Source organism: Desulfovibrio subterraneus (assembly GCF_013340285.1).
In the GTDB taxonomy this organism is placed as follows: domain Bacteria; phylum Desulfobacterota; class Desulfovibrionia; order Desulfovibrionales; family Desulfovibrionaceae; genus Halodesulfovibrio; species Halodesulfovibrio subterraneus.
Window position 1 is genome coordinate 286545 of sequence record NZ_BLVO01000004.1, and the last position, 230686, is coordinate 517230.

Here is a 230686-nt window from a genome sequence, read left to right on the forward strand (position 1 = left end):
CCCTATTGCTACCCTATTGCTACCCCTTTATCCCTTGCCGTTTCTCCCGACAAAACCAAAGCACTGCAACACTTTACACAGCCCCGCAACACTCCTACAGTACTTTTTCCTGTCACTGTCGGAGGATTCGGCATGAACGTGCTTGCGGCCATTGCGCCCATATTCGCCCTGATCATCACGGGGTTCGTTCTCAAACGGATGAGCTTTCCTTCGGAAGGCTTCTGGCCGCAGGCTGAGCGGCTCACATATTATGTTCTCTTTCCGGCGTTGCTGTTGGACAAGCTGGCCAACATTCATCCCGGCAATCAGCCGGTATGGAGCATGTCGCTCGCCATGGGGCTTGGCGTGTGCATTATTGCGGGCGGTCTGCTGGCCCTGCGGAGCAAGGTGCAGCCGGATGGTCCGGCCTTCACATCCGTCTTTCAGGGGGCCATGCGCCCCAACACCTATGTGGGACTTTCCGCGGCCAGCGCATTGTTCGGCGATACGGGCGTTTCCCTTTCCGCCGTGGCGTTGATGACGCTTATTCCGCTGGTGAACGTGCTGTGCGTGACCACACTTATACGCTTCGGCGGCAACGGGCATCCGCGCACGGCCACAAAGGCAGGCGGGATATTGTTCACCCTGCGCCAGCTCGCCACCAACCCGCTCATACTGGGCTGCGTTGCCGGATTTACCCTGAACGGGCTGCAGATACAGCTCCCATCATTCATCGGCGAGGCATTACGCATTCTCGGCAGTGCATCCCTTCCCATGGGGCTTCTCTCCGTGGGCGCGGGGCTTTCTTTTGCCGCGCTGGTGCAGGGCAGCAGAGATGTCATCACCAGTTCAGCCTGCAAATTGCTCATTCTGCCCGCCGTAACAGGCATTCTCTGTGTCCTCTTCGGCGTGTCCGGTCCGGCGCTGGGCATCTGCCTGATCTACACTGCTATTCCCGTTTCCGTGTCATCATACATTCTGGCGCGCGTTCTGGGCGGCGACCACGAGCGCATGGCGGCCATCATCACCGCGCAGACCCTGCTCTCCGCCCTGACCATGCCGCTGGTGCTCATGCTCGTGGTCTAACGCGATAATCCCCGATTAAAACTTCAGACTGCTGACAAAGCCATTCCTGGTATTTTTTTGGCTCCACCGGGCATGAACCTAACGTTCCTGCACCTCGTATAAGCGATGAAAATCCGTTTTTGGACCTCAGTTCCGGCGTAACGGAATACGGCTTTACTGAAAGCGAGGGTTTGTCGTTAACCAGAAAGGCCGCCCGTAAAGGCGGCCTTTTCGTTTATTGGCAAGGGGGAGTTATACCCCTGATACGCCCCAAATATCCTTGGCGTATTCGTCCACAGCGCGGTCGCTGGAGAAGAAGCCCATGCGGGAGGTGTTCAGCATGGACATGCGCGCCCACGCCGCCTGATCCATAAAGGCATTGGCAGCATCCTGCTGCCTGTAGACATATGAGCGGAAGTCCGCCAGCACCATGTATCTGTCGCCATGGTTCAGCAGGCTCTCCACGACATCTCTGAAGAGATGCGGTTCCGAGGGAGAGAAGAAGCCGCCTGCGATCATGTCCAGCACCTCGCGCAGTTCCGAATCGCGTTCATAGAAGAGACGGGGATTGTATCCCTGCGAACGCATCTCGTTCACCTCGTGCGAAAGAAGGCCGAACAGGAACAGGTTTTCGTTCCCCACGTGCTCCATGATCTCGATATTGGCCCCGTCGTGCGTGCCGATGGTAATGGCGCCGTTCAGGGCGAATTTCATGTTGCCGGTGCCGGAAGCCTCCATACCCGCCGTAGATATCTGCTCGGACAGGTCCGTGGCCGGAATGATGCGTTCCGCCAGCGTGACACAATAGTTCTGCAGGAAGACGACCTTGAGCAGATCGCCCACTCTGGGATCGGTATTAATGGTATAGGCCACCGAATTGATGAGCCGGATAATGTGCTTTGCCATGTAATACCCCGGTGCCGCCTTGCCGCCGAATATATACGTGCGCGGCACGGTCACGCTGCCCGGAGAACTGCGGATGCGGTTATACAGGGCAATGACATGCAGCACGTTCAGAAGCTGCCGCTTGTACTCATGGAAACGCTTCACGTGCACATCGAACAAGCTTTCGGGCATGACGGTAATACCGTTCTTATCCCGGATATACTCGGCCAGCTTGTGCTTGTTCCGCAGCCGCACTTCCATCCAGGCACGGTGAAAACCTTCACTATTGACGTACGGCTCCAGCTTTTTGAGCTGGGCAAGATCCGTAAGCCATTCCGGCCCGATATGCTCGGTAATGAGCCATGCGAGCGTGGGATTGCACTGGCGCAGCCAGCGGCGCGGGGTTATCCCGTTGGTCTTGTTGTTGAACCGCTCGGGGAAGATCTTGTAGAAATCGTGGAACACGCTTTCCTTGAGAATTTCAGAGTGATGCGCGGAAACCCCGTTCACACTGAAGCTGCCCACTATGGCGAGGTGGCTCATGCGCACCCAGCGGCTCTCACCCTCATGGACGAGGGAAACGCGGCCCAGTATGTTCGGATCGTTGGGGAACTGGCGGCGCACATCATGCAGGAACCGCCGGTTGATTTCATGAATGATCTGCAGATGGCGGGGCAGCAGCCTGCGGAACAGGTCTTCGGGCCACACCTCCAACGCTTCGGGAAGAACAGTATGGTTGGTGTAGGCAAAGGTGCGCACGCATATGTACCACGCCTCTTCCCACGTGAGCAGTTCTTCATCCACAAGAATACGCATGAGCTCGGGAATGGCCACGGCAGGATGCGTCTCGTTCAGATGGATGACATTCTTGCGGGGCAGCTGGTCCCATGCAATGCCCTTTTTCCTGAACCGGCGCACGATATCCTGAATGGTGGCAGAGACGAGGAAGAACTGCTGCTTCAGCCTGAGCTCTTTGCCCTCCGGCGCTTCGTCGTTGGGATAAAGCACCATGGAGATGTTCTCATCGCGAATCTTCTCTTCCACGGCTCCGATGTAGTCACCCGTGTTGAAGAAGGAAAACTCGAATTCGCGGCTCGTCTTGGCCGCCCACAGGCGCATGTTCAAAACATAGTCGTTCTTATGGCCGGGAATAAACATATCACAGGCCATGGCCATGACTGTTGTGGCGTTTTCCAGTGAATGCCGCAGGCGCCCCTGCTCATCCACCCACTCGCGCACCTGCCCGTAAAAACGCACGGGGTGCACATAATGGGAACGCTCAAACTCCCAGTGCGTTCCACCGCGCAGCCAGTTGTCGGCCCGCTCCACCTGCCTGCCTTCCTTGATGAGCTGGTAGAAAATACCATACGCGTAGTGTATGCCGTAGCCGTAAGCCGGCAGCCTGAGCGTGGCCATGGAATCGAGGTAGCACGAGGCGAGTCTGCCAAGACCACCGTTCCCCAGACCGGGTTCGTATTCCTCGTCAGCCACGTCATCAAGGCCGAAGCCCATGTCGGTAAGCGCTTCGCGCGCCTCATTCTCAAGCCCAAGCGCGATAAGGTTTTCCCGCAGGAAAGGCCCGGGGAGAAATTCGAGGGAAAGATAATACACGCGTTTTGAACTGCGGCTGTATATATCCCGCTGGCTTGCTATCCATTTTTCTACCAGACGATCGCGCAACGACAAGGCCAGAGCGCGGAACACGGTCTGCCTGTCCGGGCGCTCCGTATCGCGGCCCAGACTGTAGAGAACGTGACGGAGTATATCCTGCTTCAGCGACTCTGCAGGTCTGGTGGCTGGCGCTTCTGGTAAACGGCTTTTCCTGTTTCCGGAATTTTGCGATGTCATAAAGTCCTCCGCTAAAGAGCTGGGGATGAACCAAGGTTTCAACTATATACGCCCTTCTCTTCAGCAGAACATGATAACATGAAAAAATCTGGCCTGATGGAGTTGCCCCTGCGCCCATTCCGGAAACATTCATTCGGATAATATTTCGCCCCTGAAATAAATAGCTTTACAACGTCGGGGAATCGTGTAGATATACCTCTCTCGCGTGACCGGACTTGAGCCATTCCCTCACATCGCCTGTCGTATGCCTCTAGGTGCATACGTAAAGAGATAGGGCGATACTGTTTCGCATCCTACCCGAATCATTAGACTCCCGTCCAGAGCCCAACAAGTCACCACCCGAACCGCCTCGTGCCCTGCCCTATTCAATAATTCGGGCACGCCCCCTGCGGTCGGACGCGCAACCGACAGTCACGCACGGTTGCCCCACTCCTTCCAACATATTTTCAGGAATCCACGTGAGTTTTGAATCCTTTTCTTTCGACCGGCGCATAGTCTCCGGCATCGTTGCGTGCGGGTATGAAACCCCCACCCCCATTCAGGCGGAAACCATCCCCGCCATCCTTCGCGGCCAGGACGTACTTGGCCTCGCCCAGACCGGCACCGGCAAAACCGCAGCGTTTGCCCTGCCCATTCTGCAGCACCTGATCAACTCCGACGCGGACCGTCGCGGCCCCGTGCGCGTGCTGGTACTTGCTCCTACCCGCGAACTTGCTCTGCAGATTCAGGAATCCTTTATTGCACTCGGCAAACAGACCGGTTACCGCAGCGCCGCCGTTTTCGGCGGTGTAGGTATTGTTCCGCAGATCAAGGCCATGCGTTCCTCCGCCATTGCGGTGGCTTGCCCCGGCAGACTGCTCGACCTTGCCAAGCGCGGCGAATGCAACCTCTCCGAGGTAGACATTCTTGTGCTCGACGAAGCGGACCGCATGTTCGACATGGGCTTTCTGCCCGACCTGCGCCGCATTCTGGCACTGCTTCCCGCAAAGCGCCAGAACCTGCTCTTCTCTGCAACCATGCCCGGAGAAATCCGTTCGCTGGCCGGAGAACTGCTGCGCGACCCCGTCACCGTGCAGGTGAACCACACTGTGCCCAAGGCATCCATCGAGCATGTGGCCTACAATGTGCCTTCCCGCCAGAAGACGGGCCTGCTGCAGGCTCTGCTGAAGGAAACCGCACACGAAAGCGTACTCGTCTTCACCCGTACCAAGCATCGCGCCAAAAACGTGGCCCGCTTCCTTGGTGAAAAGGGCTGGCTGGCTACCGCACTGCAGGGCAACCTGTCGCAGAATCGCCGCCAGGAAGCGCTGGACGGTTTCCGTGCCGGCAAGTACAAAATCATGGTTGCCACCGACATTGCCGCTCGCGGCATTGACTGCTCGAGCATTTCCCACGTCATTAACTATGACGTGCCGGATACTGCGGAAACGTACACCCACCGCATCGGCCGTACCGGCCGCGCGGACCGCACCGGCATGGCCATGACCCTTATTTCCGGCGAAGACAATTCGCTGATGCGCACCATCGAACGTTCGCTCGGCAACGTCATTCCCCGCACCAAGCTGGACGGCTTTGTGTGCGATCAGGAAGAAGACGGCGATTTCGGACGCCCCAACGACCGCTTCCCCAAGCGTGGCGGCGACCGTTCCGGCGGCGGCATGAGCCGTGGCAGCAAGTTCGGCAAGCGCCCCGGCGATTTCGCAGACTCCGAACGTGGCAGCCGTCAGGGCTTCCGCGCAGCACGTCCCCGCAGTGAATCTGCTGAAGGCGGCCGCAGCGAAAGACGTGACGACTTACGTCCCGATCGCGCCCCCAAGTCTCAGGATCGTGACTTCGGTCGCTCCATGGACCGTCAGCGCGGTGGCGTACGCTCTCCCTACTCCGACCAGCTCAGCGGCGACGCTCCCCGCTTCGAACGCGCGGCCAAGTCACCCTTCGGCGCCAAGTCCGAAAAGACCGACCGCTTCGTAAGGTCCGACGACAAGCCCTTCCGTGACAAGCCGTTTGGTACCCGCAAGGCTGACGGCGACCGGAGCGAAAGCTTCGGCAGACGCAGCTTCGGCAAGGACGGTTTTGAAGGCAAGAGCGCCGGCAAGCCCGAAGGCTCTGCCCGTCGTTTTGACGGCGACAACCGCCGCCCCGGTGACAAGAGCCGCTTTGACCGTGAAGATTCCGGCCGTAACGACCGCTTCCGTGGCAACGACCGTGGCGAACGCGGCAACGACCGTTTCGCCCGCACCGATCGCGATGCCCGCCCCTCCTTCAAGGCTCGTGGCGAGCAGGCTGAAAACGCCGGTCGCTTCGGCAATGGCGAACGCAAGGGCAACGGCGAAGCACGCTCCGGCTGGCAGAACCGTGACGAACAGCGCACCGGCCGGTTTAACCGTACCGAACGCGAATTCGGCCAGTCCGACCGTCGCGACCGCTTCGAAAAGAAGCCTGACGACCGCTTTGGCCGTCCTTCTGAAAACCGTTTCGGCGGCAAGTCCGAGGACCGTTTCGGTGGTAAATCAGACGACCGCTTCGCCAAGAAGACCGGCGCTGCCCCTTACGGCCGCAAGGCTGAAGACGGCGCAGGCAAAAAGCCGCAGGCACGCTTTGAAGGCAAGTCTGATGACCGCTTCGGACGTAAGTCTGACGATCGTTTTGCCCGCAAGTCTGACGACCGCTTCGGCGGAAACGGCGAACGCTCCGAGCGCGGAGACCGTCCTGCACGCCCCTTCGGCGCACGCAAGAACGGCCGTTCCGATTACGGCAAGCGCTAAACGCCCATTTACAAACAGGTTTTCCTGTGACACAACCCACCCCTCCGGACCCCGCGTCCGGAGGGGTTTTTCTTTTCAAAACATCGCATCCGCATCCCCGAAACCTGCAAGACATGGAACACGACATGAAAACCAGCGACTCCCTGCTCAGTGCCGCCTGTGCCGCCACCATATGCCTGTTTGCCTTCGTCCCCGCAGTCATGGATGCCTATACCTATATCAACGCCGAGTACGGTTTCCTTGCCAGCTTCGTCAAATTTGCCATCCTCGCCACGCTTGGCGAGTGTCTTGCCCTGCGCATAACCAAGGGCATGTACCTGCGGGCAGGATTCGGTCTTGCCCCGCGCATGCTCGTCTGGGGCATATTCGGCATCATCATCAAACTGGCCTTTGTCATTTTCGCCACCGGCGCTCCCAATCTCGTGGCCGCGTTCGGCTTCGGCGAAGACGTGAGCCTGCGGTCCCCCCTGTTCACCGACCGCCTGTTTGCCGCCTTCTGTGTGAGCATTACCATGAACTGCATATTCGCTCCCGTCATGATGGTGGCACACCGCGTCACGGATGAACATATTCTGCGCAACGGCGGCACACTTGCCGGGCTGTTCTCGCGCATGGATATTCCGGCCATCCTCACCGAGATGAACTGGTCCGTCATCTGGAACTTCGTGCTGCGCAAGACCATTCCCATGTTCTGGATTCCCGCGCACACCATCACCTTCATGCTGCCCGCAGAGTTTCGCATTCTCTTTGCGGCGCTGCTCAGTGTAGCGCTCGGCATCATCCTTGCCGTGGCCGGTCTGCGTGGCAGACAATAGGCAACGTCTCCGACGGGGAGGGTTCCACCCCCCACCCGGCAGGGGGATAATCCCCCTGCACCCCTGCAAGGGTAATATCTTGAAAATCCATCACTCCTCTTAATGGCTCCTCAGGCACGCAATCTGTCCTTTACAAAGCGGTCTGTTTGTGTGAGTTAACTGTGTGGGCGTGTGCCCGATGATCCAGTATCCAAACAGCACCCGAAAATGCTCACTGCCGTCCGCGCTTCGCGCGTCCTGACCATGGCCGACCAGCGGCCAGCCTCCCGCAACTGCGTGGAGAAACCGCCCGTTTCCGGCGCGGTACCCATCACTGATTCCGATATTTCCTGCATCCATGACGGCGTGATCGTCGCTGAGAACGGCGTCATCATCGACGTGCTGCCCTATGCAGACTTCACCGCCACATACGGTTTCGCGCCGCAGAACCTTGGCGCAGTCACCATCCTGCCCGGGCTCATCAACTGCCACTGCCATCTGGAACTCTCGCACCTCGGCGGCATTGCCGTGCAACAGCAGGGGTTTCCCGCATGGATAGGCTCGCTGCTTGCCCACATGGGTGAAGCCGTCACCGATCAGGCGCTGGATGCCGCCCTTGCCGAAATGGCCGCCACTGGCACCGTCCATGTGGCCGATGTGAACGGACGCGCCCCCCTGCCCGTATACGAAGCAGCAAAACACCATGATGTGGGCATAGACCTGCAGCTCGAAGTATTCGGCTACGCCTTTCCCGAAGGCTTCACCGCCGCCGACCTGTGGGACTTCTTCCTCTCCGGCACCGCCTCCGGCCTGCCCGACGACGTGCGAAAGCGAAACACCGTTCTCGCGGGGCATGCGCTGTATTCCACCCATCCCGCCGCATTGGTATTTGCAAAGCATTGGTGCCGCTCCCGTGAGCGGCATTTTTCTGTGCACCTCGCGGAGCAGGCGGATGAAGAAGAAATGCTGCTGCGAGGCACCGGCCGCCTGCGCGAGATGCTGAACCAGCGGGTGCTGCCCGCTGACTACAAGGCCCCCGGCATGCGCCCCGTGGCCTACGCCGCCGAGCTTGGCCTGCTGGACAACGGCACCCTTGCCGTGCACTGCGTGCATTGCAACGATGCAGACATTGACCTGCTGCGCGATACCGGCACCCATGTATGCCTGTGCCCCCGATCCAACGAATACATCGGCGTGGGCACAGCTCCGGTACACAAATTTCTGGATGCGGGCCTGAACCTGTGCCTCGGCACAGACAGTCTCGCCTCCAACCACGACCTCAACCTCTGGAACGAGGCCCGCAAGCTGCGGGACGACCAAGGCGTTCCTACCCACACCCTGCTGCGCATGCTCACCGTGAACGGTGCGCACGCACTGGGCCTTTCCGATTCGCTGGGAACGCTGGAACCCGGCAGGCATTTCCGGTATGCTGTGCTGCCGGAGGATTTACTTCTGTAAACCGTTTTGACCCACGACACAGAGTGCGCAACATGCAAGAAAATCAACGCTTCACATGGCCCCACAAGGACCTTTTGGATGTGTCCCAACTGACGGTGGAAGAGGCCAACCATCTGCTCGACACCGCCGAACAGTTCCACGAAATCAACCAGCGGCCCGTGAAGAAGGTGCCGACTCTCAAGGGCAAGAGCGTGGTGCTCTTCTTTGCCGAGGCCAGCACGCGCACCAAGACCTCATTCGATGTGGCGGGCAAGCGCCTTTCCGCAGACACCTTTGCCCTGACCAAGAGCGGGTCCAGCCTGACCAAGGGCGAAAGCCTCAAGGATACCGCGCTCACCCTGCAGGCCATGAATCCGGATGTCATCGTCATCCGCCACTGGTCCAGCGGTGCTGCGCAGTACCTTGCCGAGCGGCTGGACTGCGCCATCGTCAACGCGGGCGACGGCTGGCATGCCCACCCCACGCAGGCCCTGCTGGACGCCTTTTCCCTGCGCCAGCACTGGGGTCGCGACTTCAGCGGCAAGACCCTGCTCATTCTGGGCGACATTCTGCACAGCCGCGTGGCCCGCTCCAACGTCATTCTGCTGAACAAGCTGGGCGCCAAGGTGCGTGTGTGCGCGCCCCGCACCCTGCTGCCCGCAGGCGTGAACGACTGGCCTGTGACCGTGTACACCAATCTTAATGAAGCCGTGCAGGGCGTGGATGCCGTGATGTGCCTGCGCCTGCAGCTGGAACGCCAGCAGGCGGGTCTGCTGCCCGACCTTTCCGAATACGCCACCACCTACTGCCTCACGGCCCGCCATCTTGCCATGGCCGCCCCGGGCGCGCTGGTGATGCACCCCGGCCCCATGAACCGCGGGCTGGAAATCGCCTCCGACATCGCCGACTGCGCAGAAAGCCTTGTGCTCACGCAGGTGGCCTCCGGCGTGGCCGTGCGCATGGCCATTCTCTTTCTTCACGCAACCCGCAAAGACGGAGGCTCCAAATGAGCAGCATCCTGATCATACAAAACGCGCAGTATCTCGGTGAAACCGTCGATATCGTCGTGCGTGACGGCAAGATTGAATCCGTCGGTCCCAAAGCAGACATTCCTGATGGCGCGGAAGTGTTCGATGCGGCCGGTCTGAAGGTCTTCCCCAGTTTCATAGACTGCCACGTGCATCTGCGCGAGCCCGGTTTCGAATACAAGGAAGACATCAATTCCGGCCTGCGCTGCGCCGCGCACGGCGGTTTTGGCGCGGTCATGGCCATGGCCAACACCAGGCCCGTGAACGACACCGCATCCATCACCAGAACCATGCTCGCCAAGGCCAAGGCAACCTGGCCGCACGGCCCGCGCCTGTATCCCGTGGGTGCTGCCACCGTCGGGCTGGACGGCAAGGAACTTGCCCCCATGGCGGAACTGGCCGCAGCCGGCTGCGCCGCCATTTCCAACGACGGCAAGCCCGTGGGCGGTGCCGAAATGTTCCGTCGCTGCATGGAATACGCCCACACCTACGGGCTCATTGTCATTGACCACTGCGAAGACCCCTCCCTCGCCAAAGACACGCACATGAACGAAGGGGCCACCAGCGGCCGCATCGGCGTGAAGGGGCAGAGCGTGGTGGCGGAATCCATGCAGGCGGCACGCGACATCCTGCTTTCCGAATATCTCGACATTCCCGTGCACCTTGCGCACATCAGCTGCAAGCAGTCCGTGGAGCTTATCCGCTGGGCCAAAGAACGCGGGGTGCGCGTGACTGCGGAAACCTGCCCGCACTACCTGCTCATCGACGATTCCGAACTGGAAAATTACTCCACCATGGCCAAGGTGAATCCACCACTGCGCACGCCTGCGGATGTGCAGGCCATGCGCGAGGCGCTGAAGGACGGCACCATAGACATTCTGGTAACCGACCACGCCCCGCACGCCGAGCATGAAAAGGAATGCACGCTGGATGAGGCCCCCAACGGCATCTCCGGCATGGATTCCGCCGTGGCGCTCACATGGACGCTGGTAACGGACGGACTTATCTCCGAAGCTGATTTCATCAAACGCTGGTGCCATGAGCCTGCACGCATTTTCAACCTGCCCATCAACGGCTTTGCAAAGGGCGACCCTGCAGACTTCTTCCTCTTCGACCCCGAAGAACACTGGGCGCTCACGCCGGAGGCCATGCAGTCCAAGGGCAAGAACACGCCCTTCCTCGGCCGCATGCTCAAAGGACGCGTTAAAGCCCACTGGATGGGCGGCGTGAAGATCGTGTAGCAACCGCGCACGGCATGGCATTGCACGTTTCGCGACGGGCATTGCATCAGATAATTACGGATATCACAAAGGGCGGCACCATTAGGGTGCCGCTCTGCTATCCTGTACCACTACGCTACCGGAACATCCTCGGTATCAGGGTGTCGCAAACAGAAGCAAAACAGCGTACACTGGGAAATCAAAGCGTAACTGCCTGTTCAAACAGCCATGATTCGCTTGACATTGTCCGCTTCCCCTGTGAAGCAGAAGCGGTATTGAACAGTACTTTCATGCCCGCTGGCAGTAACGGGCATGCCATATCAGGAGGATGAATGAGTCAGCCTTTCAAGGATGCCATCGGTATCTGCAAAACCATTATGCGTAACGGGTACGACGCCTACGTGGTGAACACCCTGCTGCAGAAGGAACTGCACAACGAAGACCGCGAAGCGGAAATCGATATCGCCTGCGAGCCCACCGTTGAAGAACTTACGCGCCTCTTCCCCGGCCTGCAGTCTTCGCCCATTCAGGGCGCGCTTGGCCTGCTCAAGGAGGGCGGCATCACCTTCCACTTCTATCCGGCCGACACCGAAGACGCATCGCACCCCGAGGCGACACTTGCACGCATCACCCCGCGCCTGCTCAAGCGTCTGGAAGAAACCGGCTCGCTGCCCGCACACCTTGCCTGTCCGTACATTCCCCGCACCTACGAAACCTATGACGGCTTCGTCAGCTTTAACGTGGGCGAAATTCGTATGGAAGGCATTCCGGACGAAACCCTGCGCCGCAACTACCTGCTGGGCATCCGTGCCCTGCGTTTTGCCGCCAACTTTGACCTGCCGCTGGAAAAGAATACATGGATGGCCATCGTAAAGGGCGCATCCCGCATTCTGGACTACGTGCCCGTGACCGAGATCATGGACGAATGGCGCAAGGTGGAAGCGGAAAACATGTGGAAGTTCGTGCAGCTTCTGTTCGAATCCATGATTTTGCACGGCCTGCTGCCCGAAATTGCAGCACTTTCCCGCGTTATTCAGATCAAGAACGAAGAAGGCGAACAGGAAACCGTGCTTGAGCACACCATCGGCGTGATGCACAAGTATCCGGAAGAGTTCACCTACGACTGGCTCGGCACCTTTGCAGTGCTGTTCCACGATGTGGGCAAGCTCTACACTGCGGAACACGACGGCGAACGCTGGACCTTCTACCAGCATCACCGCGTGGGCGCGAAGGTAACAAGAAAGCTCCTTTCCCGCCTTTCCATTCCCCAGCAGGATGTGGACCTCATCTGCCACCTTGTGCGGCAGCACCTGCGTTTCCACTCCATGCTGACGGAACGCGGTATCCGCCGCTTCAAGGCGCTGGATGAATACCCCCGCCTTATCGAGCTGGCCCGTGCAGACCTCAAGGCCCGCGGCGTTGCGCTTACCTCCTTCAATCACAATATGAAGTATCTGGAACGCGCAGACACCCCCGAGCAGATGACCGAACCGTATCTGAACGGTAACGACATCATGGAAGCCACCGGCCTCAAGCCCGGACCGCATGTTGGTATTATTCGTGACGCCCTGCTCAAGGCCCAGATCGCCGGTCAGGTGAACTCGGTTGAGGAAGCAGTGGAGTATGTGAAAGCGTATAAGTTGTAGATTGCGGCTAGCGCCATAGAGAAGAAATAAAAATCCCCCCGGAAGCGAAAGCGTCCGGGGGGATTTGTGCTTGATATTCCAATATCCAACCGAGTATATTACTAAACAAAGGAAACCGAGAGGAAAAACATGTCACGCCCTCCAGCTCTGACAGAGCAACAAAAAATACGCTTGAAAATCTTAAAAGCACAACTATTTGATTCTTGCAGAAAAAAAGACAGAGATGGCGCAATATCTATACTAAACGACCTTAGAGGACTCTTATTAAACACAAACCATCACACAAAATACTATGAAATGCTCTTGGTATATTGTGAATTATTAATAAATACAGACAACTCAGACCAAGCGATAAAAATACTAAACAAAGTATCTACAAAGACATCGAGCAAAACCAGAATAAATCAAGAGTCTTTTATTTTAAAATCTATAGCGCATCTTCATCTTCACGAATATGAAGATTTCAATAAATGTATAAAAATCGTATTTGACTCAACTGCAATAAAGGATACCAAACGAAGAGAGGAATTCATTAAATTTATTGGTAAACGACTCGAGGAAGAATGTTTAATTATTTCACTAAAATCAGAACAATATCACAAAATAGATACAGACAAAATACTGTCTGAACTAGAAACAGTATTCCGCAAGAACTTAAGCGACGTCGACATACTGGCGGGAATTGGCAAGTCACTCCCTCCAAAAACAATAGATTTCATATCAAACATCAACAATTTAGCTAGAATGCAGTTAGTTGGCGCTGAAAAATTAATGCTTCCCCCACCCCCGCAAGAAAACGAAGAAAGAAAACTGGGAGAACGATTACTCAACTCAATATCTAGAAGAACTTGGTTAACACTTTGCGAAAAGAACAGTAAGTGTAAATACATTATTGACACACTAGGCAACCCAGGAACAGCAATAAGCACAATAGCATACAACATTTTTTCGACAGCACCAATATTGGGTGCGCAAACCATAGCCTGCTTAACAGCTGTAATTTTAAAGCAAGGAATCGATAAATACTGTAAATCCTACAAACCACAATTACTCATGCAAGTGCGCTATTCGAAATCAACTCAATAGTCTAAAAAAAACACATCACCCATGCCCATCCTCAACATAACCATCCCTGTCTTCAACCGGCCCGAGCTGACGCGGCGGACCATTGAGGCGGTGCGGAAAAACACCAAACTCCCGCACACGCTTACTGCTGTGGACAACGGCAGCGAGCCGGAAACGCAGGACTTGTTGCGGGAGCTGAAGGAACACGGGCAGCTGGATTATCTGTTCCGGCTGGAGAAGAACTACGGGGTGGCAGTGGCGGCCAATGTGGGCTGGCGGCTCATTCAGGCCCCCATCTATATGAAGCTGGACAATGATGTGGTCATCCACAACCCCAAGTGGCTGGATATCGTGCTCCTGCACATGAAAAAGGCTCCGCGCGATGCCGTGTGGGGCGCGGACCTGAACAATCAGATGCGGAACAAGTCGTTTGTTCCGAGGCCAAACGGGCTGATAGGCAGCACCATCGCGCATGTTTCCGGCGGGGCCATACTCATTCCCAAAGGCATTTCAGACATTGCCGGTTACTGGTGCGAAGACTACGGCCTCTATGGATGTGAAGACGGCGACTACGGCGAAAAACTGAAAAGCCTGAAGATCGACCAATACTATTTCGACCACACTCCCTTCATGGAGCACCTCGGCCACGACAGCGATTCCATGAAAAGCGATTTCGGACTGGATAAAAGCGCCACGCAGGACCAGTTCCGCAAGCTCTACACCACCAATTTTCTCCTCTACGGCATGGGCTACAGAGCCCCCAACACGCCGCCGCAGTTCATCCCCGACAGCTTCGACGGCTACACACTCACCATGCAGAGCAACACCCACTACAAACCCATATGGAGAAGCCTGCTCGAGTTCCACAACATCCGCATGAACCACATGTTCGACAAGGAACTCAACGCCCACTACCTGAACCTGCTCGTCACCGCGCAGAACAAACATTGGGTGCAGGCAGCCTTTGATGCGGAGCGGGCATACGAACGCATACGCAGGCAGATCGGACAGCCTGAATAGCCCCCGCGGGACTGCACGCCATGCCCGCCAAGCGTGGTAGGTGCGATTGATGCGTCATGCCCGCCATAGCCGCCATGTGTGGCAGACGCGACAGGCACGACAGGCACGGCAAGTACGCCACGGTACGACAGACACGGCATAGACCATTTGTAAGAACCCTTCCGTCACGCCGCCGCATACAGGCATCCCCTGCGCACTTGCGCAATCTCGCCTTTTCCCGTACCAATCCGGCACAGCGGGACCTACCCCCAACGTGTATATTCCTCGTCCCGCCAACTTTCCGGAGCATTGCATGGTCGATATTCTCAATCTTACCTTTTCCGAATTGGAAGCCTTTCTGGTAGAGCGCGGCGAAAAAGCCTTCCGCGCCAAACAGATATGGCAGTGGCTGTGGAACAAGTACACGCGTGATTTCGACGCCATGACGAACGTTTCCAAGCCTACCCGCGCACTGCTCAAGGAGCAGGCTGCCATCATCTGGCCCGAAGTGGTGACCATGCAGAAAAGCAAGGACGGCACCACAAAGTTTCTGCTGCGCCTCACAGACGGCGCGCTGGTGGAAACCGTGCTCATTCCCGGTGCCAGCGGCAGGCTCACGCAGTGCCTTTCCTGTCAGGTGGGCTGCGCCATGGGCTGCACCTTCTGCTCCACCGGCACCATGGGCTTTGAACGCAACATGACCATGGCGGAAATTCTGGGTCAGGTGCTCGTTGCCCGCGAATATCTGCAGGACGATGCCGCCAACCCCATTCTGCGCAACCTCGTCTTCATGGGCATGGGCGAACCGCTCCTGAACATGAAGGAACTGATGCGCAGCCTCGAAAGCCTGAACAGCGTGCTTGGCCTGCAGTTCTCCCCGCGCCGTATCACTGTTTCCACCTGCGGCATAGAAAAGGGCCTGATGGAACTCGGCGAAACCGGCCTTGCCTATCTGGCTGTGTCGCTGCACGCCCCCACGCAGGAACTGCGCAAGCAGATCATGCCCAAGGCCGCCAACTGGCATCTGGATGATCTGATCACCGCGCTGGAAAACTACCCGCTCAAAACCCGCGAGCGCATCACCTACGAATACCTGCTGCTCGGCGGTGTGAATGATACTGAGGAGCATGCCCGCCAGCTGGTAAAGCTGGTTTCCCGTACCAAGGGCAAGCTGAACCTCATCGTCTACAACCCCTCGGAAGGCGATCCCTACAAGGCCCCCACCGAAAAGGCCATTCTCGCCTTTGAACAGGTGCTGTGGTCCAAGAACATCACCGCCATCATCCGCAAATCCAAGGGCGCAGATATTAAAGCCGCCTGCGGCCAGCTGAAGGCATCGCAGCAGCTGGAATGCGGCAACGCAGAGGCGAAGTGCTAGATCATTGAGGGACTGAAAGATACTCAAAGCCCGGGAGATGGTGTCTCCCGGGTTTTTTTGTTTGGAGTAGTACGGGATTGATTGACGAGACAGAATATGAGTTCCCCATGTTTGCCCCCCTGAAACGCCTGTGCCGATTGGAAGCGCTTCGCTTCCACGGCAAGACAGAGTCACCAGTCGCCCCCAGCGGGGCGAGGCAGGGGGAGTCCAGAGGGGGCCTTGCTGAGGGGCGGCACGCCCCGGCTGAGGCCCCGCTCTGGTCCCGCGGGAGTTTTAGCCGTTGGCGAGTCTTCGAGCCTTACGGATAAAGACAGCAGAGCGGCGGCAACGGGCATAACAAGCCAGAACTCCACGTAGTCGGCAAAAGGGCCCCCTCTTAAGATCAACATTTACATCCCCCCAACTTCCACCTACCATACGCGATTGATCGGGCCCGCGCCCCAACCCCAACCCCGAACATAATCATGTCTGTAAAAGAACGCCTCGGCCTTACAACGGAACCGCTCTACCTCATGGACGGCTCCGCATTCATATTCCGCGCCTTCTACGCCATGCAGTCCATGCAGCGCTCCGACGGCTTTCCCACCAACGCGCTGTTCATCGTCACCCGCATTCTGCTCAAGTTCCTCAAGGACGAGCAGCCCACCTATTTCGGCTTCATCCTCGACGGCAAAGGCAAGAATTTCCGTCACGAGACGTATCCCGAATACAAGGCCAACCGTTCCGCCACGCCGGAACCGCTGGTGCAGCAGCTCGACCCCATCAAGCAGGCAGTGCGCACGCTCGGCCTGCATCTGGAAATTTCCGACAACTGCGAGGCGGACGACTGCATCGCCTCCCTTGCCGCACGCTACAAGAAGGAACGCCCCGTCATCATCATCGGCGCGGACAAGGACCTGAAGCAGTGTCTGGACGAAAACGTGTTCATGTGGGACCCCGGCGTGAAGCAGGAAAAGCTCACCACCCTTGCCGAATTCCGTGAAGAGACCGGACTTGAACCCTCACAGTGGGCCGATTTTCAGGCCATTATCGGCGACTCGTCGGACAACATCCCCGGCGTCCCCGGCATAGGCCCCAAGACTGCGGAAAAGATCTTTGCGGACTACCCCACGCTGGAGGCCATCCGCGACAATTTTGATGCGCTCGCCCCCACGCTGCAGAAGAAGTTCGCCGACCATCTGGAGAACATGTTCACCTTCCGCACGCTTACCACGCTCTCCACGGCGCAGTGCGACAGCCTGACGCTGGACCACTTCCGCATCGACCCCATCGACGGTGACAAGACCGCCGACTTCCTGCGCGAATATGAACTGCGCGCCCTGCTCAAGGATGTGGCTGCCCTTGCCCCTGTCTCCGCCAAGGTGAACACGCCTGCCACAGCCAAGCCCGCCGCGAGCGACAAGCCCGCAGCAAAATCCGGCACCGGCTCCATGCAGCTTGGCCTGTTCGATGCTCCGGCGGCACCCGCTGCCGCACCTGTCGCAGGCCACGGCAGCCATGCTCCCGAACATGGCACGAATGGCAACGCGAACCGCACGAGCTCCCTCAAGCTGGAAGATGTTACCGATGTTTCCGCCCTGCCGGACTGCTCCGGCAAGCGCATAGCTCTGGTACCCATGGGCGAAATGCTCAAGAGGCCGGAATGCACCATGCCCTCGCTGCTGGACATGACCGCTGAAGAAGCCAAGCCGGAAGCATGCATCATCAACGTGCATGTGGAAGGCAGCGACCGCGAATACCGCTATTCCGGCTCACTCACCGCGCTGGCAGGCTATGCCACCACGGCCGATACGGTCATTGCACCGGATGTGAAAGCCCTTTTGAGCATCAAAAGTGGCTGGCGTTCCGTGGAATCGTCTCGCTGGTTCGATCTGGGGCTTGCCGCCTACCTGCTCGATCCTGAAGACCGCGATTACTCGTGGCGCAGGCTTTCCGCACGGGCGGACGAATTTGAGGTGGCCGCTGAAAATCCCGCACAGCTCGCCTTTGCCCTTGCTGACGACTTCATGCGCCGCCTGCAGGGTGCCGACCTTGTCACGCTCATGCGGGAGCTGGAACTGCCGCTCATCCGCGTGCTGGCAGACATGGAAGAGATCGGCATCCACATAGACGGCACCGCCTTCACCGCCTTTCTCACCGAAGTGCAGCGCGAACTGGACCGCCTGACCAAGGCCATTTACGAAGCGGCCGGAGGATCGTTCAACATCCGCTCCGCCCAGCAACTCGGCGACCTGCTTTTCAACAAGCTGGGACTCAAGCCCAAGGGCAAGACCAAGGGCGGGCAGATTTCCACCTCGCAGGCCGTGCTGGAAAAGCTGGCAGGCGAGCACGAGGTCATCGACCTTATTCTGGAATACCGCACGCTGGAAAAACTGCGCTCCACCTACCTTGAGCCCATGCCGCGCCTTGCGGATGCGCAGGGCCGCATACACACCACGTTCAACCAGCTGGCAACGGCCACGGGCCGCCTGTCGTCCAGCAACCCGAACCTGCAGAACATTCCCGTGCGCGGCCAGTTCGGCCCGCGCATGCGCGCCTGTTTTACCGCGCGCAAGGGCTGCAAGCTCGTCTCTGCGGACTACTCGCAGATTGAACTGCGCGTGCTGGCCCACTGCTCACAAGACCCCACCCTGCTCGAAGCCTTCCGCAACGATCAGGACATTCACAGCAGCACGGCTTCCGTCCTTTTTGACGTGCCCACCACCGAGGTGTCGTCCGACCAGCGCCGCAACGCCAAGACCATCAACTTCGGACTCGTGTACGGCATGGGGCCGCAGAAGCTGGCGCAGGAGCTGAAAATATCCCTCACCGAGGCCAAGGAATTCATCGAACGCTACTTCTCCAAACTGCAGCAGCTCAAGGCCTTCTATGAGCAGGTGGAAGCGAATGCCAAGGAACACGGCTACGTCACCACACTCATCGGCCGCCGCCGCAACGTGCCGGAGATTCAGTCAGGCAACAACCAGATGCAGTCTCAGGCGCGGCGTCAGGCCATTAACACCGTCATTCAGGGCAGCGCGGCAGACATCATCAAAATAGCCATGCTGCGCACCGCGCAGGATGCCGAATTGAAAACGCTGAAAGCCCGCCTTGTCCTGCAGGTACACGACGAACTGCTGCTGGAAGTACCCACAGAGAATGCCGAAGCAGCCGCCAGGCGTCTCGCCGACATCATGACCGGCGTGCACCCCGGCGGTACAGCGCTGGACGTGCCGCTCAAGGTGGATTACGGCATCGGCGACGGCTGGCACGAGGCGCACTAAGCGTCATCCCGCACGTTGCCGGAGATGACTCACGGCTTCCCGCAACAGCACCTGTCTGTTGTTATCATTTCTACCAGAAGTCAGACTGATAATCTGTCTTCAACGCGGACTCCGCATAAGTACGTAAAAGGGTTTCCAAAGGGGCAGTTGCCCCTTTAGCCTGCGGAGCAATCCCCTAAAAAATAACGCCCCAAAAACAACGCCAACAATTAATAAAGATACATAATATGAAAGCACTCTATCTCAAGAAAGGCGAAGACAAGCGCCTGCGCGTAGGTCACCTCTGGCTGTTCAGCAACGAAGTGGACACCAACCGCAGCCCGCTCAAGGAATTCCAGCCCGGCGAATGCGTTACCGTCATGTCCAGCAAGGACATGCCCGTGGGCAGTGCCTATGTGAACCCCGCCTCGCTCATCAGCGCGCGCATCTACTCCAACGAAGCGGAAACCCCGCTCAATGCAGACCTGCTGCGTGAACGCCTCGGCCGCGCCATGGAACTGCGCGATGCCATGTTCGGCGTTCCCTACTACCGCCTCGCCTTTGCAGAAGGCGACTTTCTGCCCGGACTGGTGGTGGACCGCTACAACGACATCCTTGTTGTACAGATAAGCACCGCAGGCATGGAAGCCGTGAAGGACGACGTGGTCAGCGTGCTGAAGGATCTGTGCAAGCCCGCGGGCATTCTGTTGCGCAACGACATGAGCAGCCGCGACCTTGAAGGTCTGCCCCGCTACACGGAAACCGCCTACGGCACTGTTCCCGCAGAGATCGAGCTGATTGAAAACGGCGTGCAGTTCACCGCCCCCCTTACGGAAGGCCAGAAAACCGGCTGGTTCTATGACCAGCGTACCAACCGCAGCGACTTTGCCCGCTTCTGCAAGGGCAAGACCGTGCTGGATGCCTTTTGCTACGCTGGCAGCTTCGGCTGCAACGCGGTGAAGGCCGGAGCCAGCGCAGTCACCTTTCTCGATGCTTCCCAGACCGCTCTCGACTACGCCACCCGCAACGCCACCCGCAACATGCCCGAAGACGGCTGCGATATCGATACGGTACTCGGCGATGCGCTGGATACCCTGCAGGCGCTCAAGGATTCGGGCCGCCGTTTCGATGTCATCTGCATAGACCCGCCCGCGTTCATCAAGCGCAAGAAGGCATACCATGACGGCCTTGCCGCCTATCAGCGCGTGAACCGCCTTGCCATGGAACTGGTGGAAGACGGCGGCATCGTCATGAGCTGTTCCTGCTCGCAGCATCTTCCCGCCGAAGATTTGAACCGCGCCCTGCTGCACGCCGCCAACAAGACCGGCGCGCGTATCCAGACGCTCATTCAGGGCCATCAGGGGCCGGACCATCCCGTGCATCCTGCCATGCCGGAAACCCATTACCTCAAGAGCTTCTGCGTGCGGGTGCTGAAGGGCCGCTAGCGGAAACAGCACAACAAACGATATGCGGCGCAGGGAACAACAGTTTTCTGCGCCGCTTCGTTTTGGCAAACGAACACATCTCAACATTCCGGCACTGCCGGCTGCCCGCGCCGGGGCCGACCTTCCTGCCCCCACGCCGTGTTCATATCAATTCGCACCTACGACAGCCTACGCAACCTTACGCCCATGAATGACAGTGCAACGTCACGCCCTGTCTTCCCTATCCAGCTCGCATGCCTGCGATACCTGCCTATCTTCCTGCCTGCGGCAGGTGAACTCTGCGCGCAAAACCCTCGTGCCAGCATGAAACTCCACTAGAGTTTTTCCTTTTTTGTTTATATGGTTTGCGTCCGTAACACGGCAACAGGCCGAATTTCCTGTTGTCCGTCTTCACTCACAAACCTGCTCCCATAAGGGAGTCGACCATACGGAGTCGGAAATGCTGAACAAACCCCGTCTCTTAACCCCCGGTCCCACGCCGCTGCCGGAACAGATTCGTCTGGCCATGGCGCAGGATATGATCCATCACCGCAAGTCTGCGTTCAAGCTTGTCATGGCTGAACTGCAGGAACGCCTGCGCCTGCTCTTCGGCACAGCGCAGCCTGTCATGCCTCTGGCATGTTCCGGTTCCGGCGTCATGACCGCAGCGGTGACCAACCTGTTCGCACCGGGCGAAAAAGTGATTGTCGTGGATGGCGGGAAGTTCGGCGAGCGCTGGATCAAGATCAGCGAAGGCCACGGCCTGCAGGTCGTGACCGTCAAGGTGGAATGGGGCAATGCCGTTTCCGTTGCCGAAGTGGAAGCCGCCCTTGATGCGCACCCGGACGCACGCGGCCTGCTCATCCAGAATTCCGAAACCTCCACCGGCGCACTGCACCCCGTGCACCTGCTGGGCGGTCTTACCCGCGCCCGCAACATGCTGCTGGTGGTGGATGGCATCTCTTCCGTGGGCATATCGCCCTGTCCCATGGATGAATTAGACATCGACTGCCTTGTCACCGGCTCCCAGAAAGGACTCATGCTGCCCCCCGGTCTCGGCCTCATCGCCCTGAGCGAACGCGCATGGGCCAAGGCGGAAACCGTGCCGCCCGCATGCTTCTATTTCAACCTGCTGAGCGAACGCGCCAACTGCCTGAAAAACCAGACCCTGTTCACCACGCCGGTCAGCCTTATCATCGGCCTGAACGAGAGCATGAAAATGTTCATGGAAGCCGGACTGGACACCGTGTACCGCAAACAGTGGGCACTGACCATGTTCGCCCGCACCTCCGTCAAGGAGATGGGGCTGGAACTGCTGGCCAAGGACCGCTTCACCTGGGGCCTTACCAGCGTGATGCTGCCCGAAGGCATTGACGGCAGCAAGCTGCTGGAAATTGCGGCCGAGCGCTTCGGCGTATACATGGCAGGTGGACAGGACCATCTGAAGGGTCGTGCCATCCGCATCGGCCACATGGGCTGGGTGGACTGGGCCGATCTTGCCGCCGGTCTGCACGCACTGGCAGAAAGCTTCCGCGCATGCGGCGGCTACATAGGTTCGCGCGATTATCTGGAAAAGGGCTTGCAAGCCTATCACGAAGCATTACTTACCTACGACGGTAGCATGTAACTCAACTTTTCCAGCGAGCAAGGAGAAATCATATGTCGGATGCACAGAACACTGGCTGCGGCTGCGGTTGCGGTTGCAGCTCCAAGACGCAGCACCAGATGCCCACGGTCACTTTTTCCACGTTCATCCTCTCTCTGGGTTCCTCTGCCCTTGTCCATCTCGGCGAGGTGCCGGACCCCGAAACCGGACAAAGCACCCCCAACCTGCTCATGGCCAAGCACACCATAGACGTGCTCACCATGCTGCAGCAGAAAACCCAGAACTGCCTTGATGCCGACGAACGCAAACTGCTCGACGGCCTGCTCTATGAACTGCGCATGAAATATGTGGTAAAGGGGAAGTAGTCTGTCATGAAGAAGATCAACGTCGGGCTGGTTGGCGTTACCGGCTACACCGGCATGGAACTCACCCGCCTGCTTGAAGGGCATTCGCGCTTCGAGCTGGTGAGCGTAACTTCACGGGCCGAAGCCGGAAAAAAGCTTCATGCCATCTATCCTTTCCTGCAGGGAATGCCGAGCGGCGAGATTGTCATTACCGAGCCCGATCCCGAGCTGCTGGCCGCCAAGTGCGAACTGGTATTTCTGGCCGTCCCGCACAAGACCGCCATGGAAATCGCGGCCGTGCTGCTGGAAAAGGGCCTGAAGGTCGTTGACCTTTCCGCCGACTTCCGACTGCGCGATCAGGAAATTTATGAGCACTGGTACAAGTGCACGCACACCCAGCCCCAGCTGCTGGAAACGGCCGTGTACGGTCTGCCTGAGCTGTATGCCCCCGCCATCCGCGAGGCAAGGCTCATTGCCAACCCCGGCTGCTACCCCACGTCTTCCATTCTCGGGCTCTACCCCGCGCTCAAGCACGGCATGGTAGATACCAAGGGCATTGTCATAGACGCCAAGTCCGGCGCCACCGGTGCAGGCCGCAAGGCCGCCGTGGGTTCCCTGTTCTGCGAAGTTTCCGATAGTTTCCGCGCTTATGGCCTGCCCACGCACCGCCATACTCCCGAAATAGAACAGGAAATCAGCGCCATTGCAGGTGACGAGATCACCGTTTCCTTCAATACGCACCTGCTGCCCATCAACCGCGGCATCCTCTCCACCATCTACACCACGCTGGTGCAGGACATGACGCTCGACGATGTGCACGCCATGTATGAAGAAGCCTACCGCGAGCACCCGTGGGTGCGCGTGCTGCCCGCAGGCGTGCTGCCCGAAACCCGCCACGTGCGCGGAACCATGTTCTGCGACATCGGTCTTGTGGTGGACAGGCGCACCAACCGCCTGATCATTCTGAGCGCCATCGACAACCTGTGTCGCGGCGCCTCCGGTCAGGCACTGGCCAACGCCAACCTCATGTGCGGCGTTGACCTGCAGGAAGGCCTGCGCCTTGCCCCGCTGATGCCGTAACCCTATCAGGGAAGCAAAGTTTAAAAGGGTCGTGGAACGTTGTTCCACGACCCTTTTTGTTGATACGCTTTTTGTTTTGCGCCTCCGGCGGGCAGGAACCTAACGTTCCTGCACCTCGTATAAGCGATGGAAATCCGTTATTGAACGCCATCTCCGGCTTAACGGAAGTGTGTTTTTACTGGCAACAGAGAGCTGTCATTACGCTGGGGGACGCGAAAGGCCGTGGAACATTGTTCCACGGCCTTTTTCATTTTTCTCACGCTGACTCTTGGCTAACACTGGGGGGAGCCAGACGGACGCGGATGTAACGCAGCTCCCCGCTAGCAGAACACCTTGCCCGGATTCAGCACGCCGTTCGGGTCGAATACGCGGCGGATGCCGCACTGCAGGCGGATGGATTCCGGAGAAAGTTCCATGGGCAGCAGATGCTTCTTGGCCTCGCCCACTCCGTGCTCACCGGAAAGGGTGCCACCCATTTCCAGAACCACCTGCACAATGGCACGAATGCCGTCATCCACACGGTGCTTCTCGCTCCGCTCAGGCGCGGTAACAATCAGATGGATATTGCCGTCGCCCGCATGACCGAAGCAGAAGATGTCCAGCCCGAACTCGCGTTCAAAATCCGGCACCAGCTCAATAAAAGGAGCAATACGTCCAATGGGTACGGCAATGTCTTCGGAAATGGTGATGGGCGCATGCTCGCGGATACGGGTGGAAGTCTTGCGGCGTACACTCCAGATGCGCTCGCGTTCTTCCTCTGTACCGCCAGGCATGAGGCGGTTTGCACCTTCACGGGTGCATATGGCCTTCACGGCTTCAATCTCACGGGAAATCTGATCGGCCACGCCGTCCAGTTCCACAATGAGCAACGCGGCAGTCTCGCCTTCCACGGTAAAGGGCAGCTCATTGCCCACCAGCTGCAGGCACTTGTGATCCAGAAATTCCATGGCCGATGGAAGATGGCCGGAAGTCAGAATGGCGGTAACGGCACGCATGGCGTCCGCCATGGAGGGAAACACCGCCGCAAGCCCCACATGGGCCGCAGGCAGCGGAATAAGCTTGAGGGTGAGCTGGGTAATGATACCGAGCGTCCCTTCAGAGCCACACAGCAGGTGCGCCATGTCATAGCCCACAACGCCCTTGCGGGTCTGCACACCGGCCTTGATGTGCGCGCCCGTAGGCGTAACGGCTTCCAGCCCGAGCACATAGTCACGGGTTACCCCGTACTTCACGCAGGCAGGGCCGCCAGCGTTGGTGGCCACGTTGCCGCCGATGGTGGAGGCATCCATGCCCGCCGGGTCTGGAGGATAGAAAAGCCCCTTGGCCGCAGCCGCGTCACGCACGGTCTGGGTAATGACACCGGGTTCCACCACGGCCACAAGGTTTTCCGTATCAATGGAGATAAGACGGTTCATGCGCTCAAGAGAGAGCACCACGCCGCCGCCAAGGGCAATGCAGCCGCCGGAGGTGCCCGTTCCGCCGCCGCGCGGATACACGGGGAAACGATGCTCATTGGCGAGCATCATCACACACTGCACATCCTCGGTGGATTCGGGAAACACCACGCAGTCGGGAACTGCCTGATAACTTGACGAGTCGCGGTCGTAAGGTTCGCCGGGATTGCGCAACACCTTTTCAGGTCCGAGCACGGTTTCCAGCGCTTCAAGCGCGGCTGTGGAAAAACTGGAAGAAGCAGACATGTATCACTCCTGTGAATAAGCGCACTGCAACACCATGCGCGCAGACACCGCCTCCCCGTGGACGGGAAGGCCGCCGGAGCGGTCGCCCCCGTCATTCGAAGGGCGTATTACTGTTATTTCTGACGACCGAAACCGGGAATGTACAGCCTGTCCTCGAACTTCTTGAGCAGCCATGAGGCTATGGAAACAAGGAACAGATAGTACAGCGCCAGCACCATGAATACTTCGGTGAAACGGAAGGTCTTGGCCGCAATGGCGCGGGCCTCGCCGGTCACCTCCATACAGGATATCAGATAGGCCAGAGAAGAATATTTGATAAGATAGATAATCTCGTTGCCACATCCGGGCAGGGCGCGACGAAATGCCTGCGGCACCACAATCCACAGAATGGTCTGCACGCGGCTCATGCCGAGGGCGGCACCGGCCTTGAGCTGGCCTTCACGGATGGAAAGCAGCGCCCCGCGCACGTATTCGGAATGGTAGGCCGCACTGCACAGAATGAAGCAGGTGACGGACGCGCCATACGCTTCGAAATAGATACCGAAGCTGGGCAGGCCGAAATAGAAGACAAAGAGCTGCACCATGAGTGGCACACCGCGGAACAGCACCGTATAGCCATCAAAGAACCGGCGCACGGGTTTGCTGCCGAACACGCGCAGGGTGCCCACCAGCACGCCGAGCAGCGAACCGAAAATGGCGGAAGGAACGATGAGCAGCACGCTCATCCACAGGCCCTTGTTCAGAGCGGGAATGAGCATGTCCAGAAACTGGGCGTCCACGATCACTTCTCCTCGTACAGGTCGGAGAGCCTGCTGCAGAAGTCGGCGGTGCGGGTGCCGGAACCGGGAGCAAGCAATACGGAAGGTGCGCCCTGTTCGATGATCTGCCCCTGCTGCATGAAGACGATTTCATCCGCCAGGGCGCGGGCAAAATCCATCTGGTGCGTAGCCATGACCATGGTCAGGCCGGACTGCGCCAGATCGCGGATTACGGCCAGCACTTCGCCCACCAGTTCGGGGTCCAGCGCAGAGGTGGGCTCGTCCAACAGCAGCACCTTGGGGTCCATGGCAAGGGCGCGGGCAATGGCCACACGCTGCTTCTGACCGCCGGAAAGTTCTGCGGGATACAGATTCATCTTGTTGCCAAGACCCACGCGTTCAAGCTCCTGCACGGCGCGGTCGTTCGCTTCCTTGCGGCTCAGCCCCTTGACCTTGCGCAGTGCGATAGAAACGTTATCCGCCGCGCGCAGGTGATCGAAGAGGTTGAAGTCCTGAAAAATCATGCCCACATGCTGGCGGTATTCAAACAGCTTCTTCTTGTGCGCCAGATCCACCTGCCGCTCTTCAAGCCATATGTTGCCGGAAACGGGATGGATAAGACAGTTGATGCTCTGAAGAAACGTGGACTTGCCTGCCCCCGAAGGTCCGATAAGCACCTTGAGTTCGCCCTTGTTCACGGAAAGGGAAACATCCTTGAGGATGGACTTGCCGCCAAGGCTGACATTTATGTGCTCAACCCGCAGAACAGGCGTCTCGGGTGATTCGACGGAAGACTGAGCGGAATGGGTCATGGAAACGATCCTTACATTGTATAGCCCGGAATCCGGACCTTCTTTTCAAGCGCGAGCAGCAGTTTCACGCCCACGAGAGTGATGATGAAATACAGAACGCCCGCATTGATGAACAGGGCCAGATGCTCGTAAGTACGGGAAGCAACAAAATGGGTGCGGGTGAATATATCCATGGCGCCCACCACGTAAGCCAGTGCGGAGTCCTTGAGAATGATGGAATATTCGTTGGACCAGCCGGGAATGGAAAGGCGCAGGGCCTGCGGCAGAATGATGGAGGTAATGCCCTGCATATCACTCATGCCGAGCGCACGGGCAGCCCTGAGCTGTCCCTGCGGCAACGACTGGATGGCACCGCGAAAAATCTGCGACTGATAGGCCGCACTGGTCAGCCCCAGCACTATGGACACGGCGGAAATGGCGTTCAGGTCAAGCCCGAGCGCATCAAAAATACCGAAATAGAACAGGAACATGAGCACCAGAATGGGAACACCGCGGAAAAACCAGACATACAGTCCGATAAGACGGCGCACGACGGGATGCCCGTAAACAAGCCCCACGGCCATGGGAATGCCCATAAGAAGGCCAAGAACCATGGCAAAACAAACGATGGCCAGAGAGACTCCGGCTCCTTCGAGGATATATGGCAGGGCTTCGATGATGACAGAAAGCTGCTGTTGCATGATAATAACCTGAAAGCCGCAGCGCACGCGGGAAAAACGGCTTTCGTGCTTCGTACTGATAGTTGGCGCGTGCACGCACGCTATACAGAAAAAATGGCCGGAAAGCGACAGGAAATGTTCCTTCGCTTTCCGGCCTTACAGCCTTTCAGGCACAGGAACTAGTGAGCGCCGTCCTTGAGGTGCTTTGCCTTAAGCTCTTCCCAGTAGGGATCGGCCATAAGCATCTTGAGCCCCTTGTTGATGGTATCGAGCAGCTCCTTGTCTTCCTTGCGCACAGCCACGCCGAAGAATTCGGGTTCGCCGAACTCACCCACGATTTCAAGTTCCTTGCCGTGCTTGATGGCATCTTCGGCAGGAGCGATGTCCATGGCGGCTGCGGGTACGCGGCCGTTCAGGATGTCCATGATGGCAAGCGGAGCGGAGTCATAGTACTTCAGTTCGAAGTTATTGCCGTCCTTGCCCACCTGGTTCTGCAGTGCGTCGGCTTCGGAAGTGCCGGACTGCACGCCCAGCTTCATGCCGCCCTTGAAGACTTTTTCAACGGTGAGGCCCGCGCCTTTCTTGGAGATCACAACCTGTGCGACCTTCCAGTAAGGATCGGAGAAAGTAACCTGCTTGGCGCGTTCTTCAGTGATGGACATGCCGGAGTAGACCATGTCGATCTTCTTGGAAACCACGCTCTGCACGATGGTAGACCATTCCATGGCCTTATGCTCAACGGTGAAGCCCATCTTTTCGGCAATCCAGTTCAGGGAATCCACATCAAATCCTGCGGGCTTGCCATTGGCGTCAATGTAGGCAAAGGGCGGGTAGTTGGCGTCGATGCCGTTCACGTAGGCCTTCTTGGCAAATGCCACGGAACCGAAGAGCAGAACAAAGCTGATGGCAGCGACAAGCAGAGAGCTTTTTCTGAACATTTCCTTCTTCCTTTCGTGAAATATGGTGATTTCCAAATCGTGACGGACGGTTAGCCGCTCACACCACAAACCGCCCGAAAATCCTGTACATGTAAAAGCGCTAGCAGAATCCGTAGCGGCGCGCAAGCCGGAAAGAACAAATTTGGCAATATCGGAACCCGGAACAGACCGGAGCAAAAAGAAATTCTCCATTTTCGTCGTCAGCGAATCCCGTTACCGGTCATTTGCCCTCCATTTCCTCTTTGTTCCCTCCCGAGCTTGTGGTAAGAACGGTCGTGTCCGACAATCGGCAGTATGCGCTGCAAGGTCATGACGTACCGCCTCTGCCTGCCGCACCTATTGCCTGACACTCATTCATGAACACACCAGCCACTAACTAGACGTTCCGATGCACGCCAAGCACGCGGGCCCCTGAGAAACGTCACCGAAAGGAGCCGATAATGAAAGTATCCCTGGGCGCAAAAACCATTGCCTATCCCACTCCGCTCTTTCTGGTGGGTACCTACGACAAAGAAAACCGCCCCAACGTCATGGCCGCAGCATGGGGCGGAATATGCTGCTCCAAGCCGCCGAGCGTGGCTGTTTCCCTGCGGGCTGCCACTTACTCGCATGCAAGCATTCTTGAACGTGGTGCATTTACCATAAACATCACCCCCCGCGGTTTTCTGGCGCAGGCCGACTATGCGGGCATTTTTTCCGGCAGGGATGAAGACAAGTTTGCCTCGCTGGGCCTTACCCCCATCAAGGCCGAGTTTGTTGATGCCCCCTATGTAGGCGAATTTCCTGTCGTACTCGAATGTTCTCTCGTCCAGACGGTAGAAGTGGGCCTGCATACCCAGTTCATAGGCGAGATCAAGGACGTGAAGGCTGAAAAGGGCGTGCTGCGCGAAGACGGCCTGCCGGATATTCTCAAGGTGGACCCGGTAATATTTACTCCCGTGAGCCGCGAATACTACGCTGTGGGCGATTTTCTCGGAAAGGCCTTCTCCATTGGAAAAAAACTGAAGAGTTAAATAACGTTTCGCATTTTGTGCGACCCTGAGGCCGTGCGTGTGTGCAACGCACGGCTTTTTTATTGCGAAACAATCTATAAACAGTATAATCTCACAAAAAATTATCCGGAGAAGCACATGGAAGCACTTTTCAACCAGTACAAAGATCAGGTAATCCTCTGGGCCGCCAAAAACGGCACCAACCTCATTGTTGCCCTTATCATACTCATTGTCGGTCACTGGCTTGCGAAACGCATTTCGCATCTGCTGCAAAAAGCCATGCAGCACAAAGGCATGGACCTGCTGCTCATCAACTTCATCAGGGGCGTAGCCTATTATGCCATCATGGCGGCAGTGTTCATCGCGGTTGCAGCGCAGGTAGGCATTGATACAACCTCCTTCCTTGCCATTCTCGGTTCCGTCGGTCTGGCTGTCGGCCTGGCCATGAAGGACAACCTCTCGAACTTCTCATCCGGCGTCATGCTGGTGCTGTTCCGCCCCTTCACCTTCGGCGACTTCGTCGATGTTGCCGGGGTTTCCGGTTCGGTGGTTGCCATCAACCTCTTCCACACGGAACTCAAATCGCCTGACAACCAGCGTATCATCATTCCCAACAGTCTGATCATGGGACAGGTCATCACCAACGTCACCGGCAACGCCACCCGCCGCATCGACATGGTGTTCGGCATCGGCTACGGCGACGACATTGCCAAAGCGCGGGACGTCATCATTGCTGCACTGGAGTCTGAAGCCAAGGTGCTGAAAGACCCCGCCTACACGGTGGCCGTTTCCGAACTGGCAGATTCCAGCGTCAACTTTGTTGTCCGCCCGTGGGTAGCAACCGCCGATTACTGGGATGTGCGCTTCCGCCTGACCGAATCCATCAAGCTTGCGCTTGAGGCCAACGGCATTTCCATCCCCTTCCCGCAGCGGGATGTACATATCATCCAGCCCGCGCAGGCGTAGTCTGTTTCCAACGCACAATACAAAGCCCCCGCATAATCACGGGGGCTTTGTTGTATGGATTATTCAACCCACAAGATCTTTCTGCTGGAAAAGGCGTCCGCCTTGAGGTGCCATCGCTCCATTTCAAAACGGCTGAAGACCAGCGAGGGCTCAATGGTTATAAGTCGGGCAGTTTCCTGCGTGCCATTGAAAAAGCTTCTGGCCAGCAGGGCAGCAGCATATCCCTGATCTTCGCCGCGCAGCATGAAACCGGCAGTCGCCTTTCCTTTGCCGATACTGAAATCCCAAAGAGCAAAAATAGGGACAGGAGAATTGGCATTCAACCACTGCATGGCAACATCTTCGTGCACCACAGAGTTATCTCCCGACAGCAGGGTATGATACACGCCCAGCAAAATGGCATCATATCCGTTCCGCTTGCTTTCCAGCACCAGGCGCTGCCATGCGCTATAAAAAGTAGCCCGCACCAGCTCGCATTCCACACCATAGAGCGTAAATTCAGTTTCGTCGTTCAACATGGTATGGGCAATTTCAAACGAGGTAGTGCTATCGTCGAAAAGAACCAGCACCCGCCGGATATCAGACGACATGGAAGAAAGCAGCATTATGGACCGCTTGACCAGCGGACGTTCCAGCACACCCAGTACATTCGGGGAATTGTGCAGTCCGTAATTGCGCGGGTTGCCGTTGATGCCCAGATAGACAAGGGGCACCTTCTGCTCCACGAAACGTCTACCCAGCAGTGAAGCGGCATTATCATCCGCCAGCATTACCAGATCGGGCTTAACCTCCCGGTAATACGCAAAGGCAGCCTCGGCCCGGGCCTGAAACTGCTCCCGCGGCAAACGCTTGGTATTCATCTGAAAGGTAAATACCTCCACATCCTTGCCAAGCCCCCGGCGTATGCCCCGCAGCAAGCTCACATCCCATGCGTAATCCGCATGGTAGCTCTCTATAACCAGCACCCGTTTACGGTCTTCGGCAGCGGCTGTGGCAACACATACCAGAGAGGCAAAGAGAACAAACAACACTAGAGAGATAGGCTTACGCAGCATGGGTACCTCTTCATGGTTAGTATTCCACATAGCTATTATACATTGCCCACAGTACCACGCAACACAATGATAGACCAATATGCAGGGCATATAATGGCACCATATTCAAAAAGTGATATTCTTCCACACAGCCCGGGCAGCAGAGACTGCACGGGGATTCTCCTTTCAAGGGTTGCCCATGAAGCGTGCCATTTTTGCCAGCCTGCTCGCCCTGCTGCTCTGGACCATGCTCTCATATTACACATATGACAGAGCCGTGGGTGATTACCTGCGCAGTCAGTACAACGCAGCTCTCACAGACGCCCGCCGGGCCTATGACACAGACCTTACCTACAGAAGATGGAATGCCAAGACGGGGGGCGTCTACGCCGAAGTATCCGGATACATGAAGCCGAATCCCCACCTCAATGTACCCAACAGGGAAATAATCACGCAGGACGGAAAAATCTTCACGCTGGTCAATCCCGCCTACATGACTCGCATGGTGCATGAAATCATGAGCGAATCAGACGGATTGCAGGGCCACATTACCAGCCTTGAGCCCCTTAACCCTGCCAATGCGCCCACCCCGTGGGAACGTGAAGTGCTCATGGCCTTCAAGACAGCCCCGAAGGAATACCACAGGCTTGTCGAAGAAGGTAACGAGGTTGCCCTGCACTACATGCGCCCCATGATAACAGAAGACTTCTGCCTCAAGTGCCATGCTCATCAGGGGTACAAGGTGGGCGACATACGCGGGGGCATCAGCATTACCGTTCCCATGTCCGGCTATTACAGAGATCTTGCCCATGAGAAGCAGGGAGAGCTTTTCCGCAGCATGAGCATATTCGTCACGGGCCTGCTGCTCAGCATTGCCCTGCTCTACTTTTTGCGGCGCTATGAACAACTCAGAAACCGGACCGAAGCGGCCATACGCAAAAGCGAAGCAAGATTCCGCACCCTTTTCACCAACGCCCCGCTGGGCATGGTGCTTATTGATGACGCCGACAGAATTCTTGAATGCAATAAGGCAGGACTTTCGCTGCTGGCATCGGACGACATACCAATCCACTCGCAACGGCTTGAGGACGTTCTGCAATGCCGGAATATGGCCATGAATCTTGCGAGGCTGAAGGCTGAAGGCAGCCTGCAGGTGGCAGAGCAATGTACCGTCGCCTCAAGCCTGTCCCCCATTCACATCCGCCTGCTTGGCTTCCGCATTCACGAAAGCCTGTATGTTGCCATAGTAGATGACCAGACGGAACGCATCCGGGCTCAGTCTCTGCTGCTTGCCGCCAAAGAGGAAGCCGAGAAAGCCAACAGGGTCAAAACCGAGTTTCTGGCCATAATGAGCCATGAAATACGCACACCGCTCAACGGCATCATCGGCATGCTGCAGCTCATGCAGACCCAGATCCTCACGGAAAAACAGGCCGAATTTATCAGCATGGCCTTGGAGAGCAGCCATAATCTGCTGCGCATTCTCACAGACATTCTGGACATAAGCCGCATAGAATCCGGCAAGATGGAAATATTTGAAGAGCCCTTCAGCTTCACGGATGTGCTTGCCCCGGTCTGCGCTCTGTTCGCGGACGATATCAAGCGCAAAAAACTGAATATTACGGTAGATCTCGACAAGAAAGTTCCCGGCCTGCTCATCGGCGACAGCGGCCGCCTGCGGCAGGTGCTCTACAACCTCATCGGCAACGCCGTGAAATACACCGAGACGGGCAGCATTACCGTACATGTATATCCTCTGCCGTTCCGCAACGATCCTGACAAAATATCCATCCATGTTGAGGTGACAGATACGGGTATCGGCATTCCGGACGACAAACTGGGCCATGTGCTTGAGCCCTTTACCCAGAACGAGGCAGTTTTTTCCAGACGGTTCGGCGGGGTGGGGCTTGGCCTTGCCATTGTGAAGCGCATTGTGCTGATGCTGCAGGGCAGTCTGTGCCTCAGCTCCGAGCCGGGGGTCGGCACTGAAGCCCACCTCACCCTCTCCTTTGCCATGGCAGCGGAACCGGTTCTGGAAAGCGTTCCCGCAGAGCAGGATACCTCTCCGCAGATACCGCCGGGCAGGATACTCATCGTGGAAGATGATCCCGTAAACCGCAAGACACTGCATTATCTGCTGGAAAAACTTGGCCATGAATCGGAAGAAGCCTCCAACGGACTGGAAGCGCTCGACCTGATTCTCGACAGGGTGTTTGATCTTGTCCTCATGGACATACAGATGCCGGAAATGAACGGGCTGGAAGCAACCAAACGCATCCGTTCGCTGCCAATGCAGGACAGGCGGGCCATTCCCATTATCGCCGTTACCGCGCATGCCATGAAGGGCGACAGAGAGATGTTCCTGCGGGCCGGCATGGACGACTACATCTCCAAGCCCATCGACTTGCAGGCACTGGATGCCTGCCTGCGTAAATACATGCACCGCGCGGCCCTGCGCCGGTAGCCTGTCGGGCACTTTTGCCAGTACCCCCACCCCCTATATTCCCCTGAAAACCCCGCATGACGAGGCTTGACACGGTTTATGCCATGAAGTAGGGCTGCAAACCGTTCCTGTTAGCATTTATTTTACACAAGCCCCACCACCATGCCCGACATTCAATTCAATTCCCAGACAGCAGGCTATTTTGCCATTGCCCTTCTTTTTTTGCTCACAAGCACCTTCATTGTGTGGCAACGCCTTGCCCGTGCGCGCGAGTCTCAGATGCCCGAAGCCGGTCTTGATAACGGCACCCCCACCCCGCCGGACGGCCTCTGCGCCACCACGCTGTGGATTGCCAACTACAGCGCATCCCCCGTCTTCATCCGCAACATCCATATAGACGTCGGCACTTTTGCGGGCAATGAGGTCCGCAATCTCATGGGCCAGATCAGGCACTACGAGAAAAGTGAAGATATCCAGCGCCCCCTGATGCTTACTGTCGAACCGCAGACGAGGCGCGATGAACCCGTGGCTTTTCACGCACGGGTAGGATCCCCCGTGGAAGCAGTGCTTCAGGGGAACAACGGCACCTACGATATCCACATCCGGCAGCTTTTCCCCCGATAAGCCAGGCGTCCGCCTGCGGCATCTTGCCAACGGCCTTTCATCCTGCCTATAGTTCTGCGACCTTCGCAAAGAACCATCATCCGGCAGGGGGATGCCACATTGCCGCTGCAACACCTGATACATCGGATCAAGCCCCGATCCATTCGAGCGCACCTCATCCATATGGTGCTGGTGCTGCTGTTGCTGCAGCTTGCGGCAAGCTGGCTGGTCATCACCGGTCCGGTAACGGACATGCTCAAGAACGAGATCGGCGAAAGCGCCCTGCATGCGGCCAAAACCATAGCCCAGATGCCGACCATTCGCCGGGCGCTTCTTGCCCGCGACCCCCACGGCACCATTCAGGAAATTGCCGAATCCATCCGCGTGAGCATAGGCGCATCCTACGTAGTGGTGGGCGACCGCAACGGCATACGGTACTCCCACCCCGTCAAGGAACGCATAGGCCTTCCCTTTGTGGGCGGCGACACCGGCCCCGCGCTCAAGGAAGGCAAGTCATACATTTCAGAAGCCGTGGGCTCGCTCGGCCCCTCGCTGCGCGGCATGACCCCCATTTACGACTACAACGACGACATCATCGGCTTCGTGTCCGTGGGGTATCTTTCCACAAAAGTACACGACGCCATTCCCCCCCATCTGAACAAACCCTTCACCCTCATCGCGGCCATGGCGGCCGTGGGCATTCTGAGCGCCCTGTTCATTGCCCAGCACCTGAAGAATATCACTCTTGGGCTTGAACCTTCGGAAATAACCAGCCTGTATCTTGAACGCGGTGCCATTCTGGAAGCCATCCGCGAAGGTGTGGTGGCCGTGGACCCCGAAGGCCGGGTGCGGCTGGCAAACAAGGCGGCCGTGCGTTATGCGGGGCTGGACCCTGCCAATGTCCGCAAGGACAGGAATATAGACAACGTGCTGCCCGGTGCGGGTCTGCGCCGCGCCCTCGCCACGGGCGAAGCGGAATATGATCAGGAACGCCACATCAATGACAGGGACATGATCTTCAACATCGTTCCCGTATTCCGGCAGGGAACCCTGCACGGGGCCGTGGCCAGCTTCCGCCCCAAGGATGAGCTGGACCGGCTGGCCACCGAACTCTCGCGCGTGCAGGAATATTCCGAACTGCTGCGCGTGCAGACCCACGAATATTCCAACAAGCTGCATACCATTGCGGGGCTCATCCAGATAGAGGCATACAGTGAGGCGCTTGAACTGGTTACCCGTGAATCGCACGGTTACGAGGACGTTATCCGCTTCCTGAACGAAGCGGTACCCCACCCTGTCATTGCCGCCATTCTGCTCGGCAAGTTCAACCGCGCGCAGGAACTGAAGGTGGATTTTGCCATAGACAGGCAAAGCACGCTTGAGGACGTGCCCGCGCACATTGATCAGGTGAAGATTGTCACCATACTGGGCAACCTGCTCGACAACGCTTTTGAGGCCGTTCTCGACCGCGACCTGAACCGGCGCCGCGTGGAGCTTTCGTTCACCGACCTCGGCAACGACATCGTCTTCGAGATAGAGGATTCCGGTCATGGCATTCCCATGGACCGGACGCACGAGGTCTTTGAAAAAGGCGTTTCGTCAAAGGGTAAGGACCGCCGCGGCGTGGGGCTGTATCTCGTGCGCAAGGCGCTTGACGAACTGGACGGCGACGTGCTGATTTCCGACAGCAACCTCGGTGGTGCCCTGTTTACGGTAACGGTACCCAAAAAACCGGGCAGGCACGCCACCGCAACCGGAGAAAGGAGCGAAGCCAGGCATGAATGATATTCGGGTTTTGATCGTCGAAGACGATGTGCGCATAGCGGACCTGCACCGGCGCTTCACCATGCGTGTGGAAGGATGCGAAGTGGTGGGAGTGGCCTACAACCTTGATGATGCCCGCCTCATGATCGAAACGCTTGAGCCGCATCTGGTGCTGCTCGACCTGTATTTTCCTGAAGGCTCCGGAACGGATCTGCTGCGCGAAATACGTGCGGAAGGAAGGGAGATGGATGTCATCCTCATCACCGCTGCCCGCGAAGTGGGACCGCTCAAGGAAGCTGTGCGGGGCGGGGTGTTCGACTATCTGATCAAGCCCGTTTCCGCCGACCGTTTTCATGAGTGCATCAGCAAGTTCCGCAGCTACCGCAAACGCATCTGCTGCGACGAACGCATTGAACAGCACGATGTGGACAGCCTGCTGCACAACTCCGGCGGTAACACTCCCGCCTCGCAATCGGGCGACCTGCCCAAGGGCATTGATCTGCTCACACTGGGAAAAATTAAGTCCGCCATGGAACATGCCCCTGCCGATACCGGACTGAGTGCCGAAGAAGTGGGCGCCAATGTCGGTGTCAGCCGCTCCACGGCAAGGCGCTATCTCGAATATCTGACTTCTGCAGGGGCCATTTACGCCGATCAGGTGTACGGCTCCATCGGCAGGCCGGAACGACGCTATTTCCAGTCCACGGCCCCCCACGCGTGAACAAAATGAACAAAATACGCACAATGCACAATTTCCTTTTTATTCCCTAAAAAGTACCGCTACTTCTTGCTGTAGTAACTTCTCCCAAACGTAAACGGATCACAGGCATGGTGCGCCGTGGGGTCCATAACCAATTGCGTAATTCGGAGGAGTTATGTTTCGTTTTGCCAAAGCTGTTGCCGTTGCTTTGCTCGTAGTCTGTCTTGCCGTTCCCGCCTTTGCAGGAAAGGTTGTTCTCAAACTCGGCCATATCGCCGAACCCGTTCACCCCTATGGTCAGGGTGCCGATTACTTCGCCAAGCTCGTTTCTGAAAAGTCCGGCGGAGAAATGGAAGTTCGCGTGTTCCCCAGCTCCCAGCTGGGCGGCCAGAAGGACCTGATCGAAGGTCTGATATACGGCACCGTGGATATGGCTCTGGTTGGCACTGCCGTGCTTGGTCAGTTCCAGCCCCAGATTTCCATCTTCGACCTTCCCTTCCTGTTCAAGGACCGCGACCACGCCTACAAGTCTCTCGACACCGTGGGCATGGAACTGGGCAAGGCGCTTGAATCCAAGGGCATCAAGCTGCTCGGTTACATGGAAAACGGCATCCGCCACATGACCAACAACGTTCGCCCCATCAAGACCCCCGAAGACATGAATGGCCTGAAGATCCGCGTCATGACCAACAAAATCTACGTGGAAATGGTGAAGTCTCTCGGCGCTTCCCCCACCCCCATGGCCTTTGGCGAACTCTATTCCGCGCTTCAGCAGGGCACTGTTGACGGTCAGGAAAACCCCAGCGCCCACATTTTCACCAAGCGCTTCTTTGAAGTGCAGAAGTACGCCTCTCTTACCGCACACGCCTACGCGCCTGAACCGATGGTTATCTCCATGGTTGCATGGAACCGCCTCACCCCCGCCCAGCAGGATATCCTGAAGGCTGCAGCAGCGGAATCCATCGTATGGCAGCGCGATCTTTCCACCCGCGAAGATGCTGAATACTGGGACAAGATCAAGGCCACCGGCCAGATCGAAGTCATTGAAGTGGACCGTGACAAGTTCGCCGAAGCCACCCGTCCCGTATACAAGGAATTCGCCGATGTAGTCGGTCAGGACAACATCGACAAGATCGAAGCCCTCAAGAACTAACCGATGACGCGGCCCGCCCTTGCACGGGCGGGCCGTTTTTCCTTCGCGAGGCGTAGTATGGAAAAATTGCTCAAGAGTCTGAACAAGGTCTTGTTCTGGATTTCCGTCTCTTCCATGGCGGTCATGCTGGTACTCATCTTTCTGCAGGTAATCACCCGATACATCTTCAACCACACCTTTGAATGGTCTGAAGAACTGGCCCGTTTTCTCTTCGTGTGGGTCGTGTTTCTCGGTTCCGCACTCATCATGGGCGAAGGCGGACACCTTGCCGTGCAGCTTCTGCCCCGCAAGTTTGCAGGCACGCCCCTCGGCCATGCCATGAATCTCTTCATCAACGCATGCAGCTATGCATTCATTCTGCTGCTTCTGATTCAGGGCTCCAAAATGACTTCCGTCATGACCTTTCAGACAGCCCCCGGCCTCGGCATATCCATGAGCTGGGTGTATGCGGTCATTCCTCTGAGCGCCTGCCTGATGATGCTCTACCTGATACGGGATACCGTGGAGATCTTCAGAAAAATGCGCAGCACTGAAGACCCGCAGGATGCGGCCGCCAATGCGGATGCCCTGTCTGTTTCCGAACCCGCAAGCAAGAACGACGAGTAGGGGGAAACCATGGAAGGCGTATTGCTCGGCTCTTTTCTTCTCATGACTTTTCTGGGCGTGCCCGTGGCCTTTGCGCTGGGTCTGTCCGTTTCGTTAATCCTGTTCCTGTTTCTGGACATGCCGCAAGTCATGATCACCCAGAATATCTATTCCGGTGTTGATTCCTTTTCCTTCATGGCCGTTCCCTTCTTCATGCTGGCCGGTTCGTTCATGTCCGCAGGCGGCGTGACCAAGCGCCTTGTCAATTTCGCGCAGGCCATGGTGGGCTCGTTCACCGGCGGCCTTGCACAGGCGGTTGCCGTTTCCGGCATGTTCTTCGCCGCCATTTCCGGTTCTTCCGCTGCCACCACGGCAGCCATCGGCTCCACCATGGTCAATGAAATGGAGCGGAAGGGCTACCGACGCGAATTGGCCACCGGCATTGTTGCCGCAGGCGGCACCGTGGGCATTGTCATTCCGCCGTCCATCACGCTGGTTGTCTACGGCGTCATTGCCGGTACCTCCATCGGCGACCTGTTCGTAGGTGGAGTGGTTCCCGGTCTGCTCATGGGCATAAGCATGTGTGTGGTGAGCTGGTGGCTGGCAAAGAAGGAAGGCATTCCCGCTGAAGGCGCATTCTCGTTCGCCAACCTTTTCAGATCGTTCCGCGAATCCTTCTGGGCGCTCATGACCCCGGTCATCATCATCGGCGGTATCTACGGCGGCGTGTTCACCCCCACCGAAGCCGCAGCCGTGGCAGCCATGTACGGCATCTTCGTGGGCATGTTCATCTACAAGGAACTCAAGCTGAAGGACTTCCCCAAGATCATCTTCGACGCCGTTATCGGCACCACGCTCATCATGTTCATCGTGGGCGCGGCCAAGGTGTTCGGCTGGATGCTCACCAACCTCGAGATTCCCCACCACATCGGTGCCTATGTGGTCTCGCTCACGTCCTCGCCGTTCCTGTTCCTCCTCATGATGAACGTGCTGCTGCTGGTTATCGGCACCATGATCAACGCCTCTGCCGCAGTGGTCATTCTCACTCCCATCTTCCTGCCGGTTGCCCTGCAGCTGGGCATAGATCCGCTGTTCTTCGGCGTGCTCATGGTGGTGAACCTTGCCATCGGCTGCATCACTCCCCCTGTGGGGCTGGACCTTTTCGTTGCCAGCGCCATATGCAAGGTGCCGCTTGAACGGGTTATGAGGGCATCTCTGCCCTACCTCTATGCGCTGCTGGTTGTGCTGCTGGTGCTCACCTCGCTCCCCATTCTCACGACATTCCTGCCGAGTCTGCTGCACTAGCAGGCAGACAAACTTGTCACGCAAAAAAGGGGACCGGAGTAATCCGGTCCCCTTCTCAGATTGCTGACAACGTCATTTCTGATATTTTTTGGCTCCGCCGGGCAGGCACCTGACGTTCCTGCACCTCGTATACGCGAGGAAAATCCGTTTTTGGACCTCAGTTCCGGCTTAACGGAAATATGGGGGTCAACACACCCTAATCATTCACTGATCATGTCAGATAATTCACTGCACTCGTCCACCTGACGATTCCCCGCCGCTGCCGGAAAGAACACAGACAAGACTCCCCTGCTGCCAGAGGCACTGCCCCTGCAGCCACTGACCGGACACCCGCAGGAAGCAGGTGTCATAGAGCGCGCGCCCGCCGCAGGCAGCACCGTTCTGTTCAGGGTGCAATTGCCCGCCCCCTTGCAAGGCACCATCCGGACCATTGTCGCCCTTCTCTGAGCCGTCCTTCTCTCCGCCCCCTTCAGGCACAAGCGGCGCAGCCGAGCCGGAGCCGAGACTCCCGCCGGAACTGCCGGCTCCTCCGCCTTCCAGCAAAGCGACTGCAGCATACTCAGTTTCCGCTGTCGAAACACCGGTTAAAGGCAGTACCAGAATGATACCCAGCAACAGCATGCGCAGCTTCACAAACATGACTCCGGCCAGCGTCCTATTACCAGTCTTCATATCGCCTCTCTCCATAACAGTCAGCGGACAACGGCACCATAAAACACACAAACAGATATAGCACAACCTTCCGGATGTCCTCAAAAATGTGGGCTACATACCACGCCGCCCACAGCAGAGAGAATGGGTAACACCTCAGTGCGCGGTCCCGACCGGAACCGGCAAAGCAAAGAGAGGGGGGAAAACAGAGTGGGAGGGATAGGCAAAGGTGCCCATGCAAAGCGGACAAATTGGACAGGCTGACAGGACAAACTGGCATGACAGACAGGACAGTCTGGCGGGACATAATGGCATGACAAGCGGGCGGGACAGGCTGACATGACAGGCAGCCGGCAGAACCGGACAAACTGGTAACTCAGGCAACCATCCAAAGCGACGGCCATCACAGGCACGACAACTGAGGCACGACAACTGAGGCACGACAACTGAGGCACGACAACTGAGGCACGCAGGTCAGGGGGCCGTCACCTCCAGAGCCTGACCGCCGAGATGAACGCGCATAATGGCATCATACTGGCTGACGCCGCGCGGGGGATTCTGTTTCATATCATCGAGAGCGTGCTGCAACGCTTCCACAACAGCATCATCCGTGAATCTGTTTACAACAATATACAGCGGCAGCTCCTTCATTACAAAAACCATCTCGTAATCATCAGGGTTGTACCCCAACCGCCGCATGAAATAGGGCGCAACCGTGTCCACATGCGTGATCAGGTCCACACGCTCTGCCTCCAGCATGCGAAATTGCTGCAGATTCTCTGTCAAAAGCGCCAGCCTATCCATGGGAATGCCAACACTTTCATGCAGCAGGCTCGCCGGTGCGCTGTTATTGATAACTCCTATGCTGTATTTGGGGATATCGTCCGCACTATGGATGCGGATATGGCGGGATTTTTTGGCTACCAGCCCCATTCTGACAGTGCACAAGGGGCCGATCCACTTGAAGAGCGGCGCCCGTTCTTCCGTTTTGGCCACACCCAGCAACATGTGATCGGGACGCAGCTCCGTCTCTTTGATCGCCCGCGCCCAGGGCGCCATACGCACCAGCTCCGGGTGGAACTTTATACCGCTGGTCCTCATGATAATCTTGAGAATATCGATGGAGACGCCCTCGACCTGTTTACTGTCTTCCCCCGCATAATGGAAAGGGGGCAGGTCTCCGGCATACACGACAAACTCGCAACGCGCAGGTACAGCATGAAAAAGGCTGCACCATACAACAAGCAACACTGTGAACTGGCTTATAATTTTCATATTCTACAATTTTGTGGATGCGTTATTCGATCATGAGATCCGCAGTGCCTGCCCAAAAGAACTGAATATGCAACGCAACCTATAAACGCACGAGCAAAGCATCAAGGTATGAAATGCATGATATAGAGAAAGCAAAATCATGTCACCTTCAGGGAATCACTATTACATTCATTCTCATCCTTCACGGCGAAGAATCAAGCAACTCCCGTACACGTTACAAAGCAATTTTTCGAACCACCCTATCGCAAACTCCTTTCTCTGCAAAATGTTGCACCGTTCACGGCAACGATTAAATATCCCTGCTCTTGCATAGCTCGATCATATTTCGCGCACTGGTAAAACCGCCCTGCCAATCCCTGCCAATCCCTGCCGGACAGAAGAAATGGCCTCCCCCTTTTGTGACAGCCTGTTGCAAGCCTCTTGCGAGCCGGCACTCGCGGACGCGGCAGGTTCCGGACAGCAAAAAAGCCCCGCGCGCAACAACGGAGCTTTCAACATGTGTATTTGCGAAACCGGAAAAGTTTGCGGCGGTCAGGGTGTTACAATGTCCAATGCCTTATGATCGCCGATATACCGCCGCATAATGGTCTCGAACGGGCTGCGGCCCTTTACGGGTTTCTTCATTTCGTCAAGACTTTGCTGCATGCGGGCCACCACAGCTTCATCCGTGGCTTTATTCAGCGCGACATACAGGTATTGTTCCTTGAATACATAGACCATTTCATAGTCATCAGGTTCGTATCCCATCTGCTGCATATAATGCGGCGCCACGTTGTCATCATGGCACACAAGATCCAGCCTGTCTGCCTGAAGCATGCGGAATAACTGATCACTTCCGGATACCAGCGAGAGCGTTTTCAGAGAAATACCCAGTTCGGACTGCAGCAGACCTGCAGGGGCGCTGTTGATGATCGCGCCTACACTATACCCGGAGATTTCTTCCCGTCCCCTGATCCGGATATGGCGCGCCTTCTTCGCCACAAGCCCGAGCCGGACACTGCAGAAGGGGCCAACCCACTTGAAACGCGTCTCTCTATCTTCCGTCCGGGCAACCCCGAGCACCATGCGCCCGGGGCGCAATTCCGTCTCTGATATGGCTCTGGGCCATGGAATTTTCTTCATGTTATCAGGCGTAAAGGCCAGCTTGCTGCGGCGCATCATCTCTGTCAGGGCATCAACCAGAATACCCTCTGCCTGCTGCTTGTCGTTCACGAAACTGTACGGAGGCATATCCGCCATATACACAACAAACTCAGCACGGGCTGCTGAAACATGCAACAGGCAGTAAAAAAAAAGGAAAATAGAGAGCATACGCCCGGCAAAAGTCATATTCCGGCCACCCTTCCATACTATTCCGTATCCGTGCCAGATTACGGGTAAAAATTCAAAAATCATAAAAATCAAAACGTTACAAACCCTTCCTGAAACACTCGTTCAGCTACCTACTGCCCTGATGCAGATCCCGTCAATGAAAATAGGAGCTCTTTATTGACATACCACATACGAAAGAAGAATGCACATTCTGTGTAAATATCCGCAGCGCGGCTTGTCAGCATGATAATTCATGTTTATTCCTAGTCCTTAGTGCAGCTGAACCGGTTTTTCCCCTCCTCGAACTGCGGCAACGCGCAAAAGCCCGGTTCGGCGCCTCCCCCTGAGAAGCTGATACTCCGAATGGACACCCCCCAACAGGACCAAGGAGCCCCCAATGTCCAAGTTTGATCTGGTCAAACATTATCTCCATGAAATGGAACTGCCCATTCTTTCGGAAGACACCGCTGAAGAGCTGGTGGTTGTCTCCGACCCCGAAAGCGGTATCGTTAATCTGGTTATCGACTGCGAAGAGCCCATTCTGGTTCTCGAACAGCTTATCATGAACATCCCCGCCGAAAGCGGCGATCTGTACAAACGCCTTTTGCAGATGAACCGCAACCTTGTGCATGGCGCATTCGTTCTGAACGAAGACGCATCAATGCTGCTCTTCAGGGACACCCTGCAACTCGATAATCTGGACCGCAACGAGCTTGAAGGCTCTGTGCAGGCTCTCAGCCTTGCCATGGCGGAATACGGCCCCGAATTGCTCGGCTACGTTCAACAGTAGGAAGGAAGCCACATGTCTATTTTCCAGAGATTATTCAAGTTTGCACAGGCTGAAAGCCACGCTGTGCTCGATAAGATAGAAGACCCCATCAAGCTCACCGAACAAGGCATCCGCGACCTCAAGAACGATCTGCAGGCCGCCATGTCCAGCCTTGCAGACGTGAAGAGCATGGCCATAAACACCCGCAAGCAGGCAGAAGCCGCAAAGAGCCGCTCAACGGAATACGAAAAGAAAGCCATGCTGCTGCTCCAGAAGGCCCAGTTTGAGGACATGAACATGGCAGAGGCAGAGCGCCTTGCCACCATGGCACTGGAAGAGAAAGGACGGCAGGATGAAGAATTTGTCCGCCTGAACGCAGAAGCCGAACAGCATGAAAAAATGTCGGCCCAGTTGCAGACCAACGTGAACAAGATCAAATCCACCATCACCAGATACGAAAACGAACTGCGCACCCTGAAAGCCCGCGCCAAGACCGCGCAGGCAACCCGCAAGGTGAACGAGCAGATCGCCAAGGTGGATACGTCCGGCACTGTGGCCATGCTTGAACGCATGAAGGAAAAAGTGGACGCTGAAGAGTCGCTGGCTGCTGCCTATGCCGACCTTGCCACCGAAAGCACAGGGCTGGATAATGACATTGATGCCGCTCTCGGCAACGTCTCCAAAATTGATGCGCAGGACAAGCTTGCCGCGCTCAAGGCCAAGATGGGCATGTAGCAGCGCCACGCGCTGACAGAACGACAGGCAGACGGGTGTACCGTGCTCAGGCAGGTGCGCCCGTTTTTTCCGATCATGCACAGGAACAGGACAGCAAGGTACGTACGCCATGGGACTTTTCGACTTTTTCAAGGACAAGGCAAAACGGGATGAGCAACTCGATTCCATAACCAACCTTACCCTTGATGCCATGCGCCCAGGATTTCTGGTCGATTACGATCTCAAGACATGGGAAGTGAAGGCCGCCAACAAATATATCTGGGGTGAGGCGCTCTCGCTGGAATGGCAGCTGGTTTCCGCCAGCGATACCCTTTATCTGGAATGCGCCACGGACGACGAAACCGAATGGTGCATATCCCGCCCGATCAGCTTCCGCAGTCTCGGCGATGCCGTTCGCAAGACCATTCTCGAAACCGGCGACGCACCGGAAGAAATCGCTTGGCAGGGCAAGACCTATTATCTTGAAGAAACCGCAGGCGGGCACTATTTCGCCAACGGGCAGGTTGCCATGAAGGACGAGGGAGACCCGCTCCTGCTGTGGGACTACGAAACCGAAGACGGCGAGGAGTATCTCACCATTGAGCAATGGGGAGAAAACGACTTCGAAGCCTATGCGGGTGGCCCTGCACACGAATACCAGTTTTCGAACATCCTGCCCCCTGCCCGCTGAACCTTGTCCGGCAGTCAGACTGCTGCCAAAGTCATTTATGGTATTTTTGGGCTCCGCCGGGCAGGAACCTGACGTTCCTGCACCTCGTATAAGCGATGGAAATCCGTTTTTGGACCTCAGTTCCGGCTTAACGGAAATACGGTTTTACTGAAAACGAGGGTTTGTTATTACCCTGAAACGGGGAGGCATGCCTCCCCGTTTTTTCATGGGCTCCCTCACGCTGGCAGAGATTTTCCGCCAACGCACTCATCACATTCCCCCACTTACATGCTGGCATTGTGCTTCATTCAAGCATATATTCCGGCATGTGTTCAGGCACATGTTCAGGCACATGTTCAGGCACATGTTCAGGCGTAAGCTTGAACGGGCCACCACAGGCACGAATACCTGCCCACTCCAATGATCAGGATAAAAGACAGCACCATGGACAATTTCACCTATTGCGCTCCCACCAGAATACTGTTCGGCAAAGGTACCATTCCCGCCATTGCCCCCCACATTTCCGCGCATGGCGTGCAACGCCTGCTGCTGGTCTTCGGTGGTGGTTCAGCCCGCCGCAACGGGGTGTATGATGCCCTCACCGCCGCGCTGCGCGCTGCGGGCATTCTATGGGACGAATTCTGGGGGGTGAAGCCGAACCCTTCGCTTGAGCAGGTGAACGCAGGCATTGCCAAGGCGCGGGCATTCGGCGCACAGGGAGTGCTGGCCGTGGGCGGAGGCAGCGTTATCGACTGTGGCAAGGCCATTGCCGCGGGCGTGCATCTGGACGATTACTGGACCTTTGTGGAAACCCGCAAACCCGCCGAACGCGCCCTGCCGGTTTTTGCCGTGCTCACTCTTTCAGGCACCAGCTCGGAAATGAATGACAAGGCTGTCATCACCAACGAGGCAGAAGCCAAAAAGTGGTCCATAGGCGGCCAGTGTCTGGCTCCCAAGGTTACGGCCATTGATCCGCAGGTGCAGGCCACCCTGCCGTGGTCCCTCACGGCCTCCAGCGGCATAGACGCCATGACCCATGTGATGGAGAACTATTTCAGGGGCAGGCCCGCCACAGCGGGAAACGGCTTCTTCCGCGAAGAAACGCAGCTGCAGATAAACGAGGCCCTGCTGCGGAGCATTGTGCTCAGCCTCAACGCCCTGCAGAAGGATTCCGCCTCGTACGATGCGCGGGCCAACCTTGCTTGGGCAGCCTGCTGGGGATTGAACGGCATGTCCGTGGCCGGACTTTCTTCCGGCGACTGGACCTCCCACGCGCTGGAACACGCCCTGAGCGGGCTCTTTCCGCACATTCCGCACGGAGCGGGACTGGCCGTGCTGTTCCCGTCGTGGATGGAAGAAGTGTATCCCTTTGCGCCGGACATCTTCGCACGATTCGCCCGCAACGTGTGGGCCATTTCCTGCAATCCTGCCGATCCGGCATCCGTGCTGGAGGCAGCACAAAAAGGCGTGGCCGCAACCCGTGCAGCCTTTTCAGGCTGGGGTGCGCCCGACAACCTGTCACACTGGGGAGTGCGCGAGGAGCATATTCCGGTGATGATGCAAAACGCCTACAGCTACCGCGCCCTCGGCAGGCTTGTGCCGCTGAACGAAGAACAGGTTACCCGCATCTACAAGAGAGTTTTGTAATCTGCTGCAGCGCCCGCAGGTTGCATCTCTCTGCTCCGCGTGCGGGATCTCAGAGGCGCGTCAGTTCAACGCAGGGGCCAAGCGGAGGCAAAGCTGCCGCAGCCTCGAAAATGCAGTCCCGCATCCAGCGCTGACCGGCCTCGGCATCGCGCGAGGCATGCCAGAACAGCCGCAGGGTAAATTCCGCATCAGGAAACGGCAGGGGGCGTATGCTCAGCTCATCGCCATGCACCGTCCGCCGCGCAAGGCGTTCCGCCATGGTTCCGGCAAGCCCCGTGCTGCGCACAAGTTCAGGAACGGCCAGTTCCTGCTGGATGGTCACCACGGGAGCAAGGGCATAGCCCGCCTTTTCCAGCACCGAATACAGCACATGCTTGCCTGAAACGCTCAGCGAAAGCGCGATAAAGGGCACTCCGTCAAACCGCGCCGGTTCAAGCACCCCCTTGGCAAGCGGGTGATCGGCCCGCATGACGCAGGCTTCCCTGTCCCTGAGCAGATCCGCGCTCAGGATATGACGCCCCGATACGGGATGGCAGCCCAGCACGGCATCCACTTCCCCTTCTTCCAGCATGCGCAGCCGCTCTTCATGCGTAGTGTGCACAATATGCAGCGACACGCCGGGGGCTTCTGCCCGCACGCGCTCCGTCAGAGGGGGAAGCACAATGGCCCCGCCATAATCGTTCATGCCGATGCGGAAGGTTCGCTGCGCCTCGGAAGGCTCGAAGTTCCCCATATCCCGCACGGCTCCGTCCAGCATCTCCAGACCGGAAAGAATGCCCGGTGCAATGGTTTCTGCCAGCGCCGTGGGCTCCATCACATTGCCCTGCCGGATGAACAGGGGATCATCAAACCGCACGCGCAGCCGACCGAGCGCATGGCTCACCGCCGATTGCGACAGATTGAGATCGCCTCCGGCAAGGGTGAGATTACGCCTGCGGTATACTGCGGCAAAGACCGCAAACAGGTTGAGGTCGAAGGAAGCTGCATGAACATCATTCATGGTCACATTGCTACCATTTCATTTGATTCATGTACAGCGAGAGCATAAGGATATGTCCGGAGGCAATACCCATGACATCGATATACATTCCTTTCGCCATAACGGTTCTGTCCATGGCGAGTTATCATATAGCGCAGAAGCTGCTTTCTTCCAGCCATTCCCCCTTTTCCATGCTGGCCGTGGCATATGCCTTTGCGGCTGTGCTCTGCATAGGGGCGGCCCTTTTGGCAGGCTCCGGCACGGGTGAATCCGGCAACACGGTGCCTCTTTCCACCAAAGACATTGTGCAGCAGGTCTTCACCCTGAAGAACTGGCCAGTACTGCTGCTTGCCATTGCCGTGGTCGGCATGGAAGCCGGCATACTTTTCACCTACAAATACGGCGCATCCATGGGCACGCTCCCCCTGCTGACCAACGGCAGCCTGCTGATCATCACCGTGCCTGTGGGGTTTTTCTTCTTCCGCGAGCATGTGTCGCTGAGCACCTTTGCAGGCGGTCTGTTCGTGCTGGGCGGATTCTGGCTCATGACACGCCACGCCTGACCGCCCCTGTAGAGAAATTCTGTCTTTCAAAATGAAAAGCAAAGGACGCGCAGGCGTCCTTTGCTGTATGGTGCGGGCAAAGTCATTATTGATTTTTTGCCTCCGGCGGGCAGGGGGATAATCCCCCTGCACCCGGTATAAGCGATGAAAATCCGTTTTTTGGCATCAGCCACGGCTTAATGCAGTCTATTTTTTGAAGAACAGAGGGGGGAGGTTCAACGGGGAGCAGCGTCAACGGGCGTCCGCACACGCTGCCACACATCCTTACGCCAGCGGTTCAGCGGACGGCAGCATGCTTCGCCTGCCTGCAATATGGCAGCGGCCTCGGAAGATTCCTCAATAAGCTTGCAGCGATACCGCGCACCATCCCAATAGAGACCGGGGCAGACATCCTGCTCGCCATACCGCTGCTGGCCGGGGATACATTGTGATTTGACGCAGCAGTAGCCGCAGCCCACACACGCACGCTGAAACAGCAGAAGATGCAGCATTGCCGCCTCCATTCCCGTTCGTTGCGGGAACATGGCAGGTTACAGACGACAACTCCGAAAGACGCAGAAAAAACACAACCTGCGCTGCCTGAAAAAGGTTCGCGAAGCACGGCTGCAACCTTGCCCGCTTTCAACCAAACCGCTCGGCACGACAGGAGAAATCCCTATGAAATATCCTAGTCACGGCTATTCCGTTTGACAAGGGCGACAACGGGTAGGTACCTTCGGGCTCGGTTTTCCGCCATGACGGACTTTTCGCGCAATTTCTTATCAGGGAGCACGCTGTGCCTACCACCCGACAGTTCCGCCCGACCACCGGCAATCTGCCTCTGCCATTCTCCCTTCTGGCCGCCATGCTGCTTGCTACCCTGCTTGTCTCGGGCTGCGGCGGATACTCCGGCGAAACGCCCATTGAGCGCGTGCGGCAGGCCCTTGCGGACAAGGGTGACTATTCCATAGTGCTGGCCGACGCCAAGGAAGAAAACGGTCAGTATTTCGAAAAGCTCTACGTGGTGGAAGAGGGAAAAGAACAACCCGAGGCCACCGACTGGCTGGAAACCTCACAGAGCGACTTTGAAGCGATGGTGCCGCTCATCGGCATGACCGTCTTCAACAAGAAAGGCAGCGAAGAGAGCTTCGAGGCCGCCCCTCCCGGCTATGAACACGTGGGCGACCCCAAATACGGTGAATGGCAGCGCGACAGTTCGGGCGGTTCCTTCTGGATGTACTACGGCCAGTATCGCCTCATGTCCGACCTGCTCGGCTGGGGACGCGTGCGCCAGAACGACTATGCCACCTATCAGAACCACCGCCGCAACGGGCAGCCCTACTTCGGCCCCAACAAGGAATACGGGATGAACGGGGAAATGACCCGCAAAAAGCATCCCGACTTCTTCCAGCGGGCGCAATCCAAAGAAGTGATGAAGAAGTCATCGTTTTCCAACAAGGTGCAGAGTCGCATAGGCCGCACGTCCACATCATCCATGCGCGCCCGCAGTGGCGGAGTGGGGAAATAGCCATGTCCTTTACCGAAATCCTTTCAGGCATCGGCCTGCTGCTCGGCTTTTTCGCAGTTTTCTTCATCGGCAAAAAAGTCAACGACCTGTGGCACAGGGAATATGACCTTAACGAGGAACTGGTCAAAAAGGACAACGCTGCGCTGGCACTCACCCTTACCGGCTACTACGGCGGCATGCTCATGACCGTGGGCGGCGCATTGCATGGGCCGAGCGGCGGATTTATCAGCGATATCGGCAACCTTTTTCTCTACGGCCTTTCGGGCATTGTGCTGCTGAACATTTCGTGGCTGGTGTGCGACAAGCTGCTGCTCTACAAGTTCCGCGTGGCCGACGAACTCATCCGCGACCAGAATCAGGGTACCGGAGCCGTCGCAGGCGGCGTATGCCTTGCCACCGGCTTCATTCTTTACGGGGCCATCACGGGCGAAGGCTCGTTCGTGACCATGCTGGCTTTCTGGGCCAGCGGGCAGGCGCTGCTTCTGGTGGCAGGCTGGGTATACAACCGCATGGTTCCCTATGACGTGCATGAAGAAATAGAAAAGGACAACGTTGCGGCCGGCATAAGCTTTGCCGGAGCGCTCATTGCCATGGGCATGCTGGTCGGCCTTACCGCCGCTCAGGATTTTGAGTCGTGGCACGAAACATATGTACCCTTTGTGGTCTACTCCGCGCTGGGCCTTGCCGCCCTGCCCGTGGTGCGCTGGCTGGCAGACAAGGTGCTGCTGGTGGGCGAATCCCTTTCGGACGAAATAGCGCGTCAGGAAGTGCCCAACGTGGGCGCAGCGTACATTGAGGCGTTTTCCTACATCGCAGGCGCGCTGGCCATCTACTGGTGCGTATAACCCTGCCTCCGGTGACCGTGCATGTAACAATCATCCGTAACGGTCAAAGGTTCCCGTCGTGAACAGCATCCGTCGCTTCAGTTTCATCCTGAAGGCCTCCGTCTTTGCCACGGGCCTTTCCGGTATTGTAGCCGAGTATGTCCTGAGCACCCTTGCCACCTATCTGCTCGGCAACGCGGTGTTTCAGTGGACCATCACCATGTCGCTCATGCTCTTTGCCATGGGCCTTGGCAGCCGCATCAGCAAGAATTTCCGCTGGCACCTGCTGGACCTTTTCATCGCCGTGGAGTTCCTGCTCTCGATACTCTGCGCTTCCGCCTCGGTGTTGGCCTACGGTCTGGCCGCACACACCGAAAACATAGGTCTGGTCATCTACGCGCTTGCAATGGCCATTGGCCTGCTCATCGGCTTTGAAATCCCGTTGGTCACCCGCATCAATCAGGATTACGAAGAGCTGCGCACCAACATCGCCAACGTGATGGAAAAGGACTACTACGGGGCGCTCGTCGGCGGCCTGCTGTTCGCCTTTGTCGCGCTGCCGTATCTGGGGCTGACATATACCCCCATAGCCCTCGGCACCATCAACTTTGCCGTGGCCTCCATATTCCTGTGGTCCTTCCGGCACCTGCTCTACCGCAGCCGCATTGCCATAGGCGCATTCTTCGTGGTTACGGCTTTCCTTATCGGTCTCATGCTCGCTGCCAAACCCATCATCCTCTATGGCGAGCAGGCCCGTTACAAGGACAAGATCGTGTATGAGGAGCAGACCGTCTACCAGAAGCTGATCATCACCCAGTGGCGCAACCATTACTGGCTCTACATCAACGGGCAGGAACAGTTTTCCACCTACGACGAAGAGCGGTATCACGAACCGCTTGTGCACCCCGCCATGCAGCTTGCCACCTCGCACCAGAGAATACTCGTGCTGGGCGGCGGCGATGGCCTGGCTGTACGCGAACTGCTGAAATACAAGGACATCGGCACCATAACGCTGGTTGATCTGGACCCCGCCATGCCGCGACTGGCCAGAACGCACCCAGTGCTGCTGGCCGCCAACGGCAACTCCATGGCCGATCCCCGCGTGAATGTGGTGCATGAGGATGCAGGCACGTATCTACGCAATTCCAGCGAGCTCTTCGATGTCATCATCATTGACCTGCCGGACCCGGATTCCGTGGACCTGATGCATCTCTACAGCCTTGATTTCTACCAGATGCTCCGCCATCACCTGTCTGCGGACGGCGTGGTGGTTACGCAGGCCGGCAGCCCCTATTTCGCCACGCTGGCCTTTCTGTGCATAGACAGAACCATGCGTGCTGCGGGGCTTGCCACACTGGCCTACCACAATCAGGTACCCACCATGGGTGAATGGGGCTGGATACTGGCCATGCGCGCAGGAACACACGGTACCACGGGCATGCGTGAACGCCTGCAACACGTGCGCATAGAAGGCATTCCCACCCGCTATCTTACCGGCGAGGCATTGCAGGCCATGTTCACCTTCGGCAAGGGGGTGTTCGACCACCCCAAGGCAGGCGATGTGGAGGTGAACACGCGTCACAAGCCAGTGTTGTACCGGTATTACAAGGAAGCGCGCTGGGACGTGTATTAGAGAATAGTTCAAAGGATAGTTTGGCGGATTGTTTAGCGGACGATTGAACAATGCCCGTTTCGTAATGCTTGGTGCACAGTCCCCCCCCACTCCCCTTATCCAGACCGGCCGACCAAGCTGCATACCAGACAGCACACCAGCCTGCTAAATACGTGCATAAAAAAAGCCGCCTCCCCTGTGCATCAGGAGAGGCGGCTTTATCAGTACATGCCAAATCAGGTTCAGTTCTTCGGCTTCAGTCCACGGGTAATCGCGATGGCATCCACGGGGCAGGTATCCACACAGGAGCCGCAGTTGGTACAATTGGATTCGCCTGGGCGGGTATCCAGCTTGCAATGTCTGTCGCATTTGCCGCAGTCCACACAGGCGGAATTCATGGAATAGCCGAACAGCGAGAAACGTCGCAGCACTTCAAGCACACCACCCGTGGGACACAGGAAGCGGCAGAAGAAGTAGGGAATCAGAAGCCCGAGCAGAATGGCTGCGGAAACCACACCGGTTCGTACCAGCCAGAACAGGTTCGCATGCTCGAAGGTGAGCATAGTGGAATTGACGAACTCGCCGGTACGGATGGGCACAGCCCAGCGCGGGTTATGCATTGCGAAGAAAACATATACCGCACCGGCAGCCGCAAGGTACTTGCCCATATGCAGCACCCGCTTGACCATGGGGGCCATGCGGCGCTTCACCAGAGCAACCTGACTGAAGATATCGGAAAGCGTGCCAACCGGACAGGCATAGCCGCAGAAGGCTCTGCCGAAGAGCAGGCCGGAAACCAGAATGCCCGACAGCACCACCAGCCAGAGCTTTCTGCCGGGGCACTGCACCACGGGACAGTTGGCGCAGCTCACATACGGCACCGCAAAGGGACAGCGGAAGATGCCGTAATAGGAGAACTCCGCCAGAAAATAGAACGAGACAGCCTGAATGACTCTGCGCGGCCACAGCCCCTGCAGAATTCCCTGCCCTTTACCACATGCGCAGGAGCTGCAGGAGCCTCCAGCGTCAGAACTAGTGTTGGCACCCGTGTTGTTAATCGTGCTAGGCATCTACCACCCCGTACTTGTGCGTCAGTCGCTCGCCCTCTTCGGATCGGGCAGGAACAAAACCGGCGGCTTCAAAATGCGCCTGTCCGGCGTCGGAAGTGATGAACTCCACAAAGTTACGCGCGTATTCCTGATCCTTGGCCCACTTCATCACGCCGATGGTGAAGGGAATGGGCGGTGCGGGGAAAAACTCCTCGGGAATATCAATGATCTCGAACGCATCCTTGTAGCGCGGCAGTCGGGTAACGCGCAGTTCCACCACGGCCGCATGCGCCTTGCCGGAAGCCACATCCGCCACGTCATGCTGCACGCATGAACCAAGGTAGATGGACTGCGCTTTGGCCTGCTCCAGCACTCCGCTCTTCTTCAGCACGCCCATGGCGGCCTGTCCGCCGGGCGGGGAAGAATCTGGTGAACACAGGGTTTTCACATCGCTGCGCTTCAGGTCCTGAATGGACGTGATGTTTGCGGGGTTCCCCATGGGCGTTACCAGCACATATCTGGTGTAGCACAAGGGCTGGAACGACAGCATCTTGCCCTGCGCCTTCAGCTTTTTGGCAAGATCGAGCACGCGGGGCGCAAAGACCTCGGTCTGGGCGTTGCCCCCGAGCAGCGACTTGCCAAGCGCACCGGCAAAAGCTCCGGTATAGCTTATGCTGCCGCCGCTCTGCTGCTCATACATGGCATTGGCGGGCATAAAGGCTTCCGCCAAACCGCCGCAGGACCATACCTGCAACGACTGCCCCGCAAAACCGCCGCCCGGTGCCGCCTTGGCCGCCTGCGCCACCAGCGTTGCCGCCAGTGCCGTGCCGCCTGCCTTCAAGAAACCGCGGCGGTTCATACCTGATCGATTGTCTGACATCCGAAAGACTCCTTACCGTGTATTCCTGCCGCATCAGCACGGCATTGCTTGCATTTTCTGAACAAAGCCAGTCCGGGGGGACACTTTGCATATACCTCGTGCAGTTCATCCCGCGTGGGCTTGCGCCTGTGGGCAAGGGCATGGCGGGGAATGAGCGGCATGGGGTTAAACACCTGCACGCCAAGGCCGTCCGCCGTCCGCATAACCGCTTCTGCCTCGTGCATGTTCACTTCCGGTGCCACAACCATGTTCACCTTCAGTGTCATGTATCCGGCCACAGCCTTGAGTCCGGCAATCTGCCGCGCAATAAGCAGGCGGGCGGCCTCTTCTCCATGCAGCCATGTGCCGCTGTCGCAAACTCTGGGCTGCATGGCGGCCACTGTTTCCGGCGTAACGCCGTTCATGGTAACTGTGAGTGTGCGCACGCCAAGATGGATAAGCCTGTCGGCATGCTCAGGCAGGGCCAGACCGTTGGTGCACAGGCACGTTGCCACGTGCGGCACCTCACGGTTCAGCAGTTCGAGAAAGGTGAATGTTTCTTCATTGGCAAGAGGATCGCCGGGACCGGCAATACCTACAATGGCCTGTTCGCCATACTGGTCGAGAAAACGCAGGGTTCTTTCGAGCCCCTGCTCGGGCGACAGGATGCCGGAGGCTGAACCGGGACCGGATAGATCGTGTTGCGGCGAAATGATGCGCTCGCAGTATGCGCAGGCAAGGTTGCAACGGGGAGCAACCGGAACGTGGATTCGGGCGATGCGCCCATGCGCCGCCTCGTTGAAGCAGGGATGCTGAGGAAGGGAAAAGGCGGCGTCACGCCGCGCCGTACAGGGAATTGTGCGCAGCCCGTCCTGCGCTGCAGATATCCCGCAGGCAGACCCGGTGGCATAGGTGGTACTCATGCACGTTCCTTTGAAATAGGGAAAAATCGTGTCTTCGTACCACAGGGGGAACCGGAACGAGAAATCGGTTATAACAATAATAAACAGGCACTATTATCAGCTATTTGAATACTCCGACTCTTCGAACGCAGCAGTCCGGACAAAACGGCAGTCCGGACAAAACGAATGATGAGCAAGGCCGGTCGCAGCATACTCGCCCCCTTTCCGGCGGCGGGCAAAGATATTGAGAACGAAACCGGCAAGGCCGGCCATGCGCTCCACAACGCAATCAGGCATACAGACAGGCAACGGGCTTACACATCCGTTAGTCTGCCGAAGGAGATTCCGAGCTTGCGCATCTTGGCGCGCAGCGTGCTGGGATGCATCTGCAATACCTCAGCCGCACCGTTTTTCCCTTCAATGCGCCCTTCTGTCATCTTCAGCACCTGCGAGATGTGGCTGGCTATCACGTCATTCAGCGGCTCCGGCCGTGAAGGTGCGCCTTCCGCATCAACACAGGCACGCAATCTGCCACAGAACTGCGGGGCTGCCCTCCCTTCCGTGATCAGAGCCCGTTCGATCACATTCTCCAGTTCGCGCACGTTCCCCGGCCAGTGATACTGCTTCATGACTGCAAGCTCTTCAGCGGAAGGCTTGAACTGCCTGCCGATGTTCAACGCCAGCGACTTTTTACGCGAAAAATAGTCGATAAGCTCGGCAAGATCTTCGATGCGCTCCCTGAGCGGCGGGATATCTATGGGAATCACATTCAGCCGATAATACAAATCTTCCCTGAATTTGCGCATTCTTACCATCTCAGGCAGATCCTGATGCGTTGCGGCTATAATGCGCACATCCACGGAGATAAAGCTTGTACCGCCAACGCGCTCAATCTCCTTGTTCTGGATAACGCGCAAAAGCCTTGCCTGCGCCGAGAGTGGCAGTTCTCCCACTTCATCCAGAAAAATCGTTCCTCTGTGGGCTCGTTCAAAGCGCCCAAGCCTGCGCTGCAAGGCCCCTGTGAACGCCCCCCTCTCATGCCCGAAGAGTTCGCTGTCTATGAGCGATTCAGGTATGGCACCGCAGTTCAGCTTGATGAAAGGGGCATCCTTTCTTTGTGAGTACTGGTGGATGGCATTGGCAACCAGCTCTTTGCCCACACCTGTTTCGCCGAGAAGCAGCACGGTACTGTCAGTCGGGCCGACCTGATAGACCTTCTGCATCACGGGATACAGACCAGATTCAGAGCCGATGATATCAAGCTGCAGATCTCCGAACAATTCTGATTTGAGAAAATCGTTTTCCTCTTCCAGCTGCCTTTTGAACTGCTGCACCTGACTGTAATGCAAAAGATTGGCGAATGCGATGCTGAACGGCTCTATCAGCAGCTCCATCTTCTTCACATGTTCTTCTGTGTACCTGTTCTTTCCTTCCGCAAAGATCAGAACCGACCCCAGATGCTGCCCCCGCCAGCCAAGACTCAGCCTGAGATATGAAGTATTCGGCATCATGAACAGCTTCAGTATCCGCCTGTCCCCCGCAGGCAGCAGATCCATGTCATTGACGATGGTCACTGTGGGCATATTGGATTTTTCTCTCCACGCCCGTTCGCGATCATTGGGCGGCATATAGATCCGCTCCGGGAAGAAAATCCATGACTCTGGTCTGGAAGAGACGTGGTTTATCAGACAATTCTCCTCTTCATCCGAAGAGGTGAGCGATATGGCATCCACAGGAATGTGTTCCTTCAGAAACGAAAGCACATTCTGCAAAGCGGCACCCATTTCAAGATCACAAAACAGGCTTTTTGTAGCCTCTTTATAAAATTCGTCTTCGCTAAATAGACTCAACGCATCCTCCCGTCTCAAGCACCTGCATTGTTCCTGAGCGATCACCCAGCTTTCCCTTCTGCCAAAGGTTGCTTTCTCCGTCATATTTAACGGAAGCAAAGCTGCATATCGTCACATATGACAGAAAAACTACCACATATAACAGATAAAGTGAAAGACTCTTTTTATATCACTGAATTTATGAACTTTTTCTCTGGCACGAATAGTGCCTTAGGGGCCTTGCTCTTTAACTATGTTTACTGTGCAGCGTAATCTGCAAGATTGCTCTAAGTAATAGCGTGTCAATTCAGGTGTCATAGATCGCGGGCACTGTTCAGCTTGCTGTTGATGCCCAGATGAGGAGAGATCATAGTGCGGTTCAGAAATCTAAATTCATTCATGCTGACGTGTATAGGAATTCTTATTTGCTGCATGGTTACCCTGAGCATCTGGGTTATAAGCTCAGATACATACAATACCGTGCTCACATCACAACAGGAAACAATGAAAAGACAAGTTTCCAGCGTGGAAGACGCGGTTGAAGATTATATCGATGATGTAAAAACGATCGCACAGCTCATTGCAACTGAGCCTTCCTCCCTTACTGCACTGCGTGGCAACGCGCAGGCTGCAAGCGTGCACATTAATCACTTTCTCCAAAACAATCCGGACTACTGGGCTGCATTTGTGTTTGACGCCAATGGCAAAATAGTGGCCGGAAGCAATGCCAACGGCACAAACCTTGCCGGAGAAGACCGTAACACGCGCGACTACGTGCACTCCGTCCTGTCAGAAAAACAGGTGGTAATATCGCAGGACATTCTCATGTCCCAAAGCGGCAGTGCCTACATCTTTGCCGTTGCGGCACCAGTACGGGACGAATACGGCAACGTCATCGGCGGGGTGGGCATATTCCCTTTCTGGCACAAATTCACGGAGCGCTATCTTGATAACAGCAGGATAGGCGAAGAGGGTTACGGCTACATGCTTGATGCCAAGGGACGCGTCATTGCGCACGCCATCGACAAAAAGCTGATGCTCAAAGATATGCGGGGCTATGATTTCATCAACACCATCCTGACGGAAGGCAGCGGCGCAACACAATACGAATGGGAAGGCCGCGCCAAGCGCATGTCCTTCAAAACCATCCCCGCAACCGGCTGGATTGTGATCATGAGTGCCTATGAAGATGATCTGGCGGCTCTTGCCATAAAGCAACGAAACTATCTCGCCATAGGCGGCGTTGCCGTGGCGATACTGCTCATTGCCCTTGTCGCGCTGATGCTGCGCAGAGCGGTCATCATCCCTGTGAATCGCATGCTCACCTTTGCAGGACGTATTACTGACGGCGATTTCAAGGCTGAACTTGAGGGGGAATACAAATATGAACTGGCCCTTCTGGCGGACAAACTGGGAGTGATGGTCGCGGACCTGAAACACAAGCTCGGCTTCTCGCAGGGGGTACTCAACGGCCTGAATGTACCATGTGGCATTGTCGGGCCGGATTTCCGCATGGTGTGGGTCAACAAACACCTCTGCACTCTGCTTGAAAAGCCTGAAGCCCTCGAGAAATACGCAGGAATCAAGTCGGGCGAAATGTACTGGAACGACCCGGGCAAGGACACCCTTTCCAATCGTGCGATCAGAGAAAACTCGGCCCTGCAGCAGGAAGCCGTATGGGTGGGGCCGTCCGGAACGACCAAGCATATCAAGGTGGATACAACTCCCTTTCACGACATGGACGGCACCATGCTGGGCTCTGTCTCCATCTGGACGGACCTGACGGAAATCCGCATCCAGCAGGAAAAGATCAGGCAGCAGAACGAGCGCATCGCCCATGCGGCCATTCAGGCCAATCAGATATCCCACCAGCTGTCGTCCGCTGCCGAAAGACTTGCCGCACAGATAAACGAGGCAAACACCGGTTCCGGTGTTCAACTGGAACGTGCAGGGTCCACAGCCACGGCAATGGAAGAAATGAATGCCACCATTTTTGAAGTAGCCCGCAATGCAGGCTCTGCAGCAAAAGACGCTTCCACTGCCAAGGATAATGCACAAAACGGGGCCGATATCGTCAGTAAAGTGATTGAAGCCATCAGCGCGATTCACACCAAAGCCGAGGGGCTGCGAATCTCCATGGAAAAACTGGGGACACAGGCAGAGAGCATAGGCGATGTCATGAATGTCATCAGCGACATAGCTGACCAGACCAACCTGCTCGCCCTCAATGCCGCCATAGAAGCTGCCCGTGCAGGCGATGCCGGACGCGGTTTTGCCGTGGTGGCCGACGAGGTCCGCAAACTGGCGGAAAAAACCATGCGGGCCACGCTTGAGGTAGGTGAGGCAATTTCCGTCATGCAGAACGTGGCTGCCAGCAACGTGCACGCCACAGGCGAGGCTGCGCAGGCGGTTTCCAGCAGCACAGAACTTGCCCAGACATCGGGCGAAACGCTCAGGGAAATTGTCACATTGATTGAAACGGTTGCAGATCAGGTGAGCAGCATTGCCACGGCAGCAGACCAGCAATCTGCCGCCAGTGACGAGATCAACCGTTCCATGGATGAGATCAACCGCATAAGCGAAGCAACCGCCGGACTAATGACGCAATCGCTGGAGGCCGTGCAGGGCGTGTCCAAGATGGCATCAGAACTGAACAGAGTCATCGCGGAAATGTCATCCGAATAACCCGACAGCGGTTACAGACACAATATCTGCACTGGATCTTTTTCCGGAGGCCCACTTTCGGAAAAACAACGGGGTGAGACGCACACTTTCCCCCATCACGCTCCTGCCGCTCACAGCGGGAGCAGCAGGGCCAGTCCGGCCACCTACCGGACTGGCCCTGCATTTTCAGCATCAGAACCAGTATAGGTTGCACCGTTACGGTGCAACCCTTCACATTCTCGTTGCGTCCCCAAGGAAATTTGCCCCCTGTCGCCTGCGTGTGAATGACAACAGGCAATTACCACCCAGCATGTATGCGTTGTTTACACGGGAAGATGTCATTGAAAAAGGCGCAAAAGAACTGAAACGGTGTCTTCAGGCGCGTCCTTTGGAAAAGACGTTGTACGAGATACATCACTCTTCAAAGAATAGCGCGCAGACAACCGGAAGATCGCCTGTCACAGGTCGGGCCGTCACCAAACAGCACGGTGCATCCTCACCTCCGGGCAATATGCCATTGCTATGACTGACGGGACACAGGAAAAGGCCCCTCTTTCATAGCCACAAGAAAGAACGGAATTGCCGCAACAAGCAGCGCAGCCATAATGCCAAAAGCCCAGCCGTAACCAAGCATACCGACGAGAATACCACTTACTATCGGACCTGAAGCGTGCCCGATGTCGAATATGGTACCAAAAACTCCCATGGCGGTGCCGTAGTGCTTCGCCTTGCAGAGGTCGGCAACGAGCGCCGCAGAGGAAGAGGTGACAAGGGCTTCGCCCAGTCCGAACACCATACAGGCTGCAAGCAACGTCCAGAAACTCGTCAGCAGCGGAATCGCCGCGAATGGAACTGCACAACACAGCACACCTGCGACAATGACACCGTTTCGCCCATGTCCATCAGAGAATCGCCCCATAACCGGCTTGGCGAGCATGGTGGTCACAACCTGACCTGCCCACAGAATACCTGCTTCAAATGCTGACAGTCCCGCCACTGTGACAGCGTAGATTGGCAAAAATGCTTCCAGCGCCCCCATGGACATATTCTGCACGCCTTCCATGGCAGATGCGGCAATGACCCTGCGGTCGCCCGACACCTCTTTAATGCCCGTTACAAATTGGGTGAAACGCGACCCTGAATGCGCATCGGAGACAACGCGCTCGTCTTTGAGCAATATCCTCATTCCAAGCAGCAGTGCTGCCAACCCGGTTGCCGCGACCACGCCGTATATGACTTGAAAAGTTGTCTGCGTGGCGCCCTGCGCTCCCCCCAGAAGGGAGACAAGCAAGCCCCCCACCGGGGCGCCCGCCAGCGTGCCCATGATGGCAACAGACGAAAACCAGGACAACATCTCACCTTTTCTGGCTCCAGCCACATCGGCGACCACCGCCATGGCAACGGGGCCATAGATGGCTGTGGCGAAGCCGTGCAGAAACCGGACTGCCACCAGCGCCTCGTAGCTTGCGACAAGCAGGTAGGCAAAAGGGATGATGGCAAAAAAGCACAGCCCTGCCAGCATGGTTTTTCTGCGTCCTATTATGTCCGAAAGCGCTCCAGCGGGCAGCTTGAAGAAGATGCCTGTCACAGTTGACATGCCTACGGCAAGCCCAATTGCCTCTGGACCTGCCCCCAGGTACAGCGCAAAAAGCGGAAGAACCGGATTACGGGCCAACGCATAAGAAAAGCGCGCAAGAAAGCCTACCGAGCACAGAGCGGTAATGAGTGATGTATTCATTTTATCCCCTTGGTATGTAACGGCATTGAACAACACACTCACAATTCTTACATGCAACGTGTCAACTGACATATATGAACCACGATCAGAATGTCAATTGACATATTTCACCAAACACCTATATCACAACTGAAACACCGCAACAAAATACTTGTTGCCATACGTAACCAAGCAATAGCCGTGCTCAATACGGCAGCAGGAGAAAGCTATGCCCGAGCTGAATGTACACATTGCCTCAAGCGTGGCCCGCACCGGAAAGGAATACCGCGAGGTCCATGAATGGATCGATGCGCCTGACACCAAATATGAAAGGCATGATTTTTCGAAAGTTCTTGTCAACGCAGCCATGTTCCGCGAGAAATATGGTGAGGAAGCTGCGCAGGAATATGTGAACCATCTGGTCGATGACCTGAAGTGCCGCTTCGGCAAGCAGATTGATAGTCATGTTGCCAGCATGAAAGATTGTCTGAAATATTTCGGAGGCTAGTTTTCAAGGGGTCGGTGAGAGTTCACCGGCCCCGCATTGTAACTCACGGAGAGAATAGCCATGTCTGATCAAATTTCCCCCATTGAGCTTGAAGCCCTTCTTCAATCCGATTCCGTAACCCTGCTGGATGTCCGCCGGGCCAACGACCGCGAGAGCAATCCCAATGCAATACAAGGGGCAACGTGGCAGGCTCCGGAAAATGTTGCTGCATGGGCCAAGGCCATTCCCGCAGATAAGCCTGTGGTGATCTATTGTGCCAGAGGTGGCTCCGTCAGCGTTTCCGTTCATGCCGCATTGCAGGAAGAAGGATTCAACGTGCAGTTTGTTGAAGGTGGCCTCGCGGCTTGGGAGGAACACCTTGCCAAGCGGTAATTCCTTGCCCCCCCAAATTCAGCCATGGCTGTTGTGCATACACAACATTCCGCCGAAGCCTCCCTATCTGAGGGCCAAGGTAGCCCGCAGGCTGGCTGCGCTGGGCGCCGTGGCGGTGAAGAATTCCGTCTACGCCCTTCCGGATCTGGAAACCCAGCGCGACGGACTTGTATGGTTGTCCAAGGAAATTGAGCAGGGGGGCGGCAAGGCATTTGTCTGCAAAGCGTCTTTCGACGGCATTGAAGGCGGGGGCTATTCCGACGCCCATATCCGCCAACTGTTCGTAGACGCCCGTGAAGCCGATTACCGCAATCTGGCGGCAGAATACCAGCCCATGCTGGACAGCCTTGCTTCACCCGGTACGGACGAAGAGATTGAAAAACGTGTACGGGAGTGGAGCGGTCAGCTCAGAGTTCGGTATGAAGAGATTCTGGCCATCGACTTCTTCGGAGCCTCAGGACGAGGTGCCATCGAAACCATGCTTTCAACCGCTGGTGCGTGGCTTGCCAGTCATGAACAGCAGGGAGTTGCAGAGCAGGCACCTTTTGACCCGGAGGTGTACAGAAACCGAGTCTGGGTAACGCGCCCCGGCGTTCATGTTGATCGCATAGCCTCTGCGTGGCTCATAAAAAGGTTCATAGACCCTGCTGCAAGCTTCAGGTTTGCAACCGGAGATGAAGGGGATCATGGCGTCCGCTTTGACATGGTCGACGGCGAATTTTCTCATGAAGGTGCATTATGCACGTTCGAAGTGCTGCTCCAGCGCTTCGGCCTTGGCGCTGATTCCGCCCTCACCATCCTTGGGCAGATAGTGCATGACATAGACTTGGACGAAGATGCTCCCGCACGCCCCGAATCTGCCGGCATTCTGGCACTGCTCAACGGCGTATGTCTGGGGACGGATGTGGATGAAGACAGAATCAGTGCAGGGAGCAGCATGTTGGACACACTGTATGAACACTTCAAACGTTCAACCCAAAGGCAGCTGTGACGTATGCGCGCAGGCAAAAACCCTTCCCTTGCGGAAGCTTTCTTCACCTGGTTGAAAATCGGCCTTCTCAGCTTCGGCGGTCCGGCAGGCCAGATTGCCATGATGCACAAGATTCTTGTCGAAGATAAAAAGTGGATCAGCAACGATCGGTTTTTGCATGCACTGAACTACTGCCACTTCCTGCCCGGACCAGAAGCACAGCAACTGGCTACCTATGTGGGCTGGCTGCTGCACAGAACGGTAGGCGGCATCGTTGCCGGAACGCTGTTCATCCTTCCGGGCTTTCTTGTCATCATGGGACTGAGCATTCTCTATGCGGGCTACAGAGAGCTACCGGCAATTGACGCGTTGTTTTACGGTCTCAAGCCAGCCGTTCTCGCCATCGTGATAGGTGCGGTTCTTCGGGTAGGCAAAAAGTCGCTCAAAACCATGTTCAGCATGTTTCTGGCAGGCGCGGCATTTCTGGCCCTTTTTGCCTTCAATCTTCCTTTTCCCTATGTCATTGCCTGTGCAGCCCTGCTCGGTTGGTTTGCAGCAAGAAACGGCAACAAGGGTACCATCTCCGATAATTCGGACGACGAATTGCCCGAGCACACACGCCCTGACGCAAAGCGCAGCATCATCACGTTGATTACGTGGCTGAGTTTATGGTTTGCTCCTGTCGCGGCTATCATCTGGAGCACCGGCCGGGACAGTGTATACACCAACATCGCCCTGTTCTTCAGCAAAATGGCCGTAGTCACCTTCGGCGGGGCCTATGCCGTATTGACGTATGTGGCACAGCAGGCCGTTGAGAACTACCACTGGCTAAGCCCTGCGGACATGATCAGCGGTCTGGCGCTTGCCGAGACAACACCGGGGCCGCTCATCCTTGTTCTGCAATACGTGGGGTTCATGGCAGCGTATGCCACGCCCGGCGGTCTGCATCCCGTAATTGCCGGTGTTGCCGGTGCAACACTGGCTGTGTGGGTTACATTTACGCCATGCTTTCTGTGGATATTCCTGGGGGCTCCATACATGGAGGCGGTGCGGGCCAACTCCGGCCTTTCTGCGGCACTTTCCGGCGTCACGGCGGCGGTGGTGGGTGTAATATTGAATCTGTCGGTCTGGTTCGGGCTACACACAATTTTCGGAAAAGTTACAGACTGGCACGGCCCGCTGGGACTTCAGCTTCCTGTTCCCGATGTTTCCACCATTGACTTCTGGGCTGCCGGGCTGAGCCTGCTTGCTGTTGCAGCCATGACACGATTCAAACTGGGCATGGCAACCACATTGGGCATATGCGCTCTGGCCGGTTACTTGGTCCGCTTCCTGATTCAATAAGCAGAACGCCCAGATGTGGCAGAACGAATAAAAGCCCTGATCTTTCGATCAGGGCTTTTATTTTCGTGGCGTCCCCAAGGGGATTTGCCCCCCCTGTCACCCACGTGAAAGTCCGACGACCTTAACCAATCATGTTAGGTGGATTTGTTTTTCACGGCTCGATAAAACGCCAGGTGCATAAATATTATGCAATCAACCATGTGATTTTTCACATTTTTTTGGGGATTACCCTATCATCATCCATTCATTTCCGGGCTCTACCATATTTCTCACCTAGCCTGCCCCCCTGTACTGCACACAAAAGCATCGCATGCTGCAACCGCACATGGTATCAACATATTGATACCATTATATCTCTGCAGTGACACTCTCTACATTACGTATTAGCGCACGTACAGAAGCGCGTTGCGGGATAACCCCGGTTACTATGCCCTTACTGTCATGACAGTACACACTCCATATGACGCACTAAATACCTAACATACATGTAACGCCATTTGATACGTAATCGTGATACCTATGGTATATTGGGGACAATATGCATAATAAATAACTTTTTTACTAACACATAAAATACATATTGTGCTACGTTGCCTCCAAAATCAGGAGGATCCCAATGGCAAAGAAGATAATCGTATCACGCCGTAATTTCCTTAAAAATACGGGGATCGCAGCCGGTGCCGCGGCCCTGAGCACGATTGCCCTGCCTTCGGCAGAAGCTGCCCAGCATGCGAGCCATATGAATGATTCGGGTGTTAATCTGCACCGGGCAAGAATGTTTTTCACCAACACGTTTGAATTCGATATCCTTTCCAACGCTGCGGAACGCATATTCCCCAAAGATGAACGTGGCCCCGGTGCCATCGATCTGGCCGTACCATATTTTATTGATAACCAACTGGCTGGTGCCTGGGGCTATAATGCTCGGGAGTACATGGCAGGACCGTTCGCACCGGGCGCCCCCACGCAGGGCCCCCAGACAGCCCTTATCCGCCGCGACCTCTTTCAACAGGGATTGCTTGCCATCAACGCTGCTGCCCGCAAGCAGTACAGCAAAAATTTCTCCAATCTGAAAGGCCCAGAACAGGACGAAATTCTCAAACAATGTGAAGCCGGCAAACTGCCGACGGAAGGTTTCACGTCGTCCTACTTCTTCTCAGAATTACGCAATGCAGTGTTGGCAGGTGCCTATGCCGACCCCGCATACAACGGCAACAATAACATGGATGGATGGCGCCTGAAGGAATATCCGGGTGCTCAGATGAGCTACGCTGATATTATCGAAAGCGACAAATACGAGAAGATGGACCCGATTTCGCTGGCCAGCATGCAGTAAGGAGAGCAATCATGGCAAAAGAGCTCAAGAAAGTTAATGTGGTTACTGTGGGCGTGGGCTTCATGGGCGGTGTTACCCTGGCGGAATGCGCCAAGGCTGGCCTGAGCGTTGTCGGCCTGGAGCGTGGCGCTCCCCGGGGTCTGGAAGACTTTTTGGAAATTCATGATGAGTGGCGCTATGCCATCAATTATGGCCTTATGCAGGACCTTTCCAAAGAAACCATCACCTTCAGAAATTCCGAAAGTATGCCGGCCTTGCCCATGCGGCGTCTCGGTTCCTTCTGCCTGGGCGATGGACTTGGCGGTGCCGGTGTGCACTGGAACGCAATGAACTACCGCTTCAAGCCCTACGATTTTCAGATCAAAACCCTGACTGAAGAACGCTACGGAAAAAACAAGATTGGTCCCGATTATCAGCTTCAGGACTACCCTCTGACGTATGATGAAATGGAGCCTTACTTTACACAGTTCGAATACGCCATCGGCGTTTCCGGTACCCCCGGCCCCTTTGACGGCAAGCGTTCCAAGCCTTGGCCCATGCCTCCGCTGGCAAAAACGCCTGCCATGAAGCTTTTTGAAGAATCGACCAAGAATCTTGGCTATCATCCGTACCCCATTCCGGCTGCTATCGCTTCCGAGCCTTACACCACATCGGACGGGATGCAGTTAAACCCATGCCAATACTGCGGATATTGCGAACGTTTTGCCTGCGAATACGACGCAAAAGCACAGCCGACCAATACGTTCATTCCCGCAGCGATGAAAACCGGAAACTGCGAAATCCGCTGCCACTGCAATGTGGTTGAAATCCTCCACAAGAACGGTAAGGCCAGCGGCGTGCGGTATGTAAACACGCTGACACAGGAAGAATTCATCCAGCCTGCCGATGTTGTGGTGCTTTCCAGCTATGTGCTCAACAATGCCAAGCTGCTGATGACCTCAAAAATCGGCACCATGTATGACCCCAAAACCGGCAAGGGAACCTTGGGCAAGGGATACTGCTATCAAATCACTCCCGGTGCTTCCGTATTCCTCAAAGAGCCCCTTAATCTGTACGCCGGAGCCGGAGCCCTTGGCATGGTCATTGACGACTTTAATGCTGATGCATTTGACCACTCCAATCTGGACTTCATCCATGGTGGCAGCATCGCGCTTGCGCAGACCGGCAAACGCCCCATCGGCACCAACCCCACGCCTTCCGGAACGCCGCGTTGGGGAGCGGACTTCAAAAAGCAGTCCACGCACTACTTCAACCGTACGCTCGGCGTGGGATCACAGGGTGCGTCCATGCCGCATAAACATAACTTCCTTGATCTGGACCCGACGTACAAAGATGCCTACGGGCTGCCGCTCCTGCGCATGACCTACAACTTTACCGATCATGACAAAGCGCTCTTTAGCTTCATCAGCAAGAAGATTGAGGAAATCGTTAAAGGCATGAATCCGGAGTCCATTGCGGTTAAGGGGATGATCAAAGATTACAACATCGTCCCGTATCAAACTACGCATAACACCGGCGGCACCATCACCGGCAAGAGCCCGGAAGACAGTGTGGTAAACTCCTACATGCAACACTGGGATGCGGAAAACCTCTTCGTTGTGGGAGCAGGCAACTTCACCCATAACGGCGGCTGCAATCCCACAGGAACCGTAGGTGCGCTGGCTTTCAGATGCGCCGAAGGTATTATTAAATACGCACGCAAAGGTGGCATGCTGGCGTAACCGGCAGCTCCCCGGATGACAATCAAACGCCCCGCGCCATATCGGCACGGGGCGTTTCGCATGGACGGTATGGTCGCGTTCATACAGCGGATATTGGGCATCAGCCACCCAACGTGACCGAGCGAAACCTGAAGCGCATGGGGCTGGACGATGTGCGTGAGAAATTGTCTGTGGTGATGAACGGTCGGAACGGAAAGAATCGGAATGGAAATGCAACAAGTCAGACAGAAATCCGTGGCTAAGCCAGCGTTTTCGGAGTTGTCTTGTGGCAAAACATGTGGTCGAACAAGAAAAGGGTTACATCGTGTGATGTAACCCTTTGATCTCTTTGGCGTCCCCAAGGGGATTTGAACCCCTGTCGCCTGCGTGAAAGGCAGGTGTCCTGGGCCAGGCTAGACGATGGGGACGCTTGATGCATCAGCCGTTTCAGGCGACGCGAAGAGGGTGTATAAGCAAGCTCACCCCACCCTGTCAACCGACTTTTTCAAAAATCATGAAAATCCCATCTTGACCATCGGCCGCCTGTGATTACCTTTTGGCTGTAAAGGAACGAGATATCCCTTCTTGGTGATATACCGGATTAACTTCTACGGAGGGTGAGAAGGATTAATACCGAAGATCAGTTCCGCCACGAGAGAATCTGCCGCTGAAACAATGCCCCCGTGAGCCGGTACATGACGTACGACAGGCCGGGGAGAGCCCACCCGCTCAAAGATATTTCAGGCAGATTCTCTCTATTTGTTCTCCCAGCAACTCTCCCGATGAACTGACCGCAGTTCACTCAAAATAATGCCCTGATCATATTTCCTGCACCCTGCCCGCAAGCGCCTGACAAGGCGTTTTTCTGTTTCCGCATGCCTTGCCCGCCCCGATCCGTACTGCCGGTTCCGGCAGATACGAGCCAGACCTTCCCTCCCCTGTCCGCCACGTCTTCCCTCCTTACATAACGGAACACAACCTCCGGGGCAGCATTCCGGTTGCCATCTATTGGCACTTGCACTTCCGGCAAAATTGTCTATGCTGCTCTATTCATATTCATTCTCATTTGGAGACATCATGGTCAGACTGGAACCGCTAACCCATCTGTTCGACATGCTGCATCATTTTTGGGAACATCCCAAAACGGAACGCCGTGTCGCCCAGCTGCTTATCTTCATATTTCTTGGCAGCTTGCTCTGCATTGAATTGAAACGGCAAGGCATGCTGCCCCCATCCATTGCGGCCATTACGCCGAACAACCATTTCCACGCCGTCAATCTGGCCTTTTCCATGTTGCTGGTGCTGGAAGTGATGAGCCTTGTTTTTGTGCTCTCGCAATCGGTGACCAAGTCGCTGGGAAAACAGTTCGAAATTCTCACCCTCATATTGTTGCGAAACTCCTTCAAGGAACTCAGCAACATGCATGAACCCATAGATGTAATGGCCGACTGGGAAGCCATGCTGCACATACTCACATCCAGCGTAGGAGCATTGGTGGTGTTCATCGGCCTAGGCCTGTACTACCGCATGCACCGTGTGCAGGGGTATCTGCGCGACCCCATGGAAAAGCTCCACTACATCATGACCAAAAAGATACTCGCGTTGGGTCTGTTTGTGGTCTTTCTTGCCACGGGTTCCTACAACCTGTGGGATTTTCTGGTCAACGGCGTACGGCATGAGTTCTTCCACACCTTCTACACGGTACTGATTTTTGCGGACATTTTGCTCGTGCTCATTGCGCAGCGCTACATGCCCAGCTTCCACGCCGTGTTCAGGAACTCCGGCTACCTCATCGCCACGCTGTTCATACGCATTGCCCTGTCCGCACCGCCCTATTACGATGCCGCCGTGGGTATTGGCGCGGCAGCGTTTGCACTGGGAGTCACCTACGCGACCAACGTATTCCACTATGGTTCCCTTGCCCCGACACAGCAGAAGCCGCGGGAGTGACATGACACACAAAACTCCGGTCGCAGGCCCGACCATCAGCCAGATCATTGCCTGATCATTGCCCCGATCATTGCTCTGACCGGTGCCTGATCAGTACCTGATAAGTGCCTGCAGAAATTGCCAAGAATCTTGGCAACGGGACGGCCGGATACGGAACAATGAAAAAGCGTCGCAGCACTGGTCTGCGACGCTTTTTTATTTCGTTCAATCCGGCTCGTTCAAAAAGTACGGAGCCGGCGCTACTTTCGTCCGGATAAGGCCGATGGAACCGGAGTTATTCTCCGCCTTCCAGACGCTTGATGATTTCCTTGGCAGGAATGAGTCCCGTGGCGGCAGCAGAAACGATGTTTCCTGCCACGCCGGGGCCGTCACCGGCCACAAAAAGCCCTTCCACAGCGGTTTCCAGTTCGTTGCTGGTTTCCACCTGCGTTGCGAAGAACTTGATTTCCGGCGCATACAGCAGCGTGTTGTCGTCGGAAATGCCGGGAATGACCATATTGAGCTGCTCAAGGCCTTCCACAATGTTGGTCACAATGCGTTCGGGCAGGGCCATGGCAATATCGCCGGGCACCACGTTGGTCATGGTCGGCTCGATGTTACCGTTGGTGATACGTGTCCACGTTGAACGACGTCCCCTGCGCAGGTCGCCCAGACGCTGCAGAATGGGCTTGCCCTCGCCGATGATGGTGGCAAGCCTGCCGATGGCCGTTCCGTAGCCGGTATTATCGGATACCGGATCGGTCAGCACCACCTTGGACAGAAAGGCGAAGTTGGTGTTCTCCGACTTCTTGTCGCGGAAAGCATGGCCGTTCACACAGACGAAATCCTGATAATTTTCCAGTGCGATAAAACCACCGGGGTTGGTACAGAAAGTACGGGTCTGGTCGTCATAGCGTTTGGTGCGCACGAAGAAGGTGGGGTCGTAAACCACGTCGGTGATATCGCGCATGACATCGTTATGCGTTTCCACACGCACGCCAACCTCGATACCGCGCTGGGAGACATTCAACCCGAACTCGCGGCACACTTCGCCCACCCAGTCGGCACCCACGCGGCCAGGGGCCACAATCACAGCCTTGGCCTGATATTCGCCACGGGTGGTGACAACACCGGTCACCTTGCCGTCCTTGGCGAGCACCTTCGTCACCTCTTCCTCGCAGCGGATTTCAACACCGCGGGATTCCAGATACCGGGACATGCCGTCTATATGGTCCGGCAGACAGTCGCTGCCGAGATGCTTCTGCTTGATGATGAGCAGTTCAATGCCGTTCTTGCGGGCTTCCTTGCGGATGGACTTGGCGCGGTCCATGTCGGACGGAAACACGGGGCCGTCCATGTTGAACCGGTTGAAGATGACTTCCGTCTCGTCGATGAGCCGCTGAGCCTCGCTCTTGGACATGAACTGAGTTAGATCGGTCTTGCCCAGCTTGTGAATGTAGTTGAGCTTGCCGTCGGAAAAGAGCCCGCCGCCGCCGATACCGGAAAGGATATGGCAGGGTTTGCATTTGATACACTTCTGGGTTTTGCCGATGGGGCAATTGCGTTTTTTCACGCTCTTGCCGCGATCAATCATGCACACCGAAAGTCCGGAATGTTCTGCCAGATAGTAGGAGGCAAAAAGTCCTGCAGGCCCGCCACCCACAACTACTACATCGAACTGCATCTTCTTGGTCATTACCATTACTCCGCACTATATATATTGCCCTGCGCACCATCATCCCGAGCGTGGCACGCACGAAGGCTTATCCTAGCTTGCACACGGTTTTTTATTTCTGTCAACTCGATTCTTTCTGCATATATGGAGCGGGTTTTCCATAAAAAAACCCCGGTATAACCGGGGTTTTGCTTTTCTGATCTCAACGGGTTGGCTACTTCTTGCCACCGCCGTTTCCACCACCGTTTCCGCCACCATTTCCACCACCGTTCCCGTTACTGCCGCCCTTGCCGCCGGAATTCGAACTGCTCTTTCCGCCACCGGCATTGGAGCTGCCCTTGCCTCCGCCGGCACCGGAGTTACCGGCACTGGCGCTGCGGGAATCAGCCTTGCTCTGGCCCAGACCGACGGACTTTCCGTTAGCGGATGCGCCCTTGGCACCGGCAGGCTCGGATGTACCGCTCTTGGTGTTACGCCTGGTTTCGGAAACCGTGGCTCCGTATGTTCCCGCTGCCTTGGTCTTTGTCCGGACAGTGGCCCGGACCTGTGCCTTGGTCTGCGCCTTGGTAGCGCCCATGGTCTTGGCAGAAACCTGTGCCTTGGTCTGCGCACGCTTCATTGCGCCCATGCCAAGTACACCGGGGTGCAGGCCAAGCTCATGTGCTATCTGGCCCCAGCCCATACCTGCAGCGCGCATTCCGGCTATGTCAGACTCGGTCACGGATGTGCTTTCCGCCATGGCGGCGTCCGCCTTTTCCCGTGCGGCATCAAGGGCTGCCTGAGCCTCGGCTATGGCAGCTTCATCCTGCGTTTCCTGTGCGGCTGCAAGCGCTGCTTCGGCATCCGCCACTTCGGCAAGAGCGCCTTCCAGCGCCGCATCCGTCTGGGCTGCTGCGGCCGCTGCTATGTTGGCGGCCCGTGCTGCCTGCGTGGGGTTATTGAAGGCAGGGGCATCGGCTTCCGTATCCGTCTGGTCGTCCGTGGTATCGGTTGCCGTGGTGTCCGTGGTGTCCGTGGTATTTGGCGTTTCGGTTGCCGTGGTATCTGCAGGCGCTGCGGGATCATCGGCGGCATGAGAGACGCCGGCAAAAATCAGCATTGTGAGAAGCAGCACGGCAAAAGATGATCTAATAATTTGTCTGGCCATGGTAGTCCTCCAACTTACTGCTTCTCCACCTGGGTGATGAACGAAACAGACTCGTTAAGGTTCCTGGTTTTACCGCCTGCCTTCACCCGTTCGGGTTCGCCGAACCAGCTGAGGAGCAGCTGCCGGGGGGAAACACCCCCGGCATATCCAAGAATGTATTCCCGTATCCGCAACGCCCTTTTTCTGGCCAACTCGGGAGCGGCATCCACATACGTCACAACATGCACCCTCAGCTGTCTGGAGTTGCCAAGCATGGCAGCCAGCAATTGCAGAGAGGGTTTGGTGTCATCCTTCAAAACATCGGTGCCGGGTTCAAACTGCACTGCTTCAAAACTTACCCGTCGCTTGCCGATATAAAAATTTCTCCACGAGAACTCACCCAGGGCATTCAGACCATCCACCGCACGCAGGGCCAAGGCCCCGTCGGGATAGGACTTGAGATAAGTCAGCCATGCGCTCCGCTCTTCCGCCAGCTTGCCGAGTCCGTGCAAAGCGCGGGGGCGGTTGTAAAGCGCATCAGGGTCATAGCGGTCGCTCGCGAGCACCTGATCATACGCCTGCAGGGCTCCCTTCCAATCTTCCCTGTCCAGCAGGTTGTGCCCCATGTACAGGCGGGCGTAGGAATTCCGGGGATTCAGCTCCAGCGCTTTTTCATACGACCGGAGCTCTTCATCATATTCCATGAGCGCCCAGTGGTTGATGCCTTTCCAAAACAGGTAGGTATCATTGCCCGGCTCCAGAGCCACCGCCCGGGTAATATACGGCATGGCCTGCTCGGGCTTGTCATCGGCCATATACAGGCGGGCCATGTAATAAAGTGCTTCGGCATTCTGAGGGTCTTCTGCCAGAATGGACGAAAAATCGTGAATTCCTTCACTGTATTTTTTCGTATTCAGGTAGTATGGCCCTTTTACAACTGTGCATCCTGCCGCAACAGACATCACAACAATCAGCACAACAACTTTCCATGAAGACATTTTACTCATCAGAACCTCTCAGATACAATCTGTCCTACAGGTTCTTACAATACTATACGTAAGAACACTGCTCATGGTCACATATCTTTTTCAAAACATCTATTGCGAAACGTGCCCTGACCCGCCGGTACCCTGGCGGATATCACGCGAGGTAATGCCCAGCGCGTTATACAGCTCAGGCAGTGTGCCGCCTTCGCGCAGCAGCTGCTGTGCCTGTGACATGACGGATTCCGCATCCACGCCCTGCCTGCGGGCCAGCATGAACAAACGCGGGAAGCCGCCCCAACGGGGCATAACCCCTTCGGTTACCAGCCCTGCATCAAGGAATGCGTTCACATCACCATCGGCCACGCCAGCCTTGCGCAGCTGCCCTGCCAGCTTCACGGCAGCGGCCACATCCGCCCCCGGAGCCGCAGGATACTCCCGCAACAGCCTGACAACGATATCAAACGGCAGCCCCTGCGAAACGGCAGTGGCGATGGTTGCCACATCCTCATCCGAAACGGCTCTTCCCCCTGCATGCAGGGCCAGGGACGTTCTTTGCAGGCTTTCCTGCAATGTCACGAGCACGGGAACAATCCGTATGGCAGGCACCCTCTTGCCCAGCCCCTCTTCCACCTTGGCTTCCAGAGGATACAGGGGAACACCGCTTGCACAGGCACGATCAAGCGCGGCAAGCAGAGACAAGACATCCTCTCCCGTCATTCTGCCTTCAACGGATTCCGCCAGAATGCGGTCAACCAGCGGCGAAGACACACCGCACTGACGCACAGCCGCAGCGGCATCCGCCAGTTCCGCAGTCTGTCCGGACTGCGGGGCGGCATGAAGATCAGGAGTGGTCCAGAACAGGCCGAGGGCCAGCAGCCCCCAGAGCCAGCACATGACAAGACGACGTTCATATTTCACGCGTTTCGTCCCCCACATACAGCACGGAATTGCGGCTGCCGAAGTTGTCTTCCCGCACCAGACTTATTCCCGGATCAGGAATGGTCATGCGGCCGTCGACCAGAAAGACGTATTCATACTCCCCTCTGGGAAGCATGAGGTCCAGCACCCATACCTTGGCGGCAGTGTCGTAGCGCATGGAATAGCCGCCATCCTGCCACTGGTTGAACGAACCGATCACCGCAACAGAGTGGTTGCGGCGCAGTTCATCTGCAAGCACAAAACGCACAGGCGCTGTGCCGTGTGCAGCATCAGGCACCGCAACAGCCCTTTCTGCGAGCAATACGGATGTCCGCTCCGCAACAGGAGCCTCTGCCCCATACCACACAAGCTGAAGCGACATAAGCGCAACAGCCAGCACAGCCACAGTTGCAATCCCTCTTGCGGGCGTAAAACTCACGGTAACAGGCTCACGCATAAGACGCAGCAGCCGCTGCCAGAGCGAGAGGCGCCTGGGCTTGAGGCCGTTAAGTATGCCGGGCAGCAGCTCAGCCGGAGCCTTGGCATCCTCATAGCCGCGAATGGCCTCGTACAATCCAGCGGGATATTCCCGTTCTCTTTTATCCGGTGTATGCATTATTCACCTCCGATCATGTCGCGCAGGAGCTCAAGCCCCCGCTTGACGCGCATCTTTGCCGCGCTCAGACCGATATTCAGCGCGCGGGCAACTTCGGTAAATTCATATTCTTCCCTGTAGCGGAGAATCAGCGCCTCCCTGTACAGAATGGGCAGCTGTTCCAGCGCGGCAACCGCCCTGTCCATGTCGAGCCGTGCTTCCGCAGGCGGTTCATCGGCAATGGTGGTCACGGAATCGATATCCACATGCAGGATATCCTGACGGCCTTCCTTCCGGTAATGGTCACGGACGATATTGAGGGCGATGGCATGCAGCCACGGATAGAAGGGACGGCCCGGCGAGAACTGTTCAAGTTTCTCGTACGCCTGAATGAACGCATCCTGCGTCAAGTCTGCAGCCAGCGAAGCGGAACGGACGGCACGAAAGACCATGGCATACGCCCGTTGCTGGTACCGGAGCACCAACAACGAAAAAGCGTCCACGTTACCGTCCAGAACATCCCGGACGATCTCAGCATCTCTGGATGCGCCTTGAATGGCGTTTGATGTATCTCGCATGTGTTTAATCCGAAACAGGGGTATACCTCCTATACGTCATCCGGACGCCTTACGTCACATTATTCCGGCAGAAAAACGAAAGCCCGCAAATGCGGGCTTTCTGTCATAGGCAAATGGTCTAGCGGCCTCTGCCGTAATCCACATCCATATCCCTGGGCGCGGTCACGGTCACGGTATGCCGGATGACCGACTCGCCCTTGGGCGCCAGCTCGGTCTTCCAGATCAGCATGTGGTCGTCGCCCTTTTCGGGACGCGGGACTGATTCGGTTTCGATGCGGATATCGGAATGGCCGGACTGCGGTTCGGGATCTTCCGCCACAAGGGTCACCGCGTGGCTGCGGTTGTTGCGCAGAACAATCTCCCACGCCCAGATCATGGTCTGCTTGCGACCGATGATGCCCTTGTCGCCCGACTGCTTTTCAAGCAGCTTCATGGTTGCCGTCACCAGCGGGTCGGCTCCGAAGAACAGATCCACATCCGTTCCGGAAAGGTTGTATGAGCGCTTGCCGATAAGTGCCCCGTCCACGAGGAACATGGCCGTGCCGCGCGGCAGTTCACGCGGTTCCGGCAGTATGCTTTTCGCGGTAAGATACGCCTTGCTGTCGGCAGAAGGACGTGCGGTGTAGAGGAAGTCTGCCCGCCAGTATTCCGCCTGCACCGGCAGCGTGACAAGGCGACCGGCGGGAATGGTCTTGCGGCCCAGCTCCCACACGGCATAGTTGCCGCGCTCAACCTTTCTGGGTGCGGGGGCAGCAGCCTTCATCATGACAGGCGCCTCTTCCGCCATGCGCTCAACGGAAACAGCGTCTGCGCTTGCGGCATACGCCATAATCTGGCGCTCTTCCACCCGCCATTCAGGCAGAGACGGCGGCACAAGCGAAACAAAGCGTTCAACCGTGGCAAGGGATACCTCGGCGTTTTTCCAGTCCAGGCCGGAAGACTGCTCTATCTCTGCGGTGAATGTGAAGGCCACCTTGCCCTGATCGGGCAGCGCCTCGAAGCGGTACAGCGGCTGCCAGTTACACCCGCCAAGAACATAGCTGTAGCGAACATCCACGGTGGCGGGCGCATTAACCAGCGCGGCCTGCACCTGCCAGACCTGCCTGTCGGCACCGACAGCCTTATCCAGCGCTTCCTGCAGGGCCGCCACTTCCGCTTCCAGCGCGACCTGCTTTTCCTGCACTTCAAAACGGGTTCGGTACAGGGTGGCAAGGTGCTTGCTCATGGCAGCATCAAGACGTTCCATCTCGGCAGCTGCTGCGCCGTCCGCGGGGGTATCACTCCACAGGGAAATGCGGGATTCAATGGTCTGCAGTTCGCCGGTCATCACCGCAAGGTCACGTCGTTTGGAAACAAGCTCCTTACGCATGGCCTGAACGGTTCCCTGATCAAGGGCGGGCACCCTCTCCCACCGCACATCAACGGGAGAACCGGAGCGCGTGGATAAACGCAGGGTATCGGGATCAGCGTTGGCGGGCAGGGTTACAAGAATACCCCGCTGCCCGTCGGGAAGTACGGTCTGGGGAAGCGACTCGCTGCATTCAAGCAGCGCACGCCCGGGGAACAGCGTCACGGAATCGGGAGAAACAGGCTTTTCCGCTGTCCATGCAGGCGTTGCAAACAGAACCAGCAACACCCACAGGGTGGAGAATGCCTTGAAGGATGTATGATAGCGTAGTGTCATGATTACTCCTTTATTCGCTGAATAATGGGTACCCTAACACATTTTTCCGCCAAGTTGCCACAACGGAGATCACGACAAAAAGCAGTGGCGACGCCCCTTCTTCAACCGGAGTGCGCCGCAGCCGGACACAGTGTTTCCGGCCAGCCATGCAGATAGACGGCGGGAAACGCAAGGGCAGGACGTTTGTCTATCCGGCGCAGACTGCTACCTGTGTTCCGCCTGAAGCGGGTCGGCTACCAGATGCGTATCGTCGTGCGCATAGGCAGGAGAACAGCAGCACAGAATACGCAAAGGGCCGCTGCCCGTGCAGGCAATGCGGTGCGCTATGCCCGGTCTGATAAGTACCGTATCCCCCGCCTGCACGCTGAAAACCTCATCGCCCAGTGTCATCCGGCCGGTACCTGCCGTGACGTGATACAGCTCTTCGGTGTGCCGGTGGATATGCAGAAAGGTTTCCGTGCCTTGCGGCACTTCAGCCTCTGCAAGCGACTGGTTGCTGTTGCCGTGCACGGCAGGATGCATCAGCTCGCGGATGACGGAGCCGTCCTTTGTCACATAGGCAGGAATAGTGGCATAGGCTGTTTTCATGGCACCTCTCAAACAAACGCCCCCGTGTGTTGCACGGGGGCGCTGTGATATTCAATATGGCTGCGGTTAGAACATCTGCTTGAGCAGTTCTTCGCCGCTGGTTGCATCATCCTGCTGTCCGCGCCGGAGCGGAGTGCCGGAAATGACTGAAGGCTGGGTCCCTTCCTTGAAAGGCAGGAAGTAGGTTTCATCCGAAGCGCTGCCTGCAAGCTGACCGGTCTTGCCGTCAATCTGCACCTGCACAATGCCGGGAGGCATGGGGAAGTCCATGACAGGATAACTGTCTTCCACGGCGAGACGGTAGTCCCTGATGATGGGCGATGCGGCTCTGGAGCCGGTTTCCCACTTGCCCATGGGGGTGAGCTGGTCAAAGCCCACATAGGCAGCGGAAACCAGGTAGGGCGTCACGCCCATGAACCATGCATCCTGTTCATCGTTGGTGGTGCCGGTCTTGCCGCCGATGGGACGGTTCAACACCTTGAGGCGGGCACCGGTGCCGTCGCGCACAACTTCCTTGAGCAGACTGGCCATGATGTAAGCCGTCTGCGGGCTCATGGCTTCATGGCTCTCGGACTTGAACTCGGCAATGGTTTCACCCCACGCATCCTGAATGGAACGGATGACGCGGTGATTGATCCACGAGCCGCCACGGGCAAAGGCAGTGTATGCCTCCGTCAGGTTCAGGGGGGTCACTTCCACCGCACCAAGGCTCACGGAAAGGTTGTTGGCAAAGGGCCCTTCAAGCCCCATGGCCTTGGCCCGTTCCACAATGGCGGGAATGCCCACCTTCTGGGCCACGCGGATGGTACAGAGGTTGCGCGATTTCACCAGCGCCGTGCGCAGCAGCATGGGGCCGGAGAAGGTGCCTTCAAAGTTCTCGGGACGCCACACCTTGGAGGTGGCTTCGTCCGTGTAAACTATGGGAGCATCAAGCACGATGGATGCCGGAGTGAAGCCGTGATCCATGGCCGTGGAATATACTATGGGCTTGAAGGCCGAACCGGGCTGACGCTTGGCCTGCGTGGCGCGGTTGAACTGGCTGTCGGCGAAGGAGTAGCCCCCTACCAGCGCCAGTACGTCACCGTTCACGGGGTCCATGGCAACCACGGCCCCCTGCACGGCGGGATATTGCTCAAGGGCCAGTGGAACAACCTCGTCCGCAGAAAGTTCTGCGGGATTCCAGTCATCCTTGCGCTCCTTGGGCAGGCTTACGGAAGCCCATACCACGTCACCGGGTTCGACAACCTGACGGGCATCTTTGATGGAAGGCACCTGATCAGTCGCCAATTTGGGATCAGGCTTGCGACACCAGTGCATGGTGGTAACAGGAATATAGCCCCTGTACGCGCCAAGGCGCACATTGGCACCGTTGGCATCCACGGAGGTGACAAGCACCTTCATCCATGCGCCGTCTTCGAGGGCGCCGGGAGAAACGGCCTCCTGCTGCAAAAAGTCGTCATACTCTCCCTTGGCAAGCTTGCGCAAGGGGCCTGCCCAGCCGCGACGCTTGGAAGAATCTTCAAGCCCCTTGCGCAGGGCGGCTTCCGCCGCGACCTGGTGGTGCATGTCTACTGCGGTATAGATATGCAGGCCGGATTCATACACGGCATCTTCGCCGTAGCGCGAAAGGCTCACGCCAAGACGCTGCATATTTTCTTCGCTGAGAAAATCAATAAGCCGGCGGCGCACTTCTTCAAGATACCATGCGCCCTGCTGCCAGCTGGGATCTTCCATGCTCTTGTAGACAAGCTCCTGCGCCATGGCTTCTTCATACTCAGGCTGCGTGATCCACTGCAGCTCAAGCATGCGGCCGAGCACGTAGTGCTGACGGGCCACAGCCAGTTCGGGGTTGCGCAGGGGGTTGTATTTGGAAGGCGACTGGGTAAGTCCGGCGAGCAGCGCACATTCGGCAAGGGTAAGCTCGTTGGCGTGCTTGCCGAAATAAGTGCGGGCCGCAGCTTCCACACCATAGGATCCACCGCCCAGATATATCTGGTTCAGGTAGATGGTGAGGATTTCATCCTTGCTGAGGTAGCGCTCAAGACGGTAGGCCAGAATGGCTTCCTTGACCTTGCGCTCATACTTCTTTTCGGATGTCAACAGCAGCTGCTTGATGATCTGCTGCGTAATGGTGGAGCCACCCTGCTTGATGGAGCCTGCCTGCATGTTTTTCACAAAGGCACGCATTATCGCGCGGGGATCTATGCCGTCATGCTGATAAAAACTGTCGTCCTCGGCCGCAAGAAAGCTCATGGGCAACTTGGGAGACATGTGATCCAGCGAAACGAGGAAGCGCTTTTCGCGGTAGAAATAGCCGAGCACGGAACCGTCACGACAGTATACGGTGGTAACCAACGGGGGACGGTAGTCAGCGATCTTGGTGAATCCGGGCAGATCCTTGGAAGCCCACCAGTACAGGCCGGACAGCCCCAGCGCACCAAGGGCGGCGCACAGCGCCAGCATAATGGCGCCATACATCAGGTACTTTTTCATATCATATTCTCTGATTCGAGCTCAGTTCAAGTTGAAGCGGCAGCAGAATGCAAAACACCGCATCGTTATTCGTCCGCCCACCTAGTAGACCCTTGGGCCGAACAAGGCAACAGGCGGAAGGGGTAACAGCCGGGAATTTCCTGCGGAAGCAATCTTCCGCTTCGGCCGCATCTTCCAAAATTCATCAAACATACCGAACAGTAAACAGCAAAGCGCAGCGCATTTTTGCTATTCTTCAGTCTCCGGGGCAAGCCCCCACGCTATCTTAAGCCTGCCGAAGATATACCGCACTTCCTTGGCGGTCACTCCTATGAGGGCAAGAGATTCTTCCAGCGTCCTGGTTTCGCGGCAGACAAGACAGTCCGAAGCCGTGAACATGGTCATCATCCGCCCCCGCACCCAGAACGGGAACAGCAGGCAGAACCACGGACGCACCTCACGCGGCAGCCTGCATCCGTCGGATGTGAGAAAAGCACAATATCCCTCGTCGTCGGAGGCAAGGCGCATATGCGAACCATGCGGCGGGAACATGTCCTCGATCTCAAGGTCGTGCATAGGGAAAAGGCGGCGCATGGTGTCCACAAAGGGGCGGGAGTTACCTTCTTCGGCAAAGCCGCCCTCATCGCTGCGATAGTCCACTATGCGTTCCCATTCCGAACGGGAAAGGGGAAAACAGAACTCCTCGTTGCCCGGTGTCACATGACAGCAGGTAGGCCCCATGCCTGCACAGCGGGCACAGACATGCGGGTCTTCAGGCGACGTCAGATAACAGGGGCCGTCATTCTGCATTGCTAAAATGCTCCAAAGCTTTCTCTGGGCCATACGCCCTTGAAATTCCTGAGGGTTACGATGAAGAAGGACCGACCCTTCCGGCCATCGTGATTAGTCTGATACTCGATAAAGGAATAATCTTCAAACATGTCCGCAAACTGAGGTACGATCTCCTGCCGACGCTTGCAGATATACAGGGCATCCCAGCCCTTCTTGTCCTGCGGGCCGGGCCAGATGTCATACTGGCTCATGCGCCTGCCGAAGTCGGCACAATAGGTGATCGGCTTTCCCGGTGCATAAAAGGCAAGGGAGGCGGTCAGGTCGTAGGAACTGGCGAAATAGAACACCTTGTCGGGGTCCGGCAGCCCCTTGCGCAGTACGTCGAGCTTATTGCCAAGGTCATGCCAACCCATCAACCTCACGGCAGGATTGATCTTTTCCGGCAGGGGCAGATACGGCAGACTGTGCACCGCTACAAAAATGACGCACCCCAGAATGATGCATATCCGCCGGAAAGAGATTCTGCCCTTGCGGGCGCTCACCGCGGCACGCCGCAGCATGAGGGACCCGCGCTCGGCCGCCGTTGCCGCAAGGATGATGCCCGCCACATAGCTCATGGCAGACCAGTTGGGGTAAATGCGGGTATGGAAGCTCCAGATGATGAAAAAGCCCCACAGCATCCAGAAGGCGGCAGCAAGCAGCATGGCCTGCCGCACGTGGGTTCTGTCTTCGCGCACCCCTTCCTGCGATGCCCCCTTCCAGCCCAGCATGAGGGCCCGCCATGCCCCCGCAAGCATGAAGGCAAACCACCACGGGGTGATGAGACCTATCTGCGCGCCGAAGTATTCGGGGAACCTGTCAAAGCGGATAAGCGGCTTGGGCTTGGACGGCGTGAGCCCCGCCAGCGTGGTTACGTGCTTGAAGCCCACCCAGTCGTTCTGCATGTTCCATAACAAAATAGGAGCAAACCCGATGGCTGTTCCTGCCGCCATGGCAAGCAGCGCGCGCACGGCAAACCGGCGCGAGAGCATTCTGTGCCGGTAGAGACCGAGCATGTAGAGAACGGCAACGCCGATCATGGCAAGCATCATGTACTTTGCCAGAATACCCAGTGCCATGCTGCCGGCCAGCAGCAGATAGGGCCACAGGGAATCTTCGCGTTCTCCCGCCGCATACAGGGCGAAAAGGGCCGTGGCCCAGCAGACCAGCAGCGGGCTGTCCGTGGTCATGAGTATGCCGGAAACCAGGAACAACGGCGTGGTGTTGGCTATCACGAGGGTCCACAACGCCACCGAAGGCTTGCGGAACACGCGTGCAACGCCGAAATAGAGAATGATCTGGGCAAGGAACGAATGCAGCACCGCACCGAAACGCACCCCCAGCTCCGTATCACCGAAGACGGCAGTCCACAGATGAATCACCCACGCAATGAGGGGACCTTTGGAATAGTATGAAAGCTGCAGCCTGCGCGCCCAGTCCCAATACTGGGCTTCATCCTGCACAAGATCAAGCTGGGAACTGGCAACAAACCACAGGCGCACTGCCGTTGTTATCGCGATAATGGCGGCAGCGGCCAGAACCGGCCGCCGCTGCCAGAAGGGAGCATTTTGCAAGAAGAAACCTCTCTGGTCTTGGGTATCTGAGCCCTGTTTTTTCCGGCCCGTGCCAAGGTTTGCGCCACAGATCTAAGCAGCGGGCCGAACCAGCGGGCCAAACCAGGCACGTAACAACTATGATGCAGCAGGCATGAAGCTTTGCCGAAACATATCGGGCGAGCCACCTTACCCCCTCATCCCGCACGTGTCCAGAATGCCGACTTCTCCCGACTTGTCTTGATTTACCCTAACTTGCCCCGCTTTATCCCAAGTTATCCTAGAGTGAACGTGGCGGGCATGCTAATTTGGAAACCATGGGTTTTTCTAATCCACTCGCAACAGGTGGCAAAGATATGCACAAGATACTCATCATCGAAGATAGCAGATCCACCGCCAAACTCATCCAGCATGCCATTATGGAACGTCTGGGCATTGCCTGCGACATTGCCATGAACATGACCGAGGCTGAAGGCTACATTCAGCCCGACCCCGCCGCCTATACCATTGTGCTGTGCGACCTGAACCTCCCCGACGCACCGGCGGGTGAAGCCGTGGACATGGTCATGAGCTACCGGCTGCCCTGCGTGGTGGTCAGCGCCGGATTGACGAAAGCCTCCCGCCTTCAGATGCTGCACAAACCCATAAGCGACTATGTGCTCAAACGCGGCACCCGCGACATTCAGTATCTCATCGGGGTGGTCGAAAGACTGCTCAGGAACGAGAAAACCAAGGTGCTCGTGGTGGACGATTCAAACACCTACCGCAAGGGATTGGTAGACATGCTCACCCGGCAACGCCTGCAGGTGCTGGAGGCATGCAACGGCGTTCAGGCCCTTGAAGTGCTGGAAGAAAACCCCGATATCCAGCTCATCCTTTCCGACTACAACATGCCCCTCATGGACGGATTTCAGCTTACGGAAGCCGTGCGCGCACGCTATGCGCAGGACAGGGTTGCCATCATCGTCACCACCGGACTGGAAGAAGACCTCGCGGCCCAGTTTCTGCGCTATGGTGCCAACGACTTCATCCCCAAGGCGGCATCCTTTGAGGAACTGCTCTGCCGCATCCACATGAACCTGAACATGCTCGACCTTATCAGGATCAACCGCGACCTTTCTGAAAAAGATCCGCTCACGGGACTCTACAACCGGCGCATGTTGTTCAAAGAAGGCGGCAGACTCATTGAAAAAGCCGGGGAATCCGGCCGCGTAACAGCCGCCATGCTCGATATAGATCACTTCAAGAAGGTCAACGACACTTACGGACACGCAGGGGGTGACCTTGCCCTTCGCTGCATGGGCGATCTCATCACCCGCCAGTTTCCACCGCCATGCATAACCGCCAGATACGGCGGCGAGGAATTCTGCATCCTCTTTCCCGACACAGTGCCTCATTCCATCGCACTGGAACAACTTGAAGTCTTCCGTTCCTCAGTGGAGGCGCTGCAGATTCCATATGAAGAAACAGCATTTTCCTTCACCGTGTCCATAGGGGTTGCGCGCGCAACACCCTACGGGCTTGACGACACGCTCAATGCTGCGGACCAGCGGCTATACGAGGCCAAGCGTTCAGGGAGAAACCGCATACAATTTTGTCCGCCTCAATGAGCGGGATGATTAATCCGCTCACCCTGTTGCAGCGACAATCGATATCTGCAAGAGTATTGCAAACCTGAATACACGCACCGCAACCGGCCTCCATTGCGGACAGAGGTACACACTCCCGACGGTGCAACCATCGCAAAGCAGCCGCAACAGTAGCTTCAAAGGGAAAGAGATGAACTTTTTCGCCAACCTCCGCATGCGCCCAAAATTGATCGGCCTCTTTCTCCTCGTCGGCGCACTGCCGGCAATCATCATCGGGTTATGGACAGCGCGGCTTTCCAGCCAGTCCCTCATGGACAAGAGCCTTGCCCAGCTCACCACGGCCCAGCGTATCAAAACCACACAGGTGGAACGCTTCTTCAGCCAGCAGGCAGGAACCGCACAGGTGTTTGTGCAGAACCCCTACTTCATCGAAGCCTTTGCCAAATTTCGCAGCGCATTCATGGCGGCGGGGGGCAGCGCCGGGGGCAAGGTCAAGGGACTGGGCAACGGCGAAGTGGAAGCGCCCAACTCCTATAAATCCGTCATGCGGCGCTATGACGAAGCCATCACAAATTTTCAGCAAAGCAACGGATTGAGAGATCTGCTCTTTGTCACCGTGGAGAACGGGCAGATATGTTACAGCGCCCGCAAAGGCACGGATCTAGGCTCTTCGGCAGAAGACTCCGGCAGCATTCTCACCTCGCTGCTCGGTGAAGCCCTGAAGGGCAAGAACACAGTCATTGGCGACATGCAGCCCTATGCACCGGACGACGGCACCCCGGCCCAGTTCATTGCCGCGCCCATCTTCAACGGTGAAACCCTCATGGGGGCCGTGCTCTTTCGCATGAACCTGAACGCCCTGAGCAACATCATGCTCGAACGCGAGGGCATGGGCGAGAGCGGCGAAACCTATCTGGTGGGCAGCGACTTCCGCATGCGTTCCGACTCGTGGCGAGATCAGGCAAAGCGCACCGTGAACGAATCGTTCAAGGGCACGCCCGAAGCCAACGGCATAATGACACAGCCGGTCAAATCCGCGCTTGAGGGGGCATCCGGCTCCGGAGAGGCGTCCGACTTTGCAGGCATGGATACCCTTGCCGCATACGGTCCCGTCAAAGTGGGGAACATGACATGGGCGCTGGTGGCCGACATTTACAAGGACGAGGTGCAGGCCCCCATAACGCACCTGTTCACCTCTGTGGCGATCATGCTGCTCGTAACGGCAGTGCTGGTTGCACTGGCTGCCATTCTGGTAGCCAACTCCATCACGGTTCCTCTCAAAATAGTTCAGGACTACGCACGTGACATAGCCCAGGGCAAACTCGGAAGCGAAGTGGCCTGCACTCTTCAGGGGGAACTGGGAGAACTTTCAAGCGACATCTGCACCATGGTCGGCGAACTCAAGGTACGCCTCGGCTTTGCACAGGGCGTGCTCAAGGCCATTCCCATTGCCGTTGTCACCACAGACAGAAAGGACTGCATCACCTTCGTGAATCAGTCCATGGTGAACCACGTGGAGCGGGAAGGACAGCCGGAATCATTCATCGGCATGCATGTGGGGGAATTCATTTACGGCGAAAAACGGGACACCTACTCCACCCGTGCCATCCGCGAGGAACGTACGCTGGATGAAGAAGGCACCATGCAAACCCTGCGTGGCAACACCCGCATTTCCCGTTCGGTGGCGACTCCCCTGTACGATCTGGATAACGCTCTCATAGGCTGCATTGAGCTTATTGTGGACATGACCGAACTGCGCCGGCAGCAGGAAGCCATGCGGCGCAAGAACGACACCATCGGCAAAGCGGCGCAGGACGCGGATGCCATTTCCGAACAGGTCAATTCCGCCGCAGAAGCGCTTGCGGAGCAGATAGAGGAATCCGCACGCGGATCAGAAATGCAGCGCGAGCGGACAGGGCAGGCGACCACCGCCATAGAACAGATGAACATTGCCACGCTGGAAGTGGCGCAGGCCGCATCCACAGCGTCTCAAAATGCAGGTGAGGCCATCAGCACCGCCCGCCACGGCAGCGGCGTGGTGGAAAACCTTGTCTCCTCCATCAGCGATGTCCGTCAGAAATCCGATACCCTCAAGGTGCTGCTGGCCGAACTCGGCGTGCAGGCAGACGGCATAGGCAAGATCATGGGAGTCATTTCCGACATTGCGGACCAGACCAACCTTCTGGCCCTGAACGCAGCCATTGAAGCCGCCCGTGCAGGCGAGGCAGGCAGAGGGTTTGCCGTTGTCGCCGACGAGGTACGCAAACTTGCGGAAAAGACCATGACGGCTACCAGAGAGGTGGACGCCGCGGTAACTGCCATACAGCAAGGCACCCGCAGAAATATCGACGAAATGGACCTTGCCTCCCAATCCATTGACAGTACGACAGGCCTTGCCGGAGAGGCAGGTAAGGCGCTGCGCGACATAGTCTCTGTCATTGAACAGACGGGCGACAACGTGCGCGACATTGCAACGGCGGCCGAAGAACAGTCCGCCACCAGTGAAGAGATCAGTCAGGCTGCGGAAGAAATAAGCGTCATTGCCTCGGAAACAGCGCAGAACATGACCCGTTCCTCCGAAGCAGTGGCAGACCTTGCCAGGCTGGCGCAGGAACTGAGAAGCCTCATTCAGGAAATGCAGAAAGAATAAGTATTCCGAAGGGTAATGACAAACCTCCGTTTTCAGTAAAACCATATTCCCGTTAAGCCGGAACTGCGGTCAATAAACGGATTTTCATCGCTCATACGAGGTGCAGGAACGTCAGGTTCCTGCCCGGGGGAGCCCCAAAATACCAGAAATGGCTGTGTCAGCAGTCTGAGGAATACGTATTCCGGACAGTAGAAACAAAAACGGGGCGCACCGCATATGCACGGTGCGCCCCATTTATTATTGGCTGCATCGTCCCGCAGGCGGGATCAGAAGCTCCTGATGGCGCTCTGGCAGAACACTACCGTATCCTGCGCAAGCGTATCATGGTTGGAGGCAACCGGGCCGAACAGTCTGCGCCGGTTCACGCCCACCAGCAGGGTGGCGATGATGACGGCGGTCTGCGGCACGGCTATATCACTGCGGACAGTGCCGTCCTTTATGCCGCGCATCAGGCAGGCAGTGACCGTTTCGGCAAGATAGTCGTAGAAGGTGTCCATGGCCTTGCGGGCACTTTCTATGGTGGTGTAGGCGTTCAGAATGACCTTGAACTCGATGTTGCGGAGATCAATGAACGCGCACAAGTCGTGTATCAGGTTTTCAATCAGGCAATAGCCCGATTTCTGGCGCTCTCGAATCTGGTCAAGAAGAACGCGGTAATCAGCCAGAAACGTCTCCACAATCACATCGAATATCTGCTGTTTCGACTTGTAATGCCTGTAGATTGCGGCATCCGTGACATTGGAGGTCTTGGCTATCTGGGCAATCGTCGTGCCCTTGAATCCGTTTTCAGCAAAAAGCTGTTTGGCGTTTTCCAGAATCAGATCTTTGGATGATGCCATTCTTGCCTCGTAATGGTTTTGTCCGGCCCGTCGGCATGATCTCGCGAGCTCCGGGCGTTCTATGCTTTGCTTCCCCGCGCACAGGCGGCGGGTAGCAGATATGCAGGATAAAGACGCAACGCAGTGCGCACGTCATTCTGCTGATACTGCACCGTCAGCCCGAAAAAAGCAAACCGGTTGTACCGGATGCGGGAAACGGTCAGAGAATGTCCTGCCCCGTCCCCGTGTAATCGCGCGGAACTTCAAGCCCCTGCAACACGCGCAGGCAGCCTGCGGCGAGCGCCTGCATCTCTTCCACATCCGGCAAGGCAATGAACGGGGCGAGAAAGCCCATTCTGTTGCGCAGGCGTTCCATGAGCCGCGCGCTGCGGGCCATGCCGCCGGTAACCACAATGGCGCTTATGCCATCCTTGCCGCGCGGGTCTTCAACACCGTCGAGCAGGGAGGGAGCAAGGGAGACAAGCTCCTTGGCAATATTGTAGGCAAGGGCTTCGAAAATGCTCTCGGCATGCTCGTCGCCTTCGCGCATACGCCGTTCAACCTCGCGCAGGTCGTTGGTGCCAAGATGCGCCCACAGCCCGCCTTCCTTGAGGATGATCGTACGCAACGTGTCGTAGGAGTATTTTCCCTCATGCACCAGCCGCAACACGCTGAGGGCGGGCAGTCTGCCCGTGCGCTCGGGCGTGAAGGGACCGTCGCCGTCCAGAGCGTTCACCACATCGCAAATGCGACCATGACGGTGCGCCGCAACAGAGATGCCCCCGCCCATGTGGCAGACAAGAAACTTGCCGTTTTCATATGCAATGCCCAGTTCACGTGCGGCGTGACGGGCTGCGGCCCGCTGCGAAAGAGCGTGGAACACGCTGCGCCTCGGCAGTTCCGGCAGACCGGAAATGCGGGCCACGCTGTCCATCTCGTCTGTGACTACCGGGTCCACGATAACGGCCTGCACCCCGTGCTGTGTGGCAAATTCCAGCGCCAGAGGCGCACCCAGATTGCACGGGTGCTCGCCATGCTTTGCAGAAGCAAGATCATCCAGCATGGCCTTGTTCACCCGCCATGCCCCGCCCTGCATGGGCGCCAGCAGGCCGCCGCGGCCGACGACGGCAGCGAGTTTGACATCGGCATAGCCGTGTGCGGCAAGCGCATGCAGAATGGCATCGCGGCGCAGCGCCATCTGCTCCATTGCGCGCTCATATTTGAGCAATTCGGTTTTGTCGTGTTCCACGATGTGGGAGAAAAGTTCTTTTTCTCCATCGAAAAGGGCCACCTTGGTGGAGGTGGAACCGGGGTTGATTGCAAGAATATGCGTCATGCAGCTTCCTTGGAGCTAACGGCCATGAGCGTGGCCAAGGCTATGGAGTAGAACTTGGTCCTGTCCGTATCACCGCGAGAGGGCAGCACAACGGGAACACTGCTCCCGGCCACTATTCCGGCCATCTCGATATTCATCATGGATGTCAGCGCCTTGTAGAGGATGTTGCCGCTTTCGATATCCGGCGCAACCAGAACATCCGCATTCCCCGCCACAGGGTTGTCCACCCCTTTGCACTCCACGGCACGGGCGCTCACGGCAAGGTCAAGCGCAAAGGGACCGGCCACCAGCGCATCGCCGAACTCGCCCTGCTCGCCCATCTTCGCCACCATCTGGGCGTCCAGTGTGGCGGGCATGGCCGGATAAATGACCTTTTCCGTGGCCGCCAGCATGGCAACACGCGGGGCTTCTATTCCCAGCGCTCCGGCCACTTTGAGAGCGTTGCGCAGAATATCGGCCTTACGCTGCAGGTTGGGCGCAATGTTAATGCCGGCGTCGGTCAGGATCATGAGCTTGTCGTGACACGGCGCATTGAACACGCCCACATGCGACAGCACCCCCGTGGGTGGCACGCCCGTTTCCTTGTTCAGCACACCGCGCAGCAGCACGTCGGTATTCACCTTGCCCTTCATTATGGCTCCGGCGTCACCGGCCTTATACAGTTTGATGCACAGATCCACGGCTGCGGCAGGCTCGGTTTCATGGTGCCGTTCAAAGGGCGACATGTCCGCTCCCAGACGTTCCGCGATCTTCGTCACCTTATCCTGATCGCCGACGAAAATGGGGTCCACCAGCCCTTTTTCGTACGCTGCAAGACAGGCCTGAATGACAAAATCCTCGGCGCAGGCAGCAACAGCCAGGCGAGTCCGTATTTTCAGACCGAGCATATGCCCGGCCAACTGTTCCAGAGATCGAATGGTCATGCGTTCTCCGTGCTATTCATCGCCGCGCTTCAGGGCCACCACACCGGTGCGGCACAGGCTGCGGATGCCATGGGGACGCAGCATCTTGATAAGTCCGTCCACCTTGTCCTCGTCACCGGTGATCTCCACGCTTATGGTTTCCTGTCCCATACCGATCACGTTGGCGCGGAATACTTCAAATATCTGCATGACCTGCGTCATGGTCTCGCGGGTGAATCCCACCTTGATGAGTGCCATTTCGCGGTCAACGAATTCCTTGCGGGAAAGATCGTCCAGTTCGGCAATGGAATCGAGCTGCCGTACTTGGTCGAGCACATTCTCCAGCTGCCCGTCATGATTCTCCACCGTGATGACCAGCCGGGAAACGTCAAATTCTTCGGTTTCAGCGCAGGAGATGGATTTGAAATTCACGCCGTTCCTTTTGAATACATCGGTAACATCGGCTACAACACCAACCCTGTTTTTCACCAATGCAGAAATCGTATGTTTCATTGTGCTACTCCTTGATAAGCTGGCGGGACTATACCCTGCTACGCCCCGCATCACAACTGCGGCAACCCGCCTGAATCATGGAACAAGGCCAATTATAACAATAATCGTAAAATTGAACGGACAGACAATACAAAACCCCGTCCGGCCTCCAACAGCGGAGAAGTGCCGGACGGGGTGGTATGCTTTTCCTGTACCCCGTTTTCTGATTCGGACAGGTTATTGATCAGATGTCAAAATGCCCTCTTTCATCCATGACCGGACATACCAGATCAACCCCTGATCGCAGGTGCAGGTCCATGAGCGTTTGCAGCGAATGCGGCGTATGCCTTGAAAGCCTTGCCGTAAAAGCACGCAGCAGTGCAGGCGAAGCCCGTCCCTGCATGTACAGGCGGCGCAGCCACTTCCAGCGGTCACGATATGGATAGCAACGCCCCATACCGGTCATTGCCACGGCCCTGTCCATTGCCTCGACAGCAAGATCGCCCTGCCGGAGCACTACGAAGTCGTGTTGTTGCATATGCTGGCCCATAGTCACCTCCCGCACTCTCTGTTACGGTAACCCCATCCCGCTGCACCGGCTGAGGCACGCTTACGGCAGCTCAGTCGTCATCCGGTATTGTCTGCAGCCGGAAGCGAAGTCAGTCCATCCAAACTAATCCGGTCCATCACGGGCGAGGTCTTTCCGTCTCGAAATAACGCTATCCCGTTATACGCAAAATGCAGCGTACAAGCCTTGCTGGCAATGATTCTTTCTCTCCTTGCCCAATTTATCATGGGAGATTATATTGCAATATTACCAACCGCAGCCCGCTTCCGGAGAACCTGATGCGTCTTTCTTCTGCTGTTTACAACGCCCTGCTTGCCTTACTTCTTGTCGCCTTTCTGCACCCAGCAGCATTTGCAGAACAAAACCATATAGCTACGGACAACTCAACGGAGATTAACCGGAACGCTTTCCAGGCCGCGCCAACTCCAGCTCCCCCTACCCCGTCCAATCCGGATACCGGAGCAAGCTTCCTGACGGATGTAACGCCGGAAGAGGCTCTGCGCCTCATCACCGAAGCCTCGGAGCAAGACAAACTCATCATTCTGGACATACGCACCACGCCCGAGTTTCTCATAGGGCATATTGCAAACGCACGGCATATCAACTTTTACGACAGCGACTTCACGGAACGCCTGAATGCCCTGCCCAAAGACATGCGCTACCTTATATATTGTCATTCCGGCAGCAGAAGCGAACGGGCGCTTACCATCATGCGCAAGCTCGGATTTCAGAAAATATACCACCTGCAGACCGGCATTGCCGGATGGTACAAGGCAAACTTGCCGCTGGAGAGATAACGCATGAAACGGTACCGGCGACTCCCTGCGCGGCACGAACACATACCATTTTTGTCACTTCACGGATATTCCTCTCTTCCCCCGCTTGCACTGCTGTTCCAAAATCAGTAGGAAGGGCAGCATAAATAACATGCAAAGCCGACTCCGGCCTTATGTAAGGAGCATGATATATGTGTGGCATCATCGGATACACCGGGCACAGACCAGCTGTTCCGCTTATCGTTGAAGGCTTGCGCCGTCTTGAATACCGCGGATACGATTCCGCCGGCGTCGCATTCATCCAGAACAAGCAACTCACCACCGTGCGAGCCGAAGGCAAGCTGGTGAATCTGGAAACCAAGCTCGAAAGCGTGAACACCACCCTTGCCACATCCGGCATGGGGCACACCCGCTGGGCTACCCACGGCATTCCCGTTGAACGCAATGCGCACCCCCACATGTGTTCCGACGGTTCGCTCGCCATCATCCACAACGGCATCATTGAAAACTATCAGCCCCTCAAGAACGAGCTGATGGAAAAAGGCTACTCCTTCAAGTCGGAAACCGACACCGAAGTGCTGGCCAACCTGATCGCCGAAGGCCGCAAGCAGACCGGCGCCCTGGACAAGGGCCTGAGCTGGGCGCTGCAGCGGGTGGAAGGCGCCTATGCGGTGGTGGTATACGCCACCGACATGCCCGGCGTGATCTACGGCGCGCGCCTTTCCAGCCCCTTTGTGATGGGCATAGGACAGGGCGAGAACTTTGTGGCATCCGACATTCCCGCATTCCTTCCCTACACCCGTGACGTGGTTTTCCTTGAAAACGGCGAGATGGTGCGCATTGAAGCCAATGACTGGAAGGTGCTGGACGTCAAGACGCTTGAGCCCATTGAAAAGCAGGTGCACCACATTCAGTGGGACATTCAGTCCGCCCAGAAAGGCGGCTACAAGCATTTCATGCTCAAGGAAATTTTCGAGCAGCCCCGCGTCATCACCGACTGCATGACCGGCAGGGTAGACTGGCAGCGCAAAGAAGTGCTGCTGCCCGAGCTGGATGCCCTGCCCGTTCCCAAGCGCCTGCACATTGTCGCATGCGGCACCAGCTACCATGCAGGTATGTGGGGCCAGACGCTCATCGAGAACTGGTCCGGCATTCCCGTGAATGTGGAGATCGCCTCGGAATTCCGCTACCGCGATCCCATTTTGCAGGAAGGCGACATGATCCTCGTGATCAGCCAGTCCGGTGAAACCGCGGACACCCTTGCGGGTCTGCGCATTGCCAAGGACAGGGGCATTAACGTCATCGGTCTGTGCAACGTGGTGGGATCTTCCATCGCCCGCGAATCCGACACTGTCATCTACACGCAGGCAGGGCCGGAAATATCCGTGGCATCCACCAAGGCCATGTGCTCGCAGATGACCGTGCTCACGCTCATGGCGCTGGCATGGGCCCGCCGCACCAACGCCCTTGCCGACGACACACGGGTGAACGCCATCACCGGCCTTTCCAAGCTGGCAGGCCAGCTGGAGATGGAACTGCCGCGCATGCGCAGCGAAGCCCAGTCCCTTGCGCGCCTGTATTCCACGGCCCGCAGCTTCTTCTTCCTCGGTCGCGGTCAGTGCTACCCGCTGGCACTGGAAGGCGCGCTGAAGTTGAAAGAGATTTCCTACATCCATGCAGAAGGCTACGCCTCCGGCGAAATGAAGCACGGCCCCATCGCCCTGATCGATCCGGACTTCCCCACCTTTGCGCTGGCCCTGAACGACCACCTGTACTCCAAGGTGAAATCCAACCTTGAAGAAGTGCAGGCCCGTTCCGGCAAGGTGATTGCCCTTGCCAACCCCGGCCATGACCTGAAGGTGGACCACCCGTGGATTCTGCCCGAAGCATGGGGCCCCCTGAATGCCTTCCTTGCCCTGCCAGCCCTGCAACTCTTCAGCTATGAAGCCGCAGACTACCTCGGCAAGGACGTGGACCAGCCGCGTAACCTCGCCAAGAGCGTGACGGTGGAATAGGCGACAAGCAGACAGAGGGTATCCCCCTACGTCGCCATCAGGTTGGCAGCATTACAAACAAAACCGCTCCCGGCAGCCGTATAAGGCACTACCGGGAGCGGTTTTTTATAATTCGCAACCCTATCCTGTTCGACGAGGAATCCAAGGTCAAAAAGGACGACTGGTACCCAAGCGAGGAAATCAAAATGCGACAGGAGAATAATCGCGCTCGCCACGTTGCTGAGAATACTCTGTCTGATCGCCACACCTCAAGGCATTGCACAGTGCTATGGATAAAACCCGGAAACCATCGTAGCATGCGCAGCACGATTAAATCGCACTTGAATCCGCACATTGTTGCGAACCTACAGGGAGCAGCCTGAGTATGTTTACCGGCTTTGAAAAAGAATGCTTCGTCTTTTTGCAGAATCTCCAGCAACACAACAGCAAGGAATGGTTTGAAGAACACCGGCGCGTATACGAAGGAAAGTTGTTAACGCCCTTCCGCTCCTTGGTGGAGGCACTGGGTGAGCCAATGCAACAGATCGACAAATACATCGAGACGCGCCCTGCCATTGGAAAGACAATCTCGCAAATGCGCAGGGATACCAGATTTTCACATGACAAGTCGCTCTATCGCAACAATATATGGCTGACGTTCAAACGCCCCAAGAAGAACTGGACCGACGCGCCTGCCTACTTTTTCGAATTCGGCCCCGATTGGTGGCATTACGGCTTGGGCTATTACAGTGCCTCGCCCGCAACAATGGGTCTGTTTCGAGACCGCCTGCTGCAGTTTCCACACGAGTTCCAAGAGGCAACAGATGCGATCCCAAAGGGATTTCTTGTTCATGCCGAGAGCTACAAGCGTCAAGCAATTCCGGAAACCCTGCCGCCGGAACTGACCCCGTGGTATGTACGAAAATCCTTTTATATAGCAAGTCGCAGTACGAATATGACCCCTCTATCGTTGCCCGACCTGCCGTTGAGGCTTCTCAAGGGTTTCAAGCAGCTATCTAAAATGTACCGCTTTCTTGTAGCAATTGAAGACGCAAAACAGGAACAGAAGCAACTAAATCCCGCCGTTGCATACGAACGGGATGCATTTGACAGATAATCATGTGATTAACCATTATGGGTTAGCATCCAGCATGCCATCTCACAAATAACGTTGTACCCCACAACCGCTCCCGACAGTCTTGCAAAGGCATAACCATCACAAAAAAAGCGCAGCCACTGCTGGCTGCGCTTCCTGTTACCTGTTACCAACGTCCGGCTAGGCCGAGGCTTCCATCTTGAGCTCCTGAATCAACGCTGACACCTGCTCGGACTGCTCTGCCAATTCGGTCAGAACAACCATCGATTCCTGAACGCTGCGGGCAGTTTGTGATGTAATGCCGTTGATCTCGACTATGGCGCGGTTGATCTCCTCACTGGCAGCGGACTGCTGTTCTGCAGCCGTGGCAATGCCGAGAATACGGCCGGCAGAATCGTCTGCCCCTGCGAGGATTTCGGTCAGCACCAACCCGGAACGGTTGGACATTTCCACAGCTCCGCTCAGTTCCTTCATGGCCAGAGCCATGGTGTTGATATTGTCACCGGCCACCTGCTGGATGTTCTTGATGGTTGCGCCCACTTCCTTGGTTGCCCCCATGGTTTTTTCGGCCAGCTTGCGCACTTCATCCGCAACAACGGCAAAACCCCTGCCTGCCTCGCCAGCCCTTGCCGCCTCAATGGCAGCGTTCAACGCCAGCAGGTTCGTCTGATCCGCTATATCATCAATCACGGTCATGATGGTGCCTATGGCCTGCGTCTGCTCCCCAAGCTGCGACATATTCTTACGCAGCTCTTCAGAACGCTCCCACACGGCTTTCAGAGTTGTTATGGACTGCTCCACAACATCCTGTCCTTCCTGTGCCTTGGCCCGCGTATCAGCGCTTTTCTGGGCAGCGCTGGTGGCATTCTGAGCCACCTCAAGAACGGTTGCATTCATTTCTTCCATGGCCGTGGCAGTGGCCGTTATGCGCTCCTTCTGCACCTCAGTGCCGTTACGCACTTCTTCAGACTGGCCGGAAATACGCTCCGTCACACCGGCAAGACGCTCGACCACATGCTGCAGCTTGTCAGCGGCCTGCAACATGCCTTCAGCCCTCGCCCGGTCCGCTCTGCTGCGAGCCTCTTCCGCTTCGCCCATAGCCTGTTCAGCCTGAGCGGTCTTTTCCCGTGCCACCTGAACCTGCTGCTCAATTTCCGTTATATTACCCTGCAGCGTTTCAGCCATGGCGTTCACCGCCCCCTGCATGACGGCAATTTCATCTTTGCCGCGGACAGTAAGACGCACTGCGAGGTCACCTTCAGCAATCTTGTTTACAGCCTGAGCTGTCTCGCGGATGGGACGGGCAATGATTCCGGCAAGCAACCACAAGACAGAAAGAGCCACGATCAGACTTATGCCCCCCACAATGCTGGCCCGGATGGCCATGGCATTCGCCTGCGCGTAGATAAGCTCTTCGCGCACACTGATTCCCACGCACCACCAGTTGCTGTCGCTGCCCAAGGCCACAGGGACGTAAATGCTGATAAAGCCGCCCTCAATCATATGAAAGGGCTTTCCCATGGGTATGCGTCGTACAATGTCATCGGCAGTCTCATGCACATCAGAGAACGGCTTGCCGATCAGCTCACCCTTGTCTGTCTTGCCTGCGATAGCCCCGCTTTGCGTAATCAGCGTAACATCGGCACGTTCCCCCATGAATTCCACAGAATCCGCCAAGTTCTGCAAAAAATCTCCGGCCAGGTCGATGCCGGTTACACCCAGCACCTTGCCTCTGGACCGGATAGGCACAGTAAGGCTGACCATGACCACATTCCTGCCCTGCATCTCGTACACTGCGGGGTCCATGACTGACTCCCGTCCAGTATCACGGGAATGCGTGTACCATTTACCGGAATCCGGATCTGCAACAATAGCCTGAAGATGCAGCCCCCCGACTCGGTTCCAGTAAGGCAGAAAGCGCCCCTTGTCCGTGCTGCCGTCGCCGTTGATGAAGTCGGCATCGCGACCATCGAAGGCATTGGGCTCCCAGCCTGTCCACACACCGAGAAATTCGGAATTTCTCTCCGTAAGCAGACGCTGGATATTGATAACCTGCTCCCGGGTGGCATTCTCACCCAATTTCAGGCCTTCAACAGCCTGCGACAGACTGCGGGCAGCACCAAGACCGGACGTAATGTCGCTCCGGATGCGAAGCGATTCCGTGATCGCTTTGCTGGTTGCCTGAGCTACGGCATTCTGCAACGCATTATCCCGCGCCGACTTTGCGGAATAGCCGATAACGGCCAGCATTGTTGCAGCAAGACAAATACCCGAACATAAAACTATTTTTGCTTTAATAGACCGGAAGCTGCGCAAACGACTTCTCCTTTTTGTTCTGCACCAGAACTGTTGCTCCTTCCTGTTGTCTGCGCACTGAGCCTCCCCCAAGCGCGGATAACGAAACGCGACACACGTGTCGCCAACGCGACCCGATCGTCGCAGCGACAGGCAAGCAATAAGTCTATAATCCCCATGCAATATGAACTTGTCAGGATTTTTTACTTGCCAGTTCAGGAAGATAGCAATCTTCGCACCAAGGAGGAGACTCGCTCTTGCCAGTACTCATCCCCATAGCCATTGTGGTTCGAACACATCTGTCACAACTCCACCCGCGCGATTCACATTTTTGTGCTTTTCGCGAATTATTTTTGCAGCCACCAGACGGAATTATGTCAATTCCGTCAATTTTGACTATGCGTTTTGCAGAACACACAACGCCATAGCCAATCCCGCACCCCCTGTCCTTGAGTGCCTATAATCAACAACATCAGCGTGATAGCAACTCATTTAGAAAGCAGGGCCGCCCCCCTGCGGACACAGCCCCACGCTCTTCACGAACACATCAACATGCTTAAATAATTCAAACTATACTTCTACATCCACCTGCCCATCTCCATAATTTCCCCCATCACATTTGCACGATTGGCATATTGTCAATTTTAGCAAAAGTATGCAAACAACCAACTTGCCACTGTATTTTAATGGCAAACGCAAGATTTACGCAAAAACTACCGTTTTCCACGACAACTGCGGCAACATGCGCATTCCGCATTCTTCACAGCAGCGACCGGGGCAAACGCATTTACGAACAAAGAGAGGGACACACCATGTTTGAGGCACCATATCTTCTTTTCCTCGGCGATGCCCCCGACGGCCTTGCAGCCAAGATGGCACAGGGCATTCACGACTGGAGACCGGAAGCTTCCGTTGGGCAGTTCCGCATGGAAGGCTGCAAGGCCGACCTTGGAATTGCAAATTTGTCAATCAAGGAAGCTGCGGCAGCCGGTGCCAAGACGCTGGTCATCGGCGTGGTGAACCGTGGCGGTATCATTTCCCAGAGCTGGAAGTCCGTTCTGATCGAAGCTCTGGAAGCGGGCATGGACATCGCATCCGGCCTGCACAATCTTCTGCGCAATGAGCCCGATCTGGTCGAAGCCGCAGCCAAGCATGGCCGAAGCCTGTTTGATGTGCGCATTCCCACCGTGCAGTATCCCATTGCCAACGGAAAGAAGCGCACCGGCAAGCGCTGTCTTGCCGTGGGCACCGACTGCTCCGTCGGCAAGATGTACACAGCCCTTGCCATGCACCGCGAAATGCAGGAACGCGGCATGAAGGCCACCTTCCGCGCAACGGGCCAGACCGGCATCATGATCGAAGGAAACGGCGTGCCGCTGGATGCCGTGGTTGCCGACTTCATGGCCGGTGCTGTTGAATGGCTCACGCCTGACAACGAAGCCGAGCACTGGGATCTGATCGAAGGCCAGGGCAGCCTGTTCCACGCCTCCTATTCCGGCGTGACCATGGCCCTTGTGCATGGCGGCCAGCCCGATGCACTGGTGCTCTGCCACGAACCCACCCGCCCGCACATGCGCGGCCTGCCCGACTACAAGCAGCCTTCGCTGGAAGACCTGCGTGATGTGGCACTGCGTCTTGCGCAGGTAGTCAACCCTGCGTGCAAGGTGGTAGGGGTTTCCGTAAACACGCAGCATCTGCCCGAGGCAGAAGCCTTCAAGTATCTTGAGGAAGTGGAAGCCGCCATGGGCATTCCCGCAATTGACCCCTTCCGTCAGGGCGCAGGTCGCCTTGTTGAGGCATTGGCATGCATCTAGAAACCTACAGGGACGTTTTCCGGCTGGCCAAGGCATTCACCATTTCGCGCGGCTCCCGCACGGAAGCAGTGGTGGTGCGCGTGGAAATCACCGACAACGGCATGACGGGGCGCGGAGAATGCGTTCCCTACGCACGCTACGGTGAAACCGTGGAGAGCGTGACGGAGCAGATTCGTTCACTCCCCATGCCCGTAAGCCGGGAACAATTGCAGACCGCCCTGCCCGCAGGTGCGGCACGGAATGCCGTGGACTGCGCCCTGTGGGATCTTGAAGCCAAACTCTCGGGCAAACGCGCATGGCAGCTGGCCGGACTCGCTGCCCCCCAGCCGGAAACCACTGCGTTTACCCTGTCTCTTGATACGCCCGACAACATGCGGGAAGAAGCCGCAGCAAACGCCCACCGCCCCCTGCTGAAGATCAAGCTGGGCGGCGAAGGTGATATAGCACGCATAGAAGCTGTGCGCGCCGGTGCGCCGGAAGCCCGCATCATCGTGGACGCCAACGAAGGTTGGACACCCGAAATATACAATGAAATGGCTCCGGTGCTGCTCCGGCTTGGTGTAGAGATGGTGGAACAGCCCCTGCCCGCTGCCAGCGACGATGCCCTGCTCGGGCTGGAACGCATTCTGCCCGTCTGCGCTGATGAGTCCTGCCACGACCGTGCATCGCTTTCCAAGCTTGCAGGCAAGTATGACATCATCAACATCAAGCTCGACAAAACCGGCGGCCTGACCGAGGCACTGGAACTGAAGAAAGCGGCGCTCGAAGCCGGTTACGGCGTCATGGTCGGCTGCATGGTCGGCTCGTCGCTGGCCATGGCTCCCGCCGTGCTCGTGGCACAGCATGCCGCAGTGGTTGATCTGGATGGCCCTCTGCTGCTGGCCGAAGACCGCAGCACTCCCATAGATTATGATGCCGGAAAAATATGTCCTCCGGCACCGGAACTCTGGGGCTGATACCCCCGGCATTCCGTTAACGCGGAATGAGCATGAGAAAGGAAACGAACATGAGTCGTATAGTATATGTGAACGGCGCGTATGTGCCGGAAGAAGAAGCCACCGTTTCCGTCTTTGACCGCGGCTTTCTGTTTGCGGATGCAGTATATGAAGTAACGGCCGTGCTGGATGGCAAGATCGTGGATTACCCCGGTCATGTGGCCCGCCTTGAGCGTTCGCTTGGCGAACTGCAGATGGGCATGCCCTTCTCGAGCGACGACCTGCTGGAAGTGCACCGCGAACTGGTCAGACGCAACAGCATGGACGAAGGCGCCATCTACCTGCAGGTCACGCGCGGCGCAGCCGACCGCGATTTCGCCTTCCCCAAGCATGCCGAACAGACCGTTGTGCTCTTCACGCAGGCCAAGCCACTTACCGGTGCCAAGAAAGGCATCCGCGTCATCTCCCTGCCCGACATGCGCTGGGGCCGCCGCGACATCAAGACCGTGCAGCTACTTGCCCCCTCCATGGCCAAAATGGCCGCCAAGGCAGAAGGCAAGGATGACGCATGGCTGGTGCAGAACGGTTTCGTGACTGAAGGCACCTCGAACAATGCCTACATCGTCACCAGGGAAGGCAAGATCGTTACCCGCAACCTCTCTTCCTCCATCCTGCACGGTATTACCCGCGCCGCAGTGCTCAAGCTCGCCGCCGAACGCGGCATGGAAGTGGAAGAACGCCCCTTCACCATCGAAGAAGCCCAGCAGGCAGCCGAAGCCTTTGTGACCGCAGCCACCACCTTTGTCTGCCCCGTCATCGAAATCGACGGCGTGGCAATCTCCGGCGGCAAGCCCGGCCCCGTGGCAGAACGGCTCAACGAACTCTACATTGAAACAGGCCGCAAAAGCGCGCTGTAGATAGCAACACCACAACCCATTCCGCTTGCACCCGCCGGTGATTCGTCACCGGCGGGTGCCTTGCTTTTCAGATTCAGGCCCTGCGCACGTCAACAGTGTTGTCGTTCAGGGTGGTTGCCTCGCCGATGTCGGAAAGACGCTCGTGGTGCAGCGTATTGACCAGATTGCCGTTGGCAGACTGCCTGCGGGCAAACACTCCGGCAGCAGCCACCGCGCCCTGTGCAACCAGCGCGCTCACCAGCACGGTGAAGGTGACCTCGCCAAGCTCGTTGAACGCGACAACGGCATCGCCGTCCGCAATGCCCCGGGCTTCTGCGTCAGCAGGATGCATGACCAGCGTCATCTCGCCCCGCCGCTCCACCAGATCATCCCGTTCGAGGAATATGGAATTGAGCGTTTCCGAACTGGGAACGGCGATGAGCCGGAGGGGGTGCGAACCTCCATGACACTTCTGATAACAGGGTACCGCAAACTTCTGCGCTGCGTTCACGATCATCAGCTTACCGGAAGGTGTCTTCCAATCGTCGTGCGCGGCAAAGGGCGTGGAAACCTGCCCACCGGTGCGCAGCGTATTCCATTCCTCATCCGTAAGACCGGACAATCCCTGCTTCGGGTGGTCCAGCAATTCTATGAGCAGTTCCTCTTCGGTTCTGTCGAAGTGGCTTTCTTCGTAGCCCATGGCCTTGGCGAGCAGGCAGAAGATATCCCAGTTGCTCTTGCTTTCACCGGCAGGCGGCAGCAGCCTGTAAGCCGTACCGAAAGAACAATAGCCATACGAGCTGTAGCAGTCCGCCTGCTCCACGGAGAAGGTGGCGGGCAGAATGATATCCGCATAGCGGGCGGTGTCTGTCATGAACCGCTCATGCACCACGGTAAACAGATCAGGGTTGGTCAACCCCTGCAAAATACCCTGCTGGTTGCACACCGAGCCCACCGGATTGCAGGCATAGACATGCAGGCAGCGGATGGGAACGCCACCATCTGTCCCGCCAAGGGCAGAGGCCAGCATGTTGATATTCACCTTGCGGGCAGTGTTGGTCCGCAGATCGGGTCTGGTTATACGGGTTGCATCCACATAGGGGCCGCCCCCCGGAGAACAACCGCACAGTCCGCCTCCGGGGCGGCTCCATGCTCCGGTAAAGGCAGAGAGAATGGTGATGAGCCGCACGGTCATGCCACCGTTGCCGTAACGGGAATTACCGCTGCCCAAGATGATGGCAGGGGCGGCAGCCGCTCCGTATTCGCGGGCAAGCTCCCTGATCACCTGCGCAGGCACGCCGGTTTCCGCCTCGGCCCATTCGGGGGTGCAGGCGTGCAGGGTTTTGGCAAATTCTTCGTACCCTTCAGCACCGTCACGCAGAAACGCCTCATCGACGAGGCCCTCCGCAGCCAGCACGTGCATCATGGCCAGCGCCAGCGCTCCGTCCGTGCCGGGACGCACCAGCACCACCTGATCGCAATAGGACGCCATCTCAAGCGCGCACGATTCCACAAGCACCACGCGCTTGCCAGCGCGACGCGCCGCCGCTATCTGCGGCAGGCTCTGCAGGCGGGTGGCCTTCATATTGCTGCCCCAGATGATGAAGAGGTCACTCTGCGCCAGCTCCCTCGGGTCCAGACAACCGGTTTTACCCACCACGGCGGAATAGCCTGCGGACTTGGCCGAAGCGCACAGCGTCTTCACAAGGGAGCATGCCCCCATCCTGTTGAACAAGGCATCGCCGCAGTTACGGTGAATATAGCTCATCACGCCGGAATAATAGAACGGCAGTATGGTTTCCGGCCCAGCCTCGGCAATGGCCCGCTTCCAGTTACCGGTAATTTCACGAATGGCCTCGTCCCACGAAACAGGAACGAATTCGCCGCTGCCCTTGGCTCCGGTGCGCCTGAGCGGGGAGAGAATGCGGTCCGGGGAATGGATGGATTTTTCGTAGCGCTGCATCTTCCGGCAGATGACGCCGCGGCAGACCGGATCGTCAGGATCACCCTTGACCCTGACGACCTTGCTTGTATTGCGGGCGTTACCGCCTGAGCCTTCTTCTATATCGACCAGCAGCCCGCACGTGGTGGGGCAATCGTACGGGCAAATGGATTTGTAGGTGTTCATGGCCACTCCTGTGCGCTATGCCTGCGGTTCATACTACTTGGGGTAACTGCGGAAATACCCGTACACACCGCCAATGGCAACCGGTGCGAGGGATTTTGCGATACGCTCTCCGGGCAGACCGCGCACGGCAAACGGATAGTATCCCTTTTGCCGGAAAAGGCCGGAAAGGGTTGGAATGCACACCTCAGCCTGTATGCATTTTCCTGCCATAAAGGTACACACAAGGCCGGATTCGCAAAAAACAGGCCGCCTTGCGGAAAAATCACAGCCTTGCGGCGTGCATACGCATAAAACACTTGAATAGCCGGAAGCATCGTGGCAGAAGCCTTGTTACGTCATAACTGATTGAGGGCCATCCCATTGATGATCAAGCGTCCACGCTGTCTCGTCCACCTCAAGCTGCCCCAGCGCAAGTTTTCAGGCCGCACACAAGCTGTGCGTCGTTTCCTTGCGCCCGGCGAGCAGTCGGGCGAGCCCTATAGTACGTGCATTTCCTCCACGCTGCCCACAGTCTGATCTCCCCTTTCTCGTTTTCTGTCTGGTCCGACTCCGTAGCGTGGCTTACGGTTGCGGTGCGCGCCCCTGCGCGTTGTAAACTGTCTGCCCCGGCTGTGCCGGGTATTGGAACTTCAATGGCGAATACGGACTCCATTTTCGAATTACGTGGTGTTACCAAATATTTTGAAGACACCTGTGCCCTTTCCGATATCAACCTGAACATCCGCAACGGTGAATTTCTTACCCTGCTCGGCCCTTCCGGCTGCGGCAAGACTACCATTCTGCGCCTGCTCTCCGGCTTCGAGACCCCTTCTTCGGGCGACGTGCTGCTGAACGGTCAGGTAATGAACGACGTGCCGCCGGAAAAACGCAAGGTGAACACGGTATTCCAGAACTACGCCCTGTTCCCGCATATGACCGTGCGCGATAACGTGGCCTTCGGCCTCAAGATGGCCGGTGTGGACAAGGGCGATATAGCCCAGCGGGTGCGCGAAGCACTTGCCATGGCCCACATGGACCACCTTGCCGACCGCAGACCCGGCCAGCTTTCCGGCGGGCAGCAGCAGCGCGTGGCCATTGCACGCGCCGTGGTGAACAATCCCCTCGTCCTGCTGCTCGACGAGCCCTTCAGCGCGCTCGATTTCAAGCTGCGCAAGGCCATGCAGCTGGAGATCAAGCAGCTGCAGCGCAAGCTCGGCATCACCTTTGTTTTCGTCACCCACGACCAGGAAGAGGCATTTGCCATGTCTGACCGCGTGGTGGTCATGAACGAAGGGCAGATCGTGCAGATAGGCTCGCCCAAGGAAATCTACGAAGAGCCCGCCAGCCTCTACGTTGCCCGCTTTGTGGGCGACATCAATATTCTTGACGCAACCATCCTCTCCTCTTCCGGCAACGGCATGTATGATGCCGAGGTGGAAGGAGTGCCCATGGCGCTGCACAGCAAGCGCGCCTTTCCCGAAAACCGCGATGTGAAGGTGCTGCTGCGCCCCGAAGACCTGCGCGTGCACCGCGTGGCTGAAGGCATGCTGGACGAACCGCACCTGCTGGGCCGCATAGCCCAGACGGTATACAAGGGCGCCACCGTGGACCTGCACGTGCAGCTTGACGATGCGCACGGCGGTATATCGCTCATGGCCTCGGAATTCTTCAACGAAGACGACGAGGAAATCATCTACGACGCGGGCGAACGCGTTGCCGTGACCTGGGTTGACGGTTGGGAGGTTGTGCTGGATGCAGAAGATCACTAGCCGTTTTGCCAGAACCAGCATTCTCATCGTAGGGGCATGGCTCACGCTTTTCGTGCTCGCCCCGCAGCTCATGCTGTTCATAGCCACGTTCCTTCAGCGCGGGCAGCAGGAATTCATCACTTCCACGTTCACGCTCGAAAACTATGCACGGCTGCTTGATCCGGTCTTTCTGTTCATATTCTGGGAATCGTTCCGGCTGGCCGGGGTCACCACGCTGGCCTGCCTGCTGCTGGGCTATCCCTTTGCGTACATTCTGGCCACCAGCCGCAAGAATCTGCGCCCGTGGCTTCTGCTGCTTGTCATCATCCCCTTCTGGACCAACTCGCTCATCCGCACCTATGCGATGATCATCATCCTGAAGTCCGGCGGGGTGCTCAGCAACCTGCTGCAGGCGCTGGGGCTGATCGACAAGCCCATTTCGCTGATGTACACGGACATCGCCATTTTCATCGGCTTTACCTACACACTGCTGCCTTTCATGATTCTGCCGCTCTATGCGGCCATAGAAAAACTGGATATGCGCCTGCTTGATGCCTCCAAGGACCTTGGTGCAACGGCGTTCCAGACCTTCCGCCATATCACGCTGCCGCTGACCATGCCCGGCATTGTGGCCGGCTGCATGCTGGTGTTTCTGCCCGCGCTCGGCATGTTCTACGTGCCGGAAATTCTGGGCGGTTCGCGCTACATGCTGCTCGGCAACTACATCACCAACCAGTTCCTTGTGGCCCGCGACTGGCCCCTCGGCGCGGCAGCGAGCACCATTCTCACCATCACGCTGATCATCATGATTGCGCTCTACCTGCGCAGTGTGCGTGCATCGTCGCGCACCGGCGGCGACAATCTTGAAGAAGAGCTGCTGAACACGGCGGAGGGAGCATGATTAAACGCGCATCCCAAGCCTATCTCTGGCTGATCTATTCCTTTCTGTACATCCCCATCCTTGTGGTGATGGTCTATTCTTTCAACAATGCCCGTTTCGCAACGGACTGGCGCGGCTTTACATGGAGCTGGTACGGCAAGCTCTTTGCCAACACCCAGCTCATGGACGCCGCCCTGAATACGCTGATGGTTGCCACGCTGGCCGCCACCTTTGCGTCCGCACTGGGAACGCTGGCCGCGCTGGTGCTGCACCGCTACCGTTTTCCCGGTCGCAAGGTGCTGCACGGCTCCATATTCGTGCTCACGGTTTCGCCCGATATAGTCATGGGCATTGCCATGCTCATGTTCTTCATTGCCGCCAAGATTGAGCTTGGGTTTCTCACCCTGCTCATAGCGCACATTACCCTGTGCCTGCCTTTTGTGGCGGTCACCGTTCTGGCCCGTCTGGCCGAATTCGATGAAAACATCATCGAAGCGGCCAAGGATCTGGGAGCCACGGAATCCAGGGCCTTCCGGCACATCATTCTGCCCATGATAATGCCCGCCGTGGCGGCAGGATGGCTTTTGAGCTTCACCTTATCCATGGATGACGTGCTCATCAGCTTCTTCGTCACCGGCCCGACCTTTGAAATCCTCCCCCTGAAGATCTATTCCATGGTAAGACTGGGGGTAAAACCGGATATCAACGCCTTGAGCGCTGTCATGTTCACTCTTACCGTGGTGCTTGTTCTTGCCGCCCACGCACTGACCAGAACGAGGAGAAAATGATGAAAAGAATGTGTATGGCCCCCGTGGTGGTCCTAGTGATGCTGCTCACCTTCGTCATGGCCCCCCTGCATGCGAACGCGGCAGAAGAGAAGGTTCTCAACCTGTTCAGCTGGAGCGAATACTTCCCGCAGGCCGCGCTGGACATGTTTGAAAAGGAAACGGGCATCAAGGTCGTATACACCACATACGAATCCAACGAAGCCATGTTTGCCAAGCTCAAGATGCTTGAAGGCAAGGGATACGACATTGTCGTTCCTTCCACCTATTTTGTGGCGCTGATGCGCGAACAGGGTCTGCTCAGCAAGATCGACCGCAGCAAGATCACCAACTTCGGCAACCTTGATGCCAAGGTGCTCGGCGGCCCCTTTGACCCCACCAATGACTATTCCATCCCCTACATGTGGGGTTCTACCGGCATGATGGTCAACTCCAAGCATGTTGACCCTGCCACCATAACCAGCTGGAAGGACCTGATGCGTCCCGAATTCAAGGGCAAGGTGCTTCTTTCCAGCGACCTGCGCGATACCATCGGCATTGCCCTGAAGGCACTGGGCTACTCAGTGAACAGCCGCAGCGAAGCCGAGATCAAGGCTGCCTATGAATTCCTGAAGGAACTCAAGCCCTCGGTGCTGGTGTTCAACGTGGAGTCCACCAAGCAGGCGTTCATCGGTGAAGAAGTGGTCATCGGCATGAGCTGGAACGGCGACGCCGTCATCGCCATGCAGGAAAATCCCGACCTGAAGTTCATCTACCCCAAGGAAGGCCTGCCCCTGTGGCTCGACTCCCTGTCCATTCCTGTCGGCGCGGAGCACAAAGACAATGCTCACAAGTTCATTGACTTCACGCTGCGTCCCGACATTGCCAAGATGATTGTGGAAGAGTTCCTCTACTCCACCCCCAATACGGCCGGATGGCAGCTGCTGCCCGACGAGCTGAAAAACAACAACGCCGTTTCCCCCACCGACAAGGACCTGACCGGTTCCGAGTTCACCAACTCCGTGGGTGATGCCAAGGCCATCTATGAAAAGTATTGGGAAATGTTGAAAACCAACTAGCAACGCACTACGCCTTATGCTATATTCCGGCGTGCGAACACTGCACCCCCGCAGTTGTGGCTCGCGGTGCGGATAAAAATCAGACTTACAGGGCGGTGCAGAAATGCACCGCCCTTTCTGTTTTCAGAAACAGGCCGATACCCCGGAACAGTTACAGGGCTTTTCCTGCCCGGAAACAATCGTCAGACAGGAAAACGCGTCATGGATGCATCTCGGGATAATCGTTCAGGCAAACCACCCGCCTCCGGCGCAGAAACGGATTCTCAAGAAGTGCTCCGGCACCTGCTGGATGGTGAAGGCCGCCCCCGCATGCTGCTGGACAGCATAGAAGACGCGGTGTTTCTCTATACCATACGGCCGGACGGCAGCCGTGGCCGCTTTCTGGAAACCAATGCCGCAGCCTGCGCACGGCTCGGCTACACGCCGGACGAATTGCGTTCCATGACCATGGACGACATAGACGCTCCGGAAACGCTCGCGGAGCGCCCCACCATACAGACCCGCTTCGGCACCGGCAGCACGGCGATTTTCGAAGCCGTTCACCTTACCAGAAGCAACAAGCGCATCCCCGTTGAGGTCAACGCCCGCCGGTTCGATATCGACGGCACACAATGCATTCTGGCCATCGCACGTGACATTTCAGACAGGCGCAAGGCAGAATCTCTGCGGCGGGAATACATGCAGCATCTCGAATCCGAGGTGGCCCGGCGTACCGCAGAACTTGAGCAATCGAACCTGCGCCTCATGCGGGAAATTGAGCGGGCCAACGCGGCAGAAGCGGCCGCCCTGCAGTCAGAAGCACGGCTTCTCGGCATATTCAACGCCTCCGGCCAGTCCATCATTCTTCTGAATATGCAGGGCGAGGTGCTGCACGCCAACGCCATAGCCGCTGCCGGCTTCGGGCTGACTCCCGGGGCCATGGCCGGAACAAGCATCTACGACTATTTTTCACCGCAGGATGCCGAACATCGCAAACAGCTCCTGCAGCAGGTGGCCGGCCTCAAAACCCCCGTGGCCTTCAAGTCGCAGCGGGGTGAGGCGTCACTTGCGCACAACGTGTACCCCGTCATGGACAGGGATGAAGTTACCGGCTTTGCCATCTATTCCGAAGACATTACACGCATTCTCGAATCAGAGAGAGAACTTGCGGCACATAACCGCCAGCGCGAGGTGCAGCATGACATTCTGACCAGCGCGCACGCCTCAAACACACTGGATGAATTCCTTACTGCGGTGCACAGAATCATGCTGCGTGAACTGAGGATGGAGAATCTGCACGTGGCCCTTCTGGACGAAGGCACCGATACACTTAGTTACCGGTACTGCAAAGATTTCTCCGACATGGCACAGGGTATTCCCGACTTAGGTTCCCTGCAGGTTCCCCGGCTGAGTCGTGTTCCGCTCAACAACAACGGCGCGGTCTGCTATTCACGGACAGACCTTTACGCCATGGCCGACGCAAGTTTGTTCGATCCTGACAGCCCGGTGCCCTGCTCGTGGCTCGGCGTTGCCCTGCGCGCGGGCAACAGGCCCATAGGGGTCATGTTCACGCAGAATTATACTAACGAGTGCCTGTATTCCGACTACGACATGCGGCTGCTCTGTGCCTGCTCCGACCAGATTGCCCTGAGTATAGAACGCAAGCGGGCGGAAGAGGCTGCCCTTTCCGCACGGGATATTTTCATGAATATTCCTTCGGGGCTGTTCATCTACCAATATACCCCCCCGGATTCACTCACACTGGTCAACGCCAACCCGACTGCTGAAAAACTGACGGGAGTTACCCTCAGAGAGTGGGCCGGCAAGGATTTCAGAAAAATCTGGCCGGCCGCAGAAGCGGGCGGTCTGTACGAATCCATCGCCAGTCCGCTGCGGACCAGAACGGACTTCATTACCGAAGAGATGCACTACAAGGACGAACGGCTTTCCGGGGCTTTTCAGGTACATTCCTTCATACTGCCTGAAAATCGTCTGGGGGTTACTTTTCAGGATATCACCGAGCGGAAAAGAGCTCAGCTGGCCGTGCAGGAGAGCAGTGAACAATACCGTGCGTTCTTTGAAGACAATCACTCGGTCATGTTCATTCTCGACCCGGCAAACGGGTCTATCCTCGATGCCAACAAGGCGGCGGAACAATTCTACGGCTATGCACGCGACTACATGAAGGGAAGAAGCGTGGCCATGCTTAACCATTTCTCCGCTTCACGGCTGAAAAACACGCTCAGAGGACTGGCACGGCAGCGCATAACCAGCATCATAGCCCGGCACATACTGGCCAACGGCGAATGGCGCGATGTGGAGGTCTATTCCGGCCCCTTCACGGTGCACGGGCACAAGCGCCTTATCTCCATTGTGCACGACATCACCGAACGCAAGAAGAATGAAGCGGCCCTTGCCGCAGCCAAGGAAAGTGCGGAACAGGCAAACAGGGCCAAGTCGGAATTCGTCGCCAACATCAGCCACGAGGTACGCACCCCTTTGAGCGGCCTCATGGGGATGCTGCAGTTGCTGCTCACCACGCCGCTTAACGGCGAACAGGAAGGGTATATCGATACCGCGCTGAAGTCCTCTAAGAACCTTCTGCAGGTGCTGAACGACGTTCTGGATTTTTCCAAGATCGAGGCAGGCAAGCTGACCATCGAATCGCGTGAATTCAGCGTACCCAACCTGCTCAACCAGTGTGCCGACCTTTTCCGGCATCAGGCGATTGCCAAGGGCCTTACGCTGACGCATGAGGTCATACCGCCCGTCGAAGCCAGCTATTTCGGGGACGAACTGCGCATCCGCCAGATTCTTCTGAACCTGATCGGCAACGCCATAAAATTTACCGAACGGGGTTCCGTCCATATCGAAATGGCGGTAAAGCCCCTTATGAATCAGAGAGTTGCGCGCCTTGACATGACAGTACGCGATACGGGCATAGGCATTCCCAAAAGCAAACTCAACGCCATATTCGATGCGTTTACTCAGGTAGACGGTTCCATCTCAAGGAAATATACGGGGACCGGCCTCGGGCTGGCCATCGTCAAACGGCTGGTGGACCTGATGCAAGGCACTATACGGGTGGAAAGCCGTCCGGGCAGAGGAGCCACAGTCTACGCAAGCGTGCAGCTGGAACTGACGGGCAATACGTGCCCTGAAACCTGTGCGGAGCAGGAATCCGAGCCGGAACTGCCCCCCATGCGGGTGCTCATTGTGGAAGATGAAGCTGTTAACAGATACATGGCCAGCCGCCTGCTGGAAACCATGGGGCACAGTGTGGTCGTGGCAGAAAACGGCAGCGAGGCGCTTGAACAGCTCAAAAGCACCCCCTTCGACCTTGTGCTCATGGACATCCAGATGCCGGTAATGAACGGGCTGGAAGCCGTGGGCCACATCCGCAAATTCCACGGCGTTGCCAACCCGCCGGATATTCCCGTCATCGCCCTTTCGGCGCATGCCTCGAATGTGGACAGAGAAAAAGCGCTTGAGCAAGGCATGGATGAATACATTGTCAAACCGTATGAGATAGCGGAAATGAAAAAGGTCCTTCATCACGTTATGCGGAATAGACTGGCGTGAGACAATCCTGACGGGTGCAGCATGCCGGACTGAATGAAACCGGCAGCTGCCTATATTGAAGGCTGTGCCTGTCTGCCGGTGAACAGGCGGAATGAGCAACCGGCGCTCAACTCAGACCGAGCAATCTATACACCGCAGACATGTCCAGTGCTTCACGGACAACGGCTGCCAGCCTGTCCAGAGCCGGATCAAGCGAATATGGCGCGACCACCCTGCCAAGAGGAGCCTCACCCCTGCGGCTGCGCAGCCTGTCCACAAAGGCCCGCCTGAATTCGTCGGCATCGAACACCCCATGCATGTAGGTGCCCCACACGCGGCCATCCGCCGTGCTGTATCCCGCCGCTGTGCCGTCCGGCAGCACCACGCAGGGCGATACTCCCCCGCCCTCGCCCACCTGCGTCCTGCCATGGTGGATCTCGTAGCCGCAGACGGACAGGTCAAAGGCGGTATGGGTTCCTTCCACACGGGTCAGCACCTTGTCCGGCCCCATGATGGTATGCACGTTCAGCAGGCCAAGCCCTTCGGTTTGATCGTTCCGCCCGTCCGATTCCACCTGCAACGGATCTTCCACACTTCTGCCGAGCATCTGCAATCCGCCGCATATCCCCACAATCTCGGGGGCATTTTCCGCAGACTGGCGGCCCATCTGTTCAATGGCAGAGGCAAGTCCGGTCCGGCGAAGCCATTCCAGATCGCCGAGCGTATTCTTGGACCCCGGAATGAGAATGCAGTCCGGCCGCCCAAGTTCTCCGGGCGAGCGCACACCGCGCACACGCACATCCGGTTCGCCGGAGAGCGCGTCCAGATCGGTAAAGTTGGCAATGTGCGGCAGGTCGATAAGGGCCACATCCACACAGCTTCCTGCCTTGGGCATATTCCTGCACATTGCTTCCTTGAAGGAGACGGAATCTTCCTCGGGAAGCCCCAGTTCCGTGACATGCGGCACCACGCCGAAGAACGGCTTGCCGGTCTTGCGGGTGGTATATTCAAGGGCGGGGTCCAGCAGCGAGGCATCGCCACGGAATCTGTTGAGCACAAATCCTGCCACAAGATCACGCTCCCACGGATCAAGCAGTTCCATGGTGCCCACCAGCGAGGCAAACACGCCTCCCCTGTCGATATCGCCCACAAGCAGCACCCGCGCATCCGCATAGCGTGCCATCTGCATGTTCACGATATCGTGGGCTTTGAGATTGATCTCGGCGGGGCTGCCCGCACCCTCCAGAACCATCACATCATGCTGCGCGGACAGCGAATCATACGCCTGCTGCACTGTCCGGAAAGCTTCCGGCTTGAAGGAAACGTATTCCTTCACCCGCATGTTGCCCACGGCATGCCCCATGACGATGACCTGCGAGCCCGTGTCCGAAGAAGGCTTGAGCAAAACAGGGTTCATGCGCGCATCCGGTTCCAGCCTGCAGGCCGCGGCCTGCACCGCCTGCGCCCGGCCAATCTCCCGCCCGTCCGGCGTGACAAAGGAATTCAGGGCCATATTCTGCGCCTTGAACGGGGCAACGGAATACCCGTCCTGCAGCAGAATGCGACAAAGAGCCGCCGTCAGCACGCTTTTGCCGGCATTGGAACTGGTCCCCTGCAACATCAGGGCAGGAATCTTGCGGTCAGGCTTGTGTTTTGGCATGGTGGAAGCTGTATCCCGTTTCCTTTCGTAAAACCAGTGCATTCCTGCCCATTTCGCCCCACAAGGCAGATTTGATAAAGGTTTAGCAAAGAATAATGGACGGTTGCCGAATTAGCAGGCACAAGAGCAGCATGACGCACATTCTTGCCATCGCGCGCGACAATGATAACGGCGCCATTCTCAAGCGCCAGCTTGAACAGCTGGGCGCCACAGGCACTCTTGCTTCCGAATCTGAAAGCATAGTTCATATCATGCGCACACAGCCCATACAGGGCATACTGATCAACATGCCCACATTCCTGCGCCTGCACGGTGAAGGAAAGAACATCATCAACGATTCCATGGGCAGCTTTCCCATGCTCCGCTGCCGGGTGGACGGAGAAACCGGAGCACTCACCGTGTTTGAACAGGGAGTAACCCCTGAACAGGCGCTCGCCCAGTTCGTGCACCAGTGCGCAGCCCAGCCGCCGCGCACCATCCGACGTGAGGAACGCACGGCCATTACCTGTGCCATTCTTCTTTCACAGGACGCGGGATTCAATCCGGCCACCACGGAACGTACCATAACTTTCGACGTATCCCCGCTCGGGACGTTCTGTTTTTCCACGCACATATGGAAGCCGGGACAAACTGCCTGGCTGCAATTTCTCGACCTTGCCGACAAGACTCCCATATCCGGAACCATTGTTCACGCCACCCGCTGGGGCAAGGGCTGCAAGCGTCCAGGGTGCGGAATAAGCTTCCATTCCATAACGGATACGCAAGGCGAAGAACTGGCCGTGCTGCTCAAAGGAAGCTGCATGGCACCCAAGAGAGTTATCATAAGTTGACCTTACCCGGAATTAGCATATTGAATTACATGCTGAATACGACTACATGTTCCTCAGCCGACGGCGAACATTGCAGGATCATTCCGTCTCAGCCCAAGCGAAGACGCCAACGCCCGCAAGTTACCGGACCAGGCTATTCAGGAGCATAATATGGTAAAATTCTTCAAGGTATTCGGTTCCATCATCGGTGCATGCCTGCTCATTGTCGCAGTGGGTACGGTTGCGCTCGTCACTCTGGTCGACCCGAACGACTACAAGAACCGCATTGCCGAAGAAGTTCGCAAACGGACCGGAAGAACCGTGGAGTTCACCGGAGACATATCTCTTTCCTATTTTCCCTGGCTTGGACTTGAAACCGGTCCCGTGCGCATGGCCAACCCCGACAGCTTCGGCGGCGGCGATTTCATGAGCCTCGACCGTGCAGGCATTCAGATCAAGCTGATGCCCCTGCTCAAGAAAGACGTGCAGGTTTCCTTTGTCACCGTTGAAGGACTGAAGCTCAACTTCATCCGCAACGCCAAGGGAGAAGTGAACTGGGAATTCACGCCCGAGCTGCCGGCTCCTGCGGCCGCTGCTGCCGCATCTGGAACAGCCACGGGTGCAGCACCCAAAACGTCCCAAGCTCCACAGGCCATCAAGGACGCCGACGGATTTGCTGACAACACCGTGGCCACGCCGCTGGAAACCCTGCCCGCCCTGCTGGTGGATTCCTTTGCCATTACCCGTGCAGACATCACTTTCACGGATGAACAGACCGGTACCACCCGTGCGCTGAAGGACCTTTCCCTCGCCACCTCGGCCATAACGCTGGGTAAACCTGTCGATCTTACCATCAAGACCAAGGTTGAATCGAACATTCCCCGCATGGAATCCGATGTCGACTTCCATACCACCTTTATGCTGGCGCATGACCTTACCCGCATCGAACTGGATAACCAGACGTTGAATGTGGACGCAAAGGGCAACACCTTTCCTGGTGGCTCGCTTTCCCTGCGCCAGCAGGGGGCCATGTCCTACGACCTGATGCAGCAGATATTCAACGTGCGGAGTTTCTCTGCCAATGCATATGATGCTGACCTGAGTGCCAGCGGCAAGCTTTCTCTGGCTGAAGCTCCCGTGTTTCACGGCAAGGTGGCTGTGGAATGCACCCTGCGAGATACGCTCAAGGCTCTTGGGCTGGAGTTGAAAACTGCTGATGCTTCGGTTCTGGACAAGGCCGCCCTCAGCTTTACCATTGCCGCCTCCCCCGTTCAGGTTGCCCTTTCCAACATCAACGGTACGCTCGATGACACGAATTTCAGTGGCGCAGTGCGCATCAGACAGTTTGCACGGCCGGAAATAAAGGCCGAGCTGGCTGTTACTGCGCTGGATGCAGATCGCTACATGCCTCTCGCGACAGACGGGAAGACCGAGAACGAAACGCCCCCTGCCAAGGACAACACGTCCGAAGCGGACAAAAACAATGCCCCTGCCCAAAACAGCACTGCCGACAAGCCTGACACGAGCGGAAAAACCGCCACGTCCGGCTCCGGCACCGCCAAGGCAGCCGCCAAGGACAACAAGCCTGCTGCAGCCCAGCCCGCAAAAGCCGCGCCTGCACAATCCGGCAAGCCTGCCGTTGCCGGAGAGGCTGATAAGGCCGCAGGAGAAGAGCCCTTCATCTCCGCGGAAGCCCGCAAGGCTCTGCGCAAGCTGTTGCTCGACGCGTCCCTGAAGGTCGGCGCATTCACCGTACAGAAAGTCTACCTGACGGATATGGATATCAAGGTCATGGCCAAGGACGGCATTTTCAAGGTATCACCCTGTTCCGCCAACCTTTTTGAAGGCCGCTACGATGCGGATATCACTGCGGACATCCGCAACAAGGATACCCGCTCCAGCGTCTCGCTGAACGCAAAGAACCTGCAGGTTGCCCCCATAACCGCGACCTTCATGGGTGACCCGCGCGCCACGGGAACAGCCAACTGGCAGACCAACCTCTACGCCACCGGCGATACGGTGCAGGAAGTTCTCTCCACCCTGAACGGCAAGGGGTCCTTCTCCGTCACTGACGGAGCGGTTCTCGGAGTGCAGATCGTTCCCGACAAGGTCAAGGGCGAGATCAGGAATTCAAAGGTGGACAAAGCAGACGATTCCCTGCGCAAGCAGTCCTTCGAGCGGCTTTCCGGCACGTATGTCGTGCGCTCGGGTCGCGTAACGAACAAGGACCTCGCACTTGTCGCCCCGAACATCAAAGGCTCCGGAGCCGGCTATGCAGACCTGTATCAGGACAAAGTCGACTTCAAGGCCGTTGTGCGCATTACGGGGCTTCCCAAAATTCCTGTTACCGTGACCGGAGCACTGTCTGCCCCGCTGTATGAATTTGATGCGCGGGCCCTGCTCAAAGCCACGTTCAGCAATCTGGGCGACCTGCTCCCCATCCCCGGTCTGACGGGAGACGATGCCGGCACCAAAAAGCAGAACGGCGGCAAAGACGAAAAGAAGCCCAAGAATCCTCTGGAACAACTGGGCAAGGGTCTGCAGCAGCTCTTCCAGCAATAGTTCAGAGAACCTCGCCCCCTGCCTCAGACAAAGAGAAGGAGAAGGATATGACACCGCACACACCCGAAAGCTTCGTACCGGCCTCCGGCGACAGAGCACCTGCCTTCAACCTCGTGAATGCAGCGGGTGAGCCGCGTCCGCTCTCCCATTATGCGGGCAAATGGCTTGTGCTCTACTTCTATCCCAAAGCCTCCACCCCGGGCTGCACGCGGGAAGCGCAAGGATTCACGACCCTCCTGCCGGACTTTGAAGCCTGCAATGCAACGGTGGTCGGCATGTCGCCGGACTCCTGCAAGGCCATCACCGGATTCATCGTCAAGCAACAGCTTGGTGTCGAGCTTCTTTCTGACCCGGACCGGACAGCGGCCAAAGCCTATGGCGTCTTCCAGCTCAAAAAGAACTACGGCAAGGAGTCCATGGGCATTGTACGCTCCACCTTCATCATCGACCCGCAGGGCGTGGTCCGCATGGTATTCAGCCCGGTGAAAAAGGTCGATACCCACATGCAGGAAGTGCTTGAGGCCGTTCGCACCCTCACGGCACAGCCATAACAGGGCATCTGAAGTTTCAATATTTTCAAAAAGATAACGCTGCAAAGATATTCTTTCAGCCCCCCCTTCCCTTGACAGGGGGGGTAGGCGTTGTTACCCGTCAAGTCTTGAGGGAAGCGGCAACCGTGCCCCGCTCCGGCAGTTCACGCTCATTTGGCGGGTCTGCCTGAACGTCTCGCCGCGAAAGCAGACGGAAACACATGCGGCAAGGCTGGCCCCTCGACAGGTAGATGTGACGGACACCGGCCGGTGTTCATACCCTTGGCAACAAAGCAGACGGGACTGGCTGCACACCATGAGCCTTGCACAGCGCGAGACAGACGTTCTCTCCACGATCATCGAGTCCTATATCACCACGGCGCTGCCGGTGGGGTCTCGAACCGTGGCCAACACCTCGCGTCTGAAACTTTCTGCCGCCAGCATGCGCAACACCATGGCCGACCTCACCGACAAGGGGTATCTGGAACAGCCCCACACATCGGCAGGTCGCATCCCTACAGCAAAAGCTTTCCGCCTGTATGTTGATTCACTGCTGCGCATGCGCCCTGTCTCCCGCGATGAGCGCGACAGCATTCTGAATCATATGACGTTACAGGGGCTGGAAATCAGCCAGATGCTGCAGCAGGCCACGGCACTGGTTTCCTCGCTCTCGCATGAAGTGGCTCTGGTGCTCGCGCCGGGTGGCAACGACGTGCGCTGGCGGCGGGTGGACTTCTCCCTTGTTGCAGACCGGCTGGTACTTGCCGTGCTTGTTCTGGACGGCGGCATAATCCGCAACCGCGTGGTAAGGCTGGACGAAAAGGTCTCTGCAGACGACCTTATCCACTTCGGCAATTACCTCAACAGCCACTACACCGGCCTTACCCTGTCAGAAGCCCGCAGCCGCATTTTGAATGAACTGCACAGAACCGGGGCGCATCTGGAAGAACTCTGCGCCCGTGCACTCGGCCTTGCCCGTCTTGCCTTTTCCGGCGAGGCGGAAGCGGAGCGGCAACTGTTTGTAGAAGGCACCCTGACCATGCTGGACAAGGCGGAATTCACCGATTCCGCACGCATGCGCGAACTGCTCGCGCTGCTGGATGAGCGGACCAGACTGCTCAAACTGCTGAACAACACCATGCGCAGCGCGGACGTTTCCGTCTCCATTGCACCGGACATGCCCGAAGCTGAAGACAGCTTCGCCGGACTGAGTGTCATTTCTGCCCCTTACGGCGTTGAAACCCCGCTTGGCGTTGTAAGCGTCATAGGCCCTCTGCGCATGGATTACGGCACCATCGTCCCTGTTGTGGACTGTATTTCAAAATCCCTATCCACCCTGCTGAAAGACCGGTTTTCCGCTTAGGGAACCGTATAGCATATTCTCAAGGAGCAAGTATTTCCATGGTTAAAGACAAGGTTGAACTGAGCGAGGAAGCAGCAGAGCAGCTCGAAAAGGACAAAGCCGGCGCTCCCGTGCAGGAAACCATAGATTTGACGGATGAAGAGCTTGTCGCACTGTGCAAGGCACGCGTATGCCCCGCCTGCAACGAAAAAGTCAGCGCCGACGAAGCACGCCTGCGCTCGCTGGCAGAAATGGACAACTTCAAGAAGCGCATCCAGCGCGAAAAGGAAGAACAGGCCAAGTACGCAGCGGAAAACGTTCTTTCCAGCCTGCTGCCCACGCTGGACAACCTTGGCCTTGCCATTGAATACGGACGTAACCTTGAAGGCTGCAAAGACATGCTCATCGGTGTTGAAATGACCCAGAAGCTGCTTCTCGACGCCATTGCACAGCACGGCCTGATACAGGTAGGTGCCACCGGAGAGGCCTTTAATCCCGAAGTCCATGAAGCCATTGGTCAGGAGCCCTGTCACGATACGCCCGAGGGCTGCATCAAGAAGGTCATGCAGAAGGGCTACCGCCTGAAGGAACGCCTGCTGCGCCCTGCCAAGGTCATGATTTCCACCGGCAAGGCATAGCCTTCCGTCGCATATTACGCACCAAACGGGCGCGGGAAGCATTTCCCGCGCCCGTTTTTCTTACACAGACGTGCAGGATATAATTTGAAAAAACGTTTCATTGCACCAAGTTGCAACATCTTGTGTAAAAAATTTCACCAGTCCCCCTTGCCCCTCGGGAAAACGAACTTAGTTTTTCCCCGAAGCTGACGCGATGCCGCTCCGACTGGCAGCGGCTCATATATCAGACAGAATTTACACACATATTTCGTGACTATCTCGTTAGGAGGAATCGCACATGGGCAAGATCATCGGTATTGACCTTGGAACTACCAACTCCTGTGTCTACATCATGGAAGGCAAGGACCCCAAATGTATCACCAACCCCGAAGGCGGACGTACCACCCCTTCCGTAGTCGGCTTTACCGACAAGGAGCGTCTCGTCGGTGATATCGCCAAGCGTCAGGCCGTTACCAACCCTGAGCGCACCGTTTTCGCCATCAAGCGTCTTATGGGTCGCCAGTTCAATGCTCCCGAAGTCGGCCGCTGGGCCGACCACTCTCCCTACAAGATCGTTTCCGGCAACGGCGGCGATGCACACGTTGAAATCGAAGGCCGCAGCTACTCCCCTGCCGAAGTTTCCGCAATGATCCTCGGCAAACTGAAGGCAGACGCTGAAGCCTATCTGGGCGAAGAAGTGACCGAAGCGGTCATTACCGTTCCCGCATACTTCAACGACTCCCAGCGTCAGGCCACCAAGGACGCAGGCCGTATCGCCGGTCTGGAAGTGAAGCGCATCATCAACGAACCCACCGCAGCTTCGCTTGCGTATGGCTTTGACAAGAAGGCCAACGAGAAGATCGCCGTGTTCGACCTCGGCGGCGGTACCTTCGATATTTCCATTCTCGAAGTGGGCGACAACGTTGTTGAAGTGCGCGCCACTAACGGCGACACCTTCCTCGGCGGCGAAGACTTCGACCTTGCCATCATCAATTATCTGGTGGACGAGTTCAAGCGCGAGAACCACGGCATCGACCTGTCCAAGGACCGCATGGCCCTGCAGCGTCTGAAGGAAGCAGCTGAAAAGGCCAAGAAGGACCTTTCCACTTCCATGGAAGCGGAAGTGAACCTGCCCTTCATCACTGCCGACCAGACCGGCCCCAAGCACCTTATGCTCAAGCTTTCCCGCGCCAAGCTGGAAAAGCTGGTGGAACAGCTTGTCGACCGCACCATCGCCCCCTGCAAGAAGGCACTGGCAGACGCCGGCCTTACCGCTGCAGAAATCGACGAAGTGGTGCTCGTGGGCGGCATGACCCGTATGCCTCTGGTGCAGAAGAAGGTTGCAGAATTCTTCGGCAAGGAACCCAACCGTTCCGTGAACCCCGATGAAGTGGTTGCCATGGGCGCCGCAATTCAGGGCGGCATTCTTGCCGGTGACGTGAAGGACGTGCTGCTGCTCGACGTAACCCCGCTGTCTCTGGGTATCGAAACCCTCGGCGGCGTGTTCACCAAGCTGATTGAACGCAACACCACCATCCCGACCAAGAAGTCGCAGACCTTCACCACCGCTGCGGACAACCAGCCTTCCGTGTCCATCCATGTCATGCAGGGCGAACGCCCCATGGCAGGTGACAACATGACTCTCGGCCGCTTTGAACTGACCGGCATTCCCCCGGCACCCCGTGGCATGCCCCAGGTTGAAGTGAGCTTCGATATCGACGCCAACGGCATCGTGCACGTTTCCGCCAAGGATCTGGGTACCGGCAAGGAACAGTCCATCCGCATCACCGCTTCTTCCGGTCTTTCCGAAGACGAGATCCAGCGCCTTATCAAGGAAGCCGAATCTCATGCTGACGAAGACAAGAAAAAGCAGCAGGTTATCGAAGTTCGCAACCAGGCGGACACCCTGATCTACTCTGCCGAAAAGTCCATCCGCGACCTCGGCGACAAGCTGGATGCCGGCCTGAAGAGCGAAATTGACGGCAAGATCGAAGCGCTCAGAAAGGTCATGGAAGGCGAAGACGTAGACGCCATCAAGAAGGCAACCGACGAACTGTCTCAGGCTTCCCACAAGCTGGCCGAGCAGCTCTACGCCCAGCAGGCGCAGGGTGCACAGGGCGGCGAAGCCGGTGCCGATGCAGGAGCCGCAGGTGGCCCCCGCAAGGAAGATGACGACGTGGTCGACGCAGACTACACCGAAGTGAAGAAGTAAACTTACGAGCCTGCAAGCCGGAGCGGACACCCGCTCTTGCAATTGCAACGGTATATGATTAGCTTGGCCTGATTCGTCGTTTGGCGGATCAGGCCTTTATCATTATGGTACCCATTATGCGAAAATATTCCGAATCGAATACCACGCGGCATTCACGGATGCCGATCCTTGCGGTCTTTGGTCTGCTGTTCGTCTTCGCCCTGCTCGCAGGTTGCCAGAAAGCGATTGTGGCTCCTCCCATGCAGTCTGGCGCAGAGCAGTACATGACGCTGCCCGAACAGGCGTTTACCGCCTATTCAAACGGCGATTTCAAGCGAGCGGAAGCCCTCTATGACAGAACTCTCCAGCTTCCGCAGCTCTCGCAGGAAGAAACTCTTGAAGCATGGAAGTATTTCTCGTTGAGCACCATTGCCAACGAAAAATACAACCTCGGGATTGAGGCGCTTGAAAAATGGCGTTCCCTTAATCCGGATGCGGAAAACACTTCGGAATGGCTCAACGCCTTCAGCAAGTGCATGCTCAACCTGCCCCGCCAGAAAGCCGTGGACATGCTGCAGGCTCTTTCTGCCGACTCCGGCCGTTCCAGAGCCGTGCGCACGGAAGCCACCCTGCTGCTCGCCAGCCGGGAATGGACAGACGGTGAAGACCCGCACGGCGCCATGCAGACCCTTTCCGACCTGTATGAGCAGGCTTCGAAGAGCACGGATGCCAAGGCCTACAAAGGCACACTGGAAAACCGCCTGTTCGCACAGTTGCAGTCTGCCGAACCTGAAGCGCTTGCCATGCTCGCGGGCCTGCTGACGCCTGAAAACGAGCTGGATTTCCCCTATTCCATCATCCTGCTTGAAAAGGCCCGCCGTTCCGCCACGGACAACGAAAGCTGGCCGCTGGCACATCAGGCATTGCAGCGACTGCGCCTTGCAGGACATTTTTCCGACAAGCTGCTTGTGGAGCGGATTCTGCGTCCTCTTGAGCAGGAATACGGGCAGCCTGCGCAGGGCATAGCCCTTGCGCTGCCCCTGACCGGCCCCTTCGGCAACATCGGCTGGAAGATCGTGCGCGGTGCGGGCGTGGCCCAGTGGGATCTCGCCAAATCCGGCAACGATCTTTCCGTTACGATCATCAACACCGCAGCTGCAGGCTGGGAAAAGAAGCTCGCAGCCCTGCCCAAGGGCATAAGCGTTGTCGGCGGCCCCCTGCGTACCGAATCCATGGACCTGCTCAGAAAACAGGGCCAGCTTGATGACCGCAGCTTCTTCACATTCCTTTCCACCCTTGAGCAGGGCGAAGAGGGCAAGGTGGCATGGCGCTTCTTCTCCAGCCCCCGCGACCAGGTGCGCACCGTGCTCGAATTTGCCAAGAACGATCTTGGTATTGAAAATTATGGAGTTCTGTATCCCGACGAAGCGTTCGGCATGCGCATGAACAGCCTTTTCAAGGAAACCGGCTCAGAACTTGGCATCAACACCACTGCCACGGCTGCCTATGCTCCCAAGGACTCCCCCTCATGGGGCAAGACCCTGCGCACATTCCTCAGGGTTCCCGGCCGCCGCGCGGGTGAGGACGACCCCATGCCTCCCAAGCCGCCCTTCCAGGCTGCGTTCCTGCCTGACGGCTGGCAGCAGATGCAGAGCCTCATTCCCCATTTCTTCTTCTATCAGGAAACACGCATGGTCTTCCTCGGCTCCGCGCTGTGGGAGCAAGGACTTTCTTCCAGCAAAGACGTGGAAACGCGCTACTTCAACCTGGCCGTATTCCCCGGTTCATGGAACCCCTTCACCCCCACCACGGCCGCAGCAAACCTTACCAAGACGCTTGATGAATCCGGCCTTGGCAAACCCGACCTCTGGGTCGGCCTCGGATACGACTTCGTGCGCTTTGCCTCGCTGCTCGGCTCACCCGAAGAAGCGGTTTCCGCCGACGACATGAACCAGCGCATCCAGACCGCGCAGGCCATGGACTGGAGCATTGCTCCCATCCACTGGACGCCGGAAGGCCGCGCCTCGCAGAAGATGTTCCTGTTCACGCCTTCCAGCGCCGGATTCGAGCCGCTTGATCCTGCCAGCTTCCGCGAGAAGCTGGAGCAGATCCGCCAGCGTCACGAAGAACGCGTGAAGATGCTGGAAGAGGAATATCAGAAGAAAATCAAGGGCTGATACCGTCCCGCTCACGGCCAGCCCAATGCGGAGTACCGGACGCCCTGCATTCCGACAGCCCCGCAGAGAACTTTGGATACGAGGAGATCATTCCATGAAAATATCGCCTGAGCGCGTAGCAGAAATCGCCAAACTGGCGCGCCTTGAACTGGACGAGGACAAGCTGTCACTGTTTGCCGGTCAGTTCGAATCCATTCTCAACTACATGGAAACGCTCAACGAGCTGGACACCAGCGACGTTGAGCCGCTCTACAGCCCCGTGATGCACAGCACGGTCCTGCGTGACGACGTTGCGGCCAAGACAGCCGAACGGGATGCCGTTCTTTCCAACGCACCCCAGACCGACGGGCAGTTCTTTGTCGTGCCCAAGATCGTCTAATACGCCGGAGACTCAGTAGAATGTCTGACCTGTATACCAAATCACTTTCCGAGATCCGCACCCGTCTTCTTGCCCGCGAGGTATCCGCGGAAGAAGCCGTGTCCTCGTGCCTTGCACGCATTGACGCGACCGAGCCCAAGATTCAGGCCCTGCTCAACCTGCAGCGCGAAGAAGCCCTTGCCACGGCAAAGGCCATGGACGCAGCCGGCCCCGATGCAGACAAGCCTCTCTGGGGCGTTCCCGTTACCGTGAAGGACGTGTTGTGCACCAAAGACGTGACCACGACCTGCGGATCGAAAATTCTGGGCAACTTCAAGCCGTTCTATGATGCCTATGCCGTACGCAAGCTCAAGGAAGCAGGCGCTGTCATCATCGGCAAGACCAACATGGACGAATTCGCCATGGGGTCTTCCACCGAAAATTCCGCCTTCCACCCCACCCGCAATCCGTGGGATCTTTCCCGCGTGCCGGGCGGTTCTTCCGGCGGTTCCGCAGCATCCGTGGCTGCTTCGCAGGCTTTCGGCTCGCTGGGTACGGATACCGGCGGCTCCATCCGCCAGCCCGCTTCCCTGTGCGGCTGCGTGGGCATGAAGCCCACCTACGGCCGCGTTTCCCGCTACGGCATGGTCGCCTACGGTTCCTCGCTGGATCAGATAGGCCCCATGACCCGCACTGTGGAAGACAACGCCCGCATGCTGCAGGTAATCGCCGGCCATGATCCCAAGGATTCCACCTGTTCCGAACGTGCCGTGCCCGATTATCTGGCAGCGCTCGGCCGCGACAGCCTGAAGGGTGTCCGCATCGGCCTGCCCGCAGAATTCTGGGGCAAGGGGCTTGATCCGGAAGTTGAGGCCGCCTGCGCCTCTGCCCTGAACCAGCTCAAGGACCTCGGTGCCGAACCGGTGGAAGTTTCCCTGCCGCATTCTCCCTACGCCATTGCGGTGTACTACATCGTGGCCATGGCTGAAGCCAGCTCCAACCTCGCCCGCTTCGACGGCGTGCGCTACGGCTACCGCGATGCCGATGCCGACGAACTGCTCGACATCTACGTGAAATCCCGCAGCAAGGGCTTTGGCGATGAAGTGCAGCGCCGCATCATGCTCGGCACCTACGTGCTTTCTTCCGGCTATTACGATGCTTACTACCGCAAGGCCGCTCAGGTACGCCGCCGCATCCGCGAAGACTACGAAAAGGCACTCAGCCAGTGCGACGTGCTCTGCGGACCTGCATCCCCGGTTTCCGCTTGGAAGGTGGGTGAACTTACGGATGATCCGCTGAAGATGTACCTCATGGACATCTACACCATCTCGCTGAACCTTGCGGGGCTGCCCGGCCTGTCGCTGCCGGTGGGACTCGGCAAGGACAGCGGAATGCCCTTGGGCCTGCAGCTTCTGGGCAAGGCCTTTGACGAGGCGACCATCTACTCCGTTGCGCACGCACTGGAAAAGGTCACCCCGTCCATCGGCACCCCCGCCGGACTGTAACAGGCAAAACCTTCATATATACTGCAGGCGGGAAAGCACCATTGCTTCCCCGCCTGTTTCCGTTAGAATATCCGGACCGGAACAACCATCAGCAAACCATCATATGGCCCCTTAAGACCATATTCAGGACTCGCACCATGACCATTGCGGTAGCCATAAGCGGCGGCACTGATTCCATGTTCGCCCTGCTTTCCCTGAAAGAACAGGGTCATAACGTCATTGCCCTGCATGCGCACTTCCTGCCCCGCAGCGAGGAACGCGAGCAGGCACTTGCCGCCATGTGTGAACAGCTTGATGTTCCCTTCCACGCCGTGGACCTGCACGACGAGTTTGAACGGTGCGTGGTGCTCCCCTTTCTGGATGAATATGCCAAGGCGCGTACCCCCAACCCCTGCGCGCTCTGCAACGCCCGCATGAAATTCGGCGCACTGTGGCGCGAAGCGGAAAAACTGGGGGCCACGCACATCGCCACCGGTCATTATGCCGTGCTGCATGAGCACCCCGCATACGGGCGCATACTTTCACGAGGACAGGATGCCACAAAGGACCAGAGCTACTTCCTGTCGCTGGTTTCGCCTGCCGCACTGGCTCGGGCAGTCTTCCCTCTCGGCACATGGACCAAGGAAGCGGTAAAGGCGAATCTGGCGCAACGGGGACTCATCCCCCCCTACCCCAGTGAAAGTCAGGAAATCTGCTTTGTGCCGGATGACGACTACCGAGCCTTTCTGCGCAGTAGGCCGGTAGCCCTGCACGGCAAAGGCCCCATGGTCACGACGGATGGCGAACGGGTGGGAACCCACGAAGGGCTGTGGCAATACACGGAAGGACAACGCAAAGGGCTGGGCATTGCATGGAAAGCCCCGCTCTACGTAGTGGGCAAGAACGCCCGGACAAACACGCTGGTTGTCGGAGAAAAAGAAACACTGGCATCAGCCGGATGTGCGGTGACAGACCTCAACCTGCTGGTGCCATATGAGAAGTGGCCGTCCGAACTGCTTGTACGCATCCGATACCGGCAACAGCCGCTCCCGGCGACCGTGACCATGCAAACCGGTCCCGAATCTGTGCGCACCATGACCGTGCATTTCGACACGCCACGCACGCCCCCGGCCGCAGGGCAGATATGCTGCGTCTACGATACGGAACAGAATGTTCTTGCAGGTGGTATCATCGACCGTGCGTTGTAGCTGCCGCTGCAATCACGCCGTTCTTGGTGTACCCAGCAAATCTTCCATCATATCCAGCAACATGGTCTGATTCAGGGGCTTTTCAAGAAAACCGTCCGCACCAAGCAATGTCGCTGTCTCACGAGCATTAGACAGGCTCAGGTAAGCTGCTCCCGAAGTCATGGCCACAATGCGCACCGCCGGAAACTCCTTACGCAGCTGCATAATGGTCTGCAAACCATCCTGCTCGGGCATGAACAGATCGGTGATTACCAGATCAGCGCCATGGTTGCGCATGGCCTGCATCCCCTCGATACCATTTCCGGCGAGCACCACCTGATACCCGCCTTTCTTCAGAACGACCTGCAGCAACTCGCGCACGAGTGCGTCGTCTTCCATGACAACCACACGATTGGGTGCCAAAGCAATGTTGAATGTGCCCCCCATAACCTCACCTTCAGGCTCCTACGGCAGCCTGTTCCTGCGGAGCAGTCTCCATGTTTTCACGCCTGCGGAACCCGGCACTGCCGGGAGCCGGAACCAGATCATAGCCGAACTGCCTTGCCATGTAGATGAGGGGATCGACGTTGCCGGTCTGCCTCATGATTTCCATAAGCGTTTCCACACCGAGCTTGGCGCCCGTATCGTATGGATTTACTTCCCTCAACAGCGTGGAATACGACTTCCCCACTTCTTTTGCCAACGCCTTGGCAGGAACATGGCTATTCAGCACAACGTGATGAACAATGCGAGATAAATCATTAAGCATGTGATCCCTCCTGTATGCCATCCTGCAAGGATACAAAATGCATACCATAAGAGAGGGCTTGCATAACTTACAATATTCGCGGGCTCCCGGACATTGTTGTACCAATTCCGGACCGCGATGCGACACTACAATTTAAAATGTAAACATTAAGTTTACACTTAAACATCATACATTCTCTGAATCCATGCGCCAGGTCCTGCTTATACCGTGCTTGCGGAGCATGGTATACAGCCTCTGGCGGGAGACACCGGCAATCCTGCTGGCTCGGGAGACATCTCCCCCCGTCTGCCCCAGAAGTCTGAGAAGATAGGTGCGCTCTGCCGCATCCAGCACCTGATCCCGAAACGCTTTCCATTCACCAAGTGTCTCCCCCTCATTCGGCACGCCGCAGGGTAAGGAAACGGCATCCGGCGCATCATGCACGTCGCGGAACGGAGACTCCTCGCCGAGTTGATAGTATTTTTCCGACCATCTTTTAACGGATTCGTCCGGCCCCCCGGCCACACGGGACCGTGCCACGGCTACACGCACACTGCTCGGCAGATGTTCCGGCAGCAGTTCAGGGGAAAAACGCCCGCGAATGACGCTCTGGTCGGTAACATGCAGCAATTCGCGCACATTGCCCGGCCACGGATAGGCGAGCAACTCGCCGAGAAAGGCATTGTTGAGCTGCTTCCGCGGAAAACCATACCGTTGACACGCCTTGTCCGCAAAATGCCGCACCAGTTCTGAAAGATCATCCATCCGCTCTCGTAGTGGAGGCAGATGGATATGCATGGCCTGCAGGCGGAACAGCAGGTCTTCCCTGAATGTCCCCTTATGCACCATGGCAGGAAGAACCCTGTTGGTCGCGGCAACCAGACGAAAATCGCTATGCACTTCGCGCCCTCCGCCCACCGGCCTGAAGCGCTGTTCTTCCAGCACACGCAGGAAAGCCCGTTGCTGCGGCATGGCCAGCTCACCAACTTCATCAAGGAAAAGCGTTCCGCCGTGTGCCTGCATGACCAGCCCGTCGCGGGGGCGGTCGGCGCCTGTAAAGGCACCGCGAGCATGCCCGAAAAGCTCGCTCTCAGTGAGCGTTTTTGCAATGGCCCCGCAGTCCACAGCAATAAAGGGACCGGCAACCCGCTGGCTGTTGCGGTGTACGGCGCGGGCAAAGAGTTCCTTACCTGTCCCGGTTTCGCCGGTAATAAGAACAGGCGCTTCACTTGAAGCCGCTTCGGACAGCAGCCTGAAACAACGCTGCATGGAAACACTGTTGCCCACAATGCCGAATCGTTCGGGTTCCGTAAGCTGGCAGGCTCCTTTACGATAAGCCAGAGCGCGTTGCACGGCTTCCCTCACCGAGGCAAGGGAGGTCGGCTTGCTGATGTAGTCGAGTGCGCCGCTGGTAATGGCCAGTTCCGCACCGTCCGCATGCCCGTCGCCGGTAATGATGATAATCTCCGGCGCTCCTTCGGCGGCAGAGATTTCAGGAATAAACCTGAGGCCGTTACCATCCGGCAGGCCCACATCCAGCAGGACCAGATCGAACCGCTGTCTTTCGAGAGCATCTCGTCCATGCGCCATGGAGCCCGCCCCCTGCGCTTCATGGCCGTCCAACTGCATGGCGGAAAGGAGCATCTCCCTGAAGAGGGCGTCATCTTCTATGATAAGAATACGGGCCATTGTTACCTTATCCCTGCATCTACCCTGTAAGTAGCAATTTCAGACCCTGCTGTCCTGTCGGACCGGGGCAACAGCAGGCGGACCATCGTTCCCTTTTCCGGCGATGACTCCACAAAAAAATTCCCATTATGCAGCCAAGCGATTCCCCGCGCCAAAGACAGCCCAAGTCCCTTTGCCCCTTCTGATTCACGTGTGGTAAAATAGGGGTCTGCACAGGCTGCAAGGACGTCAGCGGTCATACCTGAGCCGGTATCAAGAACTTCCAGCGCAACCACGGCTCCGTCATCACGGCTCGAGACATTCACTACAATCTCTCCGCCGTCAGACAACGCATGCAGGGCATTATCCCACAGAGCGTCCAATGCCAGCCCCAGCAATTGGCTGTCACCAGGCACTTGCAGGAGAGCGTGATGCCCAGACTGGCAGGAGCTTTGGGCGGCGACGTCTTCTCCCGACGTATCTCCCACAATCAAGGAAACCCTCACACGTTCCGGCAGGGTGTCCCTTCGTTCATCCAGCCATACCTGCACAGTCTGCACCAAATAGAGCGGCACCAGTCTGCATTCGACCCGTCCTGCCATGATCCGAGCAGTGCGGATGGCAGCCTCGGCATGCTCGCATCCGCGAAGAATATTCTGCAAAGCGCGGGATTGCATGGGGGAATCGTCCGCAGCCAGGGAAGCCGCTATCTCGGCAAATCCCTGAATGGATGCGAGGGTGTTGTTGAATTCGTGTGTCAACCCGCGGGCAAACCGCAGCATATCTGCCCGCAGTTGCCGGGGCGGTTCAGCCTGCTCAAGCATGACTATCCCTCCTTTTCCGTCACCGGACGAAAGAGGCGGAAGGGGAAAAAAGGATGCCCGCACAGCACAGCCACGGACAGTTCCGGCCATGCCATTCCATGGCTTCCCACTCTCCACAGCTGTTTGCAGAGGACTACCTTCCGTGAGGGTCAAACAATGCGTCTGAGCAGTCCCGCCCGCTCCATAAGAGTCTTGCTGCAAGGTGCGAAGCAATTCGCAGAACCGTGCATCAGCGCGCAGTATGGAGCCGGAGCAATCCACCTCGGCTACCCCCTTGCGGCAGGCGGATCCGTCGTCACATGTATTCAACGAATATGTCCTCCATATCTACAGTTAGGCAACAGGACGGTTCATGGCACAGCAGCCTGCATCTTCATAGTTGTATTGACCACCATGCACCACACTGTATGTGCAGGAAATGGCAGTTGCGGGGCCTCATTTTTTCCTGGTCCGCATGGCAGCAAGACCCGACCGGATTCGTTTAGCCTTGGCAGGGCCAATGCCGGGCAGCGCTGCAAGTTCCGCTTCCGAGGCATCGGCCATTTCACGTATCGATGAAAAATGCTCCCACAGAACTTTGGCCAGCGAAGGGCCTATGCCCTCTATGCGTTGCAGTTCTCCGGCCAGAGCTGTTCCTGCGCGGGCCTTTCTGTGCCGCCGGATGGAATAGTCGTGCACGGAATCACGGATCAGCTGCAAAAACAGCAGTTCCGGCGAACCGGCCTTCATGGCAACAGGATTCACCCTGCCCGGAAGAAAAATGGAATCCGCCACGCCGCCCTTGCGCCTGTCTGCACGGGTCCCTTCTTCCACACGCGCCTTGGCGATGGACGCCACGGCAAAAAGATCGGCGCTTCCCTGCTCTTCCAGCACGGACATGACCGCACCAAGCTGACCGCGCCCGCCATCCACAAGGAGCAGGTCCGGCCAGGGCGGACCGGATTCAAGCCGTCGCTTCATCCACGCGGCAAGCACTCCATAGTCATCACCACCGGCGTCCTCGTCCGCAAAGGCATAGGTCCGGTACTGATCTTTGGCAGCCTTGCCACCTTCGAAGACAACCACGCCCACCCGCGTATCCTTGCCCCCGGTATGCGACACATCCACAGCCTCTATGCGATGAGGCGGTTCGGCCATGCCCAGCTTTGCCGCAAGGATGTCTTCCACACTGCGGGAAGCAGAGGACCTGACTTCTTCGGCCGCGTTGGTCTGGGCCATGGTTACAAGACGGTTCTCTGCCTCGTTCCGGGGCGGCCCTATGCGGACAATTCCCCCACGCAATTCTCCCAGCGCTTCTGCCAGCGCGGCAAGGGGGTTATCTTCTTCCGCTATGTCCTCCGCTCCGACGAATTCAGAACTAACACCTGCTGCAAGACCGGCAGGGAGAATTGGGGCGTCGGTTCTGTCATTTTCCGGGTCTGCGGGTACCCCTGCCCCTATTCCGGCAAGGGGGCTTTCTGTTGCAGATGCACCGACATACTGTGATTCCACATTCGTGGCTACCTGTTCGGGAGACACAACACCATGGCCTTCATCATCATGGGCATCAAGAGCCCACGGGATGACAATACGCTGCGGTACCACACTCTGCGGCCCGTAATACTGCCCCAGAAAGCTGAGAACCATCTCCGGCGCCTCTTCCAGCCCGAGACCATTCCAGAAGAAGTTGCGGCCGTCGAGCAGCACGCCACCACGGACAAACAGAATGCCAAGCGCCAGCCCCTTGGAGGTTTCCGCCACACCGAGCACGTCCATATCCCGTTCGGTTCCGAGCACTGCAGCCTGTTTTTCCACGGTGCGCCGTATGGAGGCAACCTGATCCCGCAGCTCTGCGGCCTTCTCGAACTCCAACGCTTCGGAGGCATCCAGCATCTGCTGCTGCAAAAGTTCAAGCAGTTCAGAGGACCGCCCGTTCAAAAGCAGTTCCACCTTTCCCACCATGGCCCTGTATTGCACATTATCCACCGGAAGGCAGCAAGGGCCGAGACATTGCCCCATATGATGGTAGAGGCAGGGGCGCACCCTGTTCTTGAATGCCGTATCGGAACAGCGCCGAAGCAGGAACGCACGCTGAATGGCCTTCCATGTATCACGGGCAGCCTGAGCCGAGGTATACGGCCCGAAATAGGCTGAACCATCGCGCACAACCTTGCGGGTCAGGGTTAATCGCGGCCATTCGTGGCGCTTGCTGAGTTTGAAGAGAATGTACTGCTTATCGTCGCGCAGCACGATGTTGTAACGGGGGCGATGCTTCTTGATCAGGCTCGCTTCCAGCAACAGGGCTTCTTTTTCCGATGTGGTGGAAAGCGTATCAACACTCGCCGCCATGCGGACCATGGCCCGTGTCTTCGGCGTGAGCGCCTTGTCAGGTCGGAAATAGGAGGCAAGCCGCTTTCGCAGAACCTTGGCCTTGCCTACATATATTATACGTCCGTCCCCGTCCTTGAACAGGTAGACGCCAGGGGTAAGCGGTATTGTGTGCAGTGCAGGTGATTCCATATCCCGTTTTCTGCCAAGTTCCCCCGAACTCGTCAAATGGAGGCAGAGATAAACCATCTTGCGCGTGTCATTATTATGACACATCAAACACTATTTCAGGTATAATTTTTTGCACAACATTACTCTCTAGACATTTAATACCAGCTAATCGTCTAATTTTAATTACTAATTTTAAATTTAAATCATCCAAGAATAATTTTTTGTACCGTTTAAAAAATTTGACCTTTTTTCTTGCCATGCCATGCGGGGTGGAGTAAAAGACTCCTAACTAACTATGGTCATTTGCGTCAGGAACGACCAAAGCAAAAGAAAGAAGGAATAGACAAATGAAAAGAGTTATCACTCTGATGCTCGCACTTGCCATGGTATTCGGCGCTGTTGCCACCAGCTCCGCTACCGATTTCAAGGCAAAGGGCACCTTCCAGATGGGTTACGAATGGACCGACAACGCCAACTTCAACGATTCTGAAGCTGACGGCCAGTCCGAAGACGATTTCGTTGCAGCACAGCGTTTCCGCACCCAGATCGACATGGTTGCCAGCGAAAACCTTTCCGGTGTTGTATTCTTCGAAATCAACAACGTTTGGGGCCGCGGCTCCAACACCGCTGGTAGAACCACCGGTGGCCAGATCGGCACTGACGGCGTGAACGTTCAGACCCGTCGTGCTTACATCGACTGGACTGTTCCGAACACCGCTCTTGACATCCGCATGGGTCTCCAGGGTCTGGCCCTGCCCGGCGCTGTTGCCGGTTCCCCCATCCTGGATAACGACGTAGCCGCTGTTGTTGCTTCCTACAAGTTCAACGACATGTTCTCCATGACCGGTTTCTGGGCACGCCCCTACGACACCTCTGCGAACAACGAAGACACCGCAAACGCTCAGGACGAAATGGATATGTTCGGCCTGATCGGTGGCATCAAGCTGGACGGCATGGAGTTCACTCCCTATGCTGTGTACAGCGCCATCGGCAAGGACGTTGCTGACGTTGACTTCCAGTCCCTCTCCGGCGTAGCCGGCGTTGCTGCTGATGACAATGCCCGCGCTTACTGGCTGGGCATGGGCTACAGCCTCGACATGTTCGACCCCATCGTATTCTCCATGGACGCAGTGTACGGCGCAGTTGACGCTGGCGATGCAAAGACCGGCGACGAAGACGCTCTGGACCGTTCCGGCTGGACCATCATCGGCAAGCTGTCCTACAAGATGGACATGGTTACCCCCGGCGTTATCGGCTGGTACGCTTCCGGTGAAGACGACGATCTGGACAACGGTTCCGAACGTATGCCTTTCATCGACGGCGCCTTCGGCCCCACCTCCTTCGGCTTTGACGGCGCAGCTGTTGGCTTCGCCACCTACGACGTGCTCGGCACCTCTAACGTAGGTACCTGGGCCGCTGGTCTGCTGCTCGAAGACATCAAGGTTATCGACAGCCTGACCTCTCAGATCCGCGTTGTATACGTACAGGGTACCAACGACGCTGACATCCTCAAGGTTGCTTCCATTGACCCCGTTGGCGAAGTTTCCGGTGACGGCTACTTCCTGACCGACGAAGACAGCGCTTGGGAAATCAACTTCGACCACAAGTACGACATCTATGAGAACCTGGCTCTCTTCGTAGAAATGGGTTACATCAACCTGGACCTCGACGAAGACACCTGGGGCCTCACCGGCAACCAGAAGTACGACGAAGACGCCTACAAGCTGGGCTTCTACTTCCAGTACACCTTCTAAGGTTTACTGCTAGAACCGTACTTGACAGATCCTGACGCATTGATAGCCGGGGACTTCGGTCCCCGGCTTATATTTTGCCCTTTGTTCAGATATGACGATGCCTGATGACGCTCATTTGCCCTTCCGCCCCGCTACCCTGGAACCGCACGCAGCTCTCCTCCCCCCTCCCTCATACAACCGAACTTCCGCACCAGCCGCATCATCCATACTCGACTTTTCCGCCTCCCTCCTATAAGAGAAGGGCGTTCCGATCAGTTCCCACGACCTGCCTGCAACCCCGCCGCTTTGCCCTTCTTCTGCGGTAAGGCGAGTCCTCTCGCATCTACACCAAGGACGGCACACTGCGCGCAGCGGTCAGGCGAAACATAAGGAGCCGCAATGCCCTGTCGTAGCTTTTCCTATCAGTCCCCCGAGGATGCAGCGCCCATACGCGCCATGCTCTCAGGTCGGGATGATCCCAACAACTCCGTAGAACCTGTGGTGCAGGATATTCTCGCCACTGTTCAGAAAGACGGGGACGCGGCCCTCATTGCCTATACACAGAAGTTCGACTGCCCATCTTTCACATCTGCGATGCTGCGCGTACCTGCCACAGTGCTCCAAAACGCTTCGCAACAGGTTCCTGCCGAAGACCTTGCCATAATCCTGGAAGCGGCATCCAATATCCGCGCCTTCCATGAACGCCAGAAGCAAAATTCGTGGTTCACCACGGCTGAAGACGGCACGGTGCTCGGTCAGATGGTGCGACCGGTTGACCGCGTCGGCCTGTATGTTCCCGGCGGACAGGGCGGCAATACACCGCTCATCTCCAGCATGCTCATGAACGCGATTCCCGCCCAGGTGGCCGGAGTACCCTCCATAGCCGTTGTCTCTCCCCCGCGCGAGGACGGCACGCCCAATCCCTACATCCTTGCCGCAGCCCATGCGCTCGGCATTGACGAGGTATACGCCTGTGGCAGCGCATGGGCCATTGCCGCCCTTGCATACGGCACCGAAAGCATCGCCCCGGTGGATGTCATCGCCGGTCCCGGCAATATCTTTGTTGCCACGGCCAAGCGCATGCTCATCGGCAAGGTGGGCATAGACATGATCGCCGGACCGAGTGAAATCCTCATTCTGGCTGACAGCACTGCCCGCCCGGATCAGGTGGCCGCAGATATGTTATCACAGGCGGAACATGACACGCTGGCATCCTCAGTTCTCATTACCGACTCGGCAGCTCTGGCCGACGCCGTGAAGGCCGAACTTGTCATACAGACGAAGGCCCTGCCGCGATGCGATATCGCGCGCAAAGCCCTTGCCGACTGGGGCGCCATTGTCGTTACATACACCATGGACCAGGCAGTGGAACTGTCCAACAGCATTGCACCGGAACACCTTGAAGTGATTGTTGCAGACCCGTGGACCATGCTGCCCAAACTGCGCAATGCCGGTGCCATATTCCTTGGTGCCAACTCTCCCGAACCGGTGGGGGACTACTTTGCCGGCCCCAACCATGTGCTCCCCACTAACGGAACAGCGCGCTTTTCATCAGCCCTTTCCGTGGAAACGTTTACCAAAAAATCAAGCATCATTGCGGCGTCAGCTGCCTTCACACAGGCCAATGCGGCAAAGATAGCCCGCCTTGCCCGTCTTGAAGGACTTGAAGCACACGCTCGCTCTGCGGAATCCCGCACACGATAAATCTTTTCAGGAGAAGACCATGAACGTTGTCACCAAGACCAACATCACTGAGTATCCGCTTGTTTCCCGCGGCAAGGTTCGCGACATCTACGAAATCGACAAGGACACCCTGCTGCTGGTCACCACGGACCGCATGTCCGCCTTTGACGTGATCATGAACGAACCCATTCCCTACAAGGGCGTGGTGCTCAACCAGATCACCCTGTTCTGGATGGACATGTTCAAGGACATCCTGCCCAACCACCTCATCGCTTCCGAGGTGAAGGATTTCCCCGAACCGCTGCACAAATACGCTGCCGATCTCGAAGGCCGTTCCGTGCTGGTGCGCAAGGCAAAGCCCCTGCCCATCGAATGCATCGTGCGCGGCCACATCACCGGCTCCGGCTGGAAGGATTACCTCAAGACTGGCTCCGTCTGCGGCCATGCTCTGCCTGCCGGACTGCAGGAATCCGAAAAGCTGGGCACCCCGCTCTTCACGCCTTCCACCAAGGCAGAGCTCGGCGAACACGATGAGAATATCACCGTTGAGCAGGCCATAGGCATGATCGGCGAAGAGCTTGCCCGCAAGGTAGAGGCCGTATCCATCGCCATTTTCAGCCAGGGCCGCGAGTTTGCGGAAAGCAAGGGCATCATCATTGCCGACACCAAGTTCGAATTCGGCATGCTCGACGGCGAACTCATCCTCATAGACGAAGTGCTTACCCCCGATTCTTCCCGTTTCTGGCCCATGGCCGGTTACACCCCCGGCAAGGGACAGCCCAGCTTCGACAAGCAGTATCTGCGCGACTGGCTCTCTGCCCAGCCCTGGGACAAGACGCCTCCCCCGCCCGCGTTGCCGGAAAACGTGATTGCGGAAACCAAAAAGAAATATGAGGAAGCATATTCCATTTTGACGGGCAAGGCGCTTCCCTGTTAGTATTACTCTTGGACCTACAATAAACGTCTCATGCGCGCCACAAGGCAGCGCGGATACCATAAACATGAATGGAGAAATACATGCTGCTTGAAGGGAAAAGAGCCCTCATTTTCGGTGTGGCCAACAACAAGAGCATTGCATACGGCATAGCCAAGGAATTCAAGGCCCAGGGTGCGCGCCTTGCCTTCAACTATCTTGGTGACGCGCTGCACAAGCGTGTTGAACCTATTTCCGAAGAACTGGGCGGAGACTTCATCTTCCAGTGTGACGTGACCAGCGACGAAGAAATCGCCGCCGGTGTAGAATACGTCAAAAAGGAATGGGGCGGCGTGGACATCCTTGTCCACTCCATCGGCTTTGCAAACCGCGAAGATCTGCAGGGTCGCTTCATTGAAACCTCCCGCGACGGATTCAAGCTTGCACTCGACATTTCTGCCTATTCTCTCACCGCACTGGCAAAAGCCTACGAAGACCTGCTGACAGAGAACGCATCCGTGCTTACTCTTTCTTACTACGGTGCGGAAAAGGTCATAACCAACTATAACGTCATGGGTGTAGCCAAGGCGGCTCTTGAAGCCAGCGTGCGCTATCTGGCTGTTGATCTGGGTGCCAAGGGCGTCCGTATCAACGGCATCAGCGCCGGTCCCATCAAGACCCTTGCAGCATCCGGCATTTCCGGGTTCCGCAGCATCCTCAACTACATTGAGGAACAGGCTCCCCTGCGGCGGAACGTCACCATCGAAGATGTGGGCCGCAGTGCCGTGTATCTCGCCTCGGATCTTTCTTCCGGCGTTACCGGCGAAATCCACCATGTGGACAGCGGCTACAATGTGATGGGAATCGGACTTTAGGCGAGCCTGAAGGAGAGACCCCCAATGTGGGATTTCATCATCCCCCTCGTGGGATTCGTGATTCTGGCCTTCATCACCATTAAGGTGATGCCCAAGGACTATGTTCCCAAAGGCGGTTGAATTCCGCACATCGACGGACGAAAAACTTCGTCCGGATGTGCCTGCGGTGCAGGCCTGCGGAAACAGAAAGGGTGCAACAAGTAGCACACGGGCGGCACATACGTGCCGCCCGCTTTTTTTGCTTGCCAACCCATCGCCCTTTTGCTAGTTACTCCCTTCCTGATGCGGTGAGGTGTCCGAGTCCGGTCGAAGGAGCACGATTGGAAATCGTGTGTACCTTAACAGGGTACCGAGAGTTCGAATCTCTCCCTCACCGCCATCAAATTTTCCCTTCTGCCATGCAGAACGGGAGTCGGGCGGCGAATGCGCTGCCAACCCGGTCAGGTCTGAAAAGAAGCAGCCGCAACAGTTGCTTTCGGGTGCCCGACTCCCAGAAGGCGCAATCTTCGGATTGTGCCTTCTTTTTTTGCCCAATTTGCGGTTTTCCGCACTTTTCGCTTGCCAAGGCTACAGCCCTTTGCTAGCTATCACTCCGCGTTGGTGAGGTGTCCGAGTCCGGTCGAAGGAGCACGATTGGAAATCGTGTGTACCTTAACAGGGTACCGAGAGTTCGAATCTCTCCCTCACCGCCACCGAAAGTAAAAGCGGCGCAATCATACGATTGCGCCGCTTCTTTTTTTGCATACTCTGGAACAGGCTACCATTCAGGCTCTTTTTCTTCATCCAGCCTGCAGACAACCCAGTTGGTGAATCTCTTCACGGGGCTGAACACGGCTGCAACAAGCAATCCCACCACAAAGCCGCCAAAGGCGGCACCGCCTGCGGGAATCACTCCCAGCTTGTTGAAGGCGGCACCAGTCAGCACGGCGATACCAATGCCAAGGGCCAGATGCCATGCAGCGCGCAGTCCGGTCTCGGCTCCGTCGCGCAGCACGATGAGCAGCCTGACATACAGCCCGACGGCCAGAACGAAGGATGCAAGCCCCACCACTCCGGCATACGGTCCGGTATACAGGAAGCAGAGCAGCAACGCGCCCGCCACCGCGAACAGCCAGATGCCGACCTGAATGTTCATGCCGGTTTCGCGGTCAAGGCAGCGCAGAATGAGTGCGAGCAACAGTCCGGAACTCACCAGACACCCCAGTATTACCGCCCATTTTCCCGGAAGGTGAAACGCCATGTTGGCCATGGCGAATGCCAGCAGCCCCATGAAAGCGCAGCCGGGCATGAAGGTGCCGTTTTCCCTGCGAAACTCGGTAAACCCGTCCAGCATGACGGCACAGATACATCCGAGCAGCCCCCCGAGACCTATCATGACAAAGGGGACACCGCCGAATATCAAAGCCGCAGCCAGCAACAGGGCACACACACCCCATTTAAGCCAGAAAGCGCCACCCAGCGCCACCACAGCGCAAAGCGTATCCTGCTTCCAGGCCTTGATTCTGTTCCGTATCTTCATATCAACTCCTGTCTTCCTCTCTTGCCTGCAACTATGCACGCCGGGCAGAGGTAGCACATAACGCCCAGAGATGAAAGTGTACCGCGCCGCCGAAGGCTGCGGCCGGCCGACAACAAAAGCCCCCGGCGCATACGCCGGGGGCTTTTTGAAAATTCAGAGTGCCTACAGGCAGGCTTCCGAAAGAAGCTTCTCAAGAAGCTGCTGGTCAATCTCCATGCCATTGGCGAAACGGATGCCGAAAACACCATCCCGTATCCAGGCCACCTGCGCTTTCGCCTCGGTGATGACTCCTTCCAGTTGAAGCGGGGGGTCGAGTATGACAATCTCATCCCCCACGGCCACGCCGACAGAAAGCTCGCCGGGAGGCAGAGCCACCTGCGCCCCCTGCAGACTCACGTCGCGCAGCAGGCAATAGAGCTCAAGGCCGTCCTTGAGCAGCAAGGTGGCAAAAATCGGACAATCAAGCGGAACACGCGGCTCTCTACGTCGCTCTGCCATACACTCTCCTAAAAACTACCCTTTGCCCGAAGCATCAAGATACCGCAAAAAGCGCCGTGCCATCTCCAGTTCGGGATTGATCTCCAAAGCCCTGAACAGCTGGTTCCGGGCTTCATCCAGTTGCCCCATCTCGAAATAGACTCTCGCAAGGTTGAACATGATGTGGTCGTTGTATCCGTCAATTTCCAGCGCCTTGGAATAATAGCTCACGGCCTTGTCGAACATGCGCTGCTTGCGCAGATCAATGGCCGCCCCCGTGAGAACGCGCTGATATTCGAGAACAACGTTGCCCGTCTGCCGCATGGCATCAAGCATGGCCCGCACGGAAAAGAGATCGGTATCGGAAAGCGCCACATCAGGGCGGGAGTGAAGAAACCCCATCAGCCCCCTGAGCAGCATGCTCTCCTCGCGTGACAGCGAAGGTACCTCCTTTGCCGCCGTTGCTCCGTTCACCTTGTCCCTCAGCGAATTGACCACACTGCGCATATGCTCGTCATATTTATCCGGCACAAGCACATAGTCGGAGAGAAAAACATCCCTGTCGATCGTCTGCACGAAACCGGAAGGCAGGTTGGCATCATTGAGCGGCTGGCAGGCGATTTCCCCCCCGGGAACCTGTGCCACAAACCATGATATGCGCAACTCTTGCGTCTGACGGGTAGTTCCCGTTCCGACATCATCAGCCTTTCGGGTTTCATATATTCCCAAAACTATCGGGATCATCTACACCCCTTGTCTGCCCATAGGTTTCACAGTGGCAACGCTATGGCCCCCCCACTGCTATCTTTTTTATCTAAACCTGCAAATACGGGGCTTGTCAAATTCTTAGGGTCTTTCCCGCTTCCTTTCCAACATATCCTTGGCGGAAATGGAAGAATGTGAAATAGTAATAGTAAGAAGCGGGGACTGTCGCCCGCATTTCACAGACGAATCGCAGCATGTATACGAGAAGCAGCATGAGCCAGCAGATTTCGCCCTTTCGCAGCAGTCAGGAGTTGGAGGCAACATTCGCTCTGGTACAGCAGCGCATAGCAACCAAGCTTCACGACTACAAAACTTACGACTTCAGCACGAAACAAACCTGCGCCTTCAATGTATTCTTTGATCTCGCGCAGGAATTCGAATCGCTTGAAGACCTGCTCACGCTGGCCGTGCTCATCATCCATTCCATGTTCCGCATCCATGCGGAAATATACGTCCTGAACGATCACTCCGTTCTGCTGCGCTACGGCTGCTCAACAGGTGCCACATGCCTTATTCCCCTCATGGATACGGAAGGGCTTTCCCTCACTGACGGCCCGTTCTGGCAGGAACAACGCTACTGCATTCCCATCCGCGGCAAAAAAGTCGACCGCGATCTGCTGCCAATCACTCCCGTGGGCGAAACACTGGGGCTGCTGGTACTGCATCCGGAACCGGGCATGACAGACAAGCAGAAGTTATTCTTCGAAAAATTCGCAAACCGGGTGGGCTATCAGCTGCACAACCGCATGCTCGCCTTCAAGCATCGCGAGCATCTGGAATTCATCAAGAACCTCGTGCACGACATAGGCCACAACGTCATCGTGCCGAACATGTACTTCAAGTTGCTGTTCCGGCAGCTGGACGGCAAAATGAAGGCGATGCGTCACGCCATATCCGACCTCATGGAAACCTCCATAAGCTCCCCTACGGTTGCCCAGCTTGATTATATCCAGCACCGCATGGACGAACAGTACAACGAAGTTTTCCGCCACTTTCAACAGACCAGCCTGTTTCTTGAAACCCTGCTCAGGCAAAGCCATTTCGAGAAGGGGCGCTACGTGCTGCACAAGACAGTGGTCAATCTCCACAAGCGGATACTCGACCCGCAGCTCGAGCGCTTCAAAAGCCGGTTTGATGAAAAAGACATCAAGGTCGTTCCCTATTGCGAAGGCAGCGGCAGCTTTGACGAAAATATTCTTGTGACGGCCGATGTGGGACTCATCAGCCAGGTACTGGCGAACCTCTTTTCCAATGCTGTCAAATATACCCGTCCGGTTCCGCCAGAGCTTGCGGACAAACAGGGCAAGCCTGGAGAGAAGCTCTTGTGCTACGGCGTAGCGCTGCTTCCGGACCACTTTGGAAAGGGAAAAAGCGGAGCCAGGGTTAATGTGATCACATCCGGTCCGTATATCAACGAGGAAGACGCTCCACAGCTGTTCAAAGCGGATTTCCGCGGTCGTGATGTGGGGGGCGAATACGGCACAGGCCACGGCCTGTTCTTTGCCAAGGAAATTTCGCGTCTGCACGGGGGCGAAGCCGGATACGAGGCGCACCCCATGGGCAATTGCTTTTATTTCACCCTGCCTTGCGAAGATTCTGTGACAAAATAATCAATTTTTCTTCATATCGTGATCGAATCATCACCAAATTACACTCTTGTAAAATAAATCGCGCAAAACACCTTACAAGCCTTCTTTTTCCAGCCATATTGCCTCCCCCATACCTCCTTTTCCCGGTCCGGATATTTTTTCTGCTTTTTTTATGCAATTTTTCTGCACTGCTAGTTCAATACCATCAGCACACTGTGCTAATTCGCCCCCAAAACGCAGCAGACAATATTGTAAATTCGCCAGTTTTTCGTTGCCGCACCACTGGCTTTTTTGTTAGCACCCAGATGCGGGATTGAGGCATCCCGCACCCGTTTTTTCTTTTACTGGGAGAGATACGTGATCCGTTTTGAACAGGTGAACAAGTGGTATGGCAGCGACCACCACGTGCTTAAGGATATCAATCTGGAGATAGCACAGGGGGAGGTTGTGGTCATCTGCGGCCCCTCCGGTTCCGGCAAGAGCACGCTTATCCGCTGCATCAACAGGCTGGAGCCCATCCAGAAGGGCCGCATAATCGTAGACGGCATGGATCTGCATGATCCCCGTCTCAATCTCACCAGCCTTCGCGCCGAAATCGGCTTTGTTTTCCAGCAATTCAATCTCTATCCGCACATGACTGTGCTGGAAAATATCACCCTTGCCCCCACCATGGTGCGCAACACTCCGCGTGCCGAGGCAGAGCGCCTTGCCATGGAACTGCTCGAAAAGGTGAACATTCCCGACAAGGCAAAAGCCTATCCCAGCCAGCTCTCGGGCGGCCAGCAGCAGCGCGTGGCCATTGCACGCGGCCTTGCCATGAAGCCCAAGATCATGCTCTTCGACGAGCCCACATCCGCGCTCGACCCCGAAATGATCAATGAAGTGCTCGATGTCATGAAAACCCTTGCCCGCGAGGGCATGACCATGGCCTGCGTCACCCACGAAATGGGCTTTGCCCGCGAAGTGGCCGACAGGGTTATCTTCATGGATTTCGGCGAACTGATCGAAGAGAACACTCCGGAGGAGTTCTTCAACAATCCCAAGCAGGATCGTACCAAGGACTTCCTCAGCAAGATTCTTTCGCACTAGCATGGTTGCATGACTCCGGTTCTGCACCGGGGTTGACGAATGTTGAGGCGCGATCCGGTTCTGCCGGAACGCAGAGAAACTGAAAACACTGGGAGTAGAACATGCGTATTGGGAAGATTATTGCCATGGCTCTGGCCGTCACCATGATGGCCTCCACCGCCTTTGCCGGTGCTACTTACGACAAGATCATGAAGGACAAGAAGGTCCGCATCGGCATCATGACCGACTCCATCCCCGGCGCCTTCTTCAATGACAAGGGCGAATGGACCGGCTTCGATTACGACATTTCCACCGAACTGGCCAAGCGCATGGGCGTTGAACTGGAGCGCGTAAAGGTCAACAACAAGACCCGTATCGCCTTCATCCAGCAGGGCCGCATCGACGTTTCCGTTGCCAACATGACCCACACCCGTGAGCGCGACAAGTCCATCGACTTCTCCATCACCTACTTCTTCGACGGTCAGAAGGTTCTTGCCAAGAAGGGCACCTTTGCTTCCCTTGCGGACATGAAGGACAAGAAGATCGCCACCATGCAGGGCACCACCTCTGAAATCAACCTCAAGAACGCCCTCAAGGCTCTCGGCGTTGCCAACCCCGATGCCAACATCATTTCCTTCCAGAAGGAATCCGAATGCTTCCAGGCTCTGGAAATGGGCCGCGTAGCAGGCTGGACCACCGACGCCACCATCCTTCTCGGCTATGCTGCCAAGAAGCCCGGCTCATTTGAACTCGTAGGCGACTTCCTCTCCGACGAACCCTACGGCATGGGCATGCCCCAGGACGATTCCGCCCTGCGCGACGCTGTGAACGCAGCTCTGCAGGACATGTGGCGCGACGGCACCTACATGAACATCTACAACAAGTGGTACGGCCCCGAGACCCCCTACGCCATGCCCATGACCAACCAGATCGAACTGTGGCCCTAAGCCGCAACGATTATTGAGATTATGCGTGCGCCCGGTTCAGCCGGGCGTACGCTTGTCTGCCCGCCTTCGCGCGGACGGCAGCCGCCGCACCTCAACAAAATGGTTTATCGTTCATGATACGTTTCTGGCTGGAAAAGGTTTGGGTTCAGAATACCGTGCTGTTCGCCCTTGCGGCGATCATGACCTATTATTGGGGCTGGGTGTTCGACTTCGGCTACACGTTCGAATGGTCCATGCTCTACACGGTTAACGAGACCTATCAGGTCAATCTCGGTATCGAGATCCTCAAGGGCCTGTGGGTGACGGTGAAGCTCACCGCCATCAGTTCCATCATCGGTCTCGGCCTCGGCACGGTTCTCGGCCTTTCGCGCCTTTCGGATTTCAAGCCGCTGCGCTATACCGCGACCTGCGTCATCGAATTTTTCCGCAACACCCCGCTGCTGGTCGTTCTCTTTTTCTTCTACTTCGCCTTTCCCCGCGCCCTGCCCGATGCAGCGCGCGAGTGGATATTCTCCTTCCAGTTCGAATTCTTGACGGCGGCGGTTGCGGTCGGCATGTACACCAGCGCGTTCATGGCAGAAGTTATCCGCGCAGGCTTGCAGTCCATTCCCAAGGGCATTCTCGAAGCGGCATATTCTTCGGGCCTCACCTATGTTCAGGTGCTGCGCAAGATCATTCTGCCCCTCGCCTTCCGCGAGATCATCCCGCCGCTGGGCAGCGAATTTCTGAACAACATGAAAAACACCTCGCTGGCCATGTTCGTCGGCGTGGCCGACATGACATGGCAGGCACAGCAGGCAGAGGCTCTTACCTTCAAAGGGTTTGAGGCCACCACCGCAGCGTCCGTCATGTATCTTGCCTTCTCGCTGATCATCTCTTTTCTTCTCAACGGGGTGAACGGCAAACTGCGCACCGTGGGCAATACCAACCGCTCGCTGCCCGTCCTGTTTGTTTCCGCCTTTTCCTGGCCCTTCTCCACGCTCAGCCGCATCCTGTTCAATCCGGTCGGACGCTTCCTGAGAGCACGCCGCCGCCAGCGTGCGGCAGCCACCTATGTTTCAGCGCGGCAGGCCGCCCTGCGCATGGCGATGCGCCGCTTCAGTCAGGCAGCTATTCTTGCAGGCAAGGCAGCCTTTCTCCTGCTGCTGGGCAGTTGCCTCTATGTCACCATAAAAGGCCTCATCACCTTTGACTGGGCCGCCATTGCACGCGAATTCGGCAACCTGATCGTCTGGCAGTTCCCGCACGAAGAGGCAGACCCATTCCTCGGCATGGGCGGGTTCACCCTGTCCTTCATCATTGCCGTGGTGGCCATTGCCGCCAGCTTTGCCATCGGCCTGCTGGTCGGTCTCGGACGCTGTTCCAACAACCGCGTTTTCCGCATTCCCAGCCTGCTCTATATCGAACTCATCCGCGGCAACCCGCTGATCATTGTCATCTACTGGGTCTATTTCCTCATTCCCGTGCTGTTCAACACCTTCTTCAACACGGTGTGGTCGGCATCCATTGCACTGACGCTGTTCACGGCGGCATACCTTGCCGAAATCGTCCGCGGCGGCATTCAGAACATTCCGCCCGGTCAGGTAGAAGCTGCCACGGCCTCCGGCCTCTCTTACTGGCAGACCATGCGCAAGATCATCCTGCCGCAGGCACTGAAACAGATGATTCCGCCCATTGTGGGCCTGTTCATTGCCATATTCAAGGACACCTCGCTGGTCTCCATCCTCGGCGTCATGGAGCTTACCTCCGTCGCCAAAGCCGTCGATAACCGCCTGATGGTCGCCTCCATGGAAATATGGACCACCACGGCCCTGCTTTACTTCATCCCGTGTTTCCTGATGTCCAAATACGCCGCATCGCTGGAACGCAGACTGAGCCCGGAAAAGGTGAACCTCAAGATGTAGCTCCCGTGCAGATAATAACCCCAAAGCCCCGGCAAGACCTTTGCCGGGGCTTTCTTTTTTTCTTCCGCGAACATATATTACGGAAGATACCTAACTCTGCCCGCGGAGGAACACGGCCTTCATGAAAACCAAAACGATCCTCGCTCTGCTTGCAACGTCCGGCATTTTTCTGCTGATCATGCTGGTATTGGATCTCGCCGCCGCCAAGGAAAAGCTGATAGTGGTATGTGACATCTGGCCCCCCTATCAGATTGAAAAACAAGGCGCCCCTGTAGGCGGCTTTGCGACAGAGGTGGTGGAACACGTAATGGACAGCATGCAGGCAAAGTACGAACCCGTGCAGGCCTATCCCTGGAAGCGGGCCATGGAACTCTTCCAGCACGGCAAGGCAGACGCTCTGTTCTCTGCCAACTACACCAAGGAACGGGAGATGTACGCCTACTACCCTTCGGTCCCGCTGGTTGAATCACCGTGGGTCATATGGACACGGGAAGGCACCATATCCTCGCTGGCAGATCTCAAGGGCAAACGGATAGGCGTGGTAACAGGGTACAGCTATACACAGGAGTTCTGGGAATTCATTCTGGTCTACTGTACGGTGGAGGAAGTGTATTCGGACGAACTCAACTTTCGAAAACTGAAGATCGGCAGGCTGGATGCACTGGTCGCTGAACTCGGCAACGGGCTCTACATCCGCCAGAAAGTGGGAGCCTACAATGTTTTGCCCAACGAAAATGTGGTCATCAAGTCCGACGGGCTCTACATCATGTTCAACCGGACCACGGTTAAAAAAGACTTTGTGGACCGTTTTTCGGAAGAGCTGGCCCGTTTCAGGCAAAGCAAGCAATACCGGGACATGCAGGACGACTATTTCCACATAGCTCCGGCAGCCAAACGGCAACCAAAGTAAACCGGCAGCCGGCCCGCACAGAGTACCCCGCCGGATTCCCTGAACAGATGCGCGAGCCGGGCAACCCGCGGGCGCTTTCGCCGGACAGCATACCCTGACAACATAGCCGATCAGCTCGACTACAACAGGCAGAACAGCTCAGACAGATAACAGAATACGAAAACGGCTTCGCACTTCCGACTGCAGAAAGACATGCCAACAACGCGCTGCGCAAAGGAGGTTCGCCATGTCTGCCGAAGTACGAGAACTGGTAAGAACCTATCTCCCTGAATTCCCCATACAATATTGCAAGAGTCTGGTAACGGACACCACCCAGTTCATGTCCATTGACTACGGACACGTCATAGAACTCGGCGATGTTCATTACATGGTCTACAAAAACGAGGCGGAACGTCGCTTCGGACTTGAAGACCCCAAATACTGGGTCAAGCGCTGCCATGAACTTGAAACGGGCAAACGCAAGATTCTCAAGCTCGAATTCTTCGAGACCTTTCCTGTTCAGGTGGGCAAATTCCGTGTGGAATGTTACCGCAGCCCGGACAAGGAATCGCGCATTCTCGACATCGTGCGGGGTGATTCCCGCTTCATGCAGGGCATAACCATAAAGGATGCGGCAGGACGCAACGTGCGCGTGCTGGAGATAGTCAACGGCAGGCGGCTGGACCTGACCGTGGACCGCATCGATGTCGAGCATGACGTCTACTTCCGCGAGCATCTGCCCGGCCTGCTGCGCAGGTATCTCGAAGCAGTACGAGCCATAGGCATGCTGCACCGCCACGGAGAACGGCATGGAGACATCCGCCGCGACCATCTGTATGTGGAGCACGGAACCGGCAACCTGTGCTGGATAGACTTCGACTACACCTTCCATTCCTACGAGCATCCCTTCGGGCTGGACCTGTTCGGCCTCGGCAACATTCTGGTCTTTCTTGTCGGCAAGGCGAACATCACGGTGCAGTCTCTTGAAGGAATGGGACTTGCGGAACGGCTGGAAGGCAGGCTCTCATCCGACGATCTTTCCATCGTCATTCCCAACCGCATCGTGAACCTGCGAAAGATATACCCCTATGTGCCGGAAGCGCTGAACAGGGTGCTCATGCATTTTTCCAACAGCGCCGAGGTGTTCTATACCACCACGGACGAGTTGCTCGCAGACCTTGAGCCATGTGTGGAAGCGCTGGAAAGTGAATACGGTCGCAAGCCGGAATAAGGGACGTGAAACACGGGAGAACACCATGAACAACAAGCGTATTCTCATAGCGTTCGATTCGTCGGAACACGCCTTCAGAGCGGTTTCATACACCGGTGAGATGGTCGCAGACATGCCGGATGTGCATATTACCCTATTGCTGGTGGAGCGCCTGCCAGACAGGGATTTCTTTCCCGACGAGGAACAGTGGCGGGCCGAATGCGGCGAGCGCGTTCGTACCCGCAAGGAAGCCCTTGCGCAGGCACGCGCCATTCTTGAAACGGCGGGAGTAAAGCCGGATGCCATCACCGTCAATTACATGGTGAGCTGCAAGTCGCCCTTTGAAGAAGCCCTTGTGTGCAGCACCGGCGAAAGCGTGGTGGAGGATATTCTGCGCACCCAGCGCGAAGGCGACTACGGCACCGTGGTTGTTGGCAGACGGGGTGTTTCCAAGACGGAAGCATTCATGTTCGGCAGCGTTTCCAACAGGATCGTGCAGGAGACACACACCTGCACCGTATGGATTGTGAGCTAGCGGGGGGCAAAGCGCCCTTGCGCGGCTTCCGTCACCAGCCGGATATTCCCCGGCAGCAGGCGTTCAAGACTGAACCGCTCAAGGATCGTTTTGCGCGCCTGCCTGCGCATGGGCAGCATTGCGGCGGGCTCCGCAAGGGCCTTGCACACGGCTGCGGCCACGGCGTCGGCTGAAAAGAAATCCACCAGCAGACCGTTGCGCTCATGCTCCACCACTTCTTCAACCGGCGCAGTGGCAGAGGCTATGAGCGGCACCCCGCAGCTCATGGCTTCCAGCATGGACCATGAAAGCACAAAGGGCCGTGTCAGATACACATGCGCCAGCGAGTGCTGCAGGACAAGCCGGTACTGGCCGTATGGCAACAGACCTGTAAAATGCACCCTGTCCATGCCCGCTGTTCCTTTGAGTTTTTCCAGCATCAGGCTTTTCCAGCTTCCACCCTGCGCCGGAGGCTTGCCGTAACAGACCCTGTCTTCACCCACCACAAGCACATGCGCGTTCGGCCGTTCCGCAAGGATGCGCGGCAAGGCCTCCATGAACTGCGGAAAACCGCGATACGGCTCCATGCCCCGTGTGGCGTAAGTGACTATTTCGCGCACGCCGGTCAGGTCCAGCCCCGGAAGCACGAGTCCCTTTTCCAGCTCTGCGGCGGGCAGTGGCGCAAAGAATCCCGTGTCCACCCCGTCGTGACGCACGGCCAGCTTGTCATGGTAGCGGACCGGAAACTGCGATGCCTGCCAGCGTGTGGGCAGCTGCCCTATGCAACAGGCTTCCAGATCGTTGAGAATGACGGCATTGCGGGTTCGCAGATTCATGCGATGCGTCTCCCCCACCTTTTCGGCAGGGTCAAAGCCCACATCAGCTCCCTGCGCGTTGTAGTACCACTCGAAATAGCCCACAAAGGGGGTCGTAGGCAGGGCATCGCGCACATACATGGTTGCCCCCCACCCAGAATGCCCCACCACCACGTCTGGCATGAAACCGGACTGCACCAGCTTGCGGCACAGCACATATCCGGCCTCCCCCTGCGCCACTGCGCGTTCATAAAAGTTTGCCAGCCGGTGGCCGTCCGCCGGGGGCTGAAACCGTGTGCCGAACTGCACCTTGCGCACATTGGCAATATCCCACTCAGGGCGGGCATTGGTGCAGGCAAATACCACCTGGTTCTCAGAGAACTGGGCAAGCCGCGCTGCCATATGCCGGAACTGGGCAGGGAAATTGGGATGGATGAACAGAACTTTCATGTCCTATGTCTACAACAATTCCAGAGTGTTGTCGCCCCTTTCGCAGCATTAATCCCTGCCACCTCATGAAGCGGGCGCACATCCTGCCAACCGTTTTCCGTCGCCCCGATAGACGCCGCTCAGCCCCGCCACCAAACCCTGCCCGACAACACCATGCTGTTCAGGATGTGATCGCCACATGGCACGCACAAAAAAAGCCGGAGGCGCATAACGCCTCCGGCCCGAGCATACAAAAAAATCGGACAGCCTAGAAGGCCACGGTGACTGCGGAAGACACCCGCTGCGCCTTGGCCTTGGCTTCTTCAATGGTATCGGCCAGTGCCAGTGCCACGCCGAGGCGGCGCTTGCCCTTCACTTCAGCCTTGCCGAACAGCAGCAGCTGGGTCTCGGGCTCGGCAAGTGCCTTGTCGAGATTGCCGAAGGTGGGGCCGGTGCCGTTACCTTCCACCAGCACAACGCTGGAAGCGGCAGGGCCACGCTGGGTAATGGCGGGAATGGGCAGTCCCAGAATGGCGCGGGCGTGCAGCGCAAACTCGCTCATGTTCTGGGAAATCACCGTCACGAGCCCGGTGTCGTGGGGACGGGGAGAAACTTCGCTGAAGATGACGGAATCGCCCTTGATGAACAGTTCGACACCGAAAATGCCGTGTCCGCCCAGTGCATCGGTAATCACCTTGGCAACGCGACGGGCCTCTTCCATGGCCTTGGCGCTCATGGGCTGCGGCTGCCACGAAAGGCGGTAGTCGCCGTCCACCTGCAGATGGCCGATGGGGTCGCAATAGCTGGTGCCGCCCACGTGGCGCACAGTCAGCTGGGTAATTTCGTAGTCAAATTCGACAAAGCCTTCCACGATAATACGTCCGCTGCCGGTGCGACCGCCTTCCTGCGAATAGGCCCATGCCTTGTCGATATCGGCCTCGGTCTTCACGGTGCTCTGGCCCTTGCCGGAGGAGCTCATGACAGGCTTGACCACGCAGGGCAGGCCGATGGCGGCAATAGCGGCGCGGTATTCTTCTTCCGTATCCGCAAAGCGGTAGGCAGAGGTGGACAGGCCCAGTTCTTCCGCAGCCAGCCTGCGGATGCCTTCGCGGTTCATGGTCAGGCGGGTGGCGCGTGCGGTGGGCACCACGGTGAAGCCTTCCTTTTCCAGTTCCACAAGGGTGTCGGTGGCAATGGCTTCGATTTCCGGCACGATCAGGTCGGGCTTCTCGGTTTCGATGATCCTGCGCAGAGCGGCTCCGTCGAGCATATTCATCGGGTACGAGCGGTGCGCAACCTGCATGGCGGGGGCGTTATCATAGCGGTCCACGGCAATCACTTCAGCACCGAGACGCATTGCCTCGATGGCGACTTCCTTGCCCAGCTCGCCGGAGCCGAGCAGCATTATTTTGGTCGCGGACGGGGTAAGAGGGGTTCCGATGGAAGCCATGGATGGTGCTCCTGATTCGATAAGAGGGTTTGTCAATGTGGTCAGGCGAATAACGCCTGCCGCGATGTTGCACATACCGCCGTGCTTTGCAAGGAACTTCTGCCCCTTTGCCGCCATCTGCTGAAGCCGTGCATACAGAGATATGAAGCAGCGCTTCACACCTTTTTACTTCCGGAAAGCAAAGCCAGAGCAGAAATACAACCGGCTGCCGACTGCTCATGCCACAACGTGGCACTCATGCCGTCAAAAATGGTCGCCGATGATAACACCCGTAAACGTCTGGTTCACATGCAGGGAATCCACCTGCTCGCCATACGTGTGAAACCCTATGTTTTCCATCCTGTCCAGTACAAGCCGGACCCTATCAGCAAGCCCCTGCGCTTCCACCTCCAGCCGCCGGTGGGCACATTCAAAGCCGATGAGCAGTTTGGGATATGGCACCTTCACAAGGCTGTCTTCAAGGGCGTTTTCAAGATTGGCGACGATGTCGTGGCCCGTGCCGAGATACAGCACCAGCCCCTCTTCCACGGCACTGTTGAAGGTAATGCTGCCGTCGGGCAGCGCCTCACGCACCGAGCGCACATAATGCTGCCCTCCCACCCAGAGAATAAGCGGATGCAAGGATACGTGTGCCGGTGTCAGTTCGTTTTCGGACACACCCACCGCCTCCGCATACACGGTAGCCGCCGGTCTGTTATTGATGGTGAAAACGGTTCGGGTTTCAGGATTGGCAGAGGTGATCTCGAAGCGAACTTCGGAACGTATGAAGTGCTGGGTCTGCAGCACCGCGAATGGCAGATTCGTTTCAAACAGCGTAAGCAGCGCCACTCCGGAATGAAACGTTCCGTCGTGGTAGACAAAGGTTTCGCGCCAGTTGAAATCGTCCCCCGCAGAACCGCCCACCACAGGAATGGAGCCAAAGGCCTTTTGCAGGCTGTAAACGACCTGTTCCTCGGCACCGGCAAGGCCGTCTATCATCAGCAGGGCAAATGTACCTGCCGCATTGTCCTGCTCCACCGGAGCAGCGACGAGTTCGCTGACCAGCCGTGCGGCCTGTTCACCGGAGAAGTCTGTTATACCCTCAACAAGCACCGGCCGCACAGCCAGTTCCCGCGAACTGATGCTGGCAGCCACCATACTCCCCTTCTGGTACCCCATGCCGGAAACAAATTCACCGGCCGAGGTACAACCGATAACGGGACAATCAAATGCCTGCTGCAGGCACCTGCCAAGCTCGGGCAGGTCGAAACGCACCGACGTGAAAAAAATGACCACGGACATATCAGGCTGGGTCACCCCCTGCGCGATATCTCTCACGGCAGTGTGTGCGTCTGCTGCAACAGACATGGCGGTACGAACTGAAATGGCAGTCAACTTTCTAACCTTTCCGGATAAACAACGTTAGTCTATATACTAAACCGATTTGACATTCAGAATACCATAAACGCCATCAAACGACACATACCGGCATATCAAATTATAATAACCTGCAGTGAATAACCACTCACAGCGTTTACAATATCTCATAACACCAGTACATTCTATCTAAACAACGGACAACAACCAATGCCCCAAACGCTTCAGGAACGCATCCTGCTCGTCGAAGACGACCCAGCCTTCGGAACCATGCTCAACGAAGCCCTCGATGCCAAAGGCTATCGGGTGCAACGGGTTTCACGGGCGGAAGACGGACTTGCACGTCTGCGGACAGAGCGCTTCGACCTCATCCTCACAGACGTGAAGCTGCCCGGCATGTCCGGTCTTGAATCCATCCCCCACCTGAAGCAGATGGCGCCTGAGAGCGACATCATCGTCATGACGGCTTTTTCTACCAAGGAAATGGCCGTGGAAGCCGTGCGTCAGGGGGCGTATGACTTTTTCTCCAAGCCGTTCAGCCTGAGCGAACTGGAGATAGTGGTCCGCCGCTGCATGGAAAAACGGCAGTTGCAGAAAAAACTGGCCCAGTTGCGTTCCAACCTGCTGAGCAGCGGTCCCGCAGGGTGCATTGTCGGCGAAAGCACCGCCATACGCATGGTCAAGGAACGCATCGAACGCATTGCCCCGCTGGAAACAACCGTCCTTATTCTCGGGGAATCCGGCACCGGCAAGGAGCTGGTTTCCGACACCGTGCACGCTCTCTCGCCCCGCGCAGGCAACCCCTTCATACGCGTAAACTGCGCCGCCATTCCCGAAAACCTGTTTGAAAACGAACTCTTCGGCCACGAAAAGGGTGCCTTTACCGGTGCTGCCCAGTCGCAGGCGGGCAAATTCGAACTGGCGGACAAGGGTACCATCCTGCTGGATGAAATCGGCGACATGCCGCTCTCCATCCAGCCCAAGCTGCTGCGCGTGGTGGAACAGAAGCAGGTGGAACGCCTTGGCGGACGCAAACCCGTCTCGCTGGATGTACGCATCATCGCTGCCACCAACCAGCACCTTGAAGAACTCATGCGGGAAAAGCGTTTCCGTGAAGACCTCTACTATCGCCTGAACGTGGCCGTCATCCAGCTGCCTGCCCTGCGCAAGCGCAAAGAAGATATCCCCCTTCTCGCCCGTCACTTCCTCAACCGTATCCGCACCCAACTGGCACTGGACGTGGAAGGCTTCACCCCCGGTGCGGAAGCGGCATTGCAGGCCTATGACTGGCCGGGCAACGTGCGCCAGCTTGCCAACGTGCTGGAAGGGCTTGCCATCAGCGCCGCCCCGGGACGCATTGAAGAGCGCCACGTGCACAGAGCGCTGCGAGGTACAGGCGAACCCGCCTCTGCCCAGGATTTGCCGCAGGACGAATGGTCCCCCCACAGGTGCCTCGCATCGCTGCCTCACGGCCCCATCAACCTGAAGGACAGTATAGCCACGGTGGAGAGAAACCTGATCATCAACGCACTCCAGCGTACCCGTGGCAACCAGAAGGAAGCGGCCGCACTGCTCGCGCTGAATCCCAAAAATCTCTGGGCCAAGATGCAGAAGCACGACATCCTGTCCACCGAAATTGAAGCGCCGCTCCTGTAGATCTATTTTTTTTAGACCACTCCGACATCCCCATATCTCCCATACCGTTTTTTACACATCGTTGTCCCGCAACAACTTCCCTTGGCCTGCTAAAAGTCTAGAAAATGGCTAAAAACAGAGGCTGAACGGCTTTCTAATTAATTTAGAACTCTGTTTTTCATCTCCAAGGTCGTGCCTGCCAACACTTTCTCCCCAATCTTACAGAAAATCAGGCAGTTCCGCATTCTAACTTTCATAGAACTGGACGCCGTTACACCCCGCCTTCTCAAGCCTAGCACGTGCCTGCCCCCGAACACCTCGGGGGCCTTCTTCTTTTTATCAATATGAAAACAGCATGTTACGCACAAATTAATTCACACATGCAAACATTGGCATGCCAGTTGCCTTAAGAGGGTCGTGCAGCTTCGATAGGCAGTCGCACAAGACAAACGTCAATCCCCAAAAAAGGAGACTCCCCAATGCGTACCATCATGAATTTCATCCGTGAAGAAGAAGGCGCCACTGCTCTGGAATACGGTCTGCTGGCCGCTCTTATCGCAGGCGTTCTGGCCGGTGCAGTCACCCTGCTGGGCAACCAGATCAAGACTGTGTTCGACGATCTGACCACCAAGATGACCATCTAACAGCAGATCAGATTCGTCCGATTCCACGGAACCACATTACGCCTGATCGCAGCGTAAAGCGCTCGACGGGACCGGGAGCCCCCGACCCCGGTCCCGTCAACCTTTTAAAGCCCGACGAGGAAAATGCCATGCAAGCTTACCTGAACCTTCTTCTCGCAGCCGTATTGCTCATCGCAACGGTCACAGACCTGAAGGGGCAGCGCATTCCCAACTGGCTCACCTTCCCCGCCATGGCATTTGCCCTCGCCTTTCACGGCATAACCCAGGGTCTGGATGGTCTGGCATTCAGTCTTTCCGGCCTGACCCTCGGTTTTGGCGTGATGATCCTTCCCTATCTCTTCGGCGCAATGGGCGCCGGTGACGTCAAGCTCATGATGGCGGCCGGTGCCTTTCTCGGTTTCTCCCTCACCCTGCAGGCATTTCTGCTCACCAGCCTCGCCGGCGGTCTGTACGCCATTATCATGCTGGCAAGGCACATGGATGTTCTCAAGAAGGTCTTTGCCGCCCTGCGGGATACGGCCGTGCTCTTTTTCGTCACACGGCAGTTCGCCTATGTGCGGCAGGCCGACGACAAGCGTTTTCCGCGACTGTGTTACGGGGTGGCCATTGCAGCAGGCACTCTGGGAGCCATGGTCATCACTTGGGGTCCGGCCGGATTCATCCCGGCCCAGTGGATGTAACAGCCATACATTCCGGGGGGAATCATGCGCGCTTCAACTATCATTCCCATAGCTCTCGGGCTCGTCCTTTCGCTCGGTGCCGGTTTTCTGGTCTTCTCATGGATGCAGGGCAACCAGAAGCGTCAGGAAGTGCAGGCCCCGAAAACCATTGCAGTTGTGGTTTCCGCACAGCAGATTGCCAAGGGTACCAAGCTGACCGAAGCCCACCTCAAGCTGGCCTCCTTCCTGCCCGAAAGCGTCCCTTCAGGCACTTTTTCCGAAACGACAGCCCTTATCGGCCGCGTGGTTGCAACCCCCGTTGAACAGGGTGAAGTGCTCACGGCGGGCCGCCTGCTCGACGACACGGTGCAGTACGGCGGCGTTTCCACCCTCATCAGCCCCGGCATGCGTGCCATTGCCGTGAAGGGCAACCAGATTCTCGGCATTGCCGGTTTCATCCGCCCCGGCAACCGTGTGGACATCCTCGTAACCATTGATGACGAACGCCGCACCCACGACAAGGCCGTAACCAAGACCGTTCTTGAGAACATCCGCGTCATCGCCACAGGCACGGAGCTGGAGCAGAAGGGCGACGACAAGGAAACCTCTTCCGTCGACGTATACACCCTTGAAATGGCTCCCAAAGACACTGAAATACTCGCCCTTGCCGCCACCAGAGGCACCCTGCACTTTGCCCTGCGCAACCCCGCTGACGCTGAATCCATAACCACCAAGGGGACCGACGTGCCGGATACGCTGGCTGCTCTTTCGCCCCCCAAGCCGAAACCCAAGCCCGCCGTCAAGAAGCCCGAAACCGTGGTTGAAATCATTACCGGCACCAACCGTCAGACCATGAGGTTCGCACAATGAAACGCCTGCATTTTGCCATAGCCTGCTTCATGGTTGCCCTGACCTGCGCCGTATCCCCCGTGCAGGCCGCAGATCCCAACCCCGTGCCGATTTCTGCCCGGATCACTCCCCAGAGTGTTGAGATCGTCAAGGGCAAGTCCGAGATTATCTCTCTGCCCGTTCCCGCAGCCAGAGTTTCCATTGCTGATCCCGAAACCGCAGATATCGTGCTGCTCTCTCCCTGGCAGGTATATGTCACCGGCAAAATCCCCGGCGTAACCAGCCTTACCCTGTGGGCGCGCACCGGCGATCTGGTCGGTTTATATGATATCCGCGTCACAGCCGACATTGCCCACCTGAAGGAAATGCTCCACCGGCTGCTGCCTTCAGAATCCGATATCCGCGTTATGGGTACCGGCGACAAGATTACCCTGTCCGGCACTGTGACCAGCGCCGCCAGCCTTTCCACAGCTCTGGAAATAGCGGAAACGTATGCCCCCGAAAAAGTGACCAACCTGCTCGGCGTCGGCGGTGTGCATCAGGTCATGCTGGAAGTAAAAATAGCAGAGATGCATCGCACCGTGCTGGACCGTTTCGGCATCGACCTTGCCTATGCCTTCAAGGGCGACTTTGCCTACTCGCTGCTGAACAACCTGTTCTATCTGGACCCCACCAAGGGTGCCATTTCCATGGGGCAAAGCGCAGCCGTGGTAAACCCCGCCCGTAACGGGCTGGTCCGCATGAGTTCCGGCGGAGTGACCCTTACCGGCTTTCTTGACGTGCTCAAGCAGAACGGCCTTGTCCGTGTGCTTGCAGAGCCCACGCTCATCTGCCGCAGCGGTGAAGACGCCCAGTTCCTCGTGGGTGGCGAAATCCCCATCCCCATCCCGCAGGGTTTCGGCACCATCGCCATCGAATATAAGCAATACGGCGTGCAGCTCGTGTTCAGCCCCACCGTGGTTTCCGGCAATCTCATCAGCCTGAAGGTATTCCCCGAGGTATCCGAGCTGGACTACTCCAACACCATTCAGATCGGCGGCATGACCATTCCGGCCATCAGCACCCGCCGCGCCTCCACCGTGGTGGAGCTGGGCAACGGACAGAGCTTTGCCATTGCGGGCCTGCTGCACAACCAGGTTCGCGAGAACATGAAGAAGTATCCCGGCCTCGGCGAGATACCCATCCTCGGCACGCTGTTCCGCTCCAGCGAATTCAGCAAGCAGGAGACCGAACTCATCATCATCGTTACCCCGCACCTGACCAAGCCGCTGGATGTTGCCCAGCAGAAGCTGCCCACCGACAACTATGTGGAACCCACAGAAATGGAATTTTTCTTCCACGGCAAGATGGAGGGCGAACGCCCGACCCCCGCAGCACGGATCAAGCCCGTAAGCAACACAGGTTCAGTTGATGGCTCCGTCCAGCCCGACTCGGGCATGGAAGGCGATTTCGGCCACATCATTCCCCAATAGCGGACAGGAGAAGCACCATGAACAACATATTCGCAAGCACCACACTCCTCGCCGCTCTGGTCATGACCGCAATCCTGCCCCTTACGCTTACCGGCTGCGCCAAGTTCTCGGATACGTGGAACCGGCCCATGGGCACTCAGGGATTCAACGCCCCGCAGGGTGAGGCCTTCCGCCAGCAGCTGCAGGCGCAGAAGTTCGATCCGGTCCCCCCGACCAGCACTCCCGTGGTCGGCATGGACGGTCAACTCACTGAAAAGGCCATACAGAGCTACAAAAATCCCCGCCCCGAAGATAAGGGACCGTCCTTCGCGGAAGTGCTCGATCTGGTCATGAAGGAAAAGAAGTAACCAAGGCTACCAGCCGGAGAGATATCATGAACGCCGTACCCATTCACTTCAGACTGCATCACACGGAAGCCGCCTCTTCCTTCGCCAAGCTGGTGAAGGACGACATGCGTTTTTCCGCCGTGCTGCCCGGTTCGGCCGGGGCTGACAAGCCCTCCGGCCTGATCGTTGTCGAGGTCGGCGGTACGCAGGATGTTGCAGTCATCGCGGTTCTGGCGGCCAATCCGTCCGTACACGAGATTTTCGTCATCGGCCCTGCACAGAACGCCGATCTCATTCTCGGTTGCATGCGCGCGGGCGCAACCGAATATCTGCCCCTGCCGCTCAAGGTCGGTGAATTCCGGGCAGCCCTCGACCGGTTTGCCACACGCAACACCCGTTCCGCATCCGAACGCGGCATTGCCCAGCCGCAGCCCGGCCGCCCCGGCCGCATCATCCATATTCTCGGCGGCAAGCAGGGAACCGGCGTGACCACCCTTGCGGTCAACCTCGGTGTGGAAGCCTCCCTGCTCGACGACACCCGTCCCGCAGCACTGGTGGATATGCGCCAGCCGCAGGGCGAGGTTCCCCTGTTCCTCGACGTGCACTATACCCACACCTGGGCCGCAGCCACGCACAATGCACACCGGCTGGACGACGCCTTCATGCAGAGCCTCATGGTCCGCCACGCTTCCGGTCTGGATATTCTCGCCGCCCCCGACCGTTCCGAAGACACAGGAGCGGCGGCTCCGCAGGCAGTGGGCACCATGCTTGCCATTTTGCGCACGCTTTACTCCACGGTTTTCGTGGATGGCAGCCCCTTTGTGGATGAAATATCCCTCGCCGCCATGCGCGAGGCCGATGCTGTGCTGCTGGTTTCCGAGCTCTCCCTTCCCTGCCTCGCCAACACCCGTCGCCTGCTGGAAACTCTGGACAGCGTAGATCCGGAAGTGGCCGACAAGGTGCAGCTCGTGATCAACCGCTACACCCCCAAGGCGGGCGTAAGCATAGGCGAAGCAGAAGAATTGCTGGGCCGCCCCGTGGCGTGGAAGGTGGACGACGATTATCTCGCCGCCGTGAATTCCATCAATCAGGGTACCCCGCTGCGCGATGCCGCTCCCAAATCTCCCCTGACCCGCAACATTGCCAAACTGGCAGCCACCTTCGGCCGCCCTGTCTCCGCCAAGAACCAGAAATCACAGGCCGGTCTTCTGGGCAAGCTGTTCCGCTCCTCCCGTACCGAATCCGGTGCTGAAGGCGAAGAAACTCCCATGCATGTGCTGCAAGGGGCAGGAGGATAAGCCATGTCGCTGTTAGCCAGACTCAACCGCACCACCCGCAAGACTCCGGCTCCTGCCGGTTCCGGCCTTGCCGACGTGCAGACCGCCGCCCCCGTGCATACCCCGCGTCCCGCGCAGGCGATGCAGCGCCCCGTTGCCCGCCCCGTGCAGGAGCAGGGACATGCCCAGCTGGACATGCACGAGCTGATGCTGGACGATTTTGCACCGGATACCGCAGAAATCCTGCACGTTGTACAGCCTACCCCGCATTCATCAGGCACAGTTCAGGGTCAGGGTCAGGCGCAGATTCAGACGTCCGGCCATTCATATGGTCAGCCAACTGCGCACTCGCTCCAGACGGAAGCAGCCGCCTCCGGCATGCTCCTGACAGCCGACAATTCTCCCGTGCGCCCCGTTGGTGAAACGGTATCAACCTCCCCCATGCAGGCAGGTCAGACAGTACAACAGTCCGAAAACCTGCCGCCTCTCTTCATGGTGGAACCGGAATCTGCCGCCGTGCAGGTGGCGTCCCGTCTGGCAGCAATGAATCAGCACGAGGCCGCACGCCCTGTGGAAAGCGCCCCCGTGCGCCCCGCAACGCAATCTTCAGTGCAATCTCCAGTGCAATCTCCAACGCAACTGGCAGCGCAACCGGCAACACAACCGGCAGCCAAGGCCGAACCCGCCCGCAACACTTTCTCGTCCGACCTTGACGAAGAAACCCACGACGAAGGGTATTACCTGATCAAGGCCCAGATTCACGAACGCCTGATCGAGATGCTCGACCTTACCGCCGTGGAAGCATTGCCCCCGGCCAAGCTGCGCGAAGAAATCAGCCGACTCGTGGAAAGGCTGCTGCGCGATGAATTTCGTCAGGCTCCCCTGAACGGCAAGGAACGCCGCGGCATAGTGAAGGAAATTCAGGACGAGGTGCTCGGTCTCGGCCCGCTGGAACCGCTTCTGCAAGACCCTACTGTCTCCGATATTCTGGTGAACAACTACCGCATGATCTACGTGGAACGCCACGGCAAGCTGCAGCAGGTGCGCACCCGTTTCAAGGACGACATCCACCTGCGCAAGATCATAGACCGCATCGTATCTCTGGTGGGTCGACGCGTGGACGAAGCATCGCCCATGGTAGACGCCCGCCTCATGGACGGTTCGCGCGTGAACGCCATCATTCCCCCGCTGGCACTGGATGGCCCCAGCCTGTCCATACGTCGTTTTTCAAAAGACCCGCTGGAACTGTCAGACCTCATCAACTACAAGGCGCTCACTCCCGAGATAGGCAAGGTGCTGGAAGGCGTGGTCAAAGCGCGTCTTAACGTCATCGTTTCCGGCGGTACCGGCTCCGGCAAGACTACCATGCTGAACTGCCTCTCGCGTTTCGTGCCCCATGACGAGCGCATCGTCACCATTGAAGATGCCGCGGAACTGCAGCTCAAGCAGGACCATGTGGTGCGTCTGGAAACCCGCCCCGCGAACATAGAAGGTTCCGGCGAAGTCAACGCGCGCGATCTGGTCAAGAACTGCCTGCGTATGCGGCCCGACCGCATCATCGTGGGCGAAGTGCGTTCCAGCGAGGTGCTGGACATGCTGCAGGCCATGAACACGGGTCACGACGGCTCCCTCACCACCGTCCACGCCAACAACCCGCGAGACTGCCTGATGCGTCTGGAAACCATGGTCGCCATGTCCGGCCTGAACATCGCCAGTGCATCACTCAAGCGCTACATCGCCTCGGCCGTGGACGTGATCATTCAGGTGAACCGCCTCTCCGACGGTTCGCGCAAGCTCGTGAGCCTGCAGGAAGTGACGGGCATGGAAGGCGACGCCATAACCATGCAGGAAATTTTCTCTTTCAAGCAGACCGGTCTGGACGAGAAGCGCAAGGTTATCGGCCAGTTCATCTGCTCGGGCATACGGCCCAAGTTCTCGGACCGTCTGCTTGCGCAGGGCATAGAGCTTGATCCGGACCTGTTCGACCCCACCCTCCGTTCCGGCCAGTAGACCACTGAGCAATACGGGAGACGCGTATGGAAAGCACAGTCATCATATCCGGCATAGCCATTCTCGGCATATTCGTTCTGTATATCGGAATGATGAACCTGGTCTTCGCCCGCAAGCGCTCGCAGAAGGAACAGGTTCGCCGCCGCATGGACCGCCTGCGCGCCGCCATGGAAAAGGCCGACGATATCAGCATCGAGCGTCATCACAGCATGTCTTCCGTACCGTGGCTGCACCGTTTCCTCTCCGCGCAGGAATGGTCACGCAGGTGGGATTCCGTGCGTGAACAGGCGCAGGTGGACGTGAACTTGGGCACGCTGGTGCTCATCGGCGGCGTGGGCGCTGTGGCCATGTGGTTCATCATGCAGCTGGTTACCGATCAGGCGCTGCTCAAGCCCATTCCCTCGCTGCTTTTCGCATACGCTCCCTTCGGCTGGCTGCAGCGGCGCAAGGCAAAGCGCATGGCCCAGTTTCATCGTCAGCTTTCAGACGCCCTCGACCTCATCGCACGCGCCCTCAAGGCAGGCCACGCCTTCACGCAGGGTCTGCGCATGGTGGCGGAAGAAATGCCCGACCCCATCGGTCCTGAATTTTCCAAGACCCTTGATGAAGTGAACTTCGGCATATCCATGGACGTTGCGCTGGCCAACCTCATCAACCGCGTGGACTGCCCCGATCTCAAGTTCTTCGTCGTCTCCGTGAACATTCAGCGCGAAACGGGCGGCAACCTTTCGGAAATCGTGGGCAACATAGCCCGGCTGGTGCGTGAACGCTTCAAGTTCAACGGCCGTGTGCGCACCCTTGCAGCAGAAGGCAAGCTCACCGCCTATGTGCTCTTTGCCCTGCCCTTTGCCGTGGGCATAGTCATCAACTTCATCAACTCCGACTACATGAGCCTGCTCTACACCACGCCTGAAGGCAAATTCATGCTCACCAACGCGCTTATACAGATGGGCCTCGGCGCAGTGTTCCTGAAGAAGCTCATCACCATCAAGGTGTAGGAGACGCACATGGACATGCAGACATACGCACCGTTCATCGCCGCAGGGCTTGCATCCGCCGCCATCATGCTGTTCGTTTCCGCCATCATGCGGATGACGGCAGACAGGGGCCGCGTGCGCAAAATGCACCAGCGCATTGCCAACAACCCGCCGGAAGCGCAGGCGTCCTCGCGCGGCCTGCTCGGCAACGTGGTAGCCAAGGCCGCAGCCAGCGCAGACCGCATAGGCGAGCACCTTTCTCCCACCAAGAAGGAAGAGCTGGAAGAGGCCAACCTTTCCATGGTCCGCGCCGGTCTCAAAAACCCTGCCCGTGCCAACCGCATTTACTGGGGCGTGAAGGGCGGCCTCATGCTCGTCGGTCTTCTGGGTGCATCGTTCGTGTGCTTTGTGCTGCGGCTTCCTGTTCCGCCGGCGCTCATGGCGCTCATGTTCATCGTTCCCATGGTGCTGGGCATGTACATCCCCAACATCTGGCTGCAGATGCGCACCTCGGCCCGCCGCACCGCCATCACCAATTCGCTTCCCGATGCACTCGACCTGCTGGTGGTGTGCGTGGAATCCGGCATGGGCCTTGATCAGGCGCTGAGCCGCATCGCCCGCGAAATGGCCGCCACAAATCCCGAACTTGCGGGCGAACTGAATACGGTCATTCTCGAACTGCGTGCAGGCAAAACCCGCACTGACGCTCTCAAGAACCTTGCCCGCCGCGTGGGAATAGATGACATGAACAGCCTCGTCACCCTTATCGTGCAGGCAGACACCTTCGGCACCAGCATCGCCACCACCCTGCGCGTCTACTCGGACCACATGCGCACCACGCGCTATCAGCGGGCCGAGGAAATAGCCGCCAAGCTTCCGGTCAAGATGCTCTTTCCGCTCATTTTCTTCATTCTGCCCGCGCTGTTCGTGACCATTATGGGTCCTGCGGGAATCCAGCTCATGCGCGTGTTTGCAAACATGTAGGCACCCGCCAAAGAAAGGAATTCAGGAGGTATACACCATGAAGCGCACCGCTACCGCATCCCTCGCCGCCACCGTCGTGCTTGCAGCACTGCTGGGCGGGTGCATGGGCTCCAATCAGGAACAGGGCGCGTCCATGTCGCTCATGGAACGCTACCACAGCGGACAATCCCTCATCGGAAACGACCGCACCCTGACTGCCGGGCCGGAACAGCAGAACCTGACCAAGGAACAGTCCGATGCGCGTGAAAGCTTCATGCGCGGTCTTGCCTACGCCAATCAGGGCAGACAGGAACTGGCCCTTGAGCAGTATTCCCGTGCTGCCATGCTCGACCCCAACCTCATGCAGGCACGCTACCAGCGCGGTCTTCTGCTGCTGGAAAAGAATCTGCCCGCACCGGCCCTTGAAGAATTCAAGGCCGTCATGCAGATCAGCCCCGACTATGCCCCCGGCTATGCCTCCGCAGGGCGTGTGTACTTTTTGAACGGCCTGTATCCCGAAGCGGAAAAGCTTTTTGACAAGGCGCTGCAAATAGATCCCGAACTGCTGGACGCCTACGACCATCTGGGAGCCATTCACAACTACAACAAGGAATATGAAAAGGCGCTGGGCACCTTCCAGAAGGCGCTCATGATCAACCCCAACGCCTCGTATCTCTACAACAACCTCGGGCTTGCCTATTCCATGCTCGGCCGCGATGCCGACGCGGTGGAAGCCTTCCGCAAGGCCGTGATGCAGGGTGCGCCCTCTTCCAAGGCATACAACAACATGGGTCTTGCCCTGTGCCGCCTCGGCAAATACCGCGAAGGGCTGGAAGCCTTCCGCGCCGCCAGCGGCGAGGCTGCGGGCTGGAACAACCTCGGCTACTTCTTCTTCCTCGACGGACAGTACACCCGCGCCATCAAGAGCTTTGAAAAGGCCATAGAACTGGAACCCACCTATTACGAACGCGCAGCGGAAAACCTGAAGCGCGCCCGCCTTGCCGCCCAGTTCGCGGATAATTCGGACGCATCGCAGGCACGCCCCTACTCGCAGGACGATCTGTTTGCCCCGCGCCCGCCCACGGTTCCGTCTTCCACGTATCCGCTGATGCCTCCTCAGATCGTTCCTACGTCCGCTCCGGTTTCCGGTCCGTCTTCTTCCGTACATGAACAGAACCTCACCGAACCGGGTATGGTGCAGCTCGCCCCGCCGGTTCGCAGACCTGCAGTTTCCGCCACTGCTTCCGGCACGGCGTCAGCCGCACCCGTTGAGGCTCTGGCCCCGGTGCAGGACGTTGTAGAAAAGGCCGCCTCTTCCGCCAATGGCATTGCCTATGCCCTGCACGTCAGCTCTTTCCGTACCCGTGCGGCAGCCGAGGCTGATGCAGCCAAACTCCATAAGCGCGACCTGAACGCCCGCGTGGTCAGCGTGCATATTCCCGGAAAGGGCGAGTGGTACCGTGTGCTGGTAAACTCTTTTGCCTCTGCGCAGGAAGCCCGCAACGCCCTTGCCGCACTGCAGGCCGCTCATACGGATTTTGCCGATACCCGCGTGGTGAACGCCGCTTCCTTCACCGGTACCGTACAGGATGCCGCCCCCGTAGTGCAGACCGCCGACCGGAACGAGGCAGCCACGACACTGCCCATTACTGCTGATGCTGCCCCTGCTGCCCCTGCTACAAAGACACCGGCCGTTACCTCTGAGGCAGCCAACACCGCGACAGCAGGCAATATTTCAGACGCTGCCGCCGCAACGGCTGACACCGGCTCCGGCGACAACCCGATACAGGCCGTGGCCCATGTTCCCGCCCCCCAGGGTAACGTGGATTCCATGCGCGTCCCCACAGCCTTCATGCTTCAGCCTTAAAGGAGATGCCCCATGCAACGATTCCGCAGCTCAGAAAACGGCATGGCCGCGATAGAAATAGCCCTGATTCTGCCCGTGCTGGCCATGATCCTCTACGTGCTGGTGGAAGGGGCCAACACCTTGCACGACTATTCAACCATTTCGGAAGCAAGCCGCTCTGCCGCACGGCAGGTGGTCATTTCCGGTGACACGTCCATTGCCCCGTCCATTGTGAACGCCGTGGTTACGGAATTGCCCGTCAACGCGCTCACCACCACGGCGGTGCTGAGCGACGGCGGCAAAACCGTAACAGTGGAGGTCCGCTATGCCTACCACTCGTTCTTTGCCGCGAACCAGCAGGCGGAGGGTCCTCTGCCTTCCCTCTACACCCTTACGGCACGGACAACCATGCCCATCCCCTAAACGAGGAGTTCAACCATGAAAGGATTGCACACCATTCTGCGGCGATTCTACCGCGACGAACACGGGGGAACGGCGACCATTATTGCGGTACTCATTCCGGTCATTCTCGGTATCTCCGCTCTGGCACTGGATTCTGCCCTGCTGTATACCTCGCACTCGCGCCTTCAGGCAGCCACAGACGCCGCTGCTCTCGCGGGCAGCCTTGAGCTGCCCTACGACCCCGACATGACGCTGGGCAAGGTGGCTTTGGCCGCCACGGATTACCTGAACCGCAACTACGCAGAAGCGCAGGTGGATTCCATCGCCCCCGGCCCGCTTTCCCGCTCGGTGCAGGTAAACACCAAGGTTACCGTGCCGCTGTTGCTCATGCCCATACTCGGCATAAACGACAAGACCATCAAAGCCACGGCAACGGCAGGCTTCAACAAGCTTGAGGTGGTTTTCGTCATCGACAACTCGGGTTCCATGAAGGGTACGCCCATAAACGAAACCAACGCCGCCGCGAGCAAGCTGGTCAACCTCATCATGCCCGACGGCCTGAAGACCTCCGTAAAGGCCGGCCTTGTTCCCTTCCGCGGCAAGGTACACATTCCCTCTGGTGTGGACGGCCTGGCAGACGGCTGCCGTAATGCGGACGGCACGCTCAGCCCCGACCTGAACGATGAATACTACAAGACAACCTACCGTTATCCCCGCGATTCCAGACTGCGTGTGGACATGGACACCTGTGATGTCATTCCCCGCACGCAGGGACTCACGGACGACAAGGCCGTGATCCTTACCGCCATTTCCAAGCAGAACGGGCTTGGCAGCGGTTCCGGCACAATCATATCCGAAGGCCTGAAGTGGGGACGCCACGTGCTGACCAAGGATGCGCCGTATACCGAAGCATCCGATGATCCGGAAATGCGCAAGATCATCATCCTGCTCACAGACGGCGACACTGAAGACGGCAAATGCGGCGGCAACTACGCCATAAGCTACACCCCCAACAACTACTGGACCAACGCCTTTTACGGCATGCTGGACATGAACTCCCACTGCGAGAACAGCGGCAAGCTCAACCAGTATTCGCTTGACGAGGCTGCGGCAGCCAAGGCGGCAGGGATAGAGATCTTCACCATCCGCTTCGGCGTGTCGGACAGCGTGGACGTGGACCTCATGAAGACTATGGCGTCCTCTTCTCCCGGCACCACAGACCATTATTTCGACGCCCCGTCTGCCTATGACATAGACGATGTGTTCATGCGCATCGGACGTCAGCTCGGCTGGCGGCTTCTCAACTGACCGGAGGTAGCGACATGACAACCATACACACAACCGAAACAGCACATGCTCTCAGCCCGCTGCATCAGGCCAGACGCCTGCTGCGTGGTGACAGAGGCATAAGCACCATGGAATTCGCACTGGCCCTTCCCGTTCTGCTGGTGTTCGTCTTCGGACTTGTTGAAATGGGCTACATGTTCTTCACCTCGGCCTCCATGGACAAGGCCGCACAGGTCGGGGCGCGTGTTGCCGTTACCGGTACAGGTGCAGACGACGGAACCCGCATGGCCCTCATCGAGAACAAGGTGATGACCGCGCTGGCAACCTTTGCCGACAAGGGCACCATCTCCATGGAGGTGAACAGCTTCCCCCAGTCGTCCCCCGGCAGCATCACAAGCGGTGCAGGCGGCCCCTGCGACATCGTTGAAGTGAACGTGAACTATGAATACGCCCCCATCACGCCCATTGTCGGCGCCATCATAGGCTCCTCCATCAAGGTTCACGGCACGGACAGAATGGTGAACGAGCCGTGGCGGGTTTGCGAGTAACACTATAGCCGGTTGTCCCCGAAGGCTGGAATTGCTATGATGCACCAGGCACATGATCCCTGCGACATTATCCCACGTCAATCGGGCACGCAGGCCGGTTTTCCCGCACAGTTCCAAATGGAAGCAACGGAGCATGCGAACAGGGAACTGCGCTGCGTCCCCAAGGAACACCCCATGGGAACCCGCTTCAGCCTTCTTGTGGTTTCCGACGCCGAAGAACTCGCGCGTTCGCTTTCCTCCCTGCTCTCCGGTGCCGGGTTCGACCCTGCATATACGCTTGTGGATTCCCCCATAGAACTGAGCCGCGCTCTGGCTGAAGAGCCGTGGGACGTGGTGGTTGCAGCAGCGGATTGCCCCGGTCTGCCATGGGAAGACGTGCTCGCCCTTGCCCGTGCCGTGCGCGAAACCATGTCTGTGGTGCTTATTGTGCCTGATGCGGCTCCCGGCCTTGCGCGCGAGGCCATAGCAGCCGGTGTGGACGATGTGCTGGCTCCGGAAGACTGGCGCACGGCAGCCGCTTTTTCCCGCATTCTGCGCGAAGGCGTCCGCCGCCGCGAGCTCTCACGCCTGTGGGACAAGCTGCGCAGCGAAGAACGCAAATACCGCGGCATGATTGACAACTCCGTGCTCGGCATTTTCCAGTGCCGTCCGTGGGGCGAAATAATCAATGCCAACCCCTCGTTTGCGCGCATCTTCGGCTATGCCAACCCTGCCATCATGCTGCGCGAATATGCGCGCAACAAGACCCGGCTCGATATTCCGGCAGACGACAGAGAGCGCCTGCTCGCCCAGATTCAGACCAGCAGGCTGGTTTCCGGCTTCGAGACCCAGGCCTTCAGGCAGGACGGTTCCTCCTTCTGGATATCCGTGAATGCCCGCCCCGTGCTCGGCGAATCAGACGAGATTGCCGCCATTGAAGGCACGGTGGAAGACATCACCGACCGCAAGACCATGGAACTGCTGATCATCCGCGCCAAGCAGGAGTGGGAGAAGACCTTCGACAACGTGCCGGACGTCATTGCCATTCTCGATCACGACATGCGCCTGCGCAGGGCCAACCGTGCGCTTTCGGAAAGACTGGGCGTGCACCCGCGCGACATCATCGGCCGCCCCTGTCAGGATGTGCTCAACCTGCCGGAAGCCTGCACCCTGAACGGAACGGGCGAAGGCGATGAAAGCGGCCGCCAATCCGAAGAATTGTATATTCCCGCACTGAACGGCACCTTCCTTGTCACCTTCTCTCCCTTCTTCCTGAACGGCGACGAGCAGAGCAATGCTGCGGGCACGGTCATGGTGGCGCACGAAATTTCCCGCCGCAAACAGCTTGAAGGCCAGCTGCGCCAGAGTCACAAGATGGAAGCCATCGGCACCCTTGCGGGGGGCATTGCCCACGACTTCAACAACATCCTCGGCGTGATGATGGGCTACACGGAAATGAACCTTGATGAAGTGGAGCGCGGCACCCGCCTGCACCGCAGGCTCGGTGAGGTGCTTTCCGCCGGACGCAGGGCCCGCGATCTGGTGCACCAGATACTCACCTTCAGCCGTCAGGAAGAACTCGACCTGCAACCGCTGCAGTTCTCCACCGTGGTGAAGGAAACGGTGAAGCTCATGCGGGCCTCGCTGCCTTCCAACATCCGGATTCATACCGACATAGCAGATTCCGACGGAACCATTTATGCCAACCTGAGCCAGATGCAGCAGGTGCTCATGAACCTGTGCACCAATGCCGCCCACGCCATGCGCGATTCCGGCGGTGTCATGCAGGTCATGCTCAGCCGCAGAACGCTGGAATCACCGGCGGCAGAGGACTTTGCGAAGCTGGCCCCCGGTGAATACATGCAGCTTTCCGTCACCGATACGGGCTACGGCATTGCACCTGAAATAATGGAAAATATTTTCGACCCCTTTTTCACCACCAAGAAACCGGATGAAGGAACGGGCATGGGGCTTGCCCTCGTTCACGGCATCGTCAGCGCGCACGACGGTGCCATAACCGTTCGCAGCACTCCGGAAGAAGGCACCCGCTTCGATATACTCATTCCCGTGGCCAACGCCTTTCCCGTCCACGAATCCAAAATGGTTTCCCACTCCCCTACGGGGCGCGGCAGGGCTCTGGTGGTTGATGATGAGGCCGCCCTTGCAGAGGTGGTGGGCGAGATGGTGCAACGGCTCGGCTATGAGACCGATGTTTTTTCCGACAGCGGCAACGCGCTGCAGCATTTTCTCTCTGATCCGCAGGCATTCACCCTGCTGATTACCGACCAGACCATGCCGGGGCTCACCGGCGGCGAACTTGCCCGCATAGTGCTCAAGCACAGGCCGGATATGCCCGTCATTCTCTGCACGGGCTACAGCGAGCAACTTTCACCGGACGATGCCAAGACCCTCGGCATACAGCAGTACCTGCTCAAACCCGTATTACGGGATGATCTGAACAAAGCCCTCAAGACCATCGCGGGCGGGGATGAATAATCCGGATTCTGACTTGACAGAAACCCTTCTTATTAATATTGATTACCATCATCAAATAAGGAGATTATCCCATGCAGGAAAAAATACTCAAGGTTCTCAAGGAAGCAGACAAGCCACTTCGCCCCGGCGACATTGCCACCGCCCTTGGCGTGGACAGCAAAGAACTGACCAAGCCCATGAAAGAGCTCAAGGATTCCGGAAAGATACACTCTCCCAAGCGTTGCTTTTACGCTGCAAGCTAAGACCAAACAGCCTTACAAGACTCCTCCATACTCCTCCAGAAAAGCCCGTTGAGCTGTTGCTCAGACGGGCTTTTTCTCATTGTGCTTTCTCATCTTTTTTGTGATACAATTACCTATAGCTATTCCCAATTCGCATGGAAGTATTACATTCGAAAATAGAACATCCACTTCGTCATAGAAAAGTGGGGGAGGTGCCCTTGAGACGATCAGTCATCATCCAGTTACTTCTGTTCGTGGTTCTCGGCCTGCTGGTTCAGGGGGCTTTTTTCTATTCCTACGTATCCTACGACCTGATGGCATTTTCCAATCATCAGGCTGAGAAGACGCGCACCAACGTCTACAATGAAGAAAAATACTCCCTGCAGGACATGGTGCAGATGGCATACAGCGTTGTGGATGATTTCCATGCCCGCTCGCAGGATGTGGAAACCCTGAAACAACTCAAGGCCAAAGAACTGCGCATTGTCATAGACGGCCTTGAAAGTCAGATCAAAGCCTACCTCAAGGAAAATGACTATCTTCCGCGTGAAGACAAGGAAGCGGGCATAAAGTCGCTTGTACGCAGCATGCGCTTCAGCGACGGCAACTATGTCTGGATCAATGACATGCACCCCACCATGATAATGCACCCCATTGCCACGCAATTGGACGGCAAAGACCTATCCGAAACCAAAGACCCGCACGGCAAGCGCCTGTTCATGGAGATGGTGAAGGTCTGCAAGGCAAACGGCGAGGGCATGGTGGACTACATGTGGGCCAAGCCGGGAGAAACCGAAGCCAAGCCCAAGGTTTCCTATGTGCGCCTCATTCCTGAACTCGGCTGGATAATCGGAACCGGCGCATGGATCGAAGACATTACTGCCTCGCTGCAGAAGCAGGCACTGGAACAGATAAGCAAAATCCGAGTATCCAACGGCAACTATTTCTGGATTCACAACACCGACAACATGATGGTCATGCATCCCATCAGCCTCAAGCTTGTGGGTACGTCCATAGTCGGAATTAAGGACGCCAAGGGCAAGTCGCTCTTCGCAGAAATGACGGAAGTGGCCACCCGGGACGGAGAAGGCACCGTATCCTATTACTGGGCAAAGCCCGGTCAGCAGGGCGATTTCCCCAAGCTGTCCTACATCAAGCTGTTCAAGCCATGGAACTGGATCATCGGTATGGGCGTATACATGGATGAAGTTGACGCCCAGATTCTCGGCGAACAGCAGGCGTTCACAGACTCCATCTTCGGCGTCATGAACCGCACCCTGCTCTTCGGCAGCATCATCGTGCTCATCGTGGTGGCGACGCTGGTATTCTTCATCCGCAACACCCTGCGCACCCCCATGAACAAGCTGGTGCAGTATGCCGATGACGTTGCCTCCGGACGTCTTGACGCCAGCATCGACGGCAAGTTCAAGGGCGAGATACTCAAGCTCAAGGATGCCATTCACGCCATGGTGCAGAGCCTGAAGGCCAAGATGGGCGAGGCCGAGCAGAAGAGCCATGAAGCTGCAGAGGAAGCCGAAAGGGCAAAGCAGGCCATGGCAGAAGCTGATGAGGCCCGCAAGAAGGCGGAAACCGCCAAGCAGGAAGGCATGCTTTCTGCGGCGGGCATACTGGACGAGATTGTTCTCTCCATATCCGCCGCCTCTGAAGAGCTTTCCGTTCAGGCCATTGAAATCAATCAGAGCTCGGACACCCAGCGTGGACGCATAGGTGAAACGGCCACCGCCATGGAAGAGATGAACGCAACCATTCTTGAAGTTGCAGGCAGCTCGGGCAATGCCGCTGAAAATGCCGATTCCACCCGGGAGCATGCAGAACATGGCGAAGAAACCGTTCAAAAATCGGTTAAGGCCATTGAGCATGTCCAGCAGCTCGCCGAAGAACTGAAGACGAACATGGGCCAGCTGTCTCACCGTGCGGATTCCATCGGCCAGATCATGACCGTGATATCCGACATTGCGGACCAGACCAACCTGCTCGCCCTGAACGCGGCCATTGAAGCCGCAAGAGCGGGCGAGGCCGGACGAGGCTTTGCAGTGGTGGCCGACGAAGTGCGCAAGCTTGCAGAAAAGACCATGACAGCCACCAAGGAAGTGGGCGAGGCCATACACGCCATCCAGCAGGCAGCCGCCCAGAACAACAAGAGCGTGGACGCAGCAGCCGAAGCCATTGATCAGGCTACCACACTGGTCGTTGCCTCGGGTGAGGCACTGCTGGAAATAGTGCGCCTGTCCGAAACCTCAGCGGACCAGATACGCAGCATTGCAACGGCAGCAGAAGAACAGTCTGCCGCAAGCGAAGAGATAACCCACGCCCTTGAAGAGGTGAACGCTCTCTCGGGCCTCATTGCGGAAGGCATAGGACAGAGCACCCTTGCCCAGCAGGAGCTGGCCTCGCAGTCAGCACGGCTGAAGCAGCTCATAGACAAGATCAAGCAGGAAAACAGGCTCGATAAGAAGTAATAAACGAACCAGACAGAAAAGGCCGCGCGGCATGCCGCGCGGCCTTTTCTGCGTGCAGTACTCCGCAGGCTCTCTACTCTACGGCAACGGCGTTCAAAGCCAGCCCCGCAGGAAAAACAAGCCCCAGCCTTGCGGCCTCAAAGCGGCTGTACATAAGCACCCCGTCCTCCACTGCCAGAGGAATGGAAACGCTACGCTCACCCGCGAGCAGACGACGGGCCAGATTTCCGGCCGCGCGCCCCTGCTCTTCACCCACATGCACAAGCCCTGCTGCGAGCTTTCCCCGGCCTATACTGAAATCCCACAGCCCAAAGCTGGGAACGGGGGAATGCTGCGCGGTCCACTGCACCATGTCCTCATCATTGCAGCAACCACTTTCCGCACCCTCCAGCCGCTGTGAAAGTCCCACAAAAATAAGATCGTAGCCGTTTTCTCCGGCTGTCTGCACAGCATCCTTCCATTCTTCAACGGTTGCAACCTGCCGCAGATCGGCCCTGATGCCTAAAAGTTCCTTGGAAGCTCCGTCGTGAAAGACATCACCGGCGATAAGATTGGAAGTCTCGCTGACATCGAACAGAAACAGCACCCGCCGTATGGGAAAGGGGCATATCTTGCGGGCCACACTTACGGACTGAAAAAGCAAAGGACGCTCCATCAGTCCGGCAACATGGGGATGACCATAAAGGCTGTATTCGCGGGGATTGTTGTTCAGCCCCAGAAAAACAATGGGAACCGCTGTGGCGAGCAGGTCGGGAGCAAGCAGGCGCGCGGCATTATCATCTCCCAGAACCACGAGGTCCGGTTTGTATTCTCTGAACACCGCCAGAGCCTCGGCTGCGCGTCGGGAAAACTGTTCCGCAGGAATACGCTTGGTATCCATCTCGAAGGTCCTGATTTCGTGATCAGAAGCCAGCACTTCACGCAGACCACGCAGGTAGCTCGCATCCCAGCTAAACCCCTGATGATAGCTTTCAATAACCAGCACTTTGCCCGCGCAAGCCTGCCGGGCAGAAGCAAGCAGGACAAAAATAAGGCAGCACGTACACCAGAATCGAAGCATTGACATCTCCTGACCACGAAGTGGCCTGAATTCTACCCTTCCGAAACAACAAAGCAAGCGTTGTCGCGTTAGATTCTGCGTCTTCCTGCAAAAAGGCATTTACAAATCAATGCATCACCCCAACATTGTTCAGCAACGCACTTGTATATATTTATCGGGGGACAGGCCTTACCCATGGCAAAAGGGCAGAAAAAAGGGCGCTTACGCGCCCCGGGCTACTAACAACGTCTGTTCTCCATGCCCTGAAAATCATGAATCCGGTTCTGTTTCACAACCGGTAAGCCCGCAAGACAGGGCCGGATGCGGAAAGCCTGCCCAAGCGGGAGACACAGCGATCCGGCTACGCCTTCATCTCCACCCGGACAAAAAGACACTGCCCGCCAGCCCCAAAACAGGCAGGCGGCAGGCCCCCTTTTCAGCTACGGAAGCCGAATCGGGCTATCTGCCCGGCATTTTGGGTAAATCAAGATCGTACTGACGAATCATGTCGTTATGCTCTCTCAGTTTGGCGAACGTGGCAGACTTTCTGAACGAGCTATTCCTGTTGGTCCTGTACAGAACATTCAGATCCCAGATGGTGTCTACGTCATTCCAGTCGGGCAGGCGCAGCACTTCAAGCCCTTTGCGGCGCATATGCTCCATGGTGGGGCGGAAAACATCCGCTTCTCCCCAGACAATACCGTCAAAGACTTCGGGGAAGAAGAATTCGCGCCGGAAGCCGATAAGATAGTAGCCGCCATCGTATGCGGGTCCTATCACGGCTTCCTTCATGTCCAGATCAAGCAGAGCCTTCTGCACCAGTTCCGGCGGAAAATCGGGAATATCGCTGCCCATGAGCACCACGCGGGAAAAACCGTCGGCAAAGGCTTTCTGCATGGCGGCTTTCATCCGTTCGCCCAGATCAGCCCCTTCCTGCGGAAAAAACGCATAATCGTTGCCGAGCCAGTCGCGCAGCTGTACTTCCACGTCGTGGCCTTCCACGGGCAGATAACATATGCGCAATGCGGCCTGCACAGTGGCAAGCCCCTTGAGCAAATCTTCCACAAAGCGCTTGTAAAAATCCGCAGCCACATCATTGCCGATCACTTCACCCAGACGGGTCTTCACCCTGCCCGGTTCCGGATATTTGACGAACAGCAGCACACAGGTATCGTTCATGATTTCCCCTTGTATGCGAGATACCATCTCGAAAGCGTTTGCGCGGGAACCCCCAGCGCGTACAAAGTCCGCAGGCAGACATTGCGCAGCGAACAGTAGACAACTCCCTCGGCATGCCAGCGCCGTGCCGAGGTCCGCACCCGCAGAGGCAACAGGGCTATGGAGTCTCCCCGTTGCCTGATGCGTCGCATGATGTCCACATCTTCCATAATGGGTATGGCGGAATAGCCCCCCAGCAGGCGGAAGTAGGAACTGCGGAAAAATTGAGCCTGATCGCCGTATGGGGTACGGGTCAGACGGTTTCGCAGATCAGCAAGCTTCTCCACGAGATACAGGAATCCGAAGGCGCCATCAATCCCGAGACGAAAGGCACCCGCGCCTCCCCTTTTGCCGGAATCGCCAAGCCTATTCAGCCCGTGTTCCATGGCGGCAAAAGCATCTTCCGGCAATGTGGTGTCTGCATGCAGAAAGAGCAGAATATCGCCCGATGCGGCGTGGGCACCGGCATTCATCTGCCTGGCACGCCCCTGCGGAGCACGAACCCGTATCACATCTTTGTCGGCAAGCGCTGCAAGGGTATCCGCCTGCGGAGCACCATCGCTCACGATGATCTCCACATTCCTGCCACCCGCTCTTTCGCGCACATGGGCGACAAGGCCGTTTATATTCGCAGCTTCATGCCACGCGGGAATAATGACGGAAAAACAGGGCGGATTATACTCCATGAAGCTCCTTGAGGTCTTCGACGCATTGCCGGCACAGCAAACACCTGCATAAGGTATCTGCATAATGGAAGGTACTCCCAACCAGCCCGGCGCACAAGCCCTGCGTGACAACCTTCTTCCAAACAGGTACAGTCGCAACGCGTGCCTGGCACGCTGATTATCGATATATTCTGCAGGAGCATCATGAGCAAAGTCCGTCCCCTTCCCGCGATCAAGTTGCGCACCCTATTAGACCCCGCCCGCATCAGCTGCGACGACAGCCACGGCATTCCCCGCAAGCCGACCAAACGCTCGCCGCAGCCCCGCGCGCTGGAAGCGCTGGAGCTTGCACTTTCCATCCATAACAACGGCTACAACGTCTATCTTGCCGGTGGACCGAGCCTCGGACGCAATTACATGCTGCAGGAATTTCTGCGTCCGCGTGCCGAAAAGCGCCCCACGCCGCCTGACCTGATTTACGTGAACAACTTTGAGGATCAGGATTCGCCCACCCTCATAGAACTGCCCGCCGGTCAGGGCCGCAAGCTCAAGAACGAACTGGCGCAGGCCATATCCAAGCTGCGCAAGGAACTGCCCGCCCGCTTCGAAAACGATGCGTACATCAAAAAGCGCAACATCATCATGGACCGTTTTCAGGACGAGCGCGACAAGCTCTTTCAGGAAATGGATCAGGTCGCGGTGAGTGAAGGCTTTAACATGGACCTTGATGAAACAGGCTCCATGACCCTGTATCCGCTCATCGAGGGCAAGCGTCTTTCCGAAGAGGAATTCGAGCGTCTTGACACCGACCTGCGGCAGACGCTCAAGGTAAAGGGAGACAAGCTGCTGCAGGTGATGTCTGCGCTCATGCGCAAAATGTCCACTGCGGAACAGGCATTGCGGACGGATGAACGCTCTCTTGATCAGGATCTTGCGCGCGAAGCGCTGCAGGAAATGCTCATCCCCGTGACGGATAAATTTCTCAAAGCCTGTGAAAGCGAAGATCTGGCAGCCTTCTTCACTGCCATGCAGAACGATATTCTGGAGAGTCTGGACCAGTTCGTACAGCGGGAATCGTCCCCCTCCGGCGGGGCTCCCGGCTCGGCAGAGAGCTTTCTCTCCGCGCTGCCGCAGGAAGACATTACCGCCCGCTACGAAATCAACCTCTTCGTGGACCACTCCGAAACCAAGGGGGCTCCCATCGTGGTGGACGACCACCCCACGGTTGCCAACCTGCTCGGCTGCATCGAGCGCGTTTCGGAAATGGGCGCTCTGGTCACGGATTACACCCTGATCAAGTCCGGCTCCATCCATCAGGCCAACGGCGGCTTTCTGGTCATGCACATCGAGGACCTGCTTTCGCAGACCGGTGCGTGGGAAGGCCTTATGCGCGCCCTGCGTTCAGGCATTGCCCGCATAGAGGACGCCGGAGATTCCGAGACCACCAAGACCAAGGGCATAGAGCCGGAACCGATGATGCTTGACCTGCGGGTCATTCTCATCGGGCCGGAAGATATTTACGAGCACCTGCTGCAGAGCGACGACCGCTTCCCCAAGCTGTTCAAGCTCAAGGCGCACATGAGCGAATCCATGCCCCGCAACGCGGACGGCATACGCATCTATCTGCAGCGCCTTGCAGGCATTATTGACGACTGCGACCTTCTGCCCTTCTCCCGCGACGGACTGGCAAGCATCATCGACTACAGCTCTCGCATCATAGAGGACCAGAAAAAGCTTTCGCTGCGCTTCCCCCACATCCGCGAACTGATGGTGGAATCAGACGCATATGCGCGCATGAAAAAACGCACCGTGGTGGATGCGGAAACAGTGCACGATGCTCTGGTGGCCCGCTATTACCGCAACAACCTGTACGAAGAAATGTTCATGGAAGATTACGACCGTGAACTGATAAAGGTGCAGACTTCCGGCACGGCCGTGGGCCGCGTGAACGGCCTTGCGGTGAGCTTCTACGGCGATTTCGAGTTCGGTCTGCCGCACCAGATTTCCTGCACCGTGGGTGTGGGGCATGGCGGCATCATCGACCTTGAACGCGAAGCAGAGCTTGGCGGCCCCATTCACACCAAGGCCATGATGATTCTGAAGAGCTACCTGCTCGGCATGTTCGCCCAGAACAAGCCCATTGTCATGACCGGCTCGCTCTATTTCGAGCAGAGCTACGCGGGCATTGAAGGCGACTCTGCGTCCGGCGCAGAACTTGCGGCGCTGCTTTCCGCCCTGTCAGGCCTGCCGCTGTCGCAGTCTCTCGCCTTTACGGGTGCTGTGTCGCAGACCGGACAGATCATGGCCGTGGGCGGCGTAACGCGCAAGATTGAAGGCTTCTTCGATGTGTGCCAGCGCAGAGGGCTTACCGGCGAGCAGGGCGTGCTGCTGCCCTATGACAACGTAGACCAGCTCATGCTCAAGAAGGAAGTCGTGGCCGCGGTGGAGGAAGGCAAGTTTGCCATCTACCCCATCCGCCACATAACCGAAGCCATGGAACTGCTGACCGGACAGACTGCGGGCAACCGCCGCAAGGACGGTACCTTCACCAAGGGCTCCATCTTCGACAAGGTGGACAGACGCCTCACGGAGCTGGGCAAGCTGGCCGAGCGGGCATACAAATCCAAGCGATAGCTGCACGGTCCGGCAGAGACAACCAGAGTTCCCGTCCGGCGGGACGCAACGACATACGGAGGCATTGTGATCGATACAGGCACCCTCGCCGGCATAGGTGTGCTGGCTGCGGCGGTTATTGTGGCACGGTATCCTCTTCGCTCGCTTCCTCCCGCCGTAACCTGCCCGCTGTGTACCCGCCCCATGGGGCCGGTACGCCACCTGCAGGGGGGCCTGTTCATTCTCATGCTGGCAACCTATTTGCTCGTGCTTTCCGTGCTGGACCTGCCGCCGCTCGATTACGCCACCGGTGATGCATGGCGGCATGTCTTCTCAAGGGCGGACATACTCACCTGCATAGTGCTCTGCTTCATCGGCACACGCGAGGTGACAACCCCGCATCATGATTATGTCTGCAAGAAGTGCCGCGCCACGTGGCGCATGCAGGAAGGCGAGCTGCTTGGCACGCACAACAGCTTCACCGGCTTTTATCACTTCTTCCCGTTCTAGAAGCCGCACAGACAAATACAAAGGCCCCGCCGTCACACAGACAGCGGGGCCTTTTCTCTTTTCAATCAGCTGCGGCTAGCGCACACCAAGCTCCGCACGGTGCAGCGGCACACCGGTTTTCTTTGTGGGCTTCTTGCCCGCGCCGGTCAGGAACACACGGGGGGCGAGTGCCGGGTCAAGCTGCAGCACGGCGGCCTGTACGGCCTTGGCTCTGGCTGCGGCAAGCTCCGTCAGGGTTTGCGGAGTCACCGTGGTCAGCGACCGGAGGAAGGCCTCCATATCTGCCACAGGTACTTCCTTGAACCCGAAAACACCGGCCGGTCTGGGGTCGTTTTCCATCTCCGGCACGTCCTTATAAGCATCAGTCAGATACTCGGCGTATTCCTCAGGCGTAACCTGCACATCTTCCACCGCAACGGCAGCGCGCTCGCGGCGGGACATATCCGCATACTTGGCGGCCTGAACCCTGCGACGCACGCTCAGTTCCACAAGACCGGCGGCATCGGCCTGCGGGTCTACAAAGCCGCTTATCTCAAGCTTGAGCGAAGACTTCTTGTTCATGAAGTCCACCACGCCCTTCAGATTCTGCAACTGCCCTTCCGTCAGACGATCGGAACCGGCCTCGAACACGGAGAACTGGGCATCGTCACCGCCACCGCCCACAATATTGCCGATAAGGGCAAAGGGCGAGGTAACCACCTTGAAAATAAGGTTCACAAACGCCTTGAACACTATGCCACCCGTAAGGAAGTGCGGGTCATCCAGCCTGCCTTTGATGGGCAGGTCTATCTCCACGTTGCCGCTGGAGTCAGACAGCAGGGCCAGCCCCAGCTTGATGGGAATGCTGGGTGCATCGGGACGCTTGTCTTTATCCCCCATGACAAGCTGCTCAAGAAACAGTTTATTGTTTGCACTCAGAATCCAGTTTTCCGTCTTTACCTTCACGTCCGCGTACAGGCGTCCCTTTTCAATGGGATAGGCCACGCTGCGCAGTGAATAGGGAGAAAGCGGCACGAGATCCACACCATTCAGCGTAAAGGTAACATCTGAATACATGGGAGAGATGATGGGGTTTGCCACTCCCTTGAGTGCCAGCGTCTGGTTGTCCAGCTTGGCGGTGATATCCAGTGCCGGACGGGCATCCGGCGCCAGTGAGATACCGTCAAGACGGGCATTCAGTTCCGTCAGGGCCGTGACAAAGGCGGGGGCCACGCTTCTGTCGGTGAACCGGAGCGCCCCGTTGTTCACCCGCACGCGGTCTATGCGCACATCCCGGAAAGGAAGAACGGAGGCGTATCCTGCCTCTACAGTGTCAGCCGGAGCAACTGCGGTCGGAGCAGCTGCGGCCGGAGTATCCGCAGTATTGGCAGGCGTTGTTTCTGCGGACGTGGATGGCACGACCGCGGAGCTGCCTGCTGCGTCCGTGACATTTGTGGCCGGAGTGTTTGCAAGCGGAGTATCCGTTACAGGGGTGCCTACTCCAGAAGTGTCTGCTCCAGATTTTTCCGGAGCAGATTTCTCCGGGGCCGGTGTGTCTTGGACAGAAGAATCTGCAGCCTTTGTTTCAACAGTCCTGCCGGAATTCTTTCCGGCCTCCGCGCCTGTGTCACCGGCAGTCCCCTTGTTAACGGCACCGGCTGTGCCTTCCTGCCCGTTCCGCCCCCGCCTGTCACTGGGAACAGCCGACGCGGAGGGATGCATCAGACGGGCAAAGTTGAACACGCCATCCTTGTCCACCAAGGCATTTGCCTGCAAGTTATCAAGGGCTATCTCTTCCACATACAATTTGGAATCGCTGGTTGAAATGTCAAAATTCTGCACGGAAAAACGATCGAAACTCGCCACCGGAGACGAGTCCGCGACATCCTTCAGCGACAGGCCGTCGATGCGCAGCGATCCCTTGGATACTACCTGCAAAGGCTCGGCAGCCAGTCCTTCGGCCCCTTCCGGAGCCTGCGCCTGCAGCCGCACATGCTTTTGCATATCTGTATTCAGCACGCCGCCGGCAAGCAGCATGCCCGTATACTCGCCCACATAAGGATCAAGCACGGCAAGGGGTACATTGTCATGCCGCACGCGCACCTGCATGTCGAACGGATCGGGACGCACCGTTCCATCCACCCGCACCCTGCCCGGCTTGATGCGGTTATTGCGTCCGCCGCCACCGATATACGCGGAGTAGCTCACGGGAACCGGCTTACCGAGATCGGTGGAGGCATCGCGAACCGTCAGTTCCATATTCGAGACAACCACCCCGCCCCGATTGGAGAGGGTGCGGTCCACAAACCGCAACTTGCCGTTTTCTATGCTGAACTCGCCGAGTGCGGCTGTCCACGGCTGTGAATCCCTGCCATGCGTGGCAATTTCGTCACCACTTGCAGGGCGGCCGGTTTCACCTCCGGCAAACAGATTCACAAGATCAAGACCATCCTTGTAGCGGATGAGGCGCACTTCAGGACCGGTGAGCTTCACCAGATCAACCGTGACATTTCTGGCTGCCAGATCGAGCTTGCCGCCCTGCACCTGCAAAGATGCCAGCTCGATGGAAGGGGTACGGTTGCCGTCCTTTCGCATGGCAAGACCGCTCAGAGCAGCAGCCATGCCTTCAAGCTGAACAACAGGCTCATTGCCGTCCATGGTGACAAGTGCATGCAGTGCGGCTTCCAGCGTTCCCCTGTCTATCTTCATGGGCTGGACAGATTCCAGATACGCAGCATACACCGGCAGTTCCACACCGCCCACGCCCACATCCAACGCCGCTTTGAGCGGAACCAGCGAGGCGCTGCCCTTCACCGAAAGATATTCCTTGTCACCGATCTTGAGAGAAATTCCCGTTTTGGCATTCTTGCGGCTGGATAAATTGGTCAGTGTCAGGTTGATGGGCTTAATCTGACGGGAAAACCCGACGGTATCGTCCTTCCAGCTGACACGACCATCCCGTATGGCAATCTGTTTTGCCTCTATGACATAGGGGGCAAAGGGAAGCACAAATGCCTTCTTCTTCGGAGCTGCAGCGGAAGCGGCTTGCGTCCCATTGCCTGTCACGGCCTGTACGGACTTGCCCTTCGTTACGTCCTTCTTTGCCCCTTTCGTTGCAGACACTGCGTTACCCGCCGCGTTTTTCTTGGCAGGGGCCTTGCCAACAGACTTGCCAATGGGCTTGTCACCAGCAAAATACGACTGCCAGTTGAGCACGCCGTCCGCATTGCGCACCGCCTTCACATACGGCCCTGCAAGCGTGACATCGCGCAGGGTAACGGTCTGGTCGAACAGGGAGAACTCTTCAACATCCACGGAAAGGGACGAGAATCCTGCCGCGTCCTTCATGTCCGGCGTGGCAACAGCCACATTCGACAGGGCAAGCTGGCCGGACACCTTCATCTGCATCGTCTTTTCTTCGGGCCTGCTGAAGGTCAGCAACACCTTGGTGGCCACGGAACCGGAAGCAAGATGCAGAGGAATATTACCCGGCACATATTCCCAGTAGCGGGCAAGATCTATCCCTGCGGTCTCAAAGGTAAACTCGGTTACCATTGTCTTGTCGAAAGGCTTGGTCTTGCCGAAAAGTTCCACAGGCTCACCGTTTACCAGCGCCTTGAGAGAGGGCTCCACATACTCTTCGGCATCGCCGCCCAGAGATGATGTCAGCGGTACGGCAAAATCCAGCTGGCTCACGACATGCGTGGCTTTATGCGGCAGGTCGTGAAAGGTCACGGTGCCGTTGGTGATCAGCAGATTATCCACACGGAAGGGAAACACGGACGAGTCCTCTTCTTCAGTGCCATTGGTGGAGCCGGAAGCCGGAATGAGATCGGAAATGGAAAACTGCCCGTCACCAAGAAAGGCGATTTCCACCGAAGGCTGCACAAGATTGAGGTGCGCCAGGACGGGAGCAAACTTGAAGACCGACAACGGATGCAGGCGCACGTCCAGCCGTTTGAACGAGGCCATATTGCCGTCGCCGTCCTTTTTGGCAATGGCCAGATCTTCCACCACCACGCCGAAGGTAACCGGATTCACACGCACCTTTCCGACAGTTGCATTGCGTTGCAGCAGAGCGGAGAGATTATTCTCCGTCACCGTCCTCAAGACAGGGCCTGCCACAAAAAAGCCCCCGACCAGATATACGGCGAACAACGCTCCGCAAATCAATACAATTCTACGGGTACGCCTGCCCAGTTTGGTCCAGTATGCTGTCAGCTCTTTCATGCGAATCTCCATTACTTCCGAATTAGCGACGTGCCGATGTCAGATTTCTGCCTCCGTTATCGCACTTGTCATTATGCATACCCTATTGCGTCAGAATTATCCATAAAGTGACTGCACTTGGATGAAGAGTAACAACGCAGACATGGCGTGAATTCTGCATACAACAAGCTGTGATACTCTTTTTTGCCGGGAGGCCGCCATGAAAAACGCCATACGAGCAACCGCAGCGCCGCTGCATATCGTCGTGGTTCACAACACCACGCAGCAGGACATTACCGCCACATTATCCTGTATAACCGAAGGGGCAGGATATCCCAACACCGTATCTGTTGTGGATATTGCCGGAGATGCGCCCTCCCGCGCATTTCTGCACTCGGCATATGAGGCAGGCATCGTCCGGAATCTCGTCACGGTGCTCACACCCCAGCCCCCGGCTGTGCCTGTTCTGCAGATACTGGGTACTGTCGAAGCACCGTACGCATTTGTGATGCATTCCGGCATGCTGTTCCACACATCCGGCTGGCTTGCGGATATGCTCGGCTCCATGCTGAACAGCAGAGCCCCTGCCCTTGCCTGCTTTGCTGCGGCCAAGGAAAATGGAACGGATGCTGCCACCGCGCCCCGATGCGAGGCCGTGGTAAGCCCCAACGCGCTTTCCTCCATGCTCTGTGATGCAGGTGCTGCCGTGCTGGCAACCCGCCACGCGCTGGAACGGCTGGACATTTTTTCCCTGCGCGGTCTTACTGGGTTGTCGCCGGACACCCTGCACAGTGCAGACATTGCGGCGCGGGAAACGCGGCGGCAGGCTGTGCAGAATCTGCAATAATAAAAGCCCGGACCATACGGTCCGGGCTTTCGTTTTCTCTATGCCGAAGGCGGCTATTTGCTGCCATTCCCCATCATCTTTTCGCTGCTCTCGGCAACGGACGAACGGGAAAGCACCAGCTTGGAACCGGGGGGCACATCGTGCGTCACCCACACGTTACCGCCTATGATGGAGCCGGACCCGATGGTCACACGGCCCAGCACGGTGGCCCCTGCGTATACGCGCACGTTGTCTTCCAGAATGGGGTGGCGGGCAATGCCCTTGACCAGCTTGCCTTCCGCATCCTTGGGGAAAGAAAGCGCACCGAGCGTAACCCCCTGATACAGGCGGCACGAGCGGCCGATGATGCAGGTTTCACCCACCACCACGCCGGTGCCGTGGTCGATGAAGAAATCTTCGCCGATGGTTGCGCCGGGGTGGATATCTATACCGGTTTTGGAATGGGCCATTTCACTCATGATACGCGGAATGATGGGGACATCGAGCTTGTACAGCTCATGCGCGATACGGTGATGAATCATGGCCGTGATGGACGGATAGCAGAAGATGGTTTCGCCCGGGCTCTTGGCTGCGGGGTCCCCTTCAAAGGCGGCACCCACATCCGTGCTGAGCATGCGGCGAATCTCCGGCAGGCGCTTCAGAAACCGCATGGCGGTATCATGAGAGTGCAAATCGCAGTTGGTACAATCGTTGGCATATTCGGCGCAGATGAAACACCCGCCGCGACGAATCTGTTCCGCGAGCAAGCGGTAGATGGAATCGAGGTTGGCGGAAAGGTGATAGCGCATGGATTTGAGCACCACGCGGGCCGGGCCATAGTACCCCGGAAAGAGCGCAGCCTTCAGGCGTTCCATGATCTCGGCCAGCGCCTCGGCAGAGGGCATGGGCGCGCCATGGAGCGACTGATGGTACACGGATTCGTAAGATTCCGGCGCGCAGAGCTGATCCACAACCTCTTCGAGTTCAGGCATGCCCTGCAATTCTTCCGGTGCGAAACTGATCTTCTTCATGAATCTGTCCTTGGTATGCATATTCCTGCCGTCATCAGGCGGCAGGATCGGTAAACAGTGCTGTGGAGAGATAGCGCTCTCCGGTGTCGCAGACAATGAACACGATGCGCTTGCCCTTGTTCTCCGGCCTTCTGGCCACTTCTATGGCAGCATGGGCAATGGCACCGGAAGAGATGCCGCAGAGTATGCCCTCTTCCTTAATCAGGCGGCGGGCCATGACAAGCGCCTGTTCGTTGGTCACGCGGAACACTTCGTCAAAGGAATCGAGCTTGAGCACCTCAGGCACAAAACCGGCACCTATGCCCTGAATGGCATGCGGACCGGGCTGGCCGCCGGAAAGCACGGGAGAAGCCGCAGGCTCAACAGCCACACGGTGCACCTTGGGGTTCAGCTCCTTCAGCCTGCCGCCCGCACCGGTAATCGTGCCGCCGGAGCCCACACCGGCCACAAAGACATCCACGGAGCCGTCCGTATCCTGCCATATTTCCTCGGCAGTGGTCAGGCGGTGAATCTCCGGGTTGGCGGGGTTGCAGAACTGCTGCGGCATGAAGGCATTGGGGGTCTCCGCCACAAGACGCTCGGCCTCGCGCACCGCACCGGACATGCCCTGTGCAGCGGGCGTGAGCACCAGCGTTGCCCCGAAACCGCGCAGCAGCGCCTTGCGCTCGTTGCTCATGGATTCCGGCATGGTCAGAATGAGCTTATAGCCCTTCACCGCGCATACAAAGGCAAGGCCAAGCCCCGTGTTCCCGCTGGTGGGTTCCACAATGATGGAATCCTTGTTGATCAGACCGGCCTTTTCGGCAGCGACGATCATGTTCAGACCGATGCGGTCCTTAACGGAACTGCAGGGGTTGAAGTACTCAAGCTTGGCGACCACTTCGGCCTGACAACCTTCCGCTACGCGGTTCAACCGCACCAGCGGGGTACGGCCGATCAGGTCCAGCATAGAATGCGCTATGTTCATGGCAATCTCCTTGTACGACGGGCCTTGTCCTGAAATCCGGCACAGACCGGACTTCCGCTCCGCACCGTATGCTCTTTCACGCATAAAGAAAAGGGCCGGACTCCCATGCCCGGCCCCAACGCTCTTATTGTCGTGGTGGCCGCAATCAGCAGCCACACGCGGGCTTTTCGCCCTTGGGTTCCATCCCTTCGCGGAAGGGAGAAATCTCGCGCAGGCGATTGATGATGGGCGGCACTTCCCTGAGCACAAGATCAACATCCGCATCGGTATTGAACCGGCTGAGGCTGAAACGGATAGAACCGTGCGCATAGGTGAAAGGCACGCCCATGGCACGCAGCACGTGCGACGGCTCAAGGCTGCCGGAGGTGCATGCGGAACCGGAGCTGGCGCAGATGCCGTGGCCGTCCATGAGCAGCAGAATGGCTTCGCCTTCCACATACTTGAAAGCAATGGACGAGGTGTTGGGCAGGCGGCTTGTGATGTCGCCGTTTACCAGCGAATCCGGCACGGCGGCGAGCAGTCCGGCTTCCAGACGGTCGCGCAGTGCCTTCACGCGGGTGCGTTCCTCTTCCATGTTCACAGTTGCCAGTTCACAGGCCTTGCCCAGCGCCACAATGGAGGCGGCGTTTTCCGTACCCGCACGGCGGCCGCGTTCCTGATGCCCGCCGCGCATGAACGGACGGAACGGCGTACCCTTGCGCACGTACAGAGCACCAATACCCTTGGGCGCATGCAGCTTGTGGCCGGAAAGGGCCAGATAATCCACGGGCAGGCTGGAAACATCTATGGGCAGCTTGCCCACAACCTGCACCGCATCCGTATGCATCTGCACGCCGCGTTCCTTCACGATGGCGGCGATCTCATCCATGGGGAAGACCACGCCCGTTTCGTTGTTGGCATACATGATGGAAACCAGCGCGGTATCTTTGCGGATGGCATCGCGCAGCTCGTCGAGATCAAGCTGGCCCTTGGCATTTACGCCAAGGTAGGTGGCTTCATACCCGCGCTTTTCCAGATGCTGCACCAGATTGAGCACAGCGGGGTGCTCAACACGGGTGGTGATGATGTGCTTTTTGTCGGGCTGGGAATTGAGTGCGGACCAGATGGCCGTGTTGTCGCTCTCGGTGCCGCAGGCGGTAAAGAGAATTTCATCGGGGCGCGCACCGAGGGAGGCGGCCACCTGCTCACGGGCCTTCACCAGATGCTGGCCAACCTGTCCGCCGAAGCGGTGCATGCTCGAAGGATTGCCGTACAATTCCGTAAGGAACGGCATCATGGCTTCCAGCACGGCCGGGTCTATCTGCGTGGTGGCGTTGTTATCGAGATATACCGGCTTCATGAGTTCACCTCCACCACGGAAATCTCAGGCTCCACATATTCGCGCAGGGTGCGCTCCACAAATCCCTTCAGGGTCAGCTGGCTGGACGGGCAGCTCGTGCACATGCCACGCAGGGCCACCTTGACCGTGTGACCGTCGATATCCACCAGCTCGATATCTCCACCATCCTTCTGCAGGCTCGGGCGAATCTCTTCTTCAAGGGTCTTCACCACAAGCTGCATGCGCTGCACGTTGGTCAGCGCCTTGGGCTTGGCTTCAGGTACTTCGCAGGCGGCTTCCTTGCCCAGCGCCTGATCAAGCAGGTGCTGAATGGCGGGAATGCAGTCGCCGCAACCGCCGCCGGCCTTGGTGAAGTGGGTCACTTCTTCCACGGTGGTCAGGTTGTTGTCGCGTATGGCACGCAGAATAAGCTCATCAGTCACACCAAAGCACTTGCAGACAAGTTCGCCCTCGTGTTCGTGCTGCTCCACTTCTTCGCCGCGCCAGTTCTTGATGGCAGCCTCAAGTGCCTCCTGTCCCATGACGGAACAGTGCATCTTCTGCTGCGGCAGGCCGCCCAGAAATTCGGCGATTTCCTTGTTGGTGATCTTCTCTGCCTCGGCCACGGTTCTGCCCTTGAGCATCTCCGTCAGCGCAGATGACGATGCGATGGCGCTGGCACACCCGAAGGTCTGAAATTTGGCGTCAACGATACGTTCGTCGGCATCAATCTTGAGGTAGAGCTTCAGAGCATCGCCGCAGGCAAGGCTGCCCACTTCGCCGATGGCGTTCGCGTCTTCCAGTTCGCCCACGTTACGCGGGTTGAGAAAATGCTCGCGAACTTTGTCAGTATATTCCCACATGAGTATGAACCTCCGGTATATGCGATAGGCGCGACCGGCGCACAGGGCACCGCGATGACAGGGGTCGCGTCAGACCCGGTGCTTCGCCCCCCATAACGGGCGAAAGCATCCGTACCGTACGCATATAACACCGTTGGACGGGAGGGGGAAGAGGCTGAATCAAATTTAGGACCATTTTAGTCCGAATTGCGCCTGAACTACGGCAGAAAACCGTTGCTGTGGAATAAAAAAGCCCTTTTCAGGGCTACTTGGTCACATTCTGAGCGCAAACAGTATCAAACAATGCCAGCCCCGCTCAAAATGCGGACAAACCGCGCAAAAACCTCCATATCAAGCCCATGCCCCATTTCATCCTTCATCACACGCAACACCTGAAAGGCGTTTCTGGCTTTTGCATACGGACGGTTTGAACAGATTGCGTCATAAATATCGGCAATCGTCACGGCACGGACGGGAAGCGGAATCTCTTCTCCCCTAAGACCACAGGGATACCCTGACCCGTCCACTTTTTCATGATGGAAAAGAATACAGTTCAGCGCGTCCTGAGACAGCGGCATGAGTGTGCAGGCACCGGCACCCAGTACTGGGTGCTCGTTGATAACCTCCCGTTCTTCCCAGGTCAGCGGACCGGGCTTGTTCAGAATGGCGTCATCAATGAAGGTCTTGCCAATGTCGTGCAGCATGGCGCCCAGCCCGAACTGCACAAGACTTTTGTCGTCAAACCCGTAGGTCTGGAGAATTATCTGCGAATAAAGGAATACATGAATGGAATGAGAAAAGGTGTGGTAGTCATGCGCAATGAGCGAGGCCATGGTCTTGATGGAATTTTCGAGCGTAAGAAAGCTCACTCCCTTGGCCACGAACTCGAACACGCGGTTGAACTGATCCCTGCGCACGGTGGGCGGCAGCTTGTTGGTAAAAATATCTTCCACCACGTCTGAAGAGGCGTCGTAGAACATCTGCGCACGCGTGGGCAGCGGAATGGTTTCGTCGCTGAGCACGGTACCCAGATTCTGCACAACATGGTCGCGGTATTCCGGCCGCTCTGTTTCCTGCACATAAAGGCATTTCACCCCGGTAGCGTCCAGCACCTGCCTGCGGCGCTCACAGAATGTTTCGCCCGCGCTGGTGTACAGAACAAATCCTTCTCCCTGCTTGAGGTACAGGCTGAACGCACCGCGCATGTTCTTCATGATCATGGCGGGAGGAATGGCAAAGAACTCACCTGTTCTGAGCTTTTCCTGCTTGATTGCGGCCTGTGTCATTCACAAATCCGGAAGTAAGAAGATTGTTTCATCTCAGCAGCCAACCAGCTCTGCACCTGAAAGCACCATGATAAACCGGCGGAAAACGTCCATATCCAGATCATGCGACATGGTTGCACGCATCAGTTCGAGCACCTCGAAAGGGCGGCGGGCCTTGGCGTAAGGCCGGTCTGTTGTCAGCGCATCATAGATGTCCGCAATGGTCACCACGCGGACGGGCAGGGGAATTTCCGGAGCCATGAGTCCGGCGGGATATCCGCTGCCGTTCATTTTTTCGTGGTGGAACAGAATAATATTCATGGCCTCCTGCGAAAGAGGCAAGAGCGTACAGGAAGCCAGCCCCAGAGTGGGATGCCTGCTGATGATGCGCCGTTCATCAGGGTCCAGCTTGCCAGTTTTATCCAGAATAAGGCGCGGGATGCGGGTTTTGCCCACATCATGCAGCATGGCACCTATTCCGCAACGCAGCATGGTTTCATCGTCAAAGCCGTAGGTGTGCAGTACCGAAACGGTATACACGAACACGTTCACGCAGTGCGAATAGGTCTTGTAGTCATGGGCGATGAACTCGGCCATGGCTTTCAGGGAATTCTCAAGACACAAAAATTTGAGCGCCTGCTGCACCAGCCCGTGCACCCGCAGAAAATGGTTGCTGTCCAACCCTGCCGGCAGTCTGGTCTCGAACATGTCCGCCATGACATCGGAAGAGACAGAATAGAAAAGCCCTGCGCGCTCCCGTAGCGGCAGGGTGTCATCAAGCAAAATCTTTCCGAGATTGTCTTCGATATATCGGGAGTAGTGGGGACGTTGTGCGGTCTGCACATACACTTCGCGAACACCATTATCATACAGAACGCGTTTGTGCCGCTCGGTGAACACCTCATCGGCGCTGGTGTAGAGCACGTACTCTCCGCCCTGGCGCAGGTATACGCTGAACTTTCCCATGGTGGTAGGAAAGATCATCAGCGGAGATACGCTGAAATATTCTCCCGCGCTCTCGACGGGTGAGATTTCCGCCGTATTGGACATGAAGCTCCCTACAAACTTCTTCGCGACCAGATAGCATCCGTGATTTGAAACGTTCCCCTCCTCAGAGCCCGCTCCCGCACTTCATACGCCTTCTGCGCTGCCCCCCTCCTGCATTGTGATTACTCTGCAAGCTTTTAGCACATTACAGCGACCAAACTTATCGATATTTTACAACAATGTCTAGACACTTTCTAGCACAGATTAGTTCCCTGTATATTCACAGCGTCTTAGTTCCACTCATGCACAGACAAGCATCGGCAAACCCCGCCCTCCGGCTGCCGCCGGCCAGGGCAGGATGTCCGTCAAACCGGACTTTCCGCGCATGTATCCGGAAATCCGGACAACAAACCGCAGGCAGCCGGCCCATCACCTTACAGAATGAATGCAACCACTGTTTCATTTTGTTGCAATTACTCTCTTTTTTCAATAACAAACCGTAAAACGGCACTGGTGCGCTACTTGCAATAAACTTGATTAATGAACTTTTTTCCGGACATCTTGAATTCGGTGTCCGACATTTCCTAATGATCTTTCGGATTTTCCCGTCTATAATTGGTTAGGGGAACGCCAAAAGTCATCTCGCAAAAGGCAGCGGCTTTGCCGCCCGCTGTCCATTCGTCACGACAAGGAGTGTTGCATGTTTAAAGGGCTAACCGTCACAAGCCTGATCTGGACCAAACTGGGGCTTATGCTCCTCACCGCCGGCGGGGTAACCGGCTGGTTGATGAGCTCTGCCGAGAACGGCGTTCTGCCGACAGACACCGTTCTCATTGCCTGCGGGGTATTGCTTGCGGTGTTCGTATTTCTTGCGCTGCCCCTCACTATCATCATCATAAAGCGCATCACCGCTCCGCTTGAAGAAATCAAGTCAGGCGTGGACCGCATACTTGATGGTGACTACACCGCCTGTTTCGCCTGCGGCGGATCGGACGAGCTTGCCGAAATGCGTCTTGCGCTGGAAACGCTCGTTTCCCGCCTCAAGCACAATCTGGGGTTTGCACAGGGCGTTCTCAAGGGCATAGATACGCCTTTTGTTGTCGTCGACACCAACGAAGTGCTCACCTACACCAACGCGGGCCTTATCAAAATTCTGCAGCATGACGGCCGTCCGGAAGACTACTACGGCCAGAACGTTGCCCACTTCTTCTATGGTGACGCATCGCGCCGCACAGTTCTGCGCGACAGCCTTGAGAACCACACCGTGACCAACCGTGAAGTGGACTTCACCGGCCGAAAAGGCGGCAAGCGCAATCTGAACATTCATGCCTCGCCCCTGTTTGACCTGAACGGCGAACTCATGGGTGCGCTGTGCATCTATCAGGACCTTACCGAACTCAGAACCCGTGAAGCCGAGATTCTTGCCAAGAATCAGGCCATATCCGAAGCCGCCCACGAATCGGAAGCGGTATCTTCCGAAGTTGCCCGCCTTGCACTGGATGTTGCCACGCAGGTTGAGCACACCAGCACCGAAGTGGACAGGCAGACCGAACGCACCATCGACACGGCAACCGCCATGGAGCAGATGAATGCCGCCGTGTATGAGGTTGCGCGCAATGCGTCCTCTGCGGCGGAGCAGGCATCCGAGGCCCGCTCGAAGGCACAGGAAGGTTCTTCGGTTGTGGAAGAGGCCATGACCGCCATTGCCGATGTGGCAAAACAGTCGGAAACGCTGCGCGCCAACATGACAGAGCTGGGGCAGAAGGCAGAAGGCATCGGCCAGGTCATGAATGTGATCACCGACATTGCCGACCAGACCAACCTGCTGGCCCTGAACGCAGCCATCGAAGCTGCCCGTGCAGGTGAAGCAGGCCGCGGTTTTGCCGTGGTTGCCGACGAAGTGCGCAAGCTGGCGGAAAAGACCATGCAGGCCACCAAGGAAGTGGGCAGCGCCATTCATGCCATTCAGGAAGGTGCCCGGCTCAACTCGCAGAGCGTGGAATCCGCAGTAAAGGCCATTGACCGTTCGCGCACCCTGTCCGCCGCATCCGGCGATGCGCTCAAGGCCATTGTGGCGCTGGTGAACGACACCAACGACCAGGTGCAGGCCATTGCCACGGCTGCCGAAGAACAGTCGGCCACCAGCGAGCACATCAATCAGGCCATTGACGAGGTGAAGGACATCTCACAGAGAGCGTCTTCCGAACTCAACGAGGCCTCGAGGGGTATTCACGAACTGGCCGACCTTTCCGCAAAACTGAGAAGCATCATCGAGCGCATCGAAGCGCACTAGCGCTCCCGTACCCGGGACATACAGCACAGCCTTACCGCGGGGTGTGTCCGAACGGACGCGCCCCGCTTTTTTACGGGCGACGGGCAACGGCAATGTACCGTTTGAGCGCGCCGGACAATGCAAATTTTCAACAAACTTGCCGCATTTTTTTGCGGGACAGGTACGCTTCTCTTTCCCGCACACGCGCAGTATGCTATATTGCTTCGATAATCTGACCAGACCAAGGAGCCGCCATGCGATCCTATAGAAAAGAACTCTTCTATGAGGTGCCCACCCGCAGGGCCTTCATCAACATAACCCCCGATGTGGAATACTGCCTTGCAGAAAGCGGCATCCGCGAGGGGTTGTGCCTTGTAAACGCCATGCATATCACTGCCTCGGTATTCATCAACGATGACGAATCCGGCCTGCACCACGACTATGAGGTGTGGCTGGAAAAACTGGCCCCGCATGCCCCGACCTCGCAGTACCGGCATAACGGTCACGAAGATAATGCCGATGCCCACATGAAACGGCAGATCATGGGACGCGAAGTGGTGGTGGCCGTAACCGAGGGGCGTCTTGATTTCGGAACGTGGGAACAGATTTTTTACGGAGAATTTGACGGCCGCCGTAAAAAGCGCGTGCTCGTGAAGATCATAGGAGAGTGATCGTGCCCGACTTACTGAAAAGCGACTTCAAGGATATTTCTTCGCTCACGCAGACCGAGGCCACAGTCATTAACCATGTACAGCTCATTCTGGCGGAAAAGCGCACCTCGCTGGCCATGATGCGCACCGGCATAGCCGTGCTTGCCCTGCCGCTCACGGTGCTGGGCCTGCTCATATCCACCTCGCGTTTGTACACAGTGGCGGATACATGGCTCCTGCTCACAGCCGTCATTCTTCTCTGCGGTGGGCTCATTGCGCTCGGGGCCTTTCTCATTACCCGCTCGGTATACCGCATACGGGCCTATGATCACATGGTACGCGAGATTAAACGACAGTCCCCCACTGTGGCCCCTTATCTCGACTGATCCGGCTTATGATCTGGCTGATACAACTGATCGGGCTTATCGGGCAGATTCGACAGATCATCCGGCAGATCATCCGGCAGGTTCTGCAGGGCTGGCAGATCCGGTTCTCTCCGGCCAACTTCGGCCAGCTCTGGTCAGGTCCGGCCAAGTCCGGCCAGTTTCAGTTAGTTCCGGTCAAATCGGGCCAGCTCCGACCTGTCCCCCTTTGCCACCAGCTCTTCAGAGTTGCAGGCTGATTTCATACGGTTCCGCCCGTTCCCCCCAACCTGTGAGAAGTTCTTGAAAAGGCTTGGCGCGCAGCCCTGATCTATGTAGTTTTGTAGCATGAACACGAGACTTCAAAAAACCCTGTACGGACTTCGGGCGGAGCACCGCTCGCCCGCATGGGACATAGGCCAGTACCTGCTGGTCATGGCCGCCCTTGTCTGGTGCACACTGCAGGGTACCGAAGGGCTCGGCTACGACTGGCAGTGGAACCGCGTGCCCCGCTACCTGTTCACCCTGCGGGAAGGCGCATTCACGGTCGGGCCATTGCTCAAGGGCCTGTGGATCACCATACAGATCACGCTGTGCTCCATGGGGCTTTCTCTGCTTATCGGCCTGCTGGCCATGCTCCTGCGCCGCTCAACCTCTCTGGTTGCCCGCAGCGTGGGTACCTTTTACATAGAGAGCATCAGAAACACCCCGCTGCTCATCCAGCTCTACGTGCTCTATTTCGTTTTCGCTCCGGTGCTGGGCATTGGGGCGTTTGCATCTGCCGTGCTTGCTCTCAGTCTGTTTGAAGGTGCCTACATGGCAGAAATATTTCGGGCAGGCATTCAGAGCGTTCCCAAGGGACAGTGGGAAGCCGCCTACAGTCTGGGCATGACCACCCCTGCAACATACAGAAAGGTCATTCTGCCGCAGGCAGTGCGCAAGGTGCTGCCTCCGCTGACCAATCAGGCCATATCACTGGTCAAAGATTCCGCCCTTGTGGCCACCATATCCGTTTTCGACATGACCATGCAGGGGCAGGCAATCATTGCCGAAACCTTCATGACCTTCGAGATATGGTTCACCATTGCAGCCATCTATCTGGTAATAAACCTGAGTCTCTCCTTTGCCGTGCGCGGCATGGAAAAACGGCTCAGGCATTACGCCTGAATATATCGAACGGCACAATAAAAGGAGTAGCCGATGCATTCACGTTTCCATTATCTCATCGCCCTTCTGATCGTGGGCTGCATGCTCATGGCAGGAACGGCGCAGGCCAAGGACGCCACACACGAACTGCGCGATGCCAGCGTGATATCAAAAGTCATTGAGCGCGGCACCCTGCGTGTGGGCTTTTCCACCTTTGTACCGTGGGCCATGAACGACAAGACAGGCAAGTTCATCGGCTTTGAAGTGGATGTGATGACCCAGCTTGCCAAAGATCTTGGTGTCGAGATCGAGTTCGTTCCCACCAACTGGTCGGGCATCATCCCCTCTCTGCTCTCCGACAAGTTTGATGTCATCATCGGCGGCATGAGCGTTACCACGGAACGCAACCTCAAGGTGAACTTCACCATACCGTACGACACGACAGGCATGGCTCTGGTGGCCAACAAGACCACAGCCAAGGGCTTCAGCTCCCTTGCCGACTTCAACAAAGAAGACGTGATCATCGTCGCCCGTATCGGCTCAACGCCCGCCACGGCCGCCAAAACCTTCTTCCCCAAGGCCACATTACGCCTCTTTGAAAAAGAGACACAGTGCCTGCAGGAACTGCTCTCCGGCAGAGTGCACGCATTTGTGGCCAGCGCCCCCCTGCCGGCCCACAGCGCAGTGGAGCATGCCGACAAACTGTTCCTGCCTGTTGAAGGCACCTTCACCAAGGAACCCGTGGCCTTTGCCGTCCGCAAGGGCGACCCGGACACTCTGAACGTGCTCAACAACTGGATTCGTCAGAAAGAAGCGCAGGGCTGGCTTGCCGAACGCAAGCACTACTGGTTTGAAACGCTGGACTGGGCTGCCCGGCTCAAATAACACAACACGCCCGCAGCTTTCGGGCTGCGGGCGTTCCCCCATATTCCTCGCATGAATCATCATTCCCGTGCACGCACATCCCGTAAGCTTGATGTGCTGCTTCTCCTTCTGCTGGCTGCGGCCGCCGGGGTATTCTTCTGGCGCGTGCAGACCCGCTTCGACTATGACTGGAACTGGGCCGCGGTGCCCCAGTTTCTCTTCCGTCACGACCCTGATTCGGGCTGGACGGCCAATGTGCTCATCCGCGGCCTGCTCACCACCATACGCCTCAGCATCTGGACCTCGGTTCTGGCTATGGGCATAGGAATGGTGGTCGGGCTTGCCGCAACCAGCCGCAGCCTGTTCAGCAGGCTGCTTGCCCGCACCTATGTGGAAGGTGTGCGCAACCTGCCGCCGCTGGTGCTTATCTTCATTTTCTACTTTTTCATCTACACGCTGCTCGCCCCCCTTATCGGGCTGGACGAGGCCATACGCTCCATGCCCCCGTGGCTGGCGAACCTGCTTTCCGTGCTCTGCGACGAGCCGAACCGCCTGCCGGGGTTCATTTCCGGCGTCATCACCCTTTCCATTTACGAGGGGGCATACATGGCGGAAATAGTGCGGGGCGGCGTGGCGAGTGTAGATAAGGGACAATGGGAGGCCGCAGCCTCGCTCGGGCTGCCGCGCTCAGACCAGCTGCGGCTCGTGGTGCTGCCACAGGCCCTGAAGGTGATCATCCCCCCGCTCGCGGGGCAGTTCATCTCCACCATCAAGGATTCGGCCATTGTCTCGGTCATATCCATTCCGGAACTGACCTTTCAGGGGCTGGAACTCATGTCCGCCACCTATCTGACCTTCGAGGTCTGGATAACCATCACCCTTATGTATCTGGTGCTTACACTGGGCTGCGCCATACTGGCCAGAAAGCTGGAGCACTCCCTGCGGTGGCGGTTCTAAACTCTCCACACAAGAAAAGGCCGGAAATTCCGGCCTCAGACTGCTGACAAAGCTATTTCTGGTATTTTTTGGCTCCGCCGGGCAGGAACCTAACGTTCCTGCACCTCGTATAAGCGATAATAATCCGTTCTTGGACCTCAGTTCCGGCTTAACGGTAATACTGCTGTACTGAAAATGAGGGGTTGTTATTACCCTGAGGCCGGAAATTCCAGCCTTACAGGTACTTTTCAAGCGCGGCAATTTCGCGCCGCACATCCGGCCTCTCTTTATCCGCCCTGTATGCGTTCAGCAACAGCAGCACACTGTCAAAGGCTTCCAGCAGTGCGGTTATGCACTCGCTGTCAGGCTCAAGCCCGCCGGTACGCACTTTCTGCAATATATTCTCAGCCCTGTGAGCCACCTCGGCAATTTCACCAAGCTTGAGCAACCCCGCACCGGCCTTGATGGAGTGTGCAGCCCTGAAAATGGCATGCACCTTTTCATCATCCACCTGCCCATGCTTCCTCTCAAGGTCGAGCAATCCGGCTTCAATTTCCGCCAGACGCTCGTAGGTTTCTTCAACAAATACTTCGAAAACCTCGTCGTCTCGATCCTGCATCATGTGCCGTCTCCGGTTCAGGGGCGTTTTTCAAGCAATTCCAGCGCGCGTTGCGCCATCATGTCGAGATCGGGCTTGGATATCTGATCATCTGCGCCCACCGAGTCTCCCTTGTGCCGCAGTTCATTGGTGATGAGTGAAGAATAGAGAATGACAGGCAGGCTGCCCAGCACGGCATCTTCCTTCACGTTCTTGGTCAGGGTGAAGCCATCCATAAGAGGCATTTCTATGTCCGAAATGACAATGTCCACGAAATCCGAGAGCGGCCTGCCCTCTTCCTGCGACTGCGTGCGGAACGCCCTGAGCTGGTTCAGGGCATCCTGCCCGTTGTTCACCATAGTGAGCTCGAAGTTGGCGGATTCCAGATTCTTGCGGAGCATAAGCCTGATGGTGGCGGAATCGTCAGCCACAAGCGCCTTGTAGGAACGGGACGCCTGCGCCCCTTTGTGCTCAGCTTTTTCAAACGTCTGAGGGTCAAGGTCAGCCAGAACATTCTCAAGGTCCACAAGCTGGACGAAATGATCACCCAGATCAACCATGCCTACAATACAGTTGGTTCCGATTTTGGTGATATAGCCGCTCGGGGGCTGAACTTCCTGCCATCCTACACGGTGAATCTCCGTCACACCGGAAACCAGAAAGCCCGTTACGGAATGGCTGAATTCCGTCACCATGATCACGTCATGGTCCGCATGCACCATATCCATCTTGAGCCAGCGGCTGAGATCAAGCACAGGCACCATCATGTTGCGGATATCGATCATGCCCATGAAACAGGGGTTGGAAGCAGATTCAGGAGCGGCGAACTTGGGAGCCTCGATCACCTGCATGACCTTGGCGACGTTTACACCGAAGTGGCAGGGTGCCACAGAACCGTCAGGCAAACGCTCAGAAATGAACAGTTCCAGCACTTCCAGTTCGTTGGTGCCTGATTCCAGCAGGATATTGTGGTCAACGCTCATGGCCGCTCCTTTGCTATGCTACAGTGGGCACATTCCCGTACTATTGCGGCATTCTAGGATAATTACCGACAGAATCAATGATAGTTTTGCCCATACAGAAGCACAGACAATTACCGCAACGCATCGGCCACGGCGAGAATGGTGTTGGCATACGTTGCGCTGTTGTTGTAGTGGCGCAACACCCTGTTCTGCTTCTCCCTGCTCAGGCCGGGCTTCCATCCATGATATTTCAGATAGTTGGCAAGGCTGTGCATGGCATCGGATGCATGGAACAGGTTCACCGTGCCGTCGCCGTCGCCATCCACACCGAAACGGAGAATATTGGATGGCATGAACTGACAGATACCCACAGCGCCGTAAATGGAACCGGGCATGGTCACAGGGTCCAGCCCGCTCTGGCTGGAGTAGGTGATAAGTGCCTTGAGCTCATCATAGGCCCACGTGGATTTGTCCCCTATGCGCTTGGAAAGCCACTTGGCCCGGTCGCTGGTTATCTGCAGGCCGGAAAGATGCGGGCGGACGCTTTCCAGCGTATCCGATGCCGCAAGGCAGGCAAGGTTGCGGAAGGCCTGCTCCTTGCCGAGATAGTTGCCCAGACGGGTTTCCACCAGCATGAGCCCCACGGCTATTTCCTTGGGTACGCCGAAGCGCTTTTCCATTGCCCGCAGGCTTTCGCTGTGTGTTTCCAGAAAGGTTCTGGCCCTGCGCATGTTCTCAGGCACCAGCACGCCGGAATAGATGGCGGGAGCAGGCGCCTTTTTGGTCTTTTTGGGTTCCTGCTTGCGGGGGGCAAACTTGGTAGTGAAAAGCGCGCGCATCTTATGCCCCATGGGACCGGCGGAATAGGGATTCTCCACCCGCCCGAACAGGCTTTCCACATAGGTCCGGTCAAACCCGTCCGCCACAAGCTTTTCAACCAGATGGTTCCAGCCCTCATCATATCTGACGAGCGCAGGTTCCATAGGTTCCGTGCTGTTAAGAGGTTCTACCGATATGGTCTGCATGCCCTCTTTCGGAGGCACGGCAGCGTGGGCTTCCTGCGCATGCGAGGAAGAAGCCGCGCACCCGCCGAGGGTTCCAAGGGCAAGCAACAACGTCATGGCGCGCAGCAGGGCGACGCTGCGGCCTCCGATATTCCTGCATCCGGCAAGAAGCGGATGGCAAGGGTTGTCGTATCTCGTGATTATCTGGTACACAGTCATGGCGCAGTCTATCGCGTTTTGCCTGAAGGCGGCAAGCCCCCCACCCTTCAACCGGTTCAGGAAAATGATGACGCAACCCACAAAAACACAGAATTCACTGAAGGAGCAGACGGGAAAAATTGTCAGCTTCGTCACCCGCGATATCTGGCTCCAGGACATAGACCCGCAGGACAGACGGCAGCGTGGTCTGGCCGGTCTGCTCAAATGGCTCTATCTGGTTGTGCACGGATTCATGAAGGACCAGTGCCTGCTCAGGGCATCCGCACTTACCTATACCACCGTGCTCTCCATCGTCCCCTTTCTCGCGGTGGCCTTTTCCATATCCAAGGGTATGGGCCTGCAGAACTCCGAGGGGCTGCGCACACTGCTGCTCAATGTTTCCGCAGGCAATACGCAGACCGTGGACCATATTCTCACCTACGTGAACAATACCAATGTGGGGACGCTGGGGTCCATAGGCATGGCCACCCTGTTGCTCACGGTCGGTTCCGTCATGGGCACCATCGAAAAGGCCTTCAACTCCATATGGGGGGTCACGCAGGGCCGCACCATGTGGCGCAAATTCACGGACTTCTTTTCCGTGGCACTCATCTGCCCGCTGGTCTACGGGGTGGCATTCAGTGTAAGCGCATCGCTGCAGAGCGATTCCGTGGTGCAGAAACTGCTCTCTTACAGTGCCCTCAGCTACGCCTATCTCGCCGCCCTCAAGTTCATTCCGCTCTTCATGGTGGCGATGATGCTGCTCTTCCTTTATGTCTTCATCCCCAACACCAAGGTACGCATTCCTTCAGGCCTTGTCGGTGCGGTCATCGCGGCCACGCTGTGGAAGCTCGTGGAAAACCTCTATGTCACCTATCAGGTGGGCGCGGCCAAATACAACGCCATATACGGCGGCTTTGCGCAGGTTCCGCTTTTCCTTGTGTGGGTATACATAAGCTGGGTCATCGTGCTGCTGGGGGTGGAGTTCAGCTTCGCCATGCAGAACGTGCGCACCTTTGAAAACGAAATACGCTCGGACACGGCCACCCGCGAAGAGCGCGACAAGCTTGCAGCGCTTTCCATGCTGCTGCTCACCCGCCGTTTTTACGAGCACGGCGGCCCCGTGCCGCTGGCCGATATTTCCGAATCGCTGCGTGCTCCCGTGCGCCTTGTACAGAACGTCATGGGCATAATGCAGAAGCAAGGCATGGTGGCCCAGACAAGCACCGACGAGCCTGCCTATGCCCTGTGTGCGCCACCGGAAAACATACGCTTCACCGACATCATCTACGCGCTGGCATCGCACCGCACCACAAGCAGCAAGCGCCCCATGACAGCGCGCTTCGGCTTCATCAACCGTACCTTCAGGACCATGTATGATGATACGGCCCGCAGCGAAGCCAACATGACGCTCAAGGAATATTGTGAGCGCGTGTTGCCCGCCGATTTCGGTGCCGCGGCTGCAGCGCACAAGCACAGACCCCAGCCGGAACAGGCCATGCCGACCGGTGACGAAGCACCCCCGAAAAACACCGAATCTTCCGAGACAGAACGTCAATACTGACCATGTTGACGAAAAACTTGGGCATTCCACTTAATATATGTCGTTAAGCCGAAGCCCAAATCAAAAAAGAAAATTACTCGCCTACACAGGGTGCAGGGGGATTATCCCCCTGCCCGCCGGAGGCGAAATAACCCCAACAGTCTTTTCAACAAGCTAAAGGCCGCCCATCGGGGCGGCCTTTCTCATGCACTCATTACTATTTGCGGTGGCACACTGCACGCTCAGGCATGCGACAGAAAGGTCTGCACTTCCGCAAGACGGCGGGCATAGTGCTCCACATGCAGTTGCAGGTGCTCGTAATAATCCGCCACGATGAATTCCAGCGTCAGGGAATCTGAAACACGGTGCCATGCGTTGGGCTTTGCCTGCTGCGGGGTGCAGGCCGCCAGATGCAGCAGCAGCGCATTGTAGCTGCTCCACAGGGTTTTGAGCATGGCAAAGTCGCATCCGTCATACTGCTGCGCCTGTACCCACGGCTCCGGCTCGTAAGCGGGAAATCCCTTCAGGTCGCCAAAACGCAGCCGCACGAACCGCTGGTGATTGTTGGATGCCGAATCGATGAGATGCCCCACGATTTCCGAAAGGGTCCAGGCTTCTGCCTCAGGGCGGACATGCGCTGCCTCCGGCGGGGTTGCATCCAGCAGGGTCTGAAAATCCGCAACCACGGAACGGGCTCTCTCCATATTGATCATGACAACCTCCTACCGGTTCAAAACACCCCATCAGTTCCTGCGGAGCACGCACAGCCTCCCTCCGCAGCCACTCCCCAACCACTATCCAACCTCTGCCCAGCCGCTATTCGGCCACTCTCCAGCCTGACAGGACACGGATAGCGGCCGTTACAGAAGATCCATCTCCCGCAGCACGGCCTCGTTCACCTTGTGCACGTCAAAACGTTCTTCGGCGTACCGGCGCGATTCAAGCCCCATGGCTGCAATGCGTTCCGGCTGCCTGATGAAACGCATCATGGCCTCTGCCAGCGCCTTTGCATCGCCCACGGGTACCATATAGCCGTTGCGGCCCTCGCGCACCGTCTCGCGGCAGCCCACCGCATCGGTGGTTACTACGGCACGCTGCATGCTCATGGCCTCCAGCGTGGTACGCGGCACACCTTCGTGGTACGAGGGCAGCACATACACCGAGCAGCCTGCTATGTCGGGCCGCACGTCCGAAGACGGACCGGGAATATCCATCCACGCCCGCCACGGAGCTACTTCGTCCTCGCTCACGCAGTCCACGCCCCTGTCAAAAGGCCCCACCAGCCGGAACACGGCAGCGGGATACTGTTCCTTCACGAGCCGTGCAGCCTCTGCAAACTCGCGCACACCTTTTTCACGCAGCAGGCGGGCAATGCACAGGAACACGGGGGCCTGCGCATGATCCTGCGGCAACGGCGCGGGCGCATAATGATCAAGGTCTATGCCGGTGCCGTTTACCAGACAGGTCCGGCGTGAACCGGATATGATGCGGTACTTTCGGAAGAAATTTCTGTTGTCCTCGTTGAGGAAGAAGACGGACCGGCACACGCTCATGCCCGCCGCATACAATGTGCCTGCGATGACGGCCAGCACGGTACGCTTGAAGCCCTTGCCGTTGAAGGCATAGCCCAGCCCTTCGACCATGGCGTAGATGCGGGGCACACCCGCAAGGCGGGCCGCAATGGAGCCGTAGACCACGGGCTTGATGGTGTAGGAGAGCATCACGTCCGGCGCAATGCCGCGTATGGTCTTCACCAGCGCGGCCAGCGCGGCAATATCCCTTGCGGGATTGAGCCCCTTGCGGCTGAGCGGCACCTGTGCGGTTTCCACGCCCATGTCATGCAGGGTGCGCACGGTATCGGCATCAAGATCGGGGGCTGCGGCAATGACAGTATGCCCGGCAGCCAGCATGGCCCGCAGAAGCGGACCGCGAAAATTCACAAGAGAGGGGGCATAGCTGCCCAGCACGAGAATGCGCACATGTCCTCCGGACCAGCGGCTCTTGAAGGGTATGAAAAAACTCCGGCCAGTATGACGCTACCGTCGGCCGAAGTCCATGCTAATGCGGGGCATACCGTTTCCGGCATGCCCCGTTGTTTTGTCTACTTCAGACGGCGTATGCGTATCGCCTTGATAAGCGCATACCGCAGGGCCGAAAACAGCCTGCGGTTGAAAAGCACCCTGTGCGGCTGCGTCAGCAGGGTACGCCCCAGACCGACGAGTGCCTCGCGCCGTTCACCAAGCAGAAAATGCATATAGTGATGGCGCAGCATGGCAAGGGCGCGGGTATCCGCATCTGCCGTGCGCAGATCGTAGATGCGCAGCGAAAGCTGCAGGTTGTCCCGCAGTCTGCGGACACCGAGCGAGACATTGCGCGTTTCCTGTCCCGGATGCACGCGCAGTTTGAGAAGGGCATCCGGCAGGTTGGCAAGGCGGTATTTCTCCGCCAGCGCTATCCACAGCGCAAGATCCTGCGCATAGGAAATGCTGCCGTCATAGCCGCCCACGTCGCGCACCGCCGCAAGACGGAACATGACGGAAGGATGCACGATGGGGTTTGTTATGGGCATGTAGCCCACAATATCACCGTGTCCTTCGGGGAACTCGGTCACGTGCCCCAGCAGGGCACCGTTACGGTCAATGAACCGGGCCTGCGTGCCTACCAGTGCAATCTGGGGGTTGGCGTCCAGAAAGGCCACCTGCCGCGCCAGACGCTCGGGCATGCACACATCGTCGGCATCCAGCCGGGCTACATATTCGGACTCCGCACGCGCGAGCCCGAGATTCAGTGCACCCGTCTGGCCCATATCCTCGGGAAGCGCCACAAGTTCAATACGCGGATCGCCAAATCCCTCAATTATGGCACGCGTAGTATCCTTGGAGGCGTTGTCGATGATCAGGAAACGGAAGTCCGCATATGTCTGGGACAATACGGACTGCACGGTCTCCCGCACGAACGGCTCGCCGTTCTTCACCGACATCAGTACGGTAAGTTTGGGTTGATTCATGTCGTTCATCGCTTTTTGTCGCATTCATAGAAAAAGGCCGCTGTAACGCGGCCTTGTATACAGGAATTCGGTGCCTATTGCACCAGAAGTTTCAGGAACCTCTTCTTGCCGAGCTTGATGATGTATTCACCCTTGGCAAGCGGGGCTTCCGCGTCTTCGTTCTTTTCGCCGTCCACGCTGAATGCGCCCTGCTTGATCAGGCGACGCGCTTCACCGCGGGACTTGCTGAGTCCGGCATCGGCAAGGAAGGCAGCCGGAGCGGATGCTTCGCCCTGCTCGCAGGAGAAGGTTTCGATGTCATCCGGAATACCGCCCTTGGCAAACACGGCGTTGAAGCCCTGACGCGCTTCTTCGCCTTTGTCGTCGCCGTGGTACTGGCCCACGATATCCATGGCCAGTTCTTCCTTGGCGGCCTTGGGATGCAGAGCACCGCTTTCCACGCCCTTCTTCAGCTCGGCGATTTCCTCAAGAGACTTGCGGGAAACCAGCTCGTAGTAACGCCACATCAGCTCGTCGGAAATGGACATGACCTTGCCGAACATGTCGGCAGGTTCGTCGTTCACGCCGATGTAGTTGCCGTAGGACTTGGACATCTTCTTCACGCCGTCCAGACCTTCCAGAATGGGCATGGTCATGATGCACTGCGATTCCTGCCCTTCCTGCGACTGCAGGTGGCGGCCCATGAGCAGGTTGAACTTCTGGTCGGTGCCGCCGAGTTCGATGTCGGCCTTCAGCGCAACGGAGTCGTAGCCCTGAATCAGGGGATACAGGAATTCGTGAACGGAAATGGGGGTGTTGCTCTTGTAGCGCTTTTCAAAATCATCGCGCTCGAGCATGCGTGCCACGGTATAGCGGGAAGCCAGACGGATGAAATCGGCTGCATCGAACTTGTCCATCCACTCGGAGTTGAAGCGTACCTCGGTCTTTTCGGGATCGAGAATCTTGAACACCTGCTCCTTGTAGGTTTCCGCGTTACGCAGAACGTCTTCGCGGGTCAGGGGCGGACGCGTTTCAGAGCGACCAGAAGGGTCGCCGATCATGCCGGTGAAGTCGCCGATCAGAAAGATGACGGTATGACCAAGCTCCTGAAAATGGCGGAGCTTGTGTATGGCGACGCAGTGCCCGAGGTGCAGGTCGGGCGCGGTGGGGTCAAAGCCCATCTTCACACGCAGCGGCTTACCGCGCTGCAGCTTCTTGCGAAGTTCCTCAACGTTGATCAGTTCAGCGCAGCCGCGCTGGATGATCTCTAGCTGCTTATCAATATCCATGACACTCTCTTTCGATATATGAAATGTGTAAGAGGGTCTTGCAGAGAATGGGGGTTATGTCAATGCCGCAAGGCCCGCGCTATTCGCGCACAAGCTCGATGTGCACGGCCTTGCCCGTTGCGGGGTCGACCTCCACGAGCACACCGTTCACGGTGACATCGCCCTTTGCAAGAATGAACCTCTGGGGCAGCTTGGTCAGGAAACGGGTGACGATCACGTCCTTGTCCATGCCAAGGCACGAGGCTTCCACCCCGCACATGCCCGCGTCGGTAAGATAGCCGGTTCCTTCCGGCAGAATCATGGGGTCGGCGGTCTGCACATGGGTGTGCGTGCCGACCAGGGCGCTTATGCGTCCGTCCAGATACCAGCCCAGCGCTTTTTTCTCGCTGGTGGCCTCTGCATGAAAATCGATGAACCGGATGCATACATCGTCCGGCAGCGTCTTGAGCAGTGCGTCCGCCACATGGAAGGGGCAATCCACATCGTCCATGAACGTGCGGCCCTGCAGATTGAGCACAGCCACACGGTGTCCGGACGCAAGCTCCACAACCGTCATGCCCCTGCCCGGCGCGCCTGCGGGATAATTGGCGGGGCGCACCACGCGCTGCTCCCTTTCCAGTCCCGAATACATTTCGCGGTGCTTCCAGATATGGTTGCCGGTGGTAACAACGTCCACCCCCATGCCCAGAAGCTCGCGCAGCACGTCCGTGGTCAGGCCCACGCCGCCGGAAGCGTTCTCGCCGTTGGCAATGACCATATCCGCGCCAAGCCGCTCACGCAGCTCAGGCAGTTTGCGTTTCAGCACCACCCTGCCGGGCTTGCCCATCACGTCACCGAAAAAAAGAATCCGCATGCGTTCTCCAGAATTCCTGTCTCAAACCCGCTTCTCAGAAAAGAAGCACATCAACCTCCGCCCCTTCATACACGCCTTCGCTGTCGGAGGGAATGCGTATGACCCCCTGCGACAAAATCAGCGTCTTGAGCAGGCCGGATTTGCCTGTCACGGGGGTGGCGCGCACGCTGCCGTCCACGGCATCAAGCCGCACGCGCACATAATCTTCGCGCCCCGGCTTGGAAGCCACGTTGCGCGTCAGCACAGCACGGCGGGCGGGCCACAGGGACTGATCGAACGGATTACGCCAACCGGCAAGGTGCCGCAGAAACGGCATGCCCAGCACGAACATGACCACCTGCGCAGAGGCCACCTGACCGGGCAGCCCCCACACGGCCTTATTGCCGCAGCGAGCCAGAATGAGCGGTTTGCCTGGGCTGATGGCCACCCCGTGGTTCACGAGTTCCATGCCTTCTATGCGTTCAATGGCAGCCACGGTGAGATCGCGTGTGCCCACGGAACTGCCGCCGGAAAGAAAGACGGCGTCGTTGGCGTCCAGCGCCGTGCGCAACGCGGATTCAAGGCTGGCAAGATCATCCTTCACAAGGCCGTACTGCGTGGGCAGACCACCTGCTCGCGCCACGCTGCGTGCAAGGGTTGAGCTGTTCACATCGCGCACCTGCCCCACCTGCGGGGTCTGCGCCACCGGCACAAGCTCGTCTCCGGTGGAAAGAATGCCCACACGGGGCCGGGCATGCACGGCAACATCCGCAATACCAAGGGCCGCCAGCAGGCCAATTTCCTGCGGGCGCAGCAGGGTTCCGGCTGCAAGGGCCACCTTGCCCGCTCCGGCATCTTCCCCCTTGAGCATCACGTTGTCGGCGGGGGCAAGGGACTTGCGCATTTCCACAGTGCCTGCGCCCAGCTCCTCTGTGTGCTCGATCATCATCACGGCATCGGCCCCTTCCGGCAGAATGCCCCCGGTCACGATGGAAGCACACTCTCCGGGCCGCAGCGAAAATTCCGCAGGCTTCTCTATGGGCACCGCGCCCACACTTTCCAGATAGGCGGGGTTCATTTCGGAAGCGCCGAAAACATCCTGCGCACGCAGCGCGTAGCCGTCCATGCAGGAACGCGGCGCGGCAGGCAGGTCTTCACCGGAAACCACATCCTGCGCCAGCACGCGGCCATCCGCCGCCATGCCGGACACCGTTTCTTCCGTCAGGGGAGAGAAGGTCCGCAGCACATCGACAAACGCGGTCACGCTCAGCACATTGAAAAAACCGTTCTTCATGCAAACCACTCTTCGGGCTTCCCTGCCGCCGCGATGACCAACATACGCTGGCCGTGAACCGGACAGAAGGATTCGTGCGCTATAAAAAAAGCCGGACCGTTCCGGCGGAAACGTTGCAAATCACTTTTTCCATACTTGCGACATCACACGCAATTAATCAAGCCGTCTGTTCTGCCTTGCGGTTTCGCACTCCTGCTGTTTTTTTGCACACAGCGTTGACCTGTCTATAACTTCACACTGTAGGGAGTAAGCAGGAGGTGCGTATGACCACCAATGAACGAAAGGATCTTGCGGCAACCATGCATGTGGATGCAGCGCCGGAAACCGTGTTTCCCCTGCTCTGCCCCGTGCGTGAATACGACTGGATTGAACAATGGCAGTGCACAATGGTATATACCCGTTCGGGCTATGCAGAACCGGGCTGCGTCTTTCAGACCGCTTTCAAGAATGACGCAGGCGGTGACGAGATTACGGACACGTGGGTCGTCTGCCGGCATGAGCCGGACAGGGAAGTGGCCTTTGTCCGCAACAACGGGCACAGGACCATTCTCTACACCATAACGCTTGAACCAGATATCCGTGGCACGCGGATGACATGGAAGCAGCAGCTCACCGGCCTTACGCCGGAGGGCAACGACATGGTCAGGGCTGCAACGCAGGCGGAGTTTACCACCCTCGTTGCCTCGCTGGAAATAATGCTCGATCATTATTGCATCACGGGGCGGCGGCTTTCCGCTGACGACGTGCGTGAGCGCCTCGCCGGAGCCAGTTAAACGCCTGTTCAGCGCTTGCCAGTAACTGCCTGCAGCAAGATGATTCTGCGTAACGGAGGATTCCGCATGTATACGGTCGGCAGACTTGCCAGACGGTTCGGCCTTTCGCGCAGCACCCTGCTCTATTACGACAAGATCGGGTTGCTGCGTCCCTCATCCCACACGCACGGGGAATACCGCCACTATTCAGAGGGGGATGCCGAACGCCTGCAACGCATATGCATGTTCCGCGATGCGGGTCTCAGCTTAGCGGCCATCGCCCGCGCACTGGATGCGGAACCCGCAGACCGGAGTAATGACACAGGCGAAACCACTCCGCTGAACGCCATTCTCGAAGAAAGGTTAGAGGAACTGCACCGCGAAATGGTGGCCCTGCGCAACCAGCGCACCATCATCACCGGCCTGCTCGGGCTTGATTCCCTGCCCGAAGCAACACCCATCACACGCGAGCTGTGGACCTCGCTGCTTTCCGATGCCGGATTCAGCGAAGATGACATGCGCCGCTGGCATGCGGATTTTGAACGCACCGCACCGGAGCAGCATGCGCGGTTCCTGAAGGTGCTGGGCATTCCCCAGTCCGAAATCGGCCTTATCCGCGCATGGGCCGCAGCCCCGCAACGATAAAACGGCTGTTCCGTACAGACAGCACCGTACCGCATTAAACCACAAACAATGTAGAGCCCAATCCACGGGGAGCAGGAGAAGACCTCCCCTGCTCCCCGTTCTTTTTCCACCCTGCAACTCGCGCTTAAGCTCCATTTTCCGCACCGTGCGTCCCTGCCTCAAGCGATACGGAATACTCGCGCCACCTTCCCGACCGCCCGTCATGATTGACAGCCCCCCGCGCATCCCCGTAGGTTAATGGGATGAACTTCCTCAAAGGACACTCTCATGCGCGGTGACGTTCTCGTCGTCGACAAGGATAACGACTCACTTTCCGGATTACCCGCCGTGCTGCGGGAGGCAGGCCTGCAGGTCACGCACGTGAAGAACCACGACGAGACCCGCGCCACCCTCGCGCAGATGGATTTTTCCGTTGTGGTCGCCGCCCTTGAGGAACATCACGCCCACAAGCAGACCCTGCTCAAGGTGATCAAGGGCAACACGCCGGAAACGGAAGTGGTGCTCGTCTCGCGCACGGCCACGGTTGATGCAGCGGTGCGTGCCATGCAAATGGGTGCCTACAACTATCTGCCGCTGCCTGAAAATCCTTCCGATCTCGTCATTGTCATCCAGAAGGCATTTGAAAAAAGCCAGTTGCAGCAGGAGCTGATGGAGCTGCGGCACATGATCCGCGGCCAGCAGGCCATGCCCATGCTCATTGGCAAAAGCGCCAAGATGCAGGCTCTCAAGCGGGAAATTGCCCGCGTTGCGCCGCTGGACTGTACCGTGCTCATTCAGGGCGAAACCGGAACCGGCAAAGAGATGGTGGCCAAGATGGTGCACCGCCTGAGCCTGCGTTCCGACAAACGCTTTCTGGCGGTGAACACCGGAGCCTTTAACGCGGAACTGCTTGCCAACGAACTGTTCGGCCATGAACAGGGAGCCTACACCGGTGCACAGCGCACCAAGGCAGGCGTGTTCGAGGCAACGCATCAGGGCACGCTGCTACTGGACGAAATAGGCGAAATGCCGCTTGGCATGCAGGTGCAGCTCTTGCGCGTGCTGCAGGAACGCACGGTGGTCCGCGTGGGCGGCACTGAAGAAATTCCCGTGGATGTGCGCCTCATGGCCGCCACCCACCGCGACATTGAAAAAGAGGTGGAACGCGGCCGCTTCCGTCAGGACCTTTTCTACCGGCTGAACGTCTTCACGCTCAAACTGCCCGCCCTGCGCGAACGCGTGGACGATATTCCCCTGTTCTGCCACTATTTCATCGAAAAATTTGCCAACTCCTTCAAGAAGGATGTGACCGGCATGGACGATGAAGTGCTCGGCATTCTCATGGCCCACCCCTTCCCCGGCAACGTGCGCGAGCTGGAAAACCTCATCGAGCGCGCCGTGGTGCTCTGCGACGGCTCCACCATCGAGGCACGCCACCTGCCGCAGGAATTTCACAAGGCCGCCGCCATGACACACCATGACGTGCAGACCGACGAGGGCCTTCTGCCCCTCACCGAGGTTGAACGCCGCCACATCCTCAAAGTGCTTGAGCACGTGCAGCACAGCAAGGGACAGGCCGCCAAGATACTCGGCATCGACCGCGCCACGCTCTGGCGCAAGCTGCAACGCTACGGTATAGAGGCGGACTAAGCCGCCTTTTTACCGCTCTGCGGGTATTCTCCGCCCTCAGATTCTCCGGCACAATCCCTGGCACATTCCCTGGCCCGCGCCAATTGCTCTCCTTAATACTCTTGTTGCCACTCTCCTTAATGCTCTCGCTATCACTCTCCTTGTCGGCCTTTTTGTTACCCATTTTTAACGTCCGTTTTTGCTATCCATCCTGAAACATGGTTTCAGCCGCAGCATTCTGCCCATTTTTCACGCATAAAATCAGATAGTTGCTCACAGGCAATCCCGGCACATTGCAGAATGCAACATGTTGCATTCTGCAATAAAACTAAAAAAACCAATAAAATCAGCTTGTGCAAATGAAATTCGTTATCACGTCGTTGCAATGTGCAACACACCCATTTGCCACCAAATTGGTTCAAATTATTTTAGCATTTATTTTCAGTATGTTATCAAACGTTACAACTTTTGGCACGAGTCTTGGATATACCCAAACGCAACCAGACAGGACAAAGGTCGCAAGCCTTACGGAATGTCCATTTACCTCCTTGGGGCATTCCGTAGGTCACAGCAAGACGGCAACCTTGTTGTGACCGGTACCGAAAGGTACCAGAACTCCTCCATACTCCTTCGTCGTGTCTGCCGGGAACACAGCCAGTCTCCATATACGCTTGGCTATGAAAAACCCCACACAGCACCACCCCGTTCCCGGTGGCACACGCAAAGAGGCCGTATCTGTTTAAGATACGGCCTTTTTTATTGTCCTGTATTCCGCCGCGACGAGCCTAGTGCAGTTCCTGCAAAAACTGGCTGCATGTGCACAGGCGTGCATAGCGCATCTGCAAGGCAGCCATGAATGCGGCATGCACCTTGGCGGCTTCCACCTCCACCCCGTCAAAGGCAAGGGCGCGGGCTGCGCAGGCGTCATGCAGCACCGTGCATGTATAGCCAAGATCAAAGGCCGCGCGCACGGTTGCATCAACACACATGAGCGACATCATGCCCCCCGCAACCAGATGCTCCACACCAAGCTGCCGCAGCAGCTCTGCCAGCCCCGTCTCGCGAAAGCTGTTCGGGTAATGCTTGGTCAGCACCGGCTCTCCCTGCACTGGGGCGACAGAGGCGTGAATCTCCGCCCCTCGCGTTCCCGGCAAAAAAAAGGTGCTGCCCGCTGCCACGGCCTCGTGCCGTATGTGCACTACGGGCATGGTGCGCTCTCTGAATGCGTGAAGCACCTGTGCGGCTCCGGCCCCCGCAGCGGCTGCACCTTCCAGCTCAAAAGCACCACCGGGAAAATAGTCATTCTGGATGTCTATCAGTAACAGGGCTGTATTTTTGAGATGACTCATAGGGTTCTCCTTATCCTGAATCTGGTTCTGTTCACGGCGTTTGGTCATATGAATGTACCCTATCACGCAGACCGCGCGAGCCTCACATATTTCACGATGGCCCTGCTCTTCCGGCCGGTTCGGGCTCACAGATCCGGCTATTCACAGGCCCGTTGTTCACCGGTCCGTGGCTCACAGGTCGGGCTGTTCACCGGTCAGAGTCATCGCACCTGCCCCGTCTGCTACGGCTCCGGTACGTTCCCATACGCCCGCCGACTCCGCCAACCGCTTACAGGATACATCCTATGCCTTACGTTGCACCTGCACGAGTGGCCGGATTGACAAAAAAAGGGTAAAAACCGACAATCCATTTCCGGAGGTTGTCATGCACATTGCCCTGCTGGCTGTTGAAAATTGCCTGCACTCCTGCGTTACGGGTCTACGCGACATGTTCCTTGTGGCTGCCGCCAGAGGGGATGGCGCGGGCGGCACCTATCCCTTTACCGTGAGCATCCGTACCAGGGACGGCCAGCCCGTGCGTGCCTTCGGCAACATTCCTCTCATTCCGGACGGTGCCCTTGCCGCCCCCCATCTTGACCGGCCGGATGTGCTTATTCTGCCCGCCGTGCTTGATGATCTTGCCTCCCTCTGCGCCGATGCCCCGCTTCTTGAAGACATTCAACGCCTCCATGCAGGGGGCACGCTCACGGCATCGGTCTGCGCAGGCTCATGCCTGCTGGCCGCCGCAGGCATTCTTGACGGACGGGAAGCCACCACCCACTGGAACCTTGCGGACGAATTCAGCAGGCGGTTCCCGCAGGTGAAACTGCGGCCGGAGCGCATGCTCGTGGATGGGGGCGACTTCATCTGCGCAGGCGGGGTTACGGCCTATCTCGACCTTGCGCTCTACCTCATCAGGCGGTTCCGCTCTGCCGAAGAAGCAGGAGCCCTTGCCCGGCTCATGCTCATAGACCCGCACAGGGAACGGCAGACCCCCTACAGCATGGGGGGCTTTCGCAAAAACCACGGCGACGGCGCCATCCTTGCCGTGCAGGACTGGCTGGAACAGCACTATGCCGAACCATGCCCCGTAAGCGCCCTTGCAGACCGCGCCAATATGGGCGAGCGCACCTTTCTGCGCCGGTTCCGCGCGGCAACAGGAGAAACCTCGGTGGCCTACCTGCAACGCCTGCGCATGGACGCGGCAAGACGCCTGCTGGAAACCACCGCACTGGGGGTGGAAGAGATAACCGCCGCCGTGGGGTATCAGGATGCCGCGTCTTTCCGAAAGCTTTTCCGTTCACTGACGGGCATGTCACCTGCCGCCTACCGCGACCGTTTTTCACTACGGAGTCCCGTCGCGCCCGCTGCGGGCAGGCGGGCGGCGCGCTGAGCAGAATTCCGGCAGGTCGCGCGTGCTGTACAACCGGAGAAACGGACAATTTTTCGCCCCCTTGCAAGATGCCGCGCATTGCAACGAAGGGCGTATCGTGCGATACTTAAAAGAAGTACGCGGTTCGCCACGACACCCGTTCACGCTGAAGAATAGCCGGCCAACTGCCGAAGCATTGCCGGACTACAACAGGGCTACTGCCGCATTAGCACCGGATTACTAGCGGTCCGCGACCGGTCCACAACCGGACCGCTGAGACGCATACGGCAGCAACAGTTCCGGCCAGCCCGCAAGGCTGGCAAAGGGCGCAACGGCAATCGCCTGAGAAAACGGCCGGACCATGGAGCATGGCAGGCCCGCATCCACACCGAAAAGGAGAGAAAGCATGTTTTCCGCCGCCACATACGCAGAACGCCGCGCCGCACTGCTTGCCAGACTGAAGGAAAGCGGGGCCACAGGCATCGTATTTTTACCCGGAAACGTGGAAGTTGCCCTCAACTATGATGCCAACAGCTACCCCTTCCGGCAGGATTCCACCTTTCTCTACTATTTCGGACATGATCAGGCCGGACTGAACGGCACCGTCGATATCGACTCCGGCGACATGCGGCTGTGGGGTGACGACCTTTCCATGGATGACATCATCTGGTCCGGCCCCAAGCCGGACATTGCGGAACGTGCAGAACGCTGTGCCTGTTCCGCGGGGGGCAACAACAGCGCCCTTGTTTCCATGCTCCATGCCGCGAAAAAGAGCGGCAGAACCATCCACTTTCTTCCCCCCTACCGCATTTCCAGCGCACACTGGGTTGCCTACTGCATTGATGAACAGCTCAGCACCAAATCCGGCACGGACATCAGCGCACTCAAGCAGGCATCGTCCCTGCCCCTGATTCAGGCGGTGGTGGCGCAGCGTTCCGTGAAGACCATCGAGGAAGTAACCGAGATGGAAAAGGCGCTTGGCATATCCTACGCCATGTATTCCAAGGCCATGGAGCTTGCCCGCGCAGGGCTCGGCGAACGCTGCATAGCAGCGGCCATTGATTCCACCGTGGCACTGGGCGGCTCACGCAACAGCTTCACCACCATCTGTACGGTACGCGGCGAGGTGCTGCACAACCACGACTACAGCAACATCATGCATCAGGGCGACCTGCTGCTCATAGATTCCGGCGCGGAATCCGACCTGCACTACGCCTCGGACATTACCCGCACGCTGCCCGTGGGCGGGCTGTTCTCCTCGCGGCAGAAGGATGTGTACTCCCTCGTGCTCAAGGCCCAGCAGACGGCCATAGGCATGGCCGCTCCCGGCGTTGCCTACCGCGACTGCCACTTTGCCGCCGTCACCTGCATTGCCTCCGGCCTCAAGGACATGGGCCTCCTGCGCGGCAACGTGGACGACATTGTCCGCGAAGGCGCACACGCCCTGTTCATGCCGCACGGCCTCGGCCACATGATCGGTCTGGACGTGCACGACATGGAACACCTTGGCGAAGAACATGTGGGCTATGACGAAACCTGCACACGCTCGGCCCAGTTCGGCCTGCGCTCGCTGCGCTTTGCACGCCGCCTGCGCACGGGCTTCACCGTCACGGTGGAACCGGGCTGCTACTTCATTCCCGCACTCATGGACAAATGGAAAGCAGAAGGCATCTGCAAGGACTTCATCAACCACGATGCATTGGAACACTTCCGCGACTTCGGCGGCATACGCATTGAAGACGACATTCTCGTCACCGATTCCGGCTGCCGCATCCTCGGCCGCCCCATCCCCAAGACTCCGGAGGGGATAGAGGCCCGCATGCACGCCCGCAGCTAAAAATGTAGGCAATCGTTCTTTCCGGACGGCGCAGGGACTTTTCCTTGCGCCGTTTCCTTTTTTGATAGTACGATCAAATGTCACACTCGACGTGGGGGAATCTCAGTGGATTACGCAGCACATCTTCGCGGCATTATTCGTGAATTCGCGCTTTCAGGGGGAGGTTCGTTCCTCGTCATGTCAGAGGACACCATCTTCCTCAAGATGCTGCAGTCCGCCCTGAACAAGCAACTTGGCATTCCCCACCTGCGCATACATTTCCTGCGGAGCATAGAGGCTCTTCTCGGCCAGCTTCCGCTGTGCGAGGTAAAGGGCGACAGCCCCTTCATCATCATGGAACAGCGCTTCAGGGGTCGCCTGCATGATCAATATGTAAAAAAGATCAAGGAACAGGCACCGGAAAGCAGGGTAATCGTGCTCACCAACGAGATAACACGCGACGGCCTTGCCCTGCTGTATGAACTGGGGGTGGACAACACCATCGTCAAACCCCTTTCCATGAACACGCTGATTGAAAAAATTGCCAACGCCATTGTACCGCCCGCCAAGCTCGGCAAGCTCATGGACCAGGCGCGGCAACTGCTGGCCGAAGGGGAAGCCAAAGCCGCCCTTAACGTGACCGACAGCATTCTTTCCATCAAACCGGACAGCTCCACTGGGCTCATGCTGCGTGGCGATGCCCTGCGAGCTTTGGGCCAGCCCAACGAGGCTCTTCTGCAATACCAGCAGGCCATGGAAATGGCTCAGCTCTTTGTCGGCCCTGTGCAGAGGCTGGCAGAGCACTATGCCGAACTTGGCGACACCGTGCGCGAACTGCATTATCTGCAGAAACTGGATGCCTTAAGTCCGCTCAACTATGATCGCAAGATAGACATGGGCAAGGCCAGCCTTGTTCTCGGCAGGGCGGATGTGGCCCATAAATATCTCAACGAGGCCGTGCGTATTGCCGGACAGGGCGATGCGCGCCTGCTGGGAGAGGTTGCCGCAAAGCTTGCCCGCACCTGCATGGAGCACTTTCCCGAGGCATGCGAGCAGCATCTGCGCACCATTGTGGATATGGGTGGCACCATGCCCACAAAGGCCATTGCCGAAACATGGAACCGGCTGGGCATTTCCCTGCGGCGTCAGGGCAGATGGCAGGATGCGGTAACGGAATACACCAAGGCCATACAACGGGCTCCCGACGACGAAAACCTGTACTTCAACAAGGCGCTGGCTGAGACTGACGGCCAATTGCATGCGGAGGCTGCCCGCTCCCTCAGTGCCGCCATCAGCATAAACCCTGCCTTCGGCAGACACGATCCCGCCATGGCTGCCAGAATGTCCCGCATTTTCGAACTGGCGGGCGAGCTGGAACAGGCCCGCAAATATTCCGCCATAGCGGAAGAGCTGGACAACGCGGAACACGACCCGAACGACTGATTATCCCCCCTCGCTCTTTTTCCGGCATCGGCTTCCCTGCATGGAATCCGGCCTGCCATTCCCCCTGACCGCCCCTTTACTGTTTGCTGCTGTTTTCCCTGCCCACATGCCAAGAGCTTTGCCTAAATCAGCCCAGAACACCGGGCATGAACACAACTCGTGCGGGACACCTGAACGCGCTCGCAACGATACGCCCGCTCAAGGCCAGCCGCATCCTTGCCCCGCCGTACATTTCCGTTGCCTTTGCCCGCAGTTATCATCCCCCCTGTGACTTTTTCACTAATCACGATGCAATCCCTTCCGTTTTGTGGTATGGCGAAGTCATTCCCGAAAGGCTCTTTATACAATCCGGCACCAAGCCTGTATTTTCACCACAATAGCAAGCCCACTAAAGGAGCATTCACCATGGCAGACAAGGAAAAACGCAAGAAAAATGTCATTGAAGTACTGAACAAGGCTCGCGCCATGGAGCTGCAGGCCATCTCGCAGTACATGAACCAGCACTATAATCTGGACGACAAGGACTACGGCGAGCTGGCTGCCAAGATGAAGCTGGTTGCCATTGACGAAATGCGTCATGCGGAAGCTTTTGCCGAACGCATCAAGGAGCTGGGTGGCGAGCCCACCACAGAACCCACCGCGCGCCCCGAAAAGGGACAGGCAGTGCAGTCCATCTTCCCCTTCGACGCCGACCTTGAAGACGACACCATTGACCAGTACAACCAGTTTCTGCTGGTCTGTCGTGAAAATGGCGACAGCGTGAGCATGAAGATCTTCGAACAGATCATCGAAGACGAGCAGGCCCACTACAACTACTTTGACGCCATTGCCAACCACATCAACGACCTTGGCGACACCTACCTTGCCCGTATCGCCGGAACCTCTTCTGCTACAGGCCTGCAGCCGCAGGGCTTTGTTCTTACCGGCAAGGCCGGAGCATAAACCACAACGACGGAATCCTTTCCGCCGCAACAACGAAAAGCGCCGCCGTACCCTCAAGGTACGGCGGCGCGCCTTTATGACCTCTATTATCCTGCTCTCTTCTTACTGGACCGGACTTTCCAAAACCGATGACGAAATGACGATCATCACGCGGCGGTTGAGTTCGCGGTTACCCGGAATGGGGGTGCCGTGCGCATCAAGGTTGGGTACCAGCGGGCGCACATGGGCATAACCGCGCACGTCCAGTCGCGAGGCATCCACTCCCTGCCCTATCAGGTGGCGTGCAACGGAGGCCGCCCGCCCTGCTGAAAGCTCCCAGTTGGACGGAAAACGGTCTGACACGATGGGCAGATCGTCGGTATGCCCTTCCACGGAGACATGCAGCCTGTTCGCCTTCAATTCTTCGGCAACACGGTCGAGAAACGGCAACGATGCCTGCGTGAGTTCTGCGCTGGCCAGCGCAAAGAATACGGGACCATGCAGGCGTATTGCAACGGAATTAGCCCTGCGCTCTATCTGCATGGCCGAACCCGCGCCCTGCAGGCGTTCTTCCAGCCCGCTCATGAGCGCATCAAGCGCTGCATTACCAGAACCGGCTGCCCCCTCCTGTCCGGCTCCCGAGATAGCGGCTCCCGAGGTCGCGCCTTCATGCGCTTCCGCCATGACAGGTCGGTCTTCATCACCTCCGGCCGGAGTCGTATGTGCCGGTACCTGAGCCTGCTGCCCTGCAGGTTGTCCTGCCAATTGTCCTTCAGGCTGTTCGGCCAGCTGTTCGGCTGACTGTTCGGCCGATTGTCCGGCCTGCCGCTGTCCTGCGGATTGCTGTACTGCGGGTTGCCGAACGTTACTCCGCATCTCCGCAGGGACTTCCGGCTGCGTTTCAGATTGCACGTCCGGTACCGTCTGCGTCATGTCGTCCGTCCGTATTGTCGTGGTATCGGTCAGTGCCCCCGTTTCCGGCCTTGTCCGGTCCAGCGGCGTTTTCTTCATGGCCAGACCGAGCGATTCCGCCACCTGCTCATACCGTTCAATATCCACGGCGGAGATGGAAACCATGAGAATGAAAAAACACATGAGCAGGGTCATCATGTCCGCAAATGACACGGCCCATTCCTCGCCCTCTTCATGGCGCTTGCGCAGCCGTTTCAGGTGACTCTTCATGCTGCCTCCCGCTCCTGCTTAGTTGGGCCGGGCCTGAATGGACGCCCAGCGGCGCGGGGGCAGATAGGCGCGCAGTTTGTCGAGCACAATCCCTGCGGGAGCGCGGTCGTGTATGTAGAGTATGCCGTCGCGGATAACCGTCATGAGCAGCACCCGCTCCTCTATGCGCTTTTCCACCTTTATGGCTATGGGCAGGAACAGCATGTTGGCGAACAGCACCCCGTAGAGCGTGGTGGTCAGCGCGGTTGCCATGGCAGGGCCGAGTGCGCGGATATCCCCTCCCATGGACTGCATCATGCCGATGAGCCCTATGAGTGTGCCGATAATTCCGAAGGCAGGTGCCAGACGCGCCATGGTGCGGAATATGCCCGCCGAGGACATTTCCTGCTCGTAATGCTGCTCTATGCGGGTATCCAGAATCCGGTTGATTTCATCGCGGCTGTAGCCGTCCACCAGCATCTGCACGGCGTGGCGCAGAAAGAAGTTATCCATACCCGGCAGAGAAGCTTCCAGCGACACGGCACCGCGTGCCGAAGCTTGCTTGGCAAGACGCACCAGCTCGTCGATGTACATGCCTATGGGCAGTTCCTCACGGCTGAGCGCCAGAAGAAAGGCGTTTATGGTACGCCCCACTTCCTTGACCGGATAACAGATGAAGGTGGCAGCCGCCGTGCCGCCGAAAACAATGGCAAGCCCGGCCGGATTGAGAAACACCCATATGTTGGATGTGGAAAAAAAGGTGGCCAGGGCAAGAATGAACAGACCGGCAACAAACCCGAGAACAGTGGCAATGTTCATTTACCGGCCCCCTTTGCGTCCGCGTTCCTTTCTTCCTTCGCCGCGCCTTTGCCATCCCCCTTCAGTTCACGGACAAGTGCAATGGCCTCTGCCTCCACGTCCGCCAGTTCCATGTCATCCACTGCGCGGTCTGCAGACTCTTCCTTCACCATGGCCGCGATCTTGCCGGACATGCACCCGAGCATCTTCGTGCGCGTTTCTTCCTGCGCTCCGGCATAGAGCACCAGCACCTTGTGGAAGCCAATCTTCTGAAACACATCGCGCAGGGTGTTGTTGTCCACAAAGACAAGGTCGTCCACGCTCTCCAGCTCATCAATATTGAGCCGCTTGCGCTTCACCCGCTGGAAGAAATCCTCTCCCTTCACCTGCGCCCATTCGCGCATGGCATCCGCAGGGAAAAAGAACAGATTCTGGGGAATCTCGTGCTGGGCCAGCTTCTTGTATAAAATTTCCGGCGTGCTCTTCACCATCTCGGCAAGGCCCTGCATGTCGATGAAATCCAGTTCGCTGGTGCAGGGCGGCGTTTTTTCGGGCAGTTCCATGCTCAGGTTGCGGGCCACGGTCATGAAAGATGCAGGCTCCTTGAGGGTGAGGTGCTTGTCCTGCACATATTCGGACGACACATTCATATTGCCGAGCACATCCTTGCGATAGGTTGCGCTCTTTATCTCTGAAATCGTCATCACCCCCAGCCGCTGCAGCCGTTCCAGTACCTCGTCTATCTCAAGCTGGCTCACCAGCAGCACGTTGCGCACGTTGCGGCAAAAATCCACATAGCTGAACGGCACGGGAACATTGGCGGGGTCCCCTCCCTTTGCAGCAGGGGCAGGCGGACGGGTCGCCTTGTGGGTGAGTTCGAGAATCTGGCAGATGGAAAGAAAGCTGTTGGGCGCGGGCTGCTCGTGCACGGCCCTTTCCAGAACGGAGATGCGGTCCATGAGATAACGCACTATGCGCTGCATGGGACCGGGGCACTTGAGCAGCAGGGTCTTGAGTGTGGTCTGGTCAATGACCAGCAGGTCCACAAAGTCATCGGCCACGGCGTTGGCATGAAAGGGTGCTCCGGTAATGACGGCTGATTCGCCGAAAATCTGCCCCGGCAGCATGCGCCCGACAATTACCTTACGGTTGTTCACCACGCGGTAGATGGAAACGGTTCCCTTTTTGACCATGTATGCCACGGGGTTGAGCTGCCCCTCGCGGAATATCATCTGACCTTTGTTGAACGACTTTGTCTTCTCTTGCGTACTATCCCCCATGGTTCCTCCCTGACATTGACACAGCCTGAATCGGACAACCGGCCTGAACATATGTCTGAACGTACACTTGATTCATCAGAACATGTATCTGAGCATGCAATGAAACGCGGACGAATACGAAGGGGCGGCCATGTGTGGCAGGCCGCCATGCAGCCTTATGCGGCATCTGTCTTTACCGCACGCAGGATACTGGTTCCCGCCTGTCAGACTACCGTAAATGAAGTAACGGTGCAACGCGCAACAGTATAATCTCGCCTGAAAACACACTTTTCCTCGTGACACGCTAAATTGAATCGTGTAACTCAGTGTTACATTTTTTAAATTCGTATTTATTTTTACCGATTACTTTTCAGAAGGAGCTACCATGAGACGAGTCTTCCCGCGTGCTGCCCTGTCCTGCCTCGCCCTTGTTGCCATGCTGTGGGCATCCTCTGCCAACGCCCACTTCGGCATGGTCATCCCCGGCAACAATGCCATTTCCCCTGAAACAAAATCCACCGAGCTCCAGGTTTCGTTCTCCCACCCGTTCGAGATGGTGGGCATGGACTTGGTCAAACCCAAGGCTTTTTTCGTGACTTCGGCAGGCAAGAAAACCGATCTGCTGCCCACCCTGACCGAGACCAGGGTCATGGACCATCAGGCATGGAAGACCACCTACAAATTTGCCCGCCCCGGTGTGTACATGTTCGGCCTTGAGCCCACCCCCTACTGGGAGCCGGAAGAAGACTGCTTCATCATCCACTACACCAAGACCATCATCGCAGCCTTTGGTGACGAGTCCGGCTGGGACGAGCCCATGGGCCTGAAGACCGAAATCGTTCCCATGACCCGCCCCTTCGGCAACTACGCCGGCAACAGCTTCACCGGCCAGGTGCTTCGTGACGGCAAGCCCCTGCCCTTTGCCGAAGTGGAAGTGGAATATTACAACAAGGACAACAAGTTCGCCGCCCCCACCGAGTATCACGTAACACAGGTGGTCAAGGCAGATGCCAACGGCGTGTTCACCTTTGCCTGCCCCCTTGCCGGCTGGTGGGGCTTTGCCGCTCTCAGCACGGCGGATTTCCAGCTCAAGGCACCCGACGGCGCCATGAAGGACGTGGAAATCGGTGCAGTCCTCTGGATCAAGCTGGACGGCTGGACAAAAAAATAACGGACCCCGCTCATCCCTGCCGGTCCTTCAAATCCCCCGCTCCGGCGGGGGATTATTCTTTTACGCCTTTGCGCCCGACGATATTACACAAATCTTACAACTCCTGTATATTGCCTTATATATCGCATCGCATCCCTTTAAAGACGCTTGAAATGCGTTCGGCATGTGATAGTGTTTACATCACCCAATCCAAGCAGGAGTCCACCATGCGCTTTCTTATTGTCGAAGATGATTTCACCAGTCGCAAATTCATGCAGACCATTCTCTCCCCATATGGGGACTGCGATATAGCCGTTAACGGCAAAGAGGCGCTGGAAGCCTTTGAAGCCTCGCTCTCTGGCGAGAAGTATGATCTCATCTGCCTTGACATCATGATGCCCGAAATGGACGGGCAGGAAGCCCTGCGGCGCATGCGCGACATTGAGAAAAGCAAGGGCATACGCTCCACAGACGAAGTAAAGGTGGTCATGATCACCGCGCTCGATGATCCCAAGAATGTGGTGGAAGCCTATTACAAAGGCGGGGCAACCTCATATGTGCCCAAGCCGGTGGACAGGCAGCTTTTCATCCAGTTGCTCAAGAATCTCGGCGTACTTGCCTGACAAGCTTTTTCCGGACCGCACGCGGCCAACAATGATAAGGGCAAAATTGCCCTTGCGACAACCGCACGGGCTTGACTCCCGAGACAATATGCGTACACATTTTGATCATGCAGCATCAAACAAACCACGAACACCGTAGCGGTTCAGGCTCCCGATGCCTGTTGGCCTCCACCCTTGCCGCATTTCTGCTCACCCTTCTCGTATCCACGGCATTCGCCCAGCTCCCCGCCTCTGATCAGTATGCGGGCGACCAGTATACAAGCGGGCAGGTTTCCAATGCCGATACATTCACCAAACTTGATCTTCCTCCTGCCGAGCGGGGCCTTCTGCACGGCCTGCTTTCAGGCTCGCTCATAGGTTCCCTGCTGTTCAACGAACCGTTCTCCGGCATCGGCGTGGCCGACCTGCTGGTGCTGATGGTCGTTGTACTCGCCATACTCCGTTTTGTGCGCAACAGGATAACCCTGAGCCCGCCCGACCAGAACGCCAGCCGCCCTCCGGCAGATCTTGACGCATACAGAAAACAGCGCAACGGCAACACATTCTCCCGACACGATGATGACACTGATCCGGAGCACACCGGCAAGCCTGCGCCACGGGTGCATGTGGATATTCCCGACGAAGAGCCCAATCCGCACCTGTATAACCGTGCCGCACAGATGTGGGGCCACCTGCAGGGAGAGGAAGACTCCGAACCCCGCCGCAAGCGCTCGGAAGGCTTGACAGAATCACAACCCGCCAAACGGGGCGAGGACCTGCTCACCGCACGGGACGCCTATCAGACCGGCGCACAACCCGATCTGCCTGCATCCTTTGACAAGGATGATTTCCTCAAAGGTGCCAAGATGGTGTTCACGCGCCTGCAGCATAGCTGGGACGCCAGAGATATGGACGACATCGCCCAGTTCACCACCCCTGAAGTGCATGAAGAGATCAAACAACAGGCAGCTCAAAGCCCGACCCCTTCCCGTTCGGAGCTGCTGCTCGTGAACGCCCGTATTCTTGAGGTCAAGGAAGACGAACACGGTCTGCTGGCCACTGTTTTCTTTGATGTGCTCATGCGCGAAGAGCGCGAAGGCGCCCAGACAGAACAGGTCCGCGAAATCTGGCACTTCCTCAAGAGCAAGGAATACGGCGGGATGTGGCGGCTGGACGGCATAGAGCAGGTTTCCGCCTGATTTGCTGTCCGATCGGCAAACTGACCTTGGGCCGAAGATTGGGTCTGACCTTGGGCCGGATATTGGGCCGGATATTGGGTCTGCCTGCCTCCGGCTTTCTTACGCATCGTTTGTTCCGTGCTGCATCTGCCCCTGTCGGGGGCTGCCCGAACTACCCTTTTGTGCCCGGCACTGAGCCCTGCTCCAGCCGGGCACTTTTCATTTCATCAAAAATCATTATAAATAATAAACGAAGCTCAATAGGCATAAGCCAGCAATGCCCCCCCAGCGCGTATCGGGCAATCGTCTCTCATGACGGCACCCGACGGAGGTACCCATGACCGTTGCAAAAACGACCTCGCCCCCCTCTTCCGGCGCTTCATCCGGGGACAATAAGGCCGCACCGGCCCGACGGACCGGGATTTTTCGCGCCCCTCAGGGGGCTCCCGCATCTGATGAGGAATGCCTTTCCGCCCTTACTGCGGAAAGCGGTGATTTTCTGGAACATATCGGCAAAACATTTACCACCGGCGCACTGTTCCGGCTAGTTATCACCGAAGAAGGCGAACGCAGCTTCACCCTTCTCACGGACGGATTTGAAGTTCTGTTCGGCGTGCCTGTGGCCTCGGTTCTCGCCGATCCCAGTGCCGCCTACCGGCTGATCCACCCCAATGATGTGTCAGAGCACATGAATCGTGAACTGCAGAGCATTGCACAGGATGACCCGTTCGCTTCAGAAGTGCGCATCCAGTCTCTTGTCAGCGGACTGCGCTGGATACAGTTTCGCGCCCAGCCCGGGTTTGATACCTACGGCAACCGCTGCCTCGACGGCATTCTGTTCGATGTGACACTCCATAAGCAGGTGGAAGATCAGCTCCGCGAAATGGCAACCACCGACAGTTTGACAGGGCTTGCGAACAGGCGGCACTTCATGCAGACGGCAGAGCAGGAACTGCACAGGACAGAGCGCTACGAGCGCCCCATAAGCATGCTGATGATAGATGCGGACCATTTCAAACGCGTCAACGACACCTATGGTCATGACGTGGGAGACACTGTTCTTGCGGCACTGGCCAACATGATGCGGCAAAGTGCGCGCAAACAGGATTTTGTGGCACGGCTTGGCGGTGAGGAATTCGCCGTGCTGCTGCCGGAAACACCGCAGGACAAGGCCATGGAAATGGCCGAAAGGCTCCGGGCAAAGATTGAGGCAAACCACATTGAAACCAGCGCAGGCACCCTGCGCATCACGGTAAGTATAGGCGTGGCCACCTACAGAAAAGAGGACGGGGGAATAAACCGGCTGCTCAAAAGGGCGGACGACGGACTGTACGAGGCCAAGCAATCCGGACGCAACCGTATCTGTTGCGCAGAATGAAATCACACACGACAGCATTACAAAAAGCCGCCCTACGGGCGGCTTTTTTAATACAGTCGGCTTGGGCTATCCAACCTCTTTGCGACGGAGCACCATCCCCCTTTCCAGTGCAAGCGCCCTGAGCTCGGCAGCGGAGTGCAGGTCGAGCTTCTGCATGAGGTTGGAACGGTGTTTTTCTACCGTCTTCACACTCACCACAAGCATATCGGCTATTTCTCTGTTCTTGTAGCCTTCTGAAATGAGCTGGAAAATTTCCTGCTCACGCGTTGTCAGCTGTGTCCATCCCGAATCGGCCTGTCCTCCGCCACATCCCAGATAGCCACGGACAACATCCCCCGCAATGGCGGGAGAGAGATACGCCTTTCCGCCCAGAACGCTTTGTATGGCGAGCGAAAATTCCTCGTTTGAGGCATCCTTCAGCATATATCCATCCGCCCCTGCGGCCAATGCTGAATACACGTATTCGTTGGCCCCATGCACGGTCAGCACAAGCACCTTCATATCCGGGTGCCGTTTCTTGATAAGCTTGGTCGCCTTCAGACCATCAAGCCTGGGCATGGAAAGATCCATAAGCACCATGTCCGGACGCAACCGGTCGCACATCTCCACCGCAGCCTGTCCGTCGCTTGCCTCGCCGACAACTGTCATGTCCGGCAACGAGTGAAGCAGAGATTTAAGCCCTTCTCTGAGCAAGGTATGATCTTCTGCGATAACAATGGAATGTTGCTTGCCCATATGCAGCATCGCTCCTGTTCCCCCCCCTCGACACAAGTCCGCCCGCCAGAAGTCCGTCATACGGATTTTTGTGACTAATAAAAACCCTACCACAAAAATACATATGTACTCAATCTAAAAATACAGTCTTCACCCAATTTACGGACGTAAGTACTTTATGATCTATTCTCACCTAAGCTGGGGATTCTCCCCCGCCAAACAGGGTGCAACTCGTAAATTCCGGAGGAGGGAAACATGAGAGAAACTGTAACCCGTATCACGCAGAACATGGTTCTCGGTGCCCGCCAGTCCAAATGGGTGGCCGAGCAGATCGGCAAGCCCTATCCGACCATGATGCGCGAGCTGAATCCTTATGATCAGTCGGCAAAGCTTGGTGCGGACACGCTGCTCGAAATCATGCGGGTAACCAAGGATATCAGTGCCCTGGAATTCATGGCCAAGGAGCTGGGCTACCAGCTTGCTCCCATGGACGCCCGCAGAGCTTCCGGTCTGGGGATTGATTAATCCGGCGTTACCCGAACATGATCTGAGCTGCGCATGAGCCGCCCCCGGATATAACCGGAGGCGGCTTGAAACCCAGCGAACTTCGCCGGTTACCCTAACCTTCGCTCGGGAGCTGCGCATGAAGACCATTCTCATCACCGAAGATAAACTGGAAGTCAGGGAACTCATCAAGGTCACCCTGCGCATAGGTGACTACTCCCTGCTTGAGGCTTCCAGCGGCGAAGAGGCGGTGGAACTTGCCCGCCGCCATACACCGGACCTCATACTCATGGACATCATGATGCCGGGGACCATAGACGGGCTGGAGGCAACGCGTATCATTAAATCGGACCCTGCAACCAGACACTGCAAGGTCATCATTCTTACTGCAAAAGGGCAGCAGCATGATGTAGACACCGGAAACAAGGCCGGCGCCGATGCCTATTTCATCAAACCGTTCAGTCCTCTCGAACTGATTCAGCAGGTTGAGCACCAGCTACAGCAGGAGACTCCATGGGACACGGTGATATCGACAGCGCAGTAAGCCGGTCCCAGTTCCTCAAGTACGCAGAGGATCTTGCAGCCATTTACGGACTGGAAAAACAGCGCAGATCAGAACTCAGGCAGGCATATGAAGGTCTTGCCGATCTTGTTCACGCCATGAGCGACGGCGCGTTCATCGCCAATGCCGAACGGAATATCGTGGAGATCAACAATGCAGCCTGTTCACTGCTTAAAACGGACAGAACCCGGGCTATCGGCATGCCCTCCCTGTCCCTGTTACGCACACTGCCTACACGGTCTGAAGCGGGAATAGCTCCCATACTGCAGGCAGTCATTCAGGGAGAAGAACAGACCTTCACAACAGATTCCGGTAAAAGCATACGGTTTACCCCCACTCTCATGAAAAACGGCTGGCTGCTTTGCCTGCTGCGGGATGTGACGGAAGAAAAACGCATCCAGCACCTCAAGCAGGACTTTCTGGGTCTGCTTTCTCATGAACTCCGCACACCGCTGACCGGCATTCTGGGGTTTGCCGAACTCCTGATGACGCGGACCGCCTCTCTTGAAACAGATGATGCCGAAGCCATACGGAACATCCACGATTCAGGAATGAGAATGTTCAAAATCGTGGATGAACTGCTCAAGTTTGCCACGCTGCAGCACGAGCGCCATGAAATGCGGCAGGAGCCGTTGCAACTGGCCCTGCTCATGTATGGCATATTCGAGCAGATGGGGAGAGAGGCGAATAAAAAGAACATCTCCCTGTATCTTAACCATGATGCCGCCAATCCGGCCATCATCTGCGGCAACTCGGCCATGCTGCGTGAAATGTTCAAGAACGTCATCCACAACACCATAATCTTCGGCAAGCCGAACGGAAACACTGTTGTCCGTATTCTGCCGCCCGCAAACGGCACGATCACCATCAAGGTGGAAGACGACGGCATCGGCATTCCCGACAATTTGCTAAACAAGGTTTTCGACAGCTTTTTTCAGGTGGAAGGAACCCTGAGCAGAAAACATCAGGGCCTGGGACTGGGACTTTCCATCGCGCAACTCATAGCAGGCATCCATGGAGGAACCATAAAGCTGGAAAGTGAACTGGAACAAGGCACTACGTGCACAATATCGCTCCCGCTTGTCATACATTCCACCCCTTCTTCCTCAAAGGAGGTGAACGCATGACCCCTGCCACCATGTCCGACAGAAACGGCCTGTTTCCCCCCGGCAGACTCACGCCCCCGCAGCACCTGCTCATGCGGGCCGACAATCTGGTAAAGCTGCACCGTCTTGAGCGGCAGATGGCAAACGACCTGCACTCCGGCGCGCTCATGCAGCAACGGTTTCTCACTCCGGAAAGCAGCGCCCGACAAACCTTTTCACCATGCGGATTTGACATCGCCGTTCGCTCTCTGAGCCCGCACACCGTTGCGGGCAATTTTCTATGCGCCCGCCCGCTGGGCGAAACCGGGGCCGCCCTTCTGCTCGGTGCCACCGCAGGCAACACTCTTTCTGCGGCAATGCTTTCCATCCGTGTGGCGACTCTGATGCAATCCATGCCCATTGCCTGCCCGGGCAGCTTTCTGGCAAACCTGCACAACGATCTGGCCGAACTGCTTATCTCCGGCACGTTCGTCACAGCCACTCTGGCCATATGCAACGACAGGGACATGACCATTGCCAATGCAGGCCAACCGCTGCCCCTGCTCATGCGCAACGGCGTAACCACGGAAATCAAGGCATCCGGCATACCGCTCGGCCTGCCCCTCGGGGCCGGACACTACGCCAATGTTACGGTCAGGTTGCAGCCTGCGGACAGGGTCATATTCTACACCGACGGCATTACCACCTCGCGGGATGCACGCGGTGAGCGCCTTACACAACGCACCCTCCGCAACTGGCTTGAGCTGTATCCGCAAATAGGCACGCAGGACCTGCTCGACGAAACAGTCAGAGAGATTCAACGCTTCACCGAAGACACGCAGCAACGCAACGATATGTCATTGGTTATCATGGAGTATCTGGGCCAGCAGGCATAACGGGTAACGCCTTCAGCACACAGGACAAGCGGATGCTTGATAATTCGGGCAAAATGGCTCAGTGTCGGCGCACCACACACGGAAAGCAGCCATGCCCCAGACCAAGCATCCCCACTCAGCAGATAACCATGCAGCGCCCTCACAAAAGGCCGTGCATGAATCCCTTTCGCCCGCAGATCCTGATGCAGCAGGGCAGCACGGGGCAACGCCCCATATACCGCAGGGAATACAGCGCGCCGTTGTACCGGCCCACATGCACGGGCAACGGCTGGATGCCGCGCTGACGCTCGTTCTGCCGGACAGCGGCATACGGCTGCGCAGGCGCCTTTTCGACACCCACACAATTCTCGTTAACGGTTCACCCGCCGCCAAAGGCAGATCTGTTCAGGAGGGAGACAACCTTCTGCTTGTCCCCCTTGGCAATGGCGCATCACAGGACATTGCCGGACAAGGCATTACCGGACAGGCCATGCAACCGTCTGGCATCGCGCCCCATGACGCTACCGTAGGAGACGCAGAGACTGGTGACGCCGCGACAGGCAGCGCCAATACCACAAATTGCGGTGAGCCTGCGGGCCTTCTCTGCGAAACCAGCCCGGAGCTGGCCCCCCGCGTTCATATTGTCCGCAGGCATGCGGGCTATGCCGCCGTTTTCAAGCCTGGGGGCATGCACTCCGCCCACTTAGCAGGTGGCCCGGCCAATTCTCTGGAATCCCTGATTGCCGAACTTTTTCCCGAACCGGAAGACTCCGGCGATACGGCTCCGCAGCTGATAAACCGGCTGGACAGGCTCACATCCGGCATGGTCATGGTGGCGTTCGGTCCGGAAAAGGCTGAAGAATTTCACAGGCTCGAAGACGCCGGTGCCGTTGAAAAGCTGTATCTTGCCGTTGTGCACGGCGATCTCAAGAATCCGCTCAACATGCAGGCAGCACTGGATACGGCCAAACGCAGAACCACCCGCGTGCTTGCCACCCCTGCCGAGGACCCGCTACGCCACACAACCATTCTGCCCCTTGGCAGCGTCACTGTTGATGGTGAGCAGGCATCCTGCACGCTCGTGCTCGCCTCCATCCACAAGGGCGCGCGCCACCAGATACGGGCACATCTTGCCCATGCCGGACACCCCATAGCGGGCGATCCCATCTATGGACCGCCTATGGATGACAATTCCCGGCATCCGCTCTATCTGCACCACTACCACATCGAATTCAGCGAATTCAGCGCCACCTGCCCTCCTCCACAGGAGTGGCACCAGTGGCAGCAATGGCTCGCACAAGGTCTTGTGCTGCCCCACAACGCATAAGTTCTGCTTTACTGCATGATGCAGCGCCGCATTGCGGTCTTTGCTTCAGCAACCCGAAATTCTGTCGCATCTGCTGAAACACCTGTCATACGCGGATTTCGTGCCTCAGCGCATGTCGTTTTCCATTTTAAAAATGCAAAATTTTGCACATCAAACGCATTTCGTGTTGAATTTTTGTAAGGAATAGACGAAAAGCAGTTCTTCTTTATTCCTTATAACCTTCTCCATTCACATCAAGGGGGCAAGATGCACACACTCATCAAACTTACCGTAACCATTATGGCGCTCTGCTCCTTATGCGCCTGTGCAACGGTAAAGAAACCTGAGAAAATTGAATCCACCGCGCCAAAGCAGGTTGTGAGCCCTGCCGTGGAAGCGGAAAAGAAGCAGCAGTACAAGGGGCTGAAAAGAAAAGTCGCCATTGCCCGCTTCTCCAACGAAACTAAATACGGTCAGAGTTTTTTCATTGATGAAAACAATGACCGTATTGGCAAGCAGGCTGTGGACATTCTTTCCAACAAGCTGATGGATACCGAAAAGTTCATCCTGCTTGAACGCGCCGACCTCGACAAGATTCAGAAAGAACTCGGCATAGGCGATTCTGCACCGCTCAAGAACATGGCCGACTACCTCATCATCGGTTCCATCACAGAATTCGGCCGCAAGGAAACCGGCGACGTGGGCCTCTTCAGCCGCACCAAGAAGCAGGTGGCATATGCCAAGGTGCATATCCGCCTCATCGACGTGTACACCGGCGAAGTTATCTACTCTGAAGCCGGCGAAGGGGAAGCCTTCTCCGAAGCCGGTTCCATCATGGGCTTCGGCGCACGCAACGGCTACGATTCCGCCATCAACGACAAGGCCATTGACGCCGCCATCACCAACCTTGCCTCCAACCTCATTGAAAACCTCATGAACAAACCGTGGCGCGGCTACATCCTCGGCTACGAGGACGGCATGTACATCATGGGAGGCGGTGTTTCGCAGGGCATTAAGACCGGCGACGAGTTCGAGGTGATTGCCGAGGGCAAGAAGGTCAAGAATCCCCAGACCAACACCATGATCACACTGCCCGGCAAAAAGGTGGCCACCCTGCGCGTGATGCAGACATCCGGCTCCACACCGGCTGATGAAATATCCTTCTGCCAGCTTTCCTCAGGCGACCTGAGCCAGTGGAACGCCAGCAAGGATTATTCTCCCCTCTTCATCCAGGCCCCTGCGAGGTAAGCCATGAAGCGCATTCTTACAGCAGTTCTGTTGACCTTCATCCTCTTTGCCGCCGGTTGCGGTGCGCATGAAGGCGTTGTCATCTCCGCCGAAGAGGCATGGATAAGCTTTACCGGCGACACCCGCGGCGCAATGCTCTCTCTGGACGGTGCTGACGAAATTCAGCTGCGTCCTGCCGGATACGCCAAGGATTCTTCCAGCAAGCAGAAGTGGTATCAGGTTGCCCCGGGCAAGCATTCGGTCCGTGTCACCCGCAACGGCGAAGTCGTGGTTGACCGTGTTATTCTGGTCGACAAGGGCCAGACCAGAGAGGTGTTCATTCCATGAAAAAATTAATCATCCTGTTCTGCCTTGCCTCCCTTGCCTTCATGACCGGCTGCGGCGGCGGCAAGCAGAAATATGACTGGTGCAACTATTCCGACACGTACTACGGCGTTGCCAAGAACGACTGCACAGAAACGCAGACCAAGCATCTGGCTGAGCTGGAGCGCATAATGCAGGTTGCCACCGAGAAGAATCTGGAAGTGCCGC

General features: G+C 57.3%; 195 protein-coding genes, 3 tRNA genes and 1 other RNA gene (1 of these 199 running past the window's edge). 125 read left to right on the forward strand and 74 right to left on the reverse strand.

Going from position 1 to position 230686, the window contains the following annotated elements; all coding sequences use genetic code 11:
* Positions 1-132: 132 nt before the first annotated feature.
* A complete protein-coding gene (locus HUV30_RS01810) occupies positions 133-1065 on the forward strand; it encodes an AEC family transporter (protein WP_174403681.1) in 933 nt (310 codons plus the stop codon).
* A gap of 231 nt (positions 1066-1296) precedes the next feature.
* Here HUV30_RS01810 and HUV30_RS01815 read toward each other — a convergent pair whose 3' ends face one another.
* Positions 1297-3777, reverse strand: coding sequence for a glycogen/starch/alpha-glucan phosphorylase (locus HUV30_RS01815; RefSeq protein ID WP_174403682.1), 2481 nt, complete (start codon positions 3775-3777; stop codon positions 1297-1299).
* Between the two features lie 458 nt (positions 3778-4235).
* On the opposite strand from HUV30_RS01815, the gene HUV30_RS18505 reads away from it, so the two are divergent.
* The 14 genes from HUV30_RS18505 (at position 4236) to argC (ending at position 23805) form a co-directional block, all read left to right on the forward strand.
* Positions 4236-6542, forward strand: a complete 2307-nt coding sequence (locus HUV30_RS18505) for a DEAD/DEAH box helicase (RefSeq protein ID WP_174403683.1) — start codon at positions 4236-4238, stop codon at positions 6540-6542.
* Between the two features lie 125 nt (positions 6543-6667).
* Positions 6668-7357: an Mpv17/PMP22 family protein gene (locus HUV30_RS01825; RefSeq protein WP_174403684.1), complete on the forward strand. Its 690-nt coding sequence runs from the start codon at positions 6668-6670 to the stop codon at positions 7355-7357.
* 207 nt (positions 7358-7564) lie between these two features.
* Positions 7565-8794: an amidohydrolase family protein gene (locus tag HUV30_RS01830; RefSeq protein ID WP_174403685.1), complete on the forward strand. Its 1230-nt coding sequence runs from the start codon at positions 7565-7567 to the stop codon at positions 8792-8794.
* Positions 8795-8826: 32 nt separating this feature from the next.
* On the forward strand, positions 8827-9783 hold the full coding sequence (locus tag HUV30_RS01835; protein WP_174403686.1) for an aspartate carbamoyltransferase catalytic subunit: 957 nt from the start codon (positions 8827-8829) through the stop codon (positions 9781-9783).
* Positions 9780-11042: a dihydroorotase gene (locus HUV30_RS01840; RefSeq protein WP_174403687.1), complete on the forward strand. Its 1263-nt coding sequence runs from the start codon at positions 9780-9782 to the stop codon at positions 11040-11042. The genes HUV30_RS01835 and HUV30_RS01840 overlap by 4 nt, the downstream gene beginning before the upstream one ends.
* Before the next feature lie 311 nt (positions 11043-11353).
* Complete coding sequence (locus HUV30_RS01845; RefSeq protein ID WP_174403688.1) at positions 11354-12667, forward strand: HD domain-containing protein; 1314 nt, start codon at positions 11354-11356, stop codon at positions 12665-12667.
* A gap of 129 nt (positions 12668-12796) precedes the next feature.
* Positions 12797-13753, forward strand: coding sequence for a hypothetical protein (locus HUV30_RS01850; RefSeq protein ID WP_174403689.1), 957 nt, complete (start codon positions 12797-12799; stop codon positions 13751-13753).
* Positions 13754-13774: 21 nt separating this feature from the next.
* Positions 13775-14752 (forward strand): glycosyltransferase, encoded by a 978-nt coding sequence (locus HUV30_RS01855; RefSeq protein ID WP_174403690.1) that lies wholly within the window; start codon positions 13775-13777, stop codon positions 14750-14752.
* Positions 14753-15044: 292 nt separating this feature from the next.
* On the forward strand, positions 15045-16109 hold the full coding sequence (gene rlmN, locus HUV30_RS01860) for a dual-specificity RNA methyltransferase RlmN (RefSeq protein ID WP_174403691.1): 1065 nt from the start codon (positions 15045-15047) through the stop codon (positions 16107-16109).
* Positions 16110-16573: 464 nt separating this feature from the next.
* Positions 16574-19372, forward strand: a complete 2799-nt coding sequence (gene polA, locus HUV30_RS01865) for a DNA polymerase I (protein ID WP_174403692.1) — start codon at positions 16574-16576, stop codon at positions 19370-19372.
* 227 nt (positions 19373-19599) lie between these two features.
* Positions 19600-20796, forward strand: coding sequence for a class I SAM-dependent rRNA methyltransferase (locus tag HUV30_RS01870; protein ID WP_174403693.1), 1197 nt, complete (start codon positions 19600-19602; stop codon positions 20794-20796).
* Between the two features lie 439 nt (positions 20797-21235).
* On the forward strand, positions 21236-22402 hold the full coding sequence (locus tag HUV30_RS01875; RefSeq protein ID WP_174403694.1) for a pyridoxal-phosphate-dependent aminotransferase family protein: 1167 nt from the start codon (positions 21236-21238) through the stop codon (positions 22400-22402).
* A 32-nt stretch (positions 22403-22434) separates the two neighbouring features.
* Positions 22435-22746, forward strand: a complete 312-nt coding sequence (locus tag HUV30_RS01880; protein WP_174403695.1) for a DUF1844 domain-containing protein — start codon at positions 22435-22437, stop codon at positions 22744-22746.
* Positions 22747-22752: 6 nt separating this feature from the next.
* On the forward strand, positions 22753-23805 hold the full coding sequence (gene argC, locus HUV30_RS01885) for an N-acetyl-gamma-glutamyl-phosphate reductase (protein ID WP_174403696.1): 1053 nt from the start codon (positions 22753-22755) through the stop codon (positions 23803-23805).
* Between the two features lie 320 nt (positions 23806-24125).
* Here the strand turns inward: argC and HUV30_RS01890 are convergent, their stop codons facing one another.
* From HUV30_RS01890 to HUV30_RS01910, 5 genes are all read right to left on the reverse strand, one after another.
* The gene (locus tag HUV30_RS01890) at positions 24126-25505 is read right to left on the reverse strand and encodes an FAD-binding oxidoreductase (protein WP_174403697.1); all 1380 of its coding nucleotides are present in this window, start codon (positions 25503-25505) and stop codon (positions 24126-24128) included.
* Positions 25506-25618: 113 nt separating this feature from the next.
* Positions 25619-26287, reverse strand: coding sequence for an amino acid ABC transporter permease (locus HUV30_RS01895; RefSeq protein ID WP_243452049.1), 669 nt, complete (start codon positions 26285-26287; stop codon positions 25619-25621).
* Complete coding sequence (locus tag HUV30_RS01900) at positions 26287-27075, reverse strand: amino acid ABC transporter ATP-binding protein (RefSeq protein ID WP_174403698.1); 789 nt, start codon at positions 27073-27075, stop codon at positions 26287-26289. Before HUV30_RS01900 ends, HUV30_RS01895 begins: the two co-directional genes overlap by 1 nt.
* Positions 27076-27086: 11 nt before the next feature.
* A complete protein-coding gene (locus HUV30_RS01905; RefSeq protein WP_174403699.1) occupies positions 27087-27755 on the reverse strand; it encodes an amino acid ABC transporter permease in 669 nt (222 codons plus the stop codon).
* 158 nt (positions 27756-27913) lie between these two features.
* Positions 27914-28672 (reverse strand): ABC transporter substrate-binding protein, encoded by a 759-nt coding sequence (locus tag HUV30_RS01910; RefSeq protein WP_174403700.1) that lies wholly within the window; start codon positions 28670-28672, stop codon positions 27914-27916.
* A gap of 440 nt (positions 28673-29112) precedes the next feature.
* Between HUV30_RS01910 and HUV30_RS01915 the strand changes: the two genes are divergently transcribed.
* Both HUV30_RS01915 and HUV30_RS01920 read left to right on the forward strand, forming a co-directional pair.
* Positions 29113-29685, forward strand: a complete 573-nt coding sequence (locus HUV30_RS01915; RefSeq protein WP_174403701.1) for a flavin reductase family protein — start codon at positions 29113-29115, stop codon at positions 29683-29685.
* Positions 29686-29802: 117 nt separating this feature from the next.
* On the forward strand, positions 29803-30630 hold the full coding sequence (locus HUV30_RS01920; RefSeq protein WP_174403702.1) for a mechanosensitive ion channel family protein: 828 nt from the start codon (positions 29803-29805) through the stop codon (positions 30628-30630).
* Between the two features lie 59 nt (positions 30631-30689).
* Here HUV30_RS01920 and HUV30_RS01925 read toward each other — a convergent pair whose 3' ends face one another.
* On the reverse strand, positions 30690-31685 hold the full coding sequence (locus tag HUV30_RS01925) for an ABC transporter substrate-binding protein (RefSeq protein ID WP_174403703.1): 996 nt from the start codon (positions 31683-31685) through the stop codon (positions 30690-30692).
* Positions 31686-31863: 178 nt separating this feature from the next.
* On the opposite strand from HUV30_RS01925, the gene HUV30_RS01930 reads away from it, so the two are divergent.
* The 7 genes from HUV30_RS01930 to HUV30_RS01960 all read left to right on the forward strand — a co-directional run bounded on the left by HUV30_RS01930 (position 31864) and on the right by HUV30_RS01960 (position 40217).
* Entirely contained in the window at positions 31864-34128 is a 2265-nt protein-coding gene (locus HUV30_RS01930) for a response regulator (protein WP_174403704.1), read from the forward strand.
* A gap of 141 nt (positions 34129-34269) precedes the next feature.
* Positions 34270-34731 (forward strand): hypothetical protein, encoded by a 462-nt coding sequence (locus tag HUV30_RS01935; protein ID WP_174403705.1) that lies wholly within the window; start codon positions 34270-34272, stop codon positions 34729-34731.
* 99 nt (positions 34732-34830) lie between these two features.
* Positions 34831-36495, forward strand: coding sequence for an ATP-binding protein (locus HUV30_RS01940; protein WP_243452033.1), 1665 nt, complete (start codon positions 34831-34833; stop codon positions 36493-36495).
* The gene (locus HUV30_RS01945; protein ID WP_174403706.1) at positions 36488-37195 is read left to right on the forward strand and encodes a response regulator; all 708 of its coding nucleotides are present in this window, start codon (positions 36488-36490) and stop codon (positions 37193-37195) included. Before HUV30_RS01940 ends, HUV30_RS01945 begins: the two co-directional genes overlap by 8 nt.
* A 154-nt stretch (positions 37196-37349) precedes the next feature.
* Complete coding sequence (locus HUV30_RS01950; RefSeq protein ID WP_174403707.1) at positions 37350-38327, forward strand: TRAP transporter substrate-binding protein; 978 nt, start codon at positions 37350-37352, stop codon at positions 38325-38327.
* 57 nt (positions 38328-38384) lie between these two features.
* On the forward strand, positions 38385-38933 hold the full coding sequence (locus HUV30_RS01955) for a TRAP transporter small permease (RefSeq protein ID WP_174403708.1): 549 nt from the start codon (positions 38385-38387) through the stop codon (positions 38931-38933).
* A 9-nt stretch (positions 38934-38942) separates the two neighbouring features.
* Positions 38943-40217 (forward strand): TRAP transporter large permease, encoded by a 1275-nt coding sequence (locus tag HUV30_RS01960; protein WP_174403709.1) that lies wholly within the window; start codon positions 38943-38945, stop codon positions 40215-40217.
* A gap of 225 nt (positions 40218-40442) precedes the next feature.
* On the opposite strand, the gene HUV30_RS01965 is transcribed toward HUV30_RS01960, so the two are convergent.
* The 3 genes from HUV30_RS01965 to HUV30_RS01975 form a co-directional block, all read right to left on the reverse strand.
* Positions 40443-40889 (reverse strand): hypothetical protein, encoded by a 447-nt coding sequence (locus HUV30_RS01965; RefSeq protein WP_174403710.1) that lies wholly within the window; start codon positions 40887-40889, stop codon positions 40443-40445.
* A 453-nt stretch (positions 40890-41342) separates the two neighbouring features.
* Positions 41343-42143, reverse strand: a complete 801-nt coding sequence (locus tag HUV30_RS01970; RefSeq protein WP_174403711.1) for a substrate-binding periplasmic protein — start codon at positions 42141-42143, stop codon at positions 41343-41345.
* A 531-nt stretch (positions 42144-42674) separates the two neighbouring features.
* Positions 42675-43538, reverse strand: a complete 864-nt coding sequence (locus tag HUV30_RS01975) for a substrate-binding periplasmic protein (protein WP_373869318.1) — start codon at positions 43536-43538, stop codon at positions 42675-42677.
* Between the two features lie 313 nt (positions 43539-43851).
* Here HUV30_RS01975 and HUV30_RS01980 point away from each other — a divergent pair, with 313 nt between their 5' ends.
* The 4 genes from HUV30_RS01980 (at position 43852) to HUV30_RS01995 (ending at position 47254) form a co-directional block, all read left to right on the forward strand.
* On the forward strand, positions 43852-44244 hold the full coding sequence (locus tag HUV30_RS01980) for a YbjN domain-containing protein (RefSeq protein WP_174403713.1): 393 nt from the start codon (positions 43852-43854) through the stop codon (positions 44242-44244).
* Positions 44245-44256: 12 nt separating this feature from the next.
* Positions 44257-44958 (forward strand): PspA/IM30 family protein, encoded by a 702-nt coding sequence (locus HUV30_RS01985; protein ID WP_174403714.1) that lies wholly within the window; start codon positions 44257-44259, stop codon positions 44956-44958.
* A gap of 109 nt (positions 44959-45067) precedes the next feature.
* Positions 45068-45628 carry a DUF4178 domain-containing protein gene (locus HUV30_RS01990; protein WP_174403715.1) on the forward strand — a complete coding sequence of 187 codons (561 nt, stop codon included), beginning with the start codon at positions 45068-45070 and terminating at the stop codon, positions 45626-45628.
* Between the two features lie 423 nt (positions 45629-46051).
* Complete coding sequence (locus HUV30_RS01995; RefSeq protein ID WP_174403716.1) at positions 46052-47254, forward strand: iron-containing alcohol dehydrogenase; 1203 nt, start codon at positions 46052-46054, stop codon at positions 47252-47254.
* Between the two features lie 49 nt (positions 47255-47303).
* Here the strand turns inward: HUV30_RS01995 and HUV30_RS02000 are convergent, their stop codons facing one another.
* Complete coding sequence (locus HUV30_RS02000) at positions 47304-48254, reverse strand: LysR family transcriptional regulator (protein WP_174403717.1); 951 nt, start codon at positions 48252-48254, stop codon at positions 47304-47306.
* Positions 48255-48325: 71 nt separating this feature from the next.
* Here HUV30_RS02000 and HUV30_RS02005 point away from each other — a divergent pair, with 71 nt between their 5' ends.
* Positions 48326-48796: a hypothetical protein gene (locus HUV30_RS02005; RefSeq protein ID WP_174403718.1), complete on the forward strand. Its 471-nt coding sequence runs from the start codon at positions 48326-48328 to the stop codon at positions 48794-48796.
* Between the two features lie 215 nt (positions 48797-49011).
* On the opposite strand, the gene HUV30_RS02010 is transcribed toward HUV30_RS02005, so the two are convergent.
* Positions 49012-49287 carry a hypothetical protein gene (locus HUV30_RS02010; protein WP_174403719.1) on the reverse strand — a complete coding sequence of 92 codons (276 nt, stop codon included), beginning with the start codon at positions 49285-49287 and terminating at the stop codon, positions 49012-49014.
* A 284-nt stretch (positions 49288-49571) separates the two neighbouring features.
* On the opposite strand from HUV30_RS02010, the gene HUV30_RS02015 reads away from it, so the two are divergent.
* The 3 genes from HUV30_RS02015 to HUV30_RS02025 are packed head-to-tail and all read left to right on the forward strand — an operon-like array spanning position 49572 to position 52760.
* Positions 49572-50303: a hypothetical protein gene (locus HUV30_RS02015; protein WP_174403720.1), complete on the forward strand. Its 732-nt coding sequence runs from the start codon at positions 49572-49574 to the stop codon at positions 50301-50303.
* A 2-nt stretch (positions 50304-50305) separates the two neighbouring features.
* Positions 50306-51148, forward strand: coding sequence for a DUF350 domain-containing protein (locus tag HUV30_RS02020; protein ID WP_174403721.1), 843 nt, complete (start codon positions 50306-50308; stop codon positions 51146-51148).
* A 58-nt stretch (positions 51149-51206) separates the two neighbouring features.
* Positions 51207-52760, forward strand: coding sequence for a polyamine aminopropyltransferase (locus HUV30_RS02025; RefSeq protein WP_174403722.1), 1554 nt, complete (start codon positions 51207-51209; stop codon positions 52758-52760).
* A gap of 221 nt (positions 52761-52981) precedes the next feature.
* On the opposite strand, the gene HUV30_RS02030 is transcribed toward HUV30_RS02025, so the two are convergent.
* From HUV30_RS02030 to HUV30_RS02045, 4 genes are all read right to left on the reverse strand, one after another.
* Positions 52982-53809, reverse strand: a complete 828-nt coding sequence (locus tag HUV30_RS02030; protein ID WP_174403723.1) for a 4Fe-4S binding protein — start codon at positions 53807-53809, stop codon at positions 52982-52984.
* Positions 53802-54668 (reverse strand): substrate-binding domain-containing protein, encoded by an 867-nt coding sequence (locus tag HUV30_RS02035; RefSeq protein WP_174403724.1) that lies wholly within the window; start codon positions 54666-54668, stop codon positions 53802-53804. The genes HUV30_RS02030 and HUV30_RS02035 overlap by 8 nt, the downstream gene beginning before the upstream one ends.
* The gene (locus tag HUV30_RS02040; RefSeq protein ID WP_174403725.1) at positions 54644-55570 is read right to left on the reverse strand and encodes a radical SAM protein; all 927 of its coding nucleotides are present in this window, start codon (positions 55568-55570) and stop codon (positions 54644-54646) included. Before HUV30_RS02040 ends, HUV30_RS02035 begins: the two co-directional genes overlap by 25 nt.
* 293 nt (positions 55571-55863) lie before the next feature.
* The gene (locus tag HUV30_RS02045) at positions 55864-57399 is read right to left on the reverse strand and encodes a sigma-54 interaction domain-containing protein (RefSeq protein WP_174403726.1); all 1536 of its coding nucleotides are present in this window, start codon (positions 57397-57399) and stop codon (positions 55864-55866) included.
* 411 nt (positions 57400-57810) lie between these two features.
* Here HUV30_RS02045 and HUV30_RS02050 point away from each other — a divergent pair, with 411 nt between their 5' ends.
* Positions 57811-60063 carry a methyl-accepting chemotaxis protein gene (locus tag HUV30_RS02050; protein WP_373869319.1) on the forward strand — a complete coding sequence of 751 codons (2253 nt, stop codon included), beginning with the start codon at positions 57811-57813 and terminating at the stop codon, positions 60061-60063.
* Between the two features lie 499 nt (positions 60064-60562).
* On the opposite strand, the gene HUV30_RS02055 is transcribed toward HUV30_RS02050, so the two are convergent.
* Entirely contained in the window at positions 60563-61780 is a 1218-nt protein-coding gene (locus HUV30_RS02055; protein ID WP_174403947.1) for an MFS transporter, read from the reverse strand.
* 208 nt (positions 61781-61988) lie between these two features.
* Between HUV30_RS02055 and HUV30_RS02060 the strand changes: the two genes are divergently transcribed.
* The 6 genes from HUV30_RS02060 (at position 61989) to HUV30_RS02085 (ending at position 68010) form a co-directional block, all read left to right on the forward strand.
* A complete protein-coding gene (locus HUV30_RS02060) occupies positions 61989-62267 on the forward strand; it encodes a hypothetical protein (protein ID WP_174403728.1) in 279 nt (92 codons plus the stop codon).
* Between the two features lie 60 nt (positions 62268-62327).
* Positions 62328-62639 carry a rhodanese-like domain-containing protein gene (locus HUV30_RS02065; RefSeq protein ID WP_174403729.1) on the forward strand — a complete coding sequence of 104 codons (312 nt, stop codon included), beginning with the start codon at positions 62328-62330 and terminating at the stop codon, positions 62637-62639.
* Between the two features lie 4 nt (positions 62640-62643).
* The gene (locus tag HUV30_RS02070; RefSeq protein ID WP_243452035.1) at positions 62644-63630 is read left to right on the forward strand and encodes a chromate resistance protein ChrB domain-containing protein; all 987 of its coding nucleotides are present in this window, start codon (positions 62644-62646) and stop codon (positions 63628-63630) included.
* Positions 63631-63633: 3 nt separating this feature from the next.
* Positions 63634-64953 carry a chromate efflux transporter gene (gene chrA / locus HUV30_RS02075; RefSeq protein WP_174403731.1) on the forward strand — a complete coding sequence of 440 codons (1320 nt, stop codon included), beginning with the start codon at positions 63634-63636 and terminating at the stop codon, positions 64951-64953.
* A gap of 616 nt (positions 64954-65569) precedes the next feature.
* Positions 65570-66289, forward strand: coding sequence for a gluconate 2-dehydrogenase subunit 3 family protein (locus HUV30_RS02080; RefSeq protein ID WP_174403732.1), 720 nt, complete (start codon positions 65570-65572; stop codon positions 66287-66289).
* A gap of 11 nt (positions 66290-66300) precedes the next feature.
* Positions 66301-68010, forward strand: a complete 1710-nt coding sequence (locus tag HUV30_RS02085) for a GMC family oxidoreductase (protein WP_174403733.1) — start codon at positions 66301-66303, stop codon at positions 68008-68010.
* Between the two features lie 329 nt (positions 68011-68339).
* Here the strand turns inward: HUV30_RS02085 and HUV30_RS02090 are convergent.
* Positions 68340-68417 (reverse strand) — tRNA-Glu (locus HUV30_RS02090).
* Positions 68418-69066: 649 nt separating this feature from the next.
* Between HUV30_RS02090 and HUV30_RS02095 the strand changes: the two genes are divergently transcribed.
* Positions 69067-69939 (forward strand): hypothetical protein, encoded by an 873-nt coding sequence (locus HUV30_RS02095; RefSeq protein WP_174403734.1) that lies wholly within the window; start codon positions 69067-69069, stop codon positions 69937-69939.
* 274 nt (positions 69940-70213) lie between these two features.
* Here HUV30_RS02095 and HUV30_RS02100 read toward each other — a convergent pair whose 3' ends face one another.
* From HUV30_RS02100 to HUV30_RS02150, 11 genes are all read right to left on the reverse strand, one after another.
* Entirely contained in the window at positions 70214-71614 is a 1401-nt protein-coding gene (locus tag HUV30_RS02100; RefSeq protein WP_174403735.1) for an NAD(P)/FAD-dependent oxidoreductase, read from the reverse strand.
* Positions 71615-71807: 193 nt separating this feature from the next.
* Entirely contained in the window at positions 71808-72740 is a 933-nt protein-coding gene (locus HUV30_RS02105) for a hypothetical protein (RefSeq protein WP_174403736.1), read from the reverse strand.
* 14 nt (positions 72741-72754) lie between these two features.
* Positions 72755-73726 (reverse strand): tetratricopeptide repeat protein, encoded by a 972-nt coding sequence (locus HUV30_RS02110; protein WP_174403737.1) that lies wholly within the window; start codon positions 73724-73726, stop codon positions 72755-72757.
* A gap of 90 nt (positions 73727-73816) precedes the next feature.
* A complete protein-coding gene (locus HUV30_RS02115; RefSeq protein WP_174403738.1) occupies positions 73817-74623 on the reverse strand; it encodes a hypothetical protein in 807 nt (268 codons plus the stop codon).
* Complete coding sequence (locus HUV30_RS02120; RefSeq protein ID WP_174403739.1) at positions 74613-75239, reverse strand: glycogen-binding domain-containing protein; 627 nt, start codon at positions 75237-75239, stop codon at positions 74613-74615. Before HUV30_RS02120 ends, HUV30_RS02115 begins: the two co-directional genes overlap by 11 nt.
* A complete protein-coding gene (locus tag HUV30_RS02125; RefSeq protein ID WP_174403740.1) occupies positions 75239-75796 on the reverse strand; it encodes an RNA polymerase sigma factor in 558 nt (185 codons plus the stop codon). The genes HUV30_RS02120 and HUV30_RS02125 overlap by 1 nt, the downstream gene beginning before the upstream one ends.
* A 118-nt stretch (positions 75797-75914) precedes the next feature.
* Positions 75915-77480 carry a DUF4139 domain-containing protein gene (locus HUV30_RS02130; protein ID WP_174403741.1) on the reverse strand — a complete coding sequence of 522 codons (1566 nt, stop codon included), beginning with the start codon at positions 77478-77480 and terminating at the stop codon, positions 75915-75917.
* Between the two features lie 204 nt (positions 77481-77684).
* Positions 77685-78068, reverse strand: a complete 384-nt coding sequence (locus HUV30_RS02135) for a cupin domain-containing protein (protein ID WP_174403742.1) — start codon at positions 78066-78068, stop codon at positions 77685-77687.
* A gap of 66 nt (positions 78069-78134) precedes the next feature.
* Positions 78135-80561 (reverse strand): penicillin-binding protein 1A, encoded by a 2427-nt coding sequence (locus HUV30_RS02140; protein ID WP_174403743.1) that lies wholly within the window; start codon positions 80559-80561, stop codon positions 78135-78137.
* Positions 80562-80789: 228 nt separating this feature from the next.
* A complete protein-coding gene (locus HUV30_RS02145; protein WP_174403744.1) occupies positions 80790-81350 on the reverse strand; it encodes a zinc/iron-chelating domain-containing protein in 561 nt (186 codons plus the stop codon).
* Between the two features lie 2 nt (positions 81351-81352).
* A complete protein-coding gene (locus HUV30_RS02150) occupies positions 81353-82945 on the reverse strand; it encodes a glycosyltransferase family 39 protein (RefSeq protein WP_174403745.1) in 1593 nt (530 codons plus the stop codon).
* 335 nt (positions 82946-83280) lie between these two features.
* Here HUV30_RS02150 and HUV30_RS02155 point away from each other — a divergent pair, with 335 nt between their 5' ends.
* Positions 83281-84534, forward strand: a complete 1254-nt coding sequence (locus HUV30_RS02155; RefSeq protein ID WP_174403746.1) for a GGDEF domain-containing response regulator — start codon at positions 83281-83283, stop codon at positions 84532-84534.
* A gap of 193 nt (positions 84535-84727) precedes the next feature.
* Positions 84728-87163 (forward strand): methyl-accepting chemotaxis protein, encoded by a 2436-nt coding sequence (locus HUV30_RS02160; protein ID WP_205245183.1) that lies wholly within the window; start codon positions 84728-84730, stop codon positions 87161-87163.
* Between the two features lie 266 nt (positions 87164-87429).
* Here the strand turns inward: HUV30_RS02160 and HUV30_RS02165 are convergent, their stop codons facing one another.
* The 5 genes from HUV30_RS02165 to HUV30_RS02185 form a co-directional block, all read right to left on the reverse strand.
* The gene (locus tag HUV30_RS02165) at positions 87430-88002 is read right to left on the reverse strand and encodes a TetR/AcrR family transcriptional regulator (protein ID WP_174403748.1); all 573 of its coding nucleotides are present in this window, start codon (positions 88000-88002) and stop codon (positions 87430-87432) included.
* Between the two features lie 199 nt (positions 88003-88201).
* Positions 88202-89317 (reverse strand): butyrate kinase, encoded by a 1116-nt coding sequence (gene buk / locus HUV30_RS02170; protein ID WP_174403749.1) that lies wholly within the window; start codon positions 89315-89317, stop codon positions 88202-88204.
* Positions 89314-90240 carry a bifunctional enoyl-CoA hydratase/phosphate acetyltransferase gene (locus HUV30_RS02175; RefSeq protein WP_174403750.1) on the reverse strand — a complete coding sequence of 309 codons (927 nt, stop codon included), beginning with the start codon at positions 90238-90240 and terminating at the stop codon, positions 89314-89316. Before HUV30_RS02175 ends, buk begins: the two co-directional genes overlap by 4 nt.
* A gap of 12 nt (positions 90241-90252) precedes the next feature.
* Complete coding sequence (ilvN, locus tag HUV30_RS02180) at positions 90253-90732, reverse strand: acetolactate synthase small subunit (protein WP_174403751.1); 480 nt, start codon at positions 90730-90732, stop codon at positions 90253-90255.
* A 223-nt stretch (positions 90733-90955) separates the two neighbouring features.
* A complete protein-coding gene (locus tag HUV30_RS02185) occupies positions 90956-91261 on the reverse strand; it encodes a hypothetical protein (RefSeq protein WP_174403752.1) in 306 nt (101 codons plus the stop codon).
* Between the two features lie 296 nt (positions 91262-91557).
* Between HUV30_RS02185 and HUV30_RS02190 the strand changes: the two genes are divergently transcribed.
* From HUV30_RS02190 to HUV30_RS02200, 3 genes are all read left to right on the forward strand, one after another.
* Positions 91558-92076, forward strand: coding sequence for a rhodanese-like domain-containing protein (locus HUV30_RS02190; protein ID WP_174403753.1), 519 nt, complete (start codon positions 91558-91560; stop codon positions 92074-92076).
* 170 nt (positions 92077-92246) lie between these two features.
* Complete coding sequence (gene glmS / locus HUV30_RS02195; protein ID WP_174403754.1) at positions 92247-94070, forward strand: glutamine--fructose-6-phosphate transaminase (isomerizing); 1824 nt, start codon at positions 92247-92249, stop codon at positions 94068-94070.
* A gap of 364 nt (positions 94071-94434) precedes the next feature.
* The gene (locus HUV30_RS02200; protein WP_174403755.1) at positions 94435-95166 is read left to right on the forward strand and encodes a DUF2461 domain-containing protein; all 732 of its coding nucleotides are present in this window, start codon (positions 94435-94437) and stop codon (positions 95164-95166) included.
* 159 nt (positions 95167-95325) lie between these two features.
* Here HUV30_RS02200 and HUV30_RS02205 read toward each other — a convergent pair whose 3' ends face one another.
* Positions 95326-97395 carry a methyl-accepting chemotaxis protein gene (locus HUV30_RS02205; RefSeq protein WP_174403756.1) on the reverse strand — a complete coding sequence of 690 codons (2070 nt, stop codon included), beginning with the start codon at positions 97393-97395 and terminating at the stop codon, positions 95326-95328.
* Positions 97396-98252: 857 nt separating this feature from the next.
* On the opposite strand from HUV30_RS02205, the gene dgcN reads away from it, so the two are divergent.
* From dgcN to HUV30_RS02220, 3 genes are read left to right on the forward strand one after another with little or no spacing between them, the layout of a single operon-like run.
* A complete protein-coding gene (dgcN, locus tag HUV30_RS02210) occupies positions 98253-99254 on the forward strand; it encodes an N-acetyltransferase DgcN (protein ID WP_174403757.1) in 1002 nt (333 codons plus the stop codon).
* Entirely contained in the window at positions 99245-100210 is a 966-nt protein-coding gene (gene dgcA, locus HUV30_RS02215; RefSeq protein WP_174403758.1) for an N-acetyl-D-Glu racemase DgcA, read from the forward strand. Before dgcN ends, dgcA begins: the two co-directional genes overlap by 10 nt.
* A 50-nt stretch (positions 100211-100260) precedes the next feature.
* Positions 100261-101106 carry a D-amino-acid transaminase gene (locus HUV30_RS02220; RefSeq protein WP_174403759.1) on the forward strand — a complete coding sequence of 282 codons (846 nt, stop codon included), beginning with the start codon at positions 100261-100263 and terminating at the stop codon, positions 101104-101106.
* 73 nt (positions 101107-101179) lie between these two features.
* Here the strand turns inward: HUV30_RS02220 and HUV30_RS02225 are convergent, their stop codons facing one another.
* Positions 101180-103213, reverse strand: coding sequence for a molybdopterin-containing oxidoreductase family protein (locus HUV30_RS02225; RefSeq protein WP_174403760.1), 2034 nt, complete (start codon positions 103211-103213; stop codon positions 101180-101182).
* A gap of 33 nt (positions 103214-103246) precedes the next feature.
* Positions 103247-103423 (reverse strand): hypothetical protein, encoded by a 177-nt coding sequence (locus tag HUV30_RS02230; protein WP_174403761.1) that lies wholly within the window; start codon positions 103421-103423, stop codon positions 103247-103249.
* Positions 103424-103845: 422 nt separating this feature from the next.
* On the opposite strand from HUV30_RS02230, the gene potA reads away from it, so the two are divergent.
* From potA to HUV30_RS02255, 5 genes are all read left to right on the forward strand, one after another.
* Positions 103846-104961 carry a spermidine/putrescine ABC transporter ATP-binding protein PotA gene (potA, locus tag HUV30_RS02235; protein ID WP_174403762.1) on the forward strand — a complete coding sequence of 372 codons (1116 nt, stop codon included), beginning with the start codon at positions 103846-103848 and terminating at the stop codon, positions 104959-104961.
* Positions 104945-105841, forward strand: coding sequence for a spermidine/putrescine ABC transporter permease PotB (gene potB / locus HUV30_RS02240; protein WP_174403763.1), 897 nt, complete (start codon positions 104945-104947; stop codon positions 105839-105841). The genes potA and potB overlap by 17 nt, the downstream gene beginning before the upstream one ends.
* Positions 105838-106608: a spermidine/putrescine ABC transporter permease PotC gene (potC, locus tag HUV30_RS02245; protein ID WP_174403764.1), complete on the forward strand. Its 771-nt coding sequence runs from the start codon at positions 105838-105840 to the stop codon at positions 106606-106608. Before potB ends, potC begins: the two co-directional genes overlap by 4 nt.
* A 38-nt stretch (positions 106609-106646) precedes the next feature.
* Positions 106647-107663, forward strand: a complete 1017-nt coding sequence (locus HUV30_RS02250; protein WP_507762594.1) for an ABC transporter substrate-binding protein — start codon at positions 106647-106649, stop codon at positions 107661-107663.
* Between the two features lie 201 nt (positions 107664-107864).
* On the forward strand, positions 107865-111224 hold the full coding sequence (locus HUV30_RS02255; RefSeq protein WP_174403766.1) for a PAS domain S-box protein: 3360 nt from the start codon (positions 107865-107867) through the stop codon (positions 111222-111224).
* Positions 111225-111330: 106 nt separating this feature from the next.
* On the opposite strand, the gene HUV30_RS02260 is transcribed toward HUV30_RS02255, so the two are convergent.
* A complete protein-coding gene (locus HUV30_RS02260; RefSeq protein ID WP_243452036.1) occupies positions 111331-112863 on the reverse strand; it encodes a cobyric acid synthase in 1533 nt (510 codons plus the stop codon).
* 131 nt (positions 112864-112994) lie between these two features.
* Between HUV30_RS02260 and HUV30_RS02265 the strand changes: the two genes are divergently transcribed.
* From HUV30_RS02265 to mnmA, 10 genes are all read left to right on the forward strand, one after another.
* The gene (locus HUV30_RS02265; RefSeq protein ID WP_174403767.1) at positions 112995-113693 is read left to right on the forward strand and encodes a PilZ domain-containing protein; all 699 of its coding nucleotides are present in this window, start codon (positions 112995-112997) and stop codon (positions 113691-113693) included.
* Between the two features lie 150 nt (positions 113694-113843).
* Positions 113844-116234, forward strand: coding sequence for an AsmA family protein (locus tag HUV30_RS02270; protein ID WP_174403768.1), 2391 nt, complete (start codon positions 113844-113846; stop codon positions 116232-116234).
* 47 nt (positions 116235-116281) lie between these two features.
* A complete protein-coding gene (locus HUV30_RS02275) occupies positions 116282-116785 on the forward strand; it encodes a peroxiredoxin (RefSeq protein ID WP_174403769.1) in 504 nt (167 codons plus the stop codon).
* A 295-nt stretch (positions 116786-117080) separates the two neighbouring features.
* Positions 117081-118127: a heat-inducible transcriptional repressor HrcA gene (gene hrcA, locus HUV30_RS02280; RefSeq protein ID WP_174403770.1), complete on the forward strand. Its 1047-nt coding sequence runs from the start codon at positions 117081-117083 to the stop codon at positions 118125-118127.
* A 38-nt stretch (positions 118128-118165) separates the two neighbouring features.
* Positions 118166-118744: a nucleotide exchange factor GrpE gene (locus HUV30_RS02285; RefSeq protein ID WP_174403771.1), complete on the forward strand. Its 579-nt coding sequence runs from the start codon at positions 118166-118168 to the stop codon at positions 118742-118744.
* A 277-nt stretch (positions 118745-119021) separates the two neighbouring features.
* A complete protein-coding gene (gene dnaK, locus HUV30_RS02290; RefSeq protein WP_174403772.1) occupies positions 119022-120935 on the forward strand; it encodes a molecular chaperone DnaK in 1914 nt (637 codons plus the stop codon).
* Between the two features lie 158 nt (positions 120936-121093).
* Positions 121094-123091 (forward strand): penicillin-binding protein activator, encoded by a 1998-nt coding sequence (locus HUV30_RS02295; RefSeq protein WP_174403773.1) that lies wholly within the window; start codon positions 121094-121096, stop codon positions 123089-123091.
* Positions 123092-123185: 94 nt separating this feature from the next.
* The gene (gene gatC / locus HUV30_RS02300; protein WP_174403774.1) at positions 123186-123470 is read left to right on the forward strand and encodes an Asp-tRNA(Asn)/Glu-tRNA(Gln) amidotransferase subunit GatC; all 285 of its coding nucleotides are present in this window, start codon (positions 123186-123188) and stop codon (positions 123468-123470) included.
* Between the two features lie 20 nt (positions 123471-123490).
* Positions 123491-124954 (forward strand): Asp-tRNA(Asn)/Glu-tRNA(Gln) amidotransferase subunit GatA, encoded by a 1464-nt coding sequence (gene gatA / locus HUV30_RS02305; protein ID WP_174403775.1) that lies wholly within the window; start codon positions 123491-123493, stop codon positions 124952-124954.
* Between the two features lie 137 nt (positions 124955-125091).
* Complete coding sequence (mnmA, locus tag HUV30_RS02310; RefSeq protein WP_174403776.1) at positions 125092-126141, forward strand: tRNA 2-thiouridine(34) synthase MnmA; 1050 nt, start codon at positions 125092-125094, stop codon at positions 126139-126141.
* Positions 126142-126153: 12 nt separating this feature from the next.
* On the opposite strand, the gene HUV30_RS02315 is transcribed toward mnmA, so the two are convergent.
* From HUV30_RS02315 to uvrC, 5 genes are all read right to left on the reverse strand, one after another.
* Complete coding sequence (locus tag HUV30_RS02315) at positions 126154-126567, reverse strand: response regulator (RefSeq protein ID WP_174403777.1); 414 nt, start codon at positions 126565-126567, stop codon at positions 126154-126156.
* 10 nt (positions 126568-126577) lie between these two features.
* The gene (locus tag HUV30_RS02320; protein WP_243452037.1) at positions 126578-126889 is read right to left on the reverse strand and encodes a phage regulatory CII family protein; all 312 of its coding nucleotides are present in this window, start codon (positions 126887-126889) and stop codon (positions 126578-126580) included.
* Positions 126890-127054: 165 nt separating this feature from the next.
* Positions 127055-128557: a sigma-54-dependent transcriptional regulator gene (locus HUV30_RS02325; protein WP_174403778.1), complete on the reverse strand. Its 1503-nt coding sequence runs from the start codon at positions 128555-128557 to the stop codon at positions 127055-127057.
* Positions 128558-128559: 2 nt separating this feature from the next.
* Positions 128560-129360, reverse strand: coding sequence for a sensor histidine kinase (locus HUV30_RS02330; protein ID WP_174403779.1), 801 nt, complete (start codon positions 129358-129360; stop codon positions 128560-128562).
* A gap of 435 nt (positions 129361-129795) precedes the next feature.
* On the reverse strand, positions 129796-131859 hold the full coding sequence (gene uvrC, locus HUV30_RS02335; RefSeq protein WP_174403780.1) for an excinuclease ABC subunit UvrC: 2064 nt from the start codon (positions 131857-131859) through the stop codon (positions 129796-129798).
* A 326-nt stretch (positions 131860-132185) separates the two neighbouring features.
* Between uvrC and HUV30_RS02340 the strand changes: the two genes are divergently transcribed.
* From HUV30_RS02340 to HUV30_RS02370, 7 genes are all read left to right on the forward strand, one after another.
* Positions 132186-133592: an outer membrane homotrimeric porin gene (locus HUV30_RS02340; protein ID WP_174403781.1), complete on the forward strand. Its 1407-nt coding sequence runs from the start codon at positions 132186-132188 to the stop codon at positions 133590-133592.
* Between the two features lie 378 nt (positions 133593-133970).
* Positions 133971-135275 carry a histidinol dehydrogenase gene (gene hisD, locus HUV30_RS02345; protein ID WP_174403782.1) on the forward strand — a complete coding sequence of 435 codons (1305 nt, stop codon included), beginning with the start codon at positions 133971-133973 and terminating at the stop codon, positions 135273-135275.
* Positions 135276-135294: 19 nt separating this feature from the next.
* The gene (locus HUV30_RS02350) at positions 135295-136191 is read left to right on the forward strand and encodes a phosphoribosylaminoimidazolesuccinocarboxamide synthase (protein WP_174403783.1); all 897 of its coding nucleotides are present in this window, start codon (positions 135295-135297) and stop codon (positions 136189-136191) included.
* Between the two features lie 80 nt (positions 136192-136271).
* On the forward strand, positions 136272-137042 hold the full coding sequence (locus HUV30_RS02355) for an enoyl-ACP reductase FabI (protein WP_174403784.1): 771 nt from the start codon (positions 136272-136274) through the stop codon (positions 137040-137042).
* 286 nt (positions 137043-137328) lie between these two features.
* Positions 137329-137421, forward strand: a tRNA-Ser gene (locus HUV30_RS02360).
* A 25-nt stretch (positions 137422-137446) separates the two neighbouring features.
* An RNA gene (gene ffs / locus HUV30_RS02365) (signal recognition particle sRNA small type) lies at positions 137447-137540 on the forward strand.
* Between the two features lie 101 nt (positions 137541-137641).
* Positions 137642-137734: transfer RNA gene (locus HUV30_RS02370), tRNA-Ser, on the forward strand.
* 65 nt (positions 137735-137799) lie between these two features.
* Here the strand turns inward: HUV30_RS02370 and HUV30_RS02375 are convergent.
* The 3 genes from HUV30_RS02375 to HUV30_RS02385 form a co-directional block, all read right to left on the reverse strand.
* Positions 137800-138561: a hypothetical protein gene (locus HUV30_RS02375; RefSeq protein WP_174403785.1), complete on the reverse strand. Its 762-nt coding sequence runs from the start codon at positions 138559-138561 to the stop codon at positions 137800-137802.
* 162 nt (positions 138562-138723) lie between these two features.
* Entirely contained in the window at positions 138724-139059 is a 336-nt protein-coding gene (locus tag HUV30_RS02380) for a PilZ domain-containing protein (protein ID WP_174403786.1), read from the reverse strand.
* Positions 139060-139074: 15 nt separating this feature from the next.
* Positions 139075-139782, reverse strand: a complete 708-nt coding sequence (locus tag HUV30_RS02385; RefSeq protein WP_174403787.1) for a tetratricopeptide repeat protein — start codon at positions 139780-139782, stop codon at positions 139075-139077.
* 233 nt (positions 139783-140015) lie between these two features.
* Here HUV30_RS02385 and HUV30_RS02390 point away from each other — a divergent pair, with 233 nt between their 5' ends.
* The 7 genes from HUV30_RS02390 to HUV30_RS02420 all read left to right on the forward strand — a co-directional run bounded on the left by HUV30_RS02390 (position 140016) and on the right by HUV30_RS02420 (position 147945).
* Positions 140016-141413 carry a sensor histidine kinase gene (locus HUV30_RS02390; protein ID WP_174403788.1) on the forward strand — a complete coding sequence of 466 codons (1398 nt, stop codon included), beginning with the start codon at positions 140016-140018 and terminating at the stop codon, positions 141411-141413.
* A 336-nt stretch (positions 141414-141749) separates the two neighbouring features.
* Positions 141750-142481 carry an amino acid ABC transporter ATP-binding protein gene (locus tag HUV30_RS02395; RefSeq protein WP_174403789.1) on the forward strand — a complete coding sequence of 244 codons (732 nt, stop codon included), beginning with the start codon at positions 141750-141752 and terminating at the stop codon, positions 142479-142481.
* Positions 142482-142582: 101 nt separating this feature from the next.
* Positions 142583-143407, forward strand: coding sequence for a transporter substrate-binding domain-containing protein (locus HUV30_RS02400; RefSeq protein ID WP_174403790.1), 825 nt, complete (start codon positions 142583-142585; stop codon positions 143405-143407).
* A 113-nt stretch (positions 143408-143520) separates the two neighbouring features.
* Entirely contained in the window at positions 143521-145311 is a 1791-nt protein-coding gene (locus HUV30_RS02405) for an amino acid ABC transporter permease (RefSeq protein WP_174403791.1), read from the forward strand.
* 121 nt (positions 145312-145432) lie between these two features.
* Positions 145433-146221, forward strand: a complete 789-nt coding sequence (locus HUV30_RS02410) for a substrate-binding periplasmic protein (RefSeq protein WP_174403792.1) — start codon at positions 145433-145435, stop codon at positions 146219-146221.
* Between the two features lie 226 nt (positions 146222-146447).
* Positions 146448-147431, forward strand: a complete 984-nt coding sequence (locus tag HUV30_RS02415) for a serine/threonine protein kinase (RefSeq protein WP_174403793.1) — start codon at positions 146448-146450, stop codon at positions 147429-147431.
* A gap of 25 nt (positions 147432-147456) precedes the next feature.
* Positions 147457-147945: a universal stress protein gene (locus tag HUV30_RS02420; protein WP_174403794.1), complete on the forward strand. Its 489-nt coding sequence runs from the start codon at positions 147457-147459 to the stop codon at positions 147943-147945.
* Here HUV30_RS02420 and HUV30_RS02425 read toward each other — a convergent pair.
* The 3 genes from HUV30_RS02425 to HUV30_RS02435 form a co-directional block, all read right to left on the reverse strand.
* Positions 147942-149189 carry a glycosyltransferase gene (locus HUV30_RS02425; RefSeq protein WP_174403795.1) on the reverse strand — a complete coding sequence of 416 codons (1248 nt, stop codon included), beginning with the start codon at positions 149187-149189 and terminating at the stop codon, positions 147942-147944. The genes HUV30_RS02420 and HUV30_RS02425 overlap by 4 nt on opposite strands.
* A gap of 247 nt (positions 149190-149436) precedes the next feature.
* Positions 149437-150618, reverse strand: coding sequence for a formate-dependent phosphoribosylglycinamide formyltransferase (purT, locus tag HUV30_RS02430; protein ID WP_174403949.1), 1182 nt, complete (start codon positions 150616-150618; stop codon positions 149437-149439).
* A 243-nt stretch (positions 150619-150861) separates the two neighbouring features.
* Positions 150862-151992, reverse strand: coding sequence for an FIST N-terminal domain-containing protein (locus HUV30_RS02435; RefSeq protein ID WP_174403796.1), 1131 nt, complete (start codon positions 151990-151992; stop codon positions 150862-150864).
* Positions 151993-152184: 192 nt separating this feature from the next.
* Between HUV30_RS02435 and HUV30_RS02440 the strand changes: the two genes are divergently transcribed.
* From HUV30_RS02440 to HUV30_RS02520, 17 genes are all read left to right on the forward strand, one after another.
* The gene (locus HUV30_RS02440; protein ID WP_174403797.1) at positions 152185-153630 is read left to right on the forward strand and encodes a sigma-54-dependent transcriptional regulator; all 1446 of its coding nucleotides are present in this window, start codon (positions 152185-152187) and stop codon (positions 153628-153630) included.
* Positions 153631-154088: 458 nt separating this feature from the next.
* Complete coding sequence (locus tag HUV30_RS02445) at positions 154089-154253, forward strand: Flp family type IVb pilin (RefSeq protein WP_174403798.1); 165 nt, start codon at positions 154089-154091, stop codon at positions 154251-154253.
* A 128-nt stretch (positions 154254-154381) separates the two neighbouring features.
* Entirely contained in the window at positions 154382-154933 is a 552-nt protein-coding gene (locus tag HUV30_RS02450) for an A24 family peptidase (protein WP_174403799.1), read from the forward strand.
* A gap of 24 nt (positions 154934-154957) precedes the next feature.
* Positions 154958-155782, forward strand: a complete 825-nt coding sequence (gene cpaB / locus HUV30_RS02455; protein ID WP_174403800.1) for a Flp pilus assembly protein CpaB — start codon at positions 154958-154960, stop codon at positions 155780-155782.
* On the forward strand, positions 155779-157233 hold the full coding sequence (locus tag HUV30_RS02460; RefSeq protein ID WP_174403801.1) for a type II and III secretion system protein family protein: 1455 nt from the start codon (positions 155779-155781) through the stop codon (positions 157231-157233). Before cpaB ends, HUV30_RS02460 begins: the two co-directional genes overlap by 4 nt.
* 17 nt (positions 157234-157250) lie before the next feature.
* Complete coding sequence (locus tag HUV30_RS02465; RefSeq protein ID WP_174403802.1) at positions 157251-157580, forward strand: hypothetical protein; 330 nt, start codon at positions 157251-157253, stop codon at positions 157578-157580.
* A gap of 26 nt (positions 157581-157606) precedes the next feature.
* Positions 157607-158857 (forward strand): CpaE/TadZ family protein, encoded by a 1251-nt coding sequence (locus HUV30_RS02470; RefSeq protein ID WP_174403803.1) that lies wholly within the window; start codon positions 157607-157609, stop codon positions 158855-158857.
* Positions 158858-158860: 3 nt separating this feature from the next.
* On the forward strand, positions 158861-160846 hold the full coding sequence (locus HUV30_RS02475) for a TadA family conjugal transfer-associated ATPase (protein ID WP_174403804.1): 1986 nt from the start codon (positions 158861-158863) through the stop codon (positions 160844-160846).
* Positions 160847-160872: 26 nt separating this feature from the next.
* Positions 160873-161844 carry a type II secretion system F family protein gene (locus tag HUV30_RS02480; protein WP_174403805.1) on the forward strand — a complete coding sequence of 324 codons (972 nt, stop codon included), beginning with the start codon at positions 160873-160875 and terminating at the stop codon, positions 161842-161844.
* 9 nt (positions 161845-161853) lie between these two features.
* Positions 161854-162807: a type II secretion system F family protein gene (locus HUV30_RS02485; protein WP_174403806.1), complete on the forward strand. Its 954-nt coding sequence runs from the start codon at positions 161854-161856 to the stop codon at positions 162805-162807.
* A 37-nt stretch (positions 162808-162844) separates the two neighbouring features.
* Entirely contained in the window at positions 162845-164653 is a 1809-nt protein-coding gene (locus HUV30_RS02490; protein ID WP_174403807.1) for a tetratricopeptide repeat protein, read from the forward strand.
* Positions 164654-164665: 12 nt separating this feature from the next.
* Positions 164666-165055: a TadE/TadG family type IV pilus assembly protein gene (locus tag HUV30_RS02495; RefSeq protein ID WP_174403808.1), complete on the forward strand. Its 390-nt coding sequence runs from the start codon at positions 164666-164668 to the stop codon at positions 165053-165055.
* A gap of 15 nt (positions 165056-165070) precedes the next feature.
* Positions 165071-166342 carry a vWA domain-containing protein gene (locus tag HUV30_RS02500; protein ID WP_174403809.1) on the forward strand — a complete coding sequence of 424 codons (1272 nt, stop codon included), beginning with the start codon at positions 165071-165073 and terminating at the stop codon, positions 166340-166342.
* Positions 166343-166356: 14 nt separating this feature from the next.
* Positions 166357-166869 carry a TadE/TadG family type IV pilus assembly protein gene (locus HUV30_RS02505; RefSeq protein WP_243452038.1) on the forward strand — a complete coding sequence of 171 codons (513 nt, stop codon included), beginning with the start codon at positions 166357-166359 and terminating at the stop codon, positions 166867-166869.
* Between the two features lie 36 nt (positions 166870-166905).
* Entirely contained in the window at positions 166906-169344 is a 2439-nt protein-coding gene (locus HUV30_RS02510) for a PAS domain S-box protein (protein WP_243452039.1), read from the forward strand.
* A gap of 71 nt (positions 169345-169415) precedes the next feature.
* Positions 169416-169586, forward strand: a complete 171-nt coding sequence (locus HUV30_RS02515) for an HTH domain-containing protein (RefSeq protein WP_174403810.1) — start codon at positions 169416-169418, stop codon at positions 169584-169586.
* 197 nt (positions 169587-169783) lie between these two features.
* Positions 169784-172045 carry a methyl-accepting chemotaxis protein gene (locus HUV30_RS02520; protein WP_174403811.1) on the forward strand — a complete coding sequence of 754 codons (2262 nt, stop codon included), beginning with the start codon at positions 169784-169786 and terminating at the stop codon, positions 172043-172045.
* Positions 172046-172118: 73 nt separating this feature from the next.
* On the opposite strand, the gene HUV30_RS02525 is transcribed toward HUV30_RS02520, so the two are convergent.
* The 3 genes from HUV30_RS02525 to HUV30_RS02535 form a co-directional block, all read right to left on the reverse strand.
* The gene (locus tag HUV30_RS02525; protein WP_174403812.1) at positions 172119-173105 is read right to left on the reverse strand and encodes an ABC transporter substrate-binding protein; all 987 of its coding nucleotides are present in this window, start codon (positions 173103-173105) and stop codon (positions 172119-172121) included.
* A 438-nt stretch (positions 173106-173543) separates the two neighbouring features.
* Entirely contained in the window at positions 173544-174263 is a 720-nt protein-coding gene (locus HUV30_RS02530; RefSeq protein ID WP_174403813.1) for a TIGR04282 family arsenosugar biosynthesis glycosyltransferase, read from the reverse strand.
* Positions 174260-174988 (reverse strand): TIGR04283 family arsenosugar biosynthesis glycosyltransferase, encoded by a 729-nt coding sequence (locus tag HUV30_RS02535; RefSeq protein WP_174403814.1) that lies wholly within the window; start codon positions 174986-174988, stop codon positions 174260-174262. The genes HUV30_RS02530 and HUV30_RS02535 overlap by 4 nt, the downstream gene beginning before the upstream one ends.
* 183 nt (positions 174989-175171) lie before the next feature.
* Between HUV30_RS02535 and HUV30_RS02540 the strand changes: the two genes are divergently transcribed.
* Positions 175172-177601 carry a Lon protease family protein gene (locus HUV30_RS02540; protein ID WP_174403815.1) on the forward strand — a complete coding sequence of 810 codons (2430 nt, stop codon included), beginning with the start codon at positions 175172-175174 and terminating at the stop codon, positions 177599-177601.
* Between the two features lie 66 nt (positions 177602-177667).
* A complete protein-coding gene (locus HUV30_RS02545) occupies positions 177668-178090 on the forward strand; it encodes a hypothetical protein (RefSeq protein ID WP_174403816.1) in 423 nt (140 codons plus the stop codon).
* Positions 178091-178165: 75 nt separating this feature from the next.
* On the opposite strand, the gene HUV30_RS02550 is transcribed toward HUV30_RS02545, so the two are convergent.
* Positions 178166-182299 carry a DUF748 domain-containing protein gene (locus HUV30_RS02550; RefSeq protein WP_174403817.1) on the reverse strand — a complete coding sequence of 1378 codons (4134 nt, stop codon included), beginning with the start codon at positions 182297-182299 and terminating at the stop codon, positions 178166-178168.
* A 199-nt stretch (positions 182300-182498) separates the two neighbouring features.
* Here HUV30_RS02550 and HUV30_RS02555 point away from each other — a divergent pair, with 199 nt between their 5' ends.
* The gene (locus tag HUV30_RS02555) at positions 182499-183125 is read left to right on the forward strand and encodes a hypothetical protein (RefSeq protein ID WP_174403818.1); all 627 of its coding nucleotides are present in this window, start codon (positions 182499-182501) and stop codon (positions 183123-183125) included.
* 53 nt (positions 183126-183178) lie between these two features.
* Here the strand turns inward: HUV30_RS02555 and epsC are convergent, their stop codons facing one another.
* From epsC to HUV30_RS02585, 6 genes are all read right to left on the reverse strand, one after another.
* Positions 183179-184135, reverse strand: coding sequence for a serine O-acetyltransferase EpsC (epsC, locus tag HUV30_RS02560; protein ID WP_174403819.1), 957 nt, complete (start codon positions 184133-184135; stop codon positions 183179-183181).
* Positions 184136-184169: 34 nt separating this feature from the next.
* Positions 184170-185102: a cysteine synthase A gene (gene cysK, locus HUV30_RS02565; protein WP_174403820.1), complete on the reverse strand. Its 933-nt coding sequence runs from the start codon at positions 185100-185102 to the stop codon at positions 184170-184172.
* A 145-nt stretch (positions 185103-185247) separates the two neighbouring features.
* Positions 185248-186441 (reverse strand): cysteine desulfurase NifS, encoded by a 1194-nt coding sequence (gene nifS, locus HUV30_RS02570; protein ID WP_174403821.1) that lies wholly within the window; start codon positions 186439-186441, stop codon positions 185248-185250.
* Positions 186438-187283 carry a Fe-S cluster assembly protein NifU gene (gene nifU / locus HUV30_RS02575; RefSeq protein ID WP_174403822.1) on the reverse strand — a complete coding sequence of 282 codons (846 nt, stop codon included), beginning with the start codon at positions 187281-187283 and terminating at the stop codon, positions 186438-186440. Before nifU ends, nifS begins: the two co-directional genes overlap by 4 nt.
* 275 nt (positions 187284-187558) lie before the next feature.
* Positions 187559-188548: an HD-GYP domain-containing protein gene (locus tag HUV30_RS02580; protein ID WP_174403823.1), complete on the reverse strand. Its 990-nt coding sequence runs from the start codon at positions 188546-188548 to the stop codon at positions 187559-187561.
* A 33-nt stretch (positions 188549-188581) separates the two neighbouring features.
* The gene (locus HUV30_RS02585) at positions 188582-189577 is read right to left on the reverse strand and encodes an HD-GYP domain-containing protein (RefSeq protein WP_243452040.1); all 996 of its coding nucleotides are present in this window, start codon (positions 189575-189577) and stop codon (positions 188582-188584) included.
* 637 nt (positions 189578-190214) lie between these two features.
* On the opposite strand from HUV30_RS02585, the gene HUV30_RS02590 reads away from it, so the two are divergent.
* The 7 genes from HUV30_RS02590 (at position 190215) to HUV30_RS02620 (ending at position 195765) form a co-directional block, all read left to right on the forward strand.
* Complete coding sequence (locus HUV30_RS02590) at positions 190215-191807, forward strand: methyl-accepting chemotaxis protein (RefSeq protein ID WP_174403824.1); 1593 nt, start codon at positions 190215-190217, stop codon at positions 191805-191807.
* A 233-nt stretch (positions 191808-192040) separates the two neighbouring features.
* A complete protein-coding gene (locus HUV30_RS02595) occupies positions 192041-192457 on the forward strand; it encodes a secondary thiamine-phosphate synthase enzyme YjbQ (protein ID WP_174403825.1) in 417 nt (138 codons plus the stop codon).
* Between the two features lie 2 nt (positions 192458-192459).
* The gene (locus tag HUV30_RS02600; RefSeq protein ID WP_205245184.1) at positions 192460-192822 is read left to right on the forward strand and encodes a YidH family protein; all 363 of its coding nucleotides are present in this window, start codon (positions 192460-192462) and stop codon (positions 192820-192822) included.
* 8 nt (positions 192823-192830) lie between these two features.
* A complete protein-coding gene (locus tag HUV30_RS02605) occupies positions 192831-193058 on the forward strand; it encodes a hypothetical protein (protein WP_174403826.1) in 228 nt (75 codons plus the stop codon).
* Positions 193059-193146: 88 nt separating this feature from the next.
* Complete coding sequence (locus tag HUV30_RS02610) at positions 193147-193965, forward strand: amino acid ABC transporter permease (RefSeq protein WP_174403827.1); 819 nt, start codon at positions 193147-193149, stop codon at positions 193963-193965.
* A 33-nt stretch (positions 193966-193998) separates the two neighbouring features.
* Positions 193999-194829, forward strand: coding sequence for a transporter substrate-binding domain-containing protein (locus tag HUV30_RS02615; protein WP_174403828.1), 831 nt, complete (start codon positions 193999-194001; stop codon positions 194827-194829).
* A 51-nt stretch (positions 194830-194880) separates the two neighbouring features.
* Positions 194881-195765 carry an amino acid ABC transporter permease gene (locus HUV30_RS02620; RefSeq protein WP_174403829.1) on the forward strand — a complete coding sequence of 295 codons (885 nt, stop codon included), beginning with the start codon at positions 194881-194883 and terminating at the stop codon, positions 195763-195765.
* Between the two features lie 214 nt (positions 195766-195979).
* Here the strand turns inward: HUV30_RS02620 and HUV30_RS02625 are convergent, their stop codons facing one another.
* From HUV30_RS02625 to HUV30_RS02635, 3 genes are all read right to left on the reverse strand, one after another.
* The gene (locus tag HUV30_RS02625) at positions 195980-196366 is read right to left on the reverse strand and encodes an Hpt domain-containing protein (protein WP_174403830.1); all 387 of its coding nucleotides are present in this window, start codon (positions 196364-196366) and stop codon (positions 195980-195982) included.
* A gap of 14 nt (positions 196367-196380) precedes the next feature.
* Positions 196381-197325: a chemotaxis protein gene (locus HUV30_RS02630; RefSeq protein WP_174403831.1), complete on the reverse strand. Its 945-nt coding sequence runs from the start codon at positions 197323-197325 to the stop codon at positions 196381-196383.
* 110 nt (positions 197326-197435) lie between these two features.
* Complete coding sequence (locus tag HUV30_RS02635) at positions 197436-198527, reverse strand: lytic murein transglycosylase (protein ID WP_174403832.1); 1092 nt, start codon at positions 198525-198527, stop codon at positions 197436-197438.
* Positions 198528-198594: 67 nt separating this feature from the next.
* On the opposite strand from HUV30_RS02635, the gene HUV30_RS02640 reads away from it, so the two are divergent.
* Positions 198595-200070: a YhjD/YihY/BrkB family envelope integrity protein gene (locus HUV30_RS02640; RefSeq protein ID WP_174403833.1), complete on the forward strand. Its 1476-nt coding sequence runs from the start codon at positions 198595-198597 to the stop codon at positions 200068-200070.
* Positions 200071-200291: 221 nt separating this feature from the next.
* On the opposite strand, the gene HUV30_RS02645 is transcribed toward HUV30_RS02640, so the two are convergent.
* The 6 genes from HUV30_RS02645 to HUV30_RS02670 form a co-directional block, all read right to left on the reverse strand.
* Positions 200292-200762, reverse strand: coding sequence for a DinB family protein (locus HUV30_RS02645; protein WP_174403834.1), 471 nt, complete (start codon positions 200760-200762; stop codon positions 200292-200294).
* Between the two features lie 147 nt (positions 200763-200909).
* Positions 200910-202028, reverse strand: coding sequence for a glycosyltransferase family 4 protein (locus HUV30_RS02650; protein WP_174403835.1), 1119 nt, complete (start codon positions 202026-202028; stop codon positions 200910-200912).
* Between the two features lie 122 nt (positions 202029-202150).
* Positions 202151-203056 carry a glycosyltransferase gene (locus HUV30_RS02655; protein ID WP_174403836.1) on the reverse strand — a complete coding sequence of 302 codons (906 nt, stop codon included), beginning with the start codon at positions 203054-203056 and terminating at the stop codon, positions 202151-202153.
* A gap of 74 nt (positions 203057-203130) precedes the next feature.
* A complete protein-coding gene (gene tyrS, locus HUV30_RS02660) occupies positions 203131-204324 on the reverse strand; it encodes a tyrosine--tRNA ligase (RefSeq protein ID WP_174403837.1) in 1194 nt (397 codons plus the stop codon).
* 79 nt (positions 204325-204403) lie between these two features.
* On the reverse strand, positions 204404-205177 hold the full coding sequence (locus HUV30_RS02665; RefSeq protein ID WP_174403838.1) for a TIGR00282 family metallophosphoesterase: 774 nt from the start codon (positions 205175-205177) through the stop codon (positions 204404-204406).
* Positions 205178-205211: 34 nt separating this feature from the next.
* Positions 205212-206450, reverse strand: coding sequence for a molybdopterin molybdotransferase MoeA (locus HUV30_RS02670; RefSeq protein ID WP_174403839.1), 1239 nt, complete (start codon positions 206448-206450; stop codon positions 205212-205214).
* 263 nt (positions 206451-206713) lie between these two features.
* Between HUV30_RS02670 and HUV30_RS02675 the strand changes: the two genes are divergently transcribed.
* The 3 genes from HUV30_RS02675 to HUV30_RS02685 all read left to right on the forward strand — a co-directional run bounded on the left by HUV30_RS02675 (position 206714) and on the right by HUV30_RS02685 (position 209476).
* Positions 206714-207223, forward strand: coding sequence for an SRPBCC family protein (locus HUV30_RS02675; RefSeq protein ID WP_174403840.1), 510 nt, complete (start codon positions 206714-206716; stop codon positions 207221-207223).
* Between the two features lie 66 nt (positions 207224-207289).
* On the forward strand, positions 207290-207847 hold the full coding sequence (locus tag HUV30_RS02680) for a MerR family transcriptional regulator (RefSeq protein WP_174403841.1): 558 nt from the start codon (positions 207290-207292) through the stop codon (positions 207845-207847).
* A 267-nt stretch (positions 207848-208114) separates the two neighbouring features.
* Complete coding sequence (locus tag HUV30_RS02685) at positions 208115-209476, forward strand: sigma-54-dependent transcriptional regulator (protein ID WP_174403843.1); 1362 nt, start codon at positions 208115-208117, stop codon at positions 209474-209476.
* A gap of 764 nt (positions 209477-210240) precedes the next feature.
* Here HUV30_RS02685 and HUV30_RS02690 read toward each other — a convergent pair.
* Positions 210241-210804, reverse strand: a complete 564-nt coding sequence (locus HUV30_RS02690) for a cysteine hydrolase family protein (RefSeq protein ID WP_174403844.1) — start codon at positions 210802-210804, stop codon at positions 210241-210243.
* A gap of 364 nt (positions 210805-211168) precedes the next feature.
* Between HUV30_RS02690 and HUV30_RS02695 the strand changes: the two genes are divergently transcribed.
* Positions 211169-212176: a GlxA family transcriptional regulator gene (locus HUV30_RS02695; protein WP_174403846.1), complete on the forward strand. Its 1008-nt coding sequence runs from the start codon at positions 211169-211171 to the stop codon at positions 212174-212176.
* 219 nt (positions 212177-212395) lie between these two features.
* Here HUV30_RS02695 and HUV30_RS02700 read toward each other — a convergent pair whose 3' ends face one another.
* Positions 212396-212563: a hypothetical protein gene (locus HUV30_RS02700; RefSeq protein WP_174403848.1), complete on the reverse strand. Its 168-nt coding sequence runs from the start codon at positions 212561-212563 to the stop codon at positions 212396-212398.
* Between HUV30_RS02700 and HUV30_RS02705 the strand changes: the two genes are divergently transcribed.
* From HUV30_RS02705 to HUV30_RS02720, 4 genes are all read left to right on the forward strand, one after another.
* A complete protein-coding gene (locus tag HUV30_RS02705) occupies positions 212562-213992 on the forward strand; it encodes an aminopeptidase P family protein (RefSeq protein WP_174403849.1) in 1431 nt (476 codons plus the stop codon). The genes HUV30_RS02700 and HUV30_RS02705 overlap by 2 nt on opposite strands.
* Positions 213993-214097: 105 nt before the next feature.
* Entirely contained in the window at positions 214098-215414 is a 1317-nt protein-coding gene (locus HUV30_RS02710) for a tetratricopeptide repeat protein (RefSeq protein ID WP_174403851.1), read from the forward strand.
* A 146-nt stretch (positions 215415-215560) separates the two neighbouring features.
* Positions 215561-215794 (forward strand): hypothetical protein, encoded by a 234-nt coding sequence (locus HUV30_RS02715; RefSeq protein ID WP_174403853.1) that lies wholly within the window; start codon positions 215561-215563, stop codon positions 215792-215794.
* Positions 215795-215819: 25 nt separating this feature from the next.
* Positions 215820-216356 carry a bacterioferritin gene (locus HUV30_RS02720; RefSeq protein WP_174403855.1) on the forward strand — a complete coding sequence of 179 codons (537 nt, stop codon included), beginning with the start codon at positions 215820-215822 and terminating at the stop codon, positions 216354-216356.
* A 102-nt stretch (positions 216357-216458) separates the two neighbouring features.
* Here HUV30_RS02720 and HUV30_RS02725 read toward each other — a convergent pair whose 3' ends face one another.
* Genes HUV30_RS02725 through HUV30_RS02735 form a run of 3 tightly spaced genes read right to left on the reverse strand, consistent with a single transcriptional unit; the run spans position 216459 to position 219574 of the window.
* Positions 216459-217517 carry a flagellar motor protein MotB gene (locus HUV30_RS02725; RefSeq protein ID WP_174403857.1) on the reverse strand — a complete coding sequence of 353 codons (1059 nt, stop codon included), beginning with the start codon at positions 217515-217517 and terminating at the stop codon, positions 216459-216461.
* A gap of 18 nt (positions 217518-217535) precedes the next feature.
* Positions 217536-218315 (reverse strand): motility protein A, encoded by a 780-nt coding sequence (locus HUV30_RS02730; protein WP_174403859.1) that lies wholly within the window; start codon positions 218313-218315, stop codon positions 217536-217538.
* Entirely contained in the window at positions 218312-219574 is a 1263-nt protein-coding gene (locus HUV30_RS02735) for a cyclic nucleotide-binding domain-containing protein (protein WP_174403860.1), read from the reverse strand. Before HUV30_RS02735 ends, HUV30_RS02730 begins: the two co-directional genes overlap by 4 nt.
* 364 nt (positions 219575-219938) lie before the next feature.
* Here HUV30_RS02735 and HUV30_RS02740 point away from each other — a divergent pair, with 364 nt between their 5' ends.
* The 4 genes from HUV30_RS02740 (at position 219939) to HUV30_RS02755 (ending at position 223861) form a co-directional block, all read left to right on the forward strand.
* Complete coding sequence (locus HUV30_RS02740; RefSeq protein ID WP_174403861.1) at positions 219939-220724, forward strand: DUF4198 domain-containing protein; 786 nt, start codon at positions 219939-219941, stop codon at positions 220722-220724.
* A gap of 206 nt (positions 220725-220930) precedes the next feature.
* Complete coding sequence (locus HUV30_RS02745) at positions 220931-221326, forward strand: response regulator (RefSeq protein WP_174403862.1); 396 nt, start codon at positions 220931-220933, stop codon at positions 221324-221326.
* 107 nt (positions 221327-221433) lie between these two features.
* On the forward strand, positions 221434-222504 hold the full coding sequence (locus HUV30_RS02750; protein ID WP_243452041.1) for a Tim44 domain-containing protein: 1071 nt from the start codon (positions 221434-221436) through the stop codon (positions 222502-222504).
* A 316-nt stretch (positions 222505-222820) separates the two neighbouring features.
* The gene (locus tag HUV30_RS02755; protein WP_174403863.1) at positions 222821-223861 is read left to right on the forward strand and encodes a sensor domain-containing diguanylate cyclase; all 1041 of its coding nucleotides are present in this window, start codon (positions 222821-222823) and stop codon (positions 223859-223861) included.
* A 66-nt stretch (positions 223862-223927) separates the two neighbouring features.
* Here HUV30_RS02755 and HUV30_RS02760 read toward each other — a convergent pair whose 3' ends face one another.
* Positions 223928-224596, reverse strand: coding sequence for a response regulator (locus HUV30_RS02760; RefSeq protein WP_174403864.1), 669 nt, complete (start codon positions 224594-224596; stop codon positions 223928-223930).
* Positions 224597-224830: 234 nt separating this feature from the next.
* Between HUV30_RS02760 and HUV30_RS02765 the strand changes: the two genes are divergently transcribed.
* The 8 genes from HUV30_RS02765 to HUV30_RS02800 all read left to right on the forward strand — a co-directional run.
* Positions 224831-225100 (forward strand): phage regulatory CII family protein, encoded by a 270-nt coding sequence (locus tag HUV30_RS02765; protein WP_174403866.1) that lies wholly within the window; start codon positions 224831-224833, stop codon positions 225098-225100.
* Positions 225101-225218: 118 nt separating this feature from the next.
* Positions 225219-225623 carry a response regulator gene (locus HUV30_RS02770; RefSeq protein ID WP_174403868.1) on the forward strand — a complete coding sequence of 135 codons (405 nt, stop codon included), beginning with the start codon at positions 225219-225221 and terminating at the stop codon, positions 225621-225623.
* Entirely contained in the window at positions 225593-226768 is a 1176-nt protein-coding gene (locus HUV30_RS02775) for a sensor histidine kinase (protein ID WP_174403870.1), read from the forward strand. The genes HUV30_RS02770 and HUV30_RS02775 overlap by 31 nt, the downstream gene beginning before the upstream one ends.
* Positions 226765-227622 carry a PP2C family protein-serine/threonine phosphatase gene (locus tag HUV30_RS02780; protein ID WP_174403872.1) on the forward strand — a complete coding sequence of 286 codons (858 nt, stop codon included), beginning with the start codon at positions 226765-226767 and terminating at the stop codon, positions 227620-227622. The genes HUV30_RS02775 and HUV30_RS02780 overlap by 4 nt, the downstream gene beginning before the upstream one ends.
* A gap of 91 nt (positions 227623-227713) precedes the next feature.
* Positions 227714-228928 carry a pseudouridine synthase family protein gene (locus HUV30_RS02785; protein ID WP_174403874.1) on the forward strand — a complete coding sequence of 405 codons (1215 nt, stop codon included), beginning with the start codon at positions 227714-227716 and terminating at the stop codon, positions 228926-228928.
* Positions 228929-229174: 246 nt separating this feature from the next.
* Entirely contained in the window at positions 229175-230155 is a 981-nt protein-coding gene (locus HUV30_RS02790) for a CsgG/HfaB family protein (RefSeq protein WP_243452042.1), read from the forward strand.
* Positions 230156-230158: 3 nt separating this feature from the next.
* Complete coding sequence (locus tag HUV30_RS02795) at positions 230159-230482, forward strand: hypothetical protein (RefSeq protein ID WP_174403876.1); 324 nt, start codon at positions 230159-230161, stop codon at positions 230480-230482.
* A protein-coding gene (locus HUV30_RS02800) for a DUF4810 domain-containing protein (RefSeq protein WP_174403878.1) crosses the window boundary here: on the forward strand, positions 230479-230686 show its beginning. 251 nt of this gene lie beyond the right edge of the window; the window shows 208 of its 459 coding nt (coding positions 1-208); it begins with the start codon at positions 230479-230481; the stop codon falls past the right edge of the window. Before HUV30_RS02795 ends, HUV30_RS02800 begins: the two co-directional genes overlap by 4 nt.

What these genes read in the sequence shown, in the direction of transcription:
- HUV30_RS01810 (WP_174403681.1), top strand. Translation starts at nt 133, where the DNA reads ATGAACGTGCTTGCGGCCATTGCGCCCATATTCGCCCTGATCATCACG.
- HUV30_RS01815 (WP_174403682.1), bottom strand. Translation starts at nt 3,777, where the DNA reads ATGACATCGCAAAATTCCGGAAACAGGAAAAGCCGTTTACCAGAAGCG.
- HUV30_RS01825 (WP_174403684.1), top strand. Translation starts at nt 6,668, where the DNA reads ATGAAAACCAGCGACTCCCTGCTCAGTGCCGCCTGTGCCGCCACCATA.
- HUV30_RS01830 (WP_174403685.1), top strand. Translation starts at nt 7,565, where the DNA reads ATGCTCACTGCCGTCCGCGCTTCGCGCGTCCTGACCATGGCCGACCAG.
- HUV30_RS01835 (WP_174403686.1), top strand. Translation starts at nt 8,827, where the DNA reads ATGCAAGAAAATCAACGCTTCACATGGCCCCACAAGGACCTTTTGGAT.
- HUV30_RS01840 (WP_174403687.1), top strand. Translation starts at nt 9,780, where the DNA reads ATGAGCAGCATCCTGATCATACAAAACGCGCAGTATCTCGGTGAAACC.
- HUV30_RS01845 (WP_174403688.1), top strand. Translation starts at nt 11,354, where the DNA reads ATGAGTCAGCCTTTCAAGGATGCCATCGGTATCTGCAAAACCATTATG.
- HUV30_RS01850 (WP_174403689.1), top strand. Translation starts at nt 12,797, where the DNA reads ATGTCACGCCCTCCAGCTCTGACAGAGCAACAAAAAATACGCTTGAAA.
- HUV30_RS01855 (WP_174403690.1), top strand. Translation starts at nt 13,775, where the DNA reads ATGCCCATCCTCAACATAACCATCCCTGTCTTCAACCGGCCCGAGCTG.
- rlmN (WP_174403691.1), top strand. Translation starts at nt 15,045, where the DNA reads ATGGTCGATATTCTCAATCTTACCTTTTCCGAATTGGAAGCCTTTCTG.
- polA (WP_174403692.1), top strand. Translation starts at nt 16,574, where the DNA reads ATGTCTGTAAAAGAACGCCTCGGCCTTACAACGGAACCGCTCTACCTC.
- HUV30_RS01870 (WP_174403693.1), top strand. Translation starts at nt 19,600, where the DNA reads ATGAAAGCACTCTATCTCAAGAAAGGCGAAGACAAGCGCCTGCGCGTA.
- HUV30_RS01875 (WP_174403694.1), top strand. Translation starts at nt 21,236, where the DNA reads ATGCTGAACAAACCCCGTCTCTTAACCCCCGGTCCCACGCCGCTGCCG.
- HUV30_RS01880 (WP_174403695.1), top strand. Translation starts at nt 22,435, where the DNA reads ATGTCGGATGCACAGAACACTGGCTGCGGCTGCGGTTGCGGTTGCAGC.
- argC (WP_174403696.1), top strand. Translation starts at nt 22,753, where the DNA reads ATGAAGAAGATCAACGTCGGGCTGGTTGGCGTTACCGGCTACACCGGC.
- HUV30_RS01890 (WP_174403697.1), bottom strand. Translation starts at nt 25,505, where the DNA reads ATGTCTGCTTCTTCCAGTTTTTCCACAGCCGCGCTTGAAGCGCTGGAA.
- HUV30_RS01900 (WP_174403698.1), bottom strand. Translation starts at nt 27,075, where the DNA reads ATGACCCATTCCGCTCAGTCTTCCGTCGAATCACCCGAGACGCCTGTT.
- HUV30_RS01905 (WP_174403699.1), bottom strand. Translation starts at nt 27,755, where the DNA reads ATGCAACAGCAGCTTTCTGTCATCATCGAAGCCCTGCCATATATCCTC.
- HUV30_RS01910 (WP_174403700.1), bottom strand. Translation starts at nt 28,672, where the DNA reads ATGTTCAGAAAAAGCTCTCTGCTTGTCGCTGCCATCAGCTTTGTTCTG.
- HUV30_RS01915 (WP_174403701.1), top strand. Translation starts at nt 29,113, where the DNA reads ATGAAAGTATCCCTGGGCGCAAAAACCATTGCCTATCCCACTCCGCTC.
- HUV30_RS01920 (WP_174403702.1), top strand. Translation starts at nt 29,803, where the DNA reads ATGGAAGCACTTTTCAACCAGTACAAAGATCAGGTAATCCTCTGGGCC.
- HUV30_RS01925 (WP_174403703.1), bottom strand. Translation starts at nt 31,685, where the DNA reads ATGCTGCGTAAGCCTATCTCTCTAGTGTTGTTTGTTCTCTTTGCCTCT.
- HUV30_RS01930 (WP_174403704.1), top strand. Translation starts at nt 31,864, where the DNA reads ATGAAGCGTGCCATTTTTGCCAGCCTGCTCGCCCTGCTGCTCTGGACC.
- HUV30_RS01935 (WP_174403705.1), top strand. Translation starts at nt 34,270, where the DNA reads ATGCCCGACATTCAATTCAATTCCCAGACAGCAGGCTATTTTGCCATT.
- HUV30_RS01945 (WP_174403706.1), top strand. Translation starts at nt 36,488, where the DNA reads ATGAATGATATTCGGGTTTTGATCGTCGAAGACGATGTGCGCATAGCG.
- HUV30_RS01950 (WP_174403707.1), top strand. Translation starts at nt 37,350, where the DNA reads ATGTTTCGTTTTGCCAAAGCTGTTGCCGTTGCTTTGCTCGTAGTCTGT.
- HUV30_RS01955 (WP_174403708.1), top strand. Translation starts at nt 38,385, where the DNA reads ATGGAAAAATTGCTCAAGAGTCTGAACAAGGTCTTGTTCTGGATTTCC.
- HUV30_RS01960 (WP_174403709.1), top strand. Translation starts at nt 38,943, where the DNA reads ATGGAAGGCGTATTGCTCGGCTCTTTTCTTCTCATGACTTTTCTGGGC.
- HUV30_RS01965 (WP_174403710.1), bottom strand. Translation starts at nt 40,889, where the DNA reads ATGAAGACTGGTAATAGGACGCTGGCCGGAGTCATGTTTGTGAAGCTG.
- HUV30_RS01970 (WP_174403711.1), bottom strand. Translation starts at nt 42,143, where the DNA reads ATGAAAATTATAAGCCAGTTCACAGTGTTGCTTGTTGTATGGTGCAGC.
- HUV30_RS01975 (WP_373869318.1), bottom strand. Translation starts at nt 43,538, where the DNA reads ATGATTTTTGAATTTTTACCCGTAATCTGGCACGGATACGGAATAGTA.
- HUV30_RS01980 (WP_174403713.1), top strand. Translation starts at nt 43,852, where the DNA reads ATGTCCAAGTTTGATCTGGTCAAACATTATCTCCATGAAATGGAACTG.
- HUV30_RS01985 (WP_174403714.1), top strand. Translation starts at nt 44,257, where the DNA reads ATGTCTATTTTCCAGAGATTATTCAAGTTTGCACAGGCTGAAAGCCAC.
- HUV30_RS01990 (WP_174403715.1), top strand. Translation starts at nt 45,068, where the DNA reads ATGGGACTTTTCGACTTTTTCAAGGACAAGGCAAAACGGGATGAGCAA.
- HUV30_RS01995 (WP_174403716.1), top strand. Translation starts at nt 46,052, where the DNA reads ATGGACAATTTCACCTATTGCGCTCCCACCAGAATACTGTTCGGCAAA.
- HUV30_RS02000 (WP_174403717.1), bottom strand. Translation starts at nt 48,254, where the DNA reads ATGAATGATGTTCATGCAGCTTCCTTCGACCTCAACCTGTTTGCGGTC.
- HUV30_RS02005 (WP_174403718.1), top strand. Translation starts at nt 48,326, where the DNA reads ATGACATCGATATACATTCCTTTCGCCATAACGGTTCTGTCCATGGCG.
- HUV30_RS02010 (WP_174403719.1), bottom strand. Translation starts at nt 49,287, where the DNA reads ATGCTGCATCTTCTGCTGTTTCAGCGTGCGTGTGTGGGCTGCGGCTAC.
- HUV30_RS02020 (WP_174403721.1), top strand. Translation starts at nt 50,306, where the DNA reads ATGTCCTTTACCGAAATCCTTTCAGGCATCGGCCTGCTGCTCGGCTTT.
- HUV30_RS02030 (WP_174403723.1), bottom strand. Translation starts at nt 53,809, where the DNA reads ATGCCTAGCACGATTAACAACACGGGTGCCAACACTAGTTCTGACGCT.
- HUV30_RS02035 (WP_174403724.1), bottom strand. Translation starts at nt 54,668, where the DNA reads ATGTCAGACAATCGATCAGGTATGAACCGCCGCGGTTTCTTGAAGGCA.
- HUV30_RS02040 (WP_174403725.1), bottom strand. Translation starts at nt 55,570, where the DNA reads ATGAGTACCACCTATGCCACCGGGTCTGCCTGCGGGATATCTGCAGCG.
- HUV30_RS02050 (WP_373869319.1), top strand. Translation starts at nt 57,811, where the DNA reads ATGGTTACCCTGAGCATCTGGGTTATAAGCTCAGATACATACAATACC.
- HUV30_RS02055 (WP_174403947.1), bottom strand. Translation starts at nt 61,780, where the DNA reads ATGAATACATCACTCATTACCGCTCTGTGCTCGGTAGGCTTTCTTGCG.
- HUV30_RS02060 (WP_174403728.1), top strand. Translation starts at nt 61,989, where the DNA reads ATGCCCGAGCTGAATGTACACATTGCCTCAAGCGTGGCCCGCACCGGA.
- HUV30_RS02065 (WP_174403729.1), top strand. Translation starts at nt 62,328, where the DNA reads ATGTCTGATCAAATTTCCCCCATTGAGCTTGAAGCCCTTCTTCAATCC.
- chrA (WP_174403731.1), top strand. Translation starts at nt 63,634, where the DNA reads ATGCGCGCAGGCAAAAACCCTTCCCTTGCGGAAGCTTTCTTCACCTGG.
- HUV30_RS02080 (WP_174403732.1), top strand. Translation starts at nt 65,570, where the DNA reads ATGGCAAAGAAGATAATCGTATCACGCCGTAATTTCCTTAAAAATACG.
- HUV30_RS02085 (WP_174403733.1), top strand. Translation starts at nt 66,301, where the DNA reads ATGGCAAAAGAGCTCAAGAAAGTTAATGTGGTTACTGTGGGCGTGGGC.
- HUV30_RS02095 (WP_174403734.1), top strand. Translation starts at nt 69,067, where the DNA reads ATGGTCAGACTGGAACCGCTAACCCATCTGTTCGACATGCTGCATCAT.
- HUV30_RS02100 (WP_174403735.1), bottom strand. Translation starts at nt 71,614, where the DNA reads ATGACCAAGAAGATGCAGTTCGATGTAGTAGTTGTGGGTGGCGGGCCT.
- HUV30_RS02105 (WP_174403736.1), bottom strand. Translation starts at nt 72,740, where the DNA reads ATGGCCAGACAAATTATTAGATCATCTTTTGCCGTGCTGCTTCTCACA.
- HUV30_RS02110 (WP_174403737.1), bottom strand. Translation starts at nt 73,726, where the DNA reads ATGAGTAAAATGTCTTCATGGAAAGTTGTTGTGCTGATTGTTGTGATG.
- HUV30_RS02120 (WP_174403739.1), bottom strand. Translation starts at nt 75,239, where the DNA reads ATGCATACACCGGATAAAAGAGAACGGGAATATCCCGCTGGATTGTAC.
- HUV30_RS02125 (WP_174403740.1), bottom strand. Translation starts at nt 75,796, where the DNA reads ATGCGAGATACATCAAACGCCATTCAAGGCGCATCCAGAGATGCTGAG.
- HUV30_RS02130 (WP_174403741.1), bottom strand. Translation starts at nt 77,480, where the DNA reads ATGACACTACGCTATCATACATCCTTCAAGGCATTCTCCACCCTGTGG.
- HUV30_RS02135 (WP_174403742.1), bottom strand. Translation starts at nt 78,068, where the DNA reads ATGAAAACAGCCTATGCCACTATTCCTGCCTATGTGACAAAGGACGGC.
- HUV30_RS02140 (WP_174403743.1), bottom strand. Translation starts at nt 80,561, where the DNA reads ATGAAAAAGTACCTGATGTATGGCGCCATTATGCTGGCGCTGTGCGCC.
- HUV30_RS02145 (WP_174403744.1), bottom strand. Translation starts at nt 81,350, where the DNA reads ATGCAGAATGACGGCCCCTGTTATCTGACGTCGCCTGAAGACCCGCAT.
- HUV30_RS02155 (WP_174403746.1), top strand. Translation starts at nt 83,281, where the DNA reads ATGCACAAGATACTCATCATCGAAGATAGCAGATCCACCGCCAAACTC.
- HUV30_RS02160 (WP_205245183.1), top strand. Translation starts at nt 84,728, where the DNA reads ATGCGCCCAAAATTGATCGGCCTCTTTCTCCTCGTCGGCGCACTGCCG.
- HUV30_RS02165 (WP_174403748.1), bottom strand. Translation starts at nt 88,002, where the DNA reads ATGGCATCATCCAAAGATCTGATTCTGGAAAACGCCAAACAGCTTTTT.
- buk (WP_174403749.1), bottom strand. Translation starts at nt 89,317, where the DNA reads ATGACGCATATTCTTGCAATCAACCCCGGTTCCACCTCCACCAAGGTG.
- HUV30_RS02175 (WP_174403750.1), bottom strand. Translation starts at nt 90,240, where the DNA reads ATGACCATTCGATCTCTGGAACAGTTGGCCGGGCATATGCTCGGTCTG.
- ilvN (WP_174403751.1), bottom strand. Translation starts at nt 90,732, where the DNA reads ATGAAACATACGATTTCTGCATTGGTGAAAAACAGGGTTGGTGTTGTA.
- HUV30_RS02185 (WP_174403752.1), bottom strand. Translation starts at nt 91,261, where the DNA reads ATGGGCCAGCATATGCAACAACACGACTTCGTAGTGCTCCGGCAGGGC.
- HUV30_RS02190 (WP_174403753.1), top strand. Translation starts at nt 91,558, where the DNA reads ATGCGTCTTTCTTCTGCTGTTTACAACGCCCTGCTTGCCTTACTTCTT.
- glmS (WP_174403754.1), top strand. Translation starts at nt 92,247, where the DNA reads ATGTGTGGCATCATCGGATACACCGGGCACAGACCAGCTGTTCCGCTT.
- HUV30_RS02200 (WP_174403755.1), top strand. Translation starts at nt 94,435, where the DNA reads ATGTTTACCGGCTTTGAAAAAGAATGCTTCGTCTTTTTGCAGAATCTC.
- HUV30_RS02205 (WP_174403756.1), bottom strand. Translation starts at nt 97,395, where the DNA reads ATGCTGGCCGTTATCGGCTATTCCGCAAAGTCGGCGCGGGATAATGCG.
- dgcN (WP_174403757.1), top strand. Translation starts at nt 98,253, where the DNA reads ATGTTTGAGGCACCATATCTTCTTTTCCTCGGCGATGCCCCCGACGGC.
- dgcA (WP_174403758.1), top strand. Translation starts at nt 99,245, where the DNA reads ATGCATCTAGAAACCTACAGGGACGTTTTCCGGCTGGCCAAGGCATTC.
- HUV30_RS02220 (WP_174403759.1), top strand. Translation starts at nt 100,261, where the DNA reads ATGAGTCGTATAGTATATGTGAACGGCGCGTATGTGCCGGAAGAAGAA.
- HUV30_RS02225 (WP_174403760.1), bottom strand. Translation starts at nt 103,213, where the DNA reads ATGAACACCTACAAATCCATTTGCCCGTACGATTGCCCCACCACGTGC.
- HUV30_RS02230 (WP_174403761.1), bottom strand. Translation starts at nt 103,423, where the DNA reads ATGGCAGGAAAATGCATACAGGCTGAGGTGTGCATTCCAACCCTTTCC.
- potA (WP_174403762.1), top strand. Translation starts at nt 103,846, where the DNA reads ATGGCGAATACGGACTCCATTTTCGAATTACGTGGTGTTACCAAATAT.
- potB (WP_174403763.1), top strand. Translation starts at nt 104,945, where the DNA reads ATGCAGAAGATCACTAGCCGTTTTGCCAGAACCAGCATTCTCATCGTA.
- potC (WP_174403764.1), top strand. Translation starts at nt 105,838, where the DNA reads ATGATTAAACGCGCATCCCAAGCCTATCTCTGGCTGATCTATTCCTTT.
- HUV30_RS02250 (WP_507762594.1), top strand. Translation starts at nt 106,647, where the DNA reads ATGCTGCTCACCTTCGTCATGGCCCCCCTGCATGCGAACGCGGCAGAA.
- HUV30_RS02255 (WP_174403766.1), top strand. Translation starts at nt 107,865, where the DNA reads ATGGATGCATCTCGGGATAATCGTTCAGGCAAACCACCCGCCTCCGGC.
- HUV30_RS02260 (WP_243452036.1), bottom strand. Translation starts at nt 112,863, where the DNA reads ATGCCAAAACACAAGCCTGACCGCAAGATTCCTGCCCTGATGTTGCAG.
- HUV30_RS02265 (WP_174403767.1), top strand. Translation starts at nt 112,995, where the DNA reads ATGACGCACATTCTTGCCATCGCGCGCGACAATGATAACGGCGCCATT.
- HUV30_RS02270 (WP_174403768.1), top strand. Translation starts at nt 113,844, where the DNA reads ATGGTAAAATTCTTCAAGGTATTCGGTTCCATCATCGGTGCATGCCTG.
- HUV30_RS02275 (WP_174403769.1), top strand. Translation starts at nt 116,282, where the DNA reads ATGACACCGCACACACCCGAAAGCTTCGTACCGGCCTCCGGCGACAGA.
- hrcA (WP_174403770.1), top strand. Translation starts at nt 117,081, where the DNA reads ATGAGCCTTGCACAGCGCGAGACAGACGTTCTCTCCACGATCATCGAG.
- HUV30_RS02285 (WP_174403771.1), top strand. Translation starts at nt 118,166, where the DNA reads ATGGTTAAAGACAAGGTTGAACTGAGCGAGGAAGCAGCAGAGCAGCTC.
- dnaK (WP_174403772.1), top strand. Translation starts at nt 119,022, where the DNA reads ATGGGCAAGATCATCGGTATTGACCTTGGAACTACCAACTCCTGTGTC.
- HUV30_RS02295 (WP_174403773.1), top strand. Translation starts at nt 121,094, where the DNA reads ATGCCGATCCTTGCGGTCTTTGGTCTGCTGTTCGTCTTCGCCCTGCTC.
- gatC (WP_174403774.1), top strand. Translation starts at nt 123,186, where the DNA reads ATGAAAATATCGCCTGAGCGCGTAGCAGAAATCGCCAAACTGGCGCGC.
- gatA (WP_174403775.1), top strand. Translation starts at nt 123,491, where the DNA reads ATGTCTGACCTGTATACCAAATCACTTTCCGAGATCCGCACCCGTCTT.
- mnmA (WP_174403776.1), top strand. Translation starts at nt 125,092, where the DNA reads ATGACCATTGCGGTAGCCATAAGCGGCGGCACTGATTCCATGTTCGCC.
- HUV30_RS02315 (WP_174403777.1), bottom strand. Translation starts at nt 126,567, where the DNA reads ATGGGGGGCACATTCAACATTGCTTTGGCACCCAATCGTGTGGTTGTC.
- HUV30_RS02320 (WP_243452037.1), bottom strand. Translation starts at nt 126,889, where the DNA reads ATGCTTAATGATTTATCTCGCATTGTTCATCACGTTGTGCTGAATAGC.
- HUV30_RS02325 (WP_174403778.1), bottom strand. Translation starts at nt 128,557, where the DNA reads ATGGCCCGTATTCTTATCATAGAAGATGACGCCCTCTTCAGGGAGATG.
- HUV30_RS02330 (WP_174403779.1), bottom strand. Translation starts at nt 129,360, where the DNA reads ATGCTTGAGCAGGCTGAACCGCCCCGGCAACTGCGGGCAGATATGCTG.
- uvrC (WP_174403780.1), bottom strand. Translation starts at nt 131,859, where the DNA reads ATGGAATCACCTGCACTGCACACAATACCGCTTACCCCTGGCGTCTAC.
- HUV30_RS02340 (WP_174403781.1), top strand. Translation starts at nt 132,186, where the DNA reads ATGAAAAGAGTTATCACTCTGATGCTCGCACTTGCCATGGTATTCGGC.
- hisD (WP_174403782.1), top strand. Translation starts at nt 133,971, where the DNA reads ATGCCCTGTCGTAGCTTTTCCTATCAGTCCCCCGAGGATGCAGCGCCC.
- HUV30_RS02350 (WP_174403783.1), top strand. Translation starts at nt 135,295, where the DNA reads ATGAACGTTGTCACCAAGACCAACATCACTGAGTATCCGCTTGTTTCC.
- HUV30_RS02355 (WP_174403784.1), top strand. Translation starts at nt 136,272, where the DNA reads ATGCTGCTTGAAGGGAAAAGAGCCCTCATTTTCGGTGTGGCCAACAAC.
- HUV30_RS02375 (WP_174403785.1), bottom strand. Translation starts at nt 138,561, where the DNA reads ATGAAGATACGGAACAGAATCAAGGCCTGGAAGCAGGATACGCTTTGC.
- HUV30_RS02380 (WP_174403786.1), bottom strand. Translation starts at nt 139,059, where the DNA reads ATGGCAGAGCGACGTAGAGAGCCGCGTGTTCCGCTTGATTGTCCGATT.
- HUV30_RS02385 (WP_174403787.1), bottom strand. Translation starts at nt 139,782, where the DNA reads ATGATCCCGATAGTTTTGGGAATATATGAAACCCGAAAGGCTGATGAT.
- HUV30_RS02390 (WP_174403788.1), top strand. Translation starts at nt 140,016, where the DNA reads ATGAGCCAGCAGATTTCGCCCTTTCGCAGCAGTCAGGAGTTGGAGGCA.
- HUV30_RS02400 (WP_174403790.1), top strand. Translation starts at nt 142,583, where the DNA reads ATGCGTATTGGGAAGATTATTGCCATGGCTCTGGCCGTCACCATGATG.
- HUV30_RS02405 (WP_174403791.1), top strand. Translation starts at nt 143,521, where the DNA reads ATGATACGTTTCTGGCTGGAAAAGGTTTGGGTTCAGAATACCGTGCTG.
- HUV30_RS02410 (WP_174403792.1), top strand. Translation starts at nt 145,433, where the DNA reads ATGAAAACCAAAACGATCCTCGCTCTGCTTGCAACGTCCGGCATTTTT.
- HUV30_RS02415 (WP_174403793.1), top strand. Translation starts at nt 146,448, where the DNA reads ATGTCTGCCGAAGTACGAGAACTGGTAAGAACCTATCTCCCTGAATTC.
- HUV30_RS02420 (WP_174403794.1), top strand. Translation starts at nt 147,457, where the DNA reads ATGAACAACAAGCGTATTCTCATAGCGTTCGATTCGTCGGAACACGCC.
- HUV30_RS02425 (WP_174403795.1), bottom strand. Translation starts at nt 149,189, where the DNA reads ATGAAAGTTCTGTTCATCCATCCCAATTTCCCTGCCCAGTTCCGGCAT.
- purT (WP_174403949.1), bottom strand. Translation starts at nt 150,618, where the DNA reads ATGGCTTCCATCGGAACCCCTCTTACCCCGTCCGCGACCAAAATAATG.
- HUV30_RS02440 (WP_174403797.1), top strand. Translation starts at nt 152,185, where the DNA reads ATGCCCCAAACGCTTCAGGAACGCATCCTGCTCGTCGAAGACGACCCA.
- HUV30_RS02445 (WP_174403798.1), top strand. Translation starts at nt 154,089, where the DNA reads ATGCGTACCATCATGAATTTCATCCGTGAAGAAGAAGGCGCCACTGCT.
- HUV30_RS02450 (WP_174403799.1), top strand. Translation starts at nt 154,382, where the DNA reads ATGCAAGCTTACCTGAACCTTCTTCTCGCAGCCGTATTGCTCATCGCA.
- cpaB (WP_174403800.1), top strand. Translation starts at nt 154,958, where the DNA reads ATGCGCGCTTCAACTATCATTCCCATAGCTCTCGGGCTCGTCCTTTCG.
- HUV30_RS02460 (WP_174403801.1), top strand. Translation starts at nt 155,779, where the DNA reads ATGAAACGCCTGCATTTTGCCATAGCCTGCTTCATGGTTGCCCTGACC.
- HUV30_RS02465 (WP_174403802.1), top strand. Translation starts at nt 157,251, where the DNA reads ATGAACAACATATTCGCAAGCACCACACTCCTCGCCGCTCTGGTCATG.
- HUV30_RS02470 (WP_174403803.1), top strand. Translation starts at nt 157,607, where the DNA reads ATGAACGCCGTACCCATTCACTTCAGACTGCATCACACGGAAGCCGCC.
- HUV30_RS02475 (WP_174403804.1), top strand. Translation starts at nt 158,861, where the DNA reads ATGTCGCTGTTAGCCAGACTCAACCGCACCACCCGCAAGACTCCGGCT.
- HUV30_RS02480 (WP_174403805.1), top strand. Translation starts at nt 160,873, where the DNA reads ATGGAAAGCACAGTCATCATATCCGGCATAGCCATTCTCGGCATATTC.
- HUV30_RS02485 (WP_174403806.1), top strand. Translation starts at nt 161,854, where the DNA reads ATGGACATGCAGACATACGCACCGTTCATCGCCGCAGGGCTTGCATCC.
- HUV30_RS02490 (WP_174403807.1), top strand. Translation starts at nt 162,845, where the DNA reads ATGAAGCGCACCGCTACCGCATCCCTCGCCGCCACCGTCGTGCTTGCA.
- HUV30_RS02495 (WP_174403808.1), top strand. Translation starts at nt 164,666, where the DNA reads ATGCAACGATTCCGCAGCTCAGAAAACGGCATGGCCGCGATAGAAATA.
- HUV30_RS02500 (WP_174403809.1), top strand. Translation starts at nt 165,071, where the DNA reads ATGAAAGGATTGCACACCATTCTGCGGCGATTCTACCGCGACGAACAC.
- HUV30_RS02505 (WP_243452038.1), top strand. Translation starts at nt 166,357, where the DNA reads ATGACAACCATACACACAACCGAAACAGCACATGCTCTCAGCCCGCTG.
- HUV30_RS02510 (WP_243452039.1), top strand. Translation starts at nt 166,906, where the DNA reads ATGATGCACCAGGCACATGATCCCTGCGACATTATCCCACGTCAATCG.
- HUV30_RS02515 (WP_174403810.1), top strand. Translation starts at nt 169,416, where the DNA reads ATGCAGGAAAAAATACTCAAGGTTCTCAAGGAAGCAGACAAGCCACTT.
- HUV30_RS02525 (WP_174403812.1), bottom strand. Translation starts at nt 173,105, where the DNA reads ATGCTTCGATTCTGGTGTACGTGCTGCCTTATTTTTGTCCTGCTTGCT.
- HUV30_RS02530 (WP_174403813.1), bottom strand. Translation starts at nt 174,263, where the DNA reads ATGAACGATACCTGTGTGCTGCTGTTCGTCAAATATCCGGAACCGGGC.
- HUV30_RS02535 (WP_174403814.1), bottom strand. Translation starts at nt 174,988, where the DNA reads ATGGAGTATAATCCGCCCTGTTTTTCCGTCATTATTCCCGCGTGGCAT.
- HUV30_RS02540 (WP_174403815.1), top strand. Translation starts at nt 175,172, where the DNA reads ATGAGCAAAGTCCGTCCCCTTCCCGCGATCAAGTTGCGCACCCTATTA.
- HUV30_RS02550 (WP_174403817.1), bottom strand. Translation starts at nt 182,299, where the DNA reads ATGAAAGAGCTGACAGCATACTGGACCAAACTGGGCAGGCGTACCCGT.
- HUV30_RS02555 (WP_174403818.1), top strand. Translation starts at nt 182,499, where the DNA reads ATGAAAAACGCCATACGAGCAACCGCAGCGCCGCTGCATATCGTCGTG.
- epsC (WP_174403819.1), bottom strand. Translation starts at nt 184,135, where the DNA reads ATGAAGAAGATCAGTTTCGCACCGGAAGAATTGCAGGGCATGCCTGAA.
- cysK (WP_174403820.1), bottom strand. Translation starts at nt 185,102, where the DNA reads ATGAACATAGCGCATTCTATGCTGGACCTGATCGGCCGTACCCCGCTG.
- nifS (WP_174403821.1), bottom strand. Translation starts at nt 186,441, where the DNA reads ATGAAGCCGGTATATCTCGATAACAACGCCACCACGCAGATAGACCCG.
- nifU (WP_174403822.1), bottom strand. Translation starts at nt 187,283, where the DNA reads ATGTGGGAATATACTGACAAAGTTCGCGAGCATTTTCTCAACCCGCGT.
- HUV30_RS02580 (WP_174403823.1), bottom strand. Translation starts at nt 188,548, where the DNA reads ATGACACAGGCCGCAATCAAGCAGGAAAAGCTCAGAACAGGTGAGTTC.
- HUV30_RS02585 (WP_243452040.1), bottom strand. Translation starts at nt 189,577, where the DNA reads ATGTCCAATACGGCGGAAATCTCACCCGTCGAGAGCGCGGGAGAATAT.
- HUV30_RS02590 (WP_174403824.1), top strand. Translation starts at nt 190,215, where the DNA reads ATGTTTAAAGGGCTAACCGTCACAAGCCTGATCTGGACCAAACTGGGG.
- HUV30_RS02595 (WP_174403825.1), top strand. Translation starts at nt 192,041, where the DNA reads ATGCGATCCTATAGAAAAGAACTCTTCTATGAGGTGCCCACCCGCAGG.
- HUV30_RS02605 (WP_174403826.1), top strand. Translation starts at nt 192,831, where the DNA reads ATGATCTGGCTGATACAACTGATCGGGCTTATCGGGCAGATTCGACAG.
- HUV30_RS02610 (WP_174403827.1), top strand. Translation starts at nt 193,147, where the DNA reads ATGAACACGAGACTTCAAAAAACCCTGTACGGACTTCGGGCGGAGCAC.
- HUV30_RS02615 (WP_174403828.1), top strand. Translation starts at nt 193,999, where the DNA reads ATGCATTCACGTTTCCATTATCTCATCGCCCTTCTGATCGTGGGCTGC.
- HUV30_RS02620 (WP_174403829.1), top strand. Translation starts at nt 194,881, where the DNA reads ATGAATCATCATTCCCGTGCACGCACATCCCGTAAGCTTGATGTGCTG.
- HUV30_RS02625 (WP_174403830.1), bottom strand. Translation starts at nt 196,366, where the DNA reads ATGATGCAGGATCGAGACGACGAGGTTTTCGAAGTATTTGTTGAAGAA.
- HUV30_RS02630 (WP_174403831.1), bottom strand. Translation starts at nt 197,325, where the DNA reads ATGAGCGTTGACCACAATATCCTGCTGGAATCAGGCACCAACGAACTG.
- HUV30_RS02635 (WP_174403832.1), bottom strand. Translation starts at nt 198,527, where the DNA reads ATGACTGTGTACCAGATAATCACGAGATACGACAACCCTTGCCATCCG.
- HUV30_RS02640 (WP_174403833.1), top strand. Translation starts at nt 198,595, where the DNA reads ATGACGCAACCCACAAAAACACAGAATTCACTGAAGGAGCAGACGGGA.
- HUV30_RS02645 (WP_174403834.1), bottom strand. Translation starts at nt 200,762, where the DNA reads ATGATCAATATGGAGAGAGCCCGTTCCGTGGTTGCGGATTTTCAGACC.
- HUV30_RS02655 (WP_174403836.1), bottom strand. Translation starts at nt 203,056, where the DNA reads ATGAATCAACCCAAACTTACCGTACTGATGTCGGTGAAGAACGGCGAG.
- tyrS (WP_174403837.1), bottom strand. Translation starts at nt 204,324, where the DNA reads ATGGATATTGATAAGCAGCTAGAGATCATCCAGCGCGGCTGCGCTGAA.
- HUV30_RS02665 (WP_174403838.1), bottom strand. Translation starts at nt 205,177, where the DNA reads ATGCGGATTCTTTTTTTCGGTGACGTGATGGGCAAGCCCGGCAGGGTG.
- HUV30_RS02670 (WP_174403839.1), bottom strand. Translation starts at nt 206,450, where the DNA reads ATGAAGAACGGTTTTTTCAATGTGCTGAGCGTGACCGCGTTTGTCGAT.
- HUV30_RS02675 (WP_174403840.1), top strand. Translation starts at nt 206,714, where the DNA reads ATGACCACCAATGAACGAAAGGATCTTGCGGCAACCATGCATGTGGAT.
- HUV30_RS02680 (WP_174403841.1), top strand. Translation starts at nt 207,290, where the DNA reads ATGTATACGGTCGGCAGACTTGCCAGACGGTTCGGCCTTTCGCGCAGC.
- HUV30_RS02685 (WP_174403843.1), top strand. Translation starts at nt 208,115, where the DNA reads ATGCGCGGTGACGTTCTCGTCGTCGACAAGGATAACGACTCACTTTCC.
- HUV30_RS02690 (WP_174403844.1), bottom strand. Translation starts at nt 210,804, where the DNA reads ATGAGTCATCTCAAAAATACAGCCCTGTTACTGATAGACATCCAGAAT.
- HUV30_RS02695 (WP_174403846.1), top strand. Translation starts at nt 211,169, where the DNA reads ATGCACATTGCCCTGCTGGCTGTTGAAAATTGCCTGCACTCCTGCGTT.
- HUV30_RS02705 (WP_174403849.1), top strand. Translation starts at nt 212,562, where the DNA reads ATGTTTTCCGCCGCCACATACGCAGAACGCCGCGCCGCACTGCTTGCC.
- HUV30_RS02700 (WP_174403848.1), bottom strand. Translation starts at nt 212,563, where the DNA reads ATGCTTTCTCTCCTTTTCGGTGTGGATGCGGGCCTGCCATGCTCCATG.
- HUV30_RS02715 (WP_174403853.1), top strand. Translation starts at nt 215,561, where the DNA reads ATGAACACAACTCGTGCGGGACACCTGAACGCGCTCGCAACGATACGC.
- HUV30_RS02720 (WP_174403855.1), top strand. Translation starts at nt 215,820, where the DNA reads ATGGCAGACAAGGAAAAACGCAAGAAAAATGTCATTGAAGTACTGAAC.
- HUV30_RS02725 (WP_174403857.1), bottom strand. Translation starts at nt 217,517, where the DNA reads ATGAAGAGTCACCTGAAACGGCTGCGCAAGCGCCATGAAGAGGGCGAG.
- HUV30_RS02730 (WP_174403859.1), bottom strand. Translation starts at nt 218,315, where the DNA reads ATGAACATTGCCACTGTTCTCGGGTTTGTTGCCGGTCTGTTCATTCTT.
- HUV30_RS02735 (WP_174403860.1), bottom strand. Translation starts at nt 219,574, where the DNA reads ATGGGGGATAGTACGCAAGAGAAGACAAAGTCGTTCAACAAAGGTCAG.
- HUV30_RS02740 (WP_174403861.1), top strand. Translation starts at nt 219,939, where the DNA reads ATGAGACGAGTCTTCCCGCGTGCTGCCCTGTCCTGCCTCGCCCTTGTT.
- HUV30_RS02745 (WP_174403862.1), top strand. Translation starts at nt 220,931, where the DNA reads ATGCGCTTTCTTATTGTCGAAGATGATTTCACCAGTCGCAAATTCATG.
- HUV30_RS02750 (WP_243452041.1), top strand. Translation starts at nt 221,434, where the DNA reads ATGCAGCATCAAACAAACCACGAACACCGTAGCGGTTCAGGCTCCCGA.
- HUV30_RS02755 (WP_174403863.1), top strand. Translation starts at nt 222,821, where the DNA reads ATGACCGTTGCAAAAACGACCTCGCCCCCCTCTTCCGGCGCTTCATCC.
- HUV30_RS02760 (WP_174403864.1), bottom strand. Translation starts at nt 224,596, where the DNA reads ATGGGCAAGCAACATTCCATTGTTATCGCAGAAGATCATACCTTGCTC.
- HUV30_RS02765 (WP_174403866.1), top strand. Translation starts at nt 224,831, where the DNA reads ATGAGAGAAACTGTAACCCGTATCACGCAGAACATGGTTCTCGGTGCC.
- HUV30_RS02770 (WP_174403868.1), top strand. Translation starts at nt 225,219, where the DNA reads ATGAAGACCATTCTCATCACCGAAGATAAACTGGAAGTCAGGGAACTC.
- HUV30_RS02775 (WP_174403870.1), top strand. Translation starts at nt 225,593, where the DNA reads ATGGGACACGGTGATATCGACAGCGCAGTAAGCCGGTCCCAGTTCCTC.
- HUV30_RS02780 (WP_174403872.1), top strand. Translation starts at nt 226,765, where the DNA reads ATGACCCCTGCCACCATGTCCGACAGAAACGGCCTGTTTCCCCCCGGC.
- HUV30_RS02785 (WP_174403874.1), top strand. Translation starts at nt 227,714, where the DNA reads ATGCCCCAGACCAAGCATCCCCACTCAGCAGATAACCATGCAGCGCCC.
- HUV30_RS02790 (WP_243452042.1), top strand. Translation starts at nt 229,175, where the DNA reads ATGCACACACTCATCAAACTTACCGTAACCATTATGGCGCTCTGCTCC.
- HUV30_RS02795 (WP_174403876.1), top strand. Translation starts at nt 230,159, where the DNA reads ATGAAGCGCATTCTTACAGCAGTTCTGTTGACCTTCATCCTCTTTGCC.